This is a genomic window from Halobacillus kuroshimensis DSM 18393 (genome assembly GCF_000425705.1).
Lineage (GTDB): Bacteria > Bacillota > Bacilli > Bacillales > Halobacillaceae > Halobacillus > Halobacillus kuroshimensis.
This window is the reverse complement of sequence record NZ_AUDY01000013.1, coordinates 1-221,391: the sequence shown is the minus strand read 5'-3', so window position 1 is coordinate 221,391 and position 221,391 is coordinate 1. Positions and strand designations below refer to the sequence as shown.

The 221,391-nt window shown below is 47.3% G+C and carries 234 protein-coding genes, 1 tRNA gene, 1 rRNA gene, 1 pseudogene, 2 riboswitches and 2 other annotated features; of the genes and pseudogenes, 151 read left to right on the top strand and 86 right to left on the bottom strand.

Features of this window, described 5'->3' with window-relative positions; genetic code table 11:
- On the top strand, window positions 1-207 hold a 207-nt coding region (locus tag H615_RS22165; protein WP_027956267.1), incomplete at its 5' end, for an IS3 family transposase.
- Between the two features lie 68 nt (window positions 208-275).
- On the opposite strand, the gene H615_RS0117035 is transcribed toward H615_RS22165, so the two are convergent.
- Entirely contained in the window at window positions 276-1,058 is a 783-nt protein-coding gene (locus tag H615_RS0117035; RefSeq protein ID WP_027956266.1) for a CAP domain-containing protein, read from the bottom strand.
- 437 nt (window positions 1,059-1,495) lie between these two features.
- Between H615_RS0117035 and H615_RS0117030 the strand changes: the two genes are divergently transcribed.
- The 6 genes from H615_RS0117030 (at window position 1,496) to H615_RS21575 (ending at window position 6,954) form a co-directional block, all read left to right on the top strand.
- Window positions 1,496-2,845 carry a hypothetical protein gene (locus H615_RS0117030; protein ID WP_027956265.1) on the top strand — a complete coding sequence of 450 codons (1,350 nt, stop codon included), beginning with the start codon at window positions 1,496-1,498 and terminating at the stop codon, window positions 2,843-2,845.
- Between the two features lie 130 nt (window positions 2,846-2,975).
- Complete coding sequence (locus H615_RS0117025; RefSeq protein WP_342341478.1) at window positions 2,976-3,362, top strand: GntR family transcriptional regulator; 387 nt, start codon at window positions 2,976-2,978, stop codon at window positions 3,360-3,362.
- Entirely contained in the window at window positions 3,359-4,303 is a 945-nt protein-coding gene (locus H615_RS21580; RefSeq protein WP_051254756.1) for an ATP-binding cassette domain-containing protein, read from the top strand. Before H615_RS0117025 ends, H615_RS21580 begins: the two co-directional genes overlap by 4 nt.
- Complete coding sequence (locus tag H615_RS0117015; protein ID WP_156896517.1) at window positions 4,245-4,991, top strand: hypothetical protein; 747 nt, start codon at window positions 4,245-4,247, stop codon at window positions 4,989-4,991. The genes H615_RS21580 and H615_RS0117015 overlap by 59 nt, the downstream gene beginning before the upstream one ends.
- The gene (locus H615_RS0117010) at window positions 4,988-5,692 is read left to right on the top strand and encodes a hypothetical protein (protein WP_027956262.1); all 705 of its coding nucleotides are present in this window, start codon (window positions 4,988-4,990) and stop codon (window positions 5,690-5,692) included. The genes H615_RS0117015 and H615_RS0117010 overlap by 4 nt, the downstream gene beginning before the upstream one ends.
- A 338-nt stretch (window positions 5,693-6,030) precedes the next feature.
- Complete coding sequence (locus H615_RS21575) at window positions 6,031-6,954, top strand: coiled-coil domain-containing protein (protein ID WP_035532545.1); 924 nt, start codon at window positions 6,031-6,033, stop codon at window positions 6,952-6,954.
- A 265-nt stretch (window positions 6,955-7,219) separates the two neighbouring features.
- Here H615_RS21575 and H615_RS0117000 read toward each other — a convergent pair whose 3' ends face one another.
- From H615_RS0117000 to H615_RS0116985, 4 genes are read right to left on the bottom strand one after another with little or no spacing between them, the layout of a single operon-like run.
- Window positions 7,220-8,233 carry a TolB-like translocation protein gene (locus tag H615_RS0117000; RefSeq protein ID WP_027956261.1) on the bottom strand — a complete coding sequence of 338 codons (1,014 nt, stop codon included), beginning with the start codon at window positions 8,231-8,233 and terminating at the stop codon, window positions 7,220-7,222.
- 5 nt (window positions 8,234-8,238) lie between these two features.
- Window positions 8,239-8,484 (bottom strand): hypothetical protein, encoded by a 246-nt coding sequence (locus tag H615_RS0116995; protein ID WP_027956260.1) that lies wholly within the window; start codon window positions 8,482-8,484, stop codon window positions 8,239-8,241.
- A gap of 15 nt (window positions 8,485-8,499) precedes the next feature.
- Window positions 8,500-9,363, bottom strand: a complete 864-nt coding sequence (locus H615_RS0116990) for a permease prefix domain 1-containing protein (RefSeq protein ID WP_027956259.1) — start codon at window positions 9,361-9,363, stop codon at window positions 8,500-8,502.
- Window positions 9,360-9,683 carry a PadR family transcriptional regulator gene (locus H615_RS0116985; protein ID WP_027956258.1) on the bottom strand — a complete coding sequence of 108 codons (324 nt, stop codon included), beginning with the start codon at window positions 9,681-9,683 and terminating at the stop codon, window positions 9,360-9,362. Before H615_RS0116985 ends, H615_RS0116990 begins: the two co-directional genes overlap by 4 nt.
- A 128-nt stretch (window positions 9,684-9,811) precedes the next feature.
- Between H615_RS0116985 and H615_RS0116980 the strand changes: the two genes are divergently transcribed.
- The 8 genes from H615_RS0116980 to H615_RS0116945 all read left to right on the top strand — a co-directional run bounded on the left by H615_RS0116980 (window position 9,812) and on the right by H615_RS0116945 (window position 19,574).
- Window positions 9,812-10,633, top strand: a complete 822-nt coding sequence (locus H615_RS0116980; protein WP_035532542.1) for an ABC transporter permease — start codon at window positions 9,812-9,814, stop codon at window positions 10,631-10,633.
- Window positions 10,634-10,637: 4 nt separating this feature from the next.
- Window positions 10,638-11,417 (top strand): ABC transporter ATP-binding protein, encoded by a 780-nt coding sequence (locus H615_RS0116975; RefSeq protein ID WP_027956256.1) that lies wholly within the window; start codon window positions 10,638-10,640, stop codon window positions 11,415-11,417.
- Between the two features lie 16 nt (window positions 11,418-11,433).
- Entirely contained in the window at window positions 11,434-12,507 is a 1,074-nt protein-coding gene (locus H615_RS0116970) for an ABC transporter substrate-binding protein (protein WP_027956255.1), read from the top strand.
- Between the two features lie 316 nt (window positions 12,508-12,823).
- Window positions 12,824-14,902 (top strand): glycoside hydrolase family 3 protein, encoded by a 2,079-nt coding sequence (locus H615_RS0116965; RefSeq protein ID WP_027956254.1) that lies wholly within the window; start codon window positions 12,824-12,826, stop codon window positions 14,900-14,902.
- 26 nt (window positions 14,903-14,928) lie between these two features.
- Entirely contained in the window at window positions 14,929-16,206 is a 1,278-nt protein-coding gene (locus H615_RS0116960) for an exo-beta-N-acetylmuramidase NamZ family protein (protein ID WP_027956253.1), read from the top strand.
- Window positions 16,207-16,353: 147 nt separating this feature from the next.
- Entirely contained in the window at window positions 16,354-17,994 is a 1,641-nt protein-coding gene (locus tag H615_RS0116955; protein WP_027956252.1) for an SLC13 family permease, read from the top strand.
- A gap of 15 nt (window positions 17,995-18,009) precedes the next feature.
- Window positions 18,010-19,203, top strand: coding sequence for an MFS transporter (locus H615_RS0116950; RefSeq protein WP_027956251.1), 1,194 nt, complete (start codon window positions 18,010-18,012; stop codon window positions 19,201-19,203).
- 44 nt (window positions 19,204-19,247) lie between these two features.
- Window positions 19,248-19,574 (top strand): CHY zinc finger protein, encoded by a 327-nt coding sequence (locus tag H615_RS0116945; RefSeq protein ID WP_027956250.1) that lies wholly within the window; start codon window positions 19,248-19,250, stop codon window positions 19,572-19,574.
- Between the two features lie 68 nt (window positions 19,575-19,642).
- Here the strand turns inward: H615_RS0116945 and H615_RS0116940 are convergent, their stop codons facing one another.
- Both H615_RS0116940 and fbpA read right to left on the bottom strand, forming a co-directional pair.
- Window positions 19,643-19,942: a MerR family transcriptional regulator gene (locus H615_RS0116940; protein ID WP_027956249.1), complete on the bottom strand. Its 300-nt coding sequence runs from the start codon at window positions 19,940-19,942 to the stop codon at window positions 19,643-19,645.
- Between the two features lie 19 nt (window positions 19,943-19,961).
- Complete coding sequence (fbpA, locus tag H615_RS22160) at window positions 19,962-20,117, bottom strand: Fur-regulated basic protein FbpA (RefSeq protein ID WP_084163197.1); 156 nt, start codon at window positions 20,115-20,117, stop codon at window positions 19,962-19,964.
- Window positions 20,118-20,450: 333 nt separating this feature from the next.
- Here fbpA and H615_RS0116930 point away from each other — a divergent pair, with 333 nt between their 5' ends.
- The 3 genes from H615_RS0116930 (at window position 20,451) to H615_RS0116920 (ending at window position 24,631) form a co-directional block, all read left to right on the top strand.
- On the top strand, window positions 20,451-21,515 hold the full coding sequence (locus H615_RS0116930; protein WP_027956248.1) for an AI-2E family transporter: 1,065 nt from the start codon (window positions 20,451-20,453) through the stop codon (window positions 21,513-21,515).
- Window positions 21,516-21,692: 177 nt separating this feature from the next.
- Window positions 21,693-23,078 (top strand): YjiH family protein, encoded by a 1,386-nt coding sequence (locus H615_RS0116925; protein WP_027956247.1) that lies wholly within the window; start codon window positions 21,693-21,695, stop codon window positions 23,076-23,078.
- Between the two features lie 248 nt (window positions 23,079-23,326).
- Window positions 23,327-24,631: a Na+/H+ antiporter NhaC family protein gene (locus H615_RS0116920; protein ID WP_027956246.1), complete on the top strand. Its 1,305-nt coding sequence runs from the start codon at window positions 23,327-23,329 to the stop codon at window positions 24,629-24,631.
- Between the two features lie 111 nt (window positions 24,632-24,742).
- On the opposite strand, the gene H615_RS0116915 is transcribed toward H615_RS0116920, so the two are convergent.
- The 4 genes from H615_RS0116915 to H615_RS0116895 all read right to left on the bottom strand — a co-directional run bounded on the left by H615_RS0116915 (window position 24,743) and on the right by H615_RS0116895 (window position 27,855).
- Entirely contained in the window at window positions 24,743-25,564 is an 822-nt protein-coding gene (locus H615_RS0116915) for an STAS domain-containing protein (RefSeq protein ID WP_027956245.1), read from the bottom strand.
- Window positions 25,565-25,663: 99 nt separating this feature from the next.
- Window positions 25,664-26,395 (bottom strand): hypothetical protein, encoded by a 732-nt coding sequence (locus H615_RS0116910; protein WP_027956244.1) that lies wholly within the window; start codon window positions 26,393-26,395, stop codon window positions 25,664-25,666.
- Window positions 26,396-26,472: 77 nt separating this feature from the next.
- Window positions 26,473-26,928: a hypothetical protein gene (locus H615_RS0116900; protein WP_027956243.1), complete on the bottom strand. Its 456-nt coding sequence runs from the start codon at window positions 26,926-26,928 to the stop codon at window positions 26,473-26,475.
- A gap of 72 nt (window positions 26,929-27,000) precedes the next feature.
- Window positions 27,001-27,855: a DUF1206 domain-containing protein gene (locus H615_RS0116895; protein ID WP_027956242.1), complete on the bottom strand. Its 855-nt coding sequence runs from the start codon at window positions 27,853-27,855 to the stop codon at window positions 27,001-27,003.
- Window positions 27,856-27,979: 124 nt separating this feature from the next.
- Between H615_RS0116895 and H615_RS0116890 the strand changes: the two genes are divergently transcribed.
- Window positions 27,980-28,210 carry an excisionase family DNA-binding protein gene (locus H615_RS0116890; protein ID WP_027956241.1) on the top strand — a complete coding sequence of 77 codons (231 nt, stop codon included), beginning with the start codon at window positions 27,980-27,982 and terminating at the stop codon, window positions 28,208-28,210.
- Window positions 28,211-28,243: 33 nt separating this feature from the next.
- On the opposite strand, the gene H615_RS0116885 is transcribed toward H615_RS0116890, so the two are convergent.
- Complete coding sequence (locus H615_RS0116885; RefSeq protein ID WP_027956240.1) at window positions 28,244-28,624, bottom strand: RidA family protein; 381 nt, start codon at window positions 28,622-28,624, stop codon at window positions 28,244-28,246.
- Between the two features lie 174 nt (window positions 28,625-28,798).
- Between H615_RS0116885 and H615_RS22155 the strand changes: the two genes are divergently transcribed.
- The 3 genes from H615_RS22155 (at window position 28,799) to H615_RS0116870 (ending at window position 31,823) form a co-directional block, all read left to right on the top strand.
- Window positions 28,799-28,969, top strand: coding sequence for an aspartyl-phosphate phosphatase Spo0E family protein (locus H615_RS22155; protein WP_084163195.1), 171 nt, complete (start codon window positions 28,799-28,801; stop codon window positions 28,967-28,969).
- A 307-nt stretch (window positions 28,970-29,276) separates the two neighbouring features.
- Window positions 29,277-30,722: a carbon starvation CstA family protein gene (locus H615_RS0116875; protein ID WP_027956239.1), complete on the top strand. Its 1,446-nt coding sequence runs from the start codon at window positions 29,277-29,279 to the stop codon at window positions 30,720-30,722.
- Between the two features lie 156 nt (window positions 30,723-30,878).
- On the top strand, window positions 30,879-31,823 hold the full coding sequence (locus H615_RS0116870; protein ID WP_027956238.1) for an ATP-grasp domain-containing protein: 945 nt from the start codon (window positions 30,879-30,881) through the stop codon (window positions 31,821-31,823).
- A gap of 37 nt (window positions 31,824-31,860) precedes the next feature.
- Here the strand turns inward: H615_RS0116870 and H615_RS0116865 are convergent, their stop codons facing one another.
- Window positions 31,861-32,919, bottom strand: coding sequence for an NAD(P)/FAD-dependent oxidoreductase (locus H615_RS0116865; protein ID WP_027956237.1), 1,059 nt, complete (start codon window positions 32,917-32,919; stop codon window positions 31,861-31,863).
- Window positions 32,920-33,134: 215 nt separating this feature from the next.
- On the opposite strand from H615_RS0116865, the gene H615_RS0116860 reads away from it, so the two are divergent.
- The 5 genes from H615_RS0116860 (at window position 33,135) to H615_RS0116835 (ending at window position 38,587) form a co-directional block, all read left to right on the top strand.
- Window positions 33,135-34,208 carry a C45 family autoproteolytic acyltransferase/hydrolase gene (locus H615_RS0116860; protein ID WP_027956236.1) on the top strand — a complete coding sequence of 358 codons (1,074 nt, stop codon included), beginning with the start codon at window positions 33,135-33,137 and terminating at the stop codon, window positions 34,206-34,208.
- 10 nt (window positions 34,209-34,218) lie between these two features.
- Entirely contained in the window at window positions 34,219-34,896 is a 678-nt protein-coding gene (locus H615_RS0116855; protein ID WP_027956235.1) for a Dph6-related ATP pyrophosphatase, read from the top strand.
- Window positions 34,897-34,941: 45 nt separating this feature from the next.
- Window positions 34,942-35,721, top strand: coding sequence for an enoyl-ACP reductase FabI (fabI, locus tag H615_RS0116850; protein WP_027956234.1), 780 nt, complete (start codon window positions 34,942-34,944; stop codon window positions 35,719-35,721).
- Between the two features lie 616 nt (window positions 35,722-36,337).
- The gene (locus H615_RS0116840) at window positions 36,338-37,714 is read left to right on the top strand and encodes a Glu/Leu/Phe/Val family dehydrogenase (protein ID WP_027956232.1); all 1,377 of its coding nucleotides are present in this window, start codon (window positions 36,338-36,340) and stop codon (window positions 37,712-37,714) included.
- 96 nt (window positions 37,715-37,810) lie between these two features.
- Entirely contained in the window at window positions 37,811-38,587 is a 777-nt protein-coding gene (locus H615_RS0116835) for a 3-hydroxybutyrate dehydrogenase (RefSeq protein ID WP_027956231.1), read from the top strand.
- Window positions 38,588-38,721: 134 nt separating this feature from the next.
- On the opposite strand, the gene H615_RS0116830 is transcribed toward H615_RS0116835, so the two are convergent.
- The 3 genes from H615_RS0116830 to H615_RS0116820 all read right to left on the bottom strand — a co-directional run bounded on the left by H615_RS0116830 (window position 38,722) and on the right by H615_RS0116820 (window position 43,628).
- On the bottom strand, window positions 38,722-40,008 hold the full coding sequence (locus H615_RS0116830; RefSeq protein WP_027956230.1) for a GntP family permease: 1,287 nt from the start codon (window positions 40,006-40,008) through the stop codon (window positions 38,722-38,724).
- A gap of 108 nt (window positions 40,009-40,116) precedes the next feature.
- Window positions 40,117-42,876 carry a phosphoenolpyruvate carboxylase gene (gene ppc, locus H615_RS0116825; RefSeq protein ID WP_027956229.1) on the bottom strand — a complete coding sequence of 920 codons (2,760 nt, stop codon included), beginning with the start codon at window positions 42,874-42,876 and terminating at the stop codon, window positions 40,117-40,119.
- Window positions 42,877-43,133: 257 nt separating this feature from the next.
- On the bottom strand, window positions 43,134-43,628 hold the full coding sequence (locus H615_RS0116820; RefSeq protein WP_027956228.1) for a GNAT family N-acetyltransferase: 495 nt from the start codon (window positions 43,626-43,628) through the stop codon (window positions 43,134-43,136).
- A 176-nt stretch (window positions 43,629-43,804) separates the two neighbouring features.
- On the opposite strand from H615_RS0116820, the gene H615_RS0116815 reads away from it, so the two are divergent.
- The gene (locus H615_RS0116815; protein ID WP_027956227.1) at window positions 43,805-45,286 is read left to right on the top strand and encodes a Na+/H+ antiporter NhaC family protein; all 1,482 of its coding nucleotides are present in this window, start codon (window positions 43,805-43,807) and stop codon (window positions 45,284-45,286) included.
- Window positions 45,287-45,503: 217 nt separating this feature from the next.
- On the opposite strand, the gene H615_RS0116810 is transcribed toward H615_RS0116815, so the two are convergent.
- On the bottom strand, window positions 45,504-45,986 hold the full coding sequence (locus tag H615_RS0116810) for a DinB family protein (protein ID WP_027956226.1): 483 nt from the start codon (window positions 45,984-45,986) through the stop codon (window positions 45,504-45,506).
- 186 nt (window positions 45,987-46,172) lie between these two features.
- Here H615_RS0116810 and H615_RS0116805 point away from each other — a divergent pair, with 186 nt between their 5' ends.
- The 4 genes from H615_RS0116805 to H615_RS0116785 all read left to right on the top strand — a co-directional run bounded on the left by H615_RS0116805 (window position 46,173) and on the right by H615_RS0116785 (window position 50,010).
- Window positions 46,173-46,865, top strand: coding sequence for an AIM24 family protein (locus H615_RS0116805; protein WP_027956225.1), 693 nt, complete (start codon window positions 46,173-46,175; stop codon window positions 46,863-46,865).
- A gap of 139 nt (window positions 46,866-47,004) precedes the next feature.
- Window positions 47,005-47,125, top strand: a riboswitch (SAM riboswitch).
- 122 nt (window positions 47,126-47,247) lie between these two features.
- Complete coding sequence (gene msrA / locus H615_RS0116800; RefSeq protein ID WP_027956224.1) at window positions 47,248-47,721, top strand: peptide-methionine (S)-S-oxide reductase MsrA; 474 nt, start codon at window positions 47,248-47,250, stop codon at window positions 47,719-47,721.
- A 494-nt stretch (window positions 47,722-48,215) separates the two neighbouring features.
- Entirely contained in the window at window positions 48,216-49,331 is a 1,116-nt protein-coding gene (eutH, locus tag H615_RS21570) for an ethanolamine utilization protein EutH (RefSeq protein ID WP_280513313.1), read from the top strand.
- Between the two features lie 25 nt (window positions 49,332-49,356).
- Window positions 49,357-50,010, top strand: a complete 654-nt coding sequence (locus tag H615_RS0116785; protein WP_027956222.1) for a peroxiredoxin-like family protein — start codon at window positions 49,357-49,359, stop codon at window positions 50,008-50,010.
- A gap of 39 nt (window positions 50,011-50,049) precedes the next feature.
- On the opposite strand, the gene H615_RS21565 is transcribed toward H615_RS0116785, so the two are convergent.
- From H615_RS21565 to argS, 4 genes are all read right to left on the bottom strand, one after another.
- The gene (locus H615_RS21565) at window positions 50,050-50,304 is read right to left on the bottom strand and encodes a DUF4190 domain-containing protein (RefSeq protein WP_035532536.1); all 255 of its coding nucleotides are present in this window, start codon (window positions 50,302-50,304) and stop codon (window positions 50,050-50,052) included.
- Window positions 50,305-50,339: 35 nt separating this feature from the next.
- The gene (locus tag H615_RS0116775) at window positions 50,340-50,822 is read right to left on the bottom strand and encodes a ribonuclease H-like YkuK family protein (RefSeq protein ID WP_425307009.1); all 483 of its coding nucleotides are present in this window, start codon (window positions 50,820-50,822) and stop codon (window positions 50,340-50,342) included.
- A 407-nt stretch (window positions 50,823-51,229) separates the two neighbouring features.
- Window positions 51,230-51,460: a hypothetical protein gene (locus H615_RS0116770; protein ID WP_027956220.1), complete on the bottom strand. Its 231-nt coding sequence runs from the start codon at window positions 51,458-51,460 to the stop codon at window positions 51,230-51,232.
- A 75-nt stretch (window positions 51,461-51,535) separates the two neighbouring features.
- Window positions 51,536-53,215 (bottom strand): arginine--tRNA ligase, encoded by a 1,680-nt coding sequence (argS, locus tag H615_RS0116765; protein ID WP_027956219.1) that lies wholly within the window; start codon window positions 53,213-53,215, stop codon window positions 51,536-51,538.
- Window positions 53,216-53,257: 42 nt separating this feature from the next.
- Window positions 53,258-53,472, bottom strand: a binding site (T-box leader).
- A 698-nt stretch (window positions 53,473-54,170) separates the two neighbouring features.
- Between argS and H615_RS0116755 the strand changes: the two genes are divergently transcribed.
- The 4 genes from H615_RS0116755 to H615_RS0116735 all read left to right on the top strand — a co-directional run bounded on the left by H615_RS0116755 (window position 54,171) and on the right by H615_RS0116735 (window position 58,393).
- On the top strand, window positions 54,171-55,109 hold the full coding sequence (locus H615_RS0116755; protein WP_027956218.1) for a polyprenyl synthetase family protein: 939 nt from the start codon (window positions 54,171-54,173) through the stop codon (window positions 55,107-55,109).
- A gap of 31 nt (window positions 55,110-55,140) precedes the next feature.
- On the top strand, window positions 55,141-55,314 hold the full coding sequence (gene comX, locus H615_RS22395; RefSeq protein WP_156896515.1) for a competence pheromone ComX: 174 nt from the start codon (window positions 55,141-55,143) through the stop codon (window positions 55,312-55,314).
- 71 nt (window positions 55,315-55,385) lie between these two features.
- Window positions 55,386-57,692 (top strand): ATP-binding protein, encoded by a 2,307-nt coding sequence (locus H615_RS0116740; RefSeq protein WP_027956217.1) that lies wholly within the window; start codon window positions 55,386-55,388, stop codon window positions 57,690-57,692.
- Between the two features lie 41 nt (window positions 57,693-57,733).
- Window positions 57,734-58,393, top strand: coding sequence for a response regulator transcription factor (locus tag H615_RS0116735; RefSeq protein WP_027956216.1), 660 nt, complete (start codon window positions 57,734-57,736; stop codon window positions 58,391-58,393).
- Window positions 58,394-58,557: 164 nt separating this feature from the next.
- On the opposite strand, the gene H615_RS0116730 is transcribed toward H615_RS0116735, so the two are convergent.
- Window positions 58,558-60,240, bottom strand: coding sequence for a hypothetical protein (locus H615_RS0116730; protein WP_027956215.1), 1,683 nt, complete (start codon window positions 60,238-60,240; stop codon window positions 58,558-58,560).
- Window positions 60,241-60,615: 375 nt separating this feature from the next.
- Here H615_RS0116730 and H615_RS0116725 point away from each other — a divergent pair, with 375 nt between their 5' ends.
- From H615_RS0116725 to H615_RS22910, 16 genes and pseudogenes are all read left to right on the top strand, one after another.
- The gene (locus H615_RS0116725) at window positions 60,616-62,757 is read left to right on the top strand and encodes a hypothetical protein (protein WP_027956214.1); all 2,142 of its coding nucleotides are present in this window, start codon (window positions 60,616-60,618) and stop codon (window positions 62,755-62,757) included.
- Window positions 62,758-62,772: 15 nt separating this feature from the next.
- Window positions 62,773-63,939 (top strand): HEAT repeat domain-containing protein, encoded by a 1,167-nt coding sequence (locus tag H615_RS0116720; RefSeq protein ID WP_027956213.1) that lies wholly within the window; start codon window positions 62,773-62,775, stop codon window positions 63,937-63,939.
- 16 nt (window positions 63,940-63,955) lie between these two features.
- Window positions 63,956-65,383: a glycosyltransferase family 2 protein gene (locus tag H615_RS0116715; protein ID WP_027956212.1), complete on the top strand. Its 1,428-nt coding sequence runs from the start codon at window positions 63,956-63,958 to the stop codon at window positions 65,381-65,383.
- Window positions 65,384-65,409: 26 nt separating this feature from the next.
- A complete protein-coding gene (locus tag H615_RS0116710; protein WP_035532533.1) occupies window positions 65,410-66,228 on the top strand; it encodes a response regulator transcription factor in 819 nt (272 codons plus the stop codon).
- Window positions 66,229-66,254: 26 nt separating this feature from the next.
- Complete coding sequence (locus H615_RS0116705) at window positions 66,255-67,613, top strand: nucleotide sugar dehydrogenase (protein ID WP_027956210.1); 1,359 nt, start codon at window positions 66,255-66,257, stop codon at window positions 67,611-67,613.
- A 49-nt stretch (window positions 67,614-67,662) separates the two neighbouring features.
- Window positions 67,663-69,495: a glutamine--fructose-6-phosphate transaminase (isomerizing) gene (glmS, locus tag H615_RS0116700; protein ID WP_027956209.1), complete on the top strand. Its 1,833-nt coding sequence runs from the start codon at window positions 67,663-67,665 to the stop codon at window positions 69,493-69,495.
- Window positions 69,496-69,503: 8 nt separating this feature from the next.
- Window positions 69,504-69,674: a hypothetical protein gene (locus H615_RS22390; protein WP_156896514.1), complete on the top strand. Its 171-nt coding sequence runs from the start codon at window positions 69,504-69,506 to the stop codon at window positions 69,672-69,674.
- Between the two features lie 20 nt (window positions 69,675-69,694).
- Window positions 69,695-70,675 (top strand): bifunctional UDP-N-acetylglucosamine diphosphorylase/glucosamine-1-phosphate N-acetyltransferase GlmU, encoded by a 981-nt coding sequence (gene glmU, locus H615_RS21560; protein WP_051254754.1) that lies wholly within the window; start codon window positions 69,695-69,697, stop codon window positions 70,673-70,675.
- A gap of 121 nt (window positions 70,676-70,796) precedes the next feature.
- A complete protein-coding gene (locus tag H615_RS21555) occupies window positions 70,797-71,618 on the top strand; it encodes a hypothetical protein (RefSeq protein WP_156896513.1) in 822 nt (273 codons plus the stop codon).
- A 218-nt stretch (window positions 71,619-71,836) separates the two neighbouring features.
- Window positions 71,837-72,451 carry a DUF421 domain-containing protein gene (locus H615_RS0116680; protein ID WP_027956208.1) on the top strand — a complete coding sequence of 205 codons (615 nt, stop codon included), beginning with the start codon at window positions 71,837-71,839 and terminating at the stop codon, window positions 72,449-72,451.
- 62 nt (window positions 72,452-72,513) lie between these two features.
- Window positions 72,514-72,843 (top strand): thioredoxin family protein, encoded by a 330-nt coding sequence (locus H615_RS0116675; protein WP_051254752.1) that lies wholly within the window; start codon window positions 72,514-72,516, stop codon window positions 72,841-72,843.
- 356 nt (window positions 72,844-73,199) lie between these two features.
- Window positions 73,200-74,042, top strand: coding sequence for a pyrroline-5-carboxylate reductase (proC, locus tag H615_RS0116670; protein WP_027956206.1), 843 nt, complete (start codon window positions 73,200-73,202; stop codon window positions 74,040-74,042).
- Window positions 74,043-74,081: 39 nt separating this feature from the next.
- The gene (gene proB, locus H615_RS0116665) at window positions 74,082-75,212 is read left to right on the top strand and encodes a glutamate 5-kinase (RefSeq protein WP_027956205.1); all 1,131 of its coding nucleotides are present in this window, start codon (window positions 74,082-74,084) and stop codon (window positions 75,210-75,212) included.
- A gap of 20 nt (window positions 75,213-75,232) precedes the next feature.
- Complete coding sequence (locus H615_RS0116660) at window positions 75,233-76,492, top strand: glutamate-5-semialdehyde dehydrogenase (RefSeq protein ID WP_027956204.1); 1,260 nt, start codon at window positions 75,233-75,235, stop codon at window positions 76,490-76,492.
- 283 nt (window positions 76,493-76,775) lie between these two features.
- A complete protein-coding gene (locus H615_RS0116655; protein ID WP_027956203.1) occupies window positions 76,776-77,555 on the top strand; it encodes a hypothetical protein in 780 nt (259 codons plus the stop codon).
- A 199-nt stretch (window positions 77,556-77,754) separates the two neighbouring features.
- A pseudogene (locus H615_RS22910) lies at window positions 77,755-78,012 on the top strand (hypothetical protein); the annotation flags it as partial.
- Here H615_RS22910 and H615_RS0116645 read toward each other — a convergent pair.
- The gene (locus H615_RS0116645; RefSeq protein WP_027956201.1) at window positions 78,009-78,845 is read right to left on the bottom strand and encodes an STAS domain-containing protein; all 837 of its coding nucleotides are present in this window, start codon (window positions 78,843-78,845) and stop codon (window positions 78,009-78,011) included. The pseudogene H615_RS22910 and the gene H615_RS0116645 sit on opposite strands and share 4 nt — an antisense overlap.
- Before the next feature lie 157 nt (window positions 78,846-79,002).
- A complete protein-coding gene (locus H615_RS22905; protein ID WP_425307008.1) occupies window positions 79,003-79,404 on the bottom strand; it encodes a CotY/CotZ family spore coat protein in 402 nt (133 codons plus the stop codon).
- Window positions 79,405-79,835: 431 nt separating this feature from the next.
- On the opposite strand from H615_RS22905, the gene H615_RS0116635 reads away from it, so the two are divergent.
- The 10 genes from H615_RS0116635 (at window position 79,836) to H615_RS0116590 (ending at window position 88,856) form a co-directional block, all read left to right on the top strand.
- Window positions 79,836-80,615 carry an SDR family oxidoreductase gene (locus H615_RS0116635; RefSeq protein WP_027956199.1) on the top strand — a complete coding sequence of 260 codons (780 nt, stop codon included), beginning with the start codon at window positions 79,836-79,838 and terminating at the stop codon, window positions 80,613-80,615.
- A 75-nt stretch (window positions 80,616-80,690) separates the two neighbouring features.
- Window positions 80,691-81,563 (top strand): 3-hydroxyacyl-CoA dehydrogenase family protein, encoded by an 873-nt coding sequence (locus H615_RS0116630; RefSeq protein ID WP_027956198.1) that lies wholly within the window; start codon window positions 80,691-80,693, stop codon window positions 81,561-81,563.
- Between the two features lie 12 nt (window positions 81,564-81,575).
- Complete coding sequence (locus tag H615_RS0116625; RefSeq protein ID WP_027956197.1) at window positions 81,576-81,974, top strand: acyl-CoA thioesterase; 399 nt, start codon at window positions 81,576-81,578, stop codon at window positions 81,972-81,974.
- A gap of 10 nt (window positions 81,975-81,984) precedes the next feature.
- On the top strand, window positions 81,985-83,046 hold the full coding sequence (locus H615_RS0116620) for a phosphotransferase family protein (RefSeq protein ID WP_027956196.1): 1,062 nt from the start codon (window positions 81,985-81,987) through the stop codon (window positions 83,044-83,046).
- Window positions 83,047-83,048: 2 nt separating this feature from the next.
- Window positions 83,049-83,786: a 2-phosphosulfolactate phosphatase gene (locus H615_RS0116615; protein ID WP_027956195.1), complete on the top strand. Its 738-nt coding sequence runs from the start codon at window positions 83,049-83,051 to the stop codon at window positions 83,784-83,786.
- Window positions 83,773-85,533 (top strand): acyl-CoA dehydrogenase family protein, encoded by a 1,761-nt coding sequence (locus H615_RS0116610; protein WP_027956194.1) that lies wholly within the window; start codon window positions 83,773-83,775, stop codon window positions 85,531-85,533. The genes H615_RS0116615 and H615_RS0116610 overlap by 14 nt, the downstream gene beginning before the upstream one ends.
- 14 nt (window positions 85,534-85,547) lie before the next feature.
- On the top strand, window positions 85,548-86,333 hold the full coding sequence (locus H615_RS0116605; protein ID WP_027956193.1) for an enoyl-CoA hydratase/isomerase family protein: 786 nt from the start codon (window positions 85,548-85,550) through the stop codon (window positions 86,331-86,333).
- Window positions 86,334-86,343: 10 nt separating this feature from the next.
- Window positions 86,344-87,318, top strand: a complete 975-nt coding sequence (locus H615_RS0116600; protein ID WP_027956192.1) for a quinone oxidoreductase family protein — start codon at window positions 86,344-86,346, stop codon at window positions 87,316-87,318.
- A gap of 171 nt (window positions 87,319-87,489) precedes the next feature.
- Window positions 87,490-88,047 (top strand): GNAT family N-acetyltransferase, encoded by a 558-nt coding sequence (locus tag H615_RS0116595; protein WP_027956191.1) that lies wholly within the window; start codon window positions 87,490-87,492, stop codon window positions 88,045-88,047.
- Entirely contained in the window at window positions 88,044-88,856 is an 813-nt protein-coding gene (locus tag H615_RS0116590; RefSeq protein ID WP_035532527.1) for a protein phosphatase 2C domain-containing protein, read from the top strand. The genes H615_RS0116595 and H615_RS0116590 overlap by 4 nt, the downstream gene beginning before the upstream one ends.
- 90 nt (window positions 88,857-88,946) lie before the next feature.
- Here the strand turns inward: H615_RS0116590 and H615_RS0116585 are convergent, their stop codons facing one another.
- The 5 genes from H615_RS0116585 to pxpB form a co-directional block, all read right to left on the bottom strand.
- A complete protein-coding gene (locus tag H615_RS0116585; RefSeq protein WP_027956189.1) occupies window positions 88,947-89,609 on the bottom strand; it encodes an O-methyltransferase in 663 nt (220 codons plus the stop codon).
- Window positions 89,610-89,714: 105 nt separating this feature from the next.
- Window positions 89,715-90,905 (bottom strand): NRAMP family divalent metal transporter, encoded by a 1,191-nt coding sequence (locus H615_RS0116580; protein WP_027956188.1) that lies wholly within the window; start codon window positions 90,903-90,905, stop codon window positions 89,715-89,717.
- A 17-nt stretch (window positions 90,906-90,922) separates the two neighbouring features.
- Window positions 90,923-91,696, bottom strand: coding sequence for a LamB/YcsF family protein (locus tag H615_RS0116575; RefSeq protein WP_027956187.1), 774 nt, complete (start codon window positions 91,694-91,696; stop codon window positions 90,923-90,925).
- A 12-nt stretch (window positions 91,697-91,708) separates the two neighbouring features.
- Entirely contained in the window at window positions 91,709-92,710 is a 1,002-nt protein-coding gene (locus H615_RS0116570; protein WP_027956186.1) for a 5-oxoprolinase subunit C family protein, read from the bottom strand.
- The gene (pxpB, locus tag H615_RS0116565; RefSeq protein ID WP_027956185.1) at window positions 92,707-93,426 is read right to left on the bottom strand and encodes a 5-oxoprolinase subunit PxpB; all 720 of its coding nucleotides are present in this window, start codon (window positions 93,424-93,426) and stop codon (window positions 92,707-92,709) included. Before pxpB ends, H615_RS0116570 begins: the two co-directional genes overlap by 4 nt.
- 170 nt (window positions 93,427-93,596) lie before the next feature.
- Here pxpB and H615_RS0116560 point away from each other — a divergent pair, with 170 nt between their 5' ends.
- The 3 genes from H615_RS0116560 (at window position 93,597) to H615_RS0116550 (ending at window position 94,636) form a co-directional block, all read left to right on the top strand.
- Window positions 93,597-94,055, top strand: a complete 459-nt coding sequence (locus H615_RS0116560) for a DUF2188 domain-containing protein (protein ID WP_027956184.1) — start codon at window positions 93,597-93,599, stop codon at window positions 94,053-94,055.
- Between the two features lie 73 nt (window positions 94,056-94,128).
- Window positions 94,129-94,341 carry a DUF2188 domain-containing protein gene (locus tag H615_RS0116555; RefSeq protein WP_027956183.1) on the top strand — a complete coding sequence of 71 codons (213 nt, stop codon included), beginning with the start codon at window positions 94,129-94,131 and terminating at the stop codon, window positions 94,339-94,341.
- A 100-nt stretch (window positions 94,342-94,441) separates the two neighbouring features.
- Window positions 94,442-94,636: a YwbE family protein gene (locus H615_RS0116550; RefSeq protein WP_027956182.1), complete on the top strand. Its 195-nt coding sequence runs from the start codon at window positions 94,442-94,444 to the stop codon at window positions 94,634-94,636.
- A 641-nt stretch (window positions 94,637-95,277) separates the two neighbouring features.
- On the opposite strand, the gene H615_RS0116535 is transcribed toward H615_RS0116550, so the two are convergent.
- The 3 genes from H615_RS0116535 to H615_RS21550 all read right to left on the bottom strand — a co-directional run bounded on the left by H615_RS0116535 (window position 95,278) and on the right by H615_RS21550 (window position 97,283).
- Window positions 95,278-95,673: a hypothetical protein gene (locus H615_RS0116535; protein ID WP_027956180.1), complete on the bottom strand. Its 396-nt coding sequence runs from the start codon at window positions 95,671-95,673 to the stop codon at window positions 95,278-95,280.
- Between the two features lie 504 nt (window positions 95,674-96,177).
- Window positions 96,178-96,393, bottom strand: a complete 216-nt coding sequence (locus H615_RS0116530; protein ID WP_027956179.1) for a hypothetical protein — start codon at window positions 96,391-96,393, stop codon at window positions 96,178-96,180.
- Window positions 96,394-96,647: 254 nt separating this feature from the next.
- On the bottom strand, window positions 96,648-97,283 hold the full coding sequence (locus tag H615_RS21550) for a hypothetical protein (RefSeq protein WP_035532523.1): 636 nt from the start codon (window positions 97,281-97,283) through the stop codon (window positions 96,648-96,650).
- A 184-nt stretch (window positions 97,284-97,467) separates the two neighbouring features.
- Here H615_RS21550 and H615_RS0116520 point away from each other — a divergent pair, with 184 nt between their 5' ends.
- Window positions 97,468-98,043: a M15 family metallopeptidase gene (locus tag H615_RS0116520; protein ID WP_027956178.1), complete on the top strand. Its 576-nt coding sequence runs from the start codon at window positions 97,468-97,470 to the stop codon at window positions 98,041-98,043.
- 43 nt (window positions 98,044-98,086) lie between these two features.
- Here the strand turns inward: H615_RS0116520 and H615_RS0116515 are convergent, their stop codons facing one another.
- From H615_RS0116515 to mreBH, 4 genes are all read right to left on the bottom strand, one after another.
- Complete coding sequence (locus H615_RS0116515; RefSeq protein WP_027956177.1) at window positions 98,087-99,007, bottom strand: ketopantoate reductase family protein; 921 nt, start codon at window positions 99,005-99,007, stop codon at window positions 98,087-98,089.
- Between the two features lie 18 nt (window positions 99,008-99,025).
- Window positions 99,026-99,394: a DUF1428 family protein gene (locus tag H615_RS0116510; RefSeq protein ID WP_027956176.1), complete on the bottom strand. Its 369-nt coding sequence runs from the start codon at window positions 99,392-99,394 to the stop codon at window positions 99,026-99,028.
- Between the two features lie 16 nt (window positions 99,395-99,410).
- The gene (locus H615_RS0116505; RefSeq protein ID WP_027956175.1) at window positions 99,411-99,716 is read right to left on the bottom strand and encodes a hypothetical protein; all 306 of its coding nucleotides are present in this window, start codon (window positions 99,714-99,716) and stop codon (window positions 99,411-99,413) included.
- 369 nt (window positions 99,717-100,085) lie between these two features.
- Window positions 100,086-101,093: a rod-share determining protein MreBH gene (gene mreBH / locus H615_RS0116495; protein WP_027956173.1), complete on the bottom strand. Its 1,008-nt coding sequence runs from the start codon at window positions 101,091-101,093 to the stop codon at window positions 100,086-100,088.
- A 160-nt stretch (window positions 101,094-101,253) separates the two neighbouring features.
- Between mreBH and H615_RS0116490 the strand changes: the two genes are divergently transcribed.
- From H615_RS0116490 to H615_RS0116455, 8 genes are all read left to right on the top strand, one after another.
- The gene (locus H615_RS0116490) at window positions 101,254-101,997 is read left to right on the top strand and encodes a YkgJ family cysteine cluster protein (protein ID WP_027956172.1); all 744 of its coding nucleotides are present in this window, start codon (window positions 101,254-101,256) and stop codon (window positions 101,995-101,997) included.
- Entirely contained in the window at window positions 101,987-102,622 is a 636-nt protein-coding gene (locus H615_RS0116485; RefSeq protein WP_027956171.1) for an MOSC domain-containing protein, read from the top strand. Before H615_RS0116490 ends, H615_RS0116485 begins: the two co-directional genes overlap by 11 nt.
- A 10-nt stretch (window positions 102,623-102,632) precedes the next feature.
- Entirely contained in the window at window positions 102,633-103,100 is a 468-nt protein-coding gene (locus tag H615_RS0116480; RefSeq protein ID WP_027956170.1) for a nucleoside deaminase, read from the top strand.
- Window positions 103,101-103,102: 2 nt separating this feature from the next.
- Window positions 103,103-103,474, top strand: a complete 372-nt coding sequence (locus H615_RS0116475) for a DnaJ family domain-containing protein (RefSeq protein WP_027956169.1) — start codon at window positions 103,103-103,105, stop codon at window positions 103,472-103,474.
- Between the two features lie 117 nt (window positions 103,475-103,591).
- A complete protein-coding gene (locus H615_RS0116470) occupies window positions 103,592-104,317 on the top strand; it encodes an ABC transporter ATP-binding protein (RefSeq protein WP_027956168.1) in 726 nt (241 codons plus the stop codon).
- Entirely contained in the window at window positions 104,314-105,324 is a 1,011-nt protein-coding gene (locus H615_RS0116465; protein ID WP_027956167.1) for an ABC transporter permease, read from the top strand. Before H615_RS0116470 ends, H615_RS0116465 begins: the two co-directional genes overlap by 4 nt.
- A gap of 31 nt (window positions 105,325-105,355) precedes the next feature.
- Complete coding sequence (locus tag H615_RS0116460; RefSeq protein WP_027956166.1) at window positions 105,356-106,015, top strand: TetR/AcrR family transcriptional regulator; 660 nt, start codon at window positions 105,356-105,358, stop codon at window positions 106,013-106,015.
- 65 nt (window positions 106,016-106,080) lie between these two features.
- Entirely contained in the window at window positions 106,081-106,746 is a 666-nt protein-coding gene (locus H615_RS0116455; RefSeq protein WP_027956165.1) for an SOS response-associated peptidase, read from the top strand.
- A gap of 69 nt (window positions 106,747-106,815) precedes the next feature.
- On the opposite strand, the gene H615_RS0116450 is transcribed toward H615_RS0116455, so the two are convergent.
- Complete coding sequence (locus tag H615_RS0116450) at window positions 106,816-108,207, bottom strand: alanine/glycine:cation symporter family protein (protein ID WP_027956164.1); 1,392 nt, start codon at window positions 108,205-108,207, stop codon at window positions 106,816-106,818.
- A gap of 218 nt (window positions 108,208-108,425) precedes the next feature.
- On the opposite strand from H615_RS0116450, the gene H615_RS0116445 reads away from it, so the two are divergent.
- Genes H615_RS0116445 through H615_RS0116435 form a run of 3 tightly spaced genes read left to right on the top strand, consistent with a single transcriptional unit; the run spans window position 108,426 to window position 110,084 of the window.
- Complete coding sequence (locus H615_RS0116445) at window positions 108,426-108,893, top strand: low molecular weight protein-tyrosine-phosphatase (RefSeq protein ID WP_027956163.1); 468 nt, start codon at window positions 108,426-108,428, stop codon at window positions 108,891-108,893.
- Between the two features lie 12 nt (window positions 108,894-108,905).
- Window positions 108,906-109,232: a hypothetical protein gene (locus H615_RS0116440; protein ID WP_027956162.1), complete on the top strand. Its 327-nt coding sequence runs from the start codon at window positions 108,906-108,908 to the stop codon at window positions 109,230-109,232.
- 21 nt (window positions 109,233-109,253) lie between these two features.
- Entirely contained in the window at window positions 109,254-110,084 is an 831-nt protein-coding gene (locus tag H615_RS0116435) for a YihY/virulence factor BrkB family protein (RefSeq protein ID WP_027956161.1), read from the top strand.
- 211 nt (window positions 110,085-110,295) lie between these two features.
- On the opposite strand, the gene H615_RS0116430 is transcribed toward H615_RS0116435, so the two are convergent.
- On the bottom strand, window positions 110,296-112,149 hold the full coding sequence (locus H615_RS0116430) for a heavy metal translocating P-type ATPase (protein ID WP_051254759.1): 1,854 nt from the start codon (window positions 112,147-112,149) through the stop codon (window positions 110,296-110,298).
- A gap of 297 nt (window positions 112,150-112,446) precedes the next feature.
- Here H615_RS0116430 and H615_RS0116425 point away from each other — a divergent pair, with 297 nt between their 5' ends.
- From H615_RS0116425 to H615_RS0116400, 6 genes are all read left to right on the top strand, one after another.
- The gene (locus H615_RS0116425; protein ID WP_027956159.1) at window positions 112,447-113,328 is read left to right on the top strand and encodes a transporter substrate-binding domain-containing protein; all 882 of its coding nucleotides are present in this window, start codon (window positions 112,447-112,449) and stop codon (window positions 113,326-113,328) included.
- Between the two features lie 10 nt (window positions 113,329-113,338).
- Window positions 113,339-114,031 (top strand): amino acid ABC transporter permease, encoded by a 693-nt coding sequence (locus H615_RS0116420; RefSeq protein ID WP_027956158.1) that lies wholly within the window; start codon window positions 113,339-113,341, stop codon window positions 114,029-114,031.
- Between the two features lie 153 nt (window positions 114,032-114,184).
- Window positions 114,185-114,949 (top strand): metal ABC transporter ATP-binding protein, encoded by a 765-nt coding sequence (locus tag H615_RS0116415; RefSeq protein ID WP_027956157.1) that lies wholly within the window; start codon window positions 114,185-114,187, stop codon window positions 114,947-114,949.
- Between the two features lie 14 nt (window positions 114,950-114,963).
- The gene (locus H615_RS0116410) at window positions 114,964-115,821 is read left to right on the top strand and encodes a metal ABC transporter permease (RefSeq protein ID WP_027956156.1); all 858 of its coding nucleotides are present in this window, start codon (window positions 114,964-114,966) and stop codon (window positions 115,819-115,821) included.
- The gene (locus tag H615_RS0116405; protein WP_027956155.1) at window positions 115,818-116,228 is read left to right on the top strand and encodes a Fur family transcriptional regulator; all 411 of its coding nucleotides are present in this window, start codon (window positions 115,818-115,820) and stop codon (window positions 116,226-116,228) included. The genes H615_RS0116410 and H615_RS0116405 overlap by 4 nt, the downstream gene beginning before the upstream one ends.
- A 127-nt stretch (window positions 116,229-116,355) precedes the next feature.
- Window positions 116,356-117,447, top strand: a complete 1,092-nt coding sequence (locus tag H615_RS0116400) for a metal ABC transporter solute-binding protein, Zn/Mn family (protein ID WP_027956154.1) — start codon at window positions 116,356-116,358, stop codon at window positions 117,445-117,447.
- A 15-nt stretch (window positions 117,448-117,462) separates the two neighbouring features.
- Here H615_RS0116400 and H615_RS0116395 read toward each other — a convergent pair whose 3' ends face one another.
- Window positions 117,463-118,641, bottom strand: a complete 1,179-nt coding sequence (locus H615_RS0116395; protein ID WP_027956153.1) for an MFS transporter — start codon at window positions 118,639-118,641, stop codon at window positions 117,463-117,465.
- A gap of 147 nt (window positions 118,642-118,788) precedes the next feature.
- Between H615_RS0116395 and H615_RS0116390 the strand changes: the two genes are divergently transcribed.
- The 9 genes from H615_RS0116390 to H615_RS0116345 all read left to right on the top strand — a co-directional run bounded on the left by H615_RS0116390 (window position 118,789) and on the right by H615_RS0116345 (window position 127,901).
- Window positions 118,789-119,178 (top strand): OsmC family protein, encoded by a 390-nt coding sequence (locus tag H615_RS0116390; protein ID WP_027956152.1) that lies wholly within the window; start codon window positions 118,789-118,791, stop codon window positions 119,176-119,178.
- Window positions 119,179-119,287: 109 nt separating this feature from the next.
- A complete protein-coding gene (locus H615_RS0116385) occupies window positions 119,288-119,905 on the top strand; it encodes a YczE/YyaS/YitT family protein (protein ID WP_027956151.1) in 618 nt (205 codons plus the stop codon).
- Between the two features lie 57 nt (window positions 119,906-119,962).
- Window positions 119,963-120,760, top strand: coding sequence for a YfkD famly protein (locus tag H615_RS0116380; protein WP_027956150.1), 798 nt, complete (start codon window positions 119,963-119,965; stop codon window positions 120,758-120,760).
- A 149-nt stretch (window positions 120,761-120,909) separates the two neighbouring features.
- On the top strand, window positions 120,910-121,062 hold the full coding sequence (locus H615_RS22600) for an SE1561 family protein (RefSeq protein ID WP_169516218.1): 153 nt from the start codon (window positions 120,910-120,912) through the stop codon (window positions 121,060-121,062).
- 109 nt (window positions 121,063-121,171) lie between these two features.
- A complete protein-coding gene (locus tag H615_RS0116370) occupies window positions 121,172-122,479 on the top strand; it encodes a Na+/H+ antiporter family protein (RefSeq protein WP_027956149.1) in 1,308 nt (435 codons plus the stop codon).
- Between the two features lie 92 nt (window positions 122,480-122,571).
- Window positions 122,572-123,351 (top strand): delta-lactam-biosynthetic de-N-acetylase, encoded by a 780-nt coding sequence (gene pdaA / locus H615_RS0116365; protein WP_027956148.1) that lies wholly within the window; start codon window positions 122,572-122,574, stop codon window positions 123,349-123,351.
- A gap of 202 nt (window positions 123,352-123,553) precedes the next feature.
- Complete coding sequence (locus tag H615_RS0116360) at window positions 123,554-124,423, top strand: DNA-3-methyladenine glycosylase family protein (protein ID WP_027956147.1); 870 nt, start codon at window positions 123,554-123,556, stop codon at window positions 124,421-124,423.
- Between the two features lie 220 nt (window positions 124,424-124,643).
- A complete protein-coding gene (locus H615_RS0116355; RefSeq protein ID WP_051254751.1) occupies window positions 124,644-126,440 on the top strand; it encodes a PAS domain-containing sensor histidine kinase in 1,797 nt (598 codons plus the stop codon).
- A 612-nt stretch (window positions 126,441-127,052) separates the two neighbouring features.
- A complete protein-coding gene (locus tag H615_RS0116345; protein WP_027956144.1) occupies window positions 127,053-127,901 on the top strand; it encodes a YitT family protein in 849 nt (282 codons plus the stop codon).
- Window positions 127,902-128,050: 149 nt separating this feature from the next.
- On the opposite strand, the gene H615_RS0116340 is transcribed toward H615_RS0116345, so the two are convergent.
- Window positions 128,051-128,260 (bottom strand): hypothetical protein, encoded by a 210-nt coding sequence (locus tag H615_RS0116340; RefSeq protein WP_027956143.1) that lies wholly within the window; start codon window positions 128,258-128,260, stop codon window positions 128,051-128,053.
- Between the two features lie 157 nt (window positions 128,261-128,417).
- On the opposite strand from H615_RS0116340, the gene mbcS reads away from it, so the two are divergent.
- The gene (gene mbcS / locus H615_RS0116335) at window positions 128,418-129,995 is read left to right on the top strand and encodes an acyl-CoA synthetase MbcS (protein ID WP_027956142.1); all 1,578 of its coding nucleotides are present in this window, start codon (window positions 128,418-128,420) and stop codon (window positions 129,993-129,995) included.
- Window positions 129,996-130,122: 127 nt separating this feature from the next.
- Complete coding sequence (locus H615_RS0116330) at window positions 130,123-130,782, top strand: reverse transcriptase-like protein (RefSeq protein WP_027956141.1); 660 nt, start codon at window positions 130,123-130,125, stop codon at window positions 130,780-130,782.
- Window positions 130,783-130,784: 2 nt separating this feature from the next.
- On the opposite strand, the gene H615_RS0116325 is transcribed toward H615_RS0116330, so the two are convergent.
- A complete protein-coding gene (locus H615_RS0116325) occupies window positions 130,785-131,279 on the bottom strand; it encodes a L,D-transpeptidase family protein (RefSeq protein ID WP_027956140.1) in 495 nt (164 codons plus the stop codon).
- A gap of 102 nt (window positions 131,280-131,381) precedes the next feature.
- Window positions 131,382-132,278 (bottom strand): formyltetrahydrofolate deformylase, encoded by an 897-nt coding sequence (gene purU, locus H615_RS0116320; RefSeq protein WP_027956139.1) that lies wholly within the window; start codon window positions 132,276-132,278, stop codon window positions 131,382-131,384.
- A 250-nt stretch (window positions 132,279-132,528) separates the two neighbouring features.
- Between purU and H615_RS0116315 the strand changes: the two genes are divergently transcribed.
- Entirely contained in the window at window positions 132,529-132,951 is a 423-nt protein-coding gene (locus H615_RS0116315; protein WP_156896511.1) for a hypothetical protein, read from the top strand.
- Between the two features lie 114 nt (window positions 132,952-133,065).
- A complete protein-coding gene (locus tag H615_RS0116310; protein WP_027956137.1) occupies window positions 133,066-133,320 on the top strand; it encodes a hypothetical protein in 255 nt (84 codons plus the stop codon).
- Window position 133,321: 1 nt separating this feature from the next.
- Here the strand turns inward: H615_RS0116310 and H615_RS0116305 are convergent, their stop codons facing one another.
- Window positions 133,322-133,594, bottom strand: a complete 273-nt coding sequence (locus tag H615_RS0116305) for a hypothetical protein (RefSeq protein WP_027956136.1) — start codon at window positions 133,592-133,594, stop codon at window positions 133,322-133,324.
- A gap of 249 nt (window positions 133,595-133,843) precedes the next feature.
- Between H615_RS0116305 and H615_RS0116300 the strand changes: the two genes are divergently transcribed.
- Window positions 133,844-135,466: a BCCT family transporter gene (locus H615_RS0116300; protein WP_027956135.1), complete on the top strand. Its 1,623-nt coding sequence runs from the start codon at window positions 133,844-133,846 to the stop codon at window positions 135,464-135,466.
- 66 nt (window positions 135,467-135,532) lie between these two features.
- Here H615_RS0116300 and H615_RS0116295 read toward each other — a convergent pair whose 3' ends face one another.
- Both H615_RS0116295 and H615_RS0116290 read right to left on the bottom strand, forming a co-directional pair.
- Window positions 135,533-136,243 (bottom strand): DUF5694 domain-containing protein, encoded by a 711-nt coding sequence (locus tag H615_RS0116295; protein WP_027956134.1) that lies wholly within the window; start codon window positions 136,241-136,243, stop codon window positions 135,533-135,535.
- A 19-nt stretch (window positions 136,244-136,262) separates the two neighbouring features.
- Complete coding sequence (locus H615_RS0116290; protein WP_244877770.1) at window positions 136,263-137,174, bottom strand: TIGR03571 family LLM class oxidoreductase; 912 nt, start codon at window positions 137,172-137,174, stop codon at window positions 136,263-136,265.
- Between the two features lie 458 nt (window positions 137,175-137,632).
- Here H615_RS0116290 and H615_RS0116280 point away from each other — a divergent pair, with 458 nt between their 5' ends.
- Together H615_RS0116280 and H615_RS0116275 are read left to right on the top strand one after the other, a co-directional pair.
- Window positions 137,633-139,423 carry a M3 family oligoendopeptidase gene (locus H615_RS0116280; protein ID WP_027956132.1) on the top strand — a complete coding sequence of 597 codons (1,791 nt, stop codon included), beginning with the start codon at window positions 137,633-137,635 and terminating at the stop codon, window positions 139,421-139,423.
- A 2-nt stretch (window positions 139,424-139,425) separates the two neighbouring features.
- Window positions 139,426-139,731 (top strand): 4a-hydroxytetrahydrobiopterin dehydratase, encoded by a 306-nt coding sequence (locus tag H615_RS0116275; protein WP_027956131.1) that lies wholly within the window; start codon window positions 139,426-139,428, stop codon window positions 139,729-139,731.
- 810 nt (window positions 139,732-140,541) lie between these two features.
- Here the strand turns inward: H615_RS0116275 and H615_RS21540 are convergent.
- On the bottom strand, window positions 140,542-141,486 hold the full coding sequence (locus H615_RS21540) for an RluA family pseudouridine synthase (protein WP_035532510.1): 945 nt from the start codon (window positions 141,484-141,486) through the stop codon (window positions 140,542-140,544).
- 248 nt (window positions 141,487-141,734) lie between these two features.
- On the opposite strand from H615_RS21540, the gene typA reads away from it, so the two are divergent.
- On the top strand, window positions 141,735-143,576 hold the full coding sequence (gene typA / locus H615_RS0116250; RefSeq protein WP_027956129.1) for a translational GTPase TypA: 1,842 nt from the start codon (window positions 141,735-141,737) through the stop codon (window positions 143,574-143,576).
- Window positions 143,577-143,614: 38 nt separating this feature from the next.
- Here typA and H615_RS0116245 read toward each other — a convergent pair whose 3' ends face one another.
- Window positions 143,615-144,349 carry a FixH family protein gene (locus H615_RS0116245; RefSeq protein ID WP_169516217.1) on the bottom strand — a complete coding sequence of 245 codons (735 nt, stop codon included), beginning with the start codon at window positions 144,347-144,349 and terminating at the stop codon, window positions 143,615-143,617.
- A 164-nt stretch (window positions 144,350-144,513) separates the two neighbouring features.
- Window positions 144,514-145,200 carry a bacillithiol biosynthesis deacetylase BshB2 gene (bshB2, locus tag H615_RS0116240; protein ID WP_211225375.1) on the bottom strand — a complete coding sequence of 229 codons (687 nt, stop codon included), beginning with the start codon at window positions 145,198-145,200 and terminating at the stop codon, window positions 144,514-144,516.
- A 146-nt stretch (window positions 145,201-145,346) separates the two neighbouring features.
- Here bshB2 and nadE point away from each other — a divergent pair, with 146 nt between their 5' ends.
- The 4 genes from nadE to msrA (H615_RS0116220) all read left to right on the top strand — a co-directional run bounded on the left by nadE (window position 145,347) and on the right by msrA (H615_RS0116220) (window position 149,696).
- Window positions 145,347-146,096: an NAD(+) synthase gene (nadE, locus tag H615_RS0116235; RefSeq protein ID WP_027956126.1), complete on the top strand. Its 750-nt coding sequence runs from the start codon at window positions 145,347-145,349 to the stop codon at window positions 146,094-146,096.
- A gap of 2 nt (window positions 146,097-146,098) precedes the next feature.
- Complete coding sequence (locus H615_RS0116230; protein WP_027956125.1) at window positions 146,099-146,662, top strand: cysteine hydrolase family protein; 564 nt, start codon at window positions 146,099-146,101, stop codon at window positions 146,660-146,662.
- Between the two features lie 359 nt (window positions 146,663-147,021).
- Window positions 147,022-148,932 (top strand): endonuclease MutS2, encoded by a 1,911-nt coding sequence (locus H615_RS0116225; RefSeq protein ID WP_027956124.1) that lies wholly within the window; start codon window positions 147,022-147,024, stop codon window positions 148,930-148,932.
- 77 nt (window positions 148,933-149,009) lie between these two features.
- Complete coding sequence (msrA, locus tag H615_RS0116220) at window positions 149,010-149,696, top strand: peptide-methionine (S)-S-oxide reductase MsrA (protein ID WP_027956123.1); 687 nt, start codon at window positions 149,010-149,012, stop codon at window positions 149,694-149,696.
- A gap of 37 nt (window positions 149,697-149,733) precedes the next feature.
- Here msrA (H615_RS0116220) and H615_RS22845 read toward each other — a convergent pair whose 3' ends face one another.
- From H615_RS22845 to H615_RS0116200, 4 genes are all read right to left on the bottom strand, one after another.
- Window positions 149,734-149,859, bottom strand: coding sequence for a hypothetical protein (locus H615_RS22845; RefSeq protein WP_277988108.1), 126 nt, complete (start codon window positions 149,857-149,859; stop codon window positions 149,734-149,736).
- A gap of 101 nt (window positions 149,860-149,960) precedes the next feature.
- On the bottom strand, window positions 149,961-150,275 hold the full coding sequence (locus tag H615_RS0116210; RefSeq protein ID WP_027956122.1) for a DMT family transporter: 315 nt from the start codon (window positions 150,273-150,275) through the stop codon (window positions 149,961-149,963).
- Between the two features lies 1 nt (window position 150,276).
- Window positions 150,277-150,621 carry a DMT family transporter gene (locus H615_RS0116205; protein WP_027956121.1) on the bottom strand — a complete coding sequence of 115 codons (345 nt, stop codon included), beginning with the start codon at window positions 150,619-150,621 and terminating at the stop codon, window positions 150,277-150,279.
- Window position 150,622: 1 nt separating this feature from the next.
- Window positions 150,623-151,216 carry a TetR/AcrR family transcriptional regulator gene (locus tag H615_RS0116200; protein ID WP_027956120.1) on the bottom strand — a complete coding sequence of 198 codons (594 nt, stop codon included), beginning with the start codon at window positions 151,214-151,216 and terminating at the stop codon, window positions 150,623-150,625.
- A 192-nt stretch (window positions 151,217-151,408) separates the two neighbouring features.
- Between H615_RS0116200 and H615_RS0116195 the strand changes: the two genes are divergently transcribed.
- Together H615_RS0116195 and H615_RS0116185 are read left to right on the top strand one after the other, a co-directional pair.
- The gene (locus H615_RS0116195; protein ID WP_027956119.1) at window positions 151,409-151,615 is read left to right on the top strand and encodes a hypothetical protein; all 207 of its coding nucleotides are present in this window, start codon (window positions 151,409-151,411) and stop codon (window positions 151,613-151,615) included.
- A 96-nt stretch (window positions 151,616-151,711) separates the two neighbouring features.
- A complete protein-coding gene (locus H615_RS0116185) occupies window positions 151,712-152,440 on the top strand; it encodes a PAS domain-containing protein (RefSeq protein ID WP_027956118.1) in 729 nt (242 codons plus the stop codon).
- 201 nt (window positions 152,441-152,641) lie between these two features.
- Here H615_RS0116185 and H615_RS0116180 read toward each other — a convergent pair whose 3' ends face one another.
- On the bottom strand, window positions 152,642-153,757 hold the full coding sequence (locus H615_RS0116180; RefSeq protein ID WP_027956117.1) for an NADH:flavin oxidoreductase: 1,116 nt from the start codon (window positions 153,755-153,757) through the stop codon (window positions 152,642-152,644).
- Window positions 153,758-153,857: 100 nt separating this feature from the next.
- Here H615_RS0116180 and H615_RS0116175 point away from each other — a divergent pair, with 100 nt between their 5' ends.
- Window positions 153,858-156,014, top strand: a complete 2,157-nt coding sequence (locus H615_RS0116175) for an ATP-dependent helicase (RefSeq protein WP_027956116.1) — start codon at window positions 153,858-153,860, stop codon at window positions 156,012-156,014.
- Between the two features lie 55 nt (window positions 156,015-156,069).
- Here H615_RS0116175 and H615_RS0116170 read toward each other — a convergent pair whose 3' ends face one another.
- Complete coding sequence (locus H615_RS0116170; RefSeq protein WP_027956115.1) at window positions 156,070-156,534, bottom strand: hypothetical protein; 465 nt, start codon at window positions 156,532-156,534, stop codon at window positions 156,070-156,072.
- Window positions 156,535-156,735: 201 nt separating this feature from the next.
- On the opposite strand from H615_RS0116170, the gene H615_RS0116165 reads away from it, so the two are divergent.
- Entirely contained in the window at window positions 156,736-157,137 is a 402-nt protein-coding gene (locus H615_RS0116165) for a GNAT family N-acetyltransferase (RefSeq protein ID WP_027956114.1), read from the top strand.
- 22 nt (window positions 157,138-157,159) lie between these two features.
- Here the strand turns inward: H615_RS0116165 and H615_RS21890 are convergent, their stop codons facing one another.
- The 10 genes from H615_RS21890 to sigY form a co-directional block, all read right to left on the bottom strand.
- Entirely contained in the window at window positions 157,160-157,678 is a 519-nt protein-coding gene (locus H615_RS21890) for a DUF6241 domain-containing protein (protein ID WP_051254749.1), read from the bottom strand.
- An 86-nt stretch (window positions 157,679-157,764) separates the two neighbouring features.
- Complete coding sequence (locus H615_RS0116155) at window positions 157,765-158,535, bottom strand: SDR family NAD(P)-dependent oxidoreductase (RefSeq protein WP_051254748.1); 771 nt, start codon at window positions 158,533-158,535, stop codon at window positions 157,765-157,767.
- A gap of 105 nt (window positions 158,536-158,640) precedes the next feature.
- A complete protein-coding gene (locus H615_RS21530; RefSeq protein ID WP_035532506.1) occupies window positions 158,641-159,417 on the bottom strand; it encodes an ABC transporter permease in 777 nt (258 codons plus the stop codon).
- On the bottom strand, window positions 159,395-160,312 hold the full coding sequence (locus tag H615_RS0116145) for an ABC transporter ATP-binding protein (protein ID WP_027956112.1): 918 nt from the start codon (window positions 160,310-160,312) through the stop codon (window positions 159,395-159,397). The genes H615_RS21530 and H615_RS0116145 overlap by 23 nt, the downstream gene beginning before the upstream one ends.
- Window positions 160,309-160,521 (bottom strand): PLD nuclease N-terminal domain-containing protein, encoded by a 213-nt coding sequence (locus H615_RS0116140; RefSeq protein WP_156896510.1) that lies wholly within the window; start codon window positions 160,519-160,521, stop codon window positions 160,309-160,311. Before H615_RS0116140 ends, H615_RS0116145 begins: the two co-directional genes overlap by 4 nt.
- 2 nt (window positions 160,522-160,523) lie before the next feature.
- The gene (locus tag H615_RS0116135) at window positions 160,524-160,850 is read right to left on the bottom strand and encodes a YbjQ family protein (RefSeq protein WP_027956110.1); all 327 of its coding nucleotides are present in this window, start codon (window positions 160,848-160,850) and stop codon (window positions 160,524-160,526) included.
- Window positions 160,831-161,028: a hypothetical protein gene (locus H615_RS0116130; protein ID WP_027956109.1), complete on the bottom strand. Its 198-nt coding sequence runs from the start codon at window positions 161,026-161,028 to the stop codon at window positions 160,831-160,833. Before H615_RS0116130 ends, H615_RS0116135 begins: the two co-directional genes overlap by 20 nt.
- Complete coding sequence (locus H615_RS0116125) at window positions 161,025-161,237, bottom strand: hypothetical protein (RefSeq protein ID WP_027956108.1); 213 nt, start codon at window positions 161,235-161,237, stop codon at window positions 161,025-161,027. The genes H615_RS0116130 and H615_RS0116125 overlap by 4 nt, the downstream gene beginning before the upstream one ends.
- Window positions 161,234-161,551, bottom strand: a complete 318-nt coding sequence (locus H615_RS0116120; protein ID WP_027956107.1) for a YxlC family protein — start codon at window positions 161,549-161,551, stop codon at window positions 161,234-161,236. The genes H615_RS0116125 and H615_RS0116120 overlap by 4 nt, the downstream gene beginning before the upstream one ends.
- Entirely contained in the window at window positions 161,544-162,062 is a 519-nt protein-coding gene (gene sigY, locus H615_RS0116115) for an RNA polymerase sigma factor SigY (protein ID WP_051254758.1), read from the bottom strand. Before sigY ends, H615_RS0116120 begins: the two co-directional genes overlap by 8 nt.
- 429 nt (window positions 162,063-162,491) lie before the next feature.
- On the opposite strand from sigY, the gene trpE reads away from it, so the two are divergent.
- The 11 genes from trpE (at window position 162,492) to H615_RS0116055 (ending at window position 173,634) form a co-directional block, all read left to right on the top strand.
- Window positions 162,492-163,997, top strand: coding sequence for an anthranilate synthase component I (trpE, locus tag H615_RS0116110; RefSeq protein WP_027956105.1), 1,506 nt, complete (start codon window positions 162,492-162,494; stop codon window positions 163,995-163,997).
- On the top strand, window positions 163,994-165,016 hold the full coding sequence (trpD, locus tag H615_RS0116105) for an anthranilate phosphoribosyltransferase (protein ID WP_027956104.1): 1,023 nt from the start codon (window positions 163,994-163,996) through the stop codon (window positions 165,014-165,016). The genes trpE and trpD overlap by 4 nt, the downstream gene beginning before the upstream one ends.
- On the top strand, window positions 165,009-165,770 hold the full coding sequence (trpC, locus tag H615_RS0116100) for an indole-3-glycerol phosphate synthase TrpC (RefSeq protein WP_027956103.1): 762 nt from the start codon (window positions 165,009-165,011) through the stop codon (window positions 165,768-165,770). The genes trpD and trpC overlap by 8 nt, the downstream gene beginning before the upstream one ends.
- Window positions 165,767-166,423: a phosphoribosylanthranilate isomerase gene (locus H615_RS0116095; RefSeq protein ID WP_027956102.1), complete on the top strand. Its 657-nt coding sequence runs from the start codon at window positions 165,767-165,769 to the stop codon at window positions 166,421-166,423. Before trpC ends, H615_RS0116095 begins: the two co-directional genes overlap by 4 nt.
- Entirely contained in the window at window positions 166,404-167,597 is a 1,194-nt protein-coding gene (trpB, locus tag H615_RS0116090; protein ID WP_027956101.1) for a tryptophan synthase subunit beta, read from the top strand. Before H615_RS0116095 ends, trpB begins: the two co-directional genes overlap by 20 nt.
- A 1-nt stretch (window position 167,598) precedes the next feature.
- Window positions 167,599-168,402, top strand: coding sequence for a tryptophan synthase subunit alpha (trpA, locus tag H615_RS0116085; protein ID WP_027956100.1), 804 nt, complete (start codon window positions 167,599-167,601; stop codon window positions 168,400-168,402).
- Window positions 168,403-168,434: 32 nt separating this feature from the next.
- Window positions 168,435-169,016, top strand: a complete 582-nt coding sequence (locus H615_RS0116080) for an anthranilate synthase component II (protein WP_027956099.1) — start codon at window positions 168,435-168,437, stop codon at window positions 169,014-169,016.
- Between the two features lie 358 nt (window positions 169,017-169,374).
- A complete protein-coding gene (locus H615_RS0116075; RefSeq protein ID WP_027956098.1) occupies window positions 169,375-170,787 on the top strand; it encodes a sodium:solute symporter family protein in 1,413 nt (470 codons plus the stop codon).
- Window positions 170,788-171,140: 353 nt separating this feature from the next.
- Window positions 171,141-171,213: transfer RNA gene (locus H615_RS0116065), tRNA-Ala, on the top strand.
- A gap of 124 nt (window positions 171,214-171,337) precedes the next feature.
- Complete coding sequence (locus tag H615_RS0116060; protein ID WP_027956097.1) at window positions 171,338-172,582, top strand: L-lactate MFS transporter; 1,245 nt, start codon at window positions 171,338-171,340, stop codon at window positions 172,580-172,582.
- Between the two features lie 98 nt (window positions 172,583-172,680).
- Window positions 172,681-173,634, top strand: a complete 954-nt coding sequence (locus H615_RS0116055) for a bile acid:sodium symporter family protein (RefSeq protein ID WP_027956096.1) — start codon at window positions 172,681-172,683, stop codon at window positions 173,632-173,634.
- Between the two features lie 161 nt (window positions 173,635-173,795).
- On the opposite strand, the gene queE is transcribed toward H615_RS0116055, so the two are convergent.
- The 3 genes from queE to queC are packed head-to-tail and all read right to left on the bottom strand — an operon-like array spanning window position 173,796 to window position 175,649.
- Window positions 173,796-174,527 (bottom strand): 7-carboxy-7-deazaguanine synthase QueE, encoded by a 732-nt coding sequence (gene queE, locus H615_RS0116050; protein WP_035532505.1) that lies wholly within the window; start codon window positions 174,525-174,527, stop codon window positions 173,796-173,798.
- Complete coding sequence (queD, locus tag H615_RS0116045; RefSeq protein WP_027956094.1) at window positions 174,517-174,984, bottom strand: 6-carboxytetrahydropterin synthase QueD; 468 nt, start codon at window positions 174,982-174,984, stop codon at window positions 174,517-174,519. Before queD ends, queE begins: the two co-directional genes overlap by 11 nt.
- Window positions 174,985-174,986: 2 nt before the next feature.
- On the bottom strand, window positions 174,987-175,649 hold the full coding sequence (queC, locus tag H615_RS0116040; protein ID WP_027956093.1) for a 7-cyano-7-deazaguanine synthase QueC: 663 nt from the start codon (window positions 175,647-175,649) through the stop codon (window positions 174,987-174,989).
- A gap of 85 nt (window positions 175,650-175,734) precedes the next feature.
- A riboswitch (PreQ1 riboswitch) is annotated at window positions 175,735-175,779 on the bottom strand.
- Between the two features lie 172 nt (window positions 175,780-175,951).
- Here queC and H615_RS21525 point away from each other — a divergent pair.
- From H615_RS21525 to H615_RS0116020, 4 genes are all read left to right on the top strand, one after another.
- On the top strand, window positions 175,952-177,607 hold the full coding sequence (locus H615_RS21525) for a lactate permease LctP family transporter (protein WP_051254757.1): 1,656 nt from the start codon (window positions 175,952-175,954) through the stop codon (window positions 177,605-177,607).
- Window positions 177,608-177,737: 130 nt separating this feature from the next.
- Window positions 177,738-177,958 (top strand) — a binding site (T-box leader).
- Window positions 177,959-178,012: 54 nt separating this feature from the next.
- On the top strand, window positions 178,013-179,245 hold the full coding sequence (locus H615_RS0116030) for an argininosuccinate synthase (RefSeq protein WP_027956092.1): 1,233 nt from the start codon (window positions 178,013-178,015) through the stop codon (window positions 179,243-179,245).
- Window positions 179,238-180,614 carry an argininosuccinate lyase gene (argH, locus tag H615_RS0116025; protein WP_027956091.1) on the top strand — a complete coding sequence of 459 codons (1,377 nt, stop codon included), beginning with the start codon at window positions 179,238-179,240 and terminating at the stop codon, window positions 180,612-180,614. Before H615_RS0116030 ends, argH begins: the two co-directional genes overlap by 8 nt.
- A gap of 444 nt (window positions 180,615-181,058) precedes the next feature.
- Window positions 181,059-181,406, top strand: coding sequence for a hypothetical protein (locus H615_RS0116020; RefSeq protein ID WP_027956090.1), 348 nt, complete (start codon window positions 181,059-181,061; stop codon window positions 181,404-181,406).
- Between the two features lie 32 nt (window positions 181,407-181,438).
- On the opposite strand, the gene H615_RS0116015 is transcribed toward H615_RS0116020, so the two are convergent.
- Window positions 181,439-182,626: a M14 family metallopeptidase gene (locus H615_RS0116015; RefSeq protein ID WP_027956089.1), complete on the bottom strand. Its 1,188-nt coding sequence runs from the start codon at window positions 182,624-182,626 to the stop codon at window positions 181,439-181,441.
- A 112-nt stretch (window positions 182,627-182,738) separates the two neighbouring features.
- Window positions 182,739-183,401 carry a peroxiredoxin gene (locus H615_RS0116010; protein WP_027956088.1) on the bottom strand — a complete coding sequence of 221 codons (663 nt, stop codon included), beginning with the start codon at window positions 183,399-183,401 and terminating at the stop codon, window positions 182,739-182,741.
- A 222-nt stretch (window positions 183,402-183,623) separates the two neighbouring features.
- Here H615_RS0116010 and H615_RS21520 point away from each other — a divergent pair, with 222 nt between their 5' ends.
- From H615_RS21520 to H615_RS0115975, 6 genes are all read left to right on the top strand, one after another.
- Window positions 183,624-184,763, top strand: coding sequence for a DEAD/DEAH box helicase (locus H615_RS21520; RefSeq protein ID WP_051254747.1), 1,140 nt, complete (start codon window positions 183,624-183,626; stop codon window positions 184,761-184,763).
- Window positions 184,764-184,974: 211 nt separating this feature from the next.
- The gene (locus H615_RS0115995; protein ID WP_242520375.1) at window positions 184,975-185,634 is read left to right on the top strand and encodes a class I SAM-dependent DNA methyltransferase; all 660 of its coding nucleotides are present in this window, start codon (window positions 184,975-184,977) and stop codon (window positions 185,632-185,634) included.
- Window positions 185,635-185,638: 4 nt separating this feature from the next.
- Window positions 185,639-186,094: an S-ribosylhomocysteine lyase gene (locus tag H615_RS0115990; RefSeq protein WP_027956085.1), complete on the top strand. Its 456-nt coding sequence runs from the start codon at window positions 185,639-185,641 to the stop codon at window positions 186,092-186,094.
- 21 nt (window positions 186,095-186,115) lie between these two features.
- Window positions 186,116-187,033: a PLP-dependent cysteine synthase family protein gene (locus tag H615_RS0115985; RefSeq protein ID WP_027956084.1), complete on the top strand. Its 918-nt coding sequence runs from the start codon at window positions 186,116-186,118 to the stop codon at window positions 187,031-187,033.
- A 4-nt stretch (window positions 187,034-187,037) separates the two neighbouring features.
- On the top strand, window positions 187,038-188,174 hold the full coding sequence (locus H615_RS0115980) for a bifunctional cystathionine gamma-lyase/homocysteine desulfhydrase (protein WP_027956083.1): 1,137 nt from the start codon (window positions 187,038-187,040) through the stop codon (window positions 188,172-188,174).
- Window positions 188,175-188,674: 500 nt separating this feature from the next.
- On the top strand, window positions 188,675-189,349 hold the full coding sequence (locus tag H615_RS0115975) for a TraR/DksA C4-type zinc finger protein (RefSeq protein WP_027956082.1): 675 nt from the start codon (window positions 188,675-188,677) through the stop codon (window positions 189,347-189,349).
- A gap of 431 nt (window positions 189,350-189,780) precedes the next feature.
- Here the strand turns inward: H615_RS0115975 and H615_RS0115970 are convergent, their stop codons facing one another.
- The gene (locus tag H615_RS0115970; RefSeq protein WP_027956081.1) at window positions 189,781-190,140 is read right to left on the bottom strand and encodes a Lin0512 family protein; all 360 of its coding nucleotides are present in this window, start codon (window positions 190,138-190,140) and stop codon (window positions 189,781-189,783) included.
- Between the two features lie 150 nt (window positions 190,141-190,290).
- On the opposite strand from H615_RS0115970, the gene H615_RS0115965 reads away from it, so the two are divergent.
- The gene (locus tag H615_RS0115965; protein WP_244877769.1) at window positions 190,291-190,953 is read left to right on the top strand and encodes an RsiV family protein; all 663 of its coding nucleotides are present in this window, start codon (window positions 190,291-190,293) and stop codon (window positions 190,951-190,953) included.
- 154 nt (window positions 190,954-191,107) lie between these two features.
- On the opposite strand, the gene H615_RS21515 is transcribed toward H615_RS0115965, so the two are convergent.
- The 4 genes from H615_RS21515 to H615_RS0115935 all read right to left on the bottom strand — a co-directional run bounded on the left by H615_RS21515 (window position 191,108) and on the right by H615_RS0115935 (window position 194,072).
- Complete coding sequence (locus H615_RS21515) at window positions 191,108-191,656, bottom strand: GNAT family N-acetyltransferase (protein ID WP_035532501.1); 549 nt, start codon at window positions 191,654-191,656, stop codon at window positions 191,108-191,110.
- A 336-nt stretch (window positions 191,657-191,992) separates the two neighbouring features.
- Complete coding sequence (locus tag H615_RS0115945) at window positions 191,993-192,556, bottom strand: class F sortase (RefSeq protein ID WP_244877768.1); 564 nt, start codon at window positions 192,554-192,556, stop codon at window positions 191,993-191,995.
- Between the two features lie 130 nt (window positions 192,557-192,686).
- Window positions 192,687-193,481 (bottom strand): DUF4397 domain-containing protein, encoded by a 795-nt coding sequence (locus H615_RS0115940; RefSeq protein ID WP_027956077.1) that lies wholly within the window; start codon window positions 193,479-193,481, stop codon window positions 192,687-192,689.
- Window positions 193,482-193,697: 216 nt separating this feature from the next.
- Window positions 193,698-194,072 (bottom strand): winged helix-turn-helix transcriptional regulator, encoded by a 375-nt coding sequence (locus H615_RS0115935; RefSeq protein ID WP_027956076.1) that lies wholly within the window; start codon window positions 194,070-194,072, stop codon window positions 193,698-193,700.
- A 175-nt stretch (window positions 194,073-194,247) separates the two neighbouring features.
- Between H615_RS0115935 and hxlA the strand changes: the two genes are divergently transcribed.
- Together hxlA and hxlB are read left to right on the top strand one after the other, a co-directional pair.
- Window positions 194,248-194,880 (top strand): 3-hexulose-6-phosphate synthase, encoded by a 633-nt coding sequence (gene hxlA / locus H615_RS0115930; protein ID WP_027956075.1) that lies wholly within the window; start codon window positions 194,248-194,250, stop codon window positions 194,878-194,880.
- Window positions 194,881-194,888: 8 nt separating this feature from the next.
- Complete coding sequence (gene hxlB / locus H615_RS0115925) at window positions 194,889-195,446, top strand: 6-phospho-3-hexuloisomerase (RefSeq protein ID WP_027956074.1); 558 nt, start codon at window positions 194,889-194,891, stop codon at window positions 195,444-195,446.
- A gap of 40 nt (window positions 195,447-195,486) precedes the next feature.
- On the opposite strand, the gene H615_RS0115920 is transcribed toward hxlB, so the two are convergent.
- Window positions 195,487-196,608, bottom strand: coding sequence for an amidohydrolase (locus H615_RS0115920; RefSeq protein WP_027956073.1), 1,122 nt, complete (start codon window positions 196,606-196,608; stop codon window positions 195,487-195,489).
- Window positions 196,609-197,047: 439 nt separating this feature from the next.
- A complete protein-coding gene (locus tag H615_RS0115915) occupies window positions 197,048-197,953 on the bottom strand; it encodes a TIGR01777 family oxidoreductase (protein ID WP_027956072.1) in 906 nt (301 codons plus the stop codon).
- A gap of 96 nt (window positions 197,954-198,049) precedes the next feature.
- Here H615_RS0115915 and recX point away from each other — a divergent pair, with 96 nt between their 5' ends.
- A complete protein-coding gene (gene recX, locus H615_RS0115910; protein ID WP_027956071.1) occupies window positions 198,050-198,865 on the top strand; it encodes a recombination regulator RecX in 816 nt (271 codons plus the stop codon).
- Window positions 198,866-198,890: 25 nt separating this feature from the next.
- On the opposite strand, the gene H615_RS0115905 is transcribed toward recX, so the two are convergent.
- Window positions 198,891-199,709: a Cof-type HAD-IIB family hydrolase gene (locus H615_RS0115905; protein WP_027956070.1), complete on the bottom strand. Its 819-nt coding sequence runs from the start codon at window positions 199,707-199,709 to the stop codon at window positions 198,891-198,893.
- Between the two features lie 184 nt (window positions 199,710-199,893).
- Between H615_RS0115905 and glcT the strand changes: the two genes are divergently transcribed.
- The 3 genes from glcT (at window position 199,894) to H615_RS0115890 (ending at window position 203,289) form a co-directional block, all read left to right on the top strand.
- Window positions 199,894-200,736, top strand: coding sequence for a glucose PTS transporter transcription antiterminator GlcT (glcT, locus tag H615_RS0115900; protein WP_027956069.1), 843 nt, complete (start codon window positions 199,894-199,896; stop codon window positions 200,734-200,736).
- Window positions 200,737-200,970: 234 nt separating this feature from the next.
- On the top strand, window positions 200,971-203,007 hold the full coding sequence (gene ptsG, locus H615_RS0115895; RefSeq protein ID WP_027956068.1) for a glucose-specific PTS transporter subunit IIBC: 2,037 nt from the start codon (window positions 200,971-200,973) through the stop codon (window positions 203,005-203,007).
- A 15-nt stretch (window positions 203,008-203,022) separates the two neighbouring features.
- Window positions 203,023-203,289, top strand: a complete 267-nt coding sequence (locus H615_RS0115890; RefSeq protein WP_027956067.1) for a phosphocarrier protein HPr — start codon at window positions 203,023-203,025, stop codon at window positions 203,287-203,289.
- A gap of 317 nt (window positions 203,290-203,606) precedes the next feature.
- On the opposite strand, the gene H615_RS0115885 is transcribed toward H615_RS0115890, so the two are convergent.
- Window positions 203,607-204,266, bottom strand: coding sequence for an SDR family NAD(P)-dependent oxidoreductase (locus H615_RS0115885; protein WP_027956066.1), 660 nt, complete (start codon window positions 204,264-204,266; stop codon window positions 203,607-203,609).
- An 86-nt stretch (window positions 204,267-204,352) separates the two neighbouring features.
- Between H615_RS0115885 and H615_RS0115880 the strand changes: the two genes are divergently transcribed.
- On the top strand, window positions 204,353-204,688 hold the full coding sequence (locus tag H615_RS0115880) for a YfhH family protein (RefSeq protein ID WP_027956065.1): 336 nt from the start codon (window positions 204,353-204,355) through the stop codon (window positions 204,686-204,688).
- Between the two features lie 291 nt (window positions 204,689-204,979).
- Here H615_RS0115880 and H615_RS22595 read toward each other — a convergent pair whose 3' ends face one another.
- On the bottom strand, window positions 204,980-205,120 hold the full coding sequence (locus H615_RS22595; RefSeq protein ID WP_160838703.1) for a YpzG family protein: 141 nt from the start codon (window positions 205,118-205,120) through the stop codon (window positions 204,980-204,982).
- Window positions 205,113-205,286 carry a small acid-soluble spore protein K gene (gene sspK / locus H615_RS22145; RefSeq protein ID WP_084163184.1) on the bottom strand — a complete coding sequence of 58 codons (174 nt, stop codon included), beginning with the start codon at window positions 205,284-205,286 and terminating at the stop codon, window positions 205,113-205,115. The genes H615_RS22595 and sspK overlap by 8 nt, the downstream gene beginning before the upstream one ends.
- Before the next feature lie 107 nt (window positions 205,287-205,393).
- Here sspK and H615_RS0115865 point away from each other — a divergent pair, with 107 nt between their 5' ends.
- Window positions 205,394-205,660, top strand: a complete 267-nt coding sequence (locus tag H615_RS0115865) for a YfhJ family protein (RefSeq protein WP_027956064.1) — start codon at window positions 205,394-205,396, stop codon at window positions 205,658-205,660.
- Between the two features lie 60 nt (window positions 205,661-205,720).
- A complete protein-coding gene (locus tag H615_RS22380; RefSeq protein ID WP_156896508.1) occupies window positions 205,721-206,020 on the top strand; it encodes a hypothetical protein in 300 nt (99 codons plus the stop codon).
- Window positions 206,021-206,156: 136 nt separating this feature from the next.
- Here H615_RS22380 and H615_RS0115860 read toward each other — a convergent pair whose 3' ends face one another.
- Window positions 206,157-207,158 carry a metal-dependent hydrolase gene (locus H615_RS0115860; protein WP_027956063.1) on the bottom strand — a complete coding sequence of 334 codons (1,002 nt, stop codon included), beginning with the start codon at window positions 207,156-207,158 and terminating at the stop codon, window positions 206,157-206,159.
- Window positions 207,159-207,212: 54 nt separating this feature from the next.
- Between H615_RS0115860 and mutY the strand changes: the two genes are divergently transcribed.
- A complete protein-coding gene (gene mutY, locus H615_RS0115855) occupies window positions 207,213-208,301 on the top strand; it encodes an A/G-specific adenine glycosylase (RefSeq protein WP_027956062.1) in 1,089 nt (362 codons plus the stop codon).
- Here the strand turns inward: mutY and H615_RS0115850 are convergent.
- A complete protein-coding gene (locus H615_RS0115850; protein ID WP_027956061.1) occupies window positions 208,291-208,515 on the bottom strand; it encodes a hypothetical protein in 225 nt (74 codons plus the stop codon). The genes mutY and H615_RS0115850 overlap by 11 nt on opposite strands.
- Window positions 208,516-208,781: 266 nt before the next feature.
- Here H615_RS0115850 and H615_RS0115845 point away from each other — a divergent pair, with 266 nt between their 5' ends.
- The 4 genes from H615_RS0115845 to H615_RS0115830 all read left to right on the top strand — a co-directional run bounded on the left by H615_RS0115845 (window position 208,782) and on the right by H615_RS0115830 (window position 212,764).
- Window positions 208,782-209,846 (top strand): C40 family peptidase, encoded by a 1,065-nt coding sequence (locus tag H615_RS0115845; protein ID WP_027956060.1) that lies wholly within the window; start codon window positions 208,782-208,784, stop codon window positions 209,844-209,846.
- Window positions 209,847-209,966: 120 nt separating this feature from the next.
- The gene (locus tag H615_RS0115840) at window positions 209,967-210,143 is read left to right on the top strand and encodes a gamma-type small acid-soluble spore protein (protein WP_027956059.1); all 177 of its coding nucleotides are present in this window, start codon (window positions 209,967-209,969) and stop codon (window positions 210,141-210,143) included.
- A gap of 255 nt (window positions 210,144-210,398) precedes the next feature.
- The gene (gene ntdP / locus H615_RS0115835) at window positions 210,399-210,926 is read left to right on the top strand and encodes a nucleoside tri-diphosphate phosphatase (protein ID WP_027956058.1); all 528 of its coding nucleotides are present in this window, start codon (window positions 210,399-210,401) and stop codon (window positions 210,924-210,926) included.
- A 68-nt stretch (window positions 210,927-210,994) separates the two neighbouring features.
- The gene (locus H615_RS0115830; protein ID WP_027956057.1) at window positions 210,995-212,764 is read left to right on the top strand and encodes an ABC transporter ATP-binding protein; all 1,770 of its coding nucleotides are present in this window, start codon (window positions 210,995-210,997) and stop codon (window positions 212,762-212,764) included.
- Between the two features lie 232 nt (window positions 212,765-212,996).
- Here the strand turns inward: H615_RS0115830 and H615_RS0115825 are convergent, their stop codons facing one another.
- The 3 genes from H615_RS0115825 to H615_RS22140 all read right to left on the bottom strand — a co-directional run bounded on the left by H615_RS0115825 (window position 212,997) and on the right by H615_RS22140 (window position 215,931).
- Complete coding sequence (locus H615_RS0115825; protein WP_027956056.1) at window positions 212,997-214,064, bottom strand: FUSC family protein; 1,068 nt, start codon at window positions 214,062-214,064, stop codon at window positions 212,997-212,999.
- 293 nt (window positions 214,065-214,357) lie between these two features.
- Window positions 214,358-215,653, bottom strand: coding sequence for a glutamate-1-semialdehyde 2,1-aminomutase (locus H615_RS0115820; protein ID WP_027956055.1), 1,296 nt, complete (start codon window positions 215,651-215,653; stop codon window positions 214,358-214,360).
- 191 nt (window positions 215,654-215,844) lie between these two features.
- Complete coding sequence (locus tag H615_RS22140; RefSeq protein WP_079478425.1) at window positions 215,845-215,931, bottom strand: YjcZ family sporulation protein; 87 nt, start codon at window positions 215,929-215,931, stop codon at window positions 215,845-215,847.
- Window positions 215,932-216,113: 182 nt separating this feature from the next.
- Between H615_RS22140 and H615_RS0115810 the strand changes: the two genes are divergently transcribed.
- The 5 genes from H615_RS0115810 (at window position 216,114) to perR (ending at window position 219,217) form a co-directional block, all read left to right on the top strand.
- The gene (locus H615_RS0115810) at window positions 216,114-216,524 is read left to right on the top strand and encodes a potassium channel family protein (RefSeq protein ID WP_027956054.1); all 411 of its coding nucleotides are present in this window, start codon (window positions 216,114-216,116) and stop codon (window positions 216,522-216,524) included.
- Window positions 216,525-216,588: 64 nt separating this feature from the next.
- A complete protein-coding gene (bcp, locus tag H615_RS0115805) occupies window positions 216,589-217,059 on the top strand; it encodes a thioredoxin-dependent thiol peroxidase (protein ID WP_027956053.1) in 471 nt (156 codons plus the stop codon).
- Between the two features lie 82 nt (window positions 217,060-217,141).
- Window positions 217,142-218,095 (top strand): D-2-hydroxyacid dehydrogenase, encoded by a 954-nt coding sequence (locus H615_RS0115800; protein ID WP_027956052.1) that lies wholly within the window; start codon window positions 217,142-217,144, stop codon window positions 218,093-218,095.
- Window position 218,096: 1 nt separating this feature from the next.
- Window positions 218,097-218,654 carry a cob(I)yrinic acid a,c-diamide adenosyltransferase gene (locus tag H615_RS0115795; RefSeq protein WP_027956051.1) on the top strand — a complete coding sequence of 186 codons (558 nt, stop codon included), beginning with the start codon at window positions 218,097-218,099 and terminating at the stop codon, window positions 218,652-218,654.
- 119 nt (window positions 218,655-218,773) lie between these two features.
- A complete protein-coding gene (gene perR / locus H615_RS0115790) occupies window positions 218,774-219,217 on the top strand; it encodes a peroxide-responsive transcriptional repressor PerR (protein ID WP_035532548.1) in 444 nt (147 codons plus the stop codon).
- Window positions 219,218-219,304: 87 nt separating this feature from the next.
- Here perR and H615_RS0115785 read toward each other — a convergent pair whose 3' ends face one another.
- On the bottom strand, window positions 219,305-219,682 hold the full coding sequence (locus H615_RS0115785) for a YgzB family protein (protein ID WP_027956049.1): 378 nt from the start codon (window positions 219,680-219,682) through the stop codon (window positions 219,305-219,307).
- A gap of 134 nt (window positions 219,683-219,816) precedes the next feature.
- Between H615_RS0115785 and H615_RS0115780 the strand changes: the two genes are divergently transcribed.
- Together H615_RS0115780 and H615_RS0115775 are read left to right on the top strand one after the other, a co-directional pair.
- Window positions 219,817-220,686, top strand: coding sequence for a nucleotidyltransferase-like protein (locus H615_RS0115780; protein WP_027956048.1), 870 nt, complete (start codon window positions 219,817-219,819; stop codon window positions 220,684-220,686).
- A gap of 524 nt (window positions 220,687-221,210) precedes the next feature.
- A 16S ribosomal RNA gene (locus H615_RS0115775) occupies window positions 221,211-221,391 on the top strand; the annotation flags it as partial.

The window sequence follows — 221,391 nt, the reverse complement described above, 5'->3', positions numbered from 1 at the left end:
CGCAGAGGAAACTGTTGGGATAACGCCCCAATGGAATCATTCTTTGGTCATTTGAAAGATATGGTGGATCATAAAGCATGTGAGAGCTTTAACCAACTAAAAGAAGAAGTGAACAACTATATAAGTAAATATAATAACGAGAGATATCAGTGGAAGTTAAATAAGATGACCCCGGTACAATACCGAGGCCATCTCTTAGCTGCCTAAGGCTCTTTTTATAAACTGTCCATATTATGGGGTACAGTTCAAATCCGGTGGCTTTTTTCTATCGGCTGTTATTTACCAATGAACATTTGTGTCCAGTAGTTCCCTTCTTCGGCGTGACCTACACCGATGTGGGTGAAGTCAGGGTTCATAATGTTTTCACGGTGTCCCTGGCTGTTCATCCAGCCTTCGACAACCTGTTCAGGAGACGTCTGCCCCATTGCGATGTTTTCACCGGCTGTACGGTAATCAATGCCGTATTGATCCATCATATCAAATGGAGAACCGTACGTCGGGCTGTTGTGGGAGAAATAGTCATTGTTCTGCATATCCAGAGATTTGTCATCAGCGACTCCACTTAGTGCTGTATCAAGCTTCAGTGGTTCAAGTCCCTGCTTTTCACGTTCCTGGTTTGTCAGTTCCACCACTTCTTTTTCAAAAGCGGATACGTCAGAAGAGGCGTTCTCTTCCTGGACGGAGTCCTGCGCTTGAGCTTCTTCCTCTGGTGCTGCTGTTTCTTCAGGTGCCGGCTGTGGTGCTGCTTCTTCAGCTGCCGGTTGCGCAGGCTCCTGTTGCTGAGCCGGCTGCTCTTCTACGGGTGCCTGCTCAGAAGGCTGGGCATTCCAATTGAATTGTTTGAGCAGTGACTGTACATCCAATTGATCATATTGACCATTTTTCAATGCCTCTTCATTTTGTTTTGCCCAGTCGTTCACCTGACTGGAATCTATTTGAATGGTTTTCGTTTGAACCTGATAGTCTTTCTGAACCTCACCTGTAGAAGCAAGGGATGTGGCTGGTGATGCTAGTAGAGACAGCGCAAGTGCGCCTGTCAGAATAAGTGGCTTTTTCATAATCTGAAATTCCTCCTTGATGAGTTGTGTTGTTTGGAACAACTCTATCGTACCATCAAGATCATGTAATATAGGAGGTTGAATCTGGAAACTACCATTCTGAGAGATAGAGCATATGGGGAGAACCCCTGAGGAAGAACGACTGAACCCAACGGCGGCGTGGACAGAATAGTCTCATAATTTAATAGAGCGCACAAGGAAGTTTAGGAAGAGTTATCCATTTCGATTATAAATTTCATAAAAGTGCGCCTTGACAGCTTTTGTAAGGGAGGGGATTTGTTACATATGTAACATCAGTGTTACAAGGTAAACCTTCTATCAACCGTGCTGCAAGAGGGAGGATGTGCCTGCCGCACGGCGTTGGCTTATATTTTTTAGTTGGAGGGATTGGAAAAAGTTATGGTATAGTGAAGGTAGAATTAAAGGAGGTTGATTGTATGACGATGATACACCTGTCGATTCCGAAGCAGAAACAGCCTTTACATTTAAAAGCGGGGCGGGCTGCCTTTTTTGAACAGACACAGCTGATAGAAGGATATGATGATGAAAACTGCTGGCTGCTGTTCTTTTTTAAGCAGACCTTCCTGACGGCTGTTAAGACTAAAAAGATGAAGCGGACCTCCTACGCTTCCCGTGTATGGAAAGAAGGCTTGGTTTATGACCAGCCGAATCCCCTCCTGACCAGATTGATAGACGCGGAAAAACCCCTTCAGAAAATCAACTATCCCCAGTTGAAAAAGAAAGCCGCCCGGCATTTTACAAGGCAGGAACAAAGCCGGATCCTCACTCTCTTTGAATCTTTTATTCCTAAAAAACAACTGCTTGCTGATATTAAAGCTATCTTTTATACGTGTAGACGGGAAGGGAAAATGTTTGAATCCTACACAATTGTACGGGAAATGGTGCGTCTGGCGCCTGAGAGCCGGTTCGTACAGGAAATCAGCCATGACCTCGCTTTTGCTTCCGCATCAGAAGCTTACGAAACGCAGGAGGCTTCCTTATTCAAACGCGACCGCTTGTACGCCGAAGAACATGCATCGATGGAAGAGAAGTCACGCCTCCTTCTTAACGAAAACAGGGAAGTGGAACACCTTGTCCACAGGATCAACTCCCTGCCCCCATCCTTATCTGCTGAAGAATCAGCAGCGTTCCTTCATTTGGTGAAGGACACCTTTGAGCCCGAGGACCAAATGTCCTTGCTGGAACCACTCATATCCAGTCGTCCTTCCTATGATCAAGTCACGGATTTCCTGTTTGACCGCTATCTTGACCAACGTTTAGTAGAACCATCGGCCGGCATTGTTCAACGCTTTGACATCCAACCGCACTCAGATCAAATGGCATCGGCCGCGGCTATGCTTGATGAAATCGACATGCGCCAGTCCCTTGATGCGGTTCATATCCTTTTGGAAAAAGTCCTTCCAGTTCTACCGGAATCGACGGGACACCTGGTAGAGAAATATATCGAAGCCTTGTTTGAAAAGATGGAGATGGAAGAAATCATCGAGAGAATACGACCTTTGTCTGAACAATCCCCATCGTTTGAGAAAATCGTGCGGATGAAAGAGATTTCGGGTGATCTGGATCACCTTCTTGAACTTGGGGAAGGGTATTATAGTTTCCACCAGCTGGATCAGGCTCTGGAATGTTTCCAAATGGAGATGGAGCTTCAGCCCGACCGTCCTGAGCCTCTCCAATGGCTTGCCAAAGTGTATCAGGATAAACAGATGTTGGAGGAGTCTAAAGCGTATCAGAGACTCTGTGTGGACCTTCAAAAACGAAGCTGATTTTCAAATTGTCCGGTGGCAGGAAGCTGATCTTTTATAAGATCAGCTTTTTTTGTGTGGATATTATTGTCAATAGAGCGGATGTGTAATATACTACATTACAACACTAATGCACCCATTCGGAGAGAAGGTGATCAAAGTGATCCTGGATACAGATGGCATGAAACCGATTTATATACAAATCGCAGAATGGATCGAAAGTGAAATCATGAATGGCGGTTTGAACGTGGATGAGAAGGTTTATTCGCAGTATAAGCTGGCGGACATATACAATATCAATCCCGCAACAGCGGCAAAAGGGCTTACAAAATTGGCAGAGGAAGGGATTCTTTATGATAAGCGGGGAATCGGTAAATTTGTTGCCGAAGGGGCAAGGCAGATGATTATCGAGAAACGGAAGAACCAGACATTAAAGCAGTTGATTGACGATGTGGTGACAGAAGCCGGCTATCTTCAAATGTCAGAGAATGAGATTATTGAACTTATCCGGAATTCCTGGAAGGGGGGATCAGAATGAAAGCCGTTCAATGCAAAGAAGTAACGAAAAAGTACGGCAGAAGAACAGCGCTCCATGGGGTATCCTTCTCCATGGAGGAGAATAAAATCATAGGTCTTGCCGGTCGGAACGGAGCAGGGAAAACGACCTTGTTAAAGATTCTCACAGGTCTTTTGAAAGAAAGTGATGGAGAAGCTGAGGTCTATGGGAACCGCCCGTTCAACAATCTATTGGTATCGGCCAACAGTATCTACATTGATGATCAGATGAATTTTCCAACGTCCTTAACGCTAAAGGAAATTTTAGAGGAGGGACGCCGCTTTTATCATAATTGGGATCATACACTTGCGATGAACTTGTTTGACTATTTCGGTTTTCACCCAAAAGGTCATCACAACGAGCTTTCCAAAGGAAAAGAGAGCACATTTAATATGATTATCGGCCTGGCCTCCCGTTCGGCTCTTACGATTTTTGACGAACCCACTACAGGGATGGATGCCGCGGTTCGGAAGGATTTTTACAGAGCCTTATTAAAAGACTATCTGGCATACCCGCGGACGATCTTACTATCCACTCATCATCTTGAGGAAGTGGAGGATCTTTTGGAAGAGATCATCGTCCTGCAAAAAGGAAATCTTCTCCTGCATACCTCTATGGAAGACATGAAATCCTATGCGGTTGCGGTATCCGGACGGAACGAATCCATGCCGGAGTGGATGAAGCATAAGGTTTTCTTATATGAAGAGAAGCAGGGGCCTTACGAAAAGACCATCATCCTTGAGAATGATTTAACAACGGTGGAAAAAGAAGAGTTGAAGCGGAATGGTGTCCAGCTTTCAGCCGTTTCAGCGAGCGATGCCTTCGTTTATATGACAGGAGAAGCAAATGGGAAAGGGGGCTTGGATGATGTATTCAGCGGACATATCAACAGCGGAAGTGGTCAAAAAACAAGTCAGCTATAAATGGCGTGCCTATATCAGCGTGTTTACGTCGTTAGTGGTCATTCAGCTTCTGGCCGTTCTTTTCTCGTTGAATGGTACAGGAATGAGCAGTTCTGGCGGAATGAACTACAATATTCGGGTTGAGTATTACAATGCAGATATGATTATGATTTTCACGATTTTCTGGGGATTTATAACCGCATTGCTTCTGACAACCAAAGCCTACAGAGAAGATGATTTTGCGTTTGTTACGAACCGCACGAGCGGTACGTTGTCTACAATTATCTATTTGTGGATCATCTGCTCGATTGCAGGGTTCGCAGCTTCGCTCTCTGGATATCTCTTAAAAGTGGTTGTCTTTCTTTTTACCTCACAGGAGCTTTTGAGCAATAACGGGGCAGAAGGAGCAGGAATCTATGTCATGGGCCTTGTATCGCTCATCCTGACCATCTTTATGTTTGCAGGCTTCGGTTATGCTGCGGGGATGATAGTCCAGTGGAACAAAATGTTCGTTATCCTGCTTCCCGTCTTATTTATCGGCCTCTTAATTTCTTTGGAAAGCGCAGGGTACTCCATGGATCGCTTCTTTTTCCAATTCCTTTTTTCTGAACAGAATTTCTGGCTGTTTATCATGAAGAGTCTGGCTGTCAGTACAGCTGCTTATGTTATCGCCTTCCTCATCTCAAACCGATTGGAAGTGAAAAGATGATGGTTCTGCTGCCTATACTTATTCTTGCACTGGTCGTCGCCGTCACTGCGTTTTCTTCTATAGGAACGATGAAAATGCGCCTGGGGCAGGGGAAAACGGGGTTATGGATGCTTGGAGGGTATTTCGTCCTTCTGCTGGTATCGATGATTGTCTCTACTTTCCTTCCTTCTGAAACAACAGCTTCAATGAATGAGGAAAGCACACATTCAAAAAAACGATCAGAAATATCCATCCCTATGTTGATTGCCGAGGGAAAAGTGGATGAGGTAAACAAGGATACCCTTGTCAAAGAGTGGTCTTTTGAGCTTCAGGATCACCCATTGACACTTGAAGCCTATGTGGAAAACGAAGGTGGGCCGGGTATTTTCATAGAAAAAACTTCTGATCTAACCGGGAAGATTCAAGCCTCTTATTACCGCTCGCCGATCTACGTGGATGGTTTAAAAGTCCAGGAAGAATTCAAACCGACTTTGGTCATGAATCAGCAAACCTTGACGGTGAGCGTGGAAAATCCGGTTGATGTCCATTACCAAATGTTCACCTCTGAATTTCCTTTTACTCAGTTTTCCCAAAATTCCGTGGGCCGGGAGCGGGGAAGCCGTATCGAGTGGGGCGAGGAGGCCGTCTATATCCGTGTTCCTGAAGAAACAGAAATCATCGGAGAAAATGGAAATTACACCCTTATTGATCCAGCCGCATAAAGAACATGCAAAACGTCTAGGTGTCAAGCTCCTAGACGTTTTTTATTTATCGGCGTTTACCACAGCAGCCACCTTTACGCGGCTTTCGGCGTGGAGGTCTCTGTAAAGGCGCAGCATCCGTTTTCTTAGGTTGATCGTTGTGACTCATCCTTTCCCCTCCCTTCTTTACTATCATAAGCACATGTGATGAAAGCGAAACGGCGATTTGACCCAAACAGGGAAGATGATGCTTGTGAGGGAGGTGATATTTAATCGGGAAGGTTCATAGGATAGAAAAGAAGGATAGATGGACAACGTTTGCCTATGGATGAAATGTATGGATGGAGGAGGCGGAAGTGATGAATAAAGACGCTGTACAACTTCAGCAGAAAGTGATTTATTACCGCTCAGAGTTGGATAAATATAAGAAAAAAGTACAAGATTATCAGGAAAACTATCACTACTCCATGCTGGAGAGTTTGAAAAATGAAAACGAACAATTGAAGCAGGAAAGCGGTCGCTGGTCGGAAGAAGAAGCGGTGCTGAAAGGTGAACTGGCTAAAAGAAACCAGACGTACGAACTCCAGCTGGAAAAAGCCCGGACGGAGGAAGAGCATTATAAAGCAGAAATCAAGAAGTGGCAGGCCCATGTCGTTGATCTGAAAGAATCTGAAAAACAGGAAGAAGCTAGAAGGAAACAGGTCGAGGCCGAGCTTGGGGAATATCAGCAGCGCTTTTTTCAGTCTCAGCGGGATACGTCCATGCTTCAAAAAAGTTATGCCGAACTGAAAGTGGAGATCCAAAGGGAGCAGGAGAAACAAAAGGAATGGCATAAGAAGGCCGCAGAATTGGAAAAGTTGTTCATGGAAGAGGGAAGACGGACACGCCGGATTCTGCAGGACCAAGCCTTCTTAATGAACAATTACTTGGAAAGTCAGCGCCTGCTTCAAAAAGAAAAGCAGGAGAAAGATTCTCTCCAAAAAGATGCCTCCCTGCAGAAAAAGGAACTGGAAGAGATGAAAAAGCAGTACAAAGTCGAGCAGGAGCAGGTTCGTCAGTTAAAAGGGGAACTCCAAAAATGGCAGACGGCTGCCGATAAAAGGAAGAAGGAAGAGGAAAAGCTCCTTCACCAAATGGAGGATCAGATGGCTTCCTTTTTTGGTGAAGCCATCCGCCCTAAACATATGGCCGGCAATAAGAGTACTTTTATGAAAGTGTTGGAAACGAAAATTGAAGAGCTTACTTCAGAAATCGAGGCCAGCGAGCAGCATAAAGATAAATAAAGTTCTGCATTGTAGAAAAAACACTTATTATCTTGGGGAGGGTCACGTTCCGCTTATCGGTGGATGCCTGCCGCGGGCACGGCTTCAGCTGACTTGGACAGGAAAACCACCTGCAAAAGTGGATCTTCGGCTCGCGCTGTTCCCGCAGGCGTCACCACCGAACGCTCCTCGTGACATTAGTAGGCTGCTTCATGTACATCTATTTTGAATAGAGTTAGTTTCACCTGGTTATCGGCATTTCTGATCCCCGGTACCGGGGCTTTTTTTATTGCTTGGAAGATGGAATGGTGATGTTCAGCTGTCGCCGGTCTGTTCCATCTGTGTCGACAGTCCAGTATTCCCGTTGGGGTTCGCGTCCTGCGAAGTTCCGGTCGATCGTGTAGAGAATCTGGTCAGACGAACGGAAAAACAGAGGATGCCCTGCCTGAACGGAGCTTTTTGTAATCTGCTTGATGTTTTCCCCATTGGGAGTCATCGTGAAGATTTCATATTCGAAGGTGCCTTTTTCATTTGTGGAAGCCACATCGGAAAAGGCGACCGTGTTTCCATCAGGGGATAAGCGCGGGCCGCTGACGACCGGCTCCTGGGCTTTCGAATAGGACAGGGATTTCGGCCACATCGTCGTCGTTTCTCCGGATGGTAATTGAAGGCGCTCGATGGCATGCTTTTCATAATCCAGTTTATAAAGCAGCTCCTCTTCGCTGATGACCTGCAGAGAATTGATGGAGACCGAATTCAAGTCGGTGACTTCTTCCATTTCTCCGGATTCGATGCCCAGTTTATAGACATCGAATTCCGTCGGCTGGGTGCGGCCATCATCATAGACGTCCTTATATTCTTCATTTTTCAGAAGGTATAACTGGGTGCCGTCCGGAGAGAAACTCATATCTGATACGTACGTTTCCTCATCAAGCAGAGGAGTGGTTTTCCCTTCCTCCCACAGCATCAACTGTTGATGGTGGTGGACATCGCCTTCCCATTGACGGAGAAAGGCGATTTTACCGTCTGAAGCGAAAACGGGACGCGTATCGTCTTTTTCCTCCTCCGGTTCCGTCAACCGCTCGGCATCACCACCGCTGGAAGAAACGGTATACAGACTTCCGTGTCCGTCCTGATGGTAGGTGAAGACGATGGTTTCATCATCATGGGAAAGATCAGGGGCTTCCCCGAGGCCGGTCGGACCGCCGGGAGAATCAGCGAATGTACCGGTCCAGTACAACAAGCCGAACAGCACGGCCATACTGCTGATGAACAGGATGTTTTTCTTTATCAGCGACAATAGGTTCACCTTCCTTTAGCATAGTCTTTCGATAAAACGTGCGAAACGGCTCCGGAAAGAAGGAAGATCACTCCGTAAATGCCTATGATTATATGAAACAGTAAACCAACCAGAAGGATGAAAGCTCCGTACCCGGTCAAGGCTTGCGTGGTTAGAAGCAGGGCCTTTCTTTTTTTCATCCACACCAGCGATCCTGCAATGATAAGGAATATGAAAAAGACCGACCAGGCCAGCGTAATAAGCAGATCCATTATAAAGACCCTCCTTTATATCCAACTTAATAGTGTAAGTGGCAGGCCTACAATCAGAGTGCAGAACAATAGACCGGTAAAAATGGCTGTGACAGGCTTTCTTCCAATCATGTTCATTTGATATTTGTAAAAAGCCAGCCAGGCGGCCACTGCTGTCAGAGGCATAAATACCATGGCATTCATGCCCCCGAAAACGAGTGCACCCCAAGTGATGAACAAACCGGCACCGGAAATCATCAAGCCATAGATTATGTTTATGATGTGGCTGATTGTCGTCACCGTCCGTATGTTTTTATCAGCAGAGGGACTCGTGGTGGCGTAATATGAATTCCGTACGATGAAGATCAGGCACAGGAGGATAAGAATGCCTATAAAGAGACTTATGATGATGACCTGCAGCTGATAAAACTGGGGTACGACCATATAGTTGAACGCATTCCACAAAATCGTCAGGAACACAATCACATTGACGGACCAATAATGCTGGCCGGTCCAGGATATGTTGATGGCAGTCAAAACGACGAGCATTCCGAGCGACATCTGGATGGCAAGCCATCCCGGCCAAGGATCCCCGAACGAGAACGTCGCAGTGAGGTGGATGAAGATACCAAGCAGGATGGTACCGGCCCCGATCATGTAAAGGAGCCCCCGTTGGAAAGGATACAGACTTTCCTGGATACCGCCGCCGATCATGCCGGCATCCCCGAAATCCTTGATGGCCAGTTTCTCCGCTCTTTTTTCACTTTCCCCCTCATTGATATACTTTTGTTTGGCGCTCGTAAGGTGAGTGGTCAACTCTTCCCTGATTTCCTCCCGTTCTTCTTTCGTGCTCTGCATTTCCTTCAATATGTGATTGACATGCTTTTCAATTTTTTTCATGCCATATCCTCCGACGTCTTAGAAATGAGGTCGCTGACACTTTTCCATTCCTGAAGCTTCTGTTGCAGGATGGTGCGGCCTTCATCGGTGATGCGGTAGTATTTTCTGCGTCCTCCGGTAGTTTCGGACCAATAAGATGTCAGCCAATCTTTGCGCTCCAGGCGTTTCAAAGCGGGATAGAGGGTGCCTTCGCTCATATTGTAAAGCTGGTCACTCTGCTCTTTCAGGTGTTTCACAATCTCATAGCCATACATGTCTCTGCGGTTGACTAAGTTCATCATGAGAATATCGATGCTGCCTTTCATGATTTCCCGGTCCATAGATTCACACCTTTTCCAAATTATTCTAAAACCATTGTATAACGAGGCACCTCGTTTAACAAGGGTATAAATGGAAAACTCACACATCTGGGCCTTCGCACATACAGTATCCATTGAGGTGGTGAAAGATGATACATCGCGCTAAGGAGATCCGCGATGATCCGGTTCAAATGGAACGGCAGGAATGGAAGCAGAGACAGCGGCAGCACCGCTTGAAGCAGGCTCTGACGGTGTCATCACCGATTTTCCTGCTCCTGCTCTGGGAATGTTTTTCGCGGATGGGATGGATTGATGCTCGTTTCTTTCCACCCCCGAGTGCGATTCTCTTCACTTTTTGGGAGCTGGGACAGAGCGGTGAGCTGTTTCATCATATTGGGATTTCGTTGTTTCGGATTGCTTCAGGATTTTTACTCGGGGTTATCCCGGCGGTGGTGATCGGTCTATTTATGGGATTGTATTCACCCGCACGTCATTTTCTATCTCCGTTGATTATGGCTGTTATGCCCATCCCTACGCTTGCGCTGCTGCCAATCATCATTATTATGTTTGGGGTCGGCGAAGTTTCGAAGATAGTAACAATTGCCGGCAGTGTCTTTTTTCCAGTTGTCATCAACACCGTGGCCGGGGTGACGAACATAGACCGGATTTATCTGGATGTAGCAAAAAATTACGGGGCGGGATCAAGGCAGTTTTTCTTCAAAATCGCCCTCCCTGGGTCTCTGCCTGTCATGCTCGAAGGTATCCAGATGGGTCAGGCGATTGCCCTGTTGACGATTGTGGCTGCTGAAATGATGGGAGCAAATTCAGGGATCGGTTATCTTATTTGGACGTCCTATAAAGCCTTTCTGTTGAAGGAGATGTACGTCGGACTGATCGTAATTTCGTTCTTCGGCTACCTATTCTCTGTTCTGCTGCGCGGCCTGCAGGTGAAGCTTCTTCCATGGAGGTGATCCAATGAGTACAAAAATCGTCATGAACAATTTAACGAAAGTATTTTATAAAAAAGATGCGAAAGTAACAGCGCTGGAAAACATATCGATGAACATCGAGGACGGCGAATTTATCTGCCTGCTCGGTCCGAGCGGCTGTGGAAAAACGACCCTGCTCCGAATATTGGCGGAGCTGGAAAAGCCGAGTGCCGGGTCGTTTGCCATCACAAGGGAGAAAGATGGGCGCCCGCTCCAGTCGATGGTTTTTCAAGAACGGGGTGTCATTCCATGGCTGACAGTGGAAGGGAATGTGAGCTTTGGCCTGAAGATGAGACGCACGCCTGATGTAGTGACAAAGGAACGGACAGCGTATTACCTCAAAAAGACGGGGTTGGAAAAGTTTTCTGGGTTATATCCCCGTGAACTGTCGGGCGGGATGAAGCAGAGGGTCAGCATTGCAAGAGCATTTGCCAATGACCCGGAAATCCTTCTGATGGATGAACCATTTGCTGCTTTGGATGAGCAGAACAAATTCATCCTGCAGGAAGAGCTGCTGACGATCTGGGCTGAAACCAAAAAGACGGTCTTGTTTATTACCCACAGCATTGATGAAGCCCTCCTTCTCAGTGACCGAATTCTTCTAATGAGTGCGCAGCCGGGAAGGATCGTTAAGGAAATCCACATCCAGTCACCAAGACCGCGGACGATGGAGCAGATCCGCTCTGACCCGGAAATGGCCGCTCATTTTGTAAGCGTCTGGAATCATCTGCAGAACGAAGTGCAGCAGTCGCGTTCCCCTATTTGAAAGGAGTCGGGATATGATGGTGAAAAAAGTCTGTCATCTGCTTTCGTTTTTATTATTCCTTTTTCTTCTGTTCGGCTGTGGGGCCGTAGAGGAGGAGAAACAGACAGAAGGCAGCCCTCCGTCGGGAGATATGGAGCCGCTTAAAAAGAAAACGACGGTTGTCATTGCAGAGGATGGTGCGGCTTCCGGGGCCGGCTTTTACATTGCCAAGGAAAAAGGGTATTTTGAAGATTACAATATCGATATCCGGTTTACGAGTTTTGCCAATAGTGATGATATGCTTCCGGCTCTTGCTGCTGGAGAAGTGGATATCGCCGGTGGAGTATCGACAGCGTCCTTCTTTAACGCGATCGCTCAGGGCATTGATGTAAAGATCATTGCCGACAAAGGGCATTACTTTGAAGGGAATTCTTATTTCAGCTTCGTTATCCGCGAAGATCTGCAGGAGGAGATTCAGGAGTATGCCGATTTGAAAGGGAAGCGGATTGCGGTCTCTTCAAGAAATGCTGTCGATGATTACATTTTTCAACGAATGCTTGAGCATGCCGGTCTGACAGAAGATGATGTCGAACTCGTCCTGATGTCCGATTTCGGGAATATGCTGGCAGCAATGGGCAGCAAGTCAATCGATGCAGCCTTGCAGATCGAACCTTTAATTACCCAGGGAGAGGCACAGGGTCTTCACGTCCGCTTTAAAGATGCGACCGATTATGCTCCCGATGCTCAAATTGCCATGGTTCTCGGATCACCAGGCTTCGTTGAAACAGAAGAAGAAGTTTCTGTCCGGTTCATGGCGGCGTATTTAAAAGGAATCCGTGATTATAACGACGCCTTCCTATACGGGGAAGGATTGGATGAAGTGATTGGGATGATGACGAAACATACAGCTCTGAAAGACCCGGCCATATGGAAGAAGGTCGGTGTCACCGGTCTTGATCCCAATGGGCGGATGTTTGTTGAAGATATTCAAAAGCAGTTTACGATGTACAAAGAGAACGGTGCCATAAGTGGGGACGTTGATTTTGATAAAGCCGTAGATACCTCACTGACGGATCGCGCATTGGAGGAAATCGGTACGTACAGCCGGTAAAGAAAAAGGCACTCCTGACAACGGGGTGCCTTTTGTACTTTATTTACAATGAATTTCGTCATTTTTGACATGAAATTTCAAAATGATTCAATGGACGCATTAGGAAGGGATGGGAAAAATAGGAGTTTGCGATTGATCAGGGCCTAAAGTGGTATAGACGACTATATCATAATTCGTTACGCTTTTATTACAATTTGTAAACGCTTTCAAAAAATCGATACATAAACCGGCTTGTTCCGATCTCATTGTTTTGCAGAAGCGGCTCCGGATACCCGTGGCCCTTTTACAAATAAATAAGGATAAGGAGGAATGGCAGATGAAGACAATCGGAAAGTGGAGTGCCTTGTTTGTGCTGGTGCTCGGTCTTGTACTTCCCCCCGGACAAGGGTCTGTAAAGGCAGAAGAGGTATTGGAGAGACCGGAACTTATACTCCTCGAAAATGTCCCGCAGGCGGATGTGACTGTGAAGGGTGGACAGTTCGACTTAACGGCCTTACATGTGTACGGTGATGGGTCGTTTAAAAAGATCGAAGAGGGGCTGTCATGGACAGCTTCGAATAAAAAAGTAGTCCAGGTGGATGACAAGGGGCAGCTGACCTTCACAGGGAAGCCTGGAAGGTCCTGGGTTGCTGTATCGAATGGACGGGATAAAGATTGGATTTTCGTCTACGTTAAAGGTGGTAAAAAACAGTCGGAAATCCAAATTAAAAAAAATAAAGGGCAGAAATATGACCTGGTTCAGCATGCGATGGAGAACATGTCGATGAAGGAAAAAGTCGGTCAGATGCTGATGCCGGACTTCCGGAATTGGAACGGTAAGAATGTTACGAAAATGCTTCCTGAAATTGAGGATCTCGTAAAAGAGTATCATCTTGGCGGAGTCATCTTATTCAGGGAGAACGTCGTAACAACCGCTCAGACGACAGAGCTTGTGGCGGACTATCAGGCGGTGGCTGAGAAACATGGACTGCTTGTCACGATTGACCAGGAAGGCGGAATTGTGACTCGTCTGCAGTCCGGGACGGATTTCCCGGGGAATATGGCTTTAGGAGCCACACGTTCGGAAAACATCAGTCAGGATGTGGGCCGGGCGATCGGGGAAGAGCTGTCTGCTCTTGGTATAAATATGAACCTGGCTCCTGATATGGATGTCAATAACAACCCGGATAATCCGGTGATAGGGGTAAGGTCCTTCGGCGGAAACCCTGAGCTTGTAGCAGATATGGGGCAGGCTTATATGTCAGGACTTCAGGAAACAGGTGTAGCCGCCACAGCGAAGCACTTTCCGGGGCATGGGGACACGGCTGTCGATTCCCATATCGGCCTTCCGGAAGTACCGTATGACAAGGAACGATTAAAAGAAGTGGAATTGTATCCCTTCCAACAGGTGATGGATGCCGGGATTGATGCTGTCATGACGGCTCATGTCACATTCCCGGAAATCGATGATACGAAAGTCGTTTCCAAAAAGGACGGCGAAGAAATCGCTCTGCCGGCCACTTTGTCTAAAAAAGTGCTGACGGGTCTGATACGTGAAGAGATGGGATACGAAGGTCTTGTCATTACAGATGCGTTGAATATGAATGCGATTCAGGAACATTTCGGGCCTGTGGATGCAGTGATCCGCGCCATTAATGCCGGAACAGATATCGTACTTATGCCGGTAGGACTCGAAGAAGTGGCGGGTGGAATTTATGAGGCTGTTGACACAGGGGACATAGAAATGAAAACCATTGAGGATTCTGTAGAGAGGATTCTCACTCTGAAAATCAAACGGGGCATCATCAAGTCTGAACAGCCGCCTGCGCTTGAGGATCAAGTAGCGCATGCAGAAGAAGTCGTCGGTTCAGAGGAACATAGGCAGGTGGAAAAGGAAGCCGCAGAGAAATCCATCACTCTTGTGAAGAACGAGGAAGTCCTGCCGCTGCAGGCAGAGACAGACGATCATATTGTCGTTGTCGGTGATTCATTCAGCTCCTCCTTAGCAGAGGCTGTGAAGAAGATCCATGACCGGACAACGTTGATCGATCACAATTCTGAGGCCTTTACGTCCGAAGAGCGGACGGCTCTTCAAGTAGCGGATTATGTCATTGCGGGCACCTATACGTATAATGTCTGGACGAGATCACGGAATCACCCGCAGATGCAGCGGATGCAGGAAATTCTGGAGATCGCCGAAGGACCGGTCATCGGCGTCGGGATCAGAAATCCTTATGATGTGATGGCATATCCAGAAGTGGACGCTTATATCGCTCAATACGGGTTCAGGGATGCGAGTTTCACAGCCACTGCGTCGACTATTTTCGGGGCTAACCATCCTTCAGGAAAACTTCCGGTGACCATTCCAGGGGAAAATGGTGTGCTGTATGAATATGGAACAGGAATGAATGACTGAATTCTTAACAAAGGGGAGAGGTTCATTTGAAAAAATGGCTGGCTGCAGCACTTGTGTTGATCCTGACTTGGACGACATTTTCTGTTGTGATGGCGGATCACAATGGAAGCAATGGGAAGCATAAAGGACATTATAAAAATGGAAAAGCCCTTAAGCTTGGTGTGGAAGTCCTGCTTGATGATAAAAAAGACCTGATTGAAGGGAAAAAAGTCGGCCTGATTACGAATCCGACAGGTGTGGATAAGGAATTGAACAGCATTGTCGACCTGCTCCATAAGGATGAGGATGTCGATTTGACGGCTCTCTATGGCCCGGAGCATGGAGTCAGAGGGAGTGCTCAGGCCGGGGAATATGTTGAGTTTTACACAGACGAACAGACCGGTCTTCCTGTCTACAGCTTATATGGGGAGACCCGGAAGCCGACTCCTGAGATGCTGGAAGATATTGATGTGCTGATGTTTGATATCCAGGATGTAGGCACACGCTTCTATACGTACATTTATACGATGGCCTATGCAATGGAAGCGGCACAGGAAAATGACATTCCTTTCATTGTCCTGGATCGTCCCAACCCGATCAGCGGTGACACGGTCGAGGGGCCGGTGCTGGATATGAATTATCAATCGTTTGTAGGGAATTACCCTGTCCCGCTTCGTCACGGCATGACAGTCGGGGAGCTGGCGTTGCTTTTCAACGAGGAATATGACATCGGTGCTGACTTGGAAGTAGTGCAAATGAAAGGGTGGAAGCGCAAGATGGACTATGACGATACAGGTCTTTCCTTTGTTGCTCCATCACCGAATATGCCGACGGTGGACGCTGCCTACGTGTATCCGGGAGCGGCATTGATCGAAGGGACGAACGTATCGGAAGGGCGGGGAACGACCCGGCCGTTCGAGCTGATCGGAGCGCCATTCATAAACAGTACGGAACTGGCTGCGGCCATGAACGCCAATCATCTGCCTGGTGTAATGTTCCGTGCCGCTTCCTTTACCCCATCCTTTTCCAAGCATGGTGGAGAATTATCTCATGGCGTGCAGATTCATGTGACCGACCGGGATGAATACAAAGCAGTGGAAACAGGTCTGACACTCGTAAAGACCATTCATGATCTGTATCCGGATGATTTTGCTTTCCGAGCAGAGAACAGCTCGGGTATTTCCTTTTTTGATTATTTGATTGGGAATGGCTGGGTGCGTGACGCCGTCGAAAACGGCAGATCGGTGGAAGATATCCAGGAAGAGTGGGAAGAAGACCTGGAAGACTTCAATGATTTAAGAGAAGATTACCTCCTATATAAATAATGGAATCTCCTGCCTCAGAAGTAGATGATTGGGGCAGGAGTTCTTTTCTTTGTAAGCGTTATTTTTACATTCAAGGGTACCTTGTGATAAAATTTGTAAATATTCATACATATTTGACAAAAAATGCGCGGGAAAGAGGGGAAGGTCATGAGTCAAACGGCTTTACTTAAAAACGTATGGAATCGGATGTGGGTGCTTCATCGGGAAGCGAAGGAGCTGCTGACATTCGCCTCAGGGGGGGCAGGTTCCACAGGAAGTGCAGATGCACCGTCGGCCTCCAGCGAGGAAGACCCTGGACCAGCTTTTGATAGGAGACAGAAAATCGGACTGGTACTTGGGCCGCTTTTGTTTGTGATCACGCTGTTATTTCTGGAGGCGGATGGATTGTCCTCCAGCGCGGTGGCGGTTCTTGCCAGCACCCTTTGGATTGCAACATGGTGGATTACCGAGGCTGTACCCATTCCGGCGACATCGCTGCTTCCCCTTGTCCTTTTTCCGATTACGGGAGGGCTTGATGGGGGAACGACAGCTTCCTCTTATGGTGACAATACGATTTTTCTTTTTATGGGCGGCTTCCTTATTGCATTATCCATGCAGAAATGGAACCTTCATAAACGAATTGCCCTGTTCATTATTAATGCGGTCGGGACCAGTACAGAACAGATTGTTCTCGGGTTTATGGTTGCGACCGGGCTGTTGTCCGCCTGGATTTCCAACACAGCCACAACGATGATGATGGTGCCAATCGGTATGGCTGTCATCTATCAGGCTTCTGAACAACTGAAAAAACAGGGAGAAACCGTGGATCACAGTAATTTTAACTTCGGGAAAGCCGTCATGCTTGGTGTCGCTTATAGTGCTTCCATCGGTGGACTGGCAACTCTGATCGGGACACCCCCGAATACGATTTTCAAAGGAATCGTGGAGCAGACGTACAATATTGAGATCAGTTTTGCCGGCTGGATGGCTTTTGGTGCCCCTGTTTCGGTTATTTTCATCGCTTTAACGTGGTTTTACTTAGTAAAGATCGCCTACCCGATGAAAATTAAGGAACTGCCCGGCGGACGCAAGGTGATCAACAAGGAAAGGAAAGAGCTGGGGGCGATGTCATCTGAGGAAAAAATCGTCATGACTGTTTTTACGCTTACAGCGGCCGCCTGGATTTCCCGTTCCTTTTTTCTCGCTCAAATCAACGAAAATATCAACGATACGATGATTGCCATGACAGCTGCTGTGCTGTTGTTCCTCATTCCTTCGTCGAACAGAAAAGGGGATTATCTGCTTGACTGGGATACAGCAAAAGGGCTGCCATGGGGGATACTCCTTTTGTTCGGGGCGGGCCTTGCCATTGCCTCAGGATTTCAGGAAACCGGTCTGGCGGAGTGGATCGGGACCCAGCTGACCGTGCTGGACGGTGTCAATCTGCTGGTGATTATCGTCATTGTCACAGCTATGGTGATTTTCCTGACAGAGATTACGTCCAATACAGCGACGGCCACGATGATGTTTCCGATTATGGCTTCTCTGGCCAGTGCGATTTCTGTCCATCCGTACAGTTTAATGATTGCTGCAGGCATGGCGGCCAGCTGTGCGTTCATGCTGCCTGTCGCTACACCTCCCAACGCCGTTGTTTTTGGGTCGGGGTATCTGCGCATTCCTGATATGGCGAAGGCTGGGTTTCTTTTGAATATCGTTGCTGTTGTTCTGATCACTCTGGCTATCTATTTCTATCTCCCAATGGTATGGGATCTGGACCTGGCCTCTTTTCCGGAACGTTTTAACTCATAGAAAGAAGTGGATGTCATGGAAGCGACTGCTGCACAGCATCAACCTTATACACCATCAGAAGCGGGTTTCTGGCGTGTGACCATCGCGCTGATGCTCGCTTCCTTGTCTATATTTTCAACCCTTTATGTCTTTCAGCCGCTGCTTCCGGTTTTTACATCGGAACTGGATATTACAGCTACACAATCCAGTTTGTTGATGTCGGTGTGTGTTACGGCTATGGTTTTCGGTCTGTTCATTCTTGGTTTTGCTGCGGATCGATACGGACGGGCGCTTGTGATGCGGGGGTCTCTCCTTTTCACAGCTCTCAGTTTGGTCCTCATCCCGATCATGCCGGAATTTGAATGGATGGTGACACTCCGTTTTATACAAGGGTTCTTCCTGGCTGGTATCCCAGCGGCTGCCATGGGGTATCTGGGAGAGGAAGTGTCATACAGGCATATCGGTCTTGCGATGACCTTGTATATTTCCAGTAATGCCCTGGGAGGCATGGGAGGACGTGTCATCGGCGGTTACTTGACTGACTTATTTAACTGGCAGATGACCCTTTGGTCGTTTTCGGCTTTTGGGGTACTGGCTGCCGTCCTGTTTCTCTGGCTTTTTCCTAAGGAGCGTTTCTTTGAAAAAGCCGAACAAAATCTTGTAGTGGATTTAAAGGGCATGCTGATCCATTTAAAAAGTGGGCCGCTGCTTGTGCTGTTTCTCCTTGGCATTTTGATGCAGATTGTTTTTACGGCGGTTTGGACGTATCTGCCTTTTTATCTTGAGGGAGACCCGTTCGACTGGCCGTTGAAATGGATTGCCTTCACGTACTTTGCCTACCTTTTCGGTGTGCTCGCTCCTCCAGCTGCGGGCAGGATCTCGGATCAGGCCGGGTTGAAGAAGGTTATGTTCTCCGGTGTCGTGATTTTCCTGATAGGGACAGCTCTTACTGCTGTAAGAGAAGGTTGGAGCATCATGGTTGGACTTTCGCTTTTGTGCATGGGTTTTTTTGTGGCTCACTCGATGGCTTCCGCGCTTGTCAGCAAAACAGCCACCCATCACCGGAGCGGAGCGTCAGGGTTTTATTTGATCAGCTACTATCTCGGAGTGGCCATCGGAAGTACAGCCGTGGGCACCTTGTGGGAGAAATTTCAATGGTATGGGGTGTTGAGTGTAGGCTTTCTTCTCATTGTTCTGTTCATACTTTATCCTTTTTATAAAGATGCCTGATCTGATTTCTTCACGTGATAAGATAAAGGGAAGGAGAGGATACGATGCATGATGTTAAAGGAACTCAAGTGGACGCTCAGACACGATGCGTCCATTACCACAGCGATATCGATATCATCGCTTTGAAATTCCACTGCTGTGGAACGTACTATGCCTGCTGGTCCTGCCACGAAGAACATGCCGGTCACAAGCCGTCCCGGTGGCCCCGGGAACAATGGAACCAGCGGGCGGTTCTCTGCGGAAACTGCGGATATGAGATGACGATTCAAGAATATATGAATACATCGAGCTGTTCTTCCTGCAGCCACAGGTTCAATGAACGCTGCAGCCTTCATTATCCATTATATTTTGACATGGAAAGCCGCCCATAAAAGGAGGGCGGTTTTTTTGTGCAGAAAAAAGCCCCGGGACCTAGGGGTGTCCGGGACTGCCTGCAGTGTTATTTGTTCATCTTGAAGTGCGCATTCAATTGTCCGCGCAGCATTCGTTCCATCACTTTGCCTTTTTTCGTTTTCTGCAGATCCTTCCTGATTTCATAAGTCTGCACACCTTCCTCGCGTTTATCGGCAATCTGTAGAAGAATTTCTACATCGGAAAAAGAGTATTTGCGCGTTCCGCGTTTGGTACGCTCCGGGTAAATGAGTCCGCGTTCTTCATAATAACGGATCTGTCTCAGGGAAAGCCCGGTCAGTTCATTGACCGTCCCGATAGAAATAACCTTTTTATGCTTATACGACATACATTCTCCTCCTTGGCGGCTAAGGACGGTTCAATCGTTCTACAAGCGTTTCCAGTTCAGTCAAGGTGAGGGTGTAGAGTATTTCATCAGCAGCCTGATAGATGCCGGCTTCAATCAACTTTTGAATATAGTATTCTTTCATTTGGTCAACGGCCGCTCGCAAGTGGTGGGACATTATACATCACTCCCGTTCGGATTCCATTTTTTGTTTAAGTTATAATCAGTCTAATAGGAATTGTCTTAATTGTCACTCTTTATGTTAGAAAATCTGACATAATTTTTTCAGAGTGTGAGAAGATGTTCCATTATACGTGTCACCTTCCCGAATCTTTTATCTTATTCCATTAAAATGAAGAAAGTCGGTGGGGAAGATGGCTTTTGTGGCTGCTGGATTCATGAAATGCTGCAGGCACCGGTTGTTCCTGCTTTTTTCTATAAGATTATAATCATCTCTGTTTATCAGAGGGGGAAAAGGTGAATAGGACAAGAAAAAAGGACAGTGATATCTATGTGGATCAAGCATCCATATTTTAAATATGTGACAGGGGCCGTATTATTTTTAATCCTCGTTTACTTTCTTGAAAAGCTGGATTTTCTAGATCCGGTAAAGACTATTTTCAGTACGCTGTTTTATCCACTGCTGATCGCCGGTTTTCTCTTTTACATACTCCGGCCTGTAGTCAACGTTTTAAGCCGGACGCGTTATCTTCCTAAACCGGCAGCGATCCTGCTGGTGTTTGCTGCAATTGGCGGGGTGTTATATGCGGCCGGCCGGGCCCTGTATGAAACGATTCAAAAACAAATCAACAATATATCCCAGCTCCCTGACAAGGTGAAAAAGACCGCGGAAGAAGCCTCGGACACTTTAGAGAAGAATGACATGGGGATGGTATCCGGAGCGAATATCCAGCAAAGGGTGACGGAATACTTCGGCGGACTGACCCAGCAGATCGGTAGTCATATGTCAGACATTTTCTCAACCATTGCTGGGGCAGCCTCCGTGCTTGTTATCGTGCCGTTCGTCTTATTCTTTCTACTGAAGGATGGGCACCGGCTCCTGCCTTTCTTAAAGAAAGGGCTCTCTGAGAAATTGAAGCCCCGGGGAGAAAGACTGCTGAAAGATATAGATAAAACCGTTTCTTCCTATATCGTCGGACAGGTAACGGTGGCGGCGATTGACGGAGTGCTCACCTATATCGGATATGTCATCATTGGTCTTGATTTTGCTCTTATTCTCGGACTCTTTACAGCGTTCGCCTGCATCGTTCCTTTTGTAGGTCCTGTCATCGGGGCAGTACCTGCTATCGGAGTGGCCCTGATGCAGGAGCCATCCATGGCGTTTTACGTTGTCATCATATTCGTTGTTGTGCAGCAGCTCGAAGGAAATCTTGTAGCCCCGTATGTTTTTGGAGAGAAGCTGAATATTCATCCGCTCACCGTCATTCTGCTCCTTGTTGTCGCTGCTCCTTTATACGGAGTGGTAGGAATGATTATAGCGGTACCAACGTATACAGTCATCAAAGTCATTTTGAAGCACAGTTATCAAACCTATCAATTATATTATTCTAAATAAAGAAAAGCCTGGAACCCGTTTCCAGGCTTTTCTTTATGCTGTCCTCTAAACAGGTCGAGAGTTTCAGAGATATCAAACACCTATTGAATTTTTATTCGATAGATTGTATAGTTACTTAATATCAGAAATGTTTATTTATGCACTTATACTTATAAAAATGTCGGAGGAGGAAGAAGAATGGAACTACAACAGGCAAAAACGAAAGAGACAGCAGGAGCATCTGCTTATACAACGAAGCAGTGGATGAAATTCATCCTTCCTTCTATCATCGGGATTCTATTATTTCTCGTACCTATTTCTATTAATGGTAAAGTAACGATCGGGCTCGGAATTCTCGCGGACGGACTTCAAGGGGCCATTGCTGCTTATATTCCAGCTTTTATGACAGGGGTCATCGTCTTATCGACACTCGGAACGTTCTTCGTGAAATTCGTTCCCGTGGAAAAGAGAAAACCGGAGGCCTTCTTGTTTCAATTATTTGATGTAGGACCGCTTTGGATGGCCTTCCGTTTCCTTGGGGCCGTTTTTGCCGTTTTGACTCTCACACAGACGGGGCCGGCGGTGATTCAGTCGGATTTGACCGGCGGTGTCGTATTGAACGATCTGATCCCTGTATTGATGGTCTGGTTTTTGTTCGCCAGCCTGTTTATGCCGCTGCTCTTGGAATTTGGACTGATGGATTTTATCGGTACTGTGGTGCGGAAGGTCATGCATCCCCTGTTTAAGCTTCCGGGCCGGTCTTCGGTCGATGCGATGGCTTCCTGGATGGGAAGCGGGACTGTCGGGGTTCTATTGACGACCCAGCAGTATGAGGGAGGATATTATTCTAAACGTGAAGCTTCTGTGGTGGCCACGAACTTTTCCATTGCTTCCATTGCCTTCAGTTTAGTGATCGCCAAATTCCTGAATATCGATCACAGATTTGTTGCCTTTTACTTTACAGTCGTCGTCTGTGGTATAGTAGCCGCGGTCATTTGCCCGCGTATTCCTCCCCTGTCGAGAAAAAAAGAAACGTACTACGGGCCGGTCGGAAAACAGATTGATGAAGTCGTTCCGGAGGGAGTTTCTTCATTCAGATGGGGATTGGAAAAAGCGGTGGAAAAAGCCGATCAAGTGAAAAGTGCTGGAACGGTTGTGAAAAAAGGGGTTTATAATGTACTGGATATCTGGCTTGGATTGATTCCATTGGTTATGGCTCTTGGAACGGTTGCGCTGGTAGCTGCGGAATTCACACCTGTCTTCACGTATTTATCCTATCCATTTCTTCCTCTGCTGCAGCTGCTCCAGATTCCGGAAGCATCAGCCGCAGCTCCTGCGATGATCGTCGGGTTTGCCGACATGTTCCTTCCGGCTGTTGTAGGGAGCGGGATTGAATCAGAGCTGACCCGTTTCATAATCGGAGTCATGTCTCTTACGCAGTTGATCTACATGTCGGAAATTGGCATTCTGTTAATCAAATCTAAAATTCCGATCAACTTCTTTGAACTGTTCATCATTTTCCTGCAGCGGACCGTCATCACGCTGCCTGTGGCCGCATTGATGGCTCATCTCTTCTTCTTCTAAATACGCTGTTCATAAAAAGAGGCGCCGCTGAATATCAGCGGCGCCTTTTATTTCAATAGGGGAGGTCATTACATTCATAGGTTTCGGCTCTTTGTTTCGTTTTCAGGGGGCCTTTAAAGCTTTTATCCTTCAATGTTATAAAAAAGTTATCCTTCTCTGCGGCTGGAATGTTGCTGATGCTTGATATCCACGCGGAAATTAGGGTAGAGTATGAAAGGATTCTAATCTTGAAGAAAGAAGGAGCATGTATGGAAAAAGAAAATAATATCAAGGGAAATGGCTTAGCCTTAATTCCTTTTCTCGTCTTTATTGTCCTTTTTATCGGGTCTGGGATATGGACCGGAGATTTCTACCAAATGCCGGTGCTTGTCGCTATTTTTGCAGCGATTTTAACAGCCCTGTTTATGAATAGAAAAACGGATTTCCAGACAAAACTGCAGCAGTTTACAGAAGGAGGCGGGCATTCCAATATTATATTGATGGTCGTTATCTTTCTGCTTGCCGGAGCCTTTTCCACTGTCGCTGAAGGGATGGGAGCCGTAGATTCGACGGTTAACCTCGGATTGGCGGTGCTGCCTGGTCAGCTGCTTATTGTCGGCCTGTTTCTTATTGCGTGTTTTATCTCCATTTCCATGGGGACATCAGTGGGAACGATTGTCGCGCTGGCGCCGATTGGAGTCGGTATTGCGGATCAGACAGGTTCGGCCCTTCCATTAACTCTGGGAGCGCTCATCAGCGGGGCGATGTTCGGGGATAACTTATCGATTATCTCTGATACGACAATCGCGGCTGTCCGTACCCAGGGAACGAAGATGAAGGACAAATTTCGTGCCAACTTCCTCATCGTCCTTCCGGCAGCCATTGTCACAGCTGTTATATATGGTGTGCTGACCGCTGGTGCATCCGGGAGTACCCAAGGAGATCAAAGCTTTGAAATCATCAAAGTTCTTCCTTATCTTGGAGTACTCGTATTTGCGGTGATGGGGATTAATGTCATCTTCGTCTTAATGGGAGGAGTGATCTCAGCCGGGCTGATCGGCCTTCTGATGGGGGATTTCTCAGGAATGGAACTCATCACTCTCATTGGGGATGGCTTTGCCGGAATGCAGGAGCTTTCTCTGCTCGTTATCCTTCTCGGAGGTCTGGTTGAGCTGATCCGCAGAAATGGTGGAATCGATTTCCTATTAGAAAAAATCAGCAGTCGTGCCCGCTCCAGCCGTGGCGGTGAATTCAGCATCGCCGGTCTTGTTGCCGCTGTGAACGTTTCGACAGCGAACAATACGATCTCTATTATTACGGCGGGTCCGCTTGCTAAACAAATTTCATCACGGTTCGGGATTGACCCTAAACGATCGGCGAGTGTGCTTGATATCTTCTCAAGCTCTGTGCAGGGATTGATTCCGTATGGGGCGCAGATTTTATCTGCTGCCAGTGTAGCGAGTATATCGCCCGTCAGTATTGTACCGTTCGCCTTTTATCCCATTCTGCTGGCGTTATCTGGAATCCTTGCTATTCTGTTCAGGTTTCCACGTTCTCACGCAAATCAGAAGTAAAGCATTTGAAAAAGCATCAAGCCCTGGCTTGATGCTTTTCTTAATTGAAATTGACCATTGGTTATGTAGGAAAGTGGGAATAGGTCAATGGGCATATTCAAATGAAGCTTGTTATCCGTTTTGATTGACGGACAGCAGTGCCTGTTTCAAATCATTGTAGGTTTCCAGCTCTTTGAAGCTGATTTCTGAATCGATGGCAGCCATAGCCATTTCTGTCCGGATGCCGGTCAGAACGGTCCTCGTACCGAGCAGTTTGATGGTTTTCGTTAGATTGAATAAGTCATGAATGAATACATCATCAAACGTGGCGATTCCTGAGAAATCAATGAACAATAGCCTCAGGTTGTATTCTTTCACTTTATGAAGGGTATGATCTTTAACGACTTCAAAACGGTCCGGTGAGAATTCTCCCACCAGGGGCAGCACAGCCTGAAATTCATCAATAAGCACCACGGGAGTCGATACTTCATTTAAATCCTTCTCGATTTTCTCATGTTCTTGTTCTTTCAATTTATTATAGTTATCTGTGGTGGCACGAATCGCTGCATCAAAGGCAGTCACGACTTCTTCGGTGACGAGAAAGCCTTCTTCCACCTTCGCTTCCTTGATCATGTCTGACTTCCTCATGTGCTTCATCAAGGAGAGGCGGAAAACGCAAAGGACATCTACGGTCTGTTTGAGAAGCACCCCCTGGGAATAGAGGTAATTATTCGTATCATAACCGATTTCGGCGGCGTTGGTTTCCTCTGGATGCTGCAGAAGACTTCTCGCCACACGATCAAGAAGCAGGGACAGCATATCGAAGTGATAAGTCAATTCCTGATCGGTATAGTCGATTTCTAATTGGTCCAATGTTGCGGGAAGCAGTTCACTGACAAGTTTTGTCTGGTTATCTTCAAAGTATTGCGCGAGTCTTTGGTTTAAACTGTCCATTTTTGGTCTCCTTCCGATAAGCATTATTGTACCTATACCCTTTTTCATCGTTCTATAACTTAAAATTTCCCAGTCTGAGCATTTGATTCTATACTTATTTTACTCGGATGACTGTCCGGAAACAGCGAGGTACTGTTGATTGGAAAAAGGGGTGAACTGCTGCCCATTCCATGAAAGGGGCGTTTGGATGAGACCGAGACCATCGGCATTATACCGTCCGATGACTCGTTGGAATGCGAATAATTCATATACACCATCACCGTTGAAGTCGACGGGATATAACTGATTGAGTCCGGATACTGATCCTTGGATCGGGATCAGCAGTGTCCCGTCATCGGCATAGATTTCGGAAAGATAGTCCTCACTGCGGTTACTCAGGTCAATGATAAAAGACAGGGCGAGTGTCTCATTCGTCACGTTCACTTTATAATCATTTTGGTAAGTGACGGTATACGTAAATAAAGAATCGAAGGTCTCATAATTAAATAGAAGAGAAGGCTGATTGTTTAAGAATGCATAGACATAGTAATAACCAAATCCGCCGCTTCCGCCTGAGTCCATGCTGATTAAAATATTATCGATGCCATTACCCGTGAAATCACCTAAAAACAGCCGCGGTTGATATCCAGTGTTTGTAATGAGGGGAATACTGTAAAACTGCTGGGTGCGCCCGTCCTGGATAATGAGCGTAATGCCGGTTACGTACGGACTGTCCGGAGACTGATACCCGGTCAAGTACACATAGTCGGTGATGGAGTCTCCGTTGACGTCTCCTTGAGCAAAAGCTGTAACAACTGCCGTTTCTGCCTGCCGCCTGAAGTAATGCTGCATGACGCAGACCTCCTTTGTTACAGCTTATGCAGACTGGATCAGCAGAACCAAAAAAAAGAGCCCGGGAGGGCTCTTTTTTAAAGACGGCTGAATCCTTCCTGTTCAAGGAAAGACGCTGCTTCCTGGTAGGAGTTGAATGCCCCTTCCAATGTTTCATCAGCATAGACGTTGTAGCCGTCTTCTTCTCTTAATAAAATTAATGCCTGATCGCGATCGTTCAGCCATTCTTCCATAACCGGATTTTTTTCAGCCGGGGATAAGGAAAGGGAGTCAATCGCCTCTTTGATTAAATCTTTCAAAGCATCGGGGCTGTAGTCTTTAATATTGATCATGCCGCGCTCATCCGTGTCTGCGCCTTCGATTTCACCGGCATAGACAAAGCCGTTACCATTTGGATGAAGGCGGTATACAATGATTTTCTTATCATAAAGGCTGTCCTCATAGTGGAAATTCACTCGTCCAAGCGAGACATCTTTCCGGTCTAATTCTGAAAACTCTTCAATGATTGCAACTTTTTCTTCAAATGTAAGCATAACGTCCTCCTGATGTGATTCGTAGGCTTAGTATAGCACAACCGCGAACGTCATACATCAAGTCTGAAGCAATCATTTTGCGCCGAAGTTCATGCGTGTGTAACGCCCACGGACGATTTGATAGATGCCGTACAGCATCAGTCCCAATCCAGCAATACCGAGAAGGACCTGTCCAAAGGGCTGCTGGGATATTTCAGAAAGAGCACCGTCCATGCCTTTAGCCTGATCAGGGTTGGACGTCACAGCGGTCCGGATGAAGAAAAACCCAATCAAGCCAAGGACGACTCCCCGGGCAGATAAACCGAAGCGTCCACTCGTTTCAGCTACTTTCCGTCGATGCTTGTCCATATCACCATGGTTGAAAGATTTCATAAAACGTCCTGTGGATCCTTGGTAAAATTCGTAGACGGCATACCCGATCGTAATGATACCGATAGTTCCGACGAGCCATTGACCAAAAGGCTGGGATAATAATTGCGCGGACATGGTTTTCTCCGTGCTTCCCCCGCTTGAGCCTGCATTCACAGCGATTTTCACTGCATTGTAGGCAATACCACCATAAATGACAGCAGCTACGACATACCCAATCCGGGTGATGATCCCTTTTGCGTCACTGCCTTTATTGGCCGGGTCAAGAACGGCTTCGATCAAACGCCAGATAATGTAGCCGAGAAGACCGATGGCCACACCCCATAACAGGATTTCACCAAAAGCTACTTGAGCCACGGTACGGAACATCCCTGATGTTCCGGTCGTCTTTCCGCCCCCGACACCGATGACCGCCATGAAAGTCAGGAGGCCGATCAGCATGTATACCGTTCCCTTGGCCATAAAACCGAATCGGGCCAGCCGGCGGATCCATGGTTTTATATCCTCCTTGGTTTGTTGAGCATCTGAATTGCTTGAGGATGTAAATGTAGAAGCCATCTTTTTTTGTTCACTCCTTCTTTAACTTATGATTGCTTAGAAAAGTATTTCCCGATGTGGGAAAAAAAGAAACCGGCTCGTGGTGGAAATCATGTTAAAATAGGGGAGAGAAAGGGGGCGTCCTATGTATATGACTGTAAAGGAAACTGCTGCATACCTGGAGCTTCCTGATGACTATATCGAGTATCTGATTCATCATAATAAAATTAAAACGGTCCATGATGGAGAGCAGTGGCTGATCAATAAACATCAATTCTCCAAGCATTTGGAGCAGATGGAACACTACAGGGAATTGATTCAGGAGTATTTGAACAGCCCTATTCCGGAAGATCCTGATGTTAAAGATGAAGACTAAAAAAACAGAGCCGAATACAGGCTCTGTTTTTGGCTATTTTCGAACAGCTACGGCTTCAATTTCTACCCTGGCTCCTTTAGGCAACCTGCTGACTTCAACGGCGGCGCGTGCAGGATAAGGTTCTTTCAAATAGCCTGCATATACGTCATTCACAGCAGCAAAGTCATCCATGGAAGCAAGGTAGATATTCATTTTAGCTACATGGGAAAAATCGAGATCGGCTTCCTTCAGAACGGCCTTCAAGTTTTTCATAACCTGATGGGTCTGTTCGGTGACGTCATCGGATACAAATTCCATCGTGTCTGGGTCCAGAGGGATCTGGCCGGAAAGAAAAACAAGGCTGCCAAGGTCAACCGCCTGGGAGTAGGGTCCGATGGCACCGGGTGCCTGGGTAGTGGAAATCGTTTGGAACATGGTTCTGCCTCCTTTTATGTATGTGGCTAAAGTTTACCACGTTTCTTTCTTTGGACATAGCGTTATCAGCCGGCAGTTAACATGGGTCCTTCGTTCTTTAAAAGGAACGGGTCCCCCTTTTTGCGGTTTAGGCTTTTGGAAACGGGGAAAATGATTGAGGAAGGAGTTGAGGGCATGTCGTATAAAGAAAGACTTGAAAAGCAGATTGAAGAATTAAGAAAACACATGTATGACATATATAATAAAAATCCGGAGGATCCGGAACTGTTGCGCATTTCCCAGGATCTGGACGACCTTCTGAATCGTTTTGGAAACGAGGACAGCTTTCACTGCTCAAACCAGTGAGCCTTTTTACATACGAAGAGCTGCATGGTTTGATGGTTTTGACGTGTTGTGTTAAATTATCAGTAATGCCGCCCTGCGATCATTACGACTGCGGGAAACTTAACCATTCCTACAGGGTGGCAGGTTTCATACATAAAAAGAGCCTTCTGCATCGAGCAGAAGGCTCTTTTTATATGTTTTCAAGGTGCAAACGCTTTACTTCAAGAAAAAAAAGAATAAAAAAATAAATATTCAGAAAATGGGTTGTTATTCGACAAAGAAGCGGCTAGAATACTTTTTATATTCTCATTTGGAAGGAGGCTCAGCGATGGTCACATTTATCGCATCTGTTGCTTTACTTATTCTCGGTTATTTGGTTTATGGAAAGGTGGTCGAACGCATTTTTGTCATCAATGACAAAAAGACGACACCGGCCTATGAACAGAATGACGGATTTGACTACATGCCTATGAGCTGGTGGAAAGCGAGTTTGATCCAGCTCCTCAATATCGCTGGGCTTGGACCGATTTTTGGTGCTGTTATGGGTGCTCTTTACGGGCCCGTTGCATTTATATGGATTGTCATTGGATCAATTTTCGGAGGAGCAGTCCACGATTACTTCTCTGGAATGATGTCTCTTCGCCATAAAGGCGAGCAGTTTCCCGGCCTTGTAGGGAAATATCTTGGAAGCCCTGCGCGTGTCGTCATTAATATTCTATCGATTGGTTTGATGGTGCTGGTTGCCGCGGCATTTACTGCAGGACCGGCTCAGCTGATGGCAGAGGTTACACCGCTTGGTTTCTTTACATGTATCCTGCTTATTTTTGCTTATTTTCTGGTAGCAACTGTTCTTCCAATCAATAAAATTATCGGAAAAGTGTACCCGATTTTCGGGGCGATTCTTATCTTTATGGCAGTCAGTATCGGGATTGGATTGTTCTTCTTTGATAACCCGGTTCCAAACCTGACCGTAGAGAACCTTCATCCTCAGGAGCTTCCAATCTGGCCGCTGCTGATGGTTACCGTTTCCTGTGGTGCCATTTCAGGGTTTCATAGTACTCAGAGCCCGATTCTTGCCCGGACGTTGAAGAAAGAAAGCGAAGGAAGAAAAGTGTTTTATGGCGCAATGATTGCCGAAGGCATCATTGCCTTGATCTGGGCTGCAGCTGGAATGGCTTTCTTTGGGGGCACCGGGGAGCTTCAAACGGCCCTTGACGCAGGTGGACCAGCCAGCGTGGTCAACGAAATCAGTACATCTACGCTCGGAACTCTCGGTGGTATTCTTGCCGTTCTCGGTGTTATCATCCTTCCGATTACGACAGGGGATACAGCGCTTCGGTCGTCCCGAATGATGCTGGTGGATCTTCTCAAAGGGTTTACGAATAAAGAATGGAATGGAAAATGGGCGTCGATTCTCCTTGCTGTACCTGTCGCTATTCCAACCTTCATGCTTACACAGATGGATTACAGCTTTCTTTGGCGTTATGTCGGCTGGTCGAACCAAGTGGTGGCCACCGTCATGCTTTGGACGGGAGCCATGTATTTGATGAAGCAGGCGAAATTCCATTGGATCTGCAGTGTGCCGGCGCTGTTTATGACTGCGGTGGTCAGTACCTACATCTTTTATGCGCCGGAAGGATTCGGCCTTGCTTACTCCACATCCATGATATTAGGCGCCGTCATCTGGACAGCCGTCTTCACATGGTTCGTGTGGCAGGTGATCAAACACAAAATGCAGAAACAGCAGCGTGTCCTTACAACGAAAGCAAGTTGACCTCAACACCCTCCATCGTGGAGGGTGTTTTTTGTCTATGGATATCCTCCCTTTTGGAGGGCCGATAAAAAGGGCGTTGGATGGATCATATCCTAGTAACTTTATCGGGATTTTATGATAAAATAAAGAAAGTATCGAAATGAAAGGAGTCCTGGCATGAGTAAAATATATGTACTTCATGAAAACGACGATTGGACCGGCCACTTGACGGAACGGCTGGAAGAATTGAATCTTCCCTACGAACTATGGCATCTGGATCAAGGGACGCTTGATCTGACAAGCGAGCCTCCGGAAGGCATTTTTTATAACAGGATCAGTGCATCGTCTCATACGAGAAACCACCGTTTTGCACCGGAATATACTGAGGCTGTCCTTGCATGGCTGGAGCGCCACGGCCGGACGGTGATCAACGGCAGCCGTGCGCTGCGTCTTGAGGTAAGTAAAGTCAATCAGTACATGGCTTTGAATCAGGCAGGTATTCAAACACCGAAAACCATCACAGCAGTGGGCAGATACAACATCCTTGAAGCGGCCCGCAAGCTTGATCAGTCCTCTTTCATCACAAAGCATAACCGTGCTGGAAAAGGTCAGGGGGTCCAATTGTTTCATTCGACTGAAGCTTTGAGAGAATATATTGACGGCCCGTCCTTTGAGGAACCGGTCGATGGAATAACGCTGATTCAACAGTATATCGAGGCTCCCGAACCTTACATCGTCCGCCATGAATTTGTCGGTGGGAAGTTTGTCTACGGGGTGAAAGTGGATACATCAGAAGGCTTCGAGTTATGCCCGGCTGATGCCTGCACCATCGAAGACCTTTACTGCCCGACAGATCAACAAGCGGAAGCACCAAAAGCAAAGTTTGAGATTCTGAAAGATTATCGTCCGGACGTTGTCGATCATTATGAGGCATTTTTAGAAGAGAACAACGTTCAGGTTGCAGGAATCGAAGCGATTCAGGATGCTGAAGGAAACCTTTACACCTACGACGTTAATACAAACACGAATTACAATTCTGATGCCGAGGCTGCGGCCGGTACTTACGGCATGCTGGAGCTTGCCCGTTATCTTGGCGGCCTGCTTGAGAAATCTTATGTATAAAAAAAGAGATCGATCACACCTTGTGATCGATCTCTTTTTAATGGCGTTTGCTCAGCCACAAGACTCCTGACTTGGCAAGACGGGGAAGGACACCGGTCATCGGCTTTTGGAGCATGTTGCCGAATCCGTCGTTTTTTCCAAGCGACCCGAGGGACCCCTTCAGTTTGACGTCGCCGGGACGTTCCGGTACGCGGTCCTGGAGAACGGCACGAAGGACATCTGCGACTTTTTCGCCTTGCTGGCCGGCCAGCTGTGCACTTGGAGAGTACTCGGAGGACGCACAGTCTCCTACGACATAGACATTTTGATGAGAGGGTACCTGGTAGAAATCGTTAATGATGACTTTTTCCTGATCATCTTTTTCAAAAGGAAGCTCTCGTACGAGGAAATTCGGACGTACACCAGCGGTCCATACTGTGACATCATTGATATAGCAAAGACCGTTGTTGCAGACCCCGTCTTGTTCGACGTACTCCACATTGGCATGGTGGATAACCTCGACACCATTGTCATTGAACCATTTCTCCACATATTCCTGAATCTTTGAATCAAAAGCTTTCAATACAGAAGAGCCCCGGTCAAGCAGGCGGATGTTCAAATCCGGCCGGCTTTCACGTACCTCAGAAGCGACCTCAATGCCGCTCAGCCCGGCACCTACAACGGTAATCTTGCCGTATGCTCCGAGGTTATTAATGGAATAGCCGGCACTGCGGGCTTTGGAGAACGTCTGGACACTTTCTGTAAATTGCTGTGCCCCTTCGATGCCGTGGTAGTTATCCTCACACCCGAGTCCAATGAGAAGATAATCATAGGGAACAGGCTCAAGGCCGCCTTTCACGCGGACGTGCTCGGCTTCGACATCAATGTTTTCGATTTCATCAAAAACGTAATCCACCTGCTCATGCTCTGGAAAGTCTACACGGGCATGTCGGTCGGATTCCGTGCCTGCAGCAATGGTATAAAACTCTGTTTTCAATGAGTGGTATGGGTTTCGGTCGATAACGGTGATGTGTACATCATCCCTTACGCCGTCAAGCAGCCCGTGAAGAGCATTCATGCCGCCGTATCCCCCACCTAAAATGACAACTTTTTTCACTTTTGTTCCACCACCTTCACAAATTCAAATCCCCTGCGTTCCCTTTTCGTAAACGTTTTCTATCATTTGTTACAATCATTAGCGTATCAAAAAAATCGTCGAAAAACTATATGAATGGCGCATTTATTCCTGGTTGTGGCAGAATATGGATGTCTTTTCTGATGCAGGAAGACATAGTAGAATGAAGCTAATTCAGAAAAAGAGAGGGTCAGATGATGAAGCAGGTATACAGCAGGGTGATACAATTTCGAGGCTCCCATTATGATTATGGATATTTTCAGGGGAAGCAGCTGAAAAATTCGATGACGATAAAAAACCGGGAAAAACAGTGGAAGGTACGTATCCCGCGTTTTACAGTAGAAGAATCAGAAGTGAAGGAGGCGATTACCCGCTTTGCTCCGGGCATTTGGGATGAACTTCTGGGGCTCAGGGATGCCCTGGAGTGGCCGATGGAACGAGTGATGATGGAATTCGGCGGCTACCGGGTCGACTATAAACGAAGCGGCTGTTCCATCATGACAGGAGATGGGTATTTTATCCGTAATTATGATTATATGCCGAAAACGTATGAGGGGCGTTACGCCTTGTTTCAACCGGAAGACCAGGGATACAGCACGATCGGGCCGACCCAGAGAATTACCGGCCGTATGGATGGGATGAATGAAAAGGGACTCGTTCTCGGCTATAACTTTATGCATCGGAAGCGGCCGGGAGATGGGTTTATCTGCTGTATGATTGGAAGAATCATCCTTGAAACCTGTGCGGATGTAGAGGAAGCCGTGGCGATGCTGAAAGAAATCCCCCATCGTCATTCGTTCAGCTACACGGTCTTTGATCCGAGCGGACGTACGTATGTTGTGGAAGCTTCTCCGCGTGGAACGGCTGTCAGGGAAGCGGATGTGTGTACCAACCATTTTGAAATCATGGTAGAGGAAAACCGGAACCATTTGGTGGATTCTAAACGGCGGATGGAGGCTATCCAGACCGGACGTGAACAGCTTTCCCAGGCTTACGATGCTTTCCGTCTGATGAATGATACAGCCGGCGGTGTATTTTCTGATCTCTATGACCAATGGGCTGGCACGATTCATACAGCCGGCTACCTCCCAAAGGAAGGAAAGGCATGGTTTGCCTTAGGGGGGGATCAGGAGCCGGTGGAATTGAACTTTCATCATTGGCTTGCAGGTAAAGATGAAGCACGGACGATGATTTATGGAGAAGTGGATACAGAACTGCCTTTTGTCCACATGGAAGACGGGGCTTACTGGAATGGAAGAAAACAGAGATAGGGGGAGCACAATGACGGAACGTTTGGTTGTATCATGGAGCGGCGGGAAGGATTCTGCTCTTGCCTTATATCTGATGTTGAATGACCCTGCCTATACTGTAAAAGGGCTGATCTCAACCATTTCTGCGGAAAGGAAGAGGCTTCCGGTCCATGAAGTGAAAACGGAATGGATGAGGAGCCAGGCTAAGGCACTGCAGCTGCCCTTATACGAGGTGGAACTTCCGGAAGAGGCCTCCAATGAGCAGTACGAGCAGGCGTTAGGACGACAAGCGGAGCAGCTGAGGAAAGAAGGTGTCTCTGCTATCGTCTACGCCGATCTTTTTCTTGAGGATATCAGAGATTACCGCCTGCAGCTCATGGATAAAATAGATATGGAAGGAATATTTCCTTTGTGGAAACAGCCGGCAAAACAAACAGTAGAGACTTTGATCCAGCTTGGCTTTAAAAGCATCGTGACGACCGTGGATACCGACGTTCTGCCTGCAGAATATGCTGGAAGGACGTTCGACATGGATTTTCTGGATGCTCTTCCTGAAGAGGTGGATCTGTGCGGGGAACATGGGGAATTCCATACCTTTGTCTATGATGGTCCCTGTTTCATCCAACCGCTGGCCGTCACCCCGGGCCTTCGTTTTACCTCTTTAGGTGGAAGATTTGCTCATGTAGAATTAGAGGAGCCCGGCGAATAAATATGGTAAGATAAGTAGTCGAGAAAAGATTCACTGGAGGTAATTATGGAAGACATTTTACAGTTGAAAGATAAGAACATCGTCGTGATGGGTGTAGCCAATAAGCGGAGCCTTGCCTGGGGCGTAGCGAGGTCCCTCTACAAGGCAGGAGCGAATGTCATTTTTACATATAGAAAAGACCGCAGCTATACAAAACTGCAGAAGCTTCTTGAAGAAGAAGGCGTCGAGGCGAAAGCTGTTATTCAGTGTGATGTAAACAATGATGAGAGCATTCAGGAGGCCTTTGCGAAAATCGGGGAGCAGGCAGGTGTGATCCACGGTGTCTGTCACTCCATTGCCTTTGCCCATGCGGAAGACTTGAAAGGCGATTTTATCGAAACGTCCCGCGACGGCTTTGCCTTCGCTCATGATACGAGTGCTTATTCCCTCATAGCGGTAGCCAAAGCGGCGCGGCCGTATATGACAGAAGGCGGTTCATTGATAGCTATGAGCTATCTTGGTGCGGAGCGCTTGGTGAAAGGGTACAACGTGATGGGTGTAGCAAAAGCTTCCCTTGAAGCGGCTGTACGTTACCTTGCTGAAGATATGGGACAGCAGCAGGTCCGTGTAAATGCGATTTCTGCGGGAGCTGTCCGTACGCTCGCGGCGAAAGGTGTACCAAGTTTCAATGAAATTCTCAGCAAGATTGAAGCAACGTCTCCGCTTAGAAAAAATGTGACACAGGAAGAGGTCGGCGATATGACGCTGGCCATGATGAGTCATCTCTCCCGTGGAGTAACCGGCGAAATCGTTTATGTAGATTCTGGATATAATATTTTAGGTTGAACAAAAAGCTCCCTTATTCAGGGAGCTTCAGCTTGTAGAGAAACTTCTGTTTCTTTACAAGCTTTTTTCTTTCTTGCCGCCAGGAGCGAAAGCCCCTTCCCTTTCCGCGGACGAGCGCCCGAGCTTCCTCGCAAAACCCACGCTCGGCGATCTCGGACCACTCGTTCTTCCGCAGGAGTGGAAGGGGCGCCGCTCCTTGGGAGTTCTTAAACATCGAAAATGACTCTCCTCCACCTAGCTCATCCTTGCTGGATGGAGGACAATCTTTTTCATATTCCATCAGGCAGCCGTTATCAGCACCTGTTCTTTCCCTTTTTCTTTTCCACGCAAGCGGCCATAACGCAGCCCATGCCGTTCTTTTGAATCTGCGTACACGAGGAGCGTTCGGTGGTGATGCCCGTGGCATCCATCCACCAAAAAGCGGATTGTGGCCCTTCACACGACAAATGGACAACTCTAACTAGTTAACACGGACTTTTTCTACAGCCAATAGCTCCCTTATTTAGGGAGCTTTTTTAATGGTTAGGAAACGTTTCACGTGGAAAAATTAGGGTATGGGTAATTTAGTGAGTGAAAATCAGCACAGGACCTTATCATTAGATCGGAGGCTTTACGTATGCAGAGACAACAATCAATCATCGAAGAGTCACTGAAAGCAGTTATGGAAGATGAAGATTTTCTACCGGACCTGAAGTACCAGTCAAGGGAGCAGGCGTATAAATCGCTGGTGGCCCTTCTGTCCACACCGAATCACGTGCATAAATCATACTTAAGAGTACCCATGGAGGACGGTCAGATCGTTCGTATTCCGGCATTTCGTATTCAGCACAGCGATACAGTAGGCCCATATAAAGGCGGGATCCGCTTCCATGAATCGGTCCATGAAGACGAAGTGGCCAATCTCGCTAAGCTGATGACGTTGAAAAATGCCCTCCATGAGCTGCCGTTCGGCGGAGGAAAAGGCGGCGTCGGAATCAATCCGAAAGATTACAGCGTGAAGGAACTGAACCTGATCTGTAAAAAATATGTCCAGTATTTTAACGATATCCTGGGGCCTGATAAGGATATTCCAGCTCCTGACGTAGGAACGGGAGAACGGGAAATGGACTGGATGATGGGGGAGTTCAAGGCGCTTCATCCGGGAGAACCTTACCGCAACAGTTTTACAGGAAAAAGCATTGTGAATGGTGGATCGCTGGGACGCCGGGAATCAACAGGAAAAGGTGTCTATTTTACGTTCCGCTATATGCTGCATGACTTCTTGAAGAATAATAAGGACTGGCTGGAAGGAACGGATAATATATTTGCCAAAACGGCTCTGGATCATGCCGATAAAGAATTGAAAATGGCTGTCCAGGGCTTCGGAAATCTGGGATCTGTCGCCGCGCTTGAATCCAGGAAATGTGATTACTTAAACAACAAAGTGGTCGCTGTAAGCGATGCAAACGTCATGCTTTACAACCGTGAAGGATTGGATATTGAAGCACTTGTGGAATTCACGAATCAAAACGATGGAGACCTTCCAACCGAAGATCAGCAGCTGGAGGAGCACGAAATTCAAGCGGAAATCAGAGATCGGGATGAACTGCTTACCATGGATGTCGACGTCCTGTTCCTTGCTGCGCTGGAAGATCAGATTCACGAAGGCAATATGAAGGATATCCAGGCGGAAATTATTGTTGAAGGCGCCAACGGACCTATAACAGAGGAAGCAGATAAGCACTTGGCGGATAAAGGTGTCTTAATTATTCCGGATATCCTTGCCAATGCGGGTGGTGTGATCGTTTCCTTCTATGAATGGGTGCAGGGAAGAGAGGCGCGTTTCATGAACGAAGACGAAGTATTTGAACGGCTTTTTGATAAAATGAAACATACGATGGATACGATTCTTCCGCAGTTCTTCGGAGACCCCTTCCCGCTTCGTCAAAACTGCTATATCCACTCCGTTATGAAATTGTCCAACATTATGTACCGCCAGGGAAAACTATACTGAAGAAAAAACTCAGCCTTTCAAAGGCTGAGTTTTTTGTGCATTTTTCCGGAAAAGTGGGAAAGGTAAGGAGTGATGAACCTAGAAGGAGGAATTATCGTGTTAGAAGGAAAATCTGCCTTAATTACAGGATCAGGACAAGGCATCGGTTTGGAAATTGCTACGGAATTTGCAAAAGCCGGTGCCAAAGTTATGTTAAATGACATTAATCAGGAGACATTGGACAAATCGGTCGAGGAACTTCGTTCTCAAGGCTTTACTGTCGAAGGTGTTGTCGCCAACGTGGCGAAAGAAGATGATGTGAAAAATGCGATTGAAGAGACGGTCAGTAAATTCGGCAGTATCGACATTCTTGTCAATAATGCCGGGATTCAGCACGTGGCTCCAGTGGAGGATTTTCCATCTGAGAAGTTTGCATTGATTCTTGATATTATGCTCAAAGGCCCATTTTTCGGAATCAAGCACGCCTTCCCTCATATGAAAAAGCAAGGGTACGGACGTGTCTTGAATATGGCCTCCATCAACGGTTTAATTGGGTTTGCCGGTAAAGCGGGGTACAACAGTGCCAAGCACGGGGTCATCGGACTGACGAAAGTGACGGCTCTGGAGGGAGCTGATGACGGCATTACCGTCAATGCCATCTGCCCGGGCTATGTGGATACGCCGCTTGTTCAGAATCAGTTGGAGGACCTGGCGAACACGCGGAACATTAAGAAAGAAAAAGCCTTGGAAGAAGTTATCTATCCACTGGTCCCGCAGAAACGTCTCCTCCAGGTACAGGAGGTTGCTGACTACGCCATTTTCCTTGTCAGTGACAAAGCGAAAAGCATTACTGGTCAGGCTGCAGTAATTGACGGTGGGTATACCGTTCAATAAATCCATAAAGGAAAACCCTGTACCTTGTGCAGGGTTTTTAAATGACTTAGATGAAAAAAGGGAGGAACTTCTGAATATGAGAAGTTCCTCCCTTTTTTCTATATGATCATTTGGAGACGTTTGCGGCAGCCGGGTTAATTGATTCCCATCATTGCCAGCAGGATGATGGCTATGGTTGCAATCATTGGAATGACCAAGCCCACTACAAATACGTCTTTGTAGGAATCCTTATGGGTCAGGCCGGTAACTGTGAATAAAGTCAGCAGTGCCCCGTTGTGAGGAAGGATGGAAGCGCCTGAAGCTACAGAGGTAATTCTGTGGAAGGCTTCCAGGCTGAGTCCCTGATTCACAGCTATATCATAATACTCCTGACCGAGCGCTTCCAAAGCGATTCCCATACCACCGGAAGCAGAGCCGGTGATCATCGCTAACAGCTGGACAGCGAAAGCTTCTGAAAAATAAGGGCTGAGTGGAATACTGAAAATAAGGTCTTTCACTGTATCAAATCCGGGGGAAGCGGTAACGACTGTCCCGAAACCAACAGCCGCACTCGTATTGATGGTCGCCATAACCGATCCGGAGGCACCACCGTTAATGGCTTTGATAAAGTCCTTATAATCTTTCCAGTTAAACGCCATAATCAGCAGGATCCCGATGAGCAGGGCGGTCAGGATATTCAAATCAAATATATTCAACGTCGCTACGACTGCAATGAGGGGGATGGTGGATAGAATCCAGTTTGGAAGTTCTTCCTCGTTGACACTTTTCACCTGGTTATCCCCTTCAGGCTCTGTAAAGGTCTCATCATTTTTAGTCAGCCGGCCTTCGCGGAATTTTAAATAAAAGTATCCGCCGACAGCCATGATTAAAGCGGCGACGATGCCCAGGATCGGTGCTGCCATCGTATTGGTTTCGAATGTATTGATCGGGATGATGTTCTGAATCTGTGGTGTACCCGGAACAGCGGTCATCGTAAATGTGAAAGCGCCGAGAACAAAGGTGGACGGGATCAGCTTTCTTGAAACATTCGCTTCTCTGAACATCGCTACAGCGAGAGGATAAACAGCGAAAACGACGACGAACAGACTGACACCGCCGTAGGTTAGGATAGCAGCCGACAGCAGCATCCCCAGTATCGCACGTTTTTTCCCAATGACACTGGATATTTTATGAGCGACTGACTGGGCAGCACCTGTATCCTCCATCAGCTTTCCGAAAATCGCACCGAATAGGAAGATGGGGAAGTAGTCTTTCGCAAAGTCGACGAATCCCTGCATGTACGTGTCGGTATAGGCAGGGAGGATGTCCATTCCGCTTAGAATAGCGACAAAGCCTGATACGAGCGGGGCAATCCAGATGATGGACCAGCCCAGATAGGCGAGAAGCATGAGTAAAACAAGTCCTAATAGGATACTAATCATGATGATTCCCTCACTTTATGTGGTTGATGTCTGTTTTACTATGTCCAATTCAGCGGATTTGATGAACCACAAAAAAAACTGCCGGCGCTTGGCCGGCAGTTTTGTTGATCAACCTGTATTACGAAGTCCTGCAGCGATTCCACTGATCGTCAACAGTACTTCTGTTAGAATTTCATCGTTTGGATCTTCTTCCTTGCGGAGCTCTTTAATCAACTCCACCTGCAGGAAGTTCAATGGATCGACGTAAGGATTCCTCAGACGGACGGATTCCTTGATCGTCGGCTGGTGATTCAACAGTTCATCATCCCCTGTAATCCGGAGGAGAATTTCTTTCGTACGCTCATATTCTTCAACGACTTCATTGAAGATCCGTTTTCCGATCTTTTCATCCTGGACAAGCTGGGTATACTCACGAGCCGTTTGAATGTCGGCTTTCGTCAAGGCCATCTGTAAGTTATTGATGGTTGAACGGAAGAACGGCCAGTTTTCATACATCTGCTGCAGTTGTTCAAGTTGTTCGCTGCCCTGATCGGCATAATAAGCGAGACCAGATCCTGCGGCGTACCAGGCGGGGAGAAGCTGACGGTTCTGTGTCCAGGCAAAGACCCAAGGAATGGCGCGCAGATTTTCAAACTTGGAGCTGTCCTTACGCTTCATTGGGCGTGAACCTATATTCAGGCCGCTGATTTCTTGAAGCGGTGTGGCTTCATTGAAGTACGTAAGAAATTCAGGGTCACCGAAGACAAGGTCCTGGTATTTTTTAAGAGATACTTCGGAAATTTCTTCGATGGCCTGTTCCCATGTGTCTTCACGATGGTGGCCCTGCTCTGATTCCTTCGAGACATTGGCCGCTCCTTCCACAAGAGTGGAGGCTGCCTGTTCCAGACTTCGGTAAGCAATGTCACGAAGCAGATAACGGGAAGAAAGCACTTCTCCTTGTTCGGTGATTTTCACTCCTTCACCAAGGGTTTCAGCAGGCTGTGACAGCAGGCTGCGGTTCAATGGTCCGCCTCCGCGGCCTAATGAGCCGCCTCGGCCATGGAAGAACTTGAGACCGATACCATAATCCTCGGCCATTTCACGGATTTCCTGCTGAGCCTTGTACAGGCGCCAGTTGGCCGTGAGTGTTCCACCATCTTTACTGCCGTCGGAATATCCGAGCATAATTTCCTGTGAGCTGCCGCGCTTTTTCAAGTGGCGGCTGTATATGTCCATATCAAATACAGTTTTAAGAATCTCAGGTCCGGCAACGAGATCGTCCACGGTTTCCAGCAGCGGGGCAACATTGATGTTGCTTTCCACAGTGCCGTCGGCGTGAAGTCTGTAAATACCTGCCTCTTTAGCAAGGACAAGAACTTCTAGAAGATCACTTGCGGCTTCTGTATGACTGATCAAGTAAACTTCAATGGAGCGTTTACCGAACTCCAGGTGAGCTCTACGGATCATTTGGAAAACGGTCAGCATCTGCTGGGTGGACTCTGAATAATCCTCGTTCAGCAGGGAAATCGGACGTGGGTCCTTCAATACATCCTGAAGAACGGCCAGCTTCCGCTCTTCAGAGAGAGCTGAATAGTCCTCTTCAATTCCAACCTTGCGGAGCAGCTCGGTAACCGCAGCTTCATGCTCTCCGCTGTGATTACGGATGTCCAGGGTAGCGAGATGGAAGCCGAACATTTCCACCTGACGGATCAACTTTCTCAATTTCTTCAGTTCGCCGCGGTTCGGCTGATGGGTCTGGGCGCTTTCTTGAATAAGGAGGAGGTCCTCATGCAGTTCATCTGCATCTTTGTAACCAATCTCAGACCGGCCTACCTGACGCAGCCGTTCAAGGATGATGGCAAACTTCCGGCGATAAATTTCCCGGTCATCCCGCCATCTCTTTTCTTCAGAAAGAAGAGGTTCCTGCTCCTCGATCGATTGTTTCAGAGCTTCGGTCACGGTCACCTGTGTCGAAGAGTGGCTGAATCGTTTCATCAGCTCCACAAGCACCTGGTCATATTTCTTTAAAGCCAGCTGCCGTTGTTTCTCAAGCGTTTCCCAAGTGATTTCAGGAGTCACGTTGGGGTTTCCGTCACGGTCTCCACCAATCCAGGATCCGAATTTGAGGAAATTCGGTACGTCCCAGTCTTCTCCCGGGAAATGATCTTCCAGTCGATTTTCAAGCTCCTGATGAATATCAGGAAGAACATCAAACAAGGTCTGGTCGAAGTAGTACAATCCATTCCGTACTTCATCCATGACGGTCGGCTTGCGTTCACGGAGTTCATCCGTCTGCCATAGAACCGTCACCTCGTTCTGGAGGCTGTCCTGAAGACTTTCGCGTTCTCCTTTTGTGAGCTGCGGGTGATCAAGCTTTTGAAGGATTGCAGCAATCCGTTTCTGGATTTCAAGCACGGTTCTCTTGGTTGCTTCCGTCGGGTGCGCGGTAATGATCAATTCAAGGGAAAGATCGTGGAGCACATCCTGAATCAACTCTTTCGAAAAGTTGTTGTTTTTCAAGTTAACCACGGCACTTTCCAATGAAAAAGGCTGCGCCCCATGATCTTCACGGAGTTGATATTCTCTTCTTCTGCGGATTCTGTGGTTCTGCTCAGCGATATTCACAAGATGGAAATAGATGGAGAATGCGCGGATGACCTGCGAGCGCATAGGCGGCTCGAGGCTCTGGATTTCTTGTTTCAGCTGTTTATAAGTATGCTGTTCAGGGTTTTGTCGTAAGTCTTTGGTCAACTGGCGGATGGTTTCTACTTTATTTAATAATTCTTCACCGCCGTGATGGACAAGGATGTTTCCAAGCATTTGTCCAAGGGATCGGATATCTCTCCTCAGGGGAGTCGTGTGGTCGTTCGTACTGTTAAGCGTTGTCACAATTTCACCTTCCTGTCAGATCTGTAAAATGGATAGTATTGTGCTTCATAATATTATCAGAATTATTTGTATAGTCAAATGTTCAGCAGGAGCCTGTGCTTTTATATGGAAGCAGCGAGGTGGAAGGTATGCTTCCGTAAAGCGTGCTGGTTATAGACATGTAAGCGCTGCCTTATGCTCTGAGTAAAGAACCCTCTTTTCTATTTTAATTTTTTTTGCAGCAGAAAACAAAGATATAAATGATATGGAAACATCCGCTAATTTTTCCATTCATTTTTGGAGAGGACCATTTCCAGTGTGTGCCAGGGATGGGTGTCCTCCATTTCCTTATTTTTATCTTGTTCTTTGAATGAGAATCCCGCTTTTTCATATACGCGGATAGCCGGGGTGTTGAAGGCGAAAACGCCTAAGGTGACGGTCTTCAGATGAAGTCGGTCGAAGGCGTAGGTTGTGACTTCACGCAGCATCTGGGTGGCAACCTTTTTTCCGCGGTGATCGGGATTCGTAATCACACGACCGATTCTTCCTGTTTTAAGACGTTCGATGCGGCCGATGGAAATGTGTCCGGCCGGGCTGTCCTCCAACAAGGCTGTGAACGATTGACGGTCCTCCTCATTCAAGTATTTCTCCCACTGCTTCAAGGAGAGAGGGTGCTCAAAACCAGAGCCGCTCCATTGTTTGAGCTCGTCCTTTGTTCCAATCCATTGACTGATCGTTTCAAAATCTTCCAACCTTGCATGCCTTAATTTCATAAATAAACTCCTTTATAAACAATGGTCCGTTTAAATTTTATTAGGGAAAAGAGGTTTCTGTGCTTTCCAGTACATTCCCTGCCCTGCTTTAAAGTGGTAACAATTCAGCTGTTTATATTCCATCATATCAGGTGGTAAACTATACAAGGTTAAGTAATTTTTGAGGAGGGAATCAGATGGCAGATCAAGAGGGAAGAAATGAAGAAGTCATCGATGAAGCCTTAGGGGAAAAAGAAATCAAACGCCTGGAATTCCATGGCGGGGTATTTGCTGCAACGATTCCTTTGGTCTTCTTTATCATATGGGCGATTGTCTTAAGTGTGGCAGGTCTTGTTACAGAGCAGGGACTAGTTTTAGGCATTGTGATTGGAATCGGCCTCGGGCTGTTCTTTACTAAATCGAAATGGTCAGATTATGCGCAGAGTCTGATTACAGGGATGGCTCAGCCAGTGGGGATCGTTTCGATCATTGCCTGGTTCTGGGCCGGCATGTTTGCAAATATGCTGTCTGCCGGAGGACTGGTGGATGGTCTGATATGGTTCGGCTTTCAAACCGGGCTGGAAGGCGGAGCTTTTGTCGGTATTACGTTCCTGCTTGCCGGCTTATTTTCCACAGCTGTAGGAACCGGGTACGGTACGGTAGCCACGTTCGGTGTGCTTATGTATCCAGCTGGTGTCATTTTAGGAGCGGATCCTGTGCTGCTTGTTGCAGCAATTTTAAGTGGAGCCGTGTTCGGCGATAACCTGGCGCCTGTTTCTGACACAACGATCGTTTCTGCAACGACACAGGAAGCGGATGTACCTGGAGTGGTCCGTTCCCGTTTTAAATACTCCATGGCGGCTGCTATTCCGGCAATGATTCTTTTCACTGTTTTCGGCGGCGGTGGGGAACATGGGAGCCAGCAGGTAGTCAATGACCTGCAGAGCCAGGTGTCTCCCAACGGTCTGTTGATGCTGGTGCCATTTGTACTCGTTCTTGTACTGGCGCTGAGAGGCCAGCATCTTCTGACCTCCTTATCATGGGGGATCCTTGCATCTGTTGTTTTCATATATTTGAGTGGCATATCCTTAAAGGAAGTGCTGTATATTCATTTTAATGAAGCGGGGGACCCTGTTATTGAAGGGGCCCTTATTGATGGAATCAGCGGATATTTCAATATGGCTATTTTAATCTTGTTCATTCTTGCGGCGGCTTACATGCTTGAAGTAGGGGGGACGATGGAAGTGATTAAGAACTTCTTCCTCCGCATCATCAATGGTGTAGTCCGCAGAGCTGAACTGGCCATTTTTGGTATCGTGGCTTTCTTGAATGTCTTCATCACAATCAACACAGCAGCTGAAATTGCAGCGGCTCCGTTTGTGAGGAAAATCGGGAAGGAATTGAATATCCATCCATACCGGCGTGCCAACTTCCTGGATACAGTGACCTCTTCCTTAGGTTATATTTTCCCTTGGAGTGGTGGTGTCCTGCTTGCCTGGGCCACGGTTCAGGGAGCGGCAGACAAGTATGACTTCCTACCAGTCGTTTCCCCTGGTGAAGTATTCCCTTATGTCTTCCAAGGATGGCTCCTGCTGATTGTTATGCTTATTGCAGCATGGACGGGATGGGGTCTCCGTTACACCGGAAAAAACGGCGAAGAAATGAAACCTGAAAAATAATAGGAAAACCAAAGATAGAAAAAGCGCAGAGATTCGTCTCTGCGCTTTTCAACTGTAGACAAGGACTTGTCATCCAGTAGACCTGTACGTTGTGTGCTTGGTCACGTTCCACTTATCCGCCGAAAGGGAGTGGCCTGCGTTCCTGGAGGCACGATAAAAAACAGGATTTCTTGCAACTGAAAGCTCAGAGATTTACTTCTCTGTCTTTTTTTCAGGTTTATAAAGCTTCCACTGTTTCTTTCATTTGATCAAGGTGGCGGAGTTCGTGCCAGCCAATGAATTCAATCCACTGGGTCAAGTCCATGTCTCCGAAAGCGGGGTGTGGAAACACGCGGTTTTTCAATGTTTCTTCATCTTTGTTATGGATGAGGAATAACGTGGCTTCCCTTGTTTTTTTCAATCCATCCTCGGCTTCTGCAATCGTTTGGAACGTACCTTCAGGCCGGACGGACTCAGGGGCTTCCACCTTGTAATGCCTTTCCGTCGTCCGGTGGATCGGTTTTTCGGAAGTCTGCTGGATATCTCCCTGCTTTATTGCCTGCTTGATCTGGTAGACGACAAGTTGCTCCATCAGGTACAGGTGCTCCAGAATTTCCAGGACCGACCATTTTCCTTCCCCGGGCTTTCGTGCTGCCTTTTCGTCAGAGATGGAATGAGCATACTCCAGCAGCTGTTTTCTTTTCTCATCAAGACCATACATAAACAGGTCCTCCTCGTCCTTAGGTTGTTTGCATAGATCAAATAAAATGACCATTCCCCTGGCAGGTGGTGATGAAACCTTTCCTCCTTCGTAAACGTAAAACCATAGACAAAGGTTTCATGAATGGTCTAACCCACCCCGTGGTGTGGTATAGAACTATAACCTACATAAAAGGAGGAATCTGTCATGGCAGATTATTCGATTGAAGAGTTTATCAGGGCCACGAAACAGGATGATTCAGAAAATGATTATTTCGAGCTGGAAACCCCGCGTATTCTCGAGGTGAACCTGTTGGATCAGGTCTGGGCGAAATCCGGGGCCATGATTTCCTATAATGGGGATATCAAGTTTGAGAGGGAAGGGATTCTGGAGCACGGCGTAGGAAAAATGTTCAAGAAAGCGTTGACGGGAGAAGGCAGTTCACTGATGAAAGCGACAGGGCGCGGGCGTTTGTACCTCGCTGATCAGGGGAAAAAGATTACGATTTTTGACTTGGATAATGAAACCATCACAGTCAACGGTAACGATCTTCTCGCCTTTGAGCCGAGCATCGACTGGGATATCAAGCTGATGAAAAAAGTGGCCGGGATGGTTTCCGGCGGTCTGTTTAACGTGACCTTGAATGGCAGCGGACGTGTGGCTATCACCTCCCATTACGAACCACTGACACTGCTCGTACGCCCCGGAGAGCCGGTCATTACAGACCCGCATGCAACCGTGGCCTGGTCCGGACATTTGGAACCGAATTTCAAGACGGATGTGAGCTTCAAAACGTTTATTGGACGGGGGAGCGGGGAATCTATTCAAATGCAGTTCGAAGGAGAAGGTTTTGTCATCGTCCAGCCGTATGAAGAAATAGATACAACAGGCAGCCAGTAAGTCTTTTCTTTTGCGTGGACTGGCATAGTCATGCTAAAGTGTGAATACAATGATGATACAAAAAGGATCATCATTCATTCTTTACTTCGTTACTGAAACGTAGTATGATGATAACCAACATTAAATAAATAACGGAAACTTCTTATCCAGAGAGGCGGAGGGACTGGCCCTTTGATGCCCGGCAACCATCGAATCAATCCACGGATTGACGAGAACGGTGCCAATTCCTGTAGGATGAATACCATCCTAAGAGATGAGAGGATCGTACGGATTGATACGAACCCCTTTTCTTATGTGGATAAGAAAAGGGGTTTTTTGCATATCAGCATGCCCGTCATGGCTCTCGATAGAAGTTGCGTTAAAGGAAAGGGAAGATGTAGATATGGCAACAGCAATTTTCGGCGCAGGGTGTTTTTGGGGAGTAGAAGCATTTTTTGAGAAATTCGAAGGGGTAACGGGCACAACCGTTGGTTATATCGGAGGGCATCTCGAAAATCCTTCTTATGAAGAAGTGAAGCAGGGGGATACCGGTCATGCGGAAGCCGTCCGCATCGAATACAACCCTGCTGTGATTACGTATGCAAAACTGGTCAATATCTTTTTTGAAGCCCATGACCCGACACAGGTAAACCGTCAGGGTATTGATGTAGGACATCAATACCGTTCAGTGATCTTCTATACAGATGCAAGCCAGAAGTACATTGCAGAAGAGAAAATCAGTGAATGGAGTGCCAAGGGGGTCTTTAAGCGTCCGATCGCTACGCAAGTGGAAGAGGCTTCTTCCTTCTTTGAAGCGGAAGAGCATCACCAGAAATACATTCAAAAACATGGCTCTGCGGCCTGCTCCATCGGCTGATGAAAAGTCCCTCACTGAGGGGATCAGCTTGTAGAGAAACCTCTGTTTCTTTACAAGCTTTTTTTCTTTTTTACCGCCAGGAGCGAAAGCCCCTTCCCTTTCCGTGGACGAGCGCCCGAGCTTTCCGCAGGAGTGGAAGGGGCCCCGCTCCTTGGGCGTTCTTTAACATCGAAAAAGACTCTCCTTCACCCAGCTTATCCTTGCTGGATGGAGGAGAGTCTTTTTCATATTCCGGCAGCCAGCCGTCATCCGCGACTGTTCCTTCCCCTTTTTTTTCACGCAAGCGGCAGTAGCGCAGCCCATGCCGTTCTTTTGAATCTGCGAACCTGCGTACACGAGAAGCGTTCGATGGTGATGCCCGCGGCATTCATCCACAGATAAGCGGAATGTGACCCTTTACACGACAAATGGACAACTCTAACTGGTTAACACAGGCTTTTTTTATGGGAGAAAGTTCACTAGAATGAAGGAGATGGAGAGAGGAGGGGGAGCCTGTGTTGAATGACATCATTCTTATAGTTATGTGCGCCTTTATGGTTCTTGGAGCTCTTGATTACTACATATTGAATCACCGCCTTGCCTTAGGATGGCGGTTTTATGAAGCCTTTATGATGATGGGCCCACTGGCCTTGTCTATGGTGGGGATCATCTCTCTCGCCCCGGTGCTGTCCAGATGGCTCGCGCCGGTCGTCACTCCCTTGTTCCAGGCTGTTGGAGCGGATCCTTCTATGTTTGCTTCTATGCTGCTTGCGATTGACATGGGGGCTTACCCTTTGGCGGAATCGCTCGCGGCAGACAAAGAAGCGGCTGTTTTTTCGTGGGCTCTGCTTGGGACGATGATGGGCCCTACGCTTGTGTTTACCATTCCAGTTGCCTTGACCGTTGTAGCGAAAAAGGACCATCCTTTTTTCGCGAAGGGAATTCTCGCAGGAATGGTGACGATTCCGATCGGCTGTTTCATCGGCGGGTGGACAGCCGGCTATGAAACGGGGTGGATGCTTAGAAATCTGCTTCCGGCCATGGTTCTATCCCTTTTTATCGCCGCCGGTCTCTGGCTCTTCACAGCCTTGACCATTCGTCTGTTTTCCTACTTCGGCAAAGCGGTCGAAATCATTATTATTTCAGGGCTTGCTCTTATCATTATTGAAACGTTAACAGGCATAACAGTTCTCCCCGGCATGGCTCCCTTATCGGAAGGGATCCTCATCGTCGGTAAAATTACTGTCACACTTGCAGGGGCTTATCCGCTGGTGGCGTTTATCAGCAGGCACGGCGAAAAAGTGCTCACCCGTGCGGGAAGACGTCTCGGGATGAATGCAGTATCGATGACAGGGTTCATCGCATCGCTTGCCCATCATTTGCCGATGCTTGCCGTCATGAAGGACATGGACGATAGAGGGAAGACGGTCAATGCGGCCTTTGCAGTCAGCGGGGCATTTGTATTCGGAAGCCACTTCGCTTTTGTGGCCGGCGTCCAGCCGGATATGATACTTCCGGTGATCGTGGGCAAATTAAGTGCAGGTATTCTTGCTGTGAGTTTAGCCCTAATTCTAACGAGACAAGACGTTTCATTTTATGAAGAAGAGGATTCTTCGTATAATGAAGAGTGAAATTGATTATAAAGGAGTTTTTCAAATGACGACAGATATGCGCAGACAATTTGACCAATACATCGAGAAATTCAAACAGAATGCTTCCCAGGAAGTTCAGGACAAAATGAGCGACGCCATTAATGAATTGGAAGCCTCTGAAGAGGGGAACGGTCTTTCCAAAGGAGAAAAAGCCCCGGACTTCATCCTTCCAGATGCCAAAGGCGGTCAGGTTCAGCTGTCCGAACAGCTGAAGCAGGGTCCTGCTATCGTAACTTTCTACCGCGGCGGCTGGTGCCCTTACTGCAACATGGAGCTGCGTGCGTATCAGGAAATCATGGATGATATCCACAATGAAGGAGCTCAGCTGATTGCCATCAGCCCGCAGACGCCGGATCAATCCATGACTACTCAGGAGAAAAACGACCTGGATTATCACGTATTGAGTGATGTTGGAAACAAAGTTGCTCAGCAGTTCAACCTTGTTTATGAGCTTCCGGATTATCTTGTAGATGTGTATAAGGATAAAGGATTGAATGTAGACAAGCATAATGGAGACGATTCCTGGACGCTTCCAGTATCCGCTACCTACATCATTGATACAGATGGTACGGTTGTATACGAATATACAAAATCTGACTATAAAGACCGTGCGGAACCTTCTGAAGTTCTCCAAGAGCTGAAAAAAGTAAACGCATAAGTCCAAAAAGACGTCCTCCATGTATGTGGAGGGCGTTTTTTATGAGTGGAAAAATCCGAAAAGGTAGAAGCCGGCTGCCAGCATCAGCAGGACACTGACCTGGATGCAGATCCCAATGATGGAACAGATTTTTCCTGCTGTCGCAAAGTGACGGCCGCTTTCTTTTTCCTCCTCTTCGCTGCGTAAGAAGGCATTGGCCATCACGATGCCGATGATGCCTGTAATTAATCCGGCTAGAGGGAGGAAGATGGACATGATGCCCAGTACGAGGGATGTCACAGCCTTTTGATACATAGAATGCTCCTCTCCTTCAAACAACCTTAGGGAGGTTATTTGGTATATCGGTTCGCATAGCTGCTGGCGGCAATCGAGTCCGGCTTGATTTTTGGTTCCATACCAAGGGATTCAATCCTCGCCACCATTTCATTTACATAGACTCTTGTCCGGTTCCGGTCACCGGAACCTATATCAATGTGTCCTTCCATTGTAAATGTCGCACCTTTGTAGATGTGGGGAAGGACGATATCAATTAACTCATTTTTTCGTTCTTCTGTAAAAAGGGAGGCGACCCGCTCTGTTAAAGACGTTTCATAGGAAATCCGCTCATGCAGGGTAGTCATTTCCCTGGTTATGACTTCTTTGCGATAACAGGCCCAGGCTCCTTTTCCTACCCGTTGAATGACAACTCCGGTAATAAACAGCGTGCGGGAAGGGTGGACTTGTGAATCTGTTCCTACCATCAAACGGTAATTCCCGACAGGCTCCCGTTTCATAAATGTTAAAATATGTGAGAACACTTCTGGAAATCCCATTTTTTTATGCGTGAGGTTTTGAAACAAATCGGGCTGGTGCACATTTGCCATCTCCTTTTTTATTTCTAGGCAGTGGAGTGTGGGGGATAAGTGTATTCCCTTTTTCCTCCTTGGGTAATCCCTGATTGTCCTGCCGTGAAACCGTTCTCCATCCAAGCAGCTGTGACCATTCTGTTATTAGGATATTCATAGACCTGCTTGAAAGATAACATGTTTTTAAATAGAGTATGTGTGCATTCTACGCAAATTATGTAAAAAATAGTCAATGTGCAGAGGAAGGGGAATACAAGGACTGCAAAGCTTGGGGCCATATCATTTCCGATGGAGATAATGCGTAGGCAGTGGATAACGGGGATTAGGAAAAGCCTGGCGCTGGAAAAAGGACCTGATGGTGAGTGGAACAGGCCCTAGAAAATAAAAATCCAGATAAGAATAATAGTGATTACAAAAGTGATCGCGTAGATCGTGGAAAGTAAAGGAATGCTGCCTTGATCTTTATTATCGGATTTCAAGTGCTGCAGATCCTCTTCCGGGGTCAGCTGGTTTTCTGACTTGTCCATGTTTTTGGCAATGACAACCGTACCGACCAAAGCGGTAATCGACAAAACAATGATGATGGCATAGTACAAAGGATACATTGAACATCCGCCCCCTGATTAAAGTCTTACCTTCATTATAATAGAAAGCGGGCGGATGTTGGAAATGTTCCTGATTTACATATGTTCTGGTGCAGCCATTCCAAGCAGACGCAGCCCTTCCTTCAGCACGACGGCAAATGCATAAACGAGCGTCAGGCGTTCCTGTTGGGAAGGGGAGCCGAGAATTTTTGATTTGGCATAATAGTGATTGAACGTTCGGGCAAGGTCCAGCAGGTAACGGGCAATTTTAGACGGATCATTGGTCGAGCAGGCCGTTTGAGTCATTTCCGGAAATGCACGGACCGCTTTCACTAAAGGCCAGGCTTCAGGGTCGTCACCAGCCGGCTGCGGAGTTTCTGCCGAAAAGCTGCCTTTACGTAAAAGCGAGCATGCGCGGGCATGGGTGTACTGCAGATAAGGACCGGTATTTCCTTCAAAGGTAAGCATATCCTCGAGAGAAAATTCAATGTCATGACGTCGATCCTGCTTTAAATCGTGAAAAATCACGGCTCCAACTCCGACCTGGCGTGCTGTTTCTTCAGGGTTCGTGAGGTTCGGATTTTTCTCTTTCATATTCAAGAGCGCCTGGTCTACGGCTTCCTCCAGGGCTTGTTCCAACAAAATCGTCTTCCCTTTTCTCGTAGACATCTTTTTTCCATCCTGCAGAATCATCCCGAACGAGACATGCTCCAATCGGTCTGCCCACTCAAATCCCGCCTTTTTCAATACAAGCTTCATCTGCTGAAAGTGGAGCGATTGTTCACTGCCAACAACATACAGACTTTTTTCAAAAGGATAAGACTGGTAGCGGTCGATGGCGGCAGCGAGATCACGGGTGGCATAGGTAGTGGTACCGTTGCTTTTACGGATTAGACATGGTGGCATCGTATCTCCCAGTTGAACCACATCCGCTCCTTCTGATGTTTCCAACAGACCCTTTTCATCCAAAAGTTTGATGACAGGCTCCATTTTGTCTGTATAATAAGCCTCTCCACGAGTCCAATCAAAATCCACTCCAAGCATTTCATATAACGTGTTGAATTCGTTCAGGGAGGCTTCGCGGAACCAGTTCCAAAGGGTGAGAGCCTCCGGGTCCTGAGTTTCCAGCTTCTTGAACCATTCTCTGCCTTCTTCAATGAGGGAAGGTTCTTTCTCGGCAGCTTCGTGGAACGTCACATATAGCTTAGTCAGTTCCTTGATTGGATCAGCTTCGACGACATCTGGATCGCCCCAGCGGGTGTAGGCGGCCAGTAGTTTTCCGAACTGTGTCCCGTAATCTCCGATGTAGTTGACCTTTACGGGAGTATAGCCGCACTTTTCCATAAGATTGGCCAGGGCATTTCCAATGACGGTGGAGCGGAGGTGACCCATGGAGAAGGGTTTGGCAATGTTCGGAGAGGACATATCAAAGACTACGTTTTTCCCCTCCCCAAAGGTGTGGCTGCCATAAGCTTCAGGGTCCTCAAGGACTTGATTCAACGTATGTTCGGTAATGAACGAGCGGTCAAAAAAGATGTTGATATAACCACCCTGGACCTCCACCTGATCAAAGACAGGGTGTTTCAGTCTGGTGGCGATTTCGCCGGCAATGATGGCTGGTTTTTTACGCATCGACTTGGCTAAAGCGAAGCAGGGGAAGGAGACATCACCAAAGTATGCTTTTTTCGGGACCTCTATCAATGACTCCACCCATTCGCGTGGATATTCCTCTCCGAGTATGTGAGATATTTGAAGTGCTGTCATCTGCTTTTCCATCTATACTCCTCCTTTTCCATATAAAAAGGCCCCGTCTCTAAAAAAAGAGACGAGGCCTGGGCTCGCGGTGCCACTCTTATAGCTGAATATAAATCAGCCGCTTGAATTTGATAACGGGGTGCCCCCGGATCTTCCTACTTCTGTTTCAGAAGAACATCTCCAAAGTCCGGTTCACCGACAGAAGGACATCCGGGCTTCCACCACCCCCGGTTCGCTGTGACCTTCCTGCCGGCTACTCTCTTTGTCATTGATTTTGAATAGTTGAAAAGATTATATCGGATTTCCTGCGATGATGCAATGCTTCATTTATGAATGGTCTATGTTGAGGGCTGTCCGGGATACACGTCAATGTGAGAAGTCGTGCTTTGTAAAAATACAGTAAATAGGCCTTCAAAACGGGTGGTCCTAGAAAAAATTTCATAAATTGTCACATTACAAGCTGGGTATTTAAACCCTTTTAATTCCCATAAATTTATAATAGCCCTGTTCACGGAAAATAGCGTGTGTAAAAAGACGCATATGAATGAGAGCGGTTTCTTTTGTACGGTCAGAAAATGAACCTTTCGATGGTGTTAAGCAAAGACGGCCTGATAAGTAAAGGCGGCTTATCATTTGTCTATACAAAACACTCATGAATGCTTAAAGGTGTGGGGCACTGATGTACGTCTGCTGTGCTGTTTAAGGAGTATTTGAAAAACATCTTTCAAGCATGAATAGGAAACTCTGATTATAACGAAAAGATAACATTTATATGACAAAAAGGTAACATTTCCTCACAAGCCTATGAGAGAGTAAATCCGTCACAAACGAGTGGAGGACGTACACAAGGGAAGATGGGGGAAGAATTTTCTATCTAATTACATAATACTTTACTACCTTTTGACGTTTATTCTGGATGTGATAGTGTTGTTTTGCAATCAGATATCGACACATTTTTTGGAAAGGGAGGTGGCGTATGGGAATGTTTCCGGGTTATTCACCCGACCATTTATACAGCATGATGGTTCAAGCGGTGAAGACTCATATGAACGAAGCCGGCCTTGCCCGACTGGCCGAGCGTTTTATCTCCTATAAGAAAGCAGAAGGGTTTTCCTTTTCGCCGTTGACACAGCTGCACTTTCACATCCATAGCAGGGAGAAGCAGGAAGGTGTGTATGTTTTATCGGCAGCTATCGAGTTTTTAATTCTGGCTCTCGATATCCTGGATGATCTTCAGGATGAAGATGCTGGAGATAAACCTTGGAGTCAGGTCTCTAGTGCCTCGTCCATGAATATTTCGACGGGGTTTTTAATGCTGAGCATGCAGCTGATGCAAGCGTCCCCTTTTCAAAAAGAAACATCTTCGGATGCTCTTCAGGCCATGCATCAGCAGGTCCTGCAGGCGGTGAATGGCCAGCACGCAGACCTGAATGAATCAGCTTCTACGGAGGAAGAGTTTCTGAGGATGATCAAGCGGAAATCCGGTTCGCTGATGGCTTGTGCCTGTATGGCCGGAGCAGCTTTTTGCGAGAATGAAGACCTTTCAGGAATTCGGTTGTATGCTGAGAGTTTTGGAATTGCGGCTCAATTAGTGAATGACCTGCAGGACATTGTGCGTTTTGACTCTAAGAATGATCTCATTAACAAGAAGTGGACGCTTCCTGTTTTTCTGCTCTTACAGGAAAGGAGTGAGGAAGCAGGGTGGATACGTGATTACTATGAAGGCCGCGTCGATGGATCGTTTATCACAGATAGGAAGCAGCCGTTATTTGAGTGGGTATCCCGGTCAGCTGTCATACCCTATATCCAGGTGCTGATCCGCAAACATCAAAGGCAGGCGTCCCGGAAGCTGGACATGTTCCAGGCAGGCCAGGAATGGAAGGAACAAATGAGGAAGAGGATTGAAGATTTATAAAAGATGGATCTTGCATAAGGAGGAAACAATCATGCTATTTGAATTGGTTCAGAAGATTGTACAAAATCCAACGCTTATGAATGCTGTAAAAGAGGGAAAAGCCGACCTCCCAGGTGTTTCTGAAGTGGAAAAGGAAGCCCTTATTGATGTATTCGCATCAGATGATCTCCAGGGCATAGAGTGGAGAATGTGTTACTGGAAGTAATCCATGATAGAGATCCTGAAAGCCAGAGATGCTCTGGCTTTTTTTGACGTTATAAAAGAAAGGGAATGGGAATGGCTCGAATAAAAAGTAAGAGATTTATCTTTTATTTTAGTTTTATCTTTGTTGTTGCTCTTTATTTAGTTTTCGTGACGATGACGAAAACGTATGTAGGTATTGACGTCAGTAAGAATGAAGAAGGCGCTTTGATCGTGACGAAAGTGGATTCAATCGGCTGGGCTGCTCAACGGAAAATAAAAGCGGGAGATCATGTTATTGAAGTCAACCACCAGGAGGCGGACACGTACCACTCCATTCAAAACTACGGGGTGATCGGTAACCTTAACCAGATGAAGGTCATGAGAGAAGGAACGGAGTTGGAATATAAGGTCCAAAACCCGGTGAACTATAATACGCTACTTTATCATACCATACTGCCGACGGTTGTATTTTTCGTTTTATTTTCGTTTTCTTTACAGGTTTATGTAAAAAAACGGGAGGACCCGATTGCGTTTTATCTGATCGCCTTTCTTCTGGCTGTTGGTATTGGGTATTTGAGTGCCGGCGCCTCAGCGAGAACGGATAGTCTTGCGAGGATAATCAACAGCTTTAGCTTGATGATGGTTCCTGTGCTGTTTCTGCATTTTCATTATCAATATTTCCTGAAATACGAGATTCACTTGATCAAAAAGCGCCTATTGGCTGCGGTCTACTCTATTAATCTGGTCGTCGTTCTTATGGATGCTCTATCCATTTTCTGGATGTCGCTGGGGCACTATGAAGTGATCCGCAATACACAGTTGATTCTTTTTTCCATGGAGATTCTTTTCGGTTTGAGTGTTCTCCTGTATTCCTATATGACTTTTCGGAAAACCTTACATAAGTCGATTTTTCAAAATGCGATTTTCGGAATCATCGTCTCGTTTTTTCCTTTTATCTTTCTGACAGCGCTGCCTAATGCGGTTGTCGGAGTTGAATTGATTCCTGCGCCTGTAACCGCGGTATTTCTTATCTTTCTGCCGATCTTTTTTCTTTACCTCGTGCTGACTGATCGGATATTTGATATCGACTTTATTAACAGCCGTTTACGTTACTACGCGGTTATTTCTTTCCTATTAACGGCTGTGGTTATGATTCTGCTCGTCTTCTTTACGAATCTGGATGATCTGCAGTGGATCAGGCTGGGGATTCTAACCTACGGGTTATTGATAATGTTTTTCTATTTTGAAGAAAAGTTTTCTCTCCGTTCCAAATTGTTTGGAGACAAGTTTAACTATCAGGTAAGTCTTGATCGATTTTCCTATGATGTAGCAAAAATATTGAAAAAAGAAGAATTGGATGACAGACTGCTGCGTGAAATCAAAGAGGTGCTTCCAGTAGAGCATGCCTGTCTTTTCTCTTATGACAAAATAGAAAATGAGATGAATCTGATTGCGGGAGATGAGTCCATCCCCTACCAATTGATTCAGACTTATATCTCCTATAAAGGAAAGTCGTTGTCCATAGGAATGCCGTTTCTATTGGAAGATGGATTAGGGTATGTGCTTAGTGAAAAGCATGATACGGTCGATATTTTATGGATTGAACAAAAAGTCAACCGGACGCCGTTCAATCAGGATGAGCAGCGTTGGCTGAAAACCATCGTTCAATATACAAGCATCGTATATGAAAATTTTCAATTGATCGAAGGGGTGACCGAAGATTTAAAAAGTTCGATCCAGGACGAACGTCGTGTACCTTCGTGGATGCTCCGGTTCATGTTTAAGCTTTCGGAAGAGGAAAGAGCAAGACTTTCCGCCGATCTGCATGATTCTGCTCTTCAGGAACAGCTGGTGTGGTATCGGAAATTGGAAGACATAGCAGCCTTGGATCACTTGGATCGTCATGTAAAAGTTGAGCTCTCTGACGTACAGGAAGGTTTGCTCGGGGTTGTCAGTCAGATCAGGGAAACGTGCACCTTTCTGCGCCCTCCTTTTTTAAAGGAAACAGGTTTTGTGGAAGCACTATCCTATTTGATTGAGCATTACCGTCAGCGGGAGGACTTTCGTATTGACTATCATTATAACTATTTCACAGCTGACCTTGGGGATGAACAAGCGCTTACGCTTTATCGCATTGCTCAGGAACTGTTGAATAATGCGTCCAAGCATTCGAAGGCCAGTTTGATTGAATTTGAACTGAAGAATGATGGGGATATGGTGATGTTATCGTATAAGGATGATGGAGTGGGTGTTCAGAATAATCAACAGAAGTCGCCAGCAAAAAGCATGGGCTTAACGGGAATCAGACAGAGAGTCAACAGCCTCGGAGGGAGTATGGAATTCTTTTCACAGGAAGGTTCAGGAGTTGAAGCCGCCATCTTGATTCAGGCGGATGGATAAAGGAAACGATTGGAAAAAGGTTGGAGAAGAGGAGAGGTTGAATGGTTTCAATATTATTGGTGGATGATCATCCGGCTATTGGTGAAGGGTCCAAATTAATCATCGAAAGAGAGAGTGATATGGTTGTAACCATTGCAGACAGCCCTGGGAAGGCTTTGGAGATTTTAAAGGAGCAGAGCTTTTCGATTCTGCTGTTCGATCTGCGTATGAAAGGGATGAATGGCATCGAGCTGACCAAACATGTACGGTCTGAAGGACATACTTCGCCGGTACTCATCTATACAGGTCATGATGTGGGTCCTTATTTCAATACATTAGTGGAGTCTGGAGCGTCGGGGTTTATCAGCAAGACGGCTCCGCGGGAAGAATTGATTGAAGCGATCCGTTACGGGGTGAAGGGAAAAGCGATTGTTCCCGTCTCCCTCCTCGAACAACTAAGAAAAAATGAGGTCCGTGTTGAAGAAACGCCTGAACATGAGCTGCCTGAACGTGACGTTTCGGTTACGCCGAAAGAACAGGAAATCCTCAAAGAGGTTGCCAAGGGGAAAAGCAACAGAGAAATCGCTCAGATTTACTTTAAGAGTCCACGGACGATTGAGTACAACTTAACGGAAATCTTCAAAAAACTGAAGGTGAAGACAAGAGCGGAAGCTGTGTTGAAATCCAAGCAGTGGGGGATTATCACGGATGATATGGATTGAACGGGCTCAAGAATCGGCATCTATGGACCTATGGGTGTAGCTTTACCAAATGTTGAAAAGGGGGATCTTCTATATATAGAAGATCCCCCTTTTATTTTTCATAGCCTGTCGTTTTTCCCGAGGACGCTTAGATGCTCGTCCGGATTTTCAGTTGCATTCTTCACTTATTCTTTGGCACCATCCCAATATCGATAGGCATGGACAGTATAGCCCTGGTAGGAGGAATAGGATTGGAATGCCTCATCGACGAGGGAAAGCTGATTCTCCATCACCTCTTTTCCTTCCTCATAGAACGAAATATGTGGGTGGGAAGGATTTTCTTTGATTTCTACGGAAATAAGAATATCTTTCCCAAGTTTTTCAGAAAAGTTGACTTCATTTTCCGCAGCTTGAATGATGCCCTCTGCTTGATCACGGAAGGCCATAACCGAGGTGTGATCCATCAATCCGATCACCCATTCATTAAAAGGCGTTTCCGGGGAGCCCGGGGTTTCAATGTCATCAAACCACATGGCCATATCCATACTGGCCTCCAAATCCGAATTTTCTTTCGTTTCCTCTACAAAGCGTTCCAAATTACCCATCCATTGTTTCAATACAGATGCCTGATCGGTGGACCATGAGGGTTCTACATAGGGCTCGATATCCAGGTGGATACCATCAAAGGATTGGTTTTCGTTTACATCCTGATTGTAGGATTTCACATAATCCACAAGTTTTAAAATCCGGTGTTCTTCTTCCTTCAGGGCCCAGGAAGGGTGTCCACCCATGGCATGTACTTCGATTCCGGCTGCATCCGCAGCTTCCACGAAGTGGGAATAGGCGCTGTAGGGCTGGGTTAGATCCAGACGTGTATAGAGCAGATTAATGTTATTTTCTTTTGCAAAATCCAGAATTTTATCTTTTTCATTGATGAGGGTTTCGGCTTCCCATACGTATGTTCCTCGTTTCTGTTGTTTTTCCATGTCTTCTTCAGAAGGTGTTTCTTCCTGCTGCTTTAAATTCGCATAATCATCGATGGCATAACCTGCATAGGAGCTGTGCTCCCCAAGGTGTTTATCCATCAGATTGAGGTGCAGATGCATACTTTCCGGCCCCTCTTCAAAGAAGGTCGTCCAATTCCTTCCGGTTTCTGCTGTCGTTATGCCGACGAGGATCTGTTTTCCGGCCTGGTCTGCCGCCTCTAATTCATTCTCGGTCAAGGATACGATCCCGTTGGTCGTTTCCAGCGTATCCCGGAAGGCAAGAATTGTCGTATGGTCAAATTGTTGAATCAACCAATGATTAAAAGGAACGTCAGATTGTCCGGGTGTTTCCATTTCATCCAGCCAAAAAGGGATGGAATGACTGATTTCAAGTGTACTGTCTTCCGGGACCGATTGAATCCCTGCTGTGATATTCGCTTTCCATTCACGAAGGACACGGGGCTGGTCATCATACCATTCCTCCAAGTATTGGGGCTGTACTTTGAAATGAATACCAGCAAACTGCTGGTCCGGTGAGACGGATTGGTTGTATTCCATAACCTCATCCACAAAGGCTTTATATTTATCCTGATTTTCCTCCAAGGCCCACGAAGGTTCTCCGCCAAGAGCATGGACCTGGATCCCTTTGCTGTCTGCTTCCTGAATGAAGTCTGCCGTAACCTGTGGATCTTCTTCTATTCCTTTCACATATAAAACATTGATGCTGTTCTGCTGGGCGGTCTCCAGAATGGATTCTTCCTCTTCGCCTAGTTCCGTTTTTTCCACCCACATGGCCCTTGTGTATTCTTCTGATTCTGAAAAGCCGAAGAGAGGGAGCGAGAGGGCGGTGAGCATTAAAGATAGACATAGGATTCGATTCATTGTTTACCTCCAAGTGTGTAAGTGATGAGTTTTTAACCGGACTTCTGCCAAATGTGCTCTTCTGTTTTTCTCTCTTAATCCGGGGGTCCCGCAACTGTTGAACCGGGTATTATTGAAAGCGGTTCATCTATCCCCGCTTCTGAACCCGGAGTTCACCCCCCTGATGAAAAAAGATCGGATTTTGTCGGATTTTTGCGGGGGGGTGCCGAAATAGAAATTCGCTGTTCCGAAACTGGGTTTTCGATGAAGTGTCCGGACCCCCGTGTTAGCGTTATAAACGTAGCGAGGCAATACACTAACAATCTAAACGCTCTACATTAAGTTTGCAACACTAAAAAGTTTTTCTCTAATGCAAAATACGAAGGAGGGAGATAAATGAGATGGAAGGGGAAAGGGCTCGCTTTTCTCTTTTTTATGACAGTGGCTGGCAGCTGGTTTTTAGTGGGATCAACGAAGATGACAGAAAGTGAACAGCTTCAAAATGGCAGCCAGATGACATTTCGTACGCAGGACGATCAATTCGAAGTCTATCGGGATGAAAGCTGGTCACCGCTTTTTATTAAAGGGATAAACATGGGAGCCACTTTGCCCGGCCATTTCCCAGGAGAACTTCCCATTTCTAAAGACGACTACCTCCGCTGGTTTGAAATGATCGATGAAATGGGAGTGAACACAATTCGGATTTATACGATCCACCCTCCTGTTTTCTATGAAGCGCTGGTGGAGTACAACGAAGCTGCCCAAGGGGATCCTCTTTATTTCATGCAGGGGGTCTGGTCACCGGTGAATATCATGGATGACACGGGAGATGCTTTATCCAACCGTGTGCTGCAGGCTTTTAAACAGGAGATTGATCATGCTGCAGGAGCGGTTTATGGAGATATCCAGATACCTGAGCAGGATGGGAAAGCAAGCGGGGACTATACGGCGGATGCCGGTCCTTATTTGGCTGCCTGGCATATTGGAACGGAATGGAGTCCAGATCTTGTTCAACAGACCAATGATAAACACAGCGATGATCCAGCTTTCAGTGGCACATATTTTGGAACCACCGAAAATGCCTCCCCCTTTGAAAGCTGGTTAGCTGAACTTTTAGATTACACAGCAGAGCAGGAAAGTAAAAGAGGGTGGCAGCATCCGATGACCTTTACAAATTGGATGACAACGGATCCTCTGGAACATCCGCAGGAACCCCAGAAAAGAGAGGATATGGTGAGTGTCGATCCCACACATATCGAGGAAACGAACTGGGATGCCGGCTACTTTGCTTCGTATCACGCTTACCCGTACTATCCGGACTTTTTAAGGTTCACCGATGAGTACGACGACGTAAAAAATGAAGATGGAAAGGTAGATACATACCTCGGATACTTGAAAGATTTGAAAGATTACCATGATGGGCTTCCTGTCATGATCAGTGAATTCGGAGTTCCTTCATCAAGAGGAAGTGCTCACAATGGCCCTCTCGGCCGTGATCAGGGCGGGCATAGTGAACAAGAACAGGGAAAACATGCTGTCGATCAGCTTCACCATATATACAACGAAGGATTCTCGGGGGCCCTGCTTTTCACCTGGCAGGATGAGTGGTTTAAGAAAACGTGGAATGCCATGCCTTCGAGTACGGACCACAGGGAGGCGTTCTGGTTTAACGCGTTATCTGCCGAAGAATCCTACGGCGTTTTAGGCATGTACCCGGGAAAAGCTGATGATGTGAAGATTGATGGAGAGCTCGATGATTGGCGGGAGCTGGAGCAGAAAGACGTGGAGAAAATTTCTACACCGCTCACCGATTTGAACCTGACCCATGATGAAGGATATGTGTACGTTTCCGCCAGATTACCAGAGGACATCGACTTGGAAAAACAGTCCGTTTATATCGGTGTCGATAGTGTGGATGGAGGAACAGATACTCCTCCACTCCTCCAAGGCGTTCAACTGGAAGAAGGATTGGAGACAATGATACGTCTCAGTGAATGGGAAAAAAGTGAAGTGTTGATTGAATCCACGTATGATTTCCATACGCGTCTCTACGAAGAAGCTTCCGGCAGCGGTCAGGAGGGAACCTTCCAACCTTGGAAAATGGCTGTCAGTCTACCATTGAGGCATCCATTGACACAGGAGGAAATTCCATTTGAAGACGTAGAGGTGGGGCAGATGAACCGTGCATCCCTTGTGAATCAGGAAGAGGCCGACTGGGAAATCAAAGGCCGTGTGCTGGAGATGAGAATTCCATGGGGACTGTTAGGTTTCTCAGATCCAAGTACAAAACAGGCGGTCGGTTATCCTTCTTCTGAGCAGATGGAAGGGAATCTCCCTAAGGAGACGGTGGATGGCATCCGCCTCCTCCCCTGGATCTATGACAAAGAACGAGAGGAAATCCTTGGGTTAAGCAACCACGTTTCAACAGAGGCGTATCCGCTTTATGAATGGAAGAAATGGCAGGAAACAGCGTATGAAGAAAAAAGAAAGGCGAGCTATTACATGATGAAAGAAGCCTTACAGGGGTTGGAACAATAAGGAAGGAGGTTCTCCATGTATATCAACGTTCAAATCGCTTACTACATGATTGGGGTTTTACTCATTCTCATGACTATATTCATTATGGCGACGTTGAGTTTGAAATGGAATAAAAAACGTGTAGAAAAGCGGAGAGTGCAATGTCTGGTTCGACATAAAGATTATTTGGATTATGTGCAAATGCACTTAGGAGAAGAAGATCGGTTAAGAACCCCCGGCGGCTCTCTGACAACCTTTGAACGCCGAGTGCTGCAGAGCGAGCTTGTCCAATGGATCAATCGCCTGGATGGGGTTTACCGGCACCGGTTGTTAAGGCTGTGCGGGGATCTCGGGCTGGTCGAACACAACTTAAAACGCTTGGGCAGTCATCGGCCGCTTGTCCGGTTGGATGCCGCGTATCACCTTGGAGCATTGAGGGCTCCGGAAGCTACATCTTCTCTGCTTTCCCTGCTGTATAAGAAGCGTGTGGATTCTTCCTCCTTCATTTATGCACGGGCGGCTGCCCAAACGGCTACACAGTTAAGTGAAATGGGTGATCTGCTGCGTTTCCTTATTGAGAATGGGAAGCAGGATGTTCATTTGACAGCAGACATCACTAGGGAATCCGAACTTGATTTAACACAGTTATTTATCACATTCCTGCATGAAAAGAATCCAAAATATGTGAAGCTGGGGCTTATTGGTCTTCAGAACAGCGTGAAGGCTGATCTGCCTGATCGTATTCAGGAACTGACGAAGTCGGATGATCGTGACATTCGTATGAATGCGGCCAAATTGCTGATTTCCTCAGTCGATTTATCCGAAGAGGATGTTCAATTTTATCTTGCTTTCCCGGATTGGGAGGTTCGCAGACTTTTTGCTGAATGGATTGGGAGGTCTGGTCTCATCCAATACATTCCCTTGTTATCAACACGGATGGAAGATGTAAACTGGATGGTCGCTCGTGCGAGTGCAGCCAGTTTAGTACGTATGGGAGACGAAGGGTTTGAAGCCCTGTGTCAATTGGCTGTTGGAAATGGAAGTGAGCATGGAAGGGCTTTGGCCAGAGAATTCATCGAAGAAGATTTGAAGCAGTCAGCAGCCGCATCTTCTCATGTCGAGGATATTATGAGTCACAACCATAAAGAGTTTCTATACAAGAAGTATTTTGAAAATCACCAGACATTAACAAACGTCATGTAAGAAAGGAGGATGAAGGATGCGGGAAATTTTATTGTTCTATGGAATTTTTGCCATGTATTACGTAGTTACGATCAACACCATTTACTTCGGAATTATCTTATTTTCCTTCCGGAGAATACTTGGAATTATGAAGGAAACCTTCTACTCAAAGTATGAGGCCCTGTCCGGATCGAAGCATGTCCCGCCGATCTCCATTCTTGTGCCTGCATTCAATGAAGAGCTGACCATTAAGGAAAATGTCAGATCCCTGCTGGCGCTCCACTACCCGGAGTTTGAAGTGATTGTGGTGAATGACGGGTCGGGAGACAAAACTCTCGATACCTTAATCGAGGAGTTCCAATTAAAATATCATCCCCCGAATATGATCAAAGATACGATTGCTACAGCTGAGGTCAAAGGGGTTTACTACAATCCGGATTATCCAACCCTCTATCTTGTAGATAAAGAGAATGGTGGAAAAGCAGATTCCCTGAATGCCGGCATCAACTTATCGAATTACTCATTGATTTCATCAATCGATGCCGATTCTTTACTCGAAGAAGATGCGCTGATCCGGATTGCCAGAAAATATATGGAAAATCCTGAGGAGAATGTGGCGATTGGGGGTAACGTCCGGATTGCCAACGGCTGCCGCATCCAAAACGGGATGGTGAAGCAGGTCAATCTTCCGAAAAAATTGCTGCCGATGTTCCAGACGGTGGAGTACTTAAAAGCGTTTCTCGGCGGACGGATCGGCTGGAGTGACGTGAATGGCCTGATTATCGTTTCCGGTGCTTTCGGTGTCTTTAAGAAGGAATACGTTGTAAAAGTCGGAGGCTACCGCGGGGGTTACCCAGGGGAGGATATGAACATTATCATTAAGCTTCACCGCTACATGCTGGATCACAAGCTTCCCTACAAAATCGATTTTTGTCCGGATGCGGTCTGTTGGACGCAGGCTCCCGACACGTTCAAGATTCTCGGCAGTCAGCGTAAACGCTGGGGCCGTGGAAATTTGAAAAATATGATTGAAGAAGGGCGCTTCATGTTCATGCGTCCGAAATACAAGATCATGGGTATGTTAACGATCCCATATAACATTATTTTTGAAACTTTGAGCCCTTATTTCCGAATTACAGGTTTTCTCGCCATTCTCGGCTACAGCTTCATGGACATGACCGGATGGAAGCTCATGGGAATCTTCATGCTGATTAATGTTCTGTACGGGACACTGCTTGGCTTAGGTTCGCTGCTTTTGGAGGAAATGGCCTTTCAGCGCTACCCGAGAGTACGCGATTATTTCAAGATGATTTTGTACACGGTTTTGATGTTCTTCGGATACCGTCAACTGGGGATTTTATGGAGGTTCCTCGGTCATATCGACTTTATGCGGAAAAACAACTCCTGGGGAACGATGGTACGAACCAGTTGGAATGAGGACGAAGACAAGGAAAAGGCCGCATAGCCGAACTAAAAAAAGGAGGGTGGAAAATGGCAGCGACTCATATTGGTTCCCGGATCATTCAATCGTTTAATCATTTTCTTCACTATTATCAGAGCAGCCAATTATCATGCGGGATGATTCTGGCCCGTGCAGATATGAATGAAGCAGGGGTCAGGGAAATGGAAGCGTATTTGGAAAAGGAAGAGCCGGGTACCGCCTTTCAAGTCAGTTACGATCCACAGGAAAAGATTCTTGGCATACTGCTAGATGGCTGTGCCTTGGCATATACCCATTTTCTATCGCTGCACGTGAAAGATGTGTTAAGCCGGAACCGCCAGCTTACCGGAGATTTATGGGTGGGGAGCTTTCCTGAAAACAGCGACCACGCAGAACAAATGATGTTTGATATGCTTTGGAAAATCATTGATGGAAATCACCAAACGAACGATATCCATGTTTATCAAGGACAGAAGGAAAAGGATCAATCAACGAAATCCGTGCTGCTTGTCGATAGTGATCAAAGCTTAGTCCAGTTGCTGACAAACTACTTGCAGGGGAAAGGGTATGTCGTCCATACAGCAGAAGACGGGAAAACGGGTGTGGATGTTTATCAAAATGTCCTGCCGGATCTTGTTATTACGGAAATCAATCTGTCCGCTCTGGGAGGCTATCAGTTCATCAATCAAATCAAGAACATCGACGAAGATTCCAAAAAGTCGACAGAAATCATAGTTCTTACAAATAAACAATTAGAAGAAGACGTGAGGCGCACGTTTGATTATGGTGTCTCCGATTATATGACCAAGCCCTTTTCACTTGTAGAGCTTGAAGCACGGATGAAAAGACTCGTGAGCGTTTCTAAATAAATCTTATAAAAAGAGAGGGATCAGGAATGGGATATTTTGAACAGCTGTCTCAGAAGATTGAAATGAAGAAAGCAAACATCGGAGTCGTCGGTATGGGGTATGTCGGGCTGCCACTGGCTGTCGAAATGGTGAAAGCAGGATTCAACGTATGTGGCATCGATTTGGACCAGAAGAAGATTGAGTCGCTGCGTGAGGGGCATTCCTACATCAACGATATTGCGGATGACGATTTGCAGCAGGCGCTTGCCACGGATCGGTTCTTTCCAACAAGTGACTATGAAGTCGTTAAAGACCTGGATGCTGTCAGCATTTGTGTACCTACCCCATTAAGTGAGAACCAGGATCCGGATACCTCCTATATTACAGGCGTGATCAACAGCATGAAGCCTTTTATGAAAAAAGGGATGCTCGTGACGCTGGAAAGTACCACATATCCGGGGACGACCGAAGAGCTGATTTTGAAGGAATTCAATCGTATGGGGTACGTGGAAGGCGAAGATATCTTCCTTTGTTATTCACCTGAACGAGTGGATCCTGGGAATCAGTCCTTCAACACGCATAACATGCCGAAAGTTATGGGCGGTATGACAGAGAAATGTAATACAGTCGGAGGGCTTCTCTATAGAAATTACATTCCAAACGTTGTTCCTGTGACATCACCAAAAGTTGCAGAGATGTCCAAGCTTCTTGAAAATACGTTCCGAAGCGTCAATATTGCTTTTGTCAACGAGATTGCAATGATGTGTGAACGTATGGATATCGATGTGTGGGAGGTAATTGATGCAGCGGCAACGAAACCATTCGGCTTTATGAAGTTCCAACCGGGACCGGGAATCGGCGGTCACTGTATCCCTCTGGATCCGATGTACTTGTCCTGGAAAGCCAAAGGATTCCGATTCTATAGCAAGTTCATCGATCTGGCCCAGTCGATCAACAGCAATATGCCGGACGTCGTCGTTGGAAAGACGTCACAGGTATTGAATATTCATGGGAAGTCCATCAATGATTCTAAAATCCTTATTCTCGGTATGGCCTATAAACCGAATATCAGTGATCTCCGTGAATCGCCGGGGCTGTATCTCTATGAACTATACAAAGAAAACGGAGCGAACGTGGAGTATCATGACCCTCATGCCCACAGCTTCCTGGATGATGATGGAGAAGTCGTCCACTCGGTTCCTTATGATAAAGAACAGTTGAAAGAGTACGACTGCCTCGTTATGGTCACGAACCACAGCGACTTTGATTATCATGAACTGGCGGAATTAGGAGTTCCGATTGTAGATACAAGAAACGCTTTCCAAGCCTTCGATCAACCACACATTCATAAACTTGGGACGGCTTCGAAAGTGAACAAAAAACAGCACGAATCCATTGCTCTGTAATCAATCACAGAAAGCTTAAAACTACTTATTATAAAGGGGATGAACGACAATGTGCGGAATCATGGGATATGTTGGAGATAAAGAAACACAGCGTGTATTAACAGAAGGACTGCGTAAGCTGGAATATCGCGGCTATGACTCTGTTGGTATCGCATTGAACGACGGGGAAACCCTTCAGCATGAGAAGTCTAAAGGAAGACTCGAAGTGTTGGAAGAAAAATTGGAGGGGGCTCCGCTTGCTGGGTCGATCGGAATCGGTCATACCCGATGGGCTACACACGGGCGTCCTTCAGATGAGAATTCCCATCCGCATCTGGATGAGCAATCCAAATTTGCTGTCGTCCATAACGGTATTATTGAGAACTATATGGAAATTAAGCGGGAAATGAAGGAGGCAGGCTATTCCTTTACTTCTGAAACGGATTCCGAAGTGATTTCACACCTATTCTCTCATTTATATGATGGAGAAATGGTCTCGACCATCCAGAAAGTGGTAGATAGACTGGAAGGAGCCTATGCGCTTGGAATTGTTTCTGAGCATGATCCAGAGCGGTTGTATGCTGTGCGTGAAGCCAGTCCCCTCATCATCGGATCCGGCGATGGAGAATCCCTGATCAGCTCCGACATCCCCGCTCTGCTTGAACATACACGTGATGTTTATATTTTGGAAGACGGCGAGATGGCAATCCTTTCAAAAGAAGGGGTCACGCTGATGGAAACGGAGACAGGAAAGGAATTGACGCGCGATATTTTCCGTGTGGACTGGGATATGGAACAGGCTGAGAAAAATGGGTATGACCACTTTATGCTGAAAGAGATTTTCGAACAGCCAACGGCACTTCGGAAAACAATGACCGGCCGTCTTGATCAGGAAGCGAAACGTGTGGACTTTGAGGAACTGCATTGGTCACCTGAAACCATTCAGCAATGGAACAAAATCACGATTGTAGCCTGTGGGACAGCTTATCATGCAGGATTGATCGGTAAACATGTGATCGAGGAGCTGACACGTATTCCAGTCGATGTTGAAGTGGCTTCGGAATTCCGCTATCGACGCCCGATCATAGACGAGAAGACATTGGTCATTGTTGTCAGCCAATCTGGAGAAACAGCAGATACTCTGGCCGCACTGCGTCAAAGTCAACGTCTTGGAGCGAATGTCCTGGCCATAACGAACGTTGTCGGAAGCTCCATCGCCCGTGAAGCAGATGAAGTGATTCTGACAATGGCCGGCCCTGAGATTGCTGTAGCTTCTACAAAAGCGTACACCACACAAGTGCTGTCATTTTACTTATTAGGTCTGTATCTTGCCGAAAGTAAACAAACCGTCACGGAACAAAAATACAAGCAGCTGATTGAGTCCATCATCGAACTGCCGGAGAAAATCGAGGGCATGCTGGAGCACTCTCAGGGAATCCGCTGGTACAGTGATTCCATCAAAGATGCCAAAAGTGTCTTTTTCCTCGGGCGGGGACTGGATCATGCGGTAGCGCTGGAAGGATCTTTGAAACTGAAGGAAATCTCCTATATTCATTCGGAAGCTTATGCAGCAGGGGAATTGAAGCACGGAACGCTTGCCTTGATCGAAGAAGGCACACCAGTTATTGCTCTAATTACACAGGATGAAGTGAGTGAGAAAATGCTCGGGAATGTTAAGGAAGTGAAAGCCCGTGGAGCGCAGGTACTGGGGGTCGCAGAAGAAGGCAATCTGGATATATGGGAGTATGTAGATGAAACGTGCTATATTCCGAACACTCCATCTATTCTGACACCGCTGCTGACGGTCATTCCTTTACAATTAATCGCCTATTATACGTCGCTCGCTCTTGGTAACGATGTCGACAAACCAAGAAACCTTGCGAAGAGCGTTACGGTCGAGTAGGCATCCAAATGATGGAGGTCATGGAACGGCAGCAGACAAAACTGAATAAAAGTAATTTAGAAGGGCTGATGCTGGGGGTATATGAAAAGGTGGAAAACGAAAGCATCCAAACCGACCGTCAGATTATTGATGAGGTAATGGAGCAGTTAAGGCCAATTATCCAGCCAATCGAGGAATAAATAAGAATGGGGGAAAAAAGATGAGTGAAACGTTTGCTGTTGTATTAGCTGCAGGTAAAGGAACAAGGATGAAATCCGATCTTCCGAAAGTTCTTCATAAGGTTTGTGGAAAACCTATGGTCGAACATGTGATTGATCAGCTGAAGCACCTTTCCATCGATGAGATCGTTACCGTCGTGGGTCATCAGAGTGAACGAATACAGGAACAGCTGGGTTCGACCGTAGATTATGCTTATCAAGCGGAACAGCTCGGCACAGCTCATGCCGTGAAAATGTCTCATGAGCAGCTGGGTCATCGTGAAGGCAGTACGCTGATCATTACAGGAGATACGCCGCTCATATCCAGCGGAACGTTAGCTGATTGTCTGGAACTTCATCAGGAGACAAACGCAGCCGCTACCATTCTGACAATGCAGCCGGACGACCCCGCGGGCTATGGAAGGATTATTCGTAATGAACAGGGACAGGTGGAACGGATTGTTGAAGAAAAGGATGCTTCCGAGCAGGAGCGTGCCGTCAACGAGGTGAATTCAGGTATTTTCTGTTTCGATAACCAGCTGTTATTCGAAGCCTTGGATCTTGTGTCAACGGACAATGAGCAGGGGGAATATTATCTGCCGGACGTCGTTGAGGTCCTGCAGCGAAAAGGGGAGCGAATCTCAGCAGCCCGGATGCCGGACGTTGAAGAAGGACTCGGCATTAATGATCGAACCCAGCTTGCGAAGGCGGAGAAGATATTACAGAAACGCATCATTGAATTTCATATGGAAAATGGAGTAACGATTATTGATCCCTTCTCTACTTACATAGGTGCTGACGTAACTATCGGCATCGATACGGTGATTGAACCGAGGACGCATTTAAGAGGAAAAACGAAAATAGGAACGAACTGCATCATCGGTCCGGACGTGGATCTGGAGAATTATGAAGCGGCGGACCGTACAAAAGTTAAAAATTTCTCAAGAACCAATGATATCAGTTCTCTGCCCTATGTTAACTAAATTACAGAAAGAAAGACCTTTCAATGCTGAAAGGTCTTTCTTTAAACAAAAATTCTCCAGAAGAAAAAGCATTATGGGATCGGTCATGCTGTTTCTTCTCATCGTTGGGGTGGGCATATACATGAGTCAGCCATCAAAAGTGAAGGCTACCTGGATCTGGGATTTGGACGAGATGGAAGGAAGCATAGAGGATAATATAGAATTCGCTGAAGAGCAGGAAGTGAATTTAATCTATCTGCACATCAGTATAAAAGGATTGGACAGGGAGCGTGTAAAGGCGTTTATAGAAGAAGCTTCCGCCCATAATATCCAAGTGTATGCCCTTGGTGGTGATCCTAATTGGGCGCTGGACAAACATCAGGATAGTCTCTCTACCTTTATTTCTTTGGTCAGGAATTATAATCAAGACGTTCCAAATGAAGCAGGATTCAAAGGGATCCATATGGATATCGAGCCTTACCTTCTGCCTGAGTGGGATGCGGCCAGGGATGAAGTGATTGCTCAATGGATGGGTAATGTCACGTTCCTAAGACAAGAAGTTGAAAAAACAGGCCAGGATCTTCAATTGAGTGGAGATTTTCCATTTTGGGTGAATGATTTACAAGTGCCGGGGGAAAGTGAATCGCTCAGCTCATGGATGCTGTCTCAATTGGATTCCATGACGATTATGGCTTACAGGGATTATACGGAAGGAAAAAACGGAATTAAACATATTGCTTCCCCTCTCATCGAACAGGCAGCCAATCAAGATAAATCGGTGGTTATTGCTGTGAATGTCATCAAGACGGATGAAGGCAGTTATACCACTTTCTATGACAGCGCACCTGGTCAGATGGAACAGGAGTTGAACGGATTGAACCAAAGCTTTTCCGGACACCCCGGCTATGCGGGGATCGCTGTCCATGACTACAGCTATTGGAAGCTTTACCGGAACAAAGAATAGGGGAACGATGTTCTGCTTGTAGAGAAACCTTGTTTTTCTATAAGCTTTTTTATCTCCCGAATCTTGGATGCCGTGGAGCGGAAGGGGATATTTTCATCTGTTCAGGACAACGTATGAAGGAGATAGGAAACGATTGGGTACATAAGCGGACGGTTTGAGAAGCTGGTTCGGGTTTTAAATCAGGTTTTCAGCCTTCGTATGGAATCGAGGTGTCTTTTATGGATTGGATATGGAAAGCTGTATTAATCATTCTTGCAGGTACGATTATTCTGCGCATCGCCGGCCGGAAGTCGATTTCCCAGATGACCTTGTCCCAGACGGTCATTATGATTGCCATCGGGTCGTTATTGATTCAGCCGGTAGCAGGAAAAAACATCTGGGTGACGTTTGGTGTCGGAGGTGTGCTTGTCCTAACCCTGATGGCGATGGAATATTCCCAGGTGAAATTTGATTTTATGGAACGTTTTCTAACAGGAAGATCGGTCTCCATTATTGAAAATGGCCAGCTGAACGAAAAGAATTTGAAGAAGCTTCGTTTCACTGTGGACCAATTGGAAATGAAACTCCGTCAGTCGAGTGTTTCCTGTATTCAAGATTTGAAATCGGCCACCCTTGAGCCGAACGGCCAGCTCGGTTTTGAGCTGAAAGAAAGTAAGCAGCCTGCGACCAAGCAGGACGTGGAAGACTTAAAGCAGCAGCTTCATCTGCTGGCTTCCAAGCTGCATCCGGATCAAGCAGTCCAGCCTTCCTCAGAAAGCCCGTCCGGTGAGGATTTATTTAAGGAAGTCGAAAACAAGTATCATGAGCAGCCTTTCCCTCCACGTCTTCAGTAGAAAGAGGCGTGTGAAAGGAATTTTGGTTTAGAAGCTGATATAATGAACTCGAGGTGAGACAAATGGATTATATACACTCCATTGAAGATTTAGATGCTTTTGTAAATGAGGAAATGCTCTCGATTGTTTATGTATCCAGACCGGGCTGCTCCGTTTGTCATGGTCTTCTACCTCAAGTGGAGGATCTGCTGGCTGATTATCCGAGCATAAAGGCCCGCCACGTGAATGCAGATGAAGTACCCCAGGTTGCCGGTCATTACTCTGTGATGACTGTACCGGCCGTTCTTGTCTATTCGGAAGGGAAAGAGCTCTTCCGGAAAGCCCGCTTCGTGCCGATCGGTGAACTCAATCAGCAGCTCGCTAAATTAAATCATTTTATAAACGAAAGCTGAACGCCTGCTTCTGGTCCTTTGACCAGAAGCAGCTTTTTTTATGCATAAAAAAGGAATGGGCGGTTTTTCAGATGAGTGGGGAAAGAAAAAGAGAAAATAAATGATTATTCCAACAATTCGGTTTTGTCGAGCATTTCTTAAAAATTCAAGGCGCAAATACATCCATGAGACGAGATTATTTCCGATGAGAAGCGATGACTGCGAAATATCTCTCTTTGAAACCGTTTACACGGACTAATTGACGAATATAGACCCGACTTGTAGAAAAGCCCTTGAATCTGTTTTTGCCAGTGTTATGATGAAAAACGTCTTAGAGAAAAAGCGAACAAAAATGCGAACGGGAGAGATTAACCCAAATGATTAAACAAACGATTGCTTTTCTAGGTGCAGGATCTATGGCAGAAGCGATGATTTCAGGAATGGTGGAATCGGGTAATATTCCAGCTGAACAGATCATTGTAACCAACCGAAGTAATCAGGAACGTTTAAACCACATTCAATATAAATACGGCGTCCGTACAGTATTAAAAGATGAATTGAATTTCGCTGAAGTGGATCAGTTCATTCTGGCGATGAAGCCGAAAGATATTGACGCTGTTTTGGAAGACTTGAAAAATAAATTGAACCCGGACCAAGTTCTTGTATCTGTTCTTGCCGGTATTTCTACTTCTTATATGGAAGATCGTCTGAATGACCGCCAGGAGGTGGTCCGCGTGATGCCGAACACTTCCAGCATGCTGCGTGAATCAGCCACGGCCGTGTGCCCCGGGCAGTTTGCCGACATGGAGAACGTCGAAGTTACGAAAGCGCTGCTTCGTTCAATTGGTGAAGTCTTCGTCATAGAAGAAGAGAAGATGGATGTCTTCACTGGAATCGCCGGAAGCGGACCTGCTTACTTCTACTATTTGATGGAGCATATTGAAGAAACAGGCCGTTCAGAAGGTATGGATCCGGAAACGCTTCGTGAAATTGGAGCACAGACACTGCTTGGTGCCGCCAAGATGATGTTGGAACGTGATGAGTCCCCGGCAGAGCTTCGGGAGAACGTAACTTCACCGAATGGTACAACGGCAGCAGGACTCGATGCGCTTGCAGCCAGCGGTGGCGGTCAAGCGATTTCAGAGGCCGTACGCGGTGCAGCTTCCCGATCCAAAGAACTAAGTGCAGAACTTGAAGGACTTCTCGTAGGCAGTAGATAAATACAGCTGACTGACGCAAAATTGTTAAACAGGAGTGATATGTTGAGTCAAACTAAGAAACGAATCGTTATAAAAATTGGAAGCAGTTCATTAACCAGTGCACACGGTGAAATCAGCCGTCGTAAACTTGAAAAACTTGTCGATGAAGTTGTCCGTTTGAAGGACGACGGCCATGAAGTCCTCCTTGTCTCCTCAGGCGCGGTAGCCGCGGGTTACCGGAAGCTGGGATGCCTGGAGCGTCCAAGCACCCTGCCGGAAAAACAGGCAGCCGCATCCATCGGTCAGGGACTCTTAATGGAATCGTACTCTGATCTATTCCTATCCCACGGGTATATGGGATCCCAAATCCTCATCACGCGCAGTGATTTCTCTGATGAAAACCGCTACAACAACGCACGTAACACCATCAATGTCCTACTAGAACGCGGAATTATCCCTATTGTAAACGAAAATGACACCATTACGATCGACAGACTGAAGTTCGGAGATAACGACACCCTTTCAGCAAAGGTCGCCGGCCTTGTCGACGCTGATCAGCTGATTATCCTATCAGATATTGATGGACTTTATGATGCTGATCCTAGAAAAAACTCCGATGCAAAACTGCTTGATAAAGTCCACGAGATTACCCCTGAAATTGAAGCTGCAGCAGGTGATCCGGGAAGCGCGGTCGGAACAGGCGGCATGAAATCGAAAATTGATGCCTTCAAAATTTCCATGGCTTCCGGTATCGCTTCTTTCCTAGGAAAGGCCAATACACCGAACATCGTCTATGATGCGGTTTACGGGGATGCTGTAGGCACGTACTTTGAAATTACGACCGATGCTGAGAACCTCGATCAGAAGAAACAGTGGATTGCTTTTAACTCCGGACCGGAAGGCACAGTAATCATTGACCACCGTGCAAAAGAAACGGTTGTCGACATGAAACAGAGCTTGATGCCGGCGAATGTTCACCATGTCACAGGGCGCTTTGAAAAAGGTGCTGTGGTACGAATCCATGATCTGGACGGTGAAGAAATCGGCTTAGGCGTAGTCAACTATTCTTCTGAACAAATGAAGAACATGATCAATCTGACACAACCTGAACTCGAGTCTTATGATAAGGCTGCCGTTGAACAGAAAGATTTTGTGTGCCATCTCGAAGTATCCATGCCCGTAGGCGTTTAAAATACTCAAGGAGGTCTTTGATGACTGTAACTATGAATGTAAATGTGGAAGCTCAGGCAATAGAAGCGAAAAAAGCATCCAAACAGCTGATGATCCTTTCAAAAGAAGAAAAGAATGAAGCGCTGCTTCATCTGGCTGATGTACTTGAACGTGAATACGAAAGCATTCTGCAGGCCAACGAAAAAGATCTGGCCAATGGACGCGAGCAAGGCTTTACGGATGCGTTCATGGACCGTCTTTCCTTGTCCAAAGAACGAGTGCAGGATTTTGCCCAGGGGCTTCGTGACGTCGCAGAACTGGAAGATCCAACGGGGCAGGTCCTGACAGACTGGACGCTGGATAATGGACTGCAGGTAGAGAAAGTGACCGTTCCCCTCGGTGTGATCGGTATGATTTATGAAGCACGTCCGAACGTGACCGTCGATGCTACAGGACTCGCTTTGAAATCAGGCAATGCGATTGTGCTGAAAGGCGGCTCGTCTGCTATTCACTCAAACGAGGCTATTGTAAAAGTCATTCACAAAGGACTTGAAGAGACGAAGATGCCTAAGGAAGCTGTACAGTTCATCGCTTCTACAGATCGTGCAGCTACGAACGAACTGTTTACAATGAAAGAGCATATCGACGTATTGATTCCACGTGGAGGCGGACGTTTGATTCAGGCTGTCGTGGAAAACGCCACGGTTCCTGTTCTTGAAACAGGTGTCGGCAACTGCCATATCTATATCGATGAACAGGCGGATGTGGAAAAGGCACTGAACATTTTGATCAACGCAAAAACCGACCGTCCGGCTGTTTGTAACGCAGCAGAAACGCTGGTTGTTCACAAAAGCTGGTTGAAAGAGCATCAAGATGCCTTAATCGCTGCATTGAAAGAGCACAACATTGCTGTTCATGGCGATGAGCACATCGTTGATACGATTCCAGGCGCTGTTCCAGCTGGAGAAGAAGACTGGGCTAATGAATATTTGAGCACAGATCTAGCGGTGAAAGCTGTAGACAATCTGACAGATGCAATCGCGCATATTGAAACGTATGGAACGAAGCACTCTGAAGCCATTGTCACAGAAGACCAAAAAGCTGCCGATCACTTCTTTGCGCTTGTTGATGCAGCGGCTCTCTATCACAATGCGTCCACACGCTTTACAGATGGCGGGGCACTTGGATTTGGAGCGGAAATCGGTATTTCCACGCAAAAACTTCATGCCCGCGGACCAATGGGACTGCCGGCATTGACAACGATTAAGTTCCTCATGAAAGGAAACGGTCAAATCCGATAAACGGAGATCAGCATTTTTCAGGCTGTCGAGAATATTCTCTCGACAGCCTGTTTTTTTATGTAACTGAAAAATGGGTTGGAACAGCAGGGATAACGAAGAAACGTTGCGCTTAAGGACGAAACACTTTGTGGCTCGGATGACTGAATAAAGAAGATTCTTTTTGATCAAGGAGGCGCATAGGAAAGGGGACTCACTTTTTATTTCTCCCATCTCCTGTGGTCATTTACTTTAATCCCCAATCATTGTATGATGTTGGAATCATATTTTTACAGGAGGGGTGGCGATGAGGCAGGGAGAGGCTGTAGAGGTATTGCTGGAAAGCTTAAAAGGGGATTCACTCGTTAAGGCTGTCTTTTTAAAAGGATCCATGGGCAGAAGGGAAGAAGATGTCCATTCAGATGTGGATCTTTACGTCCTTGTGGATGAAGAGGAACAGCATGCATTTCTAAAGAAGAGAAGAACACATCTTTTATGTTATCAACCCCTTTTGTTTTATGATGAAATTTTCATCATTGCTCCACAGGTGATTGCGGTTTATGATAACCTCCTGCACGTGGATCTATTTACAGTTACAGAAGAAACGCTTATCCATAAGGATTACATTCGGGTGCTGTACGATCCTGAAGGACGAATGGAAAAGCATCAACAGGAACAGCAGCTTTATTTAGATGAACATGATTTTCAGGATGCGGTTGATGATGTCACCTTTTTTTTACTGCAGTATAAAAAAGCTTCCGATCGCGGGAATGATATGTGGGCATGTAAAGTGTTGAATGATCTGGCTTTGAATGCAGCGAAGGTCCTTCTCCAGCATTATGCTCCCGATCGTGCGCAGCTTGGATTGAAAACGGCAGATCAATCCCTTCCTGCCGGGGTTAAAAAGAAGCTGCAAAAGGTGTACCAGCACTTGTCTCTGAGGGAGCATCCTACAGCTGTAAATGTTCTTATTCACTTAATAGAAGAGGAGTCTGTGTGGCTTCAAAAGGTGTGGAAAGGGAAGAACGATACCCTTCCGTTTTTGGAGCGCATGATCTTCGAATTAAAAAACCAGCATCCTGTTTGATCAGGAAGCTGGTTTTTGGCTGTAGAAAAAGCCTGTGTTACCCAGTTAGAGTTGTCCATTTCACTTTCCGTTTATCGGTGGATGAATGCCGCGGGCAAGCCCTCAGCTGACCTGGTCAGGAAGGTCGCCTGCCCAAGTGGGTCTTCGGCCGGTGCTGTTCCCGCAGGCATTACCACCGAACGCTCCTCGTGTGCACAGGTTCGCAGATTCAAAAGAACGGCATGGGCTGAGCTGTGGCCGCTTGCGTGGAAAAGAAAAGGTAAAGGAACAGCCGCTGATGACGGCTGCCTGCCGGAATATGAAAAAGAATGTCCTCCATCCAGCAAGGGTGAGCGGGGGGGGGGAAGAAGAGTCTTTTTCGATGTTAAAGAACTCCCAAGGGGCTTTCGCTTCTGTCGTTAAGAAAGAAAAAAAGCTTGTAGAGAAACATAAGTTTCTCTACAAGCTGGTTTTTTAAAAGGTTTGACCGGCCATTGCCTGCGATAACGTCGCTGTCGTCGTCACGTGACTGAAGTCGAGGCCGAGGGAAACAGCGGTCTGTGCAATTTCCGGACGGATGCCGACGACCGTTGAGGATACTCCGATCAAGCGGAGGCTGTCAATCAGCTGGAAAATCTGCTGGGCAACCATCGTGTCCACGAGATAGACTCCTGACAAATCTATGTACAGCAAGTCTACATCCTGGTCGGTGCATTTTCTCAGTATATTCTCCTGGATGGCAGCGGCCCGGTCGGTATCAATGTTCCCGACAAGAGGCAGGAGTGCCTGGTCATTCGACAGTTGAATCAATGGAGAACTCAATTCATTGATGGTCGACTGCTGTTTTTCAATCGTACGGTTCAAGTAATTGGATTTTTCCTCGACCACCTGGTACATGATCTGATCGAAGGCATCCACCAGGAGACGGGTCCAGCGTGTTTCTCTATCCCTGTCTACGTTGACATTCTGGGTTTCAATGAATTCCTTGAGGAAATCCAGGTATTGGATACGGACACGCATGAATTCCCGCATGATTTCGTGTGTAGGGGTCTCAAGATGGTGGGGGTCCCGTCCAATTTCCACGATCCAGTCGTTCATGTGAGCGAGAAATGCCTCTTTATCCAGAGTGAAGATTTCGGCCAGGTGTTTGTGAAATGCAAAGTTTTGGGATTTCAAGTTTTCAATGGTTGCCTGATCACGGGAGGCGTAGACGCCGGAAACCGAACTTTGATCGAGGGAATTATACCATTCTTCTGTTAGAATCGACGCTTTCTTCAATAGAAATTCGCGAAATGCTAAGTTGGCTTTCAATGGGGAAGCTCCTCTCTCTACTTGAGCCTCTCATAAAATCCGGAGAGCATCATAGATAATTTTATTATATAAGGTATCCCTTGTATTTTCCATCTTTAGGCGGCTGAGTAAGGAAATAAAACAACCTCAGGACTGGTGCAGATCTATTCATCCACGTCTACCATGTTTTCCTTGGAGTAGTGGTTCCTAAACATCGGATGGAGCAGAAGCAGGAAAGGTCGACTGTCATACATGTTCCGGATGCTGTATAGGAGTGGGAAGAGCTGTGACAGGAAGGACTTTCGTGCTGAATCAGCAGCTCCAGAACAGCACAGGAGTGGTCGGGGGAGAGACTGACCGCTTTGAATATACAAGATGTAAAGCATACAAATCTGCCCTCCTCTTCTTTGATCCCATTACCGCAGAAGCGTTGTCCATCTTTGCAGTACAACATAAATGGAATGGTCGTATTTCCTTGTCGGTGCTGATAATCACCGCGCAGAGCTGCGATTGATGTGCGGCAGCTCGTTTCAGAGTGACGACCGGCCACTATTTTCTGGGCTTTTATGATGGCTGCCACCGTCCTTGTTACGGAACAGCAACTGTAAGAATTGTGTTTCAAAGGCAGTATCCTCCTTTCTATTCGATCTCTTATATTCTATTCCGGACAGGAAAAAAGGGCTGTGCTTCCGTCCTGTTAGAGCCTGATATAGGACAAAGGCCAATCCGGGGGGAGAGGTGGATGCATAAGGTATAGGACAGCGGGAGGAAAAGCGGCAGCTGTAGCCTGCATATACAAGGAAGACCTTCCGTTTAAAGAATGCCAGCGTACACTGGCATTCTTTTTGTGTTTTTCTTCTATAAAAAATGGGACAGCACCCTTCTTGATTGCATCTGTAAAAGGTGAATGTTCATTCATTTTCTGGTTGAATTTTCAGAATAATGGGAGTAGAATGGAAACATACTAACCGTTTGGTATGTTACATAACTGAACTTTTAAGGAGTGAGCTGATGCATGTGAAGGAGTTGTTCGATCTATCGGGGAAGACGGCGCTCGTAACCGGCGGGGGACGAGGGCTTGGAAAACAGATGGCTGAAGGATTTGCAGAGGCGGGCGCGAATCTCGTCCTTTGCTCCCGGAAACGAGAGGCATGTGAGGAAACCGCCCGGCAGCTTGAAGCAGAATACGGAGTCAGGACAGCCGCTTATGGTTGTGATGTAACAAACGTAGAAGACATTGAGCATGTCGTTCAAAAAACGGTGGAAAAGTTCGGCACCATTGATATTCTCGTCAATAACAGCGGGGCAAGCTGGGGGGCGCCGACGTTGGAAATGCCGCTGGAAGCCTTCCAAAAAGTGATGAATGTCAACGTGACAGGGACGTTCTTAATGTCTCAGAAGGTCGGAGAGATCATGGTGAATCAAAAGTCAGGCAAGATTATTAACATCGCTTCTGTAGCGGGGCTTGGCGGAGCAGACCCTCGATTCATGGATACGATCGGCTATAACGCGAGTAAAGGGGCGGTCATCACCTTCACGAAGGACCTTGCTGTAAAGTGGGGAGCCCACAATATTCAAGTGAATGCCCTTGCTCCTGGATTTTTCCCTACCAAAATGTCGAAAGGACTACTGGAACAGGGAGGAGAATTCATTCTGGACCGCACCCCTCTCAACCGCTTCGGGTCGGATGAGGATTTGAAAGGAGCGGCTCTTTTCCTGGCTTCCCGTGCGTCTGATTATGTGACAGGGGATGTGCTTGTCGTTGATGGCGGTATGCATGCTTCGTGCTGATAAGAACGGCTTGGTAAAGGGCAGACTTACACGGGATAAAAGGGCTGATTTTCAAGTTTTTAGAGGAGGAATCGCATGAAGATGAAACAGATCGCAGTAATTGGAGCGGGGAGTATGGGGCATCAAATCGCCATGCTGTCAGCGCTTGCCGGTTTTGATACGTATGTGCAGGATGTCCGTCCCAATGCTTTAGGGGAAGCGAAGGACAAGCTGGAGCAGATCATGGCGAAATGGGTGAACAAGGACAAAATTTCTGAACAGGAAAAAGCTGAAGCCTTTGAGCGTCTTTCCTTTACGACCGACTTGCGGGAAGCGGCGGGGGAGGCTGACCTTGTCATCGAAGCCGTTGTGGAAAAGCTGGATGTGAAGCGGGAAGTATTTGCCCAGCTTAATGAGATTGTCCCTTCTCATACAGTGCTGGCTACCAACTCTTCTACAATTGTCAGTTCGTTAATCGCTGATGTGGTTTCACGTCCAGAAAAGGTCTGTAACATGCACTTCTTTTATCCTCCCCTTGTTATGGACTGTGTGGAAGTGGTCAAAGGGGAGCATACATCACAGGAGACAGCAGATTCCGCTATGGACGTCTGCCGGGCGTTGAACCGTACGGCTGTTTTACTGGAGAAAGAGATTTCAGGTTTTATCGCTAACCGCATTCTTTTTGCGATCCAGAAAGAGGCGGTGAGCCTGTATGAAGGTGGGTACGCAGACTTCAAGGATATCGATAAAATCACCCGCAAGGCATTGAGTCATCCGATCGGTCCTTTCGAGCTCATGGACTTGTCAGGCATCGATGTCGGTTGTTATGTGATGCAGCAGCAGTACAACGAAACTGGTGATCCTGCCAACCTTCCACCAAGAACGATGACGGAGAAAGTGGAAGCGGGTGACCTGGGCCGGAAGACAGGGAAGGGCTTTTATACGTATGAAACGAAGGTGAATCAGTAGGAGGAGTAGGGCATGCACGAGATAGAGGTAACAGTACGATTTTGTGAGACGGATATGCTCGGCCATGTGAACAACAGCAATTTCTTTGTTTACATGGAAGATTCCCGCATTCGATTTTTCGAAGAACTGAAGCTTGTCGGGGAGGAGTGGAATTTCATTCTGGCTTCTGCCAAATGTGATTTTCTTAAGCAGGTGTACTTCAATCAGACCCTGATCATAAAGAGCAGCGTAGCAAAAATCGGAAACTCCAGTTTTCATCTGATCCAGGAGATGGTGGAGAAAGATTCACAGGAAGTCGTGGCTGAGGGAAGTTCAGTCATCGTGCAGTTTGATTTTGAAAAACAGAGAAGCCTTCCATTTACAGAGGAAATGAGAAAGCGTCTGGAGGAGCATAAGCCCGTTGTGAAATAGGAGGGGTCGGATGGCCGATACGAAAGATACGCAGGCAGTGCGTAAAGGTGAAGAGCTGGATTATGAGATCTTGATTCCTTTTTTGAAAGAACGCTTGAATATGCCGGACGAGGAGCTTACCATCAGACAGTTCGGTGCCGGACACTCCAACTTAACGTATGAGCTTTCTGCGGGAGAAGACTGGAAGGTTGTGCTGAGGCGTCCGCCGCTTGGACCGGTTGCTCCAAAGGCCCATGATATGGAGCGGGAATATACCGTACTCCAGGCGCTTCATCCAGTTTATCCACTGGCCCCGAGACCTTTTCTCTTTGAATCTGGTGATTTGCTCGGATCCCCTTTTTTCATTATGGAACGTAGAGAAGGAATCGTCTATGATAAACACTTTCCAGAGGGAGTAGAAGGGAATGCGGAGCTCGGAAGGCGGATTTCACAGACGATGGTGGACAAGCTTGCCGAACTTCATGCTGTGGATTATTCGAGAACAGAACTCGCCCATATGGTGAAGCCTGATGGATTTATGGAGCGTCAAGTACACGGATGGATTAAACGGTACGACCGTTCGCGGACGGACGATGTTGTTTCAGGAGAACGGCTGAAGAAGTGGCTGGTGGATCATATCCCTTTATCCGGAGCAGCTTCTGTTATTCATTATGATTACAAGTTGAACAATGCCATGTTCAGTAAGCGGAATCATGCTGAAATGGTCGGGCTGTTTGACTGGGAAATGACAACCGTCGGAGACCCGCTTGCAGACCTGGGAGCAGCGCTCAGCTATTGGATCCAATCCGATGATCCACCGATGCTGCAGGAAGGGCTGGGCAGACCGCCGGTCACTGTAAAGGATGGTTTTTTTACCAGGGATGAATTTGTAAACGCTTACTCTTTAAAGAGCGGCCGGAATGTTGACGACATCCATGTCTATTTGACATTTGCTTACTTTAAGCTGGCTGGAATTATCCAGCAGATTTACTTCCGGTATAAAAATGGTCAGACAGAGGATCTAAGATTTGCCCAAATGAATCATTTTGTCAATAACTTGATTCATCATGCGGAAGAAACGGCGGGGCTGTAGGTATGGGGAAAATCGAAGTCATTTTCAAAAAGGAAGACATACAACCTGAAAAGCTGACCGGGAAAACAGCTGTGGTTTTTGACGTGCTTTTTGCAACCTCGACAATGACGGCCGCGATAGCTGATGGGGCGCTGTCTGTGCTCCCTGTTTACAGTCCTGAGCTAGCTCGGAAAACGGCAGAGGCATTTGACCAGCCCTTCCTTCTTGCCGGGGAGGATCAAGGTCGTACGATTGAGGGGTTTTATCCGCCTTTACGAAATCAACTGAAAAAATTTGTTGCAGGTAAACATCTTATTTTGACGACTACGAATGGTACGGTCGCACTTCACAAGGCTCAAAAAGCGGCAGATCTTTATGCCTCATCGCTGCTCAACAACCCGTCAACGGCCAGGCATCTGAACGAATCTCACAGCGGGGAAACCATTGTGATCATCTGTTCTGGTTCAAGCGGTCTGTTTACAATGGAGGATTTTTATGGAGCAGGAAGTCTTGTCCATCATATGCAGCAGGATGGAAATTGGGAGCTTTCAGATGGGGCGTTAACATCCCTGCATTTTTATAAAGGCGGTGGTGAGGCCCGGGAATTGCTTCGTTCCTGCCGGATTGGAAACTGGTTAATGAAACATGGTCTTGATCCTGCGGAGATCGACTTCGCTGCACAGGAAGGAGTGGTTGAAGCGGTTCTTGCTTACGACAAAATAACAGGACAAGTCAAGGAGGGGCATTATGCATCCAGTTAAACATGAATGGAAAGGTGGTCGATTCCTCACTTCTGATGTGGATCCAGAGGCGGTTTTCACCCCGGAGGATCAGACGGAAGAGCACCGGATGATTCGACGGACCGCCCGGCAGTATATTGAAGGGGAGGTGCGTCCACACAGGGGGCGCATCGAACGAGGCGATTATGACTTCGTTGCCCGGAAGATGAAAAAAGCAGGGGACCTGGGGCTCCTGGCTCACAGCATTCCGGAAAAGTACGGTGGTCTCGGGCTTGATAAAATCAGCAAAGGCATCGTGGGGGAGGCGCTGGGGAGCGCCGGCGGCTACAGTGTGGCCCATTCCAATCATACGTGTATCGCCACTCTGCCGATTACTTACTTCGGTTCGGAGGAACAGAAGAAGAAATACCTGCCGAAACTTGCCTCCGGAGCTTTTATAGGTGCCTACTGCCTGACAGAACCGGAAGCAGGGTCGGACGCTTTATCCGCAAAAACGACAGCTGTCATGAACGAGAGCGGATCGCACTATGTGCTTAATGGAACGAAAATCTATATAACAAATGCCGCGTTTTCCGATACGTTCATCGTATATGCGAAAGTGGATGGAGAGCATTTTACAGCTTTTATCGTAGAAAAGGATTTGCCGGGGCTGTCGATCGGGCCGGAGGAAGACAAAATGGGAATCAAAGGATCCTCCACCTGCTCGGTCGTTATGGAAGACTGTCAGGTCCCGGCGGAGAATCTTCTGGGGGACGTCGGCCGGGGGCATTTGATTGCTTTGAATGTGTTGAATCTCGGTCGGTTTAACTTAGGGTTTGCGACGCTTGGTGCCGCGAAGTACAGCTTTCAGCTCGCTCTTGCTCATGCTTCCGAGCGGCGGCAGTTTGGAAAAGCGATCACGGATTTCAGGGCAAGTAAGCAGAAACTGGCCTGGATGGCCGCGGACTTATATGCGGCTGAATCGGTCATGTACCGGACAGCAGGGCATATTGAATCAGCACTCGCGGGTCACTATGATACAGAAGACAAACAGGCTGTGGCCAAAGCGATGAACGAGCATCGTATGGAAGCAGCCATCTGCAAGGTTGTCGGATCTGAAACATTGGATCGTGTCGTAGATGAAGCGGTGCAGCTTCACGGAGGGGCGGGTTTCATCAAGGAATATCCGGTTGAACAAGCTTATCGTGATGCGCGGATCAACCGCATTTTTGAAGGAACTAACGAGATTAATCGTCTGCTTATCCCGGGGGCCTTTTTCCAAACAGCCGGAAAAGCGGAAATAGATACACATGCCTTAGTGAAACAGGCCGATGATTCCTTGAAAACAGGTGGTTACAAACGGGAGCAGGGCCCTGTGCCGAAGCTCGAAGAGGCGGTCGCGTTGTGTAAAGATTTATATCTTGTTTCCGCTGGAGCTGCTTATAAAATTTATGGATCCGCCATTAAAGATGAGCAGGAAACATTGATGGAGCTGGCAGACATAGCCATTGAAATCTACCGCTCCGAGTCCAGCGTTCTTCGTGCCAAAAAAGGCAGTGGGAGCTCAAGTCTTCACCTGCAGCTGGCAGAGACCGTCATCGAGCGCTCCGTTGAAAACGTCCGCCGGTCTGTAGGCCGCTTGTTTTCTTCTCTCCTTAGAGGAGAAGAACGGACGAAGGCATTGAGAAGTGCTGCAGCCCTGTTGAGTGCGTATTCCTTTGAAGGAAGCCTGGATCGGAACCGCCGCCTTGCTGAACAGATGGTAGAATCCGGTCACTATAAAGTTTAAAAGGAGAGATGAAGATGAAATTAGGTAATGATCATGTAGCTGTGGATATCAATGGACCCGTCATGTCCTGTGTACTGAACCGCCCGGACAGTCTGAACGCATTTTCTGATCAAATGATCGGTGGTTTGATGGAAGCTTTGGAAGAGGCCTCCAGGAATGAGGAAGTGAAAGTGATTACGCTGTCCGGAGCAGGTCGGTCTTTTTCTGCAGGCGGCGATGTGAAAAGCATGGGCGAAGCCTCGGCCCAGCATTTGTATGATCATGTCGGTGAGTTGAATAAACTGATTCTGAAGATCAAAGATGTACCGAAGCCGGTCGTAGCGGTCGTTCATGGGTATGCGGCCGGAGCAGGATTCAATCTTGCTCTTGCCTGTGATCAGATTCTAGCAGCTGAAGAAAGCCGGTTTGTTTTGAGCTTTGCGCAGGTCGGCTTGATTTCCGATGGCGGCGGTCACTATTTCCTTTCCCGTCTCATCGGGCCGTACCGGACGAAAGAGCTGCTGTTTACTGCCGAACCGATTCCGGTTGAGACAGCATCAGAGTGGGGCCTCGTCAACAGAGTGATTCCAGCTGGCGAGCTGGAAGAGGAAGCGATGAATTATGCGCTTCGTCTGGCCAAAGGGCCGGGGAGGGCCATCGGTATGATGAAGAAAATTGTTGATCAATCCGATCAATCCGACCTTGCCGCTATCCTGGAGCAGGAGCGGATCTCTCAAACAATGATGGCTGAAACAATGGATCATAAAGAAGGTGTAGCTGCATTTAAGGAAAAGCGGAAACCGCAGTTTACAGGGAAGTGAGGGGCAAATGATGAAAGCTATTCAATTTAAAGAATATGGAAGTCCATCCGTCCTTGAAAAAGTGGATGTTGAAAAGCCGTCTCTGGCTAAGGATGAAGTGCTTGTCAAAGTATCGGCTGTCGGTGTCAACTATGCCGATACCGCCCGGAGAGAAGGGGCCTATGTGGTTCCGACACCACTACCCTTTATACCTGGTGCTGAAGTGGCTGGTGTTGTGGAGGCTGTCGGATCCGACGTCCAGGATGTGAACGAAGGGGACCGTGTCGTGACTTTGATTGAATCCGGTGGGTATGCGGAGTATGCGAAAGCGAAGGCCGCCTCGCTCATTCCGATTCCTGATGAGGTGGACGATGAAACAGCAGTGGCCATTCCTCTACAGGGACTGACCGCTTATCACATTCTAACGACGATGGGCCGGATGGAGCACGGAGAAACGGTCCTTGTTCATGCAGCAGCAGGAGGAGTAGGATCGCTTGCGGTGCAGCTGGCGAAACAGTTTGGTGCAGGGAAAGTCATTGCAACGGCAAGTACAGAAGAGAAGCGGCAGCTGGCTCTTGAACTTGGAGCCGATGAAGCGGTGGACTATACGAAGGAAAACTGGCGGGACGATGTTCTTGAAATGACGGGCGGCCGCGGGGTCGATGTTGCTCTGGAAATGGCAGGAGGAGACATTTTTCACGAAACGGTGAAGTGTATGCGGTCCTTCGGTCGTGTTGTCGTGTATGGGGTAGCCAGTGGAGATCCGGCAAAAATGTATCCTTCCGGGTTGATGAACCGAAACTTATCCGTCATCGGTTTTTTCCTCCCGCAGATTATGAAAAAGCCGGAAATGTTTAAACGAAGCCTTCACCACTTATTGGAACTAGTGAATACCGGCGATGTAAACTTGACGGTAGGCGGCGTTTATTCATTGGAAGAAGCGGCCAAAGTTCATGAACTGATGCAGGGGAGAAAAACGAAAGGAAAGCTGGTGCTTAAGCCATAATGCTGCTTTAGGGCTGTCGGGGAATTTCCCGGCAGCTTTTCTATGTTTATGGATCTTCAACGGTGCGTCTGAGAATCTGTCCCTTTCTTGAAGGGGATCCAAGGACAGGGAGGAATCAATTGGAAACTTGTCGAATACACAGGACACGCAGAAATAAAGGAGGCTTTTATCTTGTTTACCTATACAGTTGATGATCAGTTGTCATTGAAATTAATTGGCCACGAAGACGCAGAAGAACTCTTTCAATTATCGGACCAATCCAGGGATCACCTTCGAACGTGGCTTCCGTGGATTGATTTCACGAAGACGGTGGAGGACACCCGGGGTTTTATCCAAAGCAGTCTAAAGAGATATGCTGAAAATAATGGCTGGACGGTCTGTATCCTTTGGGAAGGGCGGATCGCCGGGATTGTTGATTTTCACGAACTCGATTACAACAACAAAAAGACCAGCATCGGTTACTGGATGGGAGAGGAATTTAAAGGGAAAGGTCTGTTGACACGCGCCTGCCGGGAATTATTTGATTATGCCTTTCATACGCTTGGGATGAACCGGATCGAAATCCGTGCGGCGGAGCAGAATGAAAAAAGCAGGGCTGTCCCTGAGCGTCTCGGTTTTGTAGAGGAAGGGCTCATCCGCAGCGCCGCCCTCCTCTATGATGAGTATACAGATCATGTGGTTTACGGCATGCTTAAAAAAGACTGGATCAAACGGACGGTGGATATATGAAGTACCAGGTAGAAGTTGTCCAGTTGAAAAGTCCCGCCAAAAAAGAAAGCGAAGATGCGTATGTTCTTCATGAAGGTGCCGGTGTTTACGGCGTGTTTGATGGAGCTACGCCGCTTGTTTCGTTTGAAGATCAGGATGGTCATAACGGCGCCTATCTTGCTGCCCATCGTTTCAGAGAACACATGCAGAACATGGACGGAGTAGATTCCTTGATCAGAACAGTGGAGGAGGCCAACATCGATTTGTTTGAAGAGATGGTTTCAGCCGGAGTGGATACGTCCAAAGGAGAGGAGCGGTGGTCGACGTGTGTGGCTGCGATTAAATTGGAACACAGGCATTTCCACTATGCTCATCTGGGAGATTGTATGATTATGGCCGGTGATAAAAAGGGTGCTGTTCATGTGCTCACGACAGATACAGTCGCAGGAATCAGCGCCCGCGCAAAAATGAAAAGAGAGAAAGACAGAGAAAAGGGGCTGCAGATCAAGGAAGAGCCGTATTACGACCTGCTTCTACATAAGCTTCAGTATAACCGGAGCCTGGCCAACATACCAGGAGGTTATACGGTAGCCAACGGTATGCCGGAGGTGATGACCCATCTTGATTCAGGCTCCTACCCAGTTGAAGAGCTTGAAGATCTATGGCTTGTAAGTGACGGTTTATTCCACCCTGAACTTTCTTTGGAAGAGACATGCAGACGAATGAAGCAGGAGGGGATACGCTCCTATATCAGCGATCTTACTTCCTATTTAGAGAAACACCGGCTTCCGATTGATGACCGGACCGTTATTCACCTGCGTTTTTCATAACCTGCTTGTTGATGAAACGAAAAAAACCTGCAGGACGACCGCTGTCAATCGATCATCCCGCAGGTTTTATAGTTAGGATAAATTCCGTTATTATTCGACAACCGCAAGTAGAAAACCGTCATAACCTTTGTTCCCAACTGTCTGGAAGACGGTGCTCTCCAGACGAGGGTGATTATGGAGAAGGTCGAACATCTGCCGGATTCCATGGATACTTTCGGATCCGCTGTCTTCCTCGATGATTTTACCGTTCCGAATGACGTTGTCGACCAGAATGGTTGTTCCTGGTTTGGACAGTTTCAATACGTGTTCGATATAGTGGGGATTGTTCTCCTTATCGGCATCGATGAAAATAAAGTCGAAGGGATCGTCATTCTCGAGCATAGGAAGCGTTTCGAGAGCAGGCCCGACGTGAATGGATATTTTATCCTTCACACCAGCGTTTTCCATGTTGATGGCGGCTGTTTCAGCATGCTTTGGATTAAACTCAAGAGTGGTCAGCGCTCCATTTTCCGGCAGTGCATTAGCCATCCAGATTGAGCTGTATCCGCCAAGCGTTCCGATTTCCAAAACTCTCCGGGCTGCTTTCATCTTGACATAAAGGTAGAGCATTTTCCCCTGCGCAGCGGAGACACCGATGGAAGGCAGGCCTTCTTTTTCATTCAGCGCTGTGATCGAAGCCATTGTCTCATCCTCCGGAATCAGCCGGTCGATGACGTATTCATCTACTTTTGCCCACGTTTCACGTTCGCTCATAAAATCCTCTCCTTTTCTTTTTTTGATGCCGTTTACCACCCAGCAGCTGGAAAGATGAGTGATACAAAGAACGGGCGGAACCCAGCGGACCGCCCGTTTTTCTATTTATTCAAAAAGCTGTGGAATACCTTGAATCAAGGATACACCGCCCATATAAGCCATTGCAATGACAATGAGGGCTCCGAAGATTGTAAGCCATAGCGGATGTTTGTAATCTCCGACGATCTTCGTTTTATAAGCGGCCACAAGCATGACCCCGAGAGCAATCGGAAGGATTAATCCGTTTAAAGACCCGACAAGAATCAGAACTTTGACAGGTTTCCCGATGGAAACAAAGACCGTGGTGGAAATGACAATAAACCCGACGATAAACCACTTGTGGTACTTCTCGATGGTTTTACTGAATGTACGGATGAAAGAGACAGATGTGTAGGCTGCACCGACAACAGAAGTAACAGCGGCCGCCCACATGATAATGCCGAAAATCTTATATCCGATATTTCCTGCTGCAGCCTGGAATACAGAGGCCGGCGGGTTGGATGGGTCGAGGGTCACACCGGAAGCGACCACCCCAAGAGAGGCGAGGAAAAGGAAAATCCTCATAACGGAAGCGATTCCGATCGCCGATACGGAGCTTTTCGTTACCTGCCCCAGGGATTCCTGTCCCTTTACACCAGCGTCCAGAAGACGGTGGCCCCCTGCGAAGGTGATATATCCACCGACGGTTCCACCGACTAGCGTGACAATCGCCAGGAAATCAATCGTATCCGGGGCGAATGTTTTGGCAGCCGCCTCCCCGATAGGCGGGTTGGCTGAAAACATAACAAAGATTGTAAGAGCGATCATGATAAAACCGGCAATCTGAGCGAACCGGTCCATCACTTTACCAGCCTCCCGAACGAGGAAGACGGCGACGGCTACAATACCGCTGAACAGAGCACCCATCTCAGGGGAGATGCCGAAAAGGACATTGGTCCCCAGTCCGGCACCGGCAATGTTCCCGATATTAAAAGCGAGACCTCCGGCTACAATGAGGATGGATAAGAAAACGCCGAGACCCGGCAGGAGGCTGTTCGCTATATCCTGCGCCGGTTTTTCCGAAACGGCGATGATCCGCCAGATGTTCAACTGCGCACCAATATCAATGATGATGGATATGAGGATGACAAAACCGAAACTCGCAGCAAGCTGTTCGGTAAAGTGTGTGGTTTGTGTTAGAAATCCCGGACCGATGGCGGAGGTCGCCATAAGGAAAGCGGCCCCTAAGAGGAGACTTCTGGTCGATTGTTGTTTCATGTTGTTCTCCTTTCTACTTACCGTGATAAGACCGATCCAATAGCTTCAAGCTGGATGCCTGATTCCTTGAAAGCCTCCCGTATGTATTTTGCGAAGTCAACAGCGCTTGCGCCGTCTCCGTGGATACAAATCGTTTCTGCATCGATATCGATATCGACATCTTGAAGCGTTGATACTTTTCTTTCTTTGACCATACGAATCACCTGATTAACCGCTTCTTCATGATCGGTAATCAGAGCATTCGGTTCCCGGCGTGAAGTGAGAGAGCCATCCTGCTGATAGGTACGGTCAGAAAAGACTTCACTTGCTGTTTTTAATCCGACAGCCTTACCTGCGTGGATTAATTCACTGCCAGCCAGCCCAAACAGGATGAGTGAGGCATCCACGTCATAAACTGCTTTGGCAACAGCGTCAGCCAACGGGCGGTTTTTAGCGGCCATGTTGAAAAGGGCGCCATGTGGTTTGACGTGCTGGAGCTGACCGCCTTCCGCCTGGACAAACCCTTGAAGCGCACCGACCTGGTAAACGACCATATCATACGCTTCTTCTGGTGAAATCTCCATCGGTCGGCGGCCGAAACCAGCCAAATCCGGAAGGCCCGGGTGTGCACCGATTCCTACACCATACTGGATGGCCATGCGTACAGTTTTCTTCATAATGGATGGATCACCAGCGTGATAGCCGCAGGCGATATTTACGGAAGTCACATAGTTCATCATTTCTTCGTCCCGTCCGATTGTGTAGGACCCGAAGCTTTCTCCCATATCACAGTTCAAATCAACAACGTACATGCGTATTCCCCCTTATTTTAATTTCATTTCAATGCCCCGCGCTAACAGCTTAATATCCTTCTCCTGCTGCAGATACAACCGCTGAGCTTCCTCATGAGTGATCATCGTAAACGAAAAGGATTCTCCAGGACGCATCTGTGCAAGCCTTGGAAGATCGACAGAAGCGACTTGTGCGATTTTTGGATAGCCGCCGGTCGTCTGACGGTCTGCGAGAAGAATAATCGGATTTCCCTCGGCAGGCACCTGGATGGTCCCGAAGGTTACAGCCTCTGAGAGAAGATCACGTTCTTCCACAGCCGATAACCGACACCCGGTCAACCGATAGCCCATCCGGTCCGACTTGGAATTAATGTTGAATGTCTCACTCGTCAAGCGGCCCCGGCTTTCTTCATCAAACCAATCATATTCCCGCCCCGGCATAATCCGGATTGGATCCTTTGTATATCCATTGTGGTTGAAGTCATGTCCGACGTACCAGGAAGCCTCATGGAAGCTGGAGTCGCCGGTGTCTGCTTTCAGCTGCTCCATCACACGATTGGAGAGGTGAGAAAAATCAGAAGGTTCAAGAACATCCCCTTTCTCGAGCGGTCGTCCTTGATGTCCGCCGATACCCGCGCGGATATAAGTCGATGCGCTGTTCATTGTAAGAGGGATATCAAATCCGCCTGCCACAGCCAAATAGGCACGGAAGCCGGTTTTCGGTTTTCCGAAACGAAGTTCACTGCCTTGTTTTATGTAAAGAGGTTTCCATGTCCCTACACGTTCTCCGTTAACCATCGGAGTCAAATCGCCGCCGCAGATGGATAGGCAGACGTCCTGCTGGAATTCCAGTACAGGGCCCATTAACGTAACTTCAAGAACAGGGGCGTGCTGTTCATTGCCAACCAGAAGATTGGCAATCCGGTAAGCTTCCTGATCCATCACTCCGCTGGCAATGACGCCGTGCTTTTGATGTCCGTACCTGCCAAAGTCCTGAATGGTCGTAAGGAGTCCGGGTTTCAATACATGTATCATTCTCCGCCCTCCTTCAGGTTTTCATACTCTTCTTGGGTAATCCTTTTAAATTGGATCCGGTCTCCCGCCTGTAGAAGAGTGGGAGATTCTTCGTTTGATGGATCAAACATCTTTGATGGTGTTCGACCGATCAACTGCCATCCTCCTGGTGTTTCCAAAGGATAGACGCCTGTCTGGGCGCCGGCTATTCCGACCGTACCGGATGGGATCTTCAAACGAGGATCTTTTCTCCTGGGTGTTGCAATGGCTGGGTCCATACCGCCGATATAGGGGAAACCGGGTGCAAAACCGATCATATAAACCAAGTAGTCTCCGTTCATATGTTTTTCAATGACTTCTTCTTCTGTCAACCCATTCTTCTCAGCCACATAAGACAGATCCGGGCCGAGCTCGCCACCGTAACAGACAGGGATTTCCACCGTCCGGGCAGACCCGGATTCCTTGATTGTTAAAGTGGACAAAAATTGAGATACCTGATGGTGAACCCAATCGTAGGGGAGCTGGTTCCGTGAGGTTTTATGATTGGCTATGTAAAGAGGATCATAAAAAAGCGTCACCGTCGTAAAAGCGGGGATGTACTCGATCATCCATTCCGGCTGCCATTCGTCGAGGCTGCTCGCTGCCGCCTGCACAGTCTGATTGATTTCTTCACTGATTTCGTTTCCGAATTCAATCAACACCGCCTGATCACCTAAGGGATGCAGGGACCAATCCATACAATAACCTCCTTTATTCCTTGAGTTTTGTCGTAAGGCTGAAAAATCCTTACCTCTTATCGTAGCCTATTTTAAGGCCGCTTTCAATTTAAGAATCCATTACAGCAAAGGGTTAAAGGATAGGGCTTGAAGGGAATAAAGGAATAAACAAGGAAATGGAGGGGTCAAGGATGCCATGGGATAACGACGATTACCCAAGTTCATTGAAGAATCTGAATGCAGCTGTCCGGAAAAAGGCCATAGACATCGCCAATGCTATGCTGGATGAAGGGTATGAGGAAGGAAGAGCCATTCCGATTGCCATTGAACAGGCGAAGGAATGGAGCAGCCATGCGGGCGAGGAAGAACGGAAAAAAGTGAAGCAGATGAGTGACAAGGCACTGAGGAGCAGGGGAGAAGATCAGGATGGGGAGTCAGAATCGCGTCCGGAATTGATGGACAAAGGCGAACATGTCCTTTCTCACGAGCAGGGATGGGCTGTCAAAGCGGAGGATGCAGAAAAGCCGTCCAATGTTTACGAAACCAAACAAGAAGCAGTCAGTCGTGCAAAAGAAATCGCTGAAAATAAAGGGACTCAGGTGATTATTCATAAGAAAGACGGGTCCATTCAGAATAAACAATCTTTTTGAGATGGAATTTTATGTTTAAAATGGGTGGAAACAGGATATTGTTTTTATACATTATATAAAGGAGGAATTCATAGTGGCTGAATCTAAGAACCAGGCAGAACACGTTGTTCCTCATGAGGACGGCTGGGCTGTCAAGGCAGAAGGAGCCGAACAACCGACGAAAATCTATGAGAACAAGCAGGATGCGATTGATCGTGCGAAGGAGATTGCACAGAACAAAGGGACGTCAGCCATCATTCATACGGAAAAAGGGACCATTCAGAATCAATACAATTATTCCAGCTGATCAGTGAAAAGCACCCGGATCCGGGTGCTTTTGCTATGTTTTCTTTCCAAGGCCTGTGGTAAGATAAATGGATAATGGTCAGATGGAAGGAAGGATTCCGATGAGTGGACAAAAACGCAGTGATATTCAGACTGGAGCAGAGGTGGATATCGTTTTGAAGCAGGATCAGCGGACAGGGAAGCTGACAAGAGGGAAAGTGAAGGACATTCTTACTAAATCTCCGTCTCATCCGCACGGCATTAAAGTGCGTCTGCAGGATGGGCAGGTTGGAAGAGTCAAGCATATACACGAATAAAAAGCTGACAAACAGAAAGGTGCCGTCTAAAAGACGGCACCTTTTGGCTGTAGAAAAAGCCTGCGTTAACCAGTTAGAGTTGTCCCTTTGTCGTGTAAAGCGTCACATTCCGCTTATTGGTGGATGAATGCCGCGGGCACGCCCTCAGCTGACTTGGTCAGGAAGATCATCTGCCCAAGTGGATCTTCGGTCCGTGCTGTTCCCGCAGGCATCACCACCGAACGCTCCTCGTGCCGACGTTAGAATATAGAGGAGAGAGTGTGTGCCCTCCGCAGATTAAAAAGAACGGCATGGGCTGCGCTATGGCCGCTTGCGTGGAAAAGAAAAAGGGAAAGAACAGGCGCTGATGAAGGCTGTCGGCCGGAATATGGAAAAGATTGTCCTCCATCCAGCAAGGGTGAGCTGGGTGAAGGAGAGTCTTTTTCGATGTTAAAGAACTCCCAAGGAGCGGTGCCCCTTCCACTCCTGCGGAAGAGCGAGTGGTCCGAGATCGCCGAGTGTGGTTTTTGCGAGGAAGCTCGGGCGCTCGTCCGCGGAAAGGGAAGGGGCTTTCGCTCCTGGCGGTAAGAAAGAAAGAAGCTTGTAAAGAAACTGGGGTTTCTATACAAGCAGAAAGGTGCCGTTTATAGACGGCACCTTTTTTATGGATTTGCCAATGCAGAATAATATCGATAAGGCATTTCTATGGTGAAAAAAGCGCCGTCATCATCCTCTTCAGCATGAGCAATCGTGTATTCTGTTCCAAAAATCTGTTCCATCGCATAATCCCCGTTATCAAAAGGCTCACGATCAATAGAGAAGCCGGACTGCAGAACCTTGTGGCGGTCTTCTTCTGTAAAGCGGCTGATTTCCGTCAATTGGATCATGGGACGAATCAAGGGAGATGTGCCGGGATTTTCCACAATCTCATAGCTCACTTCCACCTGCACAATGTGCCGTGCTTCACCAAGCATTTCCAATACGATCGATTTAAATTCTGAAACATCCATAAAAAAGCGCACTTCTTCAGGCTCTATACGGCTTAAGTAGTCGTTCATCATCAAAACTCCTTCCCTCTATGGCTATATTACCATGAGAGAAAAAAGGTTAAACGTACTCCTATGGAAAAAGCGCACCGGGGAATAGCCCGGTGCGCTTTTGTACTTTCGGAAAATATCTGAAGTTTTTCACCTTGTGTTAGATAAACAAGTCTTCGTGGATCGATTCATCCACGGTATTGCCGCGGTTGTTTAATTCTACATGGTAGTTTTTAAGCAACTTAAACGACGCAATCCCTACCTCTATTGCATCCTTACAGCTCCGAAGCTGATCCAGTGTGATTAAGTCGTATCAAAACGTAGCAGAATGCCAGTCTCATACAAATCACTCTTTCTTTTTCCGAATTGCTCTTTTAACGAGCATCAATACCTAGTATAGATTAGAAGTTGATGTATGTCAAATATCGTTTTGAGTATCGTCTACCATGATGTGTGTTTGATTTACAGATTGAACAGCGGCGTCGGTACATAAATAAGCATTCCCCAGCTTATTGAAAAATAAACCTAGTCCTTCTGGTCAGGCTTCATGTCCTCATCGAATTCTTCTTCCGTAAGTGAGTCGTTCTTGGATTTTTTATGTTTCTTTTCGTCGTGAGCGAGTTTTTGACGCATTTCTTCGTCAGGGACATTATCTATCAATTTTTCTTTCTCCAGCTTTTCCTTGAAGCTCTGATCATCCTCTGCCAGACGGTTGTTCTGTTTTTTGTTCTTTTCAGCCATACAGCTGTCCACCTCCATCGATGATAGTAGTCTGCTTTTCTATTCCTTTTTCTGCCATCCCTTAAACGCCCATCGCACACTGGACTCTTCAGCATGTAAGTTTTTTGCTTAGAACGACACAAAGGGAAGCTCTCCTGTGAAATAGAAGACCTTCCCTTTTAAGATGTTCCCGCGCACCGCAAACTCTTCATGCGGAAAGCACCATAGCCGGCAAATGCTTAACAGACAGGAACGAGCGGCTGACCGCCCGCAGTTTATTTGCTGGTGAACTTCTGTTTGATGTTTTGGATGAATGGGATCTGCATGATGTAATCGACAGCGGTGCTGATGATTAATCCGTGAATGATGACACCGAGGATAGTGAAGATGACGATGATGGTATGACCGGCAGCTGTCTCCGGTTCGAATCCAGACCTTCCGAAAAAAGTGAGCGAGAGGATAGCGCTCTGCATCGCATCCGCGTAGGTTTCCAGCTCCTTTTCGTACAAGTTTAGAGGGATAATCAGCAGGAAGATGAGAAGGAAGGTGATTCCAAGTACTCCTGAAAGGTGCTGACGCTTTAGGAAGCGGATAAAAGGCATGGTATAGTACTTCGTCATTGATTTCAGGCGGAGCAGGTGGAGAATCCGGGCGACCCGTGCCACTTGGAAGACTGCATCCAGCGGAACAGTAGCTATAACGATGAAGGGGTTTTTCTTGATGAACTCCCACTTCTTTTCACTGGTTATTAATCGATAAAGAAAGTCGAGGAAAAAAATCGACCACGTGGACCAGACTATAACACTGTTGTAGCCTGTCTGCTGCCATATGGTGGCAATGGACAGCGCGGCAAGGCCGACCATCAACAATTCATAGAGTGTGCGCTTTGGTTTTCTTAGTAGTCGTTTCATGTACATCCTTCTCCCGGCCTGTGTCGAATCTCCTATTATTATATCATTGCTCCTCATCCTTTCGAAAAGAGTTTTTCCTGTTCTCGTCTGCTTTGTTTATGCAAAACATTGGCAGAGTGTGATTCGTTTCCGTGGGAAAGGGTTTGTGGTATTCTCAAGTTAAAGAGGAAGAGGAGAGACATGTGTGCGGATTCTAGTAAACTTTCTGAAGTTCCTTCTTGGAATTATCGGAATCGGTTTTTTGTTCTTTTATGTGATTCCATATATTGAAAATGAAGCAGGGCCTTCCTTTTTGCAGAAAGAGGATGTACCAATTCCTGATACCCTTCATCCTGTTGTTCAGGAGAATAAAGTGAAACTTGTCAACCGTGCCGAAGAGAAAGGGATTGCTGTCGTCATTACAGATGGTCATAGGTCAGTCGGGGAGCAGGATACTCTCTACGAGCAGGGGAGATCTGAGGATGGCAGAATTGTAACCTATGCAGAAGGCGGGGAATCTTATCATAATTATGGTCTTGCTATAGACTTTGCCATTGAAACGAAAGATGGGCGTGTCGTCTGGGATATGAATTATGACGGCAATGACAATGGGCAATCGGATTGGATGGAAGTTGTAGAGACAGCTAAGGATCTTGGATTCACGTGGGGAGGAGACTGGGAAAACTTCAAGGATTACCCTCACCTGCAGATGGATTTTGGGTTGTCCATCCGGGAACTTCAGTACGGCAAGCGTCCGGATGTCGAAGATTATGCGAAATAAAATACCGCAGCAGTCACCTGGCAGGTGTCCGCTGCGGTATTTGTTATTGCTGGAACGTTTCATAGGGTTTGATCATTCCGAAGACCGTTTCGATGTAGGGAAGGGATAAACCGACTTCACTACCGAGACGCAGTGCGCCTCCGTGCAGGTGCTCTACTTCCAAAGGCAGGCCTTTCCTGCGGTCCTGGTGCATGGAAGACGTCATATCTTCTCCGAGGCTGCGCAGTTTTTCGAAGCCGTTTTGAACGTGTTCATCTGTCAGGTTAATCTTATGGGCATTTGCCAGTTCTTTCATCTCTGAAAGCATGCGCTCGGCAATACGCAGGGTTTGTGGAAAACTTCGGACAACACCGATGGGTTGATTGACAGCTGTTGTAATCCCTGAAAAAGCTGTAATAAACATGTACTTTTTCCACATATCCTCAAGGATGTTCGGACTCAATGTTCCGGTCATATTTGCCTGATTGCAGGCAAGAGCCAGCTCTTCACAGATGGCCTGCTGGGATGGATGAAGAGGACCGAATACTAAATCATGGAATTCACTTGTATGGACGACATGTCCGGCATCATCCAGAGTGGCTATGATATAGGAGAGCCCACCGAGGACTGCTTCCTCCCCCAGCTCTTTCTGGAGAATGCTGATGTGTTCCATGCCATTGAGGACTGGAAATACTTTGGCTCCTTTTTGGACAAGGGCTTTCAGCCAGTCCATCGTCCCGTGCAGATGATATCCTTTAACCGCAAGAAACACCAAATCAGGCTCGTGAATTTCCTCTGGACTTCTGGCGATGATGGGAGTGTCCGACTCATAGCTGCCCATTTCGCTATGTAATTTCAAACCATTCTTCTCCAGCTGTTCTGCACGGCCTTCCCGTACGAGGTTAATCACTTCATGACCAGCTTCCTCCCAGCGCGCCCCAAAATAGGCGCCGAGAGCACCTGCACCTAATACAACGATTCTCATCGACCTGCACCTCCGTGATTAATTGGTTTCCGCAACGCGTTCTGTTGTAAAGCTTGATGTAATGACACGATTCATTTCTACAATATCTTTGATGTTCCCATCCAGATAGTGGATCATATCATCAAAACCGACTTCTTTCATAACGTTATGGTAGTGCTCTTCACTTTCAAAAACCGATTGTCCGAGGAATAGTTCTTCATTCTCTTCCATTTCGACAAGGTTCAGCAGTCCCATGGAACCTTGTCTTCCGGTTAACTCGCGGGCAAAATAAATGTTGTGCTCAAGGGTTCCGTGATTTTCAAGGATTTCTCCAGACTTTTTAGTGATTTTCAAAAATTTGTCTATATTTCGCTGTTCTACTCTGAAAAAACAAATAATAGTAAACATTGGATGTCCCCTTTATTTATGCTTTTTTGTCTAAACTGGTCGCGCGTCCGGCGTCTATTAATAGGAATATGGCGGTAACGGAGTGCAGAATCCAGCCGAGAACCGGTATCCACGCCAGGGCACTTGTGATCATTCCGAGTACACTGCCCGCATAAGTCCGATTATCCCGTACGGCAAAAATCAGAGTAATCAAGTGGGCCACAAACATAAAGAGGAGGGCGTTCCATCCGCTTCCAACGACAAATAACCCCCCGATGAATGGAATTGCAAGAAGCGCTTCACATCCTCCGGTCACCCATTTTAATATTGTTGATAGTTTCATTCGTTAGTCTCCTTTTCACATGTTCTATCCACTTTTTTAACCTTATAGGAAATTTTAAAACCTTTCAATTCATGGAAAGTGAAAAGAAACTGATATTCCTTACGGCCTTATTTCGACATGAACGGGGAAGAGTCCTTTAATTACGCGGATAAAAACCAAGCCTCCCGAGTTTTGATCGGAAGGCTTGGCAGGTTCCCGCTCTCGGGATATAGGGTTTTGAATGGGATGGCTCCGCATTTCTGGGATGTCCAGCTGCAGTGCCCAGTCCCTCGAGGTCATAAGTCAATCACCTCCGTGGAGGAAGGTCACTCCACTGCGCTGCTTGTCTTATGCTTGTCGGGACTATCGGGGCACTTCCGCATTTCTGGGTTACTTACTGGCTTTTTGTAGTTTCTGGATCATTTTGAGGGAGCGGCCGGTTCCTATGGCTACGGATTCGAGCGGGCTCGGAGCCATGTGTACAGGGACGGAAATTTCGTTGGACAGCCATTCCTGCATGCCGTTCAGTAGCGATCCGCCTCCTGTAAGGATGACACCGTGATCGACAATGTCGCCGCTTAATTCCGGCGGGCATTCTTCCAGGGTGGCGCGGATGGTTTCCAGAAGCTGATCGAGTGATTCCTTCAGAGCCTGCTGGATTTCCGTTGATTTCAATTCGATAGTTTTCGGCAGCCCTGTGACCATGTCGCGGCCGCGTACTTCCATCGTTTCTTCCGGATGATCGATCAAGGCATAGCCGATTTCCATTTTAATCTGTTCTGCGGTTCGTTCACCGATCAGGACATTGTAGGCTTTGCGTACGTATTGGATGATTTCCTCATCCATCACATCTCCACCTGTACGGATGGATTTGCAGGAAACGACGCCGCCGAAGGAAATAATCGCGACCTCACTCGTTCCACCGCCGATATCGACGACAACGTTTGCGATCGGTTCGTCTACGGGCAGGTCTGCGCCGATCGCTGCAGCAATCGGCTCTTCGATCAGGTGTACGTGCTTGGCGCCGTAGCTTTTGACAGCATTGTGAATCGCGCGGCGCTCCACAGACGTGGATCCGGATGGTGTACAGATAACGACCGTTGGTTTGCGCATAGATATTCCTGATTTTTTGGAAACTTTTTTCAACAGCTCTTTCAACATTTGTGCTGTCATGTCATAGTCGGCAATAACCCCGTCACGAAGCGGGCGGACAGGAATAATGTTCCGAGGGGTCTTTCCTACCATTTCTTTCGCTTCTTTTCCGACAGCAACGACGTTCTTGGTTTCAGTATTGTAAGCAACGACAGATGGCTCGTTCAGCAGAATTCCTTTAGACTTGGAATAGATAAGTATGTTTGCAGTACCGAGGTCGATACCGATTTCAGCATTTGATAACATTTAGACGTACCTCCAAAGATGACAGATTCTCTTATATGTCTTCTCATATCATAGGAGTTTTATGGGGGTTAAACAACAGGAAATTCGTGGACTCTGCTTATAGTAGGAAAGTCTCTGTGACATGTATAATAAGACTATGGATAGATAGAGGAGTTTGAAAATGAGATTTTTGAAACATGAAGATATTATTAAAAAGTCAGAGCGTATCAACCAATCGTATGAAGTGGACCCGGGATTTTTTGACCAGATTGTTGATGATCTGCTTGATAGTGAAAAAGATACAGAGGCTGTGATTCTGGAAGGATTTGAACGGCTTTTATCTGAAGTGGACCATGAAATTGAGCGCATGGAGGATTTCGCTTCGATGAAACCGAATTGTTTTATGGGATGTGCTTTCTGCTGTTATTTTCCAATTGTCCTGACAAAATTGGAAGCGAAGCTGCTTTTCCGTTCCATCCAGCAGTTTTCTGCTGAGCGCAGACAGAAGATATTTGACCATTGGGAGAGTTACTTCCCTGCCCAGGAGAAAAAGCTTCAGAAAGCCCTCGCTATGGATTATGAAGATCCGGATACGAAGCTGGCCTACAAGCGTTTGAATCTGCCTTGTCCGATGCTCGATCCGGAAACCCAGCTTTGTATGGCCTATGAAGTACGTCCGATTCCCTGCCGTACGTACTTGAATTACAGCGATCCCCAGGTGTGCGCCGATCATGCCATGCCGAAGGAGCCGTTCAGTTATGAATTCTTGTATTCCTTTTATTTCACCAGTATGAATGAACTGATTCAGGCGCTCTATGAAAACGGTGAGGATGTGTTTGTTGATTACCCGATGGATGCCTGGCAGTATGATTACCTGCCGGCGTGGATCCAAAAGTACAGGGAAGGGGAGTTTTATGAAGTATAAGCTCTTATCTTTAAATGTCGGCCGGCCGGAAACGTATGAGACGAGTAAAGGTGAATTGGAGAGTGCGTATCGCAAAAAGCCGGTATCCACACCAGCTTTTTTATCGTACTGGAACTTTGAAGGGGACGAGCAGGCTGATAAAAAGAATCATGGGGGTAGAGATAAGGCGGTCTGTCTTTATCCTGCCCAGCATTACCGGCATTGGGAAGAACACTATGGTCAGTCGTTTGCTTTCCCTTCTTTTGGTGAAAATATAACAGTGGAAGGCGTGTCGGAGGAAGAGGTTCATATCGGGGACATTTTCCAGGTGGGGGAAGCTCTCCTTCAGATCTCTGAGCCGCGTAAGCCTTGTTATATCATTGCCCGTACCCATGGAATTGATGATTTCCCTGCCCAGGTCATGAAAGAAGGGTTTACCGGTTTTTACTTGAGGGTGTTAAAAGAAGGAACCGTTCAGGCCGGGGATTACCTCAGCCTGGTTGAAGCTCATCCTGCTGGGGTGACGGTGGATGATGTGAATCAGCTTCGATACCACGACAGGGATAACAAAGAGCTTCTAGAAAAGGTTATCCATCTTGAACCTCTTGCAGAAGGGTTGAAAGAGTCTTTGAAAAAACGTCTTTAGGAGGAACTGTATGAATTCATTTTCCGAACGTGCACTGGAACTCGCCTGTGAAAATGTAGAAGAGGGCGGTCATCCCTTTGGAGCTGTTCTAGTTTCTGCCGGGGAGGTTATAGCCGAAGGTGTAAATGAACTGCACAAACATCCTGATGTGAGCGGCCATGCTGAAATGCTGGCAATAAGACGGGCCCAGCAGCAAAGAGGTTCGGTTGATTTAAGTGATTGTGTCCTTTATGCCAGTGGTGAACCCTGTTCGATGTGTCTGACTGCCATTTATTTTTCCGGTATTCAGACGGTCGTCTATTCTCAATCTGTGGAAGAAGCGGCAGAGGCGGGTCTTTCCCTTTCCGGTGAAGTCTATGCCCAGATTGCTCAGCCGAAGGAATCGAGGAGGATTACCTATGAATACGAGCCGGTAGAGGACCAGGAGATGAATGCGATGCTGCTTTATGCGGAAAAATCAGTAGAACAGGGGCGTTGACGGTGGATTATGCACATCTTGTTGAAGAAAAAATCAAACAGGCATTGAAAGATGGAGATTTCGACCATCTGCCCGGCCGCGGGAAACCCCTTCCCAAAGATGAGTTCGCTCACCTTCCGGAGGAAGTAAGGAACAGCTATCGGATCTTAAAGAATGCCAACATGCTGCCGGAGGAAATGGTGCTGAAAAAGGAAATCAGTGAGCTTGAGGATATTCTCGCGGAAATCAAAGACCCTCAGTTATCGGCGCACTACAAAAAGAAGATCACTGAAAAGCAGATCCGGTTCGACATTCTCATGGAAAAGCGAAAGTGGAGTGAATCCTCTGCATTTCAGCAGTATCAACGGAAAATCGACAACAAATTCGGTTTATAGTCAGGCAGCCTGTTTTCAGGGCTGCTTTTTTATTTTTCTTCTATCTTTCCAGCTTCTTCATTATGTATAATAAAAGTGAGTAATCACTCACTCTTTAAAAAAAGGAGCGTGAAACATATGGAGACTGCCGTGGAAATGAACAGCATTTCACATTGGTTTGGGAAGCTTCAGGTGATCCACGACGTGGATCTGAACGTTGAAAAGGGGGAAATCTATGGTTTGCTTGGTCCTTCAGGATCCGGAAAAACGACGCTGGTTAAATTGATGACCGGTCTTCTACGTCCTTCCGAAGGCGTAGTGAAGTTGAATGGGGAGAAAATGCCGGCGCTGAAGCAGATGAAGCAGTTTGGATTTATGGCTCAATCGGATGCTCTTTATTCAGAGTTAACAGGGAGGGAGAATCTTGATTTTTTTGCCTCGTTGTACGGGATGAGCAGGAAGGACCGGCGTTTACGAATGGAGCACGTCCTGGATATGGTGAACTTGACTGTGGATGCCTCCCGACCTGTACACACATACTCCGGGGGGATGAAAAGGAGGCTGTCGCTGGCGGCATCTCTCATACACGAGCCTGATCTGATCATTTTGGATGAGCCGACAGTCGGCATTGACCCTGTTCTCCGGCAGTCCATTTGGAATGAGTTGAATAGATTGAGAGACAACGGTGTGACCATCATCGTGACGACCCATGTGATGGACGAAGCAGAAAAATGCGGACGTCTTGCCCTGCTGCGTGGCGGGAGAATGATGGCGGAGGATACTCCGTTCCGGTTGAAATCGAAGTTGGAAGTTTCCTCCATGGAAGAGGTCTTCCTGCATTATGGAGGAGGGATCCGGGCATGAATACAGCAGCTGTTATAAAACGGATACTCAGACAGTTCCGGCGTGATAAGAGGAGTGCCGCTTTGATGATTGCAGCTCCCCTGCTGGTCTTAACCCTGATGTGGCTGGTTCTGGATACAGACGAAGCAGCAGTTGAGATTGCCGCTGTCGGCGTGCCGGAGCATTTCGTTGAATCAATAGAAACAGAGGGGATGACGGTGACCGTCATGGAAGAACAGGAAGCAGAAGAGGATCTGGACAGAGCTGAAATCGACGGTATGCTTCAGTTGGAGGATGGTGTGCCTGTCCTGACACTTGAAGGCAGTGACCCAAATACTTCAGGTGCCGTCAGGAGTAAGCTTCAGAAGCAGTTATCAGAGCAGAGCTCTCCGATCGAATGGGAATATTGGAACGGCTCTTCTGAATTGGGCCTGTTTGATTATGTCGGACCTGCATTGATCGGTTTTTTTGTTTTCTTCTTTGTGTTCATCGTCGGTGGAGTTTCCTTTCTTCGTGAACGGACGCAGGGGACTTTGGAGCGTCTGCTGGCGTCACCTATCCGGCGGAGTGAGGTCGTCTTCGGATATTTAGGGGGATTTGGTTTATTTACGATTGCACAATCCGTTGTCATTGCCGCCTATTCGATTTATGTGCTGGATGTATTTATGGCGGGGAATTTCTTATACGTCCTTCTTGTTACTATTTTGATGGCCTTGACAGCGTTGAGCCTGGGAACACTTGTATCGGCATTTGCCGGTAACGAATTTCAAATGATTCAGTTTATCCCGCTGGTTATCGTTCCCCAGGTCTTTTTCTCCGGTTTGTTTCCGACCGAGGGACTGGCAGAATGGGTTCAGGTGGTTGGAAATCTGATGCCGTTGACTTATGGGGCAGAGGCGCTCAGGGATATTATGTTAAGAGGAGCATCCTGGGAATCGTTTCAGATGGAGGTTTTTATCCTGATTGGGTTTACAGCGCTCTTCACTGCTCTGAACATCATCGCTCTGAAAAAACACAGGCCGCTGTAAAGCGTTGGAATAAAATTGAAGGAGACAGGCAATGAATGAATTTAAGGATATGATGGAAGAACTGGAGCAGGCGGATGGAGAAGAAAAAAAGCTGACACCGAAGCAAGCGCAGATTCTTCAGGCGGCTGTCGAAATTTTTGCGGAGAAAGGGTATGCTTCATCGTCAACGAGTGAAATTGCTCAACGGGCCAATGTTGCTGAAGGAACCATTTTCAGACATTATAGAACGAAAAAAGAACTGCTGATTTCGATTGTCACCCCGTTTATGGCGAAGTTCATGGTTCCTTTTTTTGCTGCACGGTTCACCAGAAATGTTTTTGATGAACCGCAGGAGGAATTTGAAAATCTGCTGCGGACGATTTTAAAGGACAGGTTTGCTTTCGCCGCAGAAAATGCTCCTCTGCTGAGAATTGTTCTTCAGGAAATGGCTTTTCATCCAGAACTTCAGCAACGGTTTCAGGAAGTTTTTGTTAAAGACGTGTACCCGAAATTTGAAGCAGCGCTTGACCGCCTGAAGGAGGCGGGGCAGGTGATGGACAGGCCGAACGGCACGATCATACGAATGATTATGTCCTCGGTGATGGGGTTTCTCGTTACACGATTCATTCTTTCTCCTGATTTGGAGTGGGATGACGATCAGGAGATTGAACAAACGATAGCCTTCATCATGTATGGGCTTGCAGAAAAATAATAGAGGATCCGATGGTTTTCCTGAAATCAGGGAACCCTTTATACTGGAAAAAAGGAGGATGCCCGATGTGTGGAAGGTATACACTTTTAGCTGAAGAAGCGGAGATCCTTAGAGAGTTCGGCATTTCCCAACCGATTCATGGTTATGAGCCAAGATACAATATCGCCCCCGGGCAGCAGGTACTGGCTGTGATTCATGACGGCAGAGAAAAGCGGGCCGGTTTCATGAAGTGGGGACTTGTCCCTTCCTGGTCGAAAGACCCGAAAATCGGCTATAAGATGATCAATGCCAGAAGCGAAACCGCTCATGAGAAGCCGAGTTACCGGAAATTGATGAGCAGGAAGCGATGCTTGATTGCAGCGGACAGCTTTTATGAATGGAAAAAAACCGGGAGTGGGAAGCAGCCGCTTCGGATTCAACCGGAAGACAGGACATTGTTTGCTTTTGCCGGCTTATGGGATCAATGGAAAGGCGGCGGTGAACCTCTATATACGTGTACAATACTGACTAAGGAAGCAAATGAGGACGTGGCTCCTGTTCACGACCGCATGCCGGTCATCCTTCCACAGGACCAGCAGGACGACTGGATCACACCTGTGCAGTGGGAGGCACATCAGGCGAAAGAATTCCTGGATCAGCTTACGATGGATGATTTATCGATGTATGAAGTCAGTACACATGTGAATTCAGCCAAAAATGAAGATGAGGCGTGCATACGGCCGCTGACATAAAACAACCCGAAGCAGGATCTGCTTCGGGTTTCAATTTGTTGAGAAAGGATTGACTGCACGCAGACCGCATTATCCGACCTGGCGTTGTTCTTTCTCCTGCTGTTTTTCCTGTTTGGCTACTTTCAGGAACTTGTTCGTCTCGGCCGCTACGACCCCGGATAAAAGGAGCAGGCCGATCAAGTTCGGAAAGGCCATTAATCCGTTCATTACATCAGCGAAAACCCATACGGTGCTCAGCTGAGAAACGGATCCCACGAGAACAAAGGCTACAAATACAATTTTATACAAACCGATGAAGCGCTGATTCGTTAAATAACCGAAGCATTTTTCTCCGTAATAGGACCAGCCTACGATCGTGGAGAAAGCAAAGAAAATCAAACCGATGGTAACAACATAAGCTCCGAATTCACCTAGGAAAAGCTCAAAGGATGCGGAGGTCAGATCAGCGCCGTCAAGGCCGCCCTGATACTGGCCGGCCATGACGATGGTCAGCCCGGTCATTGTACAAACGATAATGGTATCAATAAAGACCTGGGTCATCGACACGAGGGCCTGTCGTCCGGCATAGTCCGTTCTTGCAGCCGCTGCTGCAATCGGAGCGGAACCGAGTCCGGCTTCATTGGAGAAAACCCCACGGGCGACCCCGTAACGAATCACGCTTCCCAGAATACCGCCGCCTACAGCATTCGCTGTGAAAGCGTCAGAGAAGATGGTACCGAAGGCAGGCAGAATCAAATCAGCATTAAGGATAAGAATGATCAAGGCGCCGATCACATAGAAGATGGCCATAATCGGAACGAAGAAGGCTGTCACCCGTCCGATGCTTTTAATTCCTCCGAGGAGGACCAGTCCGGCCAGCAGCGTCAACACAATCCCTGTCACCCAAGGGGAGATGTTGAAAGTTCCCTCAACAACGTCAGAGACGGAGTTGGATTGTACCATGTTCCCGATTCCGAATGCGGCTACGGCACCGAATAGGGCGAATAATATCCCGAGCGGCTGTCCCAGCCACTTCGTTTTCAATCCGCGTGACAGGTAATACATCGGCCCGCCGGACATTTGCCCGTCTTTTCCTTCAATGCGATATTTAACGGCAAGGACGGCTTCTGCGTATTTCGTCGCCATCCCGAAGACTGCCGTAATCCACATCCAGAAAACGGCTCCAGGTCCGCCGAGCACGACAGCAGTCGCGACCCCGGCGATGTTCCCGGTGCCGATGGTTGCCGCAAGCGCAGTTGTTAAAGCCTGATAGTGGGAAATATCCCCTTTTTCTCCCGGCTTTTTCTTTTTGTCCGGTTTAAACGCCAGCCTCAGTGCATAAGGCAGTGTTCTGAACTGGAGAAAACCGAGTCGTAAAGTTAAATAAACCCCTGTACCTACCAGCAGAATCAGCAGGACAGGGCCCCAGACCAGACCACTCAGTTCACTTAAAAAACTATGAAGTGCACTCTGTTCTCCCATTGTCATCCCCCTTAAAGATAAAAAAATAAAAACATTCCATGTATAAAATATTCCGAAAATTCTGAGCGTCTGTCAACCTCTTTTTATAAAATGGTGTCGAAAAGCGGTTCGAGGAGAGACGTAAAGGGAATGAAATGGAAGAATAGTTGCACCAGGCAGGATTATGTGTCACCTTATAGAATTAGTACAGTTAGAAATACTATGATGGAGGAACCAACATGATACGAGTTTTATTTGTTTGTCTCGGCAACATCTGCAGGTCTCCGATGGCTGAAGCGGTCTTCAGGAACCTTGTGGAAAAAGAGAACCTGAGCAGTCAGATAACTGTGGATTCTGCCGGGACCGGTCATTGGCATACGGGGTCACAGCCTCATGAGGGAACACAGGACATTTTAGATAAGAATAATGTCTCCTATGAAGGCATGACCGCTCGTCAGGTCAAGGGAACGGACTGGGATGAGTTTGATTACCTTGTGGCCATGGACGAGAAGAATATCCGGGATCTTTACAGCATCCGGCAGAAAGATGGTGTGACCATAACCAAACTGATGGACTATCTTCCGCAGCTGGATGTGGATGAAGTGCCCGATCCCTATTACACAGGGAATTTTGATTACGTTTATGAGCTTGTCCAGCAGGGGTGTGCTGAACTGCTGGCGGCTGTAAAAAAAGAACATAACCTTTGAGGAGGAAGAAGTATGGGACAGACATTATGGAAAGGTATATTGATCGGTGCTGCGGCAGGTGCTGCAGCTGCCTTGATTGATAAAGATACACGCACAATGGTTGGCCGGAAATCGAAAGCCGCCGGTTCCAAGTGCCGTCAGATTGCTGCAAGTCCGTCAGAAGCTGTTCACTCTCTGCGGGTAAGCTATGAGTCGTTTTCCAAGCAGCTGAACAAAGGAGTCGAAGATCTTCTTGAATTATTAGACAAGGCAGAGAGTATGCTAAATAAAGTAGGGGAAATCAATCAGGAGGTCAACGACCAGTTGAGAGCTGCGGACAATTCCGACAACGCTTCCTGATTACAGGAGTGATGGAATATCATGAAAGTCATCAAGAATTTCTTCCGGGAACTTTTCACCCGGTTCGGGGAGGATGATGTAGGCGGAATGGCTGCCCAGCTTGCCTACTTCTTTCTGTTATCATTATTTCCATTTATGATATTCCTGCTCACGCTTCTAGGGTATCTACATATTGATGAACAGCGCGTTCTCACATTCGTAAGTGCGTATGCTCCTGCCGATACGTTCGAGATCATTACGGAAAACGTCACCTCCCTTTTTTCAGATGAGAACGGAAGCCTGTTATCCATCGGGCTGGTAGGCACGCTTTGGGCCGCATCGAACGGGGTCAATGCGATTATGCGTGCCTTTAACAGGGCTCACAGCGTGAAGGAAAGCCGATCCTTTATCGTTTCAAGAATGATCGCCATCGTCTTGACCATCGCTATGGTCGTTGTCATCGGGATCGCTTTTCTGCTTCCGGTAGCGGGGCAGGCCATCGGAGTTCATTTGTTTTCTTATTTCGGTTTATCCGAAAGCTTTATCGGCTTATGGAATGGACTGCGCTGGGTCATTTCTTCGGTCATTTTCTATGTCGTTCTTTCCTTCCTTTATGTAACAGCTCCAAATAAGCGGTTGAAATACAGGGATACCGTAGGAGGAGCCGTTTTTGCTACCATCAGCTGGCAGCTTGTATCGCTGTTGTTCTCCTTTTATGTGAGCAATCTGGGAAACTTCTCAGCGATGTATGGAAGTCTTGGAGGGGTGATCGTCCTGATGATCTGGCTTTATCTTTCCGGAATCGTCATTATTCTCGGTGGTGAGATTAATGCCATGACCTACCATCGCAGGACAGAAGATACATGGGGATGAAAAGAGCTGTCGGGGTTACACCCGACAGCTTTTTTTACAGGTATTCTGTTGAATTTGTCTTATCAACCTTTCGTTTCAGGGCCGTAAAAAAACTCGCAGCTCCTACCTTTTGAAAATGAATCAGGCAGGAAAGGGTTATGGATAAGAAGGGGAGCGTTCGGTTATGATGCCTTCAGGAACAGCACTGGATGTGTACATCGCACCCACATTTTTAGTTTTTTAAGAGACGGAGTCCGTTCAGGATGACGAGAATCGTGCTTCCTTCATGTCCGATGACGCCAAGCGGAAGGTCCAGCCACTGGAGAAAGTTACTCATGATGAGCAGCATAATGACGGTGATAGAAAATATGACGTTCTGTTTAATGATCCGGTTCATGCGTTTGGAAAGTTCCATGGCACGGGCGATTTTCGGAAGATCATTTTTCATAAGGACAACATCAGCTGTCTCTAAGGCGACATCTGTACCTTCTCCCATAGCAACTCCTACATCAGCCTCTGCCAGCGCTGGTGCATCATTAATGCCGTCTCCGACCATAGCGACGTGAGGGAAGTGCTGTTTTAACCGCTTGATTTCCTCCAGCTTTTGATCAGGCAGACATTCGGAGATGTATTGGTCAATCCCTGCTTCACGAGCAATGGCCTCTGCTGTAGCAGTATTATCTCCAGTCAGCATAATTGTATAAATCCCCTGATCCTTCAGTGTCTGTACCGCCCGTTTCGTATCCTCTCTTACCGTATCCTTCAAGGCAAGAAGGGCCGCAACGAGTCCGTTCCGTTTTACAAAAATGACGGTCTTCCCTTCAGCAGCTAATGTGGAAAACAACCCGCCTTCAAAACTGGAGCAGTCGTCCCGTCCAATGAAGTCGGCTTTTCCAATCGTCCATTCCTCACCTTTGTACCAGCCGCTTACGCCGTTACCGCTGTGATTTTTTACGTCCTCAACGTTTACAAATGGAACCTTCTGCTCATCGGCAAAGGTCACGACAGCTTTTGCAAGAGGATGGTTGGATTGCTGCTCAATGGATGCTGCCACAGATAACAGATCATCAGCGGCCTCTTTGTCCGTGGTGACGAAATCCGTTACCACCGGCTGCCCTTTTGTCAGGGTACCGGTTTTATCAAAGGCGAAAGCTTTGATGGAGGACAAGTGTTCAAGGTGGACGCCGCCTTTAAATAATATTCCCTGACGCGCCCCATTGGTAATAGCTGAAAGGGTGGCCGGCATAATAGAGGCGACCAGTGCGCAGGGGGAGGCGACCACAAGCAGAATCATCGCCCTGTACAAAGTTTCCATCCAGGTCCATCCAAATAAGAAGTGCGGGAGAACCATCATGACTGCTACTGCTCCAAGTACAGCTTTGACATACGTGCTTTCAAACCGTTCAATAAACAGCTGGGATGGCGATTTCTCGCTTTGTGCGTTTTGAACCATGGTAATGATTTTCTGAAATAAGGTTTCCTTTGATTCTTTTGTCACTTCTACAAGCAGGCTCCCATCGATATTCATCGTACCTGCAAAGACCTCGTGATCCATCCCCTTGGAAGCAGGTATGGACTCTCCTGTGATCGTGCTTTCATCCAAACTGGATGTTCCTTCAGTAATTACTCCGTCAGCCGGGACACGTTCCCCCGGCTTCACACGAATGACATCTCCGACGGTTAATCGTTCTACAGGCACCCATTGCTGATGGCCACCTGAAACAAGCAGCGCCTGCTCAGGCTGCAGGTTCATGAGGGATGAGATTTCCTTATGGCTCTTGTTCATCGTATAGGTTTCCATAGCCCCGCTTAAAGAAAAAATGAAAATCAGGATGGCTCCTTCGGTCCAGTAACCGATGGAGGCCGATCCAACAGCGGCCAGGATCATCAGCAGCTCTACATTCAATGACCGGTCTTCCAGCGTTTCTTCTAATCCCTCTTTCGCCTTGGCAAATCCACCAATAATAAAGGCGGAGAGGTACAAAGTGATGTACACAGGGGGGGACCAGTAGTTTTCTCCTATCCAGGCAGAAAGCAGAAGCATACCACTGACAAGAGCGGCAATCAGTTCGGCGTGCTCTTTCATATATCCTGGAAATTTCAGTTCCTTCCAATGTTTCGGGTAAGGAAACGATCGGGTTTCATTCACTTGATTCTCAGCTCCTTTTACATAATTGCAAATGAAAGTCATTCACAATTAATTATAAGTTTTATCATTTTATAATTATTATAATCTGAGCATGGTATTATCATAGCACATTGAACGGAAAAGTCCACAAAAAATTTCCCAGCTGATAAAAATGGACAGCACAGTTGATTTGACAGGTGTCAAGTTGCTATATTAAACAGGTGACACGAATAAAAATGGAGGGTGGAAAGAACGATGCGCAAAGCTTTTATACTTATGAGCATGTTACTGCTGGCTGTTATTGTGGCTGCTTGTGGATCAAGTGAAGACACAGGGGACAGTGGTTCAAATAATGAAAGTGAAGAAGCTTCTGACAGTAAGTGGAGTGAAATTCAGGAAGAAGGAGAAATCGTCGTCGGAACATCCGGCACACTTTTCCCGGCTTCCTACTACCCGGAAGGTTCCGATGAAATGTCCGGGTATGATGTGGAAATTATGCGGGAAATCGCCGACCGCCTCGGCCTTGAACTGAAATTCGAAGAGTATGGTGTGGACGGTCTGCTGTCTGCAATTAACAGCGGTCGAATCGATGCGGTTATCAATGATATGGAAATTACGAAAGATCGCCAGGAACAGTTTGCGTTCAGTGAGCCTTACAAATATTCCTACTCTACGATGATCGTCCGCGAATCGGATTTGTCCGGTATTGAAAAATTGGAGGATCTTGAAGGCAAGACTCATGGTGGTGGAGCGACAACGGTCTTCTCCCAAATTGCGGAACATTTCGGTGCGGAAACGAAAACATATGGCAATGTGACCAATGATGTGTATCTCCGTGACGTAGAGAATGGGAACACAGATTTCATCATTAATGACTACTATCTGCAGTCTCTGGCCCTGAAGGCTTTAACAGATATTGAAGTTCAGCTTCATCCGGATTTGAAATTCCATCCAACGAACTCTGCCATTGTGATGCCGAAGGAAGCGGAAACAATGAAAGAGGAAATCGATGCTGTATTGGCTGAAATGAAGGAAGATGGAACATTAACAGAACTGTCCGAAGAGTTCTTCGGCGGCCAGGATGCTTCGAAGGAACCGGAAGAGGACATCCGTGAAATCGAAGGTCTGGATTTGTAAGGGTCGTTAAATGTTTGGTATAGAAGTAAACGAAATACAAGTCGAGAAGCTCTTTAATGCAGAGCGGGCCTGGTCCAACCTTCCTTTTATCCTGGAAGGTGTGCCGCTTACTTTATTTGTAGCAGTTATTGGGATGGCCATCGGTCTCATTCTTGGTTTTTTCCTGGCATTGGCACGTGGGTCCAGCCGTATCTGGCTCCGATGGCCGGCAAGGTTTTATATATCCTTTATGAGAGGAACGCCTATACTCGTTTATTTATTTGTCCTTTATTTCGGACTGCCGGTTGTAGGATTGAAACTGCCGGCAACGACGGCTGCCATTATCGGATTCGGAACCAACAGCGCTGCCTATATTGCTGAAATCAACCGGGCTTCCTTGAACAGCGTTTCCAATGGACAGTGGGAATCTGCGCGTGCTCTTGGATTTACGTACTGGCAGACGATACGCAGGATTATTATGCCGCAGGCGACGAGGATTGCCATTCCACCATTAGGAAATGTGTTTCTTGATTTGTTGAAGGCCACCTCACTTGCAGCCATGATCTCCGTTCCGGAAATTTTGAATAAAGCACAGATTGCAGCAGGACGGACAGTGGATTCCATGACCATGTATATTACAGCGGCATTGATCTACTGGCCGCTGACGATGATTTTCTCAGCACTGCAGGATTATCTGGAAAGAAGAAACAACCGATATTTATAATATTCAAAGACCAGTGCAGGGTTCCCTGTCCTGGTCTTTTGCTTTACATAAAGAAAAATAGGGGAACTTCTCTCTTGATTCCTCAGGCAACCTCCTATATGATAGGGAAAGAATTTTAAATCGTAATGATTATTATCTTGAGAGGGATGGACCATGAGTGAACAAACCATTGTAAAGTTGGACAATGTCTCCTTTAAATATGAGAGAGAAACGGTCGTTCAGGATGTAGATCTTGAGATTAAATCAGGTCAGTTCCTTGGACTGGTCGGACCCAACGGATCAGGAAAGTCGACGCTCATTAAATTGATGCTCGGACTCGAGAAGCCTGATAAAGGAACGATCCAGTTGTTCGGCAGACCACTGAAACAATATAAAGACTGGCAGGAAATCGGTTTTGTCTCCCAAAAGGCGAACAGTTTCAATTCCGGATTCCCTGCCACGGTTCTTGAAGTCGTAAAGACCGGTCTCGTATCGAGGATAGGCACGTTTAAATTTTTCAATAAAAAACATAAAGAGAAAGCGATGGACGCGCTGCGCACAGTCGAGATGGAAGAATACGCGCATGCCGGGATCGGTGATCTTTCCGGCGGTCAGCAGCAGCGTGTGTTCATAGCAAGAGCTCTTGTCAGTGATCCATCATTGATGATTCTGGACGAGCCCACCGTCGGAGTCGATGCTAAGCATGTCACCGAATTTTATGACCTGCTCGGCAGATTGAACAAGGAGCGGGGCATTACGCTGCTTATGATCAGTCATGATATTGGTACGATTACAGACCATGCCACCCATGTGGTGTGCATGAACAAGACGGTCCATTTCCACGGACAGTCGGAGGAATACAAGGAATTCAGTGAAGAGGATTTGAATCAGCTTTATGGATACGCCGTTCAGCAGCTGACTCACAATCACAGTCACTAAGGAGGAAAAAGAGCGTGCTTGAAAGTTTTATGCAATTTGAGTTTTTACAGAATGCAGCGATTACCGGTCTTTTGATTGGCATTGTCGCTCCTCTCCTTGGAGTGTTCATCGTCGTACGCCGGTTATCGTTGATTGCTGACGCCTTGTCCCACATCACACTGACAGGGATTGCGGCCAGTCTTCTGTTGGAAAAGAGAGTGTCATCCATTGATGACTGGAACCCCGTTTATATGGGCATGGCGTTTTCTGTAGCCGGTGCCATTTTGATTGAACGGTTGAGAAAAGTATATAAACACTACGAAGAACTGGCGATCCCTATTATTTTATCCGGAGGGATTGGACTTGGTGTCATTTTGATTTCCCTGGCGGACGGTTTTAATACGGACTTGTTCAGCTACCTGTTCGGAAGTGTTACAGCGGTAAGCCGCGACAGTATGTGGACGGTATTATTGGTAACCGTGATTGTTATTTTTATAGTCATTTTCTTTTATAAGGAATTGTTCGTTCTATCGTTTGATGAGGAACATGCGTCGGTATCAGGGGTGAACGGCCGTTGGATTCATTTATTATTTATTGTCATGGTGGCGCTTGTGATTGCTTCCGCCATGCAGGTCGTCGGCATTCTGCTCGTATCAGCGCTGATGACGCTGCCTGTGGCTTCCGCACTCCGGATTGCCACAAGCTTTAAGCAGACGATCGGCCTTTCCATCGCGTTTGGGGAAGTCTCTGTCATGGTCGGGCTGTACTCCTCCTATCACCTGAGCGTACCTCCGGGTGGAACGATTGTCGTCATGGCCATATTGATTCTGGTAATGTCTATTATTTATAAAAATGTTAGAAACCAGCAATGGATAAAGGGTGAGGCTTCATGAATGTGGAAACAGCATTGCAGAGATTGAAGGAAAAGGGATATAAGCGAACCAAGCAGCGCGAACGTATGCTGAAGATTTTTTCTGGTCAGGACCAGTATATTGCGGCTAAGGAAATCCTTAAGGAATTCCAGGGATATTTCCCGAGCGTCAGTTATGATACGATCTATCGGAACCTTTATATGCTGACGGAGGTTGATATTCTGGAGTCGACAGAACTGGGGGGCGAAAAGCATTTCCGCCTCAGCTGTGATACGGACGGCCACCATCATCATTTCATCTGCACAGACTGTGGAAAAACTAAATCCATCGCCTTTTGTCCGATGGAAAACGTGCATGAGAATTTGAAAGGCTATGATATTGAAAACCATAAGTTTGAAATTTATGGCAAATGTCCGCAGTGTCATTAAACAGATGGGAAAGGGTGTCTTCACAGGCATCCTTTCCTTTATTGATTAAAAGGTAATGGTTACTGTTTACAAACCGTAATGATTACGCTAAGATTTGGGCAGAACCATTTGGAGAGGACGAAATCATATGAAGAAATTTGGTATATTATCGTTTTTATTAACAGCAGTTTTTCTTCTCAGTGCCTGTGGAAGTGAAGAAACTTCAGGAGATGGGAAAGAAGGAGAAGAGAGCGGGGACACTCTCAAGGTGTATACAACAGTTTACCCGCTTCAATTTTTTACCAGTGAAATCGGGGGAGACACGGTAGACGTGGAAACGATCCTTCCGCCAGGGTCCGACGCTCATACGTACGAACCTACAACAAAAGAAATGGTAGATATGGCGGGGGCCGATTTGTTCGTTTACAACGGAGCAGGCCTTGAAGGGTATGCCGAGAAAATTTCTGAAGCTTTGAAACCTGAGGGGACAACCGTGTTGGAAGCGGCCGGCGATATGGACCTGCAAAAAGGTGTCCATGATCATGGAGCGGAAGACAGCCATGAAGGCGAAACAGAAGAAGAGCATGCCGAGCATGACCACAACCATGAGGGCGAAACAGAAGAAGAGCATGCCGAGCATGAACACAGTCATGAGGGAGAAACAGAGGAAGAGCACGCCGAGCATGAAGGCAGTCATGAAGGACATGATCATGGGGAGAATGATCCGCACGTCTGGCTCGACCCGGTTCGATCCATTGAACTTGCTGAAGGTATTAAGGAACAGCTTATTGAGTTGAATCCAGAAAAGGAAGACCTGTATGAAGAAAACTTCCAGGCCTTAAAAGGAAAGCTTACGGCGTTGGACGAGCAGTTTCATAAACAAGTGGAATCACAGCCGAAAGACAAGATCATCGTTTCTCATGCGGCCTACGGTTACTGGGAGGAAGCTTACGGCATCGACCAGATTGCGGTTTCCGGCCTGAGTCCGACGAATGAACCGTCCCAGAAAGACTTGGAAGAAATTATTGAACTGGCAGAGGAGGAGGAGCTCCGCTACGTGATTTTTGAACAAAATGTCACTCCTAAAGTATCAAAAGTCATTCAGGATGAAATCGGTGCAGAGCCTCTACAGTTCCATAACCTTGCTGTGTTGACGGAAGAGGATGTAGAGAATGGGGAAGATTACTTCTCCTTGATGGAACAAAACCTGGAGGTGCTTTATAAAGCACTCGCAGAATAAAAAAACAGGCAGCCCTTAGGATAGGGCTGCCTGTTTTTTCTCTAACGGAAGGGGTTTGTACAAGAATATCGCTGTCAGAACGACAACCAACAGGGATACGATGACATAAAAGAATGAAAGGCCCGGCCACAGGTCCAGAACGAATCCTGACAAAAATGGACCTAGAATACTTCCGATACTGAAAGACATCCCGCAGAGAATGTTTCCGGCGGGAAGGAGTTCCTTAGGAAGAAGGTCGGTCATATAGGAAATCCCCAAGGAAAAGAGAGAGCCCACAAAAAGCCCGCCTAAGGCGAAGGAGGCAAAAAGCCAAGGAATCGAGCCTTCAAAAGCTGCAGCGAGCAGAAAGGCGGCAATGCCGCCCATCACGACCGTTAATATCACTTTCTTTCTCCCAATATGGTCACTTAATATGCCTAGAGGAATCTGCGAAAATAAACTGGCCGCAGCAAAGGAAGGGATGATGAACGATAACATGTTCACATCGTGTCCGATCCGCATGCCGTACACGGGGAAAATCCCATGCAGGGTGGCTTCCAGAAAGCCATAGGCAAGAGGCGGCAAAAAGGCCGGCCATGCCAGACGGATACTCCGGCCGAAACGTTTCCATGAACTTGTCCCATAAGCAGTGGCCTGCTCGGTTGGCGGCTTTTCGCTGCGAACGCGCAGGAGCAGCAGCCACACCATAAAGCTTAAGAAGGAAGACAGGAGAAACGGAACGAAAATCCCGAATTCCAACAGGTTGGTCATTAATGGACCAAGGGTGAATCCAACACTGAAAAATAGACCATAATAGGCAATGCTGCGCCCTCGGTTCTGCGGGTTTGAGGAAGCGGTGATCCATGTCTGGGTACCGAAGTGGAGAATCTGATCACCGATTCCGACAGCCACCCGGAGCATAAACCAGAACCAGAGCGCCTGCCAGAAAGGAAAGAGCGCGAGTGAAACGAATACGAGCGCTCCTCCGAAAAGTATGATGGCTTTGTAGCCCAACCTGCGGAGTGGTTTTTCCATAAAAGGGGACGATAATAAAATTCCTATGTAAAGCCCCGTTGCATGTATCCCGTTCACAGAAGACGAAATCCCGTTCTGCTCAAGGATGACCGCAATGAGGGGGAGAAGCATGCCTTGGGAAAAGCCTGATATGGTGACAAGACCGATTAATATCCAAAACCTGGTGCGATTAGAAACCATAGTCATCCTCCTGTTCTACACGCTTATCGTATCGGAAAAGGTGTCAAACAGGCAAGGTGGGGCTGGACAGGCGGTGTGGTTTCTTTTACAGAACGATCTATTATATAATGAACGCAAAGCCGTTAAGCGAAAGGAGTGAATAAACTGATGGAGTTTCATTTAAGAGAAAACGGCATCCGTACTTCTTTTGAATATGGGCAGTTGGACATTTCCGGCGATGAAGCCAATGGTTTCCGCCCGTTTCAATTGATGGTCTCTTCGATTGCAGGGTGCAGCCTTGGTGTGTTCAGAAAAATTCTCGATAAGCAGCGGATGAATTACGAAGATATACAGGTATCTGCGGAAGTAACGAGAAATCCCGATGAAGCGAACCGTATCGAAAAGATCCACCTGCACTTCGTTGTCAAAGGGTATCACTTGAATCAGGATAAGCTGTTGAAAAACCTGGAAATTTCCCGGAACAACTGCTCGATGGTTCAATCAGTAGAAAATAGTATAAATGTGGAAGAAACGCTTGAGTGTATCCAGTTAAGCTAGTAAAATATAAAGAGCATGAGTCCGACAGCCGGATTCACGCTCTTTTTTTGTGTCTTATGTACAGGTTTTCGGTTCAAAGCAACTTTGAAATAAGGAAGTGAGGGAGACCATGAGAACATTAGTCATTAAAGGATTCTTTTATCTTGCAGGGTTGATTGTCATTGCAATGGGCGTCACACTTACGATTAAATCGAATCTGGGAGCTGGAGCGTGGGATGCCGTAAATGTCGGGCTGACGGAACAGATCGGACTTACAATTGGAACGTGGGTCATGGTCATTGGTGGATTTCTCATTGTAACCAATGCGCTGATTGCAAAAGAGAAGCCGGACCTGCCTGCGGTCATTACTATATTAGTACTTGGGAAATTCATCGATTTCTGGATGCTGCAAGTGTTTGACACCCTGGTGCTTCAAGCATTCTTCATGAAATTGATCACGTTAATCCTCGGAATTGTAATTATTGCCATAGGCGTATCTCTTTATCTGCAGCCGAAATTCTCCTTGAACCCCGTTGACGGGTTTATGGTCGCGCTCCAGAAGCGTTTCGGCTACAGCATTACAAAAGCTAAAACCATGACCGAGTCCTTTGCACTCGTTCTTGCTCTTGTGCTTGGTGGTCCTATTGGTATCGGTACCATTGTGATTCTTCTCGGGATCGGGCCATGCATCCAGTTTTTCGACAGCAAAGCGAGCTATATGATGAACAAGCTAATTGCAGCAGAATAATGTATACTACGGGCCATCTTTCACAAGCTATAAAAAAAGTGAAAGGTGGCCCTTGATGTGAATAGAAAATGGCTGGGACTACTGCTGTTTATTTGTATTCTTACTTGGTTTGCTGCCGGTTCTGCCTCGGCTGAACCTAAGAAGAATGAAAAAGAAGAAGGTTCCATTCCGAACCACGTCTTAAACATATCCAAAGACAACACGTATCCGAACTCTACCGACGATCAGGAATTGCTGGAAGCGGAGGAAATTACGAAAGAGCTGATGGAGAATACCGAGGTACGCATTACCAATCCACAGTTGATTGAAATGCTGAATGAAACGTCCCTGAAGCCTTCTCCACTGGCCATCGGGTACAGAGGAGACATATTCCTTGGAAGGTGGCCTCTTTCCTACGATTCGAAAGAAACCAATATCAATTGGGAGTATCAGGAGATCAATACAAATGAACTGAACAACCACGGAGGAGAAAAGCAGGAGAAGCTGAGTTATCTTCAAAAAGAAGAAAAAGCAGTCAAGGGCGGTCTGACCTCACGGATCAGTCACAGCGACCAGATGATGAAGCTGATTCTTCTGGAAGCTCAGAAAAACACAAAACTCCCGTTATCCTTTAACACCGTGATTGGTAAAGGAACAAAGCAGAATAACACGTACGGCATCCCAACGAACAAAGTAGGGGTCCTTCATGCGTTTGCACCGGCCGTGAATGAAAAAGGAGAAGTAGCTTTCGGTGATGTGTACATCCAGTTGAAAGGGTCGAAGAAGACACTCTCTGTTAAAAACGTGACCCGGCAGGGCATCGGAGCCTGGATCCCTATTCAGGATCACGTCAGCTTTTCCTTCGAGTTAAAATGAGAAAACGCGCCGTCTTACGGGAACATCAGATTTGTTTTCGTACAGACGGCGCTTTTTTTTACAGCTGGGTGAAACCGGTTCTGGACAGAGGCAGATACTTGTACTATGATGGATTGTACGTAAAACAGATAAAGGAGCTGAATCGTTACATGACGCAGCAGGAGAAAATGTCCAACTTGAAGCAGCGCCTGGAAGAATTTATGGGACGCTTAGATAATCTGGATCCTGAGCAGACGTCAGTGGAAGACATTGACCGCCTGATCTCTATGCTTGAATCCCTTGAGCGCAGCATGGACGAATAAGCAGCTTTCAGAATTGACTCTCTATTTTCCTGAGGGTTGATTTTTTCACCATCATCCTTTATCATGATAAATCGCTAATGTATGAAATTATTGGAGAGGAGAATGTCTTATGGCATGGGCAGTTGTCGTATCTGTCCTGGTGATGACCGTGTTGAGTTTATTGCGCGTGAACGTCATCGTTGCCATTATCGCTGCCGGTTTAACGGCAGGTCTCATGAACGGTGAGAACTTGACGGACGCCCTGACCCTGCTTGTGGATGGGATGGGAGCTCAAGCGAATGTGGCATTAAGTTATATATTACTGGGAGCTTTCGCCGTTGCGATCAGCTACTCAGGTATCACATCGATACTAGTCGGTTTTTTACTTCGCGTTTTGAAGGATAAGCGCACCATGATCGTTTTTGTCATTGCGTTCGTGGCAAGTCTTTCACAAAACGTCATTCCAGTGCATATTGCTTTTATACCAATTCTTATTCCTCCGCTTTTAAAATTGTTTGATGAAATGAAGCTGGACCGGAGAGCTGTGGCTGCGGCTTTAACCTTTGGTTTGAAAGCGCCGTATGTCATGATTCCGGTTGGCTTTGGCTATATTTTTCACGATACGATCAAGACATCCATGGAAACGAACGGCATCGATCTTGGAATCGGAACGATCGCCGCGTCCCTTATTCTTCCCGGTTCTGGAATGATCGTCGGACTTTTCATCGCCATCTTCATTACTTACCGGAAACCAAGGGACCCTTCTGTCGTACCAGAAGATAAAGAAACGCCGGATGAAGAGGTTGTCCTTGATTCACGGTTCCAAATGAAACACCTTCTGACGCTTGTGGCTATGCTTGTAACACTTGTTATTCAGGCGGTCTGGTCCAATCTGATTCTGGCTGCCCTGGCCGGTATCATCCTGATGTTTATCTTCCGTGTCGTTCCATTCAATAAAGGTGATAAGGTCATCAACGACGGAATTGGGATGATGGGTTTTATTGCCTTTGTTATGCTCGTCGCTGCCGGGTACGCGAACGTCTTGACTGAGACGGGATCCGTGTCGGCACTTGTGGAGCTCAGCTCCGATTATCTTGGGGACAATCAGGCTTTCATTGCCTTCATTCTTCTGTCTGTCGGTCTTGTGGTCACCATGGGAATCGGCTCTTCCTTTGCTACGATACCGATCCTTGCCGCTCTGTTTGTGCCTATCTGCGTTGCTGCCGGTTTTTCGCCGATGGCGACAGCAGCACTGATTGGTACAGCAGGAGCTCTTGGTGATGCAGGTTCACCGGCTTCTGACAGTACACTCGGTCCGACATCCGGGCTCAATGCAGACGGCCGTCACAACCACATCTGGGATACTTGTGTGCCGACATTTCTGCATTATAATATACCGTTGTTCATCTTTGGATGGGCCGCTTCTTTATTTCTGTAAAAAAGACAGCGTGGGGAATTTTCCCACCTGTCTTTTTTTATATTCCCTTCTGCTTCACACATACTAAGCAAAAAGTGAGGGGTACATGACACATGAGCAGGATAGTGAAGCTGATGACGGTCGTCCTGATGGTCTGTCTTTTTCCTTTAACCACCTATGCAGAAGGGTGGGGGTATAATAAAAGCAAAAATGGTACTACGCCGGATCCAGGCAGGTATGGACCGATGATTGAACAGCATCATGGGTTTTTTATGGATCCTTCCAAGGATCGTGTGGTTTATTTAACGTTTGATAATGGGTATGAACAAGGATATACCGGTCAGGTTTTAGATGTCCTTAAGGAAAAAGAAGTACCGGCAGCCTTTTTCGTAACCGGTCATTATATTGAAAGTGCGCCCGATCTTTTAAAAAGAATGACTGATGAAGGACACATCATTGGGAACCATTCCTGGAGCCATCCGGATTTTACGCAGAGTTCTAAAGCCGATATGGAAAAAGAACTGAAACGGGTGGAGGAAGCCGTCAAGGAGCAGACAGATCAGGAAATTATGACCTTCCTGCGTCCGCCGAGAGGTACGTTTAATGCACAGACGCTGAAATGGGCGGAGGAGTTCGGCTATACCCATGCGTTCTGGTCCGTTGCGTTCGTGGACTGGCATACCGACAGACAAAAAGGATGGGAGTATGCTTACCGGAGTGTGATGGATCAGATCCATCCTGGAGCCGTCATCCTCCTGCACACCGTCTCCAGTGACAACGCCGAAGCCCTTTCACAAATGATTGATGAGCTTAGGAAACGAGGCTACCGATTCGGGGATTTGAATGAAATTCTGATGAAACAGCTCGTCCCCGCGCCTGTCTGGGGTTTATAACAAATGTATGCCGCCGTACACGTTGTACAGCGGCTTTTCATTTTATTTCAGCTCCCTCACGGTGTCTGTGATTGTAATGTTTTGCTAAGTTTCATCAAAGCTTCTATCATAAAGGGAGAATTGGTCGGATAAGCCTCAGGTCTTCTTTCCTATTCTTAACAAAATAGAAAAATCTAAGGGAATTGAAGGAGGAAAAACTCACGTGTGGAAAGAAAAATTAAAGGCAGTTAACTTTTATGATTTTGATTATACGTTACTTCGCTGGCAGCTGGACCCTTTAATTCATCTGGACAGAGAGGAACGCTGGGTGGATATCCCTGTCAAGCTTAATGAGGAACATCATATCGTCAGAGTTCAGGCCCTCGGGACGACCCTTGATCCTGTTTTTTCTGTGCAGAGTGACAGCGATGAAGCCAGACCACAGCTTCTGAACTACATCAAGCATCTTTTTCAATGGGATGTTGATCTGGAGAAGATTCATCAGCATTTCCTGGACACCGACTTAGAACAGTTGTTTAGAAATCACCCCGGCACACCGATCGTGAAGGATTTTCACCTTTACGACTGTTTGATGAAAGTCATCATCCACCAGCAGTTGAATATGAAGTTCGCTTATACTCTGAGCACCAGGTTCGTAGAGACACTGGGCAGACAGAAAGACGGCGTATGGTTTTATCCTGATCCGGGAACGGTTGCTGAGACGCCATATGAAACTCTGAGGGAGCTGCAGTTCAGCCAGAGGAAAGCCGAGTATGTCATTGATACGTCCAAACGCATAGCAGAAGGGGAACTGGATTTGCCGGCACTGTCTGCTATGGAGAACGAAGACATTATGAAACGTCTGGTGAAAGTCAGGGGTATCGGGCCATGGACAGCAGAAAACTGGATGATGTTCGGGCTCGGAAGGGAAAACTTATTCCCGAAAGCGGACATCGGAATTCAAAATGCGTTGAAGCATTACTTTCAAATGGAACGTAAACCGACAACAGAAGAAATGGGAGCATGGAGCCAGCCATGGTCGCCTTATTTGAGTTACGCCTCGTTAACATTGTGGCGTAGTATTGAAGGGTGAAATTTCTGTCATATCGTTGTTCTTTTCAGCGTACAATGTTTAAAAAGCAAAAATAAAGGCTAAATCGTTAGAAAATATTCAAAATTTGTTAATTTTGCGTTATAATGAAAAACGTATTGGAAATAAACGAGCGGCAAAAAGGAAAGAGGTCTTACTATTGGTTATAAGAGAGAGGTATTCAGACCAAGTTCATAGCGGTGAGATTTTGGATGTTCTTAGTATGAATGGAACACCCGCATGTTTACTCGATCTGCGTCTTCAAGCCGTTACATTGAATCAGGAAATGATTCATATGCTGCATTTGAAGGAAACAGACCTGTCTTTCTCTCAGTGGATCCGGTGTTTCCGCCACACAGGCCAGCACCGCCTGCAACAATCTCTTCACCAGCTTTTGACCGAAGGGCTGAGGGAATCCTCTGTCCAGTTGACAGATAAGAATTTTAATCATAGGTTTCAATGCCGTATGGTGCATCTGACCAACGGCCAGATCACCTTTACACTCGCAAAAATGGAAGAAGACCATCATTTTTCTGTGTCGGCGCCGGTGGCCGCTGATGTGCCTTCAAAGAATGATAAGCCGTCCTTATCCATTACGAATTATGAAGGCGTTCCGCTTTTAAGCTTTTCCTCTTCTCAAATCAAGCACCGCATGACACACATTGTCGATAAATTTCCACACGGCCTTGCCGTCATTAATCATAATTGGGAAGTTGTTTATGCCAATCCTAAAATGGAAGAGCTGACCAAACGCCCTTTTTTCAAAAATTATTATAAAAAATTATGGGACATCTTTTCCATAGATGAGCACTATCCATTTTTTCAGCATTTCCTGCGCTCTATGGAAACGTTCGAAACGGTGGAATTCGAGGGTTTTATTGAGGAAACCCAGCTCGATGTGAAAGTGACGGTCCATCCAACAGAACTGGGCCTTACTGTTTTTCTGCAGGATATTACTCAATATAATAAACATTTGCAAGCGCTTAAAGATTCAGAAGAGCGTTTTGCTCTTCTCGCTGATAACATTACGGATGTTTTCTGGATCAGTGATCCGCACTTTGAGGAAGTCCACTATATCAGTCCTGCTTTTCAAACCTTGTTCGGTATTCCAAGACGTCAGGCATTTTCAGACCCCAAGTCACTTTTGGAGCACGTACACGAAGCGGACCGGTCTCATTTCGTAGGAGGCCTTTCGAAAATGAAAAGCGAGGAATTCGTCGTTGACTATCGAGTATGTGTCCAGGGGAAAGAAGAAAAGTGGATTCGTACGAAAGGTTTTCCGGTGGATTATAACGGAAAGTCGCTTATTCTCGGTATTCATCAGGATGTAACGGAATACAAGGAAATGATTGAGCTGAAGGAAAAGTCCCAGCAGCTGTCTACGATTACGCAGATGTCTGCAGGCATCGCTCATGAAATCAAGAATCCATTGACCGCCATCAAAGGTTTTCTCCAGATTGGAGCGGCTAATCCTGAGCTCAGGGATAATTATCAGGAAATCATCCTGGATGAAGTCAATCGAATCGAAGCGATCGTCCAGGACTTCATGATGCTGTCGAAACCGAAGTCTTCCATCCAGCTTGAGGAAGTGGACCCGGAACAGCTTGTATCGTATGTACTCCGCCTTCTTGAACCGGAAGCGAACGAAAAGCAGATTCTTCTGCTGTTTGATTGTGACCCTGTACAGGATAAGTTCAGGACGGAACCGAAACGGATGAACCAGATTTTAATCAATCTGGTGAAGAATGCGGTGGACGCGGTCGATCTCGGTGGTGAAGTACGAATTGAAATTCAGATGTCGAGCTCCCATCTAACGCTTTTCGTTAGAGATAATGGACCGGGCTTAAGCGCCCAGGAACTCTCGAAAATCGGTGAACCGTTCTTTACTACAAAAGAAAAAGGAACAGGACTTGGTGTTATGGTCACGAAGAAAATCGTATCGGATTTGAACGGGACGATAAACTATGAAAGTGAAAAAGGAAAAGGAACGACGGTCGTTGTCAAACTGCCTCGTGCATGAACGAAAAAAGCTTGTAGAGAAACCCCTGTTTCTCTACAAGCTTTTTTCGTTCTTACCGCCAGGAGCGAAAGCCCCTTCCACTCCTTGGGAGTTCTTTAACATCGACAAAGACTTTCCTTCACCCAGCTCATCCTTGCTGGTTGGAGGACGATCTTTTTCATAATCCGGCAGGCAGACGTCACCCGTGCCTGTTCTTTCCCTTGTTCTTTTCCACGCAAGCGGCAATAGTGCAGCCCATGGGGACGAATATCCACTTGGGCAGGCGACCTTCCTGACCAAGTCAGCGTAGGGCGTGCCCGCGGCATTCATCCACCAACAAGCGGAATGTGACCCTTCACACGACAAATGGACAACTCTAACTGGTTCACACAGGCTTTTTCTACAGCCAAGCAAAAACGCCACGTAAGAAATGGCGTTTTTTTTATGTTTATTTAGCAGGGAAAACCATTTCAATTTGCTGAATATTTCCGCTTAAACCGCTTACTTAAAATAAATCCCTTTTTTATATCAACAGCTGTTTACAAAAGGCAGAAAGGGCTCTATAATCCCGATTGTATTGCAAATTTCGTTCGACAAAATCCTATCAATAATTACAATAAAGGAGGCTCTCAGATGTTGAAAAAAGTGTGGTCATTTCTAATGATGAATCTTGGTGCACTTGCTGTAGCGACCAACGTCCACTTCTTCCTGTCCCCGAACGACCTGGCTACAGGGGGAGTGAGTGGTTTATCCATCGTATTGAATAAGGTTTTTCCTGATTTGTCCCTTGGAATGATTATGATTCTCTTGAATATTGTCTTATTTATCGTCGGTTTTATTTTCCTAGGGTTCCAATTTGGTGTGAAAACTATCTATGCAAGTTTTGCACTTTCGTTTATGGTTTGGGGCCTCGAAGCCTTTTTCCCTATGCAGGAAGCTCTGAGTGATGATCTGCTAATTCAGCTGATTATCGGACAGATTATTGCGGCTTCAGGCATGGCCCTCGTTTTTCATCAGGGAGCTTCCACAGGCGGGACCGATATTCTGGCTATGATTCTAAATAAATTCTTCTCCATTGAAGTTGGAAAAGGTGTGCTTTTCTCTGATATTGCCATTGCTACATCTTCCATCTTCCTGTTCGGCCCTACGGTCGGTATGTATGCGTTCTTTGGTGTCATTCTCAATGGCCTTGTCATCGACTATATGCTTCAGCAGTTCGAGGATAACAAGGAAATTGTCATTATCAGCCGTGAGAGTGAGCTTGTCCGGAACTTTATCATCAATAAGCTCGGCCGCGGTGCTACCATTCATGAAGCGAAGGGTGCGTTTAATCAGGAGCAGAAGGAAGTCATCACTACAATTCTCAGCCGGAAAGATTATACCCGTCTCAAGAAATATATGACGGCCGTGGATGAGCAGGCGTTTATTACCGTTCACTCCATGAATGAAATTCTTGGGGAGAATTTCAAACGACTGGCTTAACTCCTGTAGAAATTGACGGCGGTTCCCACCCCTTCATTCCATAACGGTGGAGAGGTAGAGGGGATCGTTTGTGTTTGGTCATACTTGGATGAAAGATCACATTGATACGGAAAAAAAGATAAACATGAAAAAAGAGTCTCCGGAAGGCATTACCGGAGGCTCTTTTTTCTGCTTTTTCGGATGGATGGGGAAGCGAGAGCCACGTTCATAATGATCACACTTACAACGGAAGCTGCGGTGTAATTGTAATTGTTTGTGACGACGGAGAGGGACAGAAATAAAGCCAACATCACTCCTGAAATGAACAGGAGAGGGAACCCTGGAATGACACGCTGCTTTCTCATTGGACGAAACTCCATCTGCCGCACTCCTCTCTACAGTTAGTATCAGTATATGAAAAGTTTTAATTATCTGTCAATTGTTCTGAATAAAAGGAACAATATTTGAAAGATTTAGATAAGTTGGTATAATGGGGATGTTGAAAATGCAGCACGTTATTATGGAGGAGGATGACACATGAATCGAGAAGAGTTGATTGCCCCGGAGCGGTACAACGTCGTTTCTGAAATGGAAAAGTATGCAGGCGATGCCGAGCGTAAAGCTCTCTTATGGTTAAACGATCAGGGGGAAACGAAAGAAGTTACATATCAGAGCCTGATGCAGCGTGCAAATAAAATTGGAAACGCTTTCCTTGACTGTGGATTAAAGCAGGGAGATAAAATCCTGGTTATGATCCCACGCCTTATTGAAGCGTATCAGGTTTACACGGCGGCGCTGAAAGCCGGGCTTGTCGTTATTCCAAGTTCTGAAATGCTGAGGACGAAAGATCTTCAGTACCGGATCAGTCACGGTGAAGTCCGGGGCGTTGTCAGTTATTCTCCTTATACAGATCAGTTTCAAGGGGTCCGCGAATACGATCAGCTTGTGAGGTTTTCCGTCGGTGAACAGAAGGAAGGGTGGCATCACCTGGACAGTCTGATGGAAGATTACAGCGGCACGATGACGGCTGCTGACACGGGTCGTGAAGATATGGCATTCCTCTCCTATACTTCAGGAACGACCGGAAATCCAAAAGGGGTCGTTCACACGCACGGATGGGGGTATGCCCATTTAAAGACAGCGGCTTATCAATGGCTGGCTATTGAAGATAAAGATACGGTGTGGGCAACAGCTGGACCAGGATGGCAGAAATGGATTTGGAGTCCGTTTTTATCTGTACTGGGAACAGGAGCGAGGGGACTAGTGTATCAAGGGAAATTCAATCCGAATGTCTATTTGGACATTATGGACAAGCACGGCGTGAACGTTCTCTGCTGCACACCGACGGAATACCGTTTGATGGCGAAAGTGGATAACTTGAACGATTACAGCCTGCAACATCTTCATAGCGCGGTTTCGGCCGGGGAGCCTTTAAACAGAGAAGTTATCGACACCTTCCAGAGGCATTTTCAAGTGACTGTCAGGGACGGCTACGGTCAGACGGAAAATACACTTCTCGTCGGGATTATGAAGGATATGGAAGTGCGGCCTGGATCGATGGGACGCCCGACACCAGGCAACCAAGTTGAAATCGTAGATGAAATGGGGGTGCCTGTCGGGGCGGATGAAGTGGGGGATATTGCTGTACACTTGGATACCCCGGCGCTCTTTAAAGAGTATTATAAAGATCCAGAGAGGACGAAAATGTCAAGAAGAGGCAATTACTATATTACAGGAGATCAAGCCAAAAAAGATGAGGATGGATACTTCTGGTTTGAAGGGCGCAGTGATGACATCATTATCAGCTCGGGGTATACGATCGGGCCATTTGAAGTAGAGGATGCGCTCGTCAAACATCCGGCTGTCCAGGAATGTGCCGTAGTTGCAAGTCCGGATGAAGTCCGGGGCAACATTGTAAAAGCGTTCGTTGTGCTGCAGTCCGGGTATGAAAAAGGCAGTCAAATTGTAGAGGATCTTCAGATTCATGTGAAGGAGCTTACGGCCCCTTATAAATATCCAAGAAAAATCGAGTTTATCGATGAACTTCCCAAAACAACCTCGGGTAAAATACGAAGGATCGAACTGAGGGAAAAGGAAAAATCCTTCCATAGTTAAGAGGGAAAACCGGAGGCATTCAGTCTCCGGTTTTTTTCGTTCTCTTTTGTTTGAAGTGATAAGATAGACGGGAAATAGGCAGATTAAAAGAACAGGAACCTACATCGAAGTGGAAAGGTGGAGTCTTATGAACATACATGTGGAGATTACATACCGTGCAAAAAACAAAACGGAAGTCTTTTTCAAGTCTGAACCTGTTTCTCCGGGAGAAGCGCTTCTTATAGCGGAGGACCTTGAAAAAACAGGACGGTTGAAGGATATCGCATTTATTGATGATTATGATACTTCATGGAAGCTGAAGGATCTGAAGAAGTATATGGCAAAAGTGGACGCCGAGCCCCATAACATACGAGTGTATTTTGACGGGGGGTTCGACAGGAATGACAGGAAGGCTGGTCTGGGATGCGCGATTTATTATGAGCAGGACGGCCGGTTTATGCGTCTAAGGAAAAATGCTGCAGTCGAGGAAATGGAAACGAACAATGAGGCGGAGTACGCTGCTCTTTATTTTGCTGTACAGGAACTGGAGGCGATGGGGGTTCAGCATATCCCTGTAAGTTTTATCGGTGATTCCCAGGTTGTCATCAATCAAATGAAGGAAGAATGGCCGACGATGGAACAATCCCTTCATGAATGGGCGGACCGGATCGATGAGAAGCTTGGGGCCATGGCCGTAGAGGCGTCCTATCATCTCATATCAAGGAAAGACAACCGTGAATGCGACCGACTTGCCACTCAGGCCCTGCAGGGAACAGAAGTGGAGAGTACGTCTGAAGTACAGGGATAGGTTTATAAATGGATGGTGACGGGGGTGCCGTTCGGAATCGTGAGCGCCAGTTCTTCCACGTCTTCGTTGTACATCCGTACACATCCGCGGGATACAGCTTTTCCAATAGAGGACGGATTGTTCGTACCGTGGATGCCGTAGTGTTCTTTTGATAAGCTCATCCACATCGTTCCGAATGGTCCTCCGGGGTCCGGGGCTTTATTCAGGATAATAAAATCCCCTATCGGTGTTTCATAAAGCATCCGCCCGACGGCCACTGGATATTCCTTTACGAACTGCCCGTTTTTATAGAGCCTTAGCAGGCGTTCATTGATGGAAACATCCAGCTGGTACGGCTGTGTTTCTACAGGTGGGTACCCCGGGATTGTAATTCTCTGTCCGACCCTGATCAGATCCGGATTAGGAATGGAGTTGACGGCTAAAATGGTTGTCAGCGGCATCCGGTAATCTCTTGATATTTGATAGAGGGTTTCTCCCGGTTTTACCGTATGGAGCATTCCATCATCTCCCCAGAAGTTATACCTCATTGTATGCATAGGTGAGACAAAAAATAAACCAGACCCTTTGTTGTTGTCAGAAGGAGGTCTGGTTTTTTCGATTTATAATACGATGGTTTTGTTTTCGTGAACGATGACGCGGTCCTCCAGGTCCCATTTGACCCCTCGGTTTAGAACAGTACGTTCAATCAACCGCCCTTTCTTTTTTAAATCGTCGATGTGATTGCGGTGATCGACACGGATGACATCCTGTTCGATGATGGGCCCTTCATCAAGGTCATCTGTTACATAGTGGCAGGTGGCTCCTATCAGCTTAACGCCCCGTTTATGCGCCCGTTTATGTGGATTCGCCCCGATAAAGGCCGGTAGGAACGAATGGTGAATGTTAATGATCTTCGATGGGTGGGTCGACACGAAATGTGGAGTAAGAATCTGCATATATCGGGCAAGTACGATGACATCGATGTCGTATTCCTTCAGAAGCTTCAGTTGTTCCTCTTCCACTTCGTGCCGGATCTCTTTACTTGCGGGAATATGGTAGAAAGGGATACCGAAGGATTCGACAAGCTCCTTTCCTTCCTTGTGGTTGCTGATGACGAGAGGGATATCCGCCATAAGACCGCCACTTTCCCATTCGTAAAGGAGTTCTCGAAGACAATGGAGTTCTTTGGAAACGAAGATGGCCATATTCTTGAGTTTATATAAAAATGTCAGGCGCCATTTCATATGGAACTGGGCAGCTATTTCCTTGAACCCTTCCTGAAACGTTTCTTCCTTTTCTTTCATATCCGAAGCGGCAAATTCGATGCGTATGAAAAACGTCCCCTCATCCGGATGTGTTGTGTATTGATTGGACTCCACGATATTCGCTCCGTGTTCATGAAGGAATGTGGAAATGGCAGCCACTATTCCCGGTTTATCTGTACAGCTGATGAGAAGCCGCGCTTTGTTTTGGTTTTTTTCTGTGTGGTGCTGGATGTGCTGGTTGGTAGACGTCATGTCTGGTCCCCTTTCGTTGTTTCTTTATATTGTAGAGGAAATAAATCCTGAAGCAAACCGTGTTATCGCAAAATTCGATCTATACTTTTTTGATTTGACAATTATGAGATGAAACATAGTGACAGGGAACGTTGAGATTTATGAAACGTTTTTCTTTTCCTTATCGTATAGAGAGGTAGAGAAAGAAATCCTGGCGGAAAAAATAACAGGTCCTGCCTATACAAAGAAATACTCAGGAAGGATGGCATATGTGAAGAAAAAATTAATGACGTCAGCAGTTCTGACTGCCTTTCTTGTGTTGTCGACCTGGTACATACACCACACGTTTTTTTTCAGCCCTTTATCCTTTGAACAGGATGACATTACCCACCACTCATGGAGCGATTACCAACGTCCGATGACGCTTACTTATTATGACTTGGATGGAGAACGGACATCCTACCGAATGGACACGGATGAAGACATACGGTCGTTTTTCAAGGCAATGAAACAGTGCCCTTCAATTGCAAGGGAGAAAAAAGGGGCGCAGGTGCTGGGGGCTCTCCGCATATCCAGTGCCCATGACGTTGTGCTGGAAGCGTACTTTTACAAAGATTTCTGGCACGTGCTGCAGAATGATCATGAGCGGTTTGAAATCACTCCGAAGCTGGAGGGACTGATCGATCAATTGTAAAGGGGGGAAGGCGGCGCTTCTTCGTCCGCCTTCAAGGGCGTTCTTCCTAAAAGAATCAGGTTGTACTATACTTGGAAAGGATACAGACAGCCATAAGTGGAAGGAGTCAGACGGATGAATAGCTGGTTCACCCATATTTTTAACATCTTAGTCGGAATATTAATCGTTGTCGAAGGCGGCGTGTACATATTTATGAATAACAAAGACGGAGACCTTCATCTGCGCAGTATGATTATGACGGTCCTGCTCCTGACAGCATGGGCTATGTCCTACCGTAAACAGGTCACAAGCGATAATCCCAGTGCATGGCTGATTGTAACGATCATCATCATGATCCCGATGATTCTCCCGTGGTTGTTTTTTATATAATTTAGAAGAGCCAGCGGTAAAGACCTGCCGCAGCAAAGAAGACGGCCGCCAGCAGGTAAAGAAAACCGAAGACGCGGGATCCGGGTTCTTCAGCGGCGGTTTCTACGGTCCCTGCGAAAACCAAAAAAAGAATGCCCATGATCACCATCGTCACTTCAACCCCCGAAAACGGGGGTTTTTTTAATAGCAGCCATACTTCAACAGGAATGGCTGTCCACAGCGGTAAAAGTAAGGGGCCGAACCATTTCTCTACTGCCTTCTTCAATCCGTCCATGTTCATCCTCCTTTCCTTATTCAGTCAAACGTCCATTCTGGTCGAAATCCGACGAAAAATCTGTTGAATAGGAATATTCTACCCGGGATGGGGTATTAGATTTACATCAAGATTTGCCTTCTGTCTATACAATTGGTACAATTTATTCTGTACGATTTACTTAATCCTCTGATTTATCCCCCGCATTGCATGTTTTAACCCTTGCAGTTCAAACTACTTAACGAAGGTATAGGAAAGGATGTATGTCACTTGAAAATGAAGCTTATTGACTGGCCTACGTTTATTGGGGCCTTAATCTTACTGCTCGGAGTTACCGTTCCGTTAATTATTTTCCCTGAGGCAGGGAAGGAAGTTGTGTCTCAAGCCAATACATTTATGACAGAGAATTTCGGCGTTCTTTATATGGTTCTTGGATTTGTCATTTTTGCTTTTTTAATCTATGTTGCATTCAGTAAAAATGGAGCCATCAAACTCGGAGATGAAGGAGAAAAACCTGAATTCAGTACATTCTCCTGGGCTGCGATGCTTTTCGCAGCCGGTATCGGTTCCAGTATTCTTTACTGGGCTGTCATTGAATGGGCGTATTATTATCAGGGACCTCCTTTCGGCGTAGAGCCGGAGTCGAAGGAAGCCATCAAGTGGGCTTCTACTTACGGCATGTTCCACTGGGGTCCGATTGCCTGGGCAATTTACACACTGCCGGCACTGCCGATTGCCTACTTCTATTATGTACGGAAAAAGCCGGTGTTGAAAGTATCTGAAGCCGTACGTCCGGTCCTTGGAGATACGGTGGACGGTCCGGTCGGTACCATTATTGATGTCCTGTTTATGTTCGGACTTCTAGGCGGTGCGGGAACGACGCTCGCGCTCGGAACACCGATGATTGCCCAGGGGGTCAACGATTTAACAGGCATACCGGTCACGCTCGGGTTGAAAAGTGGGATTATGCTGCTCTGTACATTGATTTTCGCGATCAGTGCCTATTCAGGATTGAAACGCGGGATTAAAATCCTTAGTGATGTGAACTTATGGCTGTCCATTTTCCTGCTTGCGTTTATTTTCATTTTCGGACCGACCCGTTTTATGAGTGAAACGACGTTTACGTCTCTCGGGGTTCTTGCTGATAACTTCTTCCGCATGGCTACATGGATGGAGCCGTTCGGAAACCTCGGACAGTTTGAGAAGACGAGCTTTCCTGAATACTGGACTGTGTTCTACTGGGCATGGTGGCTCGTGTACGCTCCATTTGTCGGTTTGTTTGTAGCCCGTATTTCGAGAGGACGCACCATCCGTCAAATGATCCTCGGGACGATGGTCTATGGTACGATCGGATGTGTCCTTTTCTTCGGAATCATGGGGAACTTCGGGCTTTATCTGCAGATTTCGGGACAATTTGATGCCATTGCCTTTATGAACGATAATGGGGCACCGGCGACCATTATTGAAATTATGAACCAGCTGCCGCTGTCTGATTTCATCGTCTTGATCTTTACGGTCCTGGCTATCATTTTCCTTGCCACGACCTTTGATTCTTCTTCCTACATTCTTGCGTCTGTGACACAGAGAAATGTAGAGGGTGAACCGCTTCGCTGGAACCGGTTGTTCTGGGCGTTCGCATTATGTATCATGCCGCTCGCTCTCATGTTCCTCGGTGGACTGGATACACTCCAGACGGCCAGTATCGTCGGTGGCTTCCCGCTTATTGCCATTATGTTCCTGCTTGCATGGTCGTTTATGAAGGCCTCCAACACGGACATTCGTGAATCTGACGACTATGAGCCATCCACCATTCACATTAAGCGCTGGAAAAACCGTAAGAAAAAGAAAAAGCGTTCCGCCCTCGAGGCCCTTGAAGATAAAGATACGGATTGAAGATAAGGAAACCCTGAACCTCCATTGGAGGTTCAGGGTTTTTTCTTTCCCGCAGAAGAAAGGGGGTCAAACGTTCTTTTTTTCTGGAAGGTAGGGGACGACGTCCTGAATGACCACATCTCCGCTTTCCTGGAGAAACTGCTCCACCAGATGCAGGTGGTCGGCACCGACGAGAACAAGGACACGGTCGCCGGGGCCGGCTGTACGGAGGATGTTGGCGGCCATGGCTAAGTCGCGGTGGTGCCACTGTTTGAGCCAGTGGACACCGATTTGGTGCTGGCGGTCCCCGACACGGGTCAACTTCATATAGACACGCTGCAGTTGTTCTTTGTAATCCTCGTGATTAATGTAACGGAAGTAGCCGGCCAGGGTTTGTTTATCTTCCATCTGCTTTACATCCTGCTGTATGGAAAGAATATCGTTGAGAAGCTCTGGCTGGTGCTCCCCCGCCCAGGAGAATACCTGCTCAAGGGAAGGGGTGGACATGTCCACAATCTCATCAACAGGATAAAGGTGGTTCTGTTCAAGGGAGGCAGCAAGCGGGAAAGCAATTTGTTCCACTTCATCGAACGCAGGTGCCTGCTCTCCCTTTAGGAACTGCTCCAGCCTTTTATTGAGTTCCTCCTCAAGGAAGAATGACTTTTCCACCGCAATCTTTGTCGGTTTCCATTCTTTCAAGGAAGCGGTCAGGGAGGAAAGTTCATCTTTATGTTTATGGATCATTTCCGGCTCCACAGCCATATGAAAAGTGCCGAGAAGCATAATCTCCGGTTTCATATCATCATTCCTTTCCGGATCATTTGAAATAGGGCAGGATATCTTCACCGATTTCCTGCATCACCTCAGCTGTCGGTCGTTGGTTTTTGGAAAGGCCGAACATCATATGGTTCACACCAGCGGAACGGTACTGTTCGATAATATCCTTTAAACCTTCGCGTCCGGTTTGATAGCCGGCAGGGATTTTCTTGACAGGGGCCTCAGGGTTTTCAGAAAGAATGACAGGAAGCGGCATGAAAAAGGGACGGAAAACATCGCCGTGGAAGCCTCTCACTTTTTCCCTGTACATGTCGATCGTCTGTTTCTGCTGTTCTGGACGCTGAGGATAAAACATCCACCCATCTCCGTGTTCAGCAATCCAGTCGATCGTCTGCTGACAATAACCCGTCATAAATACGGGAATCCGGTTGGGCGGCTTAGGAACGAGGTTGGATTTATCAAGCTTGCCGAAAGAGGAGACGGCTTCCGGGTATTCTTCATATAAGACCTTCGTAAAGAAATCATAGGCTTCTCTGAACCATTTCCCACGCTCCATGATAGGGATGTTCAATCCTTCAAAGTCCTTCCTCCGGTCTCCGGAGGATATGCCGGCCATGAGACGACCGGGAAATAATCGTTCAATGCTTGCCAGCTCCTTCGCTGTGCGTAAAGGGTGGCGGAGCGGCATGACTAATGCCGCAGTCCCCAGATTGATGGACCGGGTCCGGGACGCCAGGTAGGTCAAGTAGATCAGGCTGTCAAAGATCTGCCCGGTTGCCGGGTCCTCAAACGTTGGATCTTCAAGAAGGACGTCCTGAAGCCATAAGCAGTGAAAGCCAAGTTCTTCCGCCAACTGCGCTTTCTGCACTTGATCGTCCATGAGCGGTGTCTCTTTATCGTAATTTTCAATCGGGATCGTAAGTCCAAAAGATATGTGGTCTTTTTGGAGCATATTCTGCCATCCGGGATGGTTTTCAAACAAAATACTTCCTCCTCCATGTTTCTTTCTCCATATCATTATAATGAGGTGGAGGCTGGACTTCTAATCAAAGGAACTAAAAAAGCACCATCTCCACAGGGGATAGGCGCTCGTTAGAAATCAAATGACATAGATGACCAGGTAGAGGACGAGAGTGAGAAAAGCGGAACCTCCGGCTACACTCACGATTTCTGTTCGGTCGTACTCAATTCGTTTTTTCATGTCATCGCTCCTTAAAGATATAAATGTAATCTTCCTATGTATTTTTTATTCTACTCTATATGACGATTGAATAGTCAGAAAGGTTTCATTTATATTACAAAAATGTAACTTTTTTATGTCGGAGATTTTCATGTGCCATCACGCAGGGGAGTTTTCACCTCTGATATAATGGAAGAAGCAATCAATAATAGATGGGAGAGGAAACGTATATGTCTACGTATGCAATGACGTGGAACCTGGACAGCCTTTTTCAAGGCGGCAGCCATTCCAGTGAATTAAAAAACTATGTCCAGCAGCTGGAGGTTCATCTGGATGAGCTTGAATCGCTTATTTCATCCTTTATGCCGCCGTCCAGTACAGATGAAACCGAACCATTACATCACATGATAGAGGCTCTTCAGGTGGCTGTGAAAGAGCTTGAAGAATTCAGTGCCTTTACGAGCTGCCTGCAGGCTCAGGATGTAAACGATACAGGAGCTGGTCAATGGCTGGCGAAGAGGAGTGAACTGGGAGCCCGTCTGAATAATGTGCTGGTTCGGCTCGATGAGACGTTCATCACCATTGATGATGAAATCTGGACTTCGCTTCTACAGCAGCCATCGTTGAAGGAACTGTCCTTCGTGCTTGAAGAGCGGAGACAAAAGGCTGCAGATAAGCTGGATGCGTCACGGGAATCGTTAATCAATGACCTTAGTGTTGATGGCTACGACGCATGGGAGCTCATGTATGACCGGCTTGTCGCTAAATTGTCTGTCGAAGTGGAAGGCAGGTCCTTATCGGTTGGACAAGCCTCTAATAAATTGGATTCCCCCGACCGTTCTGTCCGCAAGGAAGCTTTTGATCAATTGCAGAAGACGTGGCAGAACGAAGCGGACGTATTCAGTGAAACATTGAATCATTTATCCGGGTTCCGCCTTCAAATTTATAAGCATAGAGGGTGGGAGAATGTCCTCAAGGAGCCACTCGACTACAACCGGATGAGTGCCGCGACGCTTGAGACCATGTGGAACGTCATCATCGATTATAAGCAAGTCTACATTCCATATATGAGAAAAAAAGCAGAACTTCTGGGTGTGGACCAGCTTCGTTTTTATGATGTGGAAGCTCCTGTCGGAAAGACGGATAGTACAAAAAGCTTTCAGGAGGGGGCATCCTTTATTATCGAGCAGTTCAGGAAGTTCAGCCCTAAAATGGCCGATTTTGCTGAGATGGCATTTGAGAAAGGCTGGATAGAGGCTGAGGACCGCCCAGGGAAGCAGCCGGGCGGATTCTGCACCAGCTTTCCGGATAGTGAAGAAACAAGAATTTTCATGACCTACTCCGGCAGCCCGGCCAGTGTCGCCACACTGGCGCATGAACTCGGTCATGCCTATCATCAGCATGTCATGAATGATCTTCCCGTATTGAACCAGGGCTATGCGATGAACGTAGCTGAAACAGCTTCTACGTTTGCGGAAATGATTGTTGCCGATGCAGCCGTGAAAGAAGCGTCCACGAAGGAAGAGAAGATGACGCTTCTCGAGGAAAAAGTGCAGAGCAGTGTGGCTTTCTTTATGAATATCCACGCCCGCTTCCTTTTTGAAACCCGGTTTTACGAAGAACGGAGAAAGGGAATTGTATCTCAGGACCGTCTTAATGAATTAATGCTGGAAGCACAGAAGGAAGCCTACATGGAAACGCTGGAAGAGTATGATCCGACGTTCTGGGCATCTAAACTTCACTTCCACATCACCGATGTTCCGTTTTACAACTTCCCCTACACTTTCGGATACCTGTTCAGTGCGGGAATCTATGCGAAGGCACTGGAGACCGGACCTGAATTTGAAGAGCGTTACACAGCCCTGTTGAGGGATACAGGGAAGATGACTGTGGAAGAATTGGCCTGGAAACACCTCGGTGTCAAGCTGGAGGAAAGAGAGTTCTGGGAACATGCGGTGGAATTGTGCACAGCCGATTTGGATGCATTTATGAAATACAATGAAGCATCAATGGAGGGATAAGGATGGATGAAACGCGTATTCCGGAAGAAGTCAAGCAGCAGAGAGTCACGGAACTGGATGGATGGAAGCTGGCCGATGAGAAATTCATTACGAAACGCTATCGATTCCAGGATTTTTTAACAGGCGTCCGTTTTGTCAATTTGATTGCGGAGTATGCCGAAGAAATCCAGCACCATCCGTTCATCAGCATTGATTATAAGATGGTGACGTTGAAACTGACCTCCTGGAATGCCGGGGGCCTGACAGAACTTGATCTGGAGTGCGCCCGGAAGTACGACAGTATTTATCAGTCTATTCAACAGAAATGATAAGGCGCCGAACGTACTTTAAGGCAAACAAACGGTTATAACAGGAACTATCTTAATTTCACAGGGGGTCACGTTTCGCTTACCGGTCAGCCATTACCACCGATAAGCTTCTCGTGCCTCCGCCTCTACCCGAGGTGGATGAAAGAATGAATGACTGGATGTTCATCCACGGAAGAAGGAATAATCGGGAACTTTGTTGAGGAAAAAACCGCTCCTGGAATCAGGAGCGGTTTTTGGCTGTAGAAAAAGTCTGTGGTAACCAGTTAGAGTTTTTCATTTGTCGTGTAAAGGGTCACATTCCGCTTGTTGGTGGATGAATGCCGCGGGCACGCCCTCAGCTGACTTGGTCAGGAAGGTCGCCTGCCCAAGTGGATCTTCGGCCCGTGCTGTTCCCGCAGGCATCACCTCCGAACGCTCCTCGTGCAGATGTTAGAATATAGAGGAGAGAGATTGTGCACTAAGCAGGTTCGCAGATTCAAAAGAACGGCACGGACTGCACTATGGCCGCTTGCGTGGAAAAGAAAAAGAGAAAGAACAGGCGCTGATGACGGCTGCCTGCCGGAATATGAAAAAGATTGTCCTCCATCCAGCAAGGGTGAGCTAAGTGAAGGAGAGTCTTTTTCAATTTTAAAGAACGCCCAAGGAGCGGTGCCCCTTCCACTCCTGCGGAAGAACGAGTGGGCCGAGATCACCGAGCGTGGGTTTTGCGAGGAAGCTCGGGCGCTCGTCCGCGGAAAGGGAAGGGGCTTTCGCTGCTGGCGGTAAGAAAGAAAAAAGCTTGTACTCTACAAGATGAAACCGCTCCTGGGATCAGGAGCGGTTTTTTATCTGTTTCAGTAAATCGATATGAGCATCGGTAAATAACGTTGACGATGGGGCGGGCGGTGCATAACAATGAATCATTTCTTCAGTAAAAGGATGAACGAACGTCAGTCTGGCCGCATGAAGAGCCTGTTTATAATGGATATTTCCTTTTCCCCCGTACAGCGTATCCCCGATCAATGGATATCCGATCGAGCTCAAGTGCACACGGATTTGATGGGTGCGCCCCGTTTCTAGCTGCAGCATGATAAGAGAGCTGTCATGGACGGCATCATAGCTTAACAAGGTGTAATGCGTCTCTGCATACCGGCCGTCCTCAGAGACCATTCGTTTTACGGTATGTTCCGGATCTTTGCCGATCGGTTTAATGATCGTCCCCTGCTCCGGAAGAAGTCTGCCGTGAACCCAGGCCAGGTAGGAGCGTTTGATCTTCCTTTCCTGGATTTCTTTTCCGAGCATCGCTGTAGCCAGTGCATGCTTGGCAAATAATATGGCTCCGGATGTATCCCGGTCGAGCCGGTGGACATACTTCGGAGTAGAGGGTATACCTTGCCTTTGGAAATATCCGGCGGCTCCGTTGACAAGGGTATCGTGTTCATCCGGCCGGTTCGGGTGCGTGAACACACCGGCCGGTTTATTGATGACAAGCAGATGATCATCCTCAAAAACGGGGTCGATGGACATGAACGACGGAGTTACCTCTAAGGGCTCCGGTCCGAAAAGCCGGAGGCGGAGGTGATCCCCGGAGTGGACGTTCGTTGTTTTGTAATGAGGAAAGGTGTTGTTCAGCATCACCTCATTCTGGGTACGGAAGCGATGCATCAGTTTCCTCGGCACATGCCATTGTTTTGTCAGGATTTTTTCGATTGTTAAACCGTCCCATTTACAGGGGATGATGACGTTGAGCCATTCCCCGTCCCGGCTTGTTCTCATGATGGACACCTAATTTCTGGCTGCTGTGTATCCGGTTCTTTTTCGAAGGAACCTGGACCAATTGATTTTATTTTACTTGTTTCCATATCTGTGGTGCAATGGGGAATAGAAGTGATTCTGCCGGGAAGGTGCAAAACCAGACAGCTGTCTATCGTTAACTCTAAGTAAATCTGGTATCGATCCTAAAGCAGTTGTGTTATAATAGAACGGTTGAATAATATTTGCGATACGAAAGAGGTGTGTGCTTCATGCAACACAGAGATGATATTCGTAATATAGCCATCATCGCACACGTTGACCACGGTAAAACAACGCTGGTTGACCAGATGCTTCACTATTCCGGAACTTTCCGCGATAACGAGCATGTCGATGAGCGCGCTATGGACTCTAACGATTTGGAAAAAGAACGCGGCATTACGATTCTTGCTAAGAACACCGCGATCAATTATAACGATGCCCGTATTAATATTTTAGATACACCAGGTCACGCCGACTTTGGTGGAGAAGTAGAACGTATCCTTAAAATGGTAGACGGCGTTCTTCTCGTTGTCGATGCGTACGAAGGCTGTATGCCGCAAACTCGATTTGTTTTGAAAAAAGCGCTGGAACAGAAACTGACACCAGTCGTTGTTCTTAACAAAATCGACCGTCCGAACGCCCGCCCTGACGAAGTCGTCGATGAAGTACTGGATCTGTTCATCGAGCTTGGAGCTGATGACGAACAGCTTGAATTCCCAGTCGTTTATGCGTCTGCTCTTAACGGTACATCCGGCGATGAGCCTGAAGACCAGCAGGAAACGATGGATCCGATCTTTAAGCTGATCATGAACAACATCCCTGCTCCGCACGATACGAAAGATGATCCGCTTCAATTCCAGGTGACTCTGCTTGACTATAACGACTACCTCGGCCGTATTGGTGTCGGACGTGTCTTCAATGGTCAAATTAAAGTCGGTCAGCAGGTTTCCTTGATGAAGAAGGACGGTTCAGTGAAGAACTTCCGTATTTCCAAACTATTCGGTTTCATAGGCTTGAAGCGTGTCGAAATCGAAGAAGCCAAAGCGGGTGACATCATCGCCCTTTCCGGCCTTGAAGATATTAACGTCGGAGAAACGGTCTGTCTGCCGGAACATCAGGATGCGATGGAAATCCCTCGTATCGATGAACCGACTCTGCAGATGACATTCCTTGTCAATAACAGTCCTTTTGCCGGTCGTGAAGGTAAATATGTAACATCCCGTCAAATTGAAGAGCGTTTGATGACACAGCTGGAAACAGATGTCAGCCTGCGTGTCGACCCTACAGATTCCCCAGATGCCTTTACAGTATCTGGACGTGGTGAACTTCACCTTTCCATCCTGGTGGAAAATATGCGTCGGGAAGGCTATGAGCTTCAGCTTTCCAAGCCTAAGGTAATTCTGAAGGAAATCGACGGTCAGACTTGTGAGCCTGTCGAGCGCGTTCAAATCGATACACCGGAAGAGTACCAGGGTGCCGTTATGGAATCCATTGGTTACCGTAAAGGTGAAATGCAGGACATGGTCAATGATGGTAATGGACAAGTACGTCTTGAGTTCCTTGTACCATCTCGTGGTCTTATTGGTTATGCGACAGAATTCATGACGCAGACACGCGGATATGGAATTTTGAACCATACTTTTGATGGCTATGCGCCCCTTGTAAAAGGCCAGGTCGGCGGACGTCGTGAAGGTGTCCTTGTGTCTCTTGATAAAGGGAAAGCTTCCACGTACGGCATCATGAACCTTGAGGACCGCGGTACCATCTTCGTGGAACCGGGTACAGAAGTGTACGAAGGTATGATTGTCGGAGAGCACAACCGTGAGAACGACTTGACGGTCAACATCACGAAAGAAAAACACTTGACCAACATTCGTTCTGCGAACAAAGACACGACGAATACAATCAAGAAAACCCGTCAAATGACGCTCGAAGAAGCGATTGAGTATCTTGATGATGACGAATACTGTGAGGTTACTCCAGAGAACGTTCGTCTTCGTAAGAAATTCTTGAACAAGAACGAGCGCGAAAAAATGGCGAAGAAGAAAAAGCTTCAAAATACGGACGTATAATAATGAAAGGACCACCGGGCTGCCCGGTGGTCCTTTTTTTATTCGATCACTTCTATGGTCTGCTGTTTTTTACCTTGGAGGTCTTTCTCTTCCTGTTCATAAACGACGGTAACTGTATAGTTCCCTGCTTCCTCGAACGTGTAGGACCCTTGGTATTCCCCCGGCTGTTTTTCTTCAGCCGTGACTTCGGTTTCATCACCACCTGCTTCAGGTGTAATGAGGTATTTCACCTTACCTTCTGTGAACGGTTCCTCCATATGATTGATATGGGCCGTAAGCATGGATTCATTTCCGGCAGCGAATGTTTCTTCTGTCATCAAATGAACCATAAACTTGCTGGATTCCATATCCATGGCCTGTCCCTCTTGTCCATGTCCGACTTGTACTTCTTTTTGGGGCATCGTATGCAGATCATCGACTTGCGTATGAGCAATCACCTGGTAGGAGCCATCCTGTTCAAACGTATAGGACAGCTCGTAAATGCCGTCTTCTGTATGTTCGGCTTCTTTCGTTACCGAGTTATCCTGTCCTTCCTCTGTATTCCAGATTTCAAACTTAACATAAGAAGCATCAGTGACAGGTTCCTCTCCCTGCGTCACTTCTGCGCGGATGTCGACGGGTTCATTGACTGGATAGGGCTGCTGTTCGAGCAGCACTTCAACTTCAGGTATGGGAGGGGCCTGGTCTTCACTTCCGCTGTTTTCGGAATCAGCACAGGCAGTTATAAAAATCGTAAGTATAAGGGCTGTCACTAAAATGGCTGCGTTCTTCAAAAAATCATCTCCTTTATGTTGACCCTTTTTATAGAATATCATTTCCATCATGGTCATGGAGTCCTGAATTTAGACAGACCGGTGAAAATTTGCCAGGGCAAGAATGATTTGGATCGTTGGAACTACAAAAAAAGTCCTGCTCAATGGAGCAGGACTGTTGTGTTTTAGGTGACCTGATCGCTGGACCAGTCATACGTATAAAATTTCTCTTCGGTCACCCATTTAAGAGCTTCCGGATCGTTGACCTTGATGCCTTCTTCAAGCATTTCCAGCATAGCAGCTGTCTGGGAGATATGGGCGCGCATGGCATTCATTTTCTGTTCCTGGACACCGCGGATGTCGTTAATCACGTCCGGACTCCCCAGGTTTTCCTCAGTATCATTGGCAAAGGCAACAGCATGGAACTTCGGGCGTTTGTCTTCATCGATGTCACGCAGCGCCCGGACGACGGCGCGCGCTGTCGCTTCATGGTCGGGATGGACGGCATAGCCTGGATAAAAACTGATGACAAGGGATGGGTTCAACTCGTCGATGAGCTGGCTTACCATGTTTTTCATTTCTGTATCGTCTTCGAATTCCAGAGTTTTATCCCGGAGCCCCATCATACGGAGATCTTCGATGCCCATAGCTTCGGCAGCTTTGACAAGCTCTCTGCGCCGGATGTCAGGCAGCGATTCCCTCGTGGCGAACGTGGGGCGGCCGAGGTTTCTTCCCATTTCCCCAAGTGTCAGGCAGGCGTAGGTTAACGGCGTGCCCTGATTTATATAAGTGGAGATCGTTCCGGACACACCGAATGCTTCATCATCCGGGTGGGGGAAGATCACGAGTACGTGTTGTTCATTTTGTATCATATCTTTCACTCCTTGAAGAGGATCACTAGTCTCCATTATTGCCTACTTTTTTAAAAATGAAAAGCCATTTGTTTATAGGGCAGGTTTATAAAAAGGAAGTAAAAGGAAGAAGAGGATTAGACGAAATTTGGAAGGGAGTTTTTATGATGGAAGAACGTATTGACTATTTAGTCCGGTGGCTGCAGGATAAAGTCGAGGAAGCCGGGGCGGATGGAGCCCTTGTCGGGATCAGCGGCGGCATTGATTCAGCTGTCGTTTCCTATCTTGTCAAAAAAGCCTTCCCTGATCAGTCGCTTGGTGTCCTGCTGCCTATTAACAAAAAGATGGAGGAACAGACGGATGCGCTTGCCGTTGTAGAAGGCGCGGATCTTGATTACATCGGCATCAATCTAACGGACGCTTATGAAACGACGTATAAGGCAGTGAAAGGACAGATTGAGGAAAAAGGGGACTGGAAGGATGATAAATCGCAGCTGGGTGGAGCAAACCTGAAGGCGCGCCTCCGCATGAGTACACTTTATGCTGTTGGAAACAACTACAATTATCTTGTTGTTGGAACGGATAATGCCGCAGAGGATTATACGGGCTACTTTACCAAGTATGGGGATGGAGGCGTTGATCTCGTACCGTTAATTAACCTGAGAAAAGAAGAAGTCCGGGAAATGGCGGGAGCGCTGGATGTCCCTTCCTCCATCATTGAGAAAAAACCTAGTGCAGAATTATGGGAAGGGCAGACGGACGAAGATGAGCTTGGCATGTCCTACGATACGATTGACGCCTACCTGCGCGGAGAGAAAATCAATCCCGAAGATGAGAAAAAACTGAAAGACAGACATGAACAGACGGCCCATAAGCGGCAGATTCCTGCAGGGCCGGAAGAATACCGGGGAGATTAAACATGAAATCGTCAACCGCCCTTCTTATTATTGATATGATGAATACGCTGGATTTTGACGGAGGAAAGGATCTGTTGGAGTATGCTCTTCCTGCGGCCGAAGATCTGCAGGGCTTTAAACAAGAAATGAAGGAGCAGGGGATTCCTGTCATCTATGTGAATGACAACTTCGGACTATGGCAGGACAACGCCTCCGACATCATTGATACATGCCGGAAGTCCCGGGGAGAGCCGCTGGTGGAGCTCACTCAACCGGAGGAGGATGATTTCTTCATCATAAAGCCGAAGCATTCTGGTTTTTTCGGGACGCAGTTGGAAATTCTTTTGAATCAGCTTGATGTGAGCCGGTTGATTTTATCAGGAGTCGCCGGAGACATTTGTGTTCTGTTTACAGCGAACGATGCGTATATGAGGGATTATGAGCTGTGGGTTCCTTCGAATCTCTCAGCCTCGGAATCGCGTGATGGTAACGAAAATGCGATGAAAATCATCCGTAGATCGCTGGGAGCAGAAACCGCCCCGACATCCGAGCGTAAACTGGAGGATGTTTTTTTCGTTGACAAATGACCGTGAATCTCCTATATTGAAGGAGATGAATCGTCTGTTCCACGCAGAACGATCCTTATAAAAGAGGAGAATGATGTATGAGTGTGGTTGTTCTTAACTAATCCATGAACTGGATACGTTTCTAATCAGGTGTAAAAAGTATGCACGGTTGCATGCTTATTTAAGTGCCGCCTTTTTAGGAACAGTTAAGAACAAGCATAAGCATAGCCTGGACAGATACGTCTTTGAAGCTGTGGCTGCTTTTCAGTCACAGCTTTTTTGTATCCCGTGGAACAGACGACGTTCACACAAAAGTCCGCGATGAGCTTATTCAGCTTGCCGCAGGCTTTTTTATATGGATAAATATAGGAGGATTCACATTGAACGAACAAACTTTTCAAGTATTGGAATATCATGAAATTTTGAACCGTACAGCTGAGCATGCCCATACAGAACTGGGAAAACAGACCATTATTGAGTCAAGACCGATTCAAGATCAAAGACGATTGGAACGGATGCATGAGGAAGTAGAGGAAGCCAAAGCCATCCTTGCCACCCAGAGCCGTGTTCCGCTCCATACGCTCACTGACATTCAGGGGATGCTTGAGCAGGGGAAGAAAGGCCTCTACCTTCAACCGAGACAGTTGATGGTTCTTCTTTCTTTCCTGGATCATTGTACGAAACTGAAGCGGTTTATGAAGGGGCAGCAGCTGATCGCTCCGAGGATTGCTTTTTATGCGGAATCCATGACAGAGCTGACCAGTCTTGAAGAAGATATTGCTTCAGCGATACGCCATGCGCGGGTCGACGATCATGCTTCAAAGGAGCTCGCAAAGATCAGGAGGAAAAGAGAGAAGAAAACAGAGGAAATCAAGGAACGAATGAACAGCTTGGCTAAAAAGTATGCGTCCATCATGCAGGAGGCACGTCCCATGGATAAAGGCGGCCGGTGGACACTGCCGGTGAAAAGGGAGCAGCGCTCAAAAATGAAGGGAACCGTGCTCGATCAATCGGCGTCTGGAGCCACTCTTTTTGTTGAACCGGAAGAAGTGACCCGTCTTCAGGAAGAACGGCAGCTATTGACGTTCAGTGAGGAGCAGGAAGTCGAACAAATTTTATATACGTTGACTGGAGCGGTGCTGGAGCATGAGCAGGATCTCTCCATAGCTGTCGAGACGATGCATCAGTATGATGTTTTATTCGCCAAGGCCAAATACAGCCGTCTGACGGGTGCTCATACACCGGTATTTACTGATCACGAGTTAAAAATCAATCAGGGCAGACATCCGATGCTTGGGGAGAAGGCGGTGCCCTTGACCCTTCACATGAATGAAGGAGAACAGGCGCTTCTTATTACGGGACCCAATACCGGCGGGAAGACGGTTACATTGAAAACCGTCGGCTTGTTCTGCCTGATGGCCCAGACAGGACTTCACATTCCCGCAGAGCCGGGAAGTCTTCTTCCGTTATACCAGTCGATTTATGTGGACATTGGGGATGGTCAGAGCATTGAAGAGAATTTGAGTACGTTCAGCTCACGTTTGACGAATTTGATTGACATTTTACAAAAAGCGAACGACCATTCGTTGTTGTTATTAGACGAAATAGGATCCGGTACAGAACCTGGAGAGGGAATGGGGCTTGCAACAGCCATCCTGGATCAGCTGGCTGCCAAAGGATCGGATATTCTGGCTACGACTCATTATAGTGAAATGAAGGCTTATGCGAAGGAAAAGGCTGGGTTCATCAACGGTGCGATGGCTTTTGATCTGGAAACGTTGAAGCCGACGTATCAGCTGCAGACGGGTACAGCTGGAGAGAGCCAGGCGTTCGACATCGCTTATAAGCTCGGACTGCATCCAGATATTCTTAACCACGCTCATCGGATCACCTACAAGGAAGAGGCATCCTATAAGCTGGAGGAAGAACAGCGCAAACATTCCTCTTATGCCAGTCAGGTGACCGTCAACCGGTATAAGAAGAACCGGAAGCGTAACGACAGCAAGCAGCCGCCTTCTTTCAAGATGGGTGATAATGTGCAGGTCCCTGATTCAGATGCAGCCGGTATCGTCTACACAGGCCCGGATGCAAGAGGCAATTATGTAGTTCAAGTGAAGGGGGAGAAAAAGACGTACAATCATAAACGGTTGAAGCTCCATATCCCGGCTGAAGAGCTTTACCCGGAAGACTACGATTTTGATATCATCTTCAAGTCGAAGGAGTACAGGAAAATCGACAAGATGATGAACCGCAAGTATGTGGAGGGACTCACCCTGGAGGACGAAGAGTAAAGACAGCAGAATTCTGTCTGGAATTTTTATTCCGTGGTATGCTTAAAGAAATTCAACACAACAAGGGAGGCCTCTGTGTGAAGAGAAAAAGGATATGGACGGCCGGCATCATCGTTCTGCTTATAGGCGCAGCATTTGCTGTCCCTGAGATTTACTCCTATGTAACAGAGCGGAATTATGAGAGTGAGGAAGTGGCTGCATCAGAAATTCCGGAAGGGTACGAAACAGCTGTGCTGGCTGGAGGATGTTTCTGGTGTATGGAGCCACCGTTTGAAAAATTGAAGGGCGTCCACAGTGTCGTCTCCGGATATACAGGAGGAGACGTGGAAAATCCGACTTATGAAGAAGTGTCTGCCGGGGGGACCGGCCACATTGAAGCGGTGCAAGTTTATTTCGACCCTGATGTGATTTCCTATGCGCAGATCCTTGATGTTTTCTGGAGGCAGATCAACCCGACGGATGATGAAGGTCAGTTTGTAGACCGTGGCTATCAATATACGACAGCGGTGTTTTATCTTAATGATGAGCAGAGACAGGCGGCAGAACAGTCACGCAGAGAACTCGAACAGTCCGGCCGCTTCGATCAGGATATCGTAACACCGATTGTTGAAGCAGAGACGTTTTACCGGGCGGAGGAATATCATCAGGATTATTACAAGAAAAACAAGCTCCGCTATGACTACTACCGAGGGAATTCCGGGCGCGACCAGTACCTTGAAGAAACGTGGGGAGAAGATCTGAACGTGGATCTTCCAACAAAATAAAAATAAAAGCCTTTCCGCTTCAAAGCGGAAAGGCTTTTTAATATTGCTTCGTTTCCTGAGGAATCTCACGATTGGCATCTACTTCAGGATCTATATTGGTGTATCCTACATAACTGAAACCAAGCACAATGATTACTAATACCGCCATTAACACTCTACGCATCTTCCTATTCCTCCATCACTGCAGAAATCTCGACGTACTGCAGTATCCTGCTCCTTTTATTGTAAGCATTCTTTGATAAGAACACAAGGTTCTGATGGATATTATGAAACCAATTTCAAACCGATGATACCAGTAAGAATACAGGCAATAAACAACATCCGTTTCGGTGTTGCTTTCTCATTAAAAAAGAGGATGCCCAGCAGGACGGTTCCTGCCGATCCGATTCCTGTCCAGATCGCATAAGCCGTTCCAATCGGCAGGTGATTCAAGGACAAGGAGAGGAAGTAGAGACTGCCGCTCATCGCAATGGCGGCACCCAGTGTCGGCAGCTTCTTTTTAAAGCCATCTGACAATTTTAAAAAGAACATGGAAGTCATTTCCCCTGTTCCGGCGAGAAGTAAGAAAATCCAAGCCATGTTATCCCTCCTGTGCCTGACTTGATGAAGCGGAATCTGTCATTTTCAATCCGATAATACCCGTAATCAACAGAACGATAAAGAATATCTTCCCGATCCCACCGGCATCGCCGAGAAAAATCATACCGACCAGCGCTGTTCCCACAGCCCCCACCCCGGTGAAAATGGCGTAGCCTGTGCCTACATCCAGACTTTTTAATGCCATCGTAAACAAAGCGAAGCTGATGATGATACAGACGACGGTGATGGTGGAGTATAGAGGCTCGGTAAAGCCCTCGGACAGTTTCAAGCCGACCGCCCAGGCAATCTCAAACAAGGCGCCGACAAACAAATAGACCCATGGCATTTTACGACCCCTCCTGATGTTGTGTCTGGATGCCGAGCCAGAAAATTTCCCAGCTGCTGAGCTGGCGCTGCTCGAATACATCCTGATCATAGTAGTTTTCTTCCAAGAACAGACCGTCAATTAACGTATAAAAAGCAGAAGTCAGCGTATCTGTAGAAAGAGGGCGGATTTTCTTCTCCGCTATTCCTTTTTCCATGATCGGCTGAATAACAGCGGTCATTTGATCTTCCACCATAAGGAATACCTCTTTGATTTCAGCCGTAAACTTTTCAGGTGGGAAGAAGGTGACACGCTTAAAAAAAAGCCCTTCTGTGGAATGGGCCATACGTTCTAAATAAAACCGGTAAAACTGGTGAAGCTGCTCTTTCACCGTTATTCCCTTCAGTTGTGGAGCTTGCTGCATGATGCGTTCCTTTTCCAAGTCTCCGACGTGATAAAGCACATCGAGGAAAATGGCATCTTTATTGTCAAAGTGATTATAAAGAGACGGTTTCTTAATCCCGACAGCATCGGCGATCATCGTCAACGACGTATTCTCATAGCCATGTCTGGCAAAAAGGCGTAAGCTTTCCTGCCTGATTGTTTCTTTTGTCATCCAATCATCCTTTTCATATACAAACTAACGGTCGTTAGTATTAAGTTTACCACGTTTGGATTCTTCAGTCCAGTTCACCGTGATTTCGACATGTTTAGTCACAGGGTGCAGAGGGAATAATAATTCAAAAGAGACAGAAGACAGTAAAGGAATGTCTCTATAGAGAATTCCAAGTAGAAAGGGTTTGAGTGGGTGAATCAGTACAGACTCGATCGATACGAAGGTTCATACGCAATCCTTGTAGAGGATTCAGAGTTTCAGAATGAATTGTACGTGTTGAAAGAACGACTGATCGGTTTTGTGAAACCGGGAGACTGCCTGGAAATCGAATTTGATACTATAGGAAACTTAAAGCATGTTGCTATCATATCTACGCCTGACAAAATGGAAAAAGCATAAAAAGAGTGCGTCATCATTGTTCAAACAGAACCTGATGGCGCACTTTTTTGTTTTAAAACCGTCCATCCCAGCCAATTATACGGAGGAGGCTTATGTATGATTTTACAGGCGGCCATGGATCTTCTGGATGAAGGGGTATTGATTTCTGATGACCAGTATATCATTACCTATGTCAATCCGGCATTTATTGAATTGTTTGGTCTTCAGGGAAATCAAGTAACGGGGGAGTCCCTTCACACACTCTTTCCGGATATCGATCCGGAGAGGCGGGTAGTGACAAATTCAACGAAAGAACAAAGGCCGTTGATTATAGATGATTATCCGATGCAGTGGCAGGGGGAAGAGTATGTATTCAAGGTTCATACCAGACCATTTACATATGAAGGGAAGGGCTACAATCTAACGAGGATTTTTGACAGAACCCAATCCTATTACAGGGAAAAACAGCTGATCCACATCATTGAGGAAATGACGGCGAACGTCGTAAAAGTGGCTGATGGCTTTGCCCTGCTTCCCCTGCAGCCGATCCTCAGGGAAGAGCAGAAGGGGGTCCTCCTGACACGTGTGCCGGAGCTTTGTCAAAACCAGCGGATCGACCGTCTGGCTGTTCAATTTTCTGGTATCGTGTCAGTTGAAGATGAATGGGTGCACCTGCTTAGAGATTTGATCGTCAGCCTCCAGCTGCTTGGCATTGAAGTGGTTCTTGCCGGAATGCGTCCGCAGGTGGTGATGCAGTTCACACAGAACCGTATCAGTCTGTCCGGTGTGCGGACGTTCAAAAACCTTCCTCAAGCTGCAGACTACTTTTTGAATAAGCGGAAGTAAGGAAGTGGGGTTCTTAGGGTTCTTGAAAGTATTTGTACGCTAGCAGCACTAATCCAGTTTGATGTGGACAATACGTCCCACAGATAGGAGAATACCTGCTGCGGTGAGAGCAGTCATTCCCATCCTGGCGGAAAGAAAAAAGCTTGTAGAGAAACAGGAGTTTCTCTACAAGCTGAGGCGCATAAGACTGGCGCCTCTTTTTCATCTCCGTACTTCTTTTTTCAGTTCGTGATCCTTAATTTCCGCCTGTGGCAGCATAATGGATGAGAAATCAAAAGGTTCCAGGTGCTGACTGTTACGGATGCGGTTCGGCGCATCCGGATTCTGGAGCGCTGCTGTACCGAGACTGATAAAATCAGCCTCATCGCTGCTCAACAGCTGCGTGGCTTTGTCTGTTTCATGAAGGCCGCCGTTGGCAATGACAGGAAGACCACTGAACGTCTTGGCAGCAGCAGCCATGGAAAGGGACCCCTCTCCGAAGCTGGAGGCTGTTCCATCTTTATCTGTTACATGGATAAAATCGATCGGAGAATCACCGAGCTCACCGAAGATGGTTTTGGCATCTGTTTCACCAAGAGCCCAGCGGTGTTCGCCATCGGAAGCTTTCCCCTGAGAAATCCGAATGCCGAGAAGATAATCGTGGCCGACTTCCCGTCTGACTTCCTTGATGACTTCAAGAATATACCGCATCCGGTTGGTGGTTGTTCCTCCGTACTGATCTTCTCTCTGGTTGAAATAATCGGTGATGAACTGATCCAGCAGGTAACCATTGGCTCCGTGGAGCTCCACGCCGTCAAACCCTGCTTCCTTGGCCAGTCGTGCAGACCGTGCGAAGGACTGCTTGATTTCTTCCAGTTCCTCATGAGTGGCTGCTTTTGGGGTAGGGAACGGACCTTTCCCACCGTAAAAAGGCAGCTGGTCATTTTTTGGGGCCACAGCTGAAGGGGCGATGGTTTGGTTCGTGTAGGCGTTTCCCTGTGACTGGGCACCTGCGTGCATGATTTGAGCAATGAACAGGGAACCGTGCTGATGAACGCCCCGGACGATTGGCTTCCAGGCGTCCCGGTGCTGCTCGTCGGCAAGCCCCGGCTGGTTTGAGTATCCCTGGGAGTAGGTACGGTCCGGGTAGATGCCTTCGCTGATGACAGCTCCGAATCCGCCTTTGGCATAGCGCTCATAATACTGCTTCATCCGCTCATTGGCTGTCCCGTTATTGGCCGCGCTGACTCTTGTCATCGGTGCGACCACATAGCGGTTTTTAAAGCGGTTGTCCTGAACGATCTTTTCTTCAAATAAAGGGGTGATATCGCTGGTCATAATTTCCTCTCCTTCCACAGGTCCATATCCGTTCCACTGAGGCTTCAAACCGATTCAGTGTGCTATAATACAAACAAATGTTCTTGGAAGGTGAATCACTATGGAAAAACTGATGGAAGGATTGAACGAAGCTCAGCAGGAGGCTGTCGTTTCTACGGAAGGATACATACGCGTCGTGGCCGGTGCCGGTTCGGGGAAAACCAGAGCGCTTACGCACCGTTATGCGTTTATCGTCAATGAACTGGGCGTGGATCCGGCCCATGTATTATCTGTAACCTTTACGAATAAGGCAGCTCATGAAATGAGGAGAAGGGTGAAGCGGCTGATCGGGGGCGAACAGGATACAGGGTTTATTACGACTTATCACGGCTTCTGCGTCCGCGTGCTCCGAGAGGATATCCATCGTCTCTTCTATCCGAAAAATTTCTCCATTTTAGACGTCGAAGACCAGAAAACACTGCTGCGGGAGATTTTTGAAGATATGGAGCTGAAAATGAATGAGAAAACCTTCAAGCGCCTTCTGGACAAGATCGGAATATTGAAGGGAAATACTCATTATGTCCAACAGATGATTATGCGTGGCGGCATGCCTGCGGCTGATGAAGCCGGCGACCTGGACGGACAGATCATCCAACAGTATTTGAAAAAACAAAAGCGGGTGTACGGCCTGGATTTCGATGACCTGCTGAATTTCGTCTTTGTCCTTTTTGAACAATATCCGGACGTACTGTCCAAATGGCAGGACCGTCTGTATTACATTCAGGTCGATGAATTCCAGGACAGCAGTCTGAAGCAGTTTGAACTTGTCCGAATGCTGGCACAGGAGCATGAGAACCTGTTCGTTGTAGGGGACCCCGATCAGACGATCTACGAATGGCGCGGGGCGGATCCGAAATATATGGTCGAGTTCGAAGAATTTTTCCCGGGAGCGCAGACGGTTTTTCTTAAGGAAAATTACCGTTCCACCCCTGAAATCCTCTCCCTCGGCAATGCGTTGATTAAGAATAACTACTTCCGTGTGGATAAGGATATGCTTCCTGTTCACCCGCCTGGAGTCAAAGCGGTTCATTACCACGGGAAAAATGATAGAGAAGAAGCGAAGTGGATTGTTCAGCAGATTCAAAGTCTTGTCGAGGAAAAGCAGGCGCGTCTCAGTGATGTAGCTGTCCTGTACAGAGCCGGTTATTTATCCCGTAACGTAGAACAGGAGCTTATGGCTGAAAATCTGGAATATACCATTTTCGGCGGCTTTAAGTTTTTTGACCGGATGGAGATCAAGGACGCTCTCGCTCATCTGAAAATGATCGCTGCAGGAGATGACTTGTCGTTTTCAAGAATTATCAATGTGCCGAAAAGGCAGATCGGTAAAAAACGGATGGCCTTTATCCGGCAGAAAGCAGAGGCAGAAGGGCTTTCTTATTATGAGACCTTGAAAAAATACGAGGATCATGAGCAGCTTCAGCGGACAGGTGCCAAAGCATTCATTGCCGCAATGGAGGAACTCAAGGAGAGGAAGAAAGAATTGAACGTGTCTGAACTGCTGCAGGAAGCGATGCAGAAGACGGGTTATGAAGCCTACCGCCGCGAAGACGGGGACCAGGAACGTCTGGATAATCTGGCCGAACTGCTTCACTCCATCGTCCAGTATGAACAGACGCTTGGAGAAGATATTGATTTGGATGAGTACCTGCAGATGATTTCTTTGTACACCGATCACGACAGAGAAGAGCGTATGGATACGATCAAACTAATGACGATCCATACTGCCAAAGGTCTGGAATTCCCTTATGTTTTTGTGATCGGCATGACAGAAGGAGTCATGCCGAGTGTGCGGACCATCCGTCAGCGGAAGGAGCGTGGGCTTGAAGAAGAGCGGAGACTTGCCTATGTCGCTGTCACCCGTGCTGAAAAGGCATTGTATATGACGGAGTCGGAGGGCTTTCAAAATGGAGGACAGAAGAAATATCCGTCCCGCTTTATCTTTGAGGTGGAAGAAGATTTATATGAACGTGTCGGGGACCTGGATCCAGCCCTTATAGAAGAGGCGGAGGATTATATCCGTGCCTCTCACCATTTAAGACAAGAAGCTCCTCAAAAAGGGTTTGAAAAAGGAACACGTGTCCACCATCCCGTGTTCGGAATCGGGACCATTCAATCCATTGATGAAAAAAAGAATACGTACCTTGTTTTCTTTGATAACCTGAAGGCACCAAGGCCGATCAGCCGGATGTTTAAAAAACTGGAAAAAGTTCAATGAATACGGATGTCTGTTACCACATGAAAAAGCTGCGGGGAAGGTTTCCCGGCAGCTTTTATAAATGATTGGCGATTTCCACAGCTTTTTCCGAACGCTCTTCAGCAGGGCCGTAATATTCGACCTGATATATGATATCTTCTTCTCCTTCATACCATTCCACAAACACATGTGTATCCTTTTCCAGTACGCCTGCCAGCGCTCCGGAATCCAATGGTACCTGCAGTTCGGATTCCTGCAGGATGTTTCCAGGACTGTATAAGGTCGTAATAACGGCTTTTTGTTCGGTATCGGATGTATAGGTTACCTCTGCTTCACTTTCTCCAACAGAGGATTCCACCATGGTCACTTCAAAAGGCATATCAGAAGGCAGGCCAAGGTTTTCCTGCTGTGCTTCAGAAAGGTTCTGGACAGGGGCTGCGAAGTCCTCGGGATAAGCAGCGGTTAAATCTTCGTAGGATAAATTTTGTGAGGAACAGGCAGCCAGAAATAATAATCCTGTCAGCATCAACCAACGTTTCATAGTCATTCCACTCCTTGTGTCGATAAGAAAACAATCGCTCTTATTTTATCATACTTTTCTCTCATCATTGACGAAAAAAAGACACATAGAATGAAACGAATAGGGAATTGTATCGTATAATAGAGTAAAGAGATCAGGCTTCATCATAGACAGACTGGTAAACTTAACAGGAGAAAACTTGGAAAAGAAAGGGAGGAAACGATGGAATCCATTCAAATCCGCTCGTTTCGCGAACAAGACTTTGATAGTGTTCATCAGTTGAATCAACAAGAAGGATGGGAGGGGCTTGTGCAGCATAATGAAGAAACGCTGTGCGCCTGGATCAATTCGGAACCTGCCCTCGTGGCCGTGGATGAATCCGGAGAACTCGTCGGTTATTTGAGAGGATTGACCGACGGGACGACCACTTTGTACATCTGTGAACTCCTCGTTAAGGAATCCTGCCGCAAGCAGGGAATTGCCGAACAGCTTGTAAGCACCGCCCATGAATGCTATCCGAACGCCCGCGTGGACATGCTGGCTACAGAAAGCTCGGAAGGCTACTATTCTCATTCAGGCTACCGCTCGTTCTATGGTTTTCGTAAAGCAGCAGAAGAAATGTAAAAAAAACTGACCCCGGAGCGGGTCAGTTTTTTCGTTTCTGCATTAACTGGGCTTCTTCCTGAGGAGAGAGCAGACCTGTGGCTTTGCCGACGTTCCCGTTCTGAAGCGTCCAGATCCGGTTATGGTCCTCATCAGCCGTTGAGAAATCACCTGCGTGCCATTTCGTCAGGATTTCTTCATATGTCTGTTTATGAGTAAGCGTGGTCTGATCCAGGCCCTCAAGCAGCCAGTCAATACGTTCCGGGTGGATGGTTGTAAATCCCCACTTTTTATCGGCTTTCACTTTCTGGTGGGACATGGAGTGGATGTAGCTTTGATAATCGGAATCTGTCAGTTCGTTTTGTCTTTTTTCATTGCCGAACGGATTTTTCCCTTCTTCCTCATAGGTCTGAAGCTTTTCCTCCGCTTCCTCGGCGGATTTTTCTACGGCTTCCTTGACTTCTTGTTCTGTCATAGCTTCAGCCTGAGTGCTCATCAAATACCAGCCTGTGCCGGCCGCTGCGAGCAGAAGAAGGGCGGTGGATAGGATCCATTTCTTCATACCTCTGCCCCCTGTTTAAGAATTTTATTCCAATATATCAAGTATAAAGGAGATACCGGCAGGAGGAAAGGTCTGGGACATAAGAATTATTGATCCATATAATGAGCGGCTTTTGCAGCCCAGGAACGAGGAAGCAGTTTCGCCGCATAAGCCATCGTCTGGTTGGCAGGACCGGGAATGATGACACGGCGGCCTTTGACAAATCCGACAAACCCGGATTTGGCCACAGCTTCCGGCGTCATCGTCTGTTTGACCAGCTTCGTATGCTCTGCCTGAGCTGTTTTGAAGAAGTTGGTTTCTGTTGCGCCCGGGCACAGCGCCGAGATCGTGACGTTCGTGTCCTTCAATTCTTCAACAAGGGCTTCGGAGAAGGAAAGGACGTAGGCTTTGGATGCATAATATACGGCCATTTTCGGTCCCGGCTGAAACGCAGCAGTGCTGGCGATATTCAGGACCCCTTTTGGAATAGAGCGGAATCGGGCCGCTTTGATTTCCGGCAGAAACAGGTGGGTGAGCTCTGTGAGTGCATTGACGTTGACTTGCAGCATTTTCTGTTGGTCTAAAAGCGGCAGCTCCTCAAACAGGCCGTTCAGGCCGAACCCTGCATTGTTCACGAGCACAGTCACATTCAGGCCGAGTTCTTTGACTTTGTCATACACAACCTGTGCAGCTCCCGGCTCAGACAGATCCTGTGGAAGAATGGTAACGGGGTGGCCGTCCAATTCATTTCGCAAATCCTCGAGTTTATCTTCAGATCTTGCTACAACGATCAAGTTATAACCAGCCTTCGCGAAAAGCAGGGAAAGTTCATACCCAATTCCCCCGGAAGCTCCGGTAATCAGTGCAGTCGGCTTCATGCAAATCTCTCCTTTAGACAATCCAATAGTTTTATTGACAATAGTCTATACCCTATTGGAAAGGAGTACAACTCTTCTTCCTTGTCATTCGTCTTCCTTTGACATTCAGGAGAGCCTGGAGCTTTTCTTCAAACGTTTCGTTCCTGCATAAAGGAGAAGGATGGTAAGAGCGGCTGTGACCAGACTGGTGTACCATAAATCCACAGGCACTTCTCCCGTAATGAGAAGAGAACGAAGGTAGGAGGACAGCCGTGCCGGACTCCAGGCAAGGTCGTTGGAAAACAAGCTGGTAACAAGGCTCATGATCATAAGCGACGCCAGCGTAAAAAATAAGACGAGGCCGGGGAGGCGCGACCAGGCATTCATAAATAGACTGATGCTCGTAAGAAATGCGATCCATAAACTGTAGAAGAAGATCACTCCAACTGCGGCCGAAAAGGAGACATCTCCAAAAAGGAGCTGGACGTAATACCAGCTCGCTGTGAGGCCGATGGCAGCAGAAAGAATCAATAGGGTGGAAGCCGCCGCCCACTTTGCCGTCAAATAGGAAAAGTAAGAAACCGGCTTCACGAGAATCAGCTCCGCTACCCCTGATTTCTTTTCTCCGGAAATGGTCCCCATGGTCATGAGCGCAAGCACGAGGACGCCAAGCGTATTCAGCTGGGCAATGCTCATCATGAATACCTCGGAAGGCGGCGGGGTGGGCATGTCAAAAACTGCCCCTTCCGGAAGACCTCCGGTGGCTTCAATAATAACCGGAAGATAATAAGTGGTAAGGGGGTCGATGATACAGAAAAGAACAAAGACAAGGGGCACCCATATCCATTTGTAATTCCTGAGCATTTCAAGCCATTCCTTTTTATAGATGGTGATCCACTGCATGATTTTTCACCGCCTTTATAAATAAATCTTCCAACGTCGGCCGTCCGACTTCGAAGTGGACAAGCGGCCACTCATTCCGGGAAGCTTCATCGAGCACTCTCTTCCTGACTGTTCCGCTGTCAGTGACATATACGTGAAGGGTTTGTTTGTGCGTCTCCACACGATTGACCTCCGGCCATGTGCTGAGATAGTCCCTCCATTTTTCACCGTCGATTGAATATTTCAAAGTGAGCTTCTCCATATGGTGACGGGATTTCACCTCATCAATGGTTCCTGACTCGATAACTTTTCCTTCATGCATGAGCAGGATTTCGTCACTGACTTCTTCTGCATCATTCAGGATATGGGTGGAATAGAGAAGGATGGTTTCCTTTTTCAGCTCTTCCATTAAATCGAGGACTTCCCGGCGGCCGATCGGATCTAAGGCAGATACCGGTTCATCAAGCAGCAGCACCTTTGGCTGGTGGATGATGGCCTGGGCAATGCCGAGGCGCTGCTTCATCCCTCCGGAGTATCGGCTGACTCTTTTGCTTTGGAAATCTTTCAGACCGACCCGGTCCATCATCAAGTCCGCACGACGTCCGGCCTCCTGTTTGGATAGACCGGATAGTCTTGCGGCATAAAGGAGGAATTCCCTGCCTGTCATCCAGCCGTGAAATTGAGGGTGCTGGGGGAGATAGCCGATATGGGCACGGATATCCCCTGGTGATTCCTCCAGGTGGACCGTTCCGGAATCAGGAAGAAGCAGCCCGGACATCAGACGCAGGGTTGTCGTTTTACCTGCGCCGTTCGGACCGAGAAGCGCCATGCATCTGCCCGTTTCCAATTGAAAGGACAAGCCGTCAACAACATGGTGTTTCCCGAATGATTTCGTAAGTTTGTCCACCTTCATCATCTTTCCTCACTCCTTCCGAAAATAAAGTAGGCGACAGGTCCGAGCGTGTTGACGAAAATAATCAGCAGTACCCACATCCACTTCGGCCCGCGTGTTTCTTTTGTCCTTGTCAGGCTGATAAGTGCTGCCGCCATCAAAATGATTTGAATGACAACTAGAGGGAGGAGGACAGGAAGGTTTTCAGTGAGCATATGCACAACCCCTGACATCATCACGAACTCCTTACTGAAAGAGTGACAGCTGTTCCGTACGCCATAATTTCAGAAGCGGCATTCGTGATGGAGGATGTTTCCAGGCGGACAGCGATGACAGCATCCGCTCCTTTTTCCTCTGCATGTTGAATCAACCGGCCGATCGCCTGCTGACGGGCACTGTCCATCATGCTTGTATAATCTTTAATTTCTCCTCCGACAAGATTCTTCAATCCCGCCAGAATATCTTTTCCCACGTTTTTCGACTGGACTGTACTGCCGCGCACAAATCCTTTCACTTCCTGAACGTCATATCCAGGTACAAATTCAGTAGTCACGATAATCATTCCAATGTTCCTCCTTTTTTTCTTCCTGTGCTTCCTTCCACAGCTTTATGATCACGAGTGTGAAAGCTGCATAAGAGATGAGTAGAAAAGCGATTCCCGTCCAGATGGACACAAACAGGATAAGAGCGTAAGCTGCCAGTTGAGCGGCTGTACCTGCCGCAATGAGGATCATCTTCATCCTGTTGGATCCTTCCAGATTGTTTTGCACAGGATGATGAACACGATGGTTGGGACAGGGAATTGGATTAGTCCGACAAGGCCCCACAGCCAGGGGGTCCGCCCGCGTTTTTTCGCCTGGATGAACAACAGGGTGCTCTGGGTGATCAGGATGGCGGCAATGATTCCCCACCCCCAGACAGGGATTTCTTCAGGTCCATAATGCTTCATTTATTGATCATCACCATTTCTCTTTTCTCCTTCCACACATACCCAAGCAGCACGGCAGCGGCTGTTACTTGAATGATGATGAACAAGGCCGGTACGAAATAAAAGCTGAGCGCGAGTCCAGTGATCATCAAAAGAGCGGCCGTCCATAACAGCATCAATTCCTTCCACAGCCTTTGATGCCATGCTTTTCTTTCCTCTCTCACAAGCGTTTCGAAGTACAGGAGAGGTGGTTCCTCCGTATCCAGCTGCTGATCCATCTGCTGCAATCCCTGCTTCAGCTTTTCCTCCAAAGAAAGGTTCTTCTTGTCATCCATGTTCATTCAACTCCTTTCGCAGCTTCTCCATACCATAATGCACCCGTGATTTCACCGTTCCGGTTCTGGATTTCGTCATGTCAGCGATTTCCCTGTATTCAAACCCATAATAATGTTTCAAGAGGACGGGGATCCGGTACTTTTCCTCAAGGTTCCAGAGAGCCTCCTGCACGTCAAACCATTCTTCAGGAAGCTGATGCGTCGTCTGCTGCTTTAGTCGTTCTCTTTCCTGCTGCTCCAGTCTTTCGTTCCTCTTTTGTTTTCGTCGTGTATCGATATACGTATGGGTGGCGATTCGGATCAGCCAAGTAGAGAATTTGGACGTTCCCCGGTATTGATCGATTTTTTGGACGGCTTTCATGAGTGTGTCCTGGGTGACATCATAGGCCAGCTGTTCGTCGCCGCACATTTTCCACACATATTTCATCACAAAGGAGTAGTGTTCCTTCAGGATCCGGGCAAGACTTTCTTCATCTCCATTCCTGGCACGTGTCAAATCGTTGGCTTCCATAATCATTCCTCTCTTCCCGCCTGTATATAAGACGTCTCTGGATGCGGATGCGTTCAAAAGAAATCCCGGCTTTTTTTGGTGTGCTTTTCCTGGCACCGTTCAGTATCTTTTTTTATAAACAGATAGCTTTAAAGAACATCATCGGTTTGTTAGGGTAGAAATAGAGTTGCTGGAAATTCTCCGGTTGACTTTATTATCTGAATTTTATAGACTGTGAGAAAGTATTTTATAAATGAATACAAAGTTAGTTGAGAAGAGAATGAGTTGAGTTGAGGAATAGGATGAGCAGAGCAGAGCCGAGTAAGAGCGAGGAACCGCTGGACGTACGGAGCTGGTTGGTTGCCTGGCCGAACCCCTTTATTTCATCCACTCATTTTTTCATTCCTCAACGTCTCGTTCTCCATAAACCCTTTATGGAGAGGTGAGCGAATGACCACTTACGAAACATTTCAAACCGATGCGGAAGCGTACCGCACCATTCCCATCAGTCAATCCTTTTTTACAGATACGATTACACCCATTCATATGTTTCATGCATTGAAAGATGAAGCTGTCTTTATGCTTGAAAGCCAGGACCCGGAATCCCCGTGGTCGAATTTTTCATTCATTGGACTCGATCCCATGGTCCAGGTGAAAGAGAAGAGCGGCCGGTTTCTTATTGAAGATTACCGTCTTCAGACAAAAGAATACCAAGAGACCTTCAAGGCCGCTTATGAAAAAGTAGTGCGCGATCTGGAGGTGAAGCAGCCGGATATCGATCTTCCATTTAAAGGAGGCGGTGTCGGTTACATCAGCTATGATGCCATTTCAGATTTTGAGCCGGTGGAACCAGCAGAACAGGACGATTTGAATCTTGCCCGCTACCATCTGCTGTTCTGCCAGACCTTGATCGCATATCATCATAAAACGAAAGAAACGACGATTCTTTCATTCGGAAGGGTCGACGATCCATCATCCTCCCGGGAAGTTTATGATACGACGAAGGCACGCATCAAAGAGATTACAAGCCGTTTGAGAAAAGGCAGTGATTTGGAAGATTTGATGCTTGGTGAAGAATCGGGAGAGGAGCAGGAACTCGTCCTTTCCAGCAACTATGAGCCGGAAAAATTCAAGCAGGATGTGGAAACAATCAAAGAGTACATCCGCGCCGGCGACGTTTTCCAGGCTGTTTTATCCCAGCGGTTCCACACCATTACAGACCGTACAGGCTTCGAGCTTTACCGGGTGCTTCGAAAAGTGAACCCATCTCCTTATATGTTCTACTTGAATATGGAGGATGTCGAAGTGATCGGAAGTTCGCCGGAGCGGCTGCTGGAAGTACAGAACGGACAGCTTGAAATCCATCCCATTGCCGGAACACGCAGGCGCGGACAGACCCAGGAGGAGGATGACCAGCTGGCAGAGGAACTCCTTGCAGATGAAAAAGAACTGGCCGAGCACCGGATGCTTGTCGATCTTGCCAGAAACGATATCGGCCGTGTCGCTGAATTCGGAAGCGTGGAAGTTCGTGAGTATATGACGATCGGGCGTTTCTCGAAGGTGATGCATATCATCAGTAAGGTGACGGGGCAGTTGAAGGAAGGGGTTTCACCCATCGATGCCCTTATTTCCTCCTTCCCGGCCGGAACGTTATCCGGAGCACCGAAGGTCAGGGCCATGCAGATCCTTCGTGAACTGGAGCCTACACCGCGTAATCTTTACGGCGGCGGCATCCTTTATCTTGGCTTTGATGGGAATATCGATTCCTGCATTACCATCCGTACAATGACTTTAACGAATAAAAATTTATATATTCAGGCCGGAGCCGGTGTGGTTGCCGATTCCGATCCTGAGGCTGAATATCAGGAAACATTGAACAAAGCCAGTGCCTTGAAGAGAACGATCGAGTTAGCAGAGCAGGTATTTTCGAGCCGAGAAGGAGTGGAGACGAGATGAAACAAACGTTGAGCCGGGTTGTAGCCGGAGAGTCCATGAGCGAGCAGGAAGCCTTTGAAACGATGAACACGATCATGAATGGAGGAGCCACAACCGGACAGTTGATGAGTATGCTGAGTGTCATGAGCTACCGCGGGGAAACCGTCGAGGAGATGACAGGGTTCGTCCGCGCCATGCGTGAGAACATGACAAAGATGGACGTAGACGATGCTTCCATCGTAGATACGTGCGGGACCGGCGGCGATGGTGCGTCCACCTTTAACATTTCAACGGCGGTATCGCTCGTTCTTGCCAGTATGGGCGTAAAGGTCGCCAAGCATGGCAATCGGAAAGTTTCCTCCAAAAGTGGAAGCGCCGATGTTCTGGAATCTCTCGGTGTTCCGATTGATACGACACCGGAGCAGGGGGCAAAAGCCCTCGAGGAAAAGGGAATGACCTTCATGTTTGCTCCTCTCTATCATCAGGCTATGAAGCATGCCGGTCCAGCACGTCAGGAGCTTGGGTTCCGTACGGTGTTCAATCTGCTTGGACCGATGTCCAATCCGGCCAATGCGAGACGTCAGTTGATCGGAATCTATGACACAGCGTATGCCGAAAAAATGGCTGAAACCCTTTATAAGCTGGGTTCCGAACACGTCCTGCTCGCCACCGGCCGTGACGGTCTGGACGAAATTACAATTACCGGTGAAACCGATCTTGTGGAAATGAAGAGCGGGAACATCCGCCGCTTTACAGTCAAACCGGAAGACTTCGGTATGGCCAGAGGAAACATTGAAGACATTCAAATTACAGAAACCGAGGAAAGTGCCGCCATCATTAAAGATGTCCTGTATAACCGGGCAGGAGAGACAGCCGCATCGATTGTGACGTTGAACGCCGCTGCAGGGCTTTATGTGGCTGGTAGAGCTGAAACGCTGGAAGACGGTGTTATGCAGGTCCGGCAGGCCATTCAATCCGGCAGGACCAAAGAGTACTATGAATCTATTGCGTCAGAAAGGGAGAATCGCCAGTATGCTTGAAACCATCTTAGCCGTTAAACATCAGGAAATTGAAAAAATATACCTGCCTGAGGAACAGTCCTTCCCAAGGCATTCCTTATATGAAGCGTTGAACGGGGCTGATCCATCCGGACTGATCGCCGAAGTGAAGAAGGCTTCTCCTTCCAAGGGAATCATCCGTGAGGACTTCAATCCTGTCCGCATTGCGCATGATTACGCCGAAGCAGGCGCCCATGCCATATCTGTTTTGACTGATCAGCACTTTTTCCAGGGGCATCGCGATTATTTGACACAGATCAAGCAGGTCGTGGACATTCCTGTCATGAGAAAAGATTTTATTATCGATTCCGCTCAGGTGGTCGAAAGTGCGTATATTGGTGCCGATGCCATCCTTCTGATCGGCGAGGCGCTGGAAGCGGAGAAGCTTCACGAGCTTTATAAACAGGCCTATGAGCTGGGGATGGAAGTGCTTGTGGAAGTGCACAGTGAAGAGACCCTTGAAAAAGTACTGAACCAGTTCACACCGAAAATCCTGGGCATCAACAACCGCAACCTGCATACGTTTGAGACATCCTTGAAGCAGACCCAACGGATGGCGGCTCTGGCGCCGGAGGAATCACTGCTCGTTTCGGAAAGCGGCATTTTCACAAACGAAGATGTTCAACAAGCCGCCGGGTATGGGGCGAAGGGTGTCCTTGTTGGAGAATCTCTGATGAGGCAGAATGACATCAAAAAAGCAGTGCATACACTACTTGAAGGAGTGGAGGTCCGGTGAGGGAGCCTATTGTGAAATTGTGCGGCAACCAGTCTCTTTCTGACACAGCGAAAACGGCTTCCTCCAAAGCCTCTCATCTCGGCTTCATTTTTGTGAAGCGGACGAAGCGCTATGTGCGCCCTGAGCGTGTAGGTCGCTGGATTCAGAAAATCCGTCCGCGACAGAAGCTCGTCGGGGTGTTCATTGACCCCACAATAGATGAATTGGAGGAAATTCTCCATTTCGTGCCGCTGGATGTCATTCAGCTGCACGGGAACGAGACCGTTTCCCAGCTGCTGCAGATCAAAGAGGCTTTTGGTCTTCCTGTCTGGAAGGTCATCCATCATCAGGATGGAGGTCTTGAACAGATGGATGTGTTTAAAGGTGTAGCTGACGGTTTTATCGTGGACAGTAAAGTCGAGGGGGCATCCGGAGGCACAGGTGTCCGATTTGACTGGGAAGCGGTCCCTGCCTACAGGGATGCCGCTTTTGACCAGGGAGTGCCCTGTCTGATCGCTGGAGGCATCAAGCCCCAAAACGTTGGAGAACTGTTGAATTATCAGCCGGAAGGCATCGATATTTCCAGCGGGATTGAACGAGAAAATAAAAAAGACATTGGTAACATACAAGCGATTATGAAAGAGGTGGAAGCAAATGTTGCAAGCATTTCCTGATATTAAAGGCCGATTCGGTGACTTCGGGGGCAAATACGTACCGGAAACGTTGATGGGCCCGCTCCAGGAGCTTGAAGAAGCTCTGGACGAAGCTATGGCGGATCCTGAATTCCAAAATGAATACCATCATGTGCTCAAAGAATACGCGGGACGTCCGACTTCCCTGACGTATGCCGATAAAATCTCTGAGCATCTCGGCGGAGCGAAGATCTATTTGAAGCGTGAGGATTTGAACCATACAGGCGCCCACAAACTGAACAATGCAATCGGACAGGCTCTTCTGGCTAAGCGGATGGGCAAGGAAAAAATCATCGCTGAAACCGGAGCCGGCCAGCACGGTGTCGCTTCTGCCACTGTCGCAGCCAAATTCGGTCTGGAATGTATCGTATTTATGGGTGAGGAGGATATCCGCAGGCAGGAGCTGAACGTTTTCCGCATGAAGCTTCTCGGTGCTGAAGTTGTATCTGTTTCCAGTGGGAACGGAACACTGAAGGATGCAACGAACGAAGCCATCCGCTACTGGGTAGCCAATTGTGAAGATCACTTCTACCTGATTGGTTCTGTCGTCGGGCCGCACCCGTATCCTCGGATGGTCCGCGATTTCCAACGCATCATCGGAGACGAATCAAGACGGCAGTTTCTTGAGGTGGAAGAAAATCTTCCGGACCGCATTTACGCCTGTGTCGGCGGTGGAAGTAATGCAATGGGCATGTTCTACCCATTCCTCCAGGACGACAGTGCCCTTGTCGGGGTGGAGGCAGCAGGAAAAGGCATCGATACGCCGGAACATGCAGCGACTCTTTCCAAAGGGACACCAGGCGTCATTCATGGATCGCTGACATACTTGATGCAGGATGATAACGGACAGATTACCGAACCGTATTCCATCTCTGCAGGCCTTGACTATCCGGGTATCGGACCTGAACATGCACACCTTTTCCAGACAAAGCAGGTCCGCTATGAAGCTGTGACGGATCAGGAGGCTTTGGACGCTCTGAAGCTTCTCACGCAGACAGAAGGCATTATCCCGGCCATTGAAAGTGCCCACGCTCTTGCTCAGGCTTTCAAGGAAGCCGGAAGCATGGAAGCGGATGAGACTATTCTTATCAACTTGTCCGGACGCGGGGATAAGGACATGGCAACACTGATGGAACATTTCCAGGAGGAGGTTTAACATGCTGACGAAAACATCGTTTCAAGGGAAGCTTAACAAAACCGAAAACTTGTTCATCCCGTTCGTCGTAGCAGGAGACCCTTCTCCGGAATATACGATTGAATTTGCGCTGAGGCTGCAGGAGCAGGGAGCGGACGTTCTGGAACTCGGTGTTCCTTACTCCGACCCGCTTGCTGACGGGCCGACGATCCAGCGGGCGGCCAAACGGGCGTTGAACGCCGGCATGTCTCTGAGAAAAGCGATCCAGCTTGTTCCGGAACTCCGGAAACACGGAGTGGAGATTCCTGTTGTAATCTTCACGTACTACAACCCTGTGCTGCAGATCGGCCATCAGGACTTCTTCAACCTGCTTGAAGAAAACGGCGTGGAAGGCGTTTTGATTCCGGACCTTCCTTTTGAAGAGAGTGAAGAAGTGCGGAATATGGCTGTTAAGAAGGATGTCGAATTCATTTCCCTCGTCGCGCCGAATTCAGATACACGTATCCAGCAGATCGCAGAACATGCCCGCGGCTTCCTGTATTGTGTGTCCTCCCTTGGTGTGACCGGCGGAAGCAGCGGAATGTCCGCAGAAGCGTTAACCTTCATTAAAAAAGTGAAGGAGCACAGCCAGGTCCCTGTGGCGGTCGGATTTGGAATTTCTACGAATGAGGACGTGAAGCTTGTTCGTGAACATGCCGACGGTGTCATTATCGGCAGTAAGATTATCCGGCTTATCGAAGCGGAGCTTGATGTTATAGAGAAAGGGCAGAAGGAAGAAGCCCTGGAGAGCTTTACGAAAGGCATTCAGGAACTCGTCAGAGATTGAGATGCAGATTGAGCAGAGAGGAGGTGAGCAGAGTGATTTATATGATCGACCATTATGATTCATTTACGTACAATCTCGTCCAGTACCTGGGGGAGCTCGGCAAAGAGGTTGTCGTCCGCAGAAATGATGAAGCATCGATAGAAGAAATAGAAGAGCTGGATCCAGAGTTGATATTCCTGTCACCCGGGCCGTGCTCGCCTGATGAGACGGGGGCCACCCTTGAAGTGATCGACCATTTCAAGGCGAAGACACCAATCTTCGGCGTCTGCCTGGGCCATCAGTCGATTGCCCAGGTATTCGGTGGCAACGTCATCCGGGCGGAACGCCTGATGCACGGCAAGTCCTCCCGCGTCTTTCACGACGGGCGGGGCATTTATGAGGGATTGAATAATCCAATGGAAGCGATGCGTTATCACTCCCTGATTGTCGAACTGGATTCCCTTCCTGATTGTTTCGAAATCAGCTCCACCACCGTTGAAGGAGAAATCATGGGGATCCGCCATCTGGAATATCCTGTGGAAGGCGTGCAGTTCCATCCCGAATCCATCGGTACGAATGATGGCATGCAGCTTCTTAAAAATGTCATCGAACAGCGGATGAAAGCTTTATTATAATAAAGAGGAAAGCCGGTATGTCCATTCATACCGGCTTTTTATTTGGGACTATAGAACTAATTTTACTACAAAATTCTGTCGCTCTTTTTCTTTTTTAACTGAACTTTCATAACAAAAAGACAACTTTTTGAGATGGTGTCCTTAACCCGCTTATCGAAGATTGTGAAAGATGAAACAAGCGCCGAAACGCCTGGAATTAACGCTTTTTTCCCAAGGGGTAATGCGTTTTCACAAATGCTGAAACTGTGTTAGGTTATAAAGTGTTGTGTTAGACGGGCAGTCACCGGCCGGTGGATAGGTATTCATATGCTCTAGGAAATCCAGCAGTAAAAAAACATCAGGAGATGATTCAGTCAGTATGGAATTGCAACAAGATCCAACTTTACTATGGTTTATTGCTATCTATGGGATTGTAATGATCGGCATCGGTGTATTCATGTCGAAGAAAGTATCCGGAAGTGAGGACTTTGTCCTTGCCGGTAAAAGTCTGGGACCTTTTGTTCTTATGGGAACCCTTCTCGCTACGTGGACAGGAAGTGGAAGTATTTCCGGTGGGGAGACGTCGATGGCGTTCTCTTACGGTATTCTGCCTTCCTTGATGATGATGCTCCCAACGTTGGTCGGAATTATTATTCTTTATGTCGTAGCTCCTAAAATCCGTGCCTACGGGAAATTTACCGTGTCAGGAATTTTGGAAGCGAAATACGGACGAACGTCCCGAAACCTTGCGAGTGTCATTATCATTCTAGCTTATGTAGGAATTGTATCTTATCAGATGAAAGGCTTCGGCTTTATCTTGAACTTGACGACAGGGATGACCGTTCAGGCAGGAACAATCATCGGTGCAGGAATGATCATTTTCCTTGCGATGATCGGTGGACTTCGCTCCGTTTCCCAAACAGATGCCATCAGTGGTTTCTTGATGGTGGGTGGTCTGATTGTGACCGTTCCTACGATCATCATGGTTGCCGGCGGGTGGAGTGAAATCGTCGCCAATGTTCCGGAAAGCCACATGACATCCACAGGCGGATTGACGACCGTGCAGATGATCGGTTATCTGCTGCCTTCGTTATTCCTTCTGCTTGGTGACCAGAACATGTACCAGCGGCTTGCCTCATCCAAAGGGGACAAGTCAGCCAAACGAGCTCAAATCGGCTGGTTGATTGCGATGCTGATCATTTCGCCGTCCATTTCTATCATCGCCTTTGCCTCCCGTTCCTTATTCCCGGACATTGATCCTGGAATGGCCCTTATGGCTACAACCGTAGCTATGCCTATGGCTATCGGCGGAGTCCTGCTGGCAGCTGCCGCGTCCTTTATCATTACGACCGGAAACTCGTATCTTTTGTCGGCAGCGACCAACTTAACCTACGACTTGTATGGCAAGTATGTAAATAAAGACGCTTCCGATAAAAAGCTGCTCACGATGACGCGGATTTTTATCGTAGCTCTTGGATTGTTCGCTTTTATCATTATCAGCTATTTCCCAACCGTGCTGAGTGTGCAGATGTACGCTTATACCGTGTACGGTGCCGGATTGACGCCGGCTGTTCTCGCCGTTTTCTTCTGGAAACGCGTAAACGCAGCGGGTGGCGTATCTTCCATGGTTGCTGGTGTTGTCACAACGCTTGTATGGGAGATCGTCCTGCAGAAGCCGTTTGACGTCAATAGTGTCGTTATCGCTGTTCCTGTAGCCGTTCTCGTACTCATTATCGTTACCCTTGTGACATCGAAAAAAGGACAGGCTGCCGCAGACGTGCGTGCATCCTAATTCTAGAAGACCTTCTGATTGTAATCAGAAGGTCTTCATGCTGTAGAAAAAGAACATGTCTCCCAGTATAGCTTTTCGTAGGTCACGTGGTCACGTTCCGCTTATCGGTGGATGCCTGCCGCGGTCACGGCCTCAGCTAACTTGGGCAGGAAGATCACCTGCCCAAGTGGATCTTCGGCTCGCGCTGTTCCCGCAGGCGTCACCACCGAACGCTCCTTGTGACAACGATACACTATATGCGAACGGAAAGACCTTCTGATCTTAATCAGAAGGTCTTTTTTGAATTTTTTTGTCAAAAAGTATTGATAAAGAAATACGGACATGCTATTATCATACTTGTCTTCAATAAATACGGGGCATTAGCTCAGCTGGGAGAGCGCTACACTGGCAGTGTAGAGGTCAGCGGTTCGAGCCCGCTATGCTCCACTTATACAGTACAATTAAAACCCTTCTTACAGTAGTAAGAAGGGTTTTTTTGTTTGAAAATGTAGAATTTAGGAAAAAGACCTTTAATCTAACAAATTGGGGTGACAGCATGGGGAAAAGGAAAGTGAAAAACAGATGGCTCATCGCTTTATGTGCCGTCGGCATCCATATTTCCATCGGATCGGTGTATGCGTGGAGTAACTTTACGGGGCCGTTGAGTGAGGAATTCGGCTGGTCGGCCAGCCAGGTGCAGTTTACGTTCAGTGTCGCAATCTTATTTTTAGGTTTATCTGCTGCTTTTCTTGGCTGGTTTGTAGAAAAATACGGTCCGCGGGTGGCCGGTATAACAGCAGCGATTTTCTTCGGAATCGGTGTCGCAGGTTCAGGGATTGCGGTACAGGCCGGATCGCTCTGGCTGCTGTACTTTTTTTATGGGGTTCTTGGTGGGATCGGTCTTGGAGTGGGCTATATCGCACCGGTATCCACGCTTGTTAAATGGTTCCCGGACCGTCGTGGACTGGCGACCGGCATGGCGATTATGGGCTTTGGCTTCGCCGCTGCGATTGCCAGTCCGCTGATGAACTTTTTTATCAATCAAACAGGCATTGCCGCAACCTTCTACATTCTCGGTATCTCTTATTTTGTCGTTATGATTGGTTCTTCCCTGTATCTGTCCCGTCCGCCGGAGGACTGGGTTCCGGAAGGCTACGACCCGGAGGAACAGGAGTCTTCGGATAAACAGGACCTCGCCAATATGCGGGCGAAGGAAGCGGTCAAGACGAAGCGTTTTTATTACTTATGGGTGATGCTCTTTATTAATGTGACGTGCGGGATCGCCGTCATCTCCGCCGCCAAGCCGCTGCTTGAGGAAAGTGTCGGTGTAGCAGCTGGGACAGCAGCGACACTTGTGGGCGTGATGGGGATCTTTAACGGTCTCGGCCGGATCGGCTGGGCGAGTGCGTCGGACTATATCGGCCGCGGAAATACGTACTTAGCATTTTTCGTTCTGCAGATTGGTCTTTTCCTGATTGTGCCTTATACATCCATTACATGGGTGTTCGTCGTGGCGTTTTCGGTCATTTACACCTGTTACGGTGGAGGATTTGCAGCGATGCCGGCCTTTATCGGCGACCTGTTCGGAACGAAGGAGCTTGGCGCCATTCACGGGTACATTTTGACCGCGTGGGCGGCTGCGGGCCTTGCCGGACCTGTGTTTGCAGCATGGATGAAGGATACGACAGGCAGTTATGAAAACAGCCTGATCTATTTTGCCGGCCTGTTTGTGATCGCCCTCGTCGTTTCGATCTTAACGAAGCGTGACGAAAAACAGAAACGCCAAGCACTGAAGGAAGAATCACGTACAGCGTAATGGAGAGGAAACTTGGAGACTCATTCTCCGGGTTTCCTTTTTTTAGTGGGAGGCGTAGAATGGAATTCATATATAGATAGGTCAGGGGGGAGAGCAGGATGATTCAGAGGTTGAACCGGCTGCTGCAGAAGCTGATGCCCTCCATCACACCTGTAGCTGTCGTTTTCGGTGTGATTTTCGCCAGGTGGCTTGAACCGCTTGTTTTTCTTGTACCATGGATCTTTGCTGTCATGACCTTTGCCGGCAGTCTTGGTTCCAATTTTACAGATTTGAAAAAGGTGCTGCGTCACCCTTTAGGGTTAATCATCTGTCTCTTCGTTTTACATATTCTCATGCCTGTCATTGCCCTTGGAACAGGAACGTTATTTTTCAGCGGGGATGTGAACACAACCATCGGGCTTGTTTTATCCTTTGTCATTCCAACCGGGATTACGTCGCTGATCTGGGTATCGATCTATAAAGGAAATGTCGTGCTGACGCTGTCGATTATTCTGGTCGACACGATGCTTGCTCCATTTATCGTTCCGATCGTCATGAAACTGCTTGTCGGGAATGCGGTGGAAATGGATGCTCTGGCGATTATGATGGGGCTGCTTTGGATGATTGTGATCCCGTCCATAGCCGGGATGTGTGTGAACCAGTGGGGAAAAAGGGAGTGGACGGAGCGTTTGGAGAGGAGCCTGGCTCCCACAACCAAACTTGGCATTGCTTCTGTCGTGATGATCAACAGTTCAGCGGTCGCTCCTTACTTGAAAGAAATGAACGGCAAGCTGGCAGCGACAGCGCTGACCGTCTTCCTTCTCGCAGTAGCGGCCTACACACTCGGTTTCTGGGCGGCAAAGCTTGCGAAGCTTGAAAACGAGAGTGTCCTATCGCTTACGTTCAACAGTGGTATGCGCAACATAAGTGGAGGAGCCGTTATCGCGATTACATACTTTCCCGCAGCGGCCGCTGTGCCGGTCATCGTCGGAATGCTGTTTCAGCAGGTGCTCGCTTCGTTTGCCGGGAAATTTTTCGAAAAGCGGGCGGTACGGGTAAAAGAGGCCGGTTAATCGATATCATGCAGATTTGGCTGATATATCCGGAAAAAAGTTGATATCTCACTAATATGGATCGATATATTCAAGAAAAGACCGATATATCGATCTGATTGACCGATATCCGGCATCAGAACTACGGAAACAAGCGCCCGCTTCAATAGCGGACGCTTGTTTTATACGCCTCGTTTGTTTCCCCAGACGAGGGCGTGCACTTGAGGCAGCACGCGTACATGATTCAGGTTTTTCGAAGCCGTCACTTTGTCGATCAGCCATTCATACTGGTCAAGCAGGTGGGAGGCAAGGTTCCCCGGTTTCTCTTCTACAAGGTCATCATTGCCGACCTGTAAAAAGAAGGGGACGTCCGGGTACCGCTGATGCACGGTTTCCGCATACGTCAGATCCTCGTCGTTAAAAATGACGACTTTCAAACTTACGTGGGAGGAGCGTTTGTTTTGCTCCAGCCGCTGGATGATGTCATCCAATATGTCCCAATTTGTTGTCATCAGCGAGCTCGGCGGTTTTGGTGAAATGGTTAAATCATCGATGTCCACAAACCAGTCCTGCCAGCGGCTTCCCTGTGTTTCAAGGGCCACTTCAATGCCGCGTTCGTGGAGCGGCTCAATAAGCTCATGCAGGTTTTTCAAAAGGGCAGGGTTTCCGCCGGAGACGGTGACGTGATCGAAGCAGTCACCGCCTGCTTCTACAAGTCTGTCGATGATGTCATCAGCTGTCAGGCGTTCGATATCCTCTTTGGCACTGCCATCCCACGTGAAGGCAGAGTCGCACCAGGCGCAGCTGTAATCACAGCCGGCTGTCCGGACGAACATTGTTTTCCGGCCGACGACCATCCCTTCGCCCTGGATGGTCGGTCCGAAAATTTCGAGCACAGGGAACTTATGCATCATTCATCCACTCCCGTCGTGCTTCCGCATAACTTGTCGGCGTTTCATACAGCTTTACAAATTCAACGCGGTAATCATTCGGGTAGGAACGAAGCGACTCCTGCATTTTTTCATAAATCCAGACGACCATGTTCTCCGCCGTTGTATTCATCTGCGGAAGGGTATCGTTCAAGTATCTGTGATCGAGGTGGATTTCAATTTCATCCTTCCAGATTTTCTTGATATCTCCGAAGTCAATCACAAGGCCGATCTCATCCGTATAGCCGCTGATACCGAAGATGACTTTGTACGTGTGGCCGTGAAGGTTTTTACATTTCCCTTCATAACAGTGCAGGTGGTGGGCAGCGTCGAACGTGAACTCCTTGCTGACCATCACCCGCTTCTGGTGGTATTTCAACTCATGGCGCTTAATATCTTCATCGATTTTCTGCAGGTTTTCCACAATTGTAAATCCGTACATCGTCACGCCTCCTTCCGCTCAGTGAGGTAATTTTCAAGTCCCTGTCTGCGCAGCTGGCAGGCCGGGCACTCTCCGCATCCGTCACCACGGACACCGTTATAGCAGGTGAGTGTTTTTTCGCGTACGTAGGAAAAGGCGTCCAGGTCATCGGCCATTTTCCACGTCTGCGCTTTATCCAGCCACATGAGCGGGGTATGGATGACGAATTCATCGTCCATCGACAGGTTAAGGGAAACGTTCAACGATTTAACAAACACATCGCGGCAGTCGGGATACCCGCTGAAGTCCGTTTCACATACACCAGTAATAATGTGCTTGGCACCAATCTGACGTGCGAGAATGGTAGCGAAAGATAGGAAAAGAAGATTTCTTCCTGGTACGAACGTGGAAGGAAGTTCTCCGTCTTCTCCGTCCTTCACTTCGATATCGTCCCGGGTCAGAGCGTTTGGTGCAAGCTGATTTAACAGGGACATGTCGAGCACATGCTGTCGGACACCCAGGTCTCCGGCGATCTCCTCTGCCACTTCGATTTCCTGTTTATGACGCTGATTATAGTCAAAAGTGACCACTTCCACGTGATCAAACTGTTCTAAAGCCCAGAAAAGGCAGGTCGTGCTGTCTTGCCCGCCGCTGAACACGACGACGGCTTTCTTATTTTTTTCCATAAAAAAATTCTCCTTTCAATCATGAAAAAGAGAATTCTACACACCCAAAACCATAAAAAAACCGCACCTAAGGCAAGGTACAGTTCCATCCTTAGTTTTTTATAGAGGGTGTCGCTAGAACCTCTCCTGCTTATTCAGCAGATTTTATGAAACTACCTGCCATTGTATCACATCTGAAAGCAGGGTTACAGAAATTTCTGAGATTCATAAAGATGCATATTGTGAAATGTTTCACAAAGTAGTCACTCTCTTTCCCAGTCTTTTCCCTTATAATAAAAGTATCAAGAGGTAAGGGTGTGGGTATGATGACAATTCTTCAATTACTTACGGCGCTGATGCCGGTGGCTGCCGTCTTTATTCTATTGGTCTTATTCCGTTTTCCGGCCGTGCGTGCCATGCCGGTCAGTCTCCTTGTCGTTGCTTTATCCGCCGTCTTCATTTGGAAGGTGCCTTTGATCAGGGCGGCTGCGGCGTCCCTTGAAGGAATCATGATCGCTGCGTCTATATTATGGATTGTATTTGGCGCGGTGCTTCTTTTGAATACTTTGAAAAACAGCGGCGCTCTCGGAGTGATTCGTACCGGTTTTTCCGGGATTACGAGTGACCGCAGGGTCCAGCTGATTATTATCGCCTGGCTGTTCGGGTCCTTCATTGAAGGAGCGGCCGGATTTGGAACGCCTGCCGCGATTGCTGCGCCTTTGCTTCTGACACTCGGATTTCCGGCACTCGCTGCAGTTTCTCTTGCTTTGATTGCGGACAGCAGTGCAGTATCCTTTGGAGCCGTAGGGACACCGTTAATTGTAGGAGTGGATCAAGGGTTGAGACAGGGAGAAGCGGTGGCCGAACCAGTCCAGCAGGCCCTTGGGAGTCAGACGTTAACACAATTTGTATATGAGGTCGCTCAATCTGCCGTTCTAATGGACTTGTTTATCGGGAGTTTTATCCCCCTTGTGCTCGTATTGATTCTTACGAAGCTTTTCGGTGAAAACCGCTCCTTAAGAGAAGGTCTTCAGATTTGGAAGTTTGCCCTTTTCGCCGGGGTAAGCTTTACGCTTCCTGCTTTACTTGTCGTTCATCTGCTTGGACCGGAATTTCCGTCCATCATCGGCGGCCTTGTCGGTTTAGCGGTCGTCGTCCCGGCGGCTAAAAAAGGATTTCTTCTCCCGGATGAACCATGGGATTTCGGAAAAAGAGAGGAAGATGAAGAGGTGGAGGAAATCAGCGCCAACGCTGTAACAATGCCTTTATACAAAGCATGGGTTCCTTATATCGTTGTTGCTGTCCTGCTCGTTCTGACTCGTGTGAACGTTCTTCCTCTGAAGGGGTGGCTGACCTCTGTATCTGTTACGTGGAACGATATTTTAGGGACAGGCATTACGACATCCTTCCAGCCATTCTATCTGCCCGGAACGATTTTTGCCGCTGCTGTCCTGTTCACTATTTTTTATCACAGGATGAGAAAACAGGAAGTGCTGGAAACATTGAAAACGTCTGCGCATACCATGGTTGGGAGTGCTGTAGCACTGGGCACAGCTGTTCCGATGGTGCGGATCTTCATCAACTCCGGCGTGAACGATGCGGGGCTTGCCAGTATGCCGATGGAGCTTGCCGAGATTGTTTCTGCTTCTGTCGGAGAAGCCTGGCCGCTGGCCGCGCCTGTAATTGGTGCGCTCGGTTCCTTCATATCCGGCAGTGCGACATTCAGCAATATGATGTTTTCTTTATTCCAATTCAGCGTAGCGGATCAGATCCAAGTGGCTCCGCAGCAGGTGACAGCTCTTCAAGTGCTCGGTTCCAATGCGGGGAATATGGTGTGTATCCTTAATGTCGTTGCCGCGGCTTCTGTCGTAAACCTCGTTGGCGAGGAAGGGACGATTATACGCCTGACGATGATTCCGATGCTCCTCTATGTAGCAATGGCGGGGATGCTTGGAATGGCCGCTGTTTATCTCTTTTAATTCGTGTGTGGTTGTGAAAACGGTCCGCCGGAAAGCGGGCCGTTTTCAAAGAATAAAAGTAAAGTTTTTAAGATTTGCTTGTTGACTTCCTCTGTATATTTTGTATAATTATAAACAATAAATAATAAAAATACATTCGAAGACGAAGAAAGTACGTATGGATGCTGGTCTTACAGCGAGTCGGGGTTGGTGGAAGCCTGATGGCCATTCATAGGGAAACGCACTTCCGAGAAGTTTGGTGAACGCGAGTAGCCGGAACCGGGATCCCCCGTTATCAGTATTGAGCTGGTCTATGTTTCATAGACAATGAGAGTGGCACCGCGGATGTGAACGATAAAATCCGTCTCTTACGATTAGTAGGAGACGGGTTTTTTTATGGACAAAAATATGAAGGAGGACGTTATAATGACAAAACCAAAGGTTGTATTAGCTTATTCTGGTGGATTGGATACTTCGATTTCAGTGAAATGGATCCAGGAGAAATATGGATATGATGTGATTGCACTCGGGCTGGATGTTGGAGAAGGGAAGGATCTTGAGGCCATCCGTCAGAAAGCGCTGGATGTCGGAGCAATCAAGGCCATCATGGTCAATGCCAAAGAAATCCTTGCAGAAGAATATTTGATGCCTGCCTTGAAAGCCAATGCCTTGTATGAAGGTAAATATCCGTTATCTTCTGCCTTGTCCCGTCCACTTATTTCCAAGCTTCTCGTAGAGGTTGCGGAACAGGAAGGGGCAGTGGCAGTCGCTCACGGTTGTACAGGCAAAGGGAACGATCAGGTTCGTTTTGAAGTTTCCATCCAGGCTCTGAATCCAGAGCTTGAAGTCATTGCTCCTGTCAGAGAGTGGGGGATGACCCGTGATGAGCAGATCGTTTATGCAGAGGAAAAAGGGATTCCGGTTCCTGTGAATCTGGAGAATCCGTTTTCCATCGATGCCAACATCTGGGGCCGTGCCTGCGAAGCCGGTGTCCTGGAGGATCCATGGGAGGAAGCACCGGAAGCAGCTTACGCCTGGACCAACCCGCTGGAAAAAACACCGGATACACCTGAAATCCTTGATATCGATTTCAAGGAAGGGAAGCCGGTTGCCCTGAACGGGGAAGAAATGGACATTGTGCCATTGATTGAAAAGCTGAATGAACTCGGTGGTCTGCATGGTGTCGGAAGAATCGACCATACCGAAAACCGTTTAGTCGGAATCAAATCAAGAGAAGTGTACGAAAATCCGGCAGCGATGATTTTGATCAACGCCCATAAAGAACTGGAATTCCTTACACTGACCCGTGAAGTATCCCAGTACAAAACGAACGTGGATCAGCAGTTGTCCAAGATGATTTATGACGGTCTTTGGTATTCTCCGCTTCAGCCGGCACTGTCCGCCTTCGTGGAAACGACCCAGCAGGTGGTCACTGGAACAGTGAAAGTGAAATTATTTAAAGGCCATGCCATCGTCATCGGGAAGAAGTCACCGGTTAGTCTTTACAATGAAGAGTTGTCCACGTATTCCAAGGAAGACGCGTTTGATCACAACGCAGCGGTCGGTTTCATCAAGCTGTGGGGACTGCCGACAAAAGTCCACGCTGATGTGCATAAAAAGAAGTTGATCGATCAGGCAGCGGTGAAGGTCAATGAGTAAGCTGTGGGGCGGACGCTTTACGAAACCAACCAATCAGCTGGTCGAAGAGTATACCTCTTCGATCGGCTTTGATCAAAAGCTGGCCCTCCAGGATATCAAAGGAAGTCTCGCTCACGTGGAGATGCTCGCTCACTGTGACATTATTTCCAATGAAGAGAAAAACCAGATCATCCGCGGGCTCCACACCATCCAAGGGAAAATCGAAAATGATGATGTGGAATATTCCGTAGCGGATGAAGACATTCATATGAATATCGAAAAGCTTTTAATAGAAGAAATCGGTCCTGTCGGAGGGAAGCTCCACACCGGAAGAAGCCGGAATGACCAGGTCGCCACCGATATGCATCTTTACCTCCGTGAAAAAACGGAGGCCATCATTGAGCTTGTGGAAAAAGTCCAGACGGCTCTGCTGGGGCAGGCGGAATCGAATGTAGAAACGATCCTGCCGGGCTATACCCATCTGCAGCGGGCCCAGCCGATTTCCTTCGCCCACCATGTGCTCGCCTACTTCTGGATGTTTGAACGTGACAAAGACCGTCTGCAGGACAGCTTGAAGCGGATCAACTGGTCTCCCCTTGGAGCTGCAGCGCTTGCCGGAACGCCTTACCCGATCGACCGGCAGATGAGTGCGGATCTCCTCGGATTTGAAAAGGTATATCCAAACTCTCTGGATGCGGTGAGCGATCGTGACTTTATTCTAGAGTTTCTGTCGATCGCATCAATTATGATTACCCACATTTCCCGCCTTTCTGAGGAATTGATTTTATGGAGCAGTGAAGAATTCAACTTTGTTGAGCTTGATGATGAATTCTGTACAGGATCAAGCATCATGCCACAGAAGAAAAACCCGGATGTGCCGGAGCTGCTTCGTGGGAAAACAGGACGTATTTATGGAAACCTGATGGGACTGCTGACCCTCTTGAAAGGGCTGCCGCTCGCCTACAACAAGGATATGCAGGAGGATAAGGAAGGCATGTTCGACACTGTGGATACTCTCGAAGGGGCGCTCGCTCTGCTTGCCCCGATGCTGGATTCCATGGAAGTGAAGGCAGGAGAAATGAAAAAAGCGGTGAAGGAAGATTACTCCAACGCCACCGACATTGCCGACTATCTGGCTGTGAAAGGCATGCCTTTCCGTCAGGCGCATGAAGTGATCGGAAAGATCGTGCTGTACGCCATTCAGGAAGGGCGCTATCTGCTTGATCTTTCTCTGGAAGAGTACCAGCAGTTTTCCGAGTTGTTCGAAGCGGATATTTATGACAAGCTCGCTCCGGAACACGTGGTCGCTGCAAGGAACAGTGAAGGCGGCACCGGCTTTGAACAGGTTCATGTTCAGATTAAAACGGCAAAAGAGCACCTCTACGAGTAAGAGGTGCTCAGCCCGTAGAGAACATTTTTGTTTTCAAAGTGTTGTACTTGTGCACATTTTTGAATCCTATTGAAAAAAGCTGTCGAAGACTTTTTCGGCAGCCTTTTTTGATGGACTTCAGGGCTCCAGTTTTTTTCTCCTGTGATGATGCATGATGTATAGAGGGTTTTCTGTTCATCATTCGATCAGGTTACGAAGAGTGTTTGGTGGTGACGCCTGCGGGAACAGCACGGGCTGAAGATCCACTTGGTCAAGTGATCTTTTTGACCAAGTTAGCTGAAGCCGTGCCCGCGGCAAGCATCCACCGATAAACGGCTCGTGACCATTCACAACGACATAGGGCCGCTTGTCGAGATGACAGGTGCTCTTTTTGTATGGAGGTTTGAAAGGGTTTCCTTAAGGATACTATACTCATACCAACTCTATTGAGAAAGGAAGAAAACAATGCCTAAAACTGTTCAAGCCTATTTCCAGACAGAAAATGATGCCGAAAGCGCTAAAGCCGATCTGCAGTCGTTGTCCATTCAACAGGAAATGGTGGAGGCCATCCCGGAAGATGCGGACTTGACACCGGTCGTTCCTGTAGCGGGCTCTGCCAATACGGGCGGCGGGACATTTAATTTTACAGAGGTCATCACTCCAAAGCACGACCGTGAGGAAGCCTTATCCGATAAAAGGCATTTGACTCATGTGCTCCATTTTTCCGTGAAGGAAGAAGAGTATGAACGGGCGGTTGCGGTGATTAAAGATCATGATGGACATATGGATCGAAACGAACTGGATGATCAATAAATCCCATGCGGGGCTTTCCCCGCACGGGATTTTTACATATAGAGACTGGCAAGGAAAATACCGATGGTTTCCTGATAGATTTCATCAAATTGCTCGAGAGGGAGCGGATTGACCCCCTGACCGAGTTCCACGGTGAATCCCGGCTGGCGGAAATCCTGGATGAACCAGTCTTTGTAGCCGGCATAACTGTCCACGAAACGAATCGGTTCATAGCCGCTCACCCGGCTGAATTCTTTAACTATGGACATGGACCGAGGAGGTTCAAGCCCTTCATATCCCCAGTAAATGACCTCTCCCTGCGTATGAAAAGCAAGCATTTTAGAAAACTTTCTCTGCCTGGCAAGCTCCGCCATTGCCACAGCCTCCGGTTCACTTAAAGGTTGATAGCCTGGAAAATCCCTGAACGCAGGTTCTTCAGGTTTACGCTCTGCTTCAACTTCCCATTTGGCGGGGAATTGATTATTCAAATCCACACCACGGATATTCGCTTTCCATCCGGAAAAGTCCCGGCTTCCTTCATTAATAGCAAGCGCTGCTTCTCCAAACTCTCCTTCAGGAGGACCGTTCAGGACAAGATCTACGCCATCCGGATCCACCATCGGTACGATAGACAGGGTAATCCGGTTGTAAAATGGCTGGACATCCATGCCGCGGATCGGTTCTTTGTTGGTGAGCGCAAGTAAATAATCATTCAGAAACTGCATGATGACTCCGGTTGTAATCCACTCATTGGCATGAAAGGATCCGTTCCAGTGCACGTACTCGTTCCCTCGGCCGATCCGCAGTTCCTGAAGCTCTTTTCCCATGACCGACTGTCCGATGCCGGACCGTTGTATGAACGGATAAAGGTCAAACAGGGCACGAAGGTCCTCTGATAATACAGCAGACGTGTAGGGGCGGTTTCCATTAACAATCCGGATCGATACACGTGCCGGGATGAGCAGGGAGCCGCCGATCTGGAGCGCTTCGGGATCTGCGTCCGGGTTTAAAAGAAACAGTGCATCTAATGAGAGACGGTGTTCACCGGCCAGCTTCCACAACGTGTCCCCCTGCGCTATCGTATACGTAGAAGTACGCCAGCCGGGAATTTTGATGGTCTGACCAATCTGAAGAGCTTCAGGCGCGAGGCCGGGATTGGAATCCATGAGCAGTGGGAGGGGAAGATTGAAAAGTCCGGCATAGTACCAGAGCGAATCCCCTTTTCTTACTTGTACGTCCAACACAATTCCCCCTTACCGATACATCTTTATTCTATGTATATGGATTGTCCCCGTCCGGCATGAAAAAGGACGCTCTCAAGAAAAAAACTGCCCGGCGTGGGCAGCTCGATCCTTACGTAATGTCTTTTTTGGAAATGTACCAGTCGATATAATCAATATCCTCCTGTTCAGAACGTTTGGCGGCTTCCTCCTGGGATTTTGGTGGAGAAACGACGGCCTTGTCTCCTTCCTGCCAGTTCGCAGGGGTGGAGACCCCGTGCTCATCGGTCGTCTGTAAAGCTTTGACGAGACGTAGAATTTCCTGCATATTCCGTCCTGTCGTAAGTGGATAATAGATGATCGAGCGAATCTTCTGCTGATCATCAATAACAAAGACAGCCCGGCTCGTCTCTACCTGACTTTCTCCAGGCATAATCATGCCGTATTTCATTGAGACTTCCTTATCCAGATCGGCAATGACGGGAAATTCGATGGACGTGTTGAAATTTTCTTCAATGCTGCGGATCCAGGCAATGTGGGAGTTTACGGAATCAACGCTTAAGCCAAGCAGCTCGGTGTTAAGTTGATGAAGTTCAGGATAAATCTCCTGAAAGCCGACAAACTCTGTCGTACAGACCGGCGTGAAATCGGAAGGATGGGAAAACAGCACGAGCCATTTTCCTTTATAATCCTTCAGGCTGATATTTCCGTGGTTGGTGGGTGCTTCAAAATAAGGAGCACGGTCCCCGATTCTCGGCATTGTGACTTGAGAAACTTCTGTATCAAACTGAGCCATTATTTCTCCTCCTTGATAGGAATTTCGTTTCTGTATGTCTCTTACCACAAATGAGAGCGCTTAATCTTTTTTGGGAAAGAATGAATCAAAAGTCTGCCCTGTCGAATGAGCACAGAATTTTTATAGTTTTTCATGAAGAAGGAGGTGGAACGGTGTATTTTCAGGTATACTACGGGAAGGTATGTATACAGGAAGATCTTATTGAAGGAAGAAGGATAAGTAGTGAAAAAAACTTTTGAACAACTGGGTATGTCCCGGGAAATGATTGATCGATTGAAGAAACAGGGAATTACCGTACCCACTCCTATTCAGGAGCAGGCGGTCCCTGTAATCATGGACGGACAGGATGTCATGGGACAGGCACAGACAGGCACGGGAAAAACGTTTGCTTTTGCTGTACCGATATTAGAAAAAATCGATCCATCCAAGCCTCACGTGCAGGCGCTCATCATATCACCGACAAGGGAATTGGCACTGCAGATTACGGAGGAGACGAAGCGCCTTGCCCCGGAGGAGATTCATGTTCTGCCGGTTTATGGCGGGCAGGATACGATCAAACAGCTGCATAAGCTGGAAGGGACGGTTCATATTATTGTAGCGACTCCTGGTCGGCTGCTTGATCATCTGCGCCGGGAAACCGTCGACCTTACCCAGGTTGAGTACCTTGTCATTGATGAAGCGGATCAAATGCTGGAAGCCGGCTTTTATCCAGATGTGATGGACATCCTTGATCAAACGAATCCGGATAGGCAGTCCATGCTGTTTTCTGCTACACTGCCGTCTTCGGTGAAAAAACTCGGACGGGAAATGCTCCGCGAGCCCAGAACCATTCATGTGAAGCCCGAGAAAGAAACAATCGGCCACATTAAACAGCTGCTGTATCAAACGACAGACAGAGCCAAACAGGATGCGTTGATGACAATTATGCACGAGCATCGGCCATTTTTAGCTGTCATCTTCTGCCGGACCAAACGCCGGGCGAAGAAGTTGAATGATGCGCTCCTCGCCAAAGGATTCCTCAGCGACGAACTTCATGGTGATCTTACCCAGGCCAAACGGCAGAAAGTCATGAAAAGGTTCCGTGAAGCGGATATCCAATATTTAGTGGCTACCGATGTAGCAGCCCGGGGGTTGGATGTAGAAGGAGTCACTCATGTCTTCAACTACGACATTCCCCAGGATGCGGACAGCTACATCCACCGCATCGGCCGTACGGGAAGAGCGGGCGGCAAAGGGCTCGCCATCACCTTCGCCTCGCCGAAGGATAAGCAGATGCTGAGCATTATAGAAAAACAAACCAAACAAAAACTCGAACGCCGTACACTCGATACACTTTCCCCAGGCAAAAGAGAAAAAGAATAGAGCGAAGGATGCTGAAAGGCATCCTTCGCTTTTTTCATGCCATCCTTCCTTCATTTTTTCAGGAACAGTGGCACTTCTGTGGGTGAAGTAAACCGGTGGATGGATAAGCAGCTGCTAAAAAATGGGTCATAGACCTATACCGTTGTAGAATCTTCAGAAATATGATACATTATTAATGTAATTCCGAGTAAACGCATTGGGATTATAAATTATGGGGAGAGATGAAGCGATGGGAATGGAATTCGTCGACCTATTTAACCAATGGGCGAGTTCATATGATGATACAGTAGCAGGAAAAGATCCAGAATATAGAGAAGTCTTCGACGGTTATGAGGAAATGCTGGAGCGTTTAGCCAAGCTCTCATTATCTCCCGTATTGGAGTTCGGAGTAGGAACGGCCAACCTTACAAGAAAAATGGTCGATCAGAACAAAGTGGTCCTGGGCGTTGAGCCTTCTTCGGAAATGCGGAGAATTGCCAAAGTGAAATGTCCTGAAGCAGCAATATACGAAGGGAATTTCCTTGAATACCCTATGCTTCAGTCGCCAATCCGTTCCATTGTCAGCTCGTTTGCTTTTCATCACCTGACTAGTTCAGAGAAGAAAGCGGCCATTGTCGACTTTCATCAGCGTCTCGAAGAAGATGGCCAGGTGATATTTATTGATACCCTGTTTAAGGATAAAGATCATAAGAGCATGTTGATCAAAGAAGCCGAGCAGGCAGGATTTTTAAATTTAGCTCAAGATCTGCAGGAAGAATACTACCCCTATCTAGAAGAGATAAAAGAAATGTTTGTCGAAGCAGGATTTGAGGTATCGTTTGAACAAATTAACAAATATGCCTGGCTTATCCAGGCGGAAAAAGGAGAATGATCTTATGCCTATGAACGTAGAAAGCTTTAACCTTGACCATACGAAAGTCAAAGCGCCTTATGTACGTCTTGTTGGTGTGACCGAAGGGGAAAAGGGAGATAAGATCTATAAATATGATCTGCGTATCAAGCAGCCGAACCAGGAACACATGAATATGCCTGCGCTTCATTCTCTTGAACATCTGATGGCAGAAAACAGCCGAAACCATCATGAGCGTATCGTCGATATTGGACCGATGGGATGCCAGACAGGTTTTTATATTGCAGTACTGAATGATGACAGCTACGAAAATATTCTGAATGTGATCGAAAAAACGCTTCAGGATGTATTGGAAGCAGAAGAAGTACCGGCCTGCAACGAAGTGCAGTGCGGTTTTGCAGCCAGCCACAGCCTGGAAGGTGCTCAGGAGCTTGCCCGCGAGCTGCTGAACAAGCGTGACGAATGGACGGAAGTTTTTTAAAAAACGGGAGATGAGAATGCGATGGGGTACGTGAAGAATATCCAATCTTTGATTGGGCAGACACCTATGATTGAACTCACTCATTCAGCGATCCCGAATCAAGCCCGTATATTTGCCAAGCTTGAATTCATGAACCCAGGCGGTAGTATCAAAGACCGCCTGGGTTTAAAACTGATTGAGGATGCTTTAACACGTAATCTTCTGAAGCCTGGCGGGACGATTGTAGAACCGACCGCAGGCAATACAGGGATCGGTGTCGCTCTTGCTGCTATTGGAAAAGGGTTCCGGGTGATTTTCGTGACACCCGAAAAATTCAGTGTTGAAAAACAGACGCTGATGAGGGCCCTTGGAGCAGAAGTGATTAACACGCCGACGGACCAGGGAATGCGAGGCGCGATTGATAAAGCGCAGGAGCTGTGTGAACAGATTCCGGACGCCTTCAGTCCTCAGCAGTTTAACAATCAGGCAAACCCGGATGCTTATTATGAATCCATTGGTCCGGAAATTTATGCTGATCTTGATGGTGACGTCGATGTTTTCGTGGCAGGAGCCGGTACAGGAGGGACCTTTATGGGGACAGCACGATACTTGAAAGAACAGAACCCTGCTGTCAAGACGGTCATCGTTGAACCGGAAGGATCGATCCTGAATGGTGGAGAAGCGGGGTCTCATCGTACGGAAGGTATCGGTATGGAATTTCTACCTTTTTATATGGATACAGACTATTTTGATGCCATTCACACGATTGCAGATGAAGATGCCTTTGCCCGTGTGAAAGAGCTGGCTCTCAATGAGGGGCTGCTTGTAGCGAGTTCTTCCGGTGCAGTGTTTGAGGCCGCCCTCCGGGAAGCGGAGCAGGCAGAACCCGGGACCCGGATTGTAACTATTTTTCCCGACAGCAGTGAACGGTATTTAAGCCAAGGAATTTACGAGGAGTGAAAGCATGAGGAAAAAAACGCAGTTGATTCACGGTGGTATTACAGGAGATGAAAAAACAGGAGCGGTCAGTGTGCCGATTTACCAGGTCAGCACGTATGCTCAGGATGGCGTGGGGCAGCACCGCGGGTATGAATATTCGCGGACAGGCAACCCGACCCGTTTTGCCTTGGAAGAACTGATTAAAGATCTGGAAGGCGGGCACCGCGGTTTTGCCTTCGGTTCTGGGATGGCTGCTATTACGGCGGTCCTGATGACTTTCAATCACGGAGATCACATCATTTTTACCGACGATGTGTACGGCGGTACGTACCGTCTCGTGTCCAAAGTGATCAACCGCTTCGGCCTGGAAGCGAGTTTTGTGGACACGAGTGATACGGCGAATATCGAAGCGGCAGTCACGGATCGTACGAAAGCGGTCTACGTCGAAACGCCGACCAATCCACTGCTGAAAATTACCGACCTTAATCAAACGGCAGAGCTTGCGAAAAAGCATGACTTAACGTTCATCGTGGATAATACCTTCAGTACACCATACTGGCAGAATCCACTGGAGCACGGCGCGGATATCGTCCTGCACAGCGCGACGAAATATCTGGGCGGCCATAGCGATGTCGTCGCCGGGCTTGTCGTAGTAAATTCCGAACAGCTGGCAGAAGACGTTCATTTTGTGTTGAATTCTTCAGGTGGAATCCTCGGACCTCAAGATTCCTGGCTGTTAATGAGAGGAATCAAAACCCTCGGTATCCGCATGGAGGAAATTGAAGAGAATACCCGGCAGTTTGTCGAGTTTCTTCAGGAACTTCCGGAAGTCACGGACATTTACTACCCAGGGCTTCCTTCGCATAATGGTCATGATGTACACACGAAACAGGCAGGCGGAAACGGTGGTATGATCAGTTTTGACGTCGGCACCGCTGAAAAAGCCGACAAGGTGCTCCGCCATGTGAACTATTTTACGCTGGCGGAAAGTCTTGGAGCTGTGGAAAGTCTCATTTCTGTACCTGCCCAAATGACTCACGCGTCCATCCCTGAAGACCGCCGGGCAGAGCTTGGCATTACGGAGGGTCTTGTCCGCGTGTCCATCGGGTTGGAAGATATTGAAGATTTGAAGGAAGATTTCCTCCAAGCCTTAAGAAAATAACAAGAAAAAAGGGAGTGCTCTTATTAGAGCACTCCCTTAGTCTGTAGAAAAATCTCGTCCTATCCAGTTAGAGTTGTCCGTATGTCGTGTTGAGAAGGCACGTTCCGCTTATCGGCGGATGCTTGCCGCGGGCACGGCCTCAGCAACTTGGTCAAGAAAACCATTGGACCAAGTTAGCTGAGGCCCGCGCTGTTCCCGCAGGCGTCACCACCGAACGCTCCACGTGCCGATGCCTGTGGGAAAACAGCTTTACGCTATGATAAATGAGAAAGATGAGCATATAGCTCCTTCGCCATTTCAAAAGAACAGTACAGGCTGCGTTACTGCCGCTTGCGTGGGAAAGATCCTATCCATGATCAAGTATTGGTGCCCGCTCCTTTGGAGTCACTAGAAAAAGGGTTTCTAGCTGAGGGAGTGCTCTTATTAGAGCACTCCCTTTTTGTATAGGAAAAGAAGGGAGTGTCAAACTAACAGGGACTATCAATCAGGAGTGGAATGACATGGATTATATTCAATATAAAAAGCAGTTGGAAGACCGAAAGAAGGAATTGGAACAGCAGATGATGGATGATGACCAGTATGGCCTGAAGCGGGGATTTGCGAGTGATATGGCCTCGGGTGAATTGTCACAGTACGACAATCATCCCGCGGATTCAGGGACAGAGTTGTATGAAAGGGAAAAGGATATGGCCCTGCTTGCTCATTTTAAAGAAGAATTACAGGACATTGAATATTCGCTTCAGCAGATAAAAGACGGGACGTACGGCATTTGTGAAGTAACGGGGCAGCAGATTCCTGCGGAGCGACTGGAAGCTCTCCCGACAGCACGGACCGTTGCGGATGCATCACCGAATGAGGAGGTTCCCTCTGACCCTCCGGTCGAACAGGACGTGTTGACTCATCTTGAGAATGACTACGGAAGAGACTCGGATGATCCTGAATATAATGAACAGAATGCTTATGAGCAGGTGGCTTCCTTCAATCAAAGCAGCATGACCTATGATGATTCATCCCTTATGGACAATCAGGACGGTGTCGGCTATGCAGAAGAATTCGAGTCGTTTGTTTCGACGGATATGAACGGCTATACGGGAGCGGATGGTGTCTCCTTCCAAAGAAATGAGCATTATGATAAGTACATGGATGAAATGGATGAAAGGGAAGAGGAGCAGTAAACGAGAAAGGCCCGGGAGCATCCCGGGCCTAAGGCTGTAGAAAAATCCGTGTTATCCAGTTAGAGTTGTCCTGTCGTGATGAGGGGGCACGTTCCACTTATCGGTGGATGCTTGCCGCGGGCACGGCCTCAGCTAACTTGGTCAAGAAAACCATTGGACCAAGTGGATCTTCGGCTCGCACTGTTCCCGCAGGCGTCACCACCGAACGCTCCTCGTGCCGATGCCTGTGTGGAAACAGCTTTACCCTATGATAAAAGAGAACGTTGAGCATAGCTCTTTCGCCGTTTTAAAAGAACAGTACTGGCTGCGTTACTACTGCTTGCGTTGGAAAAATTCTATCCGTGACCAAGAATTGGCCCGCCCTTTGCAGTTATTAGAAAAAAGGTTTCTCTACAAGCTTAGGCCCGGGAGTGTCCCGGGCCTTCTTCTGATTAATAACCGACTTCAACGGCTGCATTTACGATGTACATCAAATCATTTTTGTCTTCTTTCTCTTCAAGAAAAATGCCGCTGGTTGTAACCATTCCACCCTCCATGACGGTGATGTTCACTTCGCCAAATGGAATGGCTTTTTTCACTTCCTCATGATCCAGCTGATCGAAATCGCAGGGGACGGCCAGTTTGACGTTAATTTTCATATTGTCCAGAGATTGTTCAGGAAGAACGGTCCGGATGCCCGGCATGGAATTGGTGTGGATGGCATTCTTGACTGCTCGGACAGCTGCCTTTGTCACATTCTGTCCGTGTACATCTGTTCCCATTCCGGTTTGTATAAACATAAGTTGATCCATATCATTTCCCACCTTTCTTCTTGTATGGTATCACAGGTTCCAGACGCTCCGGAAAGGATATGGACAAAGATCAGCGGATAAAAATTTCACTCCCGTCCATTAGTTTCGCCTATTTAGGTCAAACTAATGGTACAGGAGGGATGGACAGTGATGCGACTATGGGTGGTGGCTTTGATGGTGATCCTGATCACATCAGAAGCTGTTTCGGCGGAAAGTATGTATAAAATCATGCACAAAGATAAAGTGGCGGAGGATTGGGAGGTACATGCCGACTATCCTTTGTTTACGAATTTGGAAAATGAAGAACTGCAGAACATCGTCAATCACAGGATTGTTCAAAAGCTGGAGCATACGGCCGGGCGGGTGCAGAAGGGGGCAGCTGATTTCAGCGGAGTTCCTTATTTGTATTATGAAGAGTCCGCTGTTTACCAGGAAAAACATTTCTATTCTGTTGTTATGATTTCCCACATATCAAGGGGGGACCGTTACAATTCTACGGTCACATCGGTGAACTTTGAAGACAGGACAGGCGGGGAAGTGAAGAAGCTGCAGGATCTCTTTGATATGGCCAAGTTGAATAAGGAAGTGAAAAAAGTATTGGATGCTGATCCGGATCTTCGTGCTGAACAGCCATTTGCGGGTGTCCGTGAGAACACAGCTTTTTACATTAAGGATGATCATCTGGTGCTTGTATTCAATAAATTTGAAGTAGCGGCAGGTGTTCACGGCACACCAGAAGTGCCGGTTCCGATGAAGGGTCTTCTGAAAACAGAAATCAACGCCCCCCAAGTTCCCATTCCATCGGTTACATGAGTTTGTGCACATGATCCACAGCGGTGGTGTGGTTTTTGTACACATGAGCGGTTATGTGAAAGTTGTGTATTCGCTGATTATTCAGAAAGTTATTCACACTGTGCACAATGCTGTGGATAGTTTTCTCCACAAAAAAGAAGCATAAGCGTTCTGCTTATGCTTCCATCATTTCCTCATTATTCTGCTCACCATAATAGTGGAATAAATACTGGTCTTTCGTAATGACGTAAAGATCATACACATCCTCGTTACGGTTGATCCATTCGTAGACGTCCGGATAATCCTCGTTGGCAGAGGATACATACGGAATTTTGAGTGCGGCTTTCATGGAACGGACATTGGTACGGCGGATTTTCATAAAGACCGCCTGAACATCCAACTGGAAGAACAACTCTTCAAAAAACGCTTCCTTGGCAGGCTTGTTGTACCCCATACCGAAATAAGGACGGCCGATCCAAGTGGCTAAAAATCCTCTTCCTTCTTGTATATCAAAAAGATTGATCGTTCCGATTGGCTGGGCCCACTCATCCAGGATCGTACGTGAAACCAATTCACCCCGATCTTCTGCTTCTATGGTCTGCTTTGTCAAAAAGTAAAACTCATCACTTGATGAAGCTTTATGGCGGACATATGGAAAAACTTCAGGGTGATTCATCAAATCAAACAAAACCGGGGCGTCATGCAGTTCACGCTTTTTCAGCATAAAAAATCCCTCCTTGGATGAGGAGGGGGGTCGTATGCATAGGAAAGAACCATTCCTGGCTGGTTCGAACCCCCCTCGAATTTTTATCAATTGCTCACAAAAATCCGGGGTGGGAATCGAACCCACTAGAACCAGTACAGCTACTGGTGGCGCACCATTTGCCTTCCCTAAAACAGAAACTTATAAAGAATCATCTAAACTTATAATAATCCAAAACCGTAAAAAAGTGAATAAAATAATTGTAAAGTTGCGATGAAATTTTTTCCTTGTTTCGTCACCCTCCAGCCTTTATGTAAAACATAAAAAGGCACCCTTACCGTGAAGGCTGGGTGCCTATTAAACGTCCTCTACTTCTGTCAGCACAGTAAAGACAACGAGGCGCTCGGAATAAGTGGAGGCTTCCTGGTTGTACGATCCTGTACAGGTAATTAAGTTTAACCTCTGTCCGCTGGAAGGACCGAAAAGTTCACGGATGGGTGAATCTTGAAAAGGGTAGGACGCCATTTTTTCCACTGTGAACGTTAGGCGGGTTCCTTCATCATCATAAAGATAAATCTCATCGCCCTCTGACAGTTCTTTTAAATCAAAAAATACGGCGGGGCCGCTTCTCCCATCTACATGACCAGCGATGACGGAATTCCCCTGGTTCCCTGGTTTTGTCCCAGGCTCAAACCATCCGGTGTCCGTCAAGTTAGCAGGAACCGCCATTCCACCTTCATCGGTATACCCGAGTGACTGGACAGGGGCGTCGACGTCGATGGCGGGGATTTCCAACCGATTCGGTACGATGCCCTCCTGTTTGTCAGGAGATACGGTGGCGGCAGGTGTGTAATTCTGCTGGATCGGCTCGTTTTCAAGGGCGTCTCTGGTTTCTTTTTCTCCTGCGTGTGTTTCTTTCATAAACTCATCCTGGCTGGAGGTAGAAAGAACCCCGGCCTCTTTCAAGGGTTCTTCGCTAAGCAGGAAATAGCTTGCGAAGAAAACGAAGAGACCGAGGATCACAGGGGTTAAGATTCTTTTCATATCTTACTTACGCTTCAGATTTTCTGCGTGTAAGGAATACACCAGCACCTGCTGCTGCCAGACCCAGGATACCGGCATATAGAAGGGCATTGGATGTCTGGTTTGTTCCACCAAAACCAGTTTCAGGCATATCAGAAGGCATAGCGGATGAATCTTGAAGAAGGATTACTTCAGGATTATCAGCAGTCCCTACAGCGAATGCACTATAGACATTACCTGCTTCCAGAGCTGTTCCGGAAAGGTCAATCAGCTGTGTCCCATCTGTTGTGCGGACTTCCAGGTCATATGTTCCAGCTTCAAGTTCCTTATAATCGGTTACCATCGGGAATTCGGCGCCAGAGAAGACAGCGTCTCCATCGATAGGTCCTACATCAACAGCTGGAGCTTCTGGAATGAAGTGTCCAACGCGGATTTTAGCCATATCTTCACTTGCTTCCATGGAATCTTCAAGAGCTTTCAACTGCAGGTTCTCCAGGTTATCAACAGCTGCTGCTGTATAAGCTTTACCAGCTTCTACTGTAACATTTGTTGAAATAACAGGATCCTGTTCACCTTTTGTACCGGCTGCATAAATTTCAACGGTATGTTCTCCTGCAGGAACTTTCATATAGTCGGTAGCTGCTTTGAACTCAGCACCTTCAACAGCGGCTTCATCATTTAAGTATACGTCAACCGCAGGCGCATCAGGTGAAGCATGGACGACACGGAGCATAGCTTCCTCGTGATGATCTGCGAAAACAGCCGGGGCGAACATTCCAAAAATCAAAACAACAGCAGCAAGACTTGATAACAATTTCTTCATTCATTCCACTCCCTTGATTTTTTATATTCATTGCCGGGAAGGCAAAAAATATCGAATTCATACAACGCTGTGTAACACTTGTACAAGTTTTGTTACAGTCTACCTATTACCGTAAAGTTTGAATTCGAAACATTATATTTGTAATGAATGTGCAAAAAAAGCACCGGGATGAATCGGTGCCCTTTTTACTGCCTTGCTATGGATGGATGTTATGCGTTATCCGCTGTGATCCCCGGCGATAGTGAAGTCATCTTTACCATCGAGCACCTCATCGACATAATTTCTTCCCCAGGCGTACATCGCTTCCAGAATCGGGAGCAGGCTTTCCCCGTGTTTGGTCAGCGAATATTCCACTTTGGGGGGAACGACCGGGTACACTTCCCGGTGAATGATATCGTGGGCTTCAAGTTCACGCAGCTGGTTGACGAGCATCCGCTGGGTAATTCCCGGCATAAGGGTCTTCAGTTCTCCGAAGCGTTTCGTTCCTTCTTTTCCTAAATGCCAGAGAATCAGCATTTTCCACTTTCCACCTATAATGGCTAAAGTTAATTCTTTTTCACAGTTGAATGATCGTTCTCCCAAATTCGGCATCATGCTCTTCCTTTCTATATAAAAGTCGAGGGGGCAGTATACTTTTTTTCACTACGTGTGAAAAAAATGCGTACTTTTTTTGTTTCACTAGGCTGAGTATACTAATCCCTGTGCCACAGCGTAAAGTTTTTAACCTGGGGCTTATCCAACTCAAAGAAGAAGGAGTCGAAGATATATGAAATTACAACTTGCTTTAGATCTTGTAGATATTAACGGTGCCATTGAAGTGGTGAAGGAAGTGGAGAACCATGTCGACGTGGTGGAAATCGGCACGCCGGTCGTCATTAATGAAGGATTGAAGGCTGTGAAAGAAATGAAGAAAGCCTTCCCTGATATGACCGTTCTTGCCGATCTTAAAATTATGGATGCGGCCGGTTACGAGGTCAGCCAGGCGTCTGCGTCAGGAGCAGACATCGTTACCATTCTTGGAGCTGCTGAAGATGAATCCATCAAAGGAGCCGTAAAGGAAGCGAAAAAACAGGGGAAAGAAATTCTTGCCGACATGATCGCTGTTCAGGATATTGAAGCACGTGCCGGGGAACTGGATCAGCTCGGTGTGGATTATATTTGTGTACACACGGGTTATGATCTCCAAGCCGTTGGAAAAGATTCCTTTGCAGACCTTGCTGCTATTAAGAAAGTAGTCAAGAACGCGAAGACGGCCATTGCGGGCGGCATCAAGCTCGAAACCCTTCCGGAAGTGATCAGCCATAACCCTGATTTGATCATCGTCGGCGGAGGAATTACCGGCCAGGAAGACAAAGCATCAGCAGCCAAGCAAATCAAAGAACTCATTACCCAAGGCTGAGGTGCTTTATGAATGCACAAGCGTATATGAAGAAGATTACTGCTGAGCTGGAAGAAAGTATTTCACTTATCTCCCGTGAAGAAACAGAAGCACTAATCACCCAGATGCTTCAGTCCAGGAGAATTTTCGTTGCGGGCGCCGGCCGTTCCGGCTTAATGGGAAAATCTTTTGTCATGCGTCTCATGCATATAGGGCTGGACGCTTATGCGGTAGGTGAGACCGTCACAGCTGGACTGGAAGAAGGGGACCTTTTGATCATCGGTACAGGCTCTGGAGAAACCGTTTCGCTTGCGGCTGTGGCAGAAAAGGCAAAGCGTTTAGGTGGAAAAGTGGCGGCTGTTACGATCAATCCTGATTCTACCATCGGTAAAACAGCGGATCTGACGGTTCAAATGCCGGGAGCTCCCAAAGACCGTGGTCAGGAAGAGTTCCGCACGATCCAGCCGATGGGATCCTTATTTGAACAAACGATGCTCGTCTTATATGATGCTTTAATTTTAGGTCTGATGGAGAAAAAAGGCCTGGATTCAGAGATGATGTACGGAAAGCATGCCAATCTTGAATAAATGAAAACAAGCCTCTTCCAAATGGGAGAGGCTTGTTTTTTTATTCCTGGTAGTAAACCATTTTTCCGTTGATCATTGTCCATATCGGCTTGGAGAGATACTCGAAAGGGTGACCGCTCCATAGGACAAGATCGGCATCCTTGCCTTTTTCGATAGATCCTACCCGGTCATCCACGCCGAGGTTTTTCGCTGGAGTAATGGTAATGCCGCGCAGGGCATCCTCAATTTCCATTCCTTCTCTGGCCGCCAGGGCTGCGCAGATGTTTAAGTATTGGATAGGGGTGTAGGGGTGATCGGTCGTAATCGATACTTTAATGCCGTAGTCATGCAGAATTTTATACGTCTGCCACGTTTTGTTGCGCAGTTCAATTTTAGACGCTCGTGTAAAGGTGGGTCCGACAGATACCTGGAGATCACGGCCGGCCAGCTCGTCTGCGATCAGGTGCCCTTCTGTACAGTGTTCGATTCTTAAATCAAGATCGAATTCATCTGCAAACCGGAGCGCTGTAACAATGTCATCCGCTCTGTGTGCGTGGATCCGGACAGGGATTTCCTTGTTGAGAGCTTTAAGTATCGGCTGGACACGGAGGCCTGGGTCAGGATCTTTCATGGCAGCATAAAATGTTTCCCGCAGCGTCCCCATGATGCCAAGACGGGTGATGGATGCATTTTTGGACTGGGAGTGAATGCGTTTCGGGTTTTCACCGAGAGCCAGCTTCAGCCCGGCCGTCTGGCGTAGAATCATATGGTTGATGGTATGGCCCACGGTCTTTATAACCGACGTCATCCCACCGATCATATTGGCGCTCCCCGGCATAATGTGGGCGGTCGTGACACCGGCTTTGCGCGCATTGAAGAAAGCAGGATCCAGCGGGTGAGCGCCGTCGATAGCTCTTAAATGGGGAGTGATGGCTTCAATCGTTTCGTTGGCATCACTGCCTGCCCAGCCTGTACCTTCATCATATAATCCGAGGTGGGTGTGGACGTCAATAAAGCCGGGATACAGATCCATTCCTTTTCCATCAATGCATTCCGCTTGTTCAGGAATTTGGAGGTCCGCTCCATAATCCTGAATTTTTCCGTCGACAATGTGGACAGAGCCGTTCGGAATAGATGGAGAGGTGATCGGGTGAATATGGACATTCTTAATGACAGTCATCATAAACATACAGCCTTTCCAATAGTTATACTTTTATTATACGGTTATTCTTTCCTGTTGGCTCTAAAAAAAGAACAAAGCCCAGGACTTTGTTTCTTCTAAACTGAATAAAAGTACTTTTTTTTCGTGGGGCTGTCCTTATTATTTGGATATTCACGTTCCGCTTTTGCCGTGGGTAAGGCCTCAGCTAACTTAGGCTGTTCCCGCAGGCGTCACCACCGAAGGCCCCTCGTGACCGCAACAGATCACGGGCCGGAAATCGGTCGATATACAAACCGTTTCTCTTGGAATTGTTCTTACATCCACAGGGAACAAGCCGATTTTTTAATACATCAAAAAAGTGGAGCATACCTACACAAATTCGAATGAACAACAGGGCAGAGAATCAGACGTTTCTCTACAAGCTGAAAGGACCAAAGTGGGGAACTTTGGTCCTTGTTTGTTAGTTTTCCAGAATAGAGGCAAGAGCCGGCTCTAGTTCGGGATACTTGAAGCTGTACCCTTCTCGGAGTGCTTTTTTCGGAATAACGGCCTGACCATCAAGGAGCAGGGTACTCATATCTCCAAGCGCTGCCTTCAATGCGAAGGCCGGAGCCGGGAGCCAGTGCGGCCGGTTGAGAACATCCCCCAATGTCTGTCCGAAATCCTTGTTTCGCTTCGGATTGGGAGCCGTTCCATTCAACGGGCCCTCAAGGTCGGGGTGAATGAGCGCAAATTGAATGAGGCCGACAACGTCCTGGACGTGGATCCAGGACATCCACTGTTCACCGGAGCCGAGGTTTCCGCCGACCATCATTTTGTAAGGGAGGACCATTTTAGGAAGGGCGCCTTCCTCACCTAAGATAATTCCGAAGCGCACATAAACGGTTCGCACCCCTTTTTCCTTGGCTTTAGCCGCCCTTTCCTCCCATTCCACGACGACACTAGCAAGAAAATCGTTCCCTGCCTTTGTCGTTTCTTCCGTGAACGTTTTCGTTTTGGATTGTCCATAAAATCCGACAGCTGACGCATTGACAAGTACATCCGGCTTTTCAGGAAGGGCATCGATCAGATCAAGAACGCCCTCAGTGGCTTCGATCCGGCTCTGGAGGATGGTCTGTTTCTTTTCTTCTGTCCATCGTCCGCTGTTCAATGATTCGCCGGCCAGGTTTACGATGGCGTCCAGCACAGGCAGTTTCTTTTCCGGGGAGAAGGATTCCTTCAACCATCCAACATAAGTGACCTGATCTGTATTTTGATGCTTCTCGGGGCTGCGGGTCAGTATGTAGATGTCATGACCTTCCTTTTTCAACGCTTGTACGAGTTTCTGTCCTACAAACCCTGTCCCACCAGTAACGGCAATTTTCATTTCTATTCCTCCTGTTCTATGGATAGGCTGTCTCCGGTCCTTTATCATGTATCCAAGGTGGAGTCGTGGTAAAATAAACGCATTGGGGTGAAGCGAATGGCTAAATTGACAAAAATTACAACGCAGAAAAAAAATAAGGCGCGGTACAATATTTTTCTGGATAAAGGCCAGGGAGAAGAGTACGGATTCAGTGTTGATGAAGATGTCCTCATCAAGCACAAGCTCCAGAAAAATATGGAGCTTGATGATGCCGCTGTCCAGGCACTGATTCAGAGTGATAACCTGCATAAATCCTATACCCTTGCCATCAATTATTTAAGCTACCGCATGCGTTCGGAAAAGGAGATCCGCGACTATCTCAGGGAAAAGGAAACCGATCCGGAGCAGATCGATGAAATCATCAAGCGGTTGAAAAACGAGCGGCTGCTGAATGATCAGGAATTTGCCCGCTCCCTCGTCCGGACGAGGGTGACGACTTCCAGTAAAGGTCCGCTCATGGTGAAAAAGGAACTGATTGAAAAAGGAGTCCATGCGCAGACCGCAGCAGATGCGCTTCATCATTATTCTTTCGACGAGCAGATTGAAAAAGCCTTGAAATTTGCAGAAAAGAAAATGAGGAACGATGGCAGGAAGTCTCATAAACAGCAGGTCCAACAGGTACAGCAGACGCTGATGCAGAAGGGCTTTACAGGGGATGTCATTCAGGAAGTGATCGCACAGCTTCCCGATGAAGAGAATGAGGATGCGGAATGGCAGGCCGTCGTCCACCAGGGGGAGAAGCTGCTCCGGAAGTATTCTTCCAAGGCGGAAGGCTATGAATTAAAACAGAAGGTGAAAGCGGGCCTGTACCGAAAAGGGTTTGCATTCGATTCCATCGACAGGTTCATGGAGGAATATATCGAAGAAAGCTAGCATGAAAAAAGAACAAGCAGGTGACTTAAACGTCAACTACTTGTTCTTGTTTTCTGAGCAGGCCTTTTTTATCAAGGTCTTCAATGGCTTCGTGAACATGATCGACAACCGTACCGGCTTTCGCTTTCACTTCATCACGTGCTGTGGACATGACGTAGCTGTGCGGTGTCATTTCAAACATGCTTACATCATTAAAGGAATCCCCGACACAGGCGACTTCTTCAGGGGCAAGGCCGAGTCCTTCGATCAACTTTTTCAGACCACTCTGCTTATTGATGTTTTTAGGCATCATATCCACGCAGGATTCGTGGGAGATGAAGCTGTCGATTTCTTCGCCGAAGGTGCTTGCGACTTTATCAGCAGCCTTGATGACATCGGCTTCCTCTCCGTGCAGGGTAATCTTGGACGGGGTCACTTTTGTACCGATTACCTCATTCAGTTCCGGCTTAACGATGATGTCATGGAACATCTGCTCGGAAATGAGGTCGATCCAGTGGCTGTGTTCCTTTGTAAAGGTTTCATCAGCTGTCGACACCGTTTTAACCATCGGTTCGTCATCAATTTCTCTGACAATCCGGTGGGCAAGCTCAGGGTCGAACGTCTTTGCGAGGACCGGCTTGTTCTGACTGTCAAAGACGAAAGCGCCGTTCTGGCTGACGCGGTGTCCGTTGACGCCTACACGTTTCAGCACCTCGCTGATTTCATGGTCCATACGTCCGGAGGCTACGGCAAGCGGAGTCCCGTGGTCGATCATCTTTTTTAAGGCATCTACATCTTCATTCTTTATATAATGGTCCTGGCCGAGCAGGGTGCCATCAAGGTCTGTAACAAACAATTTGATCATGGAAATGCTCCTTCCTTTGGCATTTATCAAGTACCTTCATGATTGTACACGACGTAATCGCTTACACACAAAGGAGAATACCTGCCCGTAGTTTAACCTCTTGTAAAAAATACAAATCAACTATAGGATAGAAGTTATGAGATGACTGAAAACGCTTTTAGTGTGATGTTAGTGGGGGACCGTTATGGAACAGCAATTAACAATAAAAAAAGTATTGAATAATAACGTCATCATTGCTGCCCACCCGTCCTACGAGGAAGTGGTGCTGATCGGAAAAGGAATCGGCTTCAACAAGTCCACAGGGGAGGACGTCTCCTTCGACAAAGCCGACAAAACCTTTCTTTTGAGCAATGAACAGGAAAAGGAACAGTATGTCAATCTGCTGCCTCACATTGATGAAGCGCTGATTGATTTTATGAATGATATCCTGCACCATATCGAAGCGAGGATGGGACAGGAGCTGAACCAGCATATCCACGTGGCTCTGACTGACCACATTGCTTTCGCCATCAACCGGGCCAAAAAAGAAATGCAGTTCTCGAACCCGTTCCTGTTCGAAATCGAATCGCTTTATCCGAAGGAATACCAGGTGGCGACAGAAGTGGTGACGATGATTTACGACCAGATGGGCATTCATTTTCCGGAAGGGGAAACCGGTTTTATTGCGCTGCATATTCATAGTGCGGTCACGGATAAGACGCTGCGGGAAATCAACCGGCATAACCAGTTGATCACCCGGCTTGTAGGAATTGTGGAGAAAACCATGGACGTTGAGATCGACAAAAAAAGTGTCGATTATCATCGGCTTGTCCAGCACCTTCACAGAGCGATCGACCGTGTCTACCAGGGGGAATCGGCAGGGGATGAAATTCGTCTCGCTGAGATGTTGAAACAGGAGTACCCGGTATGCTATAATCTTGCTTGGAAGTTGATTAAAGTGATGCAGAAACAGCTGAATAAACCCGTGGATGAATCAGAAGCCGTTTATCTGACGATTCATCTGCAGCGTTTAACCCATAAATCCTAAAACGTACGTGTTACTGACACGATCAGGCATGAGTACATGCAGGGGAAGTGGTTATCATAGGGATAGGTCTATCCTTATGCCACTTTGGCCTGCTGTGCTCATGCCTTTTTTATGTCCATAAACAGATCGGCTTCAAGTCATCATTCCTACCTGGTCATCATCTGTTTAAGACTGAAACCGTTTTAGTTTGATTGCTCCGGCATTTCTGCCACAAACAAAAAGGAGGAAATACTTATGTTTAAGAATGCTTTCGGCACACTGCAAAAAGTCGGTAAAGCGTTGATGACCCCTGTGGCACTCCTGCCTGCAGCCGGTATTCTTCTCGCTTTTGGTACAAGTTTTGCACAGGACAGCTTTGTCGACAAAGTTCCATTCTTCGGTACCGACTGGGTGCAGACACTGCTCCAGGTGATGGCTGAAGCTGGTGGAATAGTCTTTGCCAACCTGCCGCTTCTTTTCGCTGTAGGTGTTGCCATTGGTCTTGCTAAAGGCGATGGTGTTGCAGGTCTTGCTGCGATTATCGGTTACTTAATTATGAACGTTGTTATGGGCGTGCTCGGAAATGTCGATGCCGACATGGTCTCTGATCCCGCTTATGCGGAAGTACTCGGTATACCAACGCTCCAGACCGGAGTCTTTGGTGGTATTATCGTCGGTATATTAGCAGCATCGATGTACAACCGGTATTTCAATATAGAACTACCACAATTCCTCGGGTTCTTTGCCGGTAAACGTTTCGTTCCAATTATCACGGCGTTTACGTCCTTGATCCTGGGTGTCATTATGCTTTGGGTATGGCCGTTTGCACAAGCCGGTCTGAATGCTCTTTCCCAGCTGATGCTTGAAGGAAACCAGACCATCTCTGCTTTCTTCTTCGGCCTGATTGAGCGATCCATGATTCCATTTGGTCTGCACCACATTTTCTATTCACCATTCTGGTTTGAATTTGGTTCTTATACCAACGCGGCCGGTGAAATTATCCGTGGTGACCAGACGATTTTCTTTGAACAGCTGAAAGACGGCGTTGATTTTACTGCTGGTACTTTCATGGTCGGTAAATTCCCGTTCATGATGTTCGGTCTTCCAGCAGCAGCGCTTGCCATTTATCACACAGCGAAGCCGGAACGTAAAAAAGTGGTCGGAGGAATCATGGCTTCTGCTGCCTTGACTTCTTTCCTTACAGGGATTACAGAACCGATTGAATTCTCATTCTTGTTCGTAGCACCGATCCTTTTCGCTATTCACGCTGTATTTGCAGGATTCTCCTTCATGATCATGGAGATCCTTGGGGTGAAAATCGGACAGACCTTCTCCGGTGGTCTGATTGACTTTATTCTCTTTGGTGTCCTTCCCAACCGTACAGACTGGTGGTGGGTCATCATCGTCGGACTTGTCTTCTCCGTCATCTACTACTTCGGGTTCCGCTGGGCGATCCTTAAGTTCAACCTGGCTACTCCAGGCCGTGAAGACGAAGCAGAAGATGAAGAAGAGGATGGAGAAGTGGGCGACCTGCCATTTGAAATTCTTGAGGCGATGGGCGGTCAGAAAAACATCGACCACCTGGATGCTTGTATCACAAGACTCCGTGTCTCTGTAAACGATAAAAATGATGTAAACAAAAACCGTCTGAAAAAACTAGGTGCTTCCGGGGTCATGGAAGTTGGAAACAACATCCAGGCTATCTTCGGCCCTGTCTCTGATACACTGCGTGGACAAATGCAGGACATCATTGATGGTAAAACACCACGTTCTAAGGAAGATGTAGCTGAAATTATGAATGAAAAGAAACAGGCAGAAGCCCCTGTGTCTAAAGGCGAGCTTGCGTTTGTCAGCCCGCTGAAAGGGAACATCATGCCGATTACAGAAGTGCCGGATCAGGTCTTCTCTGGTAAAATGATGGGAGACGGTTTTGCCATCGAGCCGGTTGACGGAAAAGTTGTATCACCGATCAATGGTAAAGTGCTGAACGTATTCCCTACAAAACATGCGATCGGTCTTGAAGCTGATAATGGCATGGAAATCCTGCTTCATATCGGAATTGATACGGTAGGATTGAAAGGTGAAGGATTTACAGCTAAAATAGCTGAAGGAGACGAAGTGAAGCAGGGGCAGGCGTTAATGGAAGTCGATCTGGACTTCGTTAAGGAAAACGCTCCGTCTATTGTGACACCGATTATCTTTACAAACCTTCAGGAAGGCCAGAGCGTCAGCCTGAAAGCGTCTGGTGAAGTGAATCATAACCAGCCGGATATTGTAGAAATCACTGAATAAAAAGGAGAATGTATCATGGCACAACAAACAATGAAAATCACATCTGCGGACGGTGTACACGCACGTCCAGCCACAGCACTTGTACAAGTAGCCGGTAAATTTGAATCTGACGTAAACCTTGAGTACAATGGCAAGTCCGTTAACATGAAATCCATCATGGGCGTCATGTCCCTTGGAATTCCAAGCGGGGCTGAAGTAACGTTCTCTGCTGAAGGTGCAGACGAAGAAGAAGCAGTAAACGCCGTTGTGGCAAAAGCAAAAGAAGAAAACCTTGGTGAGTAATTCATAAAAAAGACAGCCTGCCGATCCGGCAGGCTGTCTTTTTATTTTTTAGCTCTGTTAAAGTCTGTTGTTGATATTTTAAACGATTACTAAATCGTCTCCGTCTGGAATTAAGGGTCCGGTCCGTTATTTACTCAGAGCATGGGATGGCAGGGAAAACCGTCCGCTTTTCTCGGGAACGAAGTTTGAGGAGGCTCACGGTACCCCACGGAAAGGGAGTCATTCCCAAGGCCGCCTCATACAAATCCCATGACAGAAAGGGGTGACTTGAGCTCACATGTTAAATAACAACACCAAGCAATAACAAAGCCTATTTTTTAACGGTCAACAAATATTTCGGCGCGGCCGTCATCCTCTTTGTAAATTTGATCTGCTGCGATTTCCGGGCTCTTCATCTTCTCCGGGTGTTTGACGTGGTCCGTCTCCTTCCAGAATGGTGTATTCATCCCGCCCATGTAGACAGCGGTCGCTGTGATGCTTTCTTCTTCCCATTCCTTCTGCAGACTCTCTGTGAAGCCTCTGAGAGCAAATTTACTGGCGCAGTAAATGCTTTCGTTCTTTTTCCCGCGCAGGCCGGCTGTGGAGATGATATTCAAAACACGGCCTTCAGACTGCTGCAGAAGGGAAAGAGCTGCCTGTGTCATAAGGACCGTACCTTTGACGTTGGTTCCCAGCAATTGCTCTATATCGCTCTCAGAGTAGGAGGACAGCTCTCCGAAAATACCGATTCCGGCGTTATTGATCAATACATCGACGTGGTCAATATTTTCTACAGCTGAAGCGATGGAGGAAGGGGTTGTAATATCGCATACGATGATCTCCGCGCTTCCTCCATTCTGTTCAATTTCTCTCTGTACAGCAGCTAAAGGTTCATATTTCCTGCCGCTCAACAATATATGGTTTCCTTCCCTGGCATAGGTATGGGCAAGAGCCCTTCCCAGTCCGGTTCCGGCACCTGTAATCCAAATCTTCAACAATGAAACCAGCCTCCTTGTCCTGTCATATATCCATTGTCCCTAAAGCCTGTTAGAATGTAAAGAAAGGAAAGATAAGGGGGAGAAGGATGGAACGGAGATACAGTGACTATTCAGAGAAAGAATTAAGGGATGAAATCGCACGGCTGACAGAAAAAGCCCAGAAGGCGGAGCAGCTCGGCATGGTCAATGAATACGCTGTTCATGAACGGAAAATCATTATGGCTAAAGCCTATATGATGAATCCGGACGATTTCTCGGCAGGGGAAACCTACGAAATGGACGGGGACTATGTGCACACGTTTTACATCCAATATATGAATGGTATTTTTGCCTGGGGTTACCGGAAGCAGCAGGGGCAGAAGGTGAGCACAGAGGAAGAGGCCCTGCCGATTTCCATGCTCGGCCGTCAAGTGCAGGAATAGAAAGTATGGGGATTTCACACCAGCAATGGTGTTGGCCTTATTGCGTATGTATACCGCTCCGCTTATCGGTGGATGCTTGCCGCAGGCGTCACCACCGAACGCTCCTCGCCATCGTGCACAGGGAGTAGACATATTACAAAAAGGCGCTGGTAAAGGATGCTTTTCCTTTATCAGCGCCTTTTAAATAACAGGTGAAGCCACGCATTCACAGAAACGGTACAGCATCAATTAAAAAAGACTGTCGAGTCATTCTCGACAGCCTGAACCGGGTATATGAGGTACCTGGTTTCTTTAGTTTCTTTTTCTCATTTGAATTTCAGTGATCTGGTTCGCCTGCGTCTGCTCTGTTTCTCCATTGACACGTCGGCTCATGTGCTTGGAGCTTCGATGGGAATGAGAAGCCGGAGCGGCTTTGAAATTACGCTTACCCATGGTAATTCCTCCCTGTGTCGTTGACATCACGGTGTCTCGATCGGGCCGCACGTTCCTGCGGCTTATTGTTGATCGTTCCGTTCGGACGCTTGTTTGAGTATTCACTCTGATCATCCGGTGCGTGGGTCATATGAACATTTGGGAAATTTTTGGCCTTGTTACGCATTCGTCACCCTCCTATGCCTCCGGGAAGAGGCAGGCTTAGTATACCCCGACTGCTGCCTATGATGTGTTATAATAAAGGGTAAACTATGGCAGAGACGGAGTGGTACCATGAATGAAATTTATCAGCGTCTGGCTGAAACCTTATATAAGCAGAACGAACATCTGACAATGGAAGAGGCCCTTACATGGGTCGAGCTTCTGTGGGAGGATTTCGAAACGACACGGGCGAAGGCAGGCCGTGAATACGAAGGAAAGAAAGTGACGGAGCAGATTGTCACGCAATGGATCCAAAATTACGGACCAAGGCTTCATGAGTTCGCGGCCACCAATTCGAAATACAAAAAGATGCTTGAGAAAAAAGGGGATCTGCATTAAAAAAGGAGCCACTTCAAAGTTGGCCACTGAAAAACTCCTTCCTATCAAGAGAAGTGGTTAATGTTGATTCTCACGAATCGCTTGTCGATGGATGTTTGCCGCGGGCACGGGCTCATCGAACTTGGTCAAGAAGATCACTTGACCAAGTGGATCTACGGCTCACGCTGTTCCCGCAGGCGTCACCATCGAACGCTCATCGTGGAATCAACGGTGTCCCATCTGAAAAAGTGTTTTTCTTGTACAATGAGAAGAATACATAAACACACGGATATGGGGCTGCCTCATTTTCGGGCTCGAAGTCATGCGACTCAAGGGGCCATTGCGATTTTTACAACGAATGTGAAACGAATGAAGGAATAGGAAGGACAAGCTTCATGAATATAAAAAAAGCGGATGGCATGGAATACTTTATCCATACCATCCGCTTTTTTAAACTTTACCGTTAACAAATCCTTAGTTTTTCGGTGGCCTCACTTCAAAGAGGCCTTTTTTCTCATTACGACTTTGATTCCATCGGACTGAGTTTATTCTGCAGTTTTTCTTCCGTGAACACCCAGCCGGTATAGGAATTGAGAATCTTCAAGTTGTCTCCGTGCTCATCATCAATCTGCGCAACAGCTACAAAAGGATAGCGTCCGCGCGAGCGGTAGCGCAGATCAATGAAACGGACTTCTGTATACTCGTCAAAGTAGCTTAATTCATAGCGGTAGACGGGTGAGAAGGACAGAAAGGCTTTGATGTTCTGGTCGGTTAATGCTTTTTGAACAACCGGATCATCGTAATCAATCGGTTTATTCACAAATCTGTCCAGAATTTTCAAATGTCCGTTTTCGGCTCTTCCTACGTAATAATGTTCCGGAGTCGTAATAGCAATCCGCCATATGTTCTGCTTGATGGTGGGGGAGGTGGCGATCTGAGTCACTCCGTCCACATTCTCATGAATGAGGCGGACAAGTTCCCTTTTATCGAAATACCGTTTCACGTAATAAATGGCAATAACTCCGTAAATGATCAGCCACATCATTCCGGGTGAAGCCCCAAGGTTCCATGCGACGATCCCGGCGATATGCAGAATGAAAATATAAGGGTCGAAGGTGTTGATGAAGCCATAAGCGACCCAGCGTTTCGAAATCGGACGGTAGGCCTGGGTTCCGTAGGCGTTGAAGATGTCTACGAATACGTGAAGAATGACCGCCAAAAAGCTCCACAGCCACAAATGCAGAAAGTTGACCTCCGGGTTAAATAGGTATATGATGCCGGGGATACTGATTCCCCATAAAAGGACCGCCGGAATGGAGTGGGTAATTCCACGGTGATGGCGGATGTAAACGGCATTGTTTTTCAGTTTCAGAACAGTGTCAATGTCCGGTGCCTGCGACCCGACGAGCGTGCCGATCAGGACAGCATTGAATAAAGCCGGGTCAGAGCTTACGGCTGGGTCAAGCGTAGCGATACCGCCAAGAGCGACGCCCATGACCACATGAGTACCAGTATCCAACGTACAAACCTCCTTTTTGGGTGACGAAAACGTTAAATAAGAAAGGTGTTTCCAGTGAAACCGAAAGAAAGAGTTCCCTTCCTATTGAATCATACCAATGTAAATGCTTTTAGAGATGATCTTATATCCTGGTTTAAAAAAGAGCAGAGAATCCTGCCCTGGCGGGAAAATCAGGATCCATACAGAGTCTGGGTATCAGAAATTATGCTCCAACAGACCCGTGTTGATACGGTTATTCCTTATTTTAACCATTTTATGAGCAGATTCCCAAGCCCGGAAGCCTTAGCCGAAGCCGATGAGCAGGAGGTTTTAAAGGCATGGGAGGGGTTAGGTTACTATTCCCGTGCTCGAAATTTGCAAAACGCTGTCAGAGAAGTTGTCGAATCCTATGACGGCGTAGTACCGAGTGACCCGGATGAACTTGGGAAACTGAAAGGCGTCGGCCCCTATACGAAAGGGGCGATCTTGAGTATAGCTTATGATACACCGGAGCCGGCTGTCGATGGAAATGTGATGCGGGTACTTTCCCGTATTCTTTATGTAGAGGATGATATCAGTAAACAGAGCACAAGAAAGCTGTTTGAAGAACTCGTCCGGCACTTGATCTCCAAAGAGGATCCATCCGCCTTTAATCAGGGGCTGATGGAGCTTGGTGCCCTTATCTGCACACCGAAGACACCGTCCTGTATGCTTTGTCCGGTGCAGGATCACTGCAGCGCCTTTGAAAAAGGAGCTGAAACCGAACTCCCTATTAAAGCGTCGAAGAAAAAACAGAAAAAAATCCCTTACCTGCTGCTTTTAATTGAAAATGACCAAGGTGAGGTATTGATCGAACAGCGTCCTGGAGAAGGGCTTCTGGCCTCGCTGTGGCAGTATCCGATGGTTCCACTGGAAGATGTGGATCAGGAATCCGTACCGGTCTGGATGTACGGGGAATATGGTCTGAAGGTAGAACTTGGGGAAAAAGTGGATCACGTCCGGCATGTGTTTTCCCATTTGATCTGGGAAATGGATGTGGTCAGAGCCGTAGTGAAAAGCGGCCGTCTCGATCATGAGCGGGCGAGGTTTGTCGACCGTGAAGCAATGTTTGATTATCCATTTCCCGTATCCCATCAAAAAGCCCATCCGTATATTAGTCCGTAACTGTATGAGTGCCGCTGGTCCAGGAAGCTTCCTTTGCTTCCAGACCGCCGCGGCGCTCTATTTCTTTGTTGATTTCCCTGAGCAGGGTGACCCCTTCTGCATTCAGATAGGGAGCGGCCTGCGACAGGGACGTATGAAAATACCCCAGCTCTTTTTCTTCCCAATTCTGTTTAGGCTCCATCGTCAATCCAGCTAAATCTCTTCCAACATACATAAAAGAACAGCCTCCTTTTCCTCCTTAATGTATGTACAATTGTCCTGCTCATACAAACAAAATTCGACAAATACACATGTAACAAACCTGTAAAGTAAATGTAACGAAGTGTGGAAAACCTTGGTATCAAAGGGTTCGACTGCCTTTGTTGGTATTTGTAGAAGTTTCGGAGTATTTACAAACAATTGTCTTTTATGAATAATGGGATTTAGGTTATTTGATTGCACAATTATAACAATTCATACATAGGGGAGAGTAAAGAATACATGAATAAGAAAAAATTGGTTACGGCGGTCAGTGGAGCTTTGCTTGGGGCATCTGTTATGGGAACTTCAGTTTTTGCGGATGAATTGCACAAGGTTAAATCCGGGGATACAATCTGGGATTTAAGCAGGCAGTATGACGGATCTGTTTCAGAAATCAAATCATGGAATGGTCTGAATTCCAGCATGATTTACGTTGGTCAGAGTTTGATTGTTGAAAAAGATGCATCATCTTCACAGAAATCAACGTCGTCTTCCAATTCCGGAAGTGGATCCTACACTGTTAAAAGTGGTGATTCCCTTTGGGCGATTGCAGTAAACCACGGCATGTCTGTTTCTAAGTTGAAGAGCATGAACAATATTTCCAGTGATGTTATCCATCCTGGACAGAAGCTTTCTCTATCTGGAAGTTCTTCCAACTCCAGTAAGTCTACTTCTTCCAGCAGCTCAAGCTCTTCTTCATCTAAGTCAACAAGCACGTATACAGTTCAGAGTGGTGATTCCCTATCTGTTATTGCATACAAGTACGGAACATCCGTATCCAGCCTTAAGAGCCTGAACGGCTTGTCCGGTACAACGATTTATGTAGGTCAGAAGTTGAAAGTAAGTGGTGAAGCGTCTACATCATCTTCTTCTTCTTCATCTTCATCCTCTAGTCATACATCTACCACGAGTTCTTCAAGTTCAAACTCTGGATTTGTAGATGGACTGGTTGCAGAAGCTAAAAAGCACATCGGTACACCATATGTATGGGCAGGAAGCACACCATCCGGTTTTGACTGCAGTGGATTCCTTAACTACGTATTCGCACAGGAAGGCGTAAGCATTCCACGTACAGTAGCTACCATTTATGCAGACAGCCGTATGCAGTCTGTCAGTGATTCCCAGCGCCAGGTTGGAGACATTGTCTTCTTTGAAACTTACAAGCCTGGAGCTTCTCACGCAGGAATCTACCTTGGAAACGGCAAGTTCATCCACACAGGTTCTACGAACGGCGTGGAAATCAGCTCCCTTTCCAGCAACTACTGGGGAAGCCGCTACATCGGTACGAAGCGTCTTGCCAACTAATCAAAGCATCAGAAAAGAGCGTCCCATCAAGGGCCGCTCTTTTTTTTGTGAAAAATTTCGGTCGATGAGGAATGAAACAAAGGCTCGCTGTACACAATAATTTTTGCGGAGGTGATACACATGGCTAAGCAACCGAAACAAAACAAAACAGCAGCTGGTACGGATGTTAATCACGTAAAACAACAAAACCAACAAGCTGCTCAAGGGAATTCCCAATACGGCGCTGAGTTTGCCCAGCAAACAGATGCACAGCACGTAATCGAGCAGAACCAAAAATCTCAGGCGAAGAAAAAGTAACCTGAATCTTTGGCAGGTTGGCCGGGCTGTTTGATTAGCCTGTTGCAATCTCCCATGAGAAAGAGCCGTCCCGGCAGCGGGCGGCTCTTTTTTCTATTTCTTCCTATATAATGGCCGCCTTGAATTCTCCACCCGTTTTCCTGAAAAAGATGGGAGCGTCCGGCACACTTTTCAGAGTAATTGTTTTCATTCGCTTTCGTTTGTCGTTATAATAGACAGAAGGTGATACGGTAATGAAAGGGAAGGGGGGATCTTATGCCCGGCCCGGAAGCAGGGAAGCGGATTGAAATACAAAGCTATAAGCATAATGGGCATTTACACCGTGTTTGGGAAAGTACAACGATATTAAAAGGAACGAGGCACGTCATCATTGGTGCCAATGACCGGACGACCGTCACAGAAAGCGACGGCCGCCGCTGGGTGACCAGAGAGCCTGCCATCTGTTACTTCCATTCCAAGTACTGGTTCAACGTCATCGGGATGATTCGGACAGACGGCGTGTACTATTACTGTAATATCAGCTCTCCCTTCATCTATGAGGACGGAACCATCAAGTACATCGATTATGATCTCGATGTGAAGGTGTTTCCGGATATGACGTACAAGATTTTAGATGAGGACGAGTATGAAGTTCATAAGAGAAGAATGAACTATCCTCACGTGCTGGACCGTATTCTGTATAACAATGTAGATATTTTACTTAGATGGATCAGGCAGAGAAAGGGGCCTTTCTCGCCGGAGTTTATTGATCAGTGGTACGAAAGATATTTAACGTATAGATAATGAGTGGATGCGCACTTCTAAGGAGTGCGCTTCTCTTGTTGTTCAGGTGAAAGAAAGCAGGTGATTTTTTGGACAGCATCAAGAGATACTTGAAGTTTGTCAAACCGTATAAAGGAAAAATAATTTTAACCGTTCTTATTGGAATCATTAAATTCTCCATTCCGCTGCTGATGCCGTTGATAACGAAATACGTCATTGATGACATCATTAATGCAGATCAGATGGCCCAGTCGGAAAAAATGGATCAGCTGCTCTGGCTTATGGGCGGAGCGCTCTTCGTTTTCCTCGTCCTGAGACCGCCGGTGGAATACATCCGCCAGTATCTCGCCCAATGGATCGGGAGCCACATCCTCTATGATATCCGTGAAAAGCTGTTCGATCATATCCAGCGTCTTAGTCTGCGGTTTTATTCCAGGACAAAGACAGGAGAGATCATTTCTCGTGTCATTCATGACGTTGAACAGACGAAGACGTTTGTCATAACAGGCTTAATGAACATCTGGCTCGATATGATCACGATTGTTGTTGCGGTTATTATCATGCTGACGATGGACCCATGGCTCACACTTGTAGCTATTGCTCTGTTTCCGTTTTACGGGTTTGCAGTCAAATACTTTTACGCTCGTCTCCGCCAGTTGACGCGCGATCGTTCCCAGGCACTTGCTGAAGTCCAGGGGCATCTGCATGAACGAGTGCAGGGTGTTCCGGTCACTCGAAGCTTTGCTTTGGAAGACCATGAGCAGGCCCAGTTCGGTACGAAAAACAAAAACTTCCTGGATAAGGCGATTACGCACACCAATTGGAATGCGTACACGTATACCGTGACGAACACGATTACAGACCTGGCTCCGCTGCTTGTCATCACATTTGCCGGCTATCAGGTCATTACTGGATCGTTGACGGTCGGTACGATGGTCGCGTTCATTGGCTACATGGACCGTGTGTACAATCCGCTGCGCAGACTTGTGAACTCAGCCACTGTCCTGACCCAGTCGATTGCTTCCATGGACCGTGTCTTTGAATTTGTCGATGAGGAATATGACATTGTCGATGAGCCGGAGGCCAAGAAGCTGGAGCATGTAGAGGGCGATGTCCGCCTGGAGGGCGTTTCCTTCCGTTATGATGAAGAAGATCCACTCGTGCTGAAGGACATCGATCTGCATATCCAAAAAGGAGAAACGATCGCCTTTGTCGGTATGAGTGGAGGCGGTAAGTCTACACTGATCAGCTTGATCCCGAGGTTTTACGACGTGACAGCAGGAAAAATCCTGTTGGATGGCACGGATATCCGAGAGGTTCAGGCTCGTTCGCTCCGTGATAAAATCGGGATGGTGCTGCAGGACAACATTTTGTTCAGTGAATCCATTGCGATGAATATCCGGATGGGGAACCCTGATGCGACAGATGAGGAAATGATTGAAGCTGCCAAAGCCGCTAATGCTCATGACTTCATTATGGATCTTCCAAATGGTTACGATACCCTCGTCGGTGAACGTGGAGTGAAGCTTTCAGGTGGACAGAAGCAGCGTGTGGCCATTGCGCGTGTCTTTTTGAAAAACCCGCCTTTGTTAGTGCTCGATGAAGCGACGAGTGCGCTTGATCTGGAAAGTGAGCATCTCATCCAAGGGGCACTGGAGCGTCTCGCATCATCGCGGACGACATTCATCGTTGCCCACCGCTTATCGACAATCACGCATGCGGATCGGATTGTGCTCATTGAGAACGGAGAAATCGTTGAAGTCGGTCCCCACCACGAGTTAATGAGGAAAAAAGGTCATTATTATGATCTTTATCAGGTTCAGGAGCTGGATGAGCCGGCCACCTCTTCCCATACGTAAAAAAAAGGCGTCCGCATGTGCGGATGCCTTTTTTGTGTTTTAAGAAAAAGTGTATGGCCTCAACTGACTTGGTCCGTGCTGTACCCGCAGGCGTAACCTCCCAATGGATGTGTCTAAGAACATCATTTTCTCTTAAAAACCGCTGGAGAATGTCCTTTTTTAGTGAAATTGACGAAAAAAGACTGCCGGAAATCTTCCCGGCAGTCTAAAGCCCGCGTGTGCGATGCTTTTTTTATTTGTCTGATGTCTGGATGAAGTCACCCTGATGATGGTTCTGGTAACTTTTCAACAGCCTCTTCAACCGTTCAAGCTGATAATGGTATTCCATCAGCTGGGAGGCGAGGGGAAGGAAAACGAGCTTATCGGGATTGTTGCTTTCTTCATACACATGCATCAGCCGCTCGACCAATAAAGGAATATCCGGTTCCTCGATCCGCCTCAGAGACTGCTTGTGCGTTCGTTTTATTCTTCCTTTCAAGCTCAACACCAGTTTCTCGTGGGCGTTGATCAGCTTATCCAGTTCCTGAACGACAGCATCCTGGAAATCCTCCGGAATCTGCTCGATCTTATGGTCCAGCCTGTAGAAGGCCTTCAGGACATCAAAAGATTTTTTCGTCGTCGTAATCAGCTGACGGAAGAGCACCATTTTCCTTCCTTTGGAAAATCGGCTGCCCTTGAAGTAGGTCCGTTCCTCTGAATACAGCAGGTACGTGTGATCTACCCAGCGCATGTCATCCTGAATCCTCGTAATTTCATATTTTAAAGCGGGCTCGTCCGACAACTGTCTCGTTGTTACGCGGAGCCACTGCAGAATATCATTGGTGGCACTGTCGATCTTCGTGAACAACCGTGTCTCATACCTTGGAGGCAGGAAGACGAGATTCACGATGAAAGCGGCCAGAATACCGAGAATCATGGATGAGAGTCGTGAGCCGGCGAAGTAAAGAAAGGTCTGGTCGGTGGCATCCATCAAAGCGATGACTGCTACGACCGCAAGAGATATCGTATTTTCGTTCATCTTCATCGTCGATGTGACTCCGATGACGAGGATAATCGCAAAGCCGACGACAAAAGGATCATTACCGAGGGTGAATACGGCAACGATGGCAATCATGGCCCCGATGATGTTCCCCTGCAGTTGTTCAATAATCGACTGATAGGAACGGTAAATCGAAGGCTGAATGGAAAAAACAACAGCAATGGCAGCGAGTAATGGGGAGATGAAGCCGATCAGGTGTCCGAAATAAAGAGCTATTCCGACCGCCAGACCTGTCTTCATCATCCGTGCGCCCAATTTCATACAAGCATCATCCTTTTTACATGAAACCTCCTCGATAAAGGAGGACTGCCATCATTATACATGATAATAGGGTAGGAAGAACAAAAGAAAAAGGCTTATGCGTGAAATCAGCATAAGCCCAAGGGGAACCAGTCCCAAGAGCTGGTTCCTATGAAAAGGGAAAGAAATGAAACAAAGATCATAATTCGTGGGAATATTCAGAATTATAAATATATAATAGCATGGAATACCGGGTTAGGCAACTCCCTTTCCAGAAAAAATCCCCTTCTTATATAGGAAGAAGGGGATGGTGTTTATTCAGCGGCCATAATTTTGAATGTCTTCTCAACCGCTTCGAGTGTCCGGTCGATATCTTCGTCCGTATGAGCGGTCGTTAAGAACCAGGCTTCATATTTAGATGGAGCGAGGTTGATGCCCTCGGCTAGCATCAGTTTGAAGAAACGGGCAAACCGTTCTCCATTTGTGTTTTCCGCCTGCTCGTAGTTTTCTACCTTTTCATCTGTAAAGTAAACCGTTAAGGCTCCTTTAAGGCGGTTGATCTGAATCTGTACGCCTGCCTGTTCCGCGTGCCGGAGGATGCCTTCTTCGAGTTTTTGACCGAGACGGTCCATCTCGTCGTACACACCTTCCTGTTGAAGGATTTCCAGACAGGCGATTCCTGCTGACATGGAAGCTGGGTTACCAGCCATTGTTCCTGCCTGATAGGCCGGTCCGAGCGGTGCGACCTGCTCCATAATATCGGCTCGTCCGCCGTAGGCACCAATCGGAAGCCCGCCGCCGATGATTTTACCCATCGCGGTCATGTCCGGTTCGATGTTCAACAACTGCTGGGCGCTTCCGTATGTAAAGCGGAAGGCCGTGATGACTTCATCATAAATGACAAGCGCACCTGCTTCATGGGTCAGCTCATTCACAGCTTCCAGGAAACCAGGCTTTGGCTCAACAATTCCGAAGTTGCCGACGATCGGTTCAACAAGAACCCCTGCAATTTCATCGCCGTACTTGCGGAGTGCTTCCTTGAACGGTTCAATATCGTTGAATGGAACGGTAATGACATCCTGGGCGATCGATGCCGGTACTCCTGCAGAATCCGGTGTGCCAAGTGTGGAAGGTCCGGATCCAGCGGCGACGAGGACAAGGTCGGAGTGACCGTGGTAACAGCCGGCGAATTTAATGATTTTATTCCGGCCGGTGTATGCCCGCGCGACACGGATCGTCGTCATGACCGCTTCCGTTCCGGAGTTTACAAACCGGACTTTATCAAGGGAAGGGATGGCATCTTTCAACATTTTAGCAAACCGATTTTCGAGAACCGTCGGTGTGCCGTACAGGACGCCGTTCTGTGCTGCCTTCGTAATCGCCTCCGTAATATGCGGGTGGGCATGTCCGGTGATGATCGGCCCGTAGGCACCAAGGTAATCGATGTATTCGTTGCCGTCGACATCATAGAAACGGGAGCCTTCCGCTTTGTCCATATAGACCGGTGTCCCACCTCCGACACCTTTATAGGCGCGTGAAGGAGAGTTCACCCCGCCGACGATGTGCTCTTCGGCTTCTTTATATAATTGTTCTGAACGTGGAATGTTCATGCTATACCTCCTAACAACTGTTTCACTTTCTCATTGTAGCATGTTTGTCCATGTCACAAGATAGAAAAGGACCGCCCTGTCTCAGCAGGCCGGTCTTTCTCTGTGTTTCATCACTAACGTATGCAACTGTCCGGTCGAACCCATGAGGAATATACACTGGTTTATGGTCATCCCATCAGTTGATGTTCATCTTAGTATACGAACGCTGCACCAACGATAATTAGAAGGATGAAAAGAACAACGATCAGCGCAAAGCCTCCGCCATATCCGTAACCCATTACAATTCCCCCTTTCCATGGTTTACAGTATCTTATGCCTTCCCCTGAAAAACGGGCTGTGCATCCGCCCGTTTTTTCGGCAAATATCTTCGTGGGGTAGAGGCATATCCAACTCGAAAAAGACATAAGAAAAAGTAAAGCCTGTCACCCATCTTCACCTGGATGATAAGAAGGAGCACGCTATGATTACGATTATCGTCAGCATCCTTTTACTGCTTCTGATGGGGGCGAGTCTCCGGCAGATCTTTCACTCCCTGGAAATCGAGCACAAGATTTTTTCGAGTCAGCTGTTCATTGCCGTGATGCTTCTGTACACCATCGTGATGATTGGCTTCGGCCTCATTTATACGGTGCTGATTCTGGAGGGGGTGGATGTATACCGGACAGGCATCCCTTACAGACGGGTATCATGGATCGAAGAATTCATACGTAGTATCTATTTCAGCGGTGTCACATTATTTACCGTCGGCTATGGAGATATGCTGCCTGTAGGGGTGGGGAAGTGGCTGGCGATTCTAGAGGCTATGATCGGTTACACCCTTCCCGCAGCTCTTGCTGCAAAAGTATGGCAGAGTAACAAAAAAAGAGACTGAGATTGGAAGTTTCCTTCTGAGTAAGGTACCCTAGAGGATAGATATCTTTAAGGAGGGTGCTCATATGTCTATAGAAAAAGGAAAGCAAGTCGAAGATTTCACACTGCCGGCAAGTAACGGGGAATCCGTTTCTTTGTCTGATTACAAAGGAAAGAACGTCGTCCTGTACTTTTATCCGAAAGATATGACGCCGGGGTGCACGACAGAAGCGTGTGACTTCCGTGATCATCATGAAAGTTTCGAGGATCTGGACGCGGTTATTCTTGGTGTCAGCCCGGACCCGGTTGATTCTCATGAGAAATTCATTAACAAGCATGACCTTCCGTTTATGCTTCTTGCAGATGAAGACCACAAGGTTTCCGAGGAGTTTGGCGTATGGAAGCTGAAGAAAAACTTCGGCAAGGAGTATTACGGCATCGAGCGCTCCACTTTCATCATTGATAAAGAGGGAAACCTTGCTGAGGAGTTCCGCAAAGTGAAAGTAGAGGGCCACGTGGAAGCGGCTCTTCAATACATTCGTGAAAACCTTCAATAAGAACAGCTTGAAACCATAGTCCACAGGTGACTATGGTTTCTTTATAAGCTAAGATAAAGAAAAAGAGGATGGAGGGGACACGATGAAGATTGTTTCAGCTATTAAAAGGGTTCCAGAATCAATCCGGATTCATTTGAGCCGTCGTTTTGACGGGGTGGATTTCGTTTTCTGTCACGGGATGCATGAGGCGCAGCATTATTTAGCAGAAGCCGATGTGTTCATTACATACGGGGAGGATCTGGATGAAGAAAAAATCCAGGTGGCCAAGAAATTGAAATGGATCATGGTCTTGTCAGCAGGCATGGATCGGATGCCTTTTGACGAAATCAAAAAGCGCGGTATCCTTGTGACCAACGTCCGGGGCATTCATGCCAAGCCGATGGCGGAGTACGCGATATCCATGCTGCTGCAGGTGTCAAGAAAAGCCAAGACGTTGATGAAGCAGGAACAGAAGCGGGAATGGAGCCGGAGGGCTGAAATGAATGAAATCAGCGAACGCACGATGGTGCTGCTCGGCACAGGGGCCATCGCCCAGGAAACGGCCCGTCTCGCCGGAGCTTTCGGGATGACAACGATCGGCTTGTCCAAATCCGGACGGCCGAAGGAGCATTTTGACCAGGTGTACCCGATTTCCGACATCCACCTTGTCCTTCCGAAAGCTGATTTTGTGGTTGCTGTTCTGCCGAGCACCGAAGAGACGAGGGGCATGCTGACTTACGCCCATTTTGCTGCTATGCCCGATCATGCGGTCTTTTTGAACATGGGAAGAGGAGATCTTGTTCCGGCTGACGTCATTATGGATGCTGTAACCACCGATGAAATCGCTCATGCCGTGCTTGATGTGTTTGAAGAAGAGCCACTTCCAGAGGCTCATCCATTCTGGGGAGAGGAAAATGTGACGGTCACGCCGCATATCTCAGGCATTTCTCCTCATTATGTGCCGCGCGGCTTTGCCATTTTTGAAGAAAACCTTGAGGTGTTCCTGAACGGAGACGGTGAGTTGAGAAATATTATTGATCCAGAACGGGGGTATTGAGATGCGTATTTATACAAGATCCGGTGATAAGGGGCAGACCTCCTTGATTTACGGCCAGCGTGTCGCGAAGAATGATGTAAGAGTGGAGGCCTACGGAACGTGTGATGAGGCTAACTCAACCATAGGCGTTGCGCTCAGTCATCTAAGGAAGGAAGACTGGACGAATAAGGCAGCTTTCATGCAGACCATGGAGAAAATCCAGACGATTCTCTTTCATGTTGGGGCGGAGCTTGCTACACCCAAGGGGAAGGATGTCACTTGGAAGCTGAAGCAGGAGCATATTGAAGACCTTGAACAGCAGATTGATACGTGGGACCAGGAACTTGACCCGTTGAAGAATTTCATACTACCATCAGGGCATGAAGCGTCAGCCGCCCTCCATCTGTCCCGTACCGTTGTGCGCAGAGCAGAACGACTGGCCGTTACGCTGGAGGATGAACTGAACAACCCGCTAGTTGTGTCCTATCTGAACCGCTTATCGGATTTCCTGTTTGTTGCGGCCAGATATGTGAATAAGAAGCTGAGCGGAAAAGAAACACCCCTCCATCCCGATGTGTAATCCAACGTGGAATGCGGGCTTCCATATTGACAACCGGTTTACGGAAAGGTTACACTAATTGTAAGCATTCTAATGTAATAATTTTATAAATCAAGAATCATTTTATGAAAGCGAGGTGCATGACCGTGTCTGATCATCGACTCCAGGATGCGATTGATACATTGAAATCATCCGGCGTCCGAATCACTCCACAGCGTCATGCGGTGCTTGAATTCCTGCTTAATGCAATGACCCACCCTACAGCTGATGAAATATACAAAGCGCTGGAAAGTAAATTCCCAAACATGAGTGTGGCCACTGTTTATAACAACCTGCGCGTGTTCAAGGATATCGGATTGGTCCGGGAGCTTACTTATGGAGACTCCTCAAGCCGGTTCGACTGTAATACGAGTGACCACTACCATGCGATCTGCAACAACTGCGGAAAAATCGTGGATTTCCACTATCCAAGCCTTAACGAAGTTGAATCATTAGCTGAACAGGTGACGGGATTTGACGTAAGCCATCATCGTATGGAAGTCTATGGAACGTGTTCCAAATGTCAATCAGAAATGGCCCACTAAACTGAAAGCCCTGCGCTTTCAGTTTTTTTATGGCATTTTTTATGAATGGATACAAAAAAAGACCCGTGGATAACGGGTCCGGACGGCTCAGGACTGTGTAGGAGCCTTTTCGTTTCGGTATTTCTTCTTATTGTACTTCTCATCGAAATCTTTACCTTCCAGGGACTTGTCCATCGTCAGCGGCTGATCACAATGCATGCAGGCGTCGACCCGTCCGAGCATCTTGGTCGGTTTCTCGCATGAAGGACAGATGATCTGGATGGTCCTGGTGGAGAGCATGCCGATCCAGAAGTAAACGACGGTGCTTAGTCCGACAAAGCCCATCCCTAAAATCATGAACGTTGCCATAAGCCAGACGATGTCCTTGAACAACAGGCCGATGTACATGACTCCGATACCGAGAAAAATCAGCCAGAAAGCAAAAGAACGGATCTTGTTGATTTTACTGCTGTATTTTAACGCCACTAAGGCTCCCTCCTTACTTATCTACCACGTAGTATAGCATATTTTTCTAGGAACAAATACAATACGGAAAAAGGATTTTGACGCATCGTAGCGAATTAACACAGGAAAGGGAAATTGAATATGGGGGAAAGACAATGGAAGATTTATTACGCCCGATTTATCAGGAAAGAGCCAGCCAGAGCAGTACCCTGGGGATCCTGATCCTGGAAAAGAACAAACCAATCAGTCCGGTCACGGATAACTTTGATGTGATTCTCTTCATTATCGTACGGGATGCAGAAGAGCTGTGGTATGTGAAGCACTATGAATTTGAGAACAAATCAGCAGCAATGCATATTGTGGATGAAACCCTCCTCCATCACTGGATTGACACCAGCTCCTACCGGCGGGCGGTGGAATGGGTGATTAATGGAAGCATCATCTTTGAAAGAAATGAATATGTGACTTTAATGAAAGAGCACCTTCGCGAGTTTCCTCAAAAGAACCGCAGCCTGAAGAAAGCGATAGAATTCGCCAAACTGATACGCAGTTACAGTGAATCCAAGGATCTTTATGATTCTGAACAATATTTGGATTCCTACAGCAGAATGGTGAGCTCGCTCCATTATTTAGCCCGGTTGTCCATTATAGAGAAAGGTTTTCATCCGGAAGTCACCGTATGGAATCAGGTGAAACGGATTGAGCCTGAAATCTATAAACTCTATCAGGAGTTAATTGAGAGTGGGGAGCCGACGGAAAAACGGATCCAGCTAATGATTCTGGCCGTTGAACATTCCATCAGCAAGCGAGCCCGTTCCAGCGCCCGGCATTTGTTGGAGTTGATGAACGACAGGGAAGAGCCGTGGTCGTTCGGCGAATTGAAAGTCCATCCGGAAATTCAGGAATATATACTGGATCTATCCTCGATGATCGAGTATCTCGTTGAGCACGGAGCCATCGAGGTGATCCCCCAGGAAACGAAGGGACCGCAGATTTTCCACCGCACCTATAAGCCTGTAGAATAACCCGACCATTTATAGTTGAATGTCCTCTTCCATCGATTTATTAAAGGAAGAGGACTTTTTTAATAAAAACCATTGACCGTTCTTAAACAGGCGTGCTATATTATTAAACGTCGCATTAAGAGCGGCTCAGCGGAGCAAGAGACGCCGTGAAAAAACAGCAAAAAAGTTATTGACTTCAATAACGTTGCGTGATAAATTATTACTTGTCGCTTTAAGAGAGCGGCATGGTGCTGAAAAGCACTAAAACAAATCACGAAAAAAGTTGTTGACACTAACAACTTCCCGTGATAATCTAGTATTTGTCGCCAAAAACGAAAACGAAACGCTTTCTCAACTTAATGAAAAAAGTTGTTGACATGAAAAACGACACATGTTAAGATGATTGAGTCGCTGTTTTCAAACGGCTGACAACATTTGATCTTTGAAAACTGAACGAACCAACCAGTACGTCAAAACATTTCTTCTTTAATGAAGAAATTTGAAACAAAGCACATTCGGTGTGCAAATGAGCAAGTCAAACTACTTTTATGGAGAGTTTGATCCTGGCTCAGGACGAACGCTGGCGGCGTGCCTAATACATGCAAGTCGAGCGCGGGAAGCGAGTGGATCCCTTCGGGGTGAAGCTCGTGGAACGAGCGGCGGACGGGTGAGTAACACGTGGGCAACCTGCCTGTAAGATCGGAATAACCCCGGGAAACCGGGGCT

Excerpts from the sequence above, each read along its gene's own strand:
- H615_RS0117035 (WP_027956266.1), bottom strand. The coding sequence starts at position 1,058 with ATGAAAAAGCCACTTATTCTGACAGGCGCACTTGCGCTGTCTCTACTA.
- H615_RS0117030 (WP_027956265.1), top strand. The coding sequence starts at position 1,496 with ATGACGATGATACACCTGTCGATTCCGAAGCAGAAACAGCCTTTACAT.
- H615_RS21580 (WP_051254756.1), top strand. The coding sequence starts at position 3,359 with ATGAAAGCCGTTCAATGCAAAGAAGTAACGAAAAAGTACGGCAGAAGA.
- H615_RS0117015 (WP_156896517.1), top strand. The coding sequence starts at position 4,245 with ATGATGTATTCAGCGGACATATCAACAGCGGAAGTGGTCAAAAAACAA.
- H615_RS0117010 (WP_027956262.1), top strand. The coding sequence starts at position 4,988 with ATGATGGTTCTGCTGCCTATACTTATTCTTGCACTGGTCGTCGCCGTC.
- H615_RS21575 (WP_035532545.1), top strand. The coding sequence starts at position 6,031 with ATGAATAAAGACGCTGTACAACTTCAGCAGAAAGTGATTTATTACCGC.
- H615_RS0116995 (WP_027956260.1), bottom strand. The coding sequence starts at position 8,484 with ATGGATCTGCTTATTACGCTGGCCTGGTCGGTCTTTTTCATATTCCTT.
- H615_RS0116990 (WP_027956259.1), bottom strand. The coding sequence starts at position 9,363 with ATGAAAAAAATTGAAAAGCATGTCAATCACATATTGAAGGAAATGCAG.
- H615_RS0116985 (WP_027956258.1), bottom strand. The coding sequence starts at position 9,683 with ATGGACCGGGAAATCATGAAAGGCAGCATCGATATTCTCATGATGAAC.
- H615_RS0116980 (WP_035532542.1), top strand. The coding sequence starts at position 9,812 with ATGATACATCGCGCTAAGGAGATCCGCGATGATCCGGTTCAAATGGAA.
- H615_RS0116975 (WP_027956256.1), top strand. The coding sequence starts at position 10,638 with ATGAGTACAAAAATCGTCATGAACAATTTAACGAAAGTATTTTATAAA.
- H615_RS0116970 (WP_027956255.1), top strand. The coding sequence starts at position 11,434 with ATGGTGAAAAAAGTCTGTCATCTGCTTTCGTTTTTATTATTCCTTTTT.
- H615_RS0116965 (WP_027956254.1), top strand. The coding sequence starts at position 12,824 with ATGAAGACAATCGGAAAGTGGAGTGCCTTGTTTGTGCTGGTGCTCGGT.
- H615_RS0116955 (WP_027956252.1), top strand. The coding sequence starts at position 16,354 with ATGAGTCAAACGGCTTTACTTAAAAACGTATGGAATCGGATGTGGGTG.
- H615_RS0116950 (WP_027956251.1), top strand. The coding sequence starts at position 18,010 with ATGGAAGCGACTGCTGCACAGCATCAACCTTATACACCATCAGAAGCG.
- H615_RS0116945 (WP_027956250.1), top strand. The coding sequence starts at position 19,248 with ATGCATGATGTTAAAGGAACTCAAGTGGACGCTCAGACACGATGCGTC.
- H615_RS0116940 (WP_027956249.1), bottom strand. The coding sequence starts at position 19,942 with ATGTCGTATAAGCATAAAAAGGTTATTTCTATCGGGACGGTCAATGAA.
- fbpA (WP_084163197.1), bottom strand. The coding sequence starts at position 20,117 with ATGTCCCACCACTTGCGAGCGGCCGTTGACCAAATGAAAGAATACTAT.
- H615_RS0116930 (WP_027956248.1), top strand. The coding sequence starts at position 20,451 with ATGTGGATCAAGCATCCATATTTTAAATATGTGACAGGGGCCGTATTA.
- H615_RS0116925 (WP_027956247.1), top strand. The coding sequence starts at position 21,693 with ATGGAACTACAACAGGCAAAAACGAAAGAGACAGCAGGAGCATCTGCT.
- H615_RS0116920 (WP_027956246.1), top strand. The coding sequence starts at position 23,327 with ATGGAAAAAGAAAATAATATCAAGGGAAATGGCTTAGCCTTAATTCCT.
- H615_RS0116915 (WP_027956245.1), bottom strand. The coding sequence starts at position 25,564 with ATGGACAGTTTAAACCAAAGACTCGCGCAATACTTTGAAGATAACCAG.
- H615_RS0116910 (WP_027956244.1), bottom strand. The coding sequence starts at position 26,395 with ATGCAGCATTACTTCAGGCGGCAGGCAGAAACGGCAGTTGTTACAGCT.
- H615_RS0116900 (WP_027956243.1), bottom strand. The coding sequence starts at position 26,928 with ATGCTTACATTTGAAGAAAAAGTTGCAATCATTGAAGAGTTTTCAGAA.
- H615_RS0116895 (WP_027956242.1), bottom strand. The coding sequence starts at position 27,855 with ATGGCTTCTACATTTACATCCTCAAGCAATTCAGATGCTCAACAAACC.
- H615_RS0116890 (WP_027956241.1), top strand. The coding sequence starts at position 27,980 with ATGTATATGACTGTAAAGGAAACTGCTGCATACCTGGAGCTTCCTGAT.
- H615_RS0116885 (WP_027956240.1), bottom strand. The coding sequence starts at position 28,624 with ATGTTCCAAACGATTTCCACTACCCAGGCACCCGGTGCCATCGGACCC.
- H615_RS22155 (WP_084163195.1), top strand. The coding sequence starts at position 28,799 with ATGTCGTATAAAGAAAGACTTGAAAAGCAGATTGAAGAATTAAGAAAA.
- H615_RS0116875 (WP_027956239.1), top strand. The coding sequence starts at position 29,277 with ATGGTCACATTTATCGCATCTGTTGCTTTACTTATTCTCGGTTATTTG.
- H615_RS0116870 (WP_027956238.1), top strand. The coding sequence starts at position 30,879 with ATGAGTAAAATATATGTACTTCATGAAAACGACGATTGGACCGGCCAC.
- H615_RS0116860 (WP_027956236.1), top strand. The coding sequence starts at position 33,135 with ATGAAGCAGGTATACAGCAGGGTGATACAATTTCGAGGCTCCCATTAT.
- H615_RS0116855 (WP_027956235.1), top strand. The coding sequence starts at position 34,219 with ATGACGGAACGTTTGGTTGTATCATGGAGCGGCGGGAAGGATTCTGCT.
- fabI (WP_027956234.1), top strand. The coding sequence starts at position 34,942 with ATGGAAGACATTTTACAGTTGAAAGATAAGAACATCGTCGTGATGGGT.
- H615_RS0116840 (WP_027956232.1), top strand. The coding sequence starts at position 36,338 with ATGCAGAGACAACAATCAATCATCGAAGAGTCACTGAAAGCAGTTATG.
- H615_RS0116830 (WP_027956230.1), bottom strand. The coding sequence starts at position 40,008 with ATGATTAGTATCCTATTAGGACTTGTTTTACTCATGCTTCTCGCCTAT.
- H615_RS0116820 (WP_027956228.1), bottom strand. The coding sequence starts at position 43,628 with ATGAAATTAAGGCATGCAAGGTTGGAAGATTTTGAAACGATCAGTCAA.
- H615_RS0116815 (WP_027956227.1), top strand. The coding sequence starts at position 43,805 with ATGGCAGATCAAGAGGGAAGAAATGAAGAAGTCATCGATGAAGCCTTA.
- H615_RS0116810 (WP_027956226.1), bottom strand. The coding sequence starts at position 45,986 with ATGTATGGTCTTGATGAGAAAAGAAAACAGCTGCTGGAGTATGCTCAT.
- H615_RS0116805 (WP_027956225.1), top strand. The coding sequence starts at position 46,173 with ATGGCAGATTATTCGATTGAAGAGTTTATCAGGGCCACGAAACAGGAT.
- msrA (WP_027956224.1), top strand. The coding sequence starts at position 47,248 with ATGGCAACAGCAATTTTCGGCGCAGGGTGTTTTTGGGGAGTAGAAGCA.
- H615_RS0116785 (WP_027956222.1), top strand. The coding sequence starts at position 49,357 with ATGACGACAGATATGCGCAGACAATTTGACCAATACATCGAGAAATTC.
- H615_RS21565 (WP_035532536.1), bottom strand. The coding sequence starts at position 50,304 with ATGTATCAAAAGGCTGTGACATCCCTCGTACTGGGCATCATGTCCATC.
- H615_RS0116775 (WP_425307009.1), bottom strand. The coding sequence starts at position 50,822 with ATGGGATTTCCAGAAGTGTTCTCACATATTTTAACATTTATGAAACGG.
- H615_RS0116770 (WP_027956220.1), bottom strand. The coding sequence starts at position 51,460 with ATGTATCCTTTGTACTATGCCATCATCATTGTTTTGTCGATTACCGCT.
- argS (WP_027956219.1), bottom strand. The coding sequence starts at position 53,215 with ATGGAAAAGCAGATGACAGCACTTCAAATATCTCACATACTCGGAGAG.
- H615_RS0116755 (WP_027956218.1), top strand. The coding sequence starts at position 54,171 with ATGGGAATGTTTCCGGGTTATTCACCCGACCATTTATACAGCATGATG.
- comX (WP_156896515.1), top strand. The coding sequence starts at position 55,141 with ATGCTATTTGAATTGGTTCAGAAGATTGTACAAAATCCAACGCTTATG.
- H615_RS0116740 (WP_027956217.1), top strand. The coding sequence starts at position 55,386 with ATGGCTCGAATAAAAAGTAAGAGATTTATCTTTTATTTTAGTTTTATC.
- H615_RS0116735 (WP_027956216.1), top strand. The coding sequence starts at position 57,734 with ATGGTTTCAATATTATTGGTGGATGATCATCCGGCTATTGGTGAAGGG.
- H615_RS0116730 (WP_027956215.1), bottom strand. The coding sequence starts at position 60,240 with ATGAATCGAATCCTATGTCTATCTTTAATGCTCACCGCCCTCTCGCTC.
- H615_RS0116725 (WP_027956214.1), top strand. The coding sequence starts at position 60,616 with ATGAGATGGAAGGGGAAAGGGCTCGCTTTTCTCTTTTTTATGACAGTG.
- H615_RS0116720 (WP_027956213.1), top strand. The coding sequence starts at position 62,773 with ATGTATATCAACGTTCAAATCGCTTACTACATGATTGGGGTTTTACTC.
- H615_RS0116715 (WP_027956212.1), top strand. The coding sequence starts at position 63,956 with ATGCGGGAAATTTTATTGTTCTATGGAATTTTTGCCATGTATTACGTA.
- H615_RS0116710 (WP_035532533.1), top strand. The coding sequence starts at position 65,410 with ATGGCAGCGACTCATATTGGTTCCCGGATCATTCAATCGTTTAATCAT.
- H615_RS0116705 (WP_027956210.1), top strand. The coding sequence starts at position 66,255 with ATGGGATATTTTGAACAGCTGTCTCAGAAGATTGAAATGAAGAAAGCA.
- glmS (WP_027956209.1), top strand. The coding sequence starts at position 67,663 with ATGTGCGGAATCATGGGATATGTTGGAGATAAAGAAACACAGCGTGTA.
- H615_RS22390 (WP_156896514.1), top strand. The coding sequence starts at position 69,504 with ATGATGGAGGTCATGGAACGGCAGCAGACAAAACTGAATAAAAGTAAT.
- glmU (WP_051254754.1), top strand. The coding sequence starts at position 69,695 with ATGAGTGAAACGTTTGCTGTTGTATTAGCTGCAGGTAAAGGAACAAGG.
- H615_RS21555 (WP_156896513.1), top strand. The coding sequence starts at position 70,797 with ATGAGTCAGCCATCAAAAGTGAAGGCTACCTGGATCTGGGATTTGGAC.
- H615_RS0116680 (WP_027956208.1), top strand. The coding sequence starts at position 71,837 with ATGGATTGGATATGGAAAGCTGTATTAATCATTCTTGCAGGTACGATT.
- H615_RS0116675 (WP_051254752.1), top strand. The coding sequence starts at position 72,514 with ATGGATTATATACACTCCATTGAAGATTTAGATGCTTTTGTAAATGAG.
- proC (WP_027956206.1), top strand. The coding sequence starts at position 73,200 with ATGATTAAACAAACGATTGCTTTTCTAGGTGCAGGATCTATGGCAGAA.
- proB (WP_027956205.1), top strand. The coding sequence starts at position 74,082 with ATGTTGAGTCAAACTAAGAAACGAATCGTTATAAAAATTGGAAGCAGT.
- H615_RS0116660 (WP_027956204.1), top strand. The coding sequence starts at position 75,233 with ATGACTGTAACTATGAATGTAAATGTGGAAGCTCAGGCAATAGAAGCG.
- H615_RS0116655 (WP_027956203.1), top strand. The coding sequence starts at position 76,776 with ATGAGGCAGGGAGAGGCTGTAGAGGTATTGCTGGAAAGCTTAAAAGGG.
- H615_RS0116635 (WP_027956199.1), top strand. The coding sequence starts at position 79,836 with ATGCATGTGAAGGAGTTGTTCGATCTATCGGGGAAGACGGCGCTCGTA.
- H615_RS0116630 (WP_027956198.1), top strand. The coding sequence starts at position 80,691 with ATGAAGATGAAACAGATCGCAGTAATTGGAGCGGGGAGTATGGGGCAT.
- H615_RS0116625 (WP_027956197.1), top strand. The coding sequence starts at position 81,576 with ATGCACGAGATAGAGGTAACAGTACGATTTTGTGAGACGGATATGCTC.
- H615_RS0116620 (WP_027956196.1), top strand. The coding sequence starts at position 81,985 with ATGGCCGATACGAAAGATACGCAGGCAGTGCGTAAAGGTGAAGAGCTG.
- H615_RS0116615 (WP_027956195.1), top strand. The coding sequence starts at position 83,049 with ATGGGGAAAATCGAAGTCATTTTCAAAAAGGAAGACATACAACCTGAA.
- H615_RS0116610 (WP_027956194.1), top strand. The coding sequence starts at position 83,773 with ATGCATCCAGTTAAACATGAATGGAAAGGTGGTCGATTCCTCACTTCT.
- H615_RS0116605 (WP_027956193.1), top strand. The coding sequence starts at position 85,548 with ATGAAATTAGGTAATGATCATGTAGCTGTGGATATCAATGGACCCGTC.
- H615_RS0116600 (WP_027956192.1), top strand. The coding sequence starts at position 86,344 with ATGAAAGCTATTCAATTTAAAGAATATGGAAGTCCATCCGTCCTTGAA.
- H615_RS0116590 (WP_035532527.1), top strand. The coding sequence starts at position 88,044 with ATGAAGTACCAGGTAGAAGTTGTCCAGTTGAAAAGTCCCGCCAAAAAA.
- H615_RS0116585 (WP_027956189.1), bottom strand. The coding sequence starts at position 89,609 with ATGAGCGAACGTGAAACGTGGGCAAAAGTAGATGAATACGTCATCGAC.
- H615_RS0116580 (WP_027956188.1), bottom strand. The coding sequence starts at position 90,905 with ATGAAACAACAATCGACCAGAAGTCTCCTCTTAGGGGCCGCTTTCCTT.
- H615_RS0116575 (WP_027956187.1), bottom strand. The coding sequence starts at position 91,696 with ATGTACGTTGTTGATTTGAACTGTGATATGGGAGAAAGCTTCGGGTCC.
- H615_RS0116570 (WP_027956186.1), bottom strand. The coding sequence starts at position 92,710 with ATGATACATGTATTGAAACCCGGACTCCTTACGACCATTCAGGACTTT.
- pxpB (WP_027956185.1), bottom strand. The coding sequence starts at position 93,426 with ATGGATTGGTCCCTGCATCCCTTAGGTGATCAGGCGGTGTTGATTGAA.
- H615_RS0116560 (WP_027956184.1), top strand. The coding sequence starts at position 93,597 with ATGCCATGGGATAACGACGATTACCCAAGTTCATTGAAGAATCTGAAT.
- H615_RS0116550 (WP_027956182.1), top strand. The coding sequence starts at position 94,442 with ATGAGTGGACAAAAACGCAGTGATATTCAGACTGGAGCAGAGGTGGAT.
- H615_RS0116535 (WP_027956180.1), bottom strand. The coding sequence starts at position 95,673 with ATGAACGACTACTTAAGCCGTATAGAGCCTGAAGAAGTGCGCTTTTTT.
- H615_RS0116530 (WP_027956179.1), bottom strand. The coding sequence starts at position 96,393 with ATGGCTGAAAAGAACAAAAAACAGAACAACCGTCTGGCAGAGGATGAT.
- H615_RS21550 (WP_035532523.1), bottom strand. The coding sequence starts at position 97,283 with ATGAAACGACTACTAAGAAAACCAAAGCGCACACTCTATGAATTGTTG.
- H615_RS0116515 (WP_027956177.1), bottom strand. The coding sequence starts at position 99,007 with ATGAGAATCGTTGTATTAGGTGCAGGTGCTCTCGGCGCCTATTTTGGG.
- H615_RS0116510 (WP_027956176.1), bottom strand. The coding sequence starts at position 99,394 with ATGTTTACTATTATTTGTTTTTTCAGAGTAGAACAGCGAAATATAGAC.
- H615_RS0116505 (WP_027956175.1), bottom strand. The coding sequence starts at position 99,716 with ATGAAACTATCAACAATATTAAAATGGGTGACCGGAGGATGTGAAGCG.
- mreBH (WP_027956173.1), bottom strand. The coding sequence starts at position 101,093 with ATGTTATCAAATGCTGAAATCGGTATCGACCTCGGTACTGCAAACATA.
- H615_RS0116490 (WP_027956172.1), top strand. The coding sequence starts at position 101,254 with ATGAGATTTTTGAAACATGAAGATATTATTAAAAAGTCAGAGCGTATC.
- H615_RS0116485 (WP_027956171.1), top strand. The coding sequence starts at position 101,987 with ATGAAGTATAAGCTCTTATCTTTAAATGTCGGCCGGCCGGAAACGTAT.
- H615_RS0116480 (WP_027956170.1), top strand. The coding sequence starts at position 102,633 with ATGAATTCATTTTCCGAACGTGCACTGGAACTCGCCTGTGAAAATGTA.
- H615_RS0116470 (WP_027956168.1), top strand. The coding sequence starts at position 103,592 with ATGGAGACTGCCGTGGAAATGAACAGCATTTCACATTGGTTTGGGAAG.
- H615_RS0116465 (WP_027956167.1), top strand. The coding sequence starts at position 104,314 with ATGAATACAGCAGCTGTTATAAAACGGATACTCAGACAGTTCCGGCGT.
- H615_RS0116460 (WP_027956166.1), top strand. The coding sequence starts at position 105,356 with ATGAATGAATTTAAGGATATGATGGAAGAACTGGAGCAGGCGGATGGA.
- H615_RS0116455 (WP_027956165.1), top strand. The coding sequence starts at position 106,081 with ATGTGTGGAAGGTATACACTTTTAGCTGAAGAAGCGGAGATCCTTAGA.
- H615_RS0116450 (WP_027956164.1), bottom strand. The coding sequence starts at position 108,207 with ATGGGAGAACAGAGTGCACTTCATAGTTTTTTAAGTGAACTGAGTGGT.
- H615_RS0116445 (WP_027956163.1), top strand. The coding sequence starts at position 108,426 with ATGATACGAGTTTTATTTGTTTGTCTCGGCAACATCTGCAGGTCTCCG.
- H615_RS0116440 (WP_027956162.1), top strand. The coding sequence starts at position 108,906 with ATGGGACAGACATTATGGAAAGGTATATTGATCGGTGCTGCGGCAGGT.
- H615_RS0116435 (WP_027956161.1), top strand. The coding sequence starts at position 109,254 with ATGAAAGTCATCAAGAATTTCTTCCGGGAACTTTTCACCCGGTTCGGG.
- H615_RS0116430 (WP_051254759.1), bottom strand. The coding sequence starts at position 112,149 with ATGAAAGAGCACGCCGAACTGATTGCCGCTCTTGTCAGTGGTATGCTT.
- H615_RS0116425 (WP_027956159.1), top strand. The coding sequence starts at position 112,447 with ATGCGCAAAGCTTTTATACTTATGAGCATGTTACTGCTGGCTGTTATT.
- H615_RS0116420 (WP_027956158.1), top strand. The coding sequence starts at position 113,339 with ATGTTTGGTATAGAAGTAAACGAAATACAAGTCGAGAAGCTCTTTAAT.
- H615_RS0116415 (WP_027956157.1), top strand. The coding sequence starts at position 114,185 with ATGAGTGAACAAACCATTGTAAAGTTGGACAATGTCTCCTTTAAATAT.
- H615_RS0116405 (WP_027956155.1), top strand. The coding sequence starts at position 115,818 with ATGAATGTGGAAACAGCATTGCAGAGATTGAAGGAAAAGGGATATAAG.
- H615_RS0116400 (WP_027956154.1), top strand. The coding sequence starts at position 116,356 with ATGAAGAAATTTGGTATATTATCGTTTTTATTAACAGCAGTTTTTCTT.
- H615_RS0116395 (WP_027956153.1), bottom strand. The coding sequence starts at position 118,641 with ATGGTTTCTAATCGCACCAGGTTTTGGATATTAATCGGTCTTGTCACC.
- H615_RS0116390 (WP_027956152.1), top strand. The coding sequence starts at position 118,789 with ATGGAGTTTCATTTAAGAGAAAACGGCATCCGTACTTCTTTTGAATAT.
- H615_RS0116385 (WP_027956151.1), top strand. The coding sequence starts at position 119,288 with ATGAGAACATTAGTCATTAAAGGATTCTTTTATCTTGCAGGGTTGATT.
- H615_RS22600 (WP_169516218.1), top strand. The coding sequence starts at position 120,910 with ATGACGCAGCAGGAGAAAATGTCCAACTTGAAGCAGCGCCTGGAAGAA.
- H615_RS0116370 (WP_027956149.1), top strand. The coding sequence starts at position 121,172 with ATGGCATGGGCAGTTGTCGTATCTGTCCTGGTGATGACCGTGTTGAGT.
- pdaA (WP_027956148.1), top strand. The coding sequence starts at position 122,572 with ATGAGCAGGATAGTGAAGCTGATGACGGTCGTCCTGATGGTCTGTCTT.
- H615_RS0116355 (WP_051254751.1), top strand. The coding sequence starts at position 124,644 with ATGAATGGAACACCCGCATGTTTACTCGATCTGCGTCTTCAAGCCGTT.
- H615_RS0116345 (WP_027956144.1), top strand. The coding sequence starts at position 127,053 with ATGTTGAAAAAAGTGTGGTCATTTCTAATGATGAATCTTGGTGCACTT.
- H615_RS0116340 (WP_027956143.1), bottom strand. The coding sequence starts at position 128,260 with ATGGAGTTTCGTCCAATGAGAAAGCAGCGTGTCATTCCAGGGTTCCCT.
- mbcS (WP_027956142.1), top strand. The coding sequence starts at position 128,418 with ATGAATCGAGAAGAGTTGATTGCCCCGGAGCGGTACAACGTCGTTTCT.
- H615_RS0116330 (WP_027956141.1), top strand. The coding sequence starts at position 130,123 with ATGAACATACATGTGGAGATTACATACCGTGCAAAAAACAAAACGGAA.
- H615_RS0116325 (WP_027956140.1), bottom strand. The coding sequence starts at position 131,279 with ATGCTCCATACGGTAAAACCGGGAGAAACCCTCTATCAAATATCAAGA.
- purU (WP_027956139.1), bottom strand. The coding sequence starts at position 132,278 with ATGACGTCTACCAACCAGCACATCCAGCACCACACAGAAAAAAACCAA.
- H615_RS0116310 (WP_027956137.1), top strand. The coding sequence starts at position 133,066 with ATGAATAGCTGGTTCACCCATATTTTTAACATCTTAGTCGGAATATTA.
- H615_RS0116305 (WP_027956136.1), bottom strand. The coding sequence starts at position 133,594 with ATGGACGGATTGAAGAAGGCAGTAGAGAAATGGTTCGGCCCCTTACTT.
- H615_RS0116295 (WP_027956134.1), bottom strand. The coding sequence starts at position 136,243 with ATGAAACCGGAGATTATGCTTCTCGGCACTTTTCATATGGCTGTGGAG.
- H615_RS0116290 (WP_244877770.1), bottom strand. The coding sequence starts at position 137,174 with ATGCTCCAAAAAGACCACATATCTTTTGGACTTACGATCCCGATTGAA.
- H615_RS0116280 (WP_027956132.1), top strand. The coding sequence starts at position 137,633 with ATGTCTACGTATGCAATGACGTGGAACCTGGACAGCCTTTTTCAAGGC.
- H615_RS0116275 (WP_027956131.1), top strand. The coding sequence starts at position 139,426 with ATGGATGAAACGCGTATTCCGGAAGAAGTCAAGCAGCAGAGAGTCACG.
- H615_RS21540 (WP_035532510.1), bottom strand. The coding sequence starts at position 141,486 with ATGAGAACAAGCCGGGACGGGGAATGGCTCAACGTCATCATCCCCTGT.
- typA (WP_027956129.1), top strand. The coding sequence starts at position 141,735 with ATGCAACACAGAGATGATATTCGTAATATAGCCATCATCGCACACGTT.
- bshB2 (WP_211225375.1), bottom strand. The coding sequence starts at position 145,200 with ATGATACAAAATGAACAACACGTACTCGTGATCTTCCCCCACCCGGAT.
- nadE (WP_027956126.1), top strand. The coding sequence starts at position 145,347 with ATGGAAGAACGTATTGACTATTTAGTCCGGTGGCTGCAGGATAAAGTC.
- H615_RS0116230 (WP_027956125.1), top strand. The coding sequence starts at position 146,099 with ATGAAATCGTCAACCGCCCTTCTTATTATTGATATGATGAATACGCTG.
- H615_RS22845 (WP_277988108.1), bottom strand. The coding sequence starts at position 149,859 with ATGCGTAGAGTGTTAATGGCGGTATTAGTAATCATTGTGCTTGGTTTC.
- H615_RS0116210 (WP_027956122.1), bottom strand. The coding sequence starts at position 150,275 with ATGGCTTGGATTTTCTTACTTCTCGCCGGAACAGGGGAAATGACTTCC.
- H615_RS0116205 (WP_027956121.1), bottom strand. The coding sequence starts at position 150,621 with ATGCCATGGGTCTATTTGTTTGTCGGCGCCTTGTTTGAGATTGCCTGG.
- H615_RS0116200 (WP_027956120.1), bottom strand. The coding sequence starts at position 151,216 with ATGACAAAAGAAACAATCAGGCAGGAAAGCTTACGCCTTTTTGCCAGA.
- H615_RS0116185 (WP_027956118.1), top strand. The coding sequence starts at position 151,712 with ATGATTTTACAGGCGGCCATGGATCTTCTGGATGAAGGGGTATTGATT.
- H615_RS0116180 (WP_027956117.1), bottom strand. The coding sequence starts at position 153,757 with ATGACCAGCGATATCACCCCTTTATTTGAAGAAAAGATCGTTCAGGAC.
- H615_RS0116175 (WP_027956116.1), top strand. The coding sequence starts at position 153,858 with ATGGAAAAACTGATGGAAGGATTGAACGAAGCTCAGCAGGAGGCTGTC.
- H615_RS0116170 (WP_027956115.1), bottom strand. The coding sequence starts at position 156,534 with ATGAAACGTTGGTTGATGCTGACAGGATTATTATTTCTGGCTGCCTGT.
- H615_RS0116165 (WP_027956114.1), top strand. The coding sequence starts at position 156,736 with ATGGAATCCATTCAAATCCGCTCGTTTCGCGAACAAGACTTTGATAGT.
- H615_RS21890 (WP_051254749.1), bottom strand. The coding sequence starts at position 157,678 with ATGAAGAAATGGATCCTATCCACCGCCCTTCTTCTGCTCGCAGCGGCC.
- H615_RS0116155 (WP_051254748.1), bottom strand. The coding sequence starts at position 158,535 with ATGAAGCCGACTGCACTGATTACCGGAGCTTCCGGGGGAATTGGGTAT.
- H615_RS21530 (WP_035532506.1), bottom strand. The coding sequence starts at position 159,417 with ATGCAGTGGATCACCATCTATAAAAAGGAATGGCTTGAAATGCTCAGG.
- H615_RS0116145 (WP_027956112.1), bottom strand. The coding sequence starts at position 160,312 with ATGATGAAGGTGGACAAACTTACGAAATCATTCGGGAAACACCATGTT.
- H615_RS0116140 (WP_156896510.1), bottom strand. The coding sequence starts at position 160,521 with ATGTCAGGGGTTGTGCATATGCTCACTGAAAACCTTCCTGTCCTCCTC.
- H615_RS0116135 (WP_027956110.1), bottom strand. The coding sequence starts at position 160,850 with ATGATTATCGTGACTACTGAATTTGTACCTGGATATGACGTTCAGGAA.
- H615_RS0116130 (WP_027956109.1), bottom strand. The coding sequence starts at position 161,028 with ATGAAGATGATCCTCATTGCGGCAGGTACAGCCGCTCAACTGGCAGCT.
- H615_RS0116125 (WP_027956108.1), bottom strand. The coding sequence starts at position 161,237 with ATGAAGCATTATGGACCTGAAGAAATCCCTGTCTGGGGGTGGGGAATC.
- H615_RS0116120 (WP_027956107.1), bottom strand. The coding sequence starts at position 161,551 with ATGGATGACAAGAAGAACCTTTCTTTGGAGGAAAAGCTGAAGCAGGGA.
- sigY (WP_051254758.1), bottom strand. The coding sequence starts at position 162,062 with ATGGAAGCCAACGATTTGACACGTGCCAGGAATGGAGATGAAGAAAGT.
- trpE (WP_027956105.1), top strand. The coding sequence starts at position 162,492 with ATGACCACTTACGAAACATTTCAAACCGATGCGGAAGCGTACCGCACC.
- trpD (WP_027956104.1), top strand. The coding sequence starts at position 163,994 with ATGAAACAAACGTTGAGCCGGGTTGTAGCCGGAGAGTCCATGAGCGAG.
- trpC (WP_027956103.1), top strand. The coding sequence starts at position 165,009 with ATGCTTGAAACCATCTTAGCCGTTAAACATCAGGAAATTGAAAAAATA.
- trpB (WP_027956101.1), top strand. The coding sequence starts at position 166,404 with ATGTTGCAAGCATTTCCTGATATTAAAGGCCGATTCGGTGACTTCGGG.
- trpA (WP_027956100.1), top strand. The coding sequence starts at position 167,599 with ATGCTGACGAAAACATCGTTTCAAGGGAAGCTTAACAAAACCGAAAAC.
- H615_RS0116075 (WP_027956098.1), top strand. The coding sequence starts at position 169,375 with ATGGAATTGCAACAAGATCCAACTTTACTATGGTTTATTGCTATCTAT.
- H615_RS0116055 (WP_027956096.1), top strand. The coding sequence starts at position 172,681 with ATGATTCAGAGGTTGAACCGGCTGCTGCAGAAGCTGATGCCCTCCATC.
- queE (WP_035532505.1), bottom strand. The coding sequence starts at position 174,527 with ATGATGCATAAGTTCCCTGTGCTCGAAATTTTCGGACCGACCATCCAG.
- queD (WP_027956094.1), bottom strand. The coding sequence starts at position 174,984 with ATGTACGGATTTACAATTGTGGAAAACCTGCAGAAAATCGATGAAGAT.
- queC (WP_027956093.1), bottom strand. The coding sequence starts at position 175,649 with ATGGAAAAAAATAAGAAAGCCGTCGTCGTGTTCAGCGGCGGGCAAGAC.
- H615_RS21525 (WP_051254757.1), top strand. The coding sequence starts at position 175,952 with ATGATGACAATTCTTCAATTACTTACGGCGCTGATGCCGGTGGCTGCC.
- H615_RS0116030 (WP_027956092.1), top strand. The coding sequence starts at position 178,013 with ATGACAAAACCAAAGGTTGTATTAGCTTATTCTGGTGGATTGGATACT.
- argH (WP_027956091.1), top strand. The coding sequence starts at position 179,238 with ATGAGTAAGCTGTGGGGCGGACGCTTTACGAAACCAACCAATCAGCTG.
- H615_RS0116020 (WP_027956090.1), top strand. The coding sequence starts at position 181,059 with ATGCCTAAAACTGTTCAAGCCTATTTCCAGACAGAAAATGATGCCGAA.
- H615_RS0116010 (WP_027956088.1), bottom strand. The coding sequence starts at position 183,401 with ATGGCTCAGTTTGATACAGAAGTTTCTCAAGTCACAATGCCGAGAATC.
- H615_RS0115995 (WP_242520375.1), top strand. The coding sequence starts at position 184,975 with ATGGGGAGAGATGAAGCGATGGGAATGGAATTCGTCGACCTATTTAAC.
- H615_RS0115990 (WP_027956085.1), top strand. The coding sequence starts at position 185,639 with ATGCCTATGAACGTAGAAAGCTTTAACCTTGACCATACGAAAGTCAAA.
- H615_RS0115985 (WP_027956084.1), top strand. The coding sequence starts at position 186,116 with ATGGGGTACGTGAAGAATATCCAATCTTTGATTGGGCAGACACCTATG.
- H615_RS0115980 (WP_027956083.1), top strand. The coding sequence starts at position 187,038 with ATGAGGAAAAAAACGCAGTTGATTCACGGTGGTATTACAGGAGATGAA.
- H615_RS0115975 (WP_027956082.1), top strand. The coding sequence starts at position 188,675 with ATGGATTATATTCAATATAAAAAGCAGTTGGAAGACCGAAAGAAGGAA.
- H615_RS0115970 (WP_027956081.1), bottom strand. The coding sequence starts at position 190,140 with ATGGATCAACTTATGTTTATACAAACCGGAATGGGAACAGATGTACAC.
- H615_RS0115965 (WP_244877769.1), top strand. The coding sequence starts at position 190,291 with ATGCGACTATGGGTGGTGGCTTTGATGGTGATCCTGATCACATCAGAA.
- H615_RS21515 (WP_035532501.1), bottom strand. The coding sequence starts at position 191,656 with ATGCTGAAAAAGCGTGAACTGCATGACGCCCCGGTTTTGTTTGATTTG.
- H615_RS0115945 (WP_244877768.1), bottom strand. The coding sequence starts at position 192,556 with ATGAAAGAAACACACGCAGGAGAAAAAGAAACCAGAGACGCCCTTGAA.
- H615_RS0115940 (WP_027956077.1), bottom strand. The coding sequence starts at position 193,481 with ATGAAGAAATTGTTATCAAGTCTTGCTGCTGTTGTTTTGATTTTTGGA.
- H615_RS0115935 (WP_027956076.1), bottom strand. The coding sequence starts at position 194,072 with ATGCCGAATTTGGGAGAACGATCATTCAACTGTGAAAAAGAATTAACT.
- hxlA (WP_027956075.1), top strand. The coding sequence starts at position 194,248 with ATGAAATTACAACTTGCTTTAGATCTTGTAGATATTAACGGTGCCATT.
- hxlB (WP_027956074.1), top strand. The coding sequence starts at position 194,889 with ATGAATGCACAAGCGTATATGAAGAAGATTACTGCTGAGCTGGAAGAA.
- H615_RS0115920 (WP_027956073.1), bottom strand. The coding sequence starts at position 196,608 with ATGATGACTGTCATTAAGAATGTCCATATTCACCCGATCACCTCTCCA.
- H615_RS0115915 (WP_027956072.1), bottom strand. The coding sequence starts at position 197,953 with ATGAAAATTGCCGTTACTGGTGGGACAGGGTTTGTAGGACAGAAACTC.
- recX (WP_027956071.1), top strand. The coding sequence starts at position 198,050 with ATGGCTAAATTGACAAAAATTACAACGCAGAAAAAAAATAAGGCGCGG.
- H615_RS0115905 (WP_027956070.1), bottom strand. The coding sequence starts at position 199,709 with ATGATCAAATTGTTTGTTACAGACCTTGATGGCACCCTGCTCGGCCAG.
- glcT (WP_027956069.1), top strand. The coding sequence starts at position 199,894 with ATGGAACAGCAATTAACAATAAAAAAAGTATTGAATAATAACGTCATC.
- ptsG (WP_027956068.1), top strand. The coding sequence starts at position 200,971 with ATGTTTAAGAATGCTTTCGGCACACTGCAAAAAGTCGGTAAAGCGTTG.
- H615_RS0115890 (WP_027956067.1), top strand. The coding sequence starts at position 203,023 with ATGGCACAACAAACAATGAAAATCACATCTGCGGACGGTGTACACGCA.
- H615_RS0115880 (WP_027956065.1), top strand. The coding sequence starts at position 204,353 with ATGGAACGGAGATACAGTGACTATTCAGAGAAAGAATTAAGGGATGAA.
- H615_RS22595 (WP_160838703.1), bottom strand. The coding sequence starts at position 205,120 with ATGGGTAAGCGTAATTTCAAAGCCGCTCCGGCTTCTCATTCCCATCGA.
- sspK (WP_084163184.1), bottom strand. The coding sequence starts at position 205,286 with ATGCGTAACAAGGCCAAAAATTTCCCAAATGTTCATATGACCCACGCA.
- H615_RS0115865 (WP_027956064.1), top strand. The coding sequence starts at position 205,394 with ATGAATGAAATTTATCAGCGTCTGGCTGAAACCTTATATAAGCAGAAC.
- H615_RS22380 (WP_156896508.1), top strand. The coding sequence starts at position 205,721 with ATGTTGATTCTCACGAATCGCTTGTCGATGGATGTTTGCCGCGGGCAC.
- H615_RS0115850 (WP_027956061.1), bottom strand. The coding sequence starts at position 208,515 with ATGTATGTTGGAAGAGATTTAGCTGGATTGACGATGGAGCCTAAACAG.
- H615_RS0115845 (WP_027956060.1), top strand. The coding sequence starts at position 208,782 with ATGAATAAGAAAAAATTGGTTACGGCGGTCAGTGGAGCTTTGCTTGGG.
- H615_RS0115840 (WP_027956059.1), top strand. The coding sequence starts at position 209,967 with ATGGCTAAGCAACCGAAACAAAACAAAACAGCAGCTGGTACGGATGTT.
- ntdP (WP_027956058.1), top strand. The coding sequence starts at position 210,399 with ATGCCCGGCCCGGAAGCAGGGAAGCGGATTGAAATACAAAGCTATAAG.
- H615_RS0115825 (WP_027956056.1), bottom strand. The coding sequence starts at position 214,064 with ATGAAATTGGGCGCACGGATGATGAAGACAGGTCTGGCGGTCGGAATA.
- H615_RS0115820 (WP_027956055.1), bottom strand. The coding sequence starts at position 215,653 with ATGAACATTCCACGTTCAGAACAATTATATAAAGAAGCCGAAGAGCAC.
- H615_RS22140 (WP_079478425.1), bottom strand. The coding sequence starts at position 215,931 with ATGGGTTACGGATATGGCGGAGGCTTTGCGCTGATCGTTGTTCTTTTC.
- H615_RS0115810 (WP_027956054.1), top strand. The coding sequence starts at position 216,114 with ATGATTACGATTATCGTCAGCATCCTTTTACTGCTTCTGATGGGGGCG.
- bcp (WP_027956053.1), top strand. The coding sequence starts at position 216,589 with ATGTCTATAGAAAAAGGAAAGCAAGTCGAAGATTTCACACTGCCGGCA.
- H615_RS0115800 (WP_027956052.1), top strand. The coding sequence starts at position 217,142 with ATGAAGATTGTTTCAGCTATTAAAAGGGTTCCAGAATCAATCCGGATT.
- H615_RS0115795 (WP_027956051.1), top strand. The coding sequence starts at position 218,097 with ATGCGTATTTATACAAGATCCGGTGATAAGGGGCAGACCTCCTTGATT.
- perR (WP_035532548.1), top strand. The coding sequence starts at position 218,774 with ATGACCGTGTCTGATCATCGACTCCAGGATGCGATTGATACATTGAAA.
- H615_RS0115780 (WP_027956048.1), top strand. The coding sequence starts at position 219,817 with ATGGAAGATTTATTACGCCCGATTTATCAGGAAAGAGCCAGCCAGAGC.